This is a genomic window from Micromonospora sp. NPDC005087 (assembly GCF_042872965.1).
Lineage (GTDB): Bacteria > Actinomycetota > Actinomycetes > Mycobacteriales > Micromonosporaceae > Micromonospora.
The window spans coordinates 57,034-259,098 of sequence record NZ_JBIALB010000011.1 but is presented as its reverse complement, the minus strand read 5'-3'; the positions used below and the strand labels follow the sequence as shown (position 1 = coordinate 259,098).

At 71.8% G+C, this 202,065-nt stretch carries 175 protein-coding genes, 7 pseudogenes and 2 riboswitches (1 of these 184 only partly in view); of the genes and pseudogenes, 86 read left to right on the top strand and 96 right to left on the bottom strand.

The features are described from left to right. Positions 1-122 precede the first annotated feature (122 nt). On the bottom strand, positions 123-1,346 hold the full coding sequence (locus ACFYPS_RS24900; RefSeq protein WP_387327223.1) for a hypothetical protein: 1,224 nt from the start codon (positions 1,344-1,346) through the stop codon (positions 123-125). A 28-nt stretch (positions 1,347-1,374) separates the two neighbouring features. Then, on the bottom strand, positions 1,375-2,511 hold the full coding sequence (locus ACFYPS_RS24895; protein ID WP_354965920.1) for a glycosyltransferase: 1,137 nt from the start codon (positions 2,509-2,511) through the stop codon (positions 1,375-1,377). A gap of 1,055 nt (positions 2,512-3,566) precedes the next feature. Between ACFYPS_RS24895 and ACFYPS_RS24890 the strand changes: the two genes are divergently transcribed. After that, a complete protein-coding gene (locus ACFYPS_RS24890; protein ID WP_354965921.1) occupies positions 3,567-4,913 on the top strand; it encodes a UDP-glucose/GDP-mannose dehydrogenase family protein in 1,347 nt (448 codons plus the stop codon). 353 nt (positions 4,914-5,266) lie between these two features. Next, positions 5,267-7,165, top strand: coding sequence for a nucleoside-diphosphate sugar epimerase/dehydratase (locus ACFYPS_RS24885; RefSeq protein WP_354965922.1), 1,899 nt, complete (start codon positions 5,267-5,269; stop codon positions 7,163-7,165). A gap of 31 nt (positions 7,166-7,196) precedes the next feature. On the opposite strand, the gene ACFYPS_RS24880 is transcribed toward ACFYPS_RS24885, so the two are convergent. Further along, entirely contained in the window at positions 7,197-7,574 is a 378-nt protein-coding gene (locus ACFYPS_RS24880) for a glycerophosphodiester phosphodiesterase family protein (protein ID WP_354965923.1), read from the bottom strand. 9 nt (positions 7,575-7,583) lie between these two features. Here ACFYPS_RS24880 and ACFYPS_RS24875 point away from each other — a divergent pair. Further along, a pseudogene (locus ACFYPS_RS24875) lies at positions 7,584-7,772 on the top strand (NAD(+) kinase); the annotation flags it as partial. Between the two features lie 23 nt (positions 7,773-7,795). Here ACFYPS_RS24875 and ACFYPS_RS24870 read toward each other — a convergent pair. Next, positions 7,796-7,942: pseudogene (locus tag ACFYPS_RS24870) on the bottom strand (hypothetical protein); the annotation flags it as partial. A gap of 220 nt (positions 7,943-8,162) precedes the next feature. On the opposite strand from ACFYPS_RS24870, the pseudogene ACFYPS_RS24865 reads away from it, so the two are divergent. Further along, a pseudogene (locus ACFYPS_RS24865) lies at positions 8,163-11,265 on the top strand (M14 family zinc carboxypeptidase). A gap of 91 nt (positions 11,266-11,356) precedes the next feature. After that, positions 11,357-12,274, top strand: a complete 918-nt coding sequence (locus ACFYPS_RS24860; protein WP_354965924.1) for an NAD(+)/NADH kinase — start codon at positions 11,357-11,359, stop codon at positions 12,272-12,274. Between the two features lie 111 nt (positions 12,275-12,385). Here ACFYPS_RS24860 and pgm read toward each other — a convergent pair whose 3' ends face one another. Beyond that, positions 12,386-14,029: a phosphoglucomutase (alpha-D-glucose-1,6-bisphosphate-dependent) gene (gene pgm / locus ACFYPS_RS24855; RefSeq protein WP_354965925.1), complete on the bottom strand. Its 1,644-nt coding sequence runs from the start codon at positions 14,027-14,029 to the stop codon at positions 12,386-12,388. Positions 14,030-14,076: 47 nt separating this feature from the next. Next, a complete protein-coding gene (glgC, locus tag ACFYPS_RS24850; protein WP_354965926.1) occupies positions 14,077-15,309 on the bottom strand; it encodes a glucose-1-phosphate adenylyltransferase in 1,233 nt (410 codons plus the stop codon). A gap of 70 nt (positions 15,310-15,379) precedes the next feature. Here glgC and glgA point away from each other — a divergent pair, with 70 nt between their 5' ends. Continuing rightward, positions 15,380-16,591 (top strand): glycogen synthase, encoded by a 1,212-nt coding sequence (glgA, locus tag ACFYPS_RS24845; protein ID WP_387327217.1) that lies wholly within the window; start codon positions 15,380-15,382, stop codon positions 16,589-16,591. A gap of 62 nt (positions 16,592-16,653) precedes the next feature. Here glgA and ACFYPS_RS24840 read toward each other — a convergent pair whose 3' ends face one another. Beyond that, positions 16,654-17,109: a type II toxin-antitoxin system VapC family toxin gene (locus ACFYPS_RS24840; protein WP_354965928.1), complete on the bottom strand. Its 456-nt coding sequence runs from the start codon at positions 17,107-17,109 to the stop codon at positions 16,654-16,656. Next, positions 17,099-17,338: an AbrB/MazE/SpoVT family DNA-binding domain-containing protein gene (locus ACFYPS_RS24835; protein ID WP_328425678.1), complete on the bottom strand. Its 240-nt coding sequence runs from the start codon at positions 17,336-17,338 to the stop codon at positions 17,099-17,101. Before ACFYPS_RS24835 ends, ACFYPS_RS24840 begins: the two co-directional genes overlap by 11 nt. A 145-nt stretch (positions 17,339-17,483) precedes the next feature. Between ACFYPS_RS24835 and ACFYPS_RS24830 the strand changes: the two genes are divergently transcribed. Continuing rightward, on the top strand, positions 17,484-19,559 hold the full coding sequence (locus tag ACFYPS_RS24830; RefSeq protein ID WP_354965929.1) for a maltotransferase domain-containing protein: 2,076 nt from the start codon (positions 17,484-17,486) through the stop codon (positions 19,557-19,559). Then, positions 19,547-21,649 (top strand): 1,4-alpha-glucan branching protein GlgB, encoded by a 2,103-nt coding sequence (glgB, locus tag ACFYPS_RS24825; RefSeq protein ID WP_387327213.1) that lies wholly within the window; start codon positions 19,547-19,549, stop codon positions 21,647-21,649. Before ACFYPS_RS24830 ends, glgB begins: the two co-directional genes overlap by 13 nt. Positions 21,650-21,651: 2 nt before the next feature. Here glgB and ACFYPS_RS24820 read toward each other — a convergent pair whose 3' ends face one another. Further along, on the bottom strand, positions 21,652-22,692 hold the full coding sequence (locus ACFYPS_RS24820) for an App1 family protein (RefSeq protein ID WP_387327210.1): 1,041 nt from the start codon (positions 22,690-22,692) through the stop codon (positions 21,652-21,654). A gap of 117 nt (positions 22,693-22,809) precedes the next feature. Between ACFYPS_RS24820 and ACFYPS_RS24815 the strand changes: the two genes are divergently transcribed. From ACFYPS_RS24815 to ACFYPS_RS24790, 6 genes are all read left to right on the top strand, one after another. Beyond that, positions 22,810-24,435: an ArnT family glycosyltransferase gene (locus ACFYPS_RS24815; RefSeq protein ID WP_387327229.1), complete on the top strand. Its 1,626-nt coding sequence runs from the start codon at positions 22,810-22,812 to the stop codon at positions 24,433-24,435. Between the two features lie 112 nt (positions 24,436-24,547). After that, positions 24,548-25,162, top strand: coding sequence for an IS607 family transposase (locus tag ACFYPS_RS24810; protein WP_354965933.1), 615 nt, complete (start codon positions 24,548-24,550; stop codon positions 25,160-25,162). Next, on the top strand, positions 25,159-26,565 hold the full coding sequence (locus ACFYPS_RS24805; RefSeq protein WP_387327207.1) for an RNA-guided endonuclease TnpB family protein: 1,407 nt from the start codon (positions 25,159-25,161) through the stop codon (positions 26,563-26,565). Before ACFYPS_RS24810 ends, ACFYPS_RS24805 begins: the two co-directional genes overlap by 4 nt. A gap of 16 nt (positions 26,566-26,581) precedes the next feature. After that, positions 26,582-27,379, top strand: a complete 798-nt coding sequence (yaaA, locus tag ACFYPS_RS24800) for a peroxide stress protein YaaA (protein ID WP_354966125.1) — start codon at positions 26,582-26,584, stop codon at positions 27,377-27,379. 105 nt (positions 27,380-27,484) lie between these two features. After that, positions 27,485-28,201 (top strand): hypothetical protein, encoded by a 717-nt coding sequence (locus ACFYPS_RS24795; RefSeq protein WP_354965935.1) that lies wholly within the window; start codon positions 27,485-27,487, stop codon positions 28,199-28,201. A 74-nt stretch (positions 28,202-28,275) separates the two neighbouring features. Continuing rightward, a complete protein-coding gene (locus ACFYPS_RS24790) occupies positions 28,276-29,238 on the top strand; it encodes a TAXI family TRAP transporter solute-binding subunit (protein WP_354965936.1) in 963 nt (320 codons plus the stop codon). An 11-nt stretch (positions 29,239-29,249) separates the two neighbouring features. On the opposite strand, the gene ACFYPS_RS24785 is transcribed toward ACFYPS_RS24790, so the two are convergent. From ACFYPS_RS24785 to ACFYPS_RS24775, 3 genes are all read right to left on the bottom strand, one after another. Next, entirely contained in the window at positions 29,250-30,686 is a 1,437-nt protein-coding gene (locus ACFYPS_RS24785; protein ID WP_354965937.1) for a HAMP domain-containing sensor histidine kinase, read from the bottom strand. Positions 30,687-30,695: 9 nt separating this feature from the next. Then, entirely contained in the window at positions 30,696-31,352 is a 657-nt protein-coding gene (locus ACFYPS_RS24780) for a response regulator transcription factor (protein ID WP_354965938.1), read from the bottom strand. A gap of 87 nt (positions 31,353-31,439) precedes the next feature. Continuing rightward, the gene (locus tag ACFYPS_RS24775; protein ID WP_354965939.1) at positions 31,440-31,751 is read right to left on the bottom strand and encodes a hypothetical protein; all 312 of its coding nucleotides are present in this window, start codon (positions 31,749-31,751) and stop codon (positions 31,440-31,442) included. A 101-nt stretch (positions 31,752-31,852) separates the two neighbouring features. Here ACFYPS_RS24775 and ACFYPS_RS24770 point away from each other — a divergent pair, with 101 nt between their 5' ends. Together ACFYPS_RS24770 and ACFYPS_RS24765 are read left to right on the top strand one after the other, a co-directional pair. Continuing rightward, positions 31,853-32,191 (top strand): DUF952 domain-containing protein, encoded by a 339-nt coding sequence (locus tag ACFYPS_RS24770; protein ID WP_354965940.1) that lies wholly within the window; start codon positions 31,853-31,855, stop codon positions 32,189-32,191. Between the two features lie 162 nt (positions 32,192-32,353). Beyond that, on the top strand, positions 32,354-32,899 hold the full coding sequence (locus ACFYPS_RS24765) for an acyltransferase (protein ID WP_387327202.1): 546 nt from the start codon (positions 32,354-32,356) through the stop codon (positions 32,897-32,899). 64 nt (positions 32,900-32,963) lie between these two features. Here ACFYPS_RS24765 and ACFYPS_RS24760 read toward each other — a convergent pair whose 3' ends face one another. Next, entirely contained in the window at positions 32,964-34,721 is a 1,758-nt protein-coding gene (locus tag ACFYPS_RS24760; protein ID WP_387327200.1) for a CDP-glycerol glycerophosphotransferase family protein, read from the bottom strand. Between the two features lie 53 nt (positions 34,722-34,774). On the opposite strand from ACFYPS_RS24760, the gene ACFYPS_RS24755 reads away from it, so the two are divergent. Together ACFYPS_RS24755 and ACFYPS_RS24750 are read left to right on the top strand one after the other, a co-directional pair. Next, positions 34,775-34,897 carry a hypothetical protein gene (locus ACFYPS_RS24755; RefSeq protein WP_354965943.1) on the top strand — a complete coding sequence of 41 codons (123 nt, stop codon included), beginning with the start codon at positions 34,775-34,777 and terminating at the stop codon, positions 34,895-34,897. Between the two features lie 332 nt (positions 34,898-35,229). Further along, positions 35,230-37,269: a DUF6541 family protein gene (locus ACFYPS_RS24750; protein ID WP_354965944.1), complete on the top strand. Its 2,040-nt coding sequence runs from the start codon at positions 35,230-35,232 to the stop codon at positions 37,267-37,269. A 135-nt stretch (positions 37,270-37,404) separates the two neighbouring features. Here ACFYPS_RS24750 and ACFYPS_RS24745 read toward each other — a convergent pair whose 3' ends face one another. After that, positions 37,405-38,370, bottom strand: coding sequence for a Gfo/Idh/MocA family oxidoreductase (locus ACFYPS_RS24745; protein WP_354965945.1), 966 nt, complete (start codon positions 38,368-38,370; stop codon positions 37,405-37,407). Further along, positions 38,367-39,467 carry a DegT/DnrJ/EryC1/StrS family aminotransferase gene (locus ACFYPS_RS24740; protein WP_354965946.1) on the bottom strand — a complete coding sequence of 367 codons (1,101 nt, stop codon included), beginning with the start codon at positions 39,465-39,467 and terminating at the stop codon, positions 38,367-38,369. Before ACFYPS_RS24740 ends, ACFYPS_RS24745 begins: the two co-directional genes overlap by 4 nt. Before the next feature lie 214 nt (positions 39,468-39,681). On the opposite strand from ACFYPS_RS24740, the gene ACFYPS_RS24735 reads away from it, so the two are divergent. Then, entirely contained in the window at positions 39,682-40,809 is a 1,128-nt protein-coding gene (locus ACFYPS_RS24735; RefSeq protein WP_354965947.1) for a lysylphosphatidylglycerol synthase domain-containing protein, read from the top strand. 101 nt (positions 40,810-40,910) lie between these two features. Here ACFYPS_RS24735 and ACFYPS_RS24730 read toward each other — a convergent pair whose 3' ends face one another. The 4 genes from ACFYPS_RS24730 to ACFYPS_RS24715 form a co-directional block, all read right to left on the bottom strand. Continuing rightward, positions 40,911-42,098: a glycosyltransferase family 4 protein gene (locus tag ACFYPS_RS24730; RefSeq protein ID WP_354965948.1), complete on the bottom strand. Its 1,188-nt coding sequence runs from the start codon at positions 42,096-42,098 to the stop codon at positions 40,911-40,913. A gap of 13 nt (positions 42,099-42,111) precedes the next feature. Then, on the bottom strand, positions 42,112-42,504 hold the full coding sequence (locus ACFYPS_RS24725; RefSeq protein ID WP_354965949.1) for an acyltransferase: 393 nt from the start codon (positions 42,502-42,504) through the stop codon (positions 42,112-42,114). A gap of 71 nt (positions 42,505-42,575) precedes the next feature. After that, positions 42,576-43,508, bottom strand: a complete 933-nt coding sequence (locus tag ACFYPS_RS24720; protein ID WP_089016815.1) for an NAD-dependent epimerase/dehydratase family protein — start codon at positions 43,506-43,508, stop codon at positions 42,576-42,578. A gap of 26 nt (positions 43,509-43,534) precedes the next feature. Next, positions 43,535-44,674: a DegT/DnrJ/EryC1/StrS family aminotransferase gene (locus ACFYPS_RS24715; RefSeq protein ID WP_354965950.1), complete on the bottom strand. Its 1,140-nt coding sequence runs from the start codon at positions 44,672-44,674 to the stop codon at positions 43,535-43,537. A 119-nt stretch (positions 44,675-44,793) separates the two neighbouring features. Here ACFYPS_RS24715 and lhgO point away from each other — a divergent pair, with 119 nt between their 5' ends. After that, complete coding sequence (gene lhgO / locus ACFYPS_RS24710; protein WP_354965951.1) at positions 44,794-45,990, top strand: L-2-hydroxyglutarate oxidase; 1,197 nt, start codon at positions 44,794-44,796, stop codon at positions 45,988-45,990. Between the two features lie 28 nt (positions 45,991-46,018). Here lhgO and ACFYPS_RS24705 read toward each other — a convergent pair whose 3' ends face one another. After that, entirely contained in the window at positions 46,019-46,627 is a 609-nt protein-coding gene (locus ACFYPS_RS24705; RefSeq protein ID WP_354966126.1) for a TetR/AcrR family transcriptional regulator, read from the bottom strand. Between the two features lie 218 nt (positions 46,628-46,845). Here ACFYPS_RS24705 and ACFYPS_RS24700 point away from each other — a divergent pair, with 218 nt between their 5' ends. The 4 genes from ACFYPS_RS24700 (at position 46,846) to ACFYPS_RS24685 (ending at position 51,929) form a co-directional block, all read left to right on the top strand. Beyond that, positions 46,846-47,739 (top strand): ABC transporter permease, encoded by an 894-nt coding sequence (locus ACFYPS_RS24700; protein ID WP_354965952.1) that lies wholly within the window; start codon positions 46,846-46,848, stop codon positions 47,737-47,739. 4 nt (positions 47,740-47,743) lie between these two features. Continuing rightward, entirely contained in the window at positions 47,744-48,553 is an 810-nt protein-coding gene (locus tag ACFYPS_RS24695; RefSeq protein WP_354966127.1) for an ABC transporter ATP-binding protein, read from the top strand. Positions 48,554-48,700: 147 nt separating this feature from the next. Beyond that, positions 48,701-50,218, top strand: coding sequence for a bifunctional cytidylyltransferase/SDR family oxidoreductase (locus tag ACFYPS_RS24690; RefSeq protein WP_354965953.1), 1,518 nt, complete (start codon positions 48,701-48,703; stop codon positions 50,216-50,218). Positions 50,219-50,258: 40 nt separating this feature from the next. Further along, on the top strand, positions 50,259-51,929 hold the full coding sequence (locus ACFYPS_RS24685) for a CDP-glycerol glycerophosphotransferase family protein (protein ID WP_354965954.1): 1,671 nt from the start codon (positions 50,259-50,261) through the stop codon (positions 51,927-51,929). A 17-nt stretch (positions 51,930-51,946) separates the two neighbouring features. Here the strand turns inward: ACFYPS_RS24685 and ACFYPS_RS24680 are convergent, their stop codons facing one another. The 4 genes from ACFYPS_RS24680 to ACFYPS_RS24665 form a co-directional block, all read right to left on the bottom strand. Further along, a complete protein-coding gene (locus tag ACFYPS_RS24680) occupies positions 51,947-52,693 on the bottom strand; it encodes an alpha/beta hydrolase (protein ID WP_354965955.1) in 747 nt (248 codons plus the stop codon). 165 nt (positions 52,694-52,858) lie between these two features. Next, entirely contained in the window at positions 52,859-53,704 is an 846-nt protein-coding gene (locus ACFYPS_RS24675) for a C39 family peptidase (RefSeq protein WP_354965956.1), read from the bottom strand. A 226-nt stretch (positions 53,705-53,930) separates the two neighbouring features. Further along, positions 53,931-54,072: riboswitch (cyclic di-AMP (ydaO/yuaA leader) on the bottom strand. A gap of 293 nt (positions 54,073-54,365) precedes the next feature. Beyond that, entirely contained in the window at positions 54,366-55,130 is a 765-nt protein-coding gene (locus tag ACFYPS_RS24670; RefSeq protein WP_354965957.1) for a hypothetical protein, read from the bottom strand. A 150-nt stretch (positions 55,131-55,280) separates the two neighbouring features. Continuing rightward, positions 55,281-55,685 carry a hypothetical protein gene (locus ACFYPS_RS24665; protein ID WP_354965958.1) on the bottom strand — a complete coding sequence of 135 codons (405 nt, stop codon included), beginning with the start codon at positions 55,683-55,685 and terminating at the stop codon, positions 55,281-55,283. A gap of 396 nt (positions 55,686-56,081) precedes the next feature. Between ACFYPS_RS24665 and ACFYPS_RS24660 the strand changes: the two genes are divergently transcribed. From ACFYPS_RS24660 to pseI, 4 genes are all read left to right on the top strand, one after another. Then, positions 56,082-57,407 carry a polysaccharide pyruvyl transferase family protein gene (locus ACFYPS_RS24660; RefSeq protein WP_354965959.1) on the top strand — a complete coding sequence of 442 codons (1,326 nt, stop codon included), beginning with the start codon at positions 56,082-56,084 and terminating at the stop codon, positions 57,405-57,407. Positions 57,408-57,496: 89 nt separating this feature from the next. Beyond that, positions 57,497-58,621 carry a glycosyltransferase gene (locus tag ACFYPS_RS24655; protein ID WP_354965960.1) on the top strand — a complete coding sequence of 375 codons (1,125 nt, stop codon included), beginning with the start codon at positions 57,497-57,499 and terminating at the stop codon, positions 58,619-58,621. After that, positions 58,618-59,121 carry a GNAT family N-acetyltransferase gene (locus tag ACFYPS_RS24650; RefSeq protein WP_354965961.1) on the top strand — a complete coding sequence of 168 codons (504 nt, stop codon included), beginning with the start codon at positions 58,618-58,620 and terminating at the stop codon, positions 59,119-59,121. Before ACFYPS_RS24655 ends, ACFYPS_RS24650 begins: the two co-directional genes overlap by 4 nt. Then, positions 59,118-60,164, top strand: a complete 1,047-nt coding sequence (gene pseI, locus ACFYPS_RS24645; RefSeq protein ID WP_354965962.1) for a pseudaminic acid synthase — start codon at positions 59,118-59,120, stop codon at positions 60,162-60,164. Before ACFYPS_RS24650 ends, pseI begins: the two co-directional genes overlap by 4 nt. Positions 60,165-60,227: 63 nt before the next feature. On the opposite strand, the gene ACFYPS_RS24640 is transcribed toward pseI, so the two are convergent. From ACFYPS_RS24640 to ACFYPS_RS24620, 5 genes are read right to left on the bottom strand one after another with little or no spacing between them, the layout of a single operon-like run. Further along, positions 60,228-61,451, bottom strand: coding sequence for an acyl-CoA reductase (locus ACFYPS_RS24640; protein WP_354965963.1), 1,224 nt, complete (start codon positions 61,449-61,451; stop codon positions 60,228-60,230). Then, positions 61,448-62,497 (bottom strand): acyl-protein synthetase, encoded by a 1,050-nt coding sequence (locus tag ACFYPS_RS24635; protein ID WP_354965964.1) that lies wholly within the window; start codon positions 62,495-62,497, stop codon positions 61,448-61,450. The genes ACFYPS_RS24640 and ACFYPS_RS24635 overlap by 4 nt, the downstream gene beginning before the upstream one ends. Beyond that, positions 62,491-63,885 (bottom strand): AMP-binding protein, encoded by a 1,395-nt coding sequence (locus ACFYPS_RS24630; protein ID WP_354965965.1) that lies wholly within the window; start codon positions 63,883-63,885, stop codon positions 62,491-62,493. The genes ACFYPS_RS24635 and ACFYPS_RS24630 overlap by 7 nt, the downstream gene beginning before the upstream one ends. Next, complete coding sequence (locus ACFYPS_RS24625; protein WP_354965966.1) at positions 63,882-64,631, bottom strand: SDR family NAD(P)-dependent oxidoreductase; 750 nt, start codon at positions 64,629-64,631, stop codon at positions 63,882-63,884. The genes ACFYPS_RS24630 and ACFYPS_RS24625 overlap by 4 nt, the downstream gene beginning before the upstream one ends. Next, complete coding sequence (locus tag ACFYPS_RS24620; protein WP_354965967.1) at positions 64,612-64,854, bottom strand: acyl carrier protein; 243 nt, start codon at positions 64,852-64,854, stop codon at positions 64,612-64,614. The genes ACFYPS_RS24625 and ACFYPS_RS24620 overlap by 20 nt, the downstream gene beginning before the upstream one ends. Positions 64,855-65,061: 207 nt before the next feature. On the opposite strand from ACFYPS_RS24620, the gene pseB reads away from it, so the two are divergent. From pseB to ACFYPS_RS24590, 6 genes are read left to right on the top strand one after another with little or no spacing between them, the layout of a single operon-like run. Continuing rightward, positions 65,062-66,084 (top strand): UDP-N-acetylglucosamine 4,6-dehydratase (inverting), encoded by a 1,023-nt coding sequence (gene pseB / locus ACFYPS_RS24615; protein ID WP_354965968.1) that lies wholly within the window; start codon positions 65,062-65,064, stop codon positions 66,082-66,084. Continuing rightward, positions 66,081-67,241 (top strand): DegT/DnrJ/EryC1/StrS family aminotransferase, encoded by a 1,161-nt coding sequence (locus ACFYPS_RS24610; RefSeq protein ID WP_387327183.1) that lies wholly within the window; start codon positions 66,081-66,083, stop codon positions 67,239-67,241. Before pseB ends, ACFYPS_RS24610 begins: the two co-directional genes overlap by 4 nt. A gap of 10 nt (positions 67,242-67,251) precedes the next feature. Further along, positions 67,252-68,094 (top strand): hypothetical protein, encoded by an 843-nt coding sequence (locus ACFYPS_RS24605; RefSeq protein ID WP_354965970.1) that lies wholly within the window; start codon positions 67,252-67,254, stop codon positions 68,092-68,094. Next, positions 68,084-69,898, top strand: a complete 1,815-nt coding sequence (locus ACFYPS_RS24600) for a class I SAM-dependent methyltransferase (protein WP_387327179.1) — start codon at positions 68,084-68,086, stop codon at positions 69,896-69,898. The genes ACFYPS_RS24605 and ACFYPS_RS24600 overlap by 11 nt, the downstream gene beginning before the upstream one ends. A gap of 31 nt (positions 69,899-69,929) precedes the next feature. Further along, complete coding sequence (locus ACFYPS_RS24595) at positions 69,930-70,661, top strand: glycosyltransferase family protein (protein ID WP_354965971.1); 732 nt, start codon at positions 69,930-69,932, stop codon at positions 70,659-70,661. Then, positions 70,658-71,710, top strand: a complete 1,053-nt coding sequence (locus ACFYPS_RS24590; RefSeq protein WP_354966129.1) for a spore coat protein — start codon at positions 70,658-70,660, stop codon at positions 71,708-71,710. The genes ACFYPS_RS24595 and ACFYPS_RS24590 overlap by 4 nt, the downstream gene beginning before the upstream one ends. A 57-nt stretch (positions 71,711-71,767) precedes the next feature. Here ACFYPS_RS24590 and ACFYPS_RS24585 read toward each other — a convergent pair whose 3' ends face one another. After that, a complete protein-coding gene (locus ACFYPS_RS24585) occupies positions 71,768-73,741 on the bottom strand; it encodes a hypothetical protein (protein ID WP_354965972.1) in 1,974 nt (657 codons plus the stop codon). Positions 73,742-73,932: 191 nt separating this feature from the next. Between ACFYPS_RS24585 and ACFYPS_RS24580 the strand changes: the two genes are divergently transcribed. After that, positions 73,933-74,541, top strand: coding sequence for an alpha-ketoglutarate-dependent dioxygenase AlkB (locus ACFYPS_RS24580; RefSeq protein WP_354966130.1), 609 nt, complete (start codon positions 73,933-73,935; stop codon positions 74,539-74,541). A 104-nt stretch (positions 74,542-74,645) separates the two neighbouring features. Next, a complete protein-coding gene (locus tag ACFYPS_RS24575; RefSeq protein WP_354965973.1) occupies positions 74,646-74,804 on the top strand; it encodes a hypothetical protein in 159 nt (52 codons plus the stop codon). Between the two features lie 55 nt (positions 74,805-74,859). Here ACFYPS_RS24575 and ACFYPS_RS24570 read toward each other — a convergent pair. The 4 genes and pseudogenes from ACFYPS_RS24570 to ACFYPS_RS24555 form a co-directional block, all read right to left on the bottom strand. Continuing rightward, a pseudogene (locus tag ACFYPS_RS24570) lies at positions 74,860-76,941 on the bottom strand (DNA gyrase subunit A); the annotation flags it as partial. A gap of 393 nt (positions 76,942-77,334) precedes the next feature. Beyond that, a pseudogene (locus ACFYPS_RS24565) lies at positions 77,335-78,225 on the bottom strand (LAGLIDADG family homing endonuclease); the annotation flags it as partial. 3 nt (positions 78,226-78,228) lie between these two features. Further along, positions 78,229-78,630 (bottom strand): annotated as a pseudogene (locus tag ACFYPS_RS24560) (DNA gyrase subunit A); the annotation flags it as partial. A gap of 32 nt (positions 78,631-78,662) precedes the next feature. After that, the gene (locus ACFYPS_RS24555) at positions 78,663-80,720 is read right to left on the bottom strand and encodes a DNA topoisomerase IV subunit B (protein ID WP_354965974.1); all 2,058 of its coding nucleotides are present in this window, start codon (positions 80,718-80,720) and stop codon (positions 78,663-78,665) included. 274 nt (positions 80,721-80,994) lie between these two features. Between ACFYPS_RS24555 and ACFYPS_RS24550 the strand changes: the two genes are divergently transcribed. Beyond that, a complete protein-coding gene (locus tag ACFYPS_RS24550; RefSeq protein WP_387327174.1) occupies positions 80,995-81,588 on the top strand; it encodes a hypothetical protein in 594 nt (197 codons plus the stop codon). Positions 81,589-81,696: 108 nt separating this feature from the next. Here ACFYPS_RS24550 and ACFYPS_RS24545 read toward each other — a convergent pair whose 3' ends face one another. Then, positions 81,697-82,314: a uridine kinase gene (locus ACFYPS_RS24545; protein ID WP_354965976.1), complete on the bottom strand. Its 618-nt coding sequence runs from the start codon at positions 82,312-82,314 to the stop codon at positions 81,697-81,699. A gap of 96 nt (positions 82,315-82,410) precedes the next feature. Here ACFYPS_RS24545 and ACFYPS_RS24540 point away from each other — a divergent pair, with 96 nt between their 5' ends. Both ACFYPS_RS24540 and ACFYPS_RS24535 read left to right on the top strand, forming a co-directional pair. After that, the gene (locus ACFYPS_RS24540; protein WP_387327170.1) at positions 82,411-83,667 is read left to right on the top strand and encodes a hypothetical protein; all 1,257 of its coding nucleotides are present in this window, start codon (positions 82,411-82,413) and stop codon (positions 83,665-83,667) included. Between the two features lie 112 nt (positions 83,668-83,779). Further along, positions 83,780-84,643 (top strand): alpha/beta fold hydrolase, encoded by an 864-nt coding sequence (locus tag ACFYPS_RS24535; protein WP_354965978.1) that lies wholly within the window; start codon positions 83,780-83,782, stop codon positions 84,641-84,643. Positions 84,644-84,682: 39 nt separating this feature from the next. Here ACFYPS_RS24535 and ACFYPS_RS24530 read toward each other — a convergent pair whose 3' ends face one another. Then, a complete protein-coding gene (locus tag ACFYPS_RS24530; protein WP_354965979.1) occupies positions 84,683-84,853 on the bottom strand; it encodes a hypothetical protein in 171 nt (56 codons plus the stop codon). Between the two features lie 196 nt (positions 84,854-85,049). Between ACFYPS_RS24530 and ACFYPS_RS24525 the strand changes: the two genes are divergently transcribed. Together ACFYPS_RS24525 and ACFYPS_RS24520 are read left to right on the top strand one after the other, a co-directional pair. Then, the gene (locus ACFYPS_RS24525; RefSeq protein WP_354965980.1) at positions 85,050-85,679 is read left to right on the top strand and encodes a hypothetical protein; all 630 of its coding nucleotides are present in this window, start codon (positions 85,050-85,052) and stop codon (positions 85,677-85,679) included. Positions 85,680-85,845: 166 nt separating this feature from the next. Further along, positions 85,846-86,217, top strand: a complete 372-nt coding sequence (locus ACFYPS_RS24520; protein WP_354965981.1) for a hypothetical protein — start codon at positions 85,846-85,848, stop codon at positions 86,215-86,217. 54 nt (positions 86,218-86,271) lie between these two features. On the opposite strand, the gene ACFYPS_RS24515 is transcribed toward ACFYPS_RS24520, so the two are convergent. Beyond that, positions 86,272-87,201 (bottom strand): DUF72 domain-containing protein, encoded by a 930-nt coding sequence (locus tag ACFYPS_RS24515; protein ID WP_354965982.1) that lies wholly within the window; start codon positions 87,199-87,201, stop codon positions 86,272-86,274. A gap of 132 nt (positions 87,202-87,333) precedes the next feature. Between ACFYPS_RS24515 and ACFYPS_RS24510 the strand changes: the two genes are divergently transcribed. The 3 genes from ACFYPS_RS24510 (at position 87,334) to ACFYPS_RS24500 (ending at position 89,551) form a co-directional block, all read left to right on the top strand. Further along, on the top strand, positions 87,334-87,837 hold the full coding sequence (locus ACFYPS_RS24510; RefSeq protein WP_354965983.1) for a DinB family protein: 504 nt from the start codon (positions 87,334-87,336) through the stop codon (positions 87,835-87,837). A gap of 123 nt (positions 87,838-87,960) precedes the next feature. Continuing rightward, complete coding sequence (locus tag ACFYPS_RS24505) at positions 87,961-88,767, top strand: hypothetical protein (protein ID WP_354965984.1); 807 nt, start codon at positions 87,961-87,963, stop codon at positions 88,765-88,767. 88 nt (positions 88,768-88,855) lie between these two features. Next, the gene (locus ACFYPS_RS24500; protein WP_354965985.1) at positions 88,856-89,551 is read left to right on the top strand and encodes a Pr6Pr family membrane protein; all 696 of its coding nucleotides are present in this window, start codon (positions 88,856-88,858) and stop codon (positions 89,549-89,551) included. Positions 89,552-89,565: 14 nt separating this feature from the next. Here the strand turns inward: ACFYPS_RS24500 and ACFYPS_RS24495 are convergent, their stop codons facing one another. Together ACFYPS_RS24495 and ACFYPS_RS24490 are read right to left on the bottom strand one after the other, a co-directional pair. Beyond that, complete coding sequence (locus ACFYPS_RS24495; protein WP_354965986.1) at positions 89,566-91,647, bottom strand: glycogen debranching N-terminal domain-containing protein; 2,082 nt, start codon at positions 91,645-91,647, stop codon at positions 89,566-89,568. After that, positions 91,644-92,033 carry an SCP2 sterol-binding domain-containing protein gene (locus tag ACFYPS_RS24490; RefSeq protein ID WP_354965987.1) on the bottom strand — a complete coding sequence of 130 codons (390 nt, stop codon included), beginning with the start codon at positions 92,031-92,033 and terminating at the stop codon, positions 91,644-91,646. The genes ACFYPS_RS24495 and ACFYPS_RS24490 overlap by 4 nt, the downstream gene beginning before the upstream one ends. 67 nt (positions 92,034-92,100) lie before the next feature. Here ACFYPS_RS24490 and ACFYPS_RS24485 point away from each other — a divergent pair, with 67 nt between their 5' ends. Beyond that, positions 92,101-92,268 (top strand): hypothetical protein, encoded by a 168-nt coding sequence (locus tag ACFYPS_RS24485; protein ID WP_354965988.1) that lies wholly within the window; start codon positions 92,101-92,103, stop codon positions 92,266-92,268. Between the two features lie 19 nt (positions 92,269-92,287). Here the strand turns inward: ACFYPS_RS24485 and ACFYPS_RS24480 are convergent, their stop codons facing one another. Then, complete coding sequence (locus ACFYPS_RS24480) at positions 92,288-92,797, bottom strand: DinB family protein (RefSeq protein ID WP_354965989.1); 510 nt, start codon at positions 92,795-92,797, stop codon at positions 92,288-92,290. A gap of 77 nt (positions 92,798-92,874) precedes the next feature. Here ACFYPS_RS24480 and ACFYPS_RS24475 point away from each other — a divergent pair, with 77 nt between their 5' ends. The 4 genes from ACFYPS_RS24475 to ACFYPS_RS24460 all read left to right on the top strand — a co-directional run bounded on the left by ACFYPS_RS24475 (position 92,875) and on the right by ACFYPS_RS24460 (position 96,707). Next, entirely contained in the window at positions 92,875-93,390 is a 516-nt protein-coding gene (locus ACFYPS_RS24475; protein ID WP_354965990.1) for a 2'-5' RNA ligase family protein, read from the top strand. A gap of 183 nt (positions 93,391-93,573) precedes the next feature. Further along, on the top strand, positions 93,574-95,952 hold the full coding sequence (locus tag ACFYPS_RS24470) for a CHAT domain-containing protein (RefSeq protein ID WP_354965991.1): 2,379 nt from the start codon (positions 93,574-93,576) through the stop codon (positions 95,950-95,952). 10 nt (positions 95,953-95,962) lie between these two features. Further along, positions 95,963-96,289, top strand: coding sequence for a hypothetical protein (locus tag ACFYPS_RS24465; RefSeq protein WP_354965992.1), 327 nt, complete (start codon positions 95,963-95,965; stop codon positions 96,287-96,289). 226 nt (positions 96,290-96,515) lie between these two features. Then, positions 96,516-96,707 carry a hypothetical protein gene (locus ACFYPS_RS24460; protein ID WP_354965993.1) on the top strand — a complete coding sequence of 64 codons (192 nt, stop codon included), beginning with the start codon at positions 96,516-96,518 and terminating at the stop codon, positions 96,705-96,707. 15 nt (positions 96,708-96,722) lie between these two features. Here ACFYPS_RS24460 and corA read toward each other — a convergent pair whose 3' ends face one another. Beyond that, positions 96,723-97,853: a magnesium/cobalt transporter CorA gene (gene corA, locus ACFYPS_RS24455; RefSeq protein ID WP_387327160.1), complete on the bottom strand. Its 1,131-nt coding sequence runs from the start codon at positions 97,851-97,853 to the stop codon at positions 96,723-96,725. A gap of 229 nt (positions 97,854-98,082) precedes the next feature. Between corA and ACFYPS_RS24450 the strand changes: the two genes are divergently transcribed. The 4 genes from ACFYPS_RS24450 (at position 98,083) to ACFYPS_RS24435 (ending at position 102,964) form a co-directional block, all read left to right on the top strand. Then, entirely contained in the window at positions 98,083-100,035 is a 1,953-nt protein-coding gene (locus ACFYPS_RS24450) for an amino acid transporter (protein WP_354965995.1), read from the top strand. An 86-nt stretch (positions 100,036-100,121) separates the two neighbouring features. After that, positions 100,122-100,233: riboswitch (SAM riboswitch) on the top strand. A gap of 268 nt (positions 100,234-100,501) precedes the next feature. After that, positions 100,502-101,404: an ABC transporter substrate-binding protein gene (locus ACFYPS_RS24445; protein WP_387327157.1), complete on the top strand. Its 903-nt coding sequence runs from the start codon at positions 100,502-100,504 to the stop codon at positions 101,402-101,404. 43 nt (positions 101,405-101,447) lie between these two features. After that, positions 101,448-102,224 (top strand): amino acid ABC transporter permease, encoded by a 777-nt coding sequence (locus tag ACFYPS_RS24440; protein ID WP_387327155.1) that lies wholly within the window; start codon positions 101,448-101,450, stop codon positions 102,222-102,224. Next, positions 102,221-102,964 (top strand): amino acid ABC transporter ATP-binding protein, encoded by a 744-nt coding sequence (locus tag ACFYPS_RS24435; RefSeq protein ID WP_354965998.1) that lies wholly within the window; start codon positions 102,221-102,223, stop codon positions 102,962-102,964. Before ACFYPS_RS24440 ends, ACFYPS_RS24435 begins: the two co-directional genes overlap by 4 nt. Positions 102,965-103,023: 59 nt before the next feature. Here the strand turns inward: ACFYPS_RS24435 and ACFYPS_RS24430 are convergent, their stop codons facing one another. From ACFYPS_RS24430 to ACFYPS_RS24420, 3 genes are all read right to left on the bottom strand, one after another. Then, positions 103,024-104,097, bottom strand: coding sequence for a hypothetical protein (locus tag ACFYPS_RS24430; RefSeq protein ID WP_387327152.1), 1,074 nt, complete (start codon positions 104,095-104,097; stop codon positions 103,024-103,026). 374 nt (positions 104,098-104,471) lie between these two features. After that, a complete protein-coding gene (locus tag ACFYPS_RS24425) occupies positions 104,472-106,049 on the bottom strand; it encodes a Na+/H+ antiporter (protein ID WP_354966000.1) in 1,578 nt (525 codons plus the stop codon). Positions 106,050-106,174: 125 nt separating this feature from the next. Further along, a complete protein-coding gene (locus tag ACFYPS_RS24420; RefSeq protein WP_387327149.1) occupies positions 106,175-109,501 on the bottom strand; it encodes a BTAD domain-containing putative transcriptional regulator in 3,327 nt (1,108 codons plus the stop codon). A 174-nt stretch (positions 109,502-109,675) separates the two neighbouring features. Here ACFYPS_RS24420 and ACFYPS_RS24415 point away from each other — a divergent pair, with 174 nt between their 5' ends. The 3 genes from ACFYPS_RS24415 to ACFYPS_RS24405 all read left to right on the top strand — a co-directional run bounded on the left by ACFYPS_RS24415 (position 109,676) and on the right by ACFYPS_RS24405 (position 111,760). After that, the gene (locus ACFYPS_RS24415) at positions 109,676-110,554 is read left to right on the top strand and encodes an alpha/beta hydrolase (protein ID WP_354966002.1); all 879 of its coding nucleotides are present in this window, start codon (positions 109,676-109,678) and stop codon (positions 110,552-110,554) included. A gap of 364 nt (positions 110,555-110,918) precedes the next feature. Further along, complete coding sequence (locus tag ACFYPS_RS24410) at positions 110,919-111,368, top strand: hypothetical protein (protein WP_354966003.1); 450 nt, start codon at positions 110,919-110,921, stop codon at positions 111,366-111,368. Continuing rightward, positions 111,365-111,760, top strand: a complete 396-nt coding sequence (locus tag ACFYPS_RS24405) for a hypothetical protein (protein WP_387327145.1) — start codon at positions 111,365-111,367, stop codon at positions 111,758-111,760. The genes ACFYPS_RS24410 and ACFYPS_RS24405 overlap by 4 nt, the downstream gene beginning before the upstream one ends. 38 nt (positions 111,761-111,798) lie before the next feature. Here ACFYPS_RS24405 and ACFYPS_RS24400 read toward each other — a convergent pair whose 3' ends face one another. The 4 genes from ACFYPS_RS24400 to ACFYPS_RS24385 all read right to left on the bottom strand — a co-directional run bounded on the left by ACFYPS_RS24400 (position 111,799) and on the right by ACFYPS_RS24385 (position 117,223). Beyond that, a complete protein-coding gene (locus ACFYPS_RS24400; RefSeq protein WP_354966005.1) occupies positions 111,799-113,955 on the bottom strand; it encodes a hypothetical protein in 2,157 nt (718 codons plus the stop codon). A gap of 118 nt (positions 113,956-114,073) precedes the next feature. After that, positions 114,074-114,838: a TetR/AcrR family transcriptional regulator gene (locus tag ACFYPS_RS24395; protein WP_354966006.1), complete on the bottom strand. Its 765-nt coding sequence runs from the start codon at positions 114,836-114,838 to the stop codon at positions 114,074-114,076. Between the two features lie 61 nt (positions 114,839-114,899). After that, the gene (locus ACFYPS_RS24390; RefSeq protein ID WP_387327141.1) at positions 114,900-116,492 is read right to left on the bottom strand and encodes an MFS transporter; all 1,593 of its coding nucleotides are present in this window, start codon (positions 116,490-116,492) and stop codon (positions 114,900-114,902) included. Positions 116,493-116,527: 35 nt separating this feature from the next. After that, on the bottom strand, positions 116,528-117,223 hold the full coding sequence (locus tag ACFYPS_RS24385) for an SDR family oxidoreductase (protein ID WP_354966008.1): 696 nt from the start codon (positions 117,221-117,223) through the stop codon (positions 116,528-116,530). A gap of 185 nt (positions 117,224-117,408) precedes the next feature. On the opposite strand from ACFYPS_RS24385, the gene ACFYPS_RS24380 reads away from it, so the two are divergent. From ACFYPS_RS24380 to ACFYPS_RS24370, 3 genes are all read left to right on the top strand, one after another. Continuing rightward, on the top strand, positions 117,409-118,701 hold the full coding sequence (locus tag ACFYPS_RS24380; RefSeq protein WP_354966009.1) for a histidine kinase: 1,293 nt from the start codon (positions 117,409-117,411) through the stop codon (positions 118,699-118,701). Further along, a complete protein-coding gene (locus ACFYPS_RS24375; protein ID WP_354966010.1) occupies positions 118,689-119,354 on the top strand; it encodes a response regulator transcription factor in 666 nt (221 codons plus the stop codon). Before ACFYPS_RS24380 ends, ACFYPS_RS24375 begins: the two co-directional genes overlap by 13 nt. Before the next feature lie 98 nt (positions 119,355-119,452). Next, the gene (locus ACFYPS_RS24370; protein ID WP_387327136.1) at positions 119,453-120,523 is read left to right on the top strand and encodes a Gfo/Idh/MocA family oxidoreductase; all 1,071 of its coding nucleotides are present in this window, start codon (positions 119,453-119,455) and stop codon (positions 120,521-120,523) included. Between the two features lie 69 nt (positions 120,524-120,592). Here ACFYPS_RS24370 and ACFYPS_RS24365 read toward each other — a convergent pair whose 3' ends face one another. From ACFYPS_RS24365 to ACFYPS_RS24355, 3 genes are all read right to left on the bottom strand, one after another. Next, positions 120,593-120,751: a hypothetical protein gene (locus tag ACFYPS_RS24365; RefSeq protein ID WP_354966012.1), complete on the bottom strand. Its 159-nt coding sequence runs from the start codon at positions 120,749-120,751 to the stop codon at positions 120,593-120,595. A gap of 150 nt (positions 120,752-120,901) precedes the next feature. Next, positions 120,902-121,156: a hypothetical protein gene (locus ACFYPS_RS24360; RefSeq protein ID WP_354966013.1), complete on the bottom strand. Its 255-nt coding sequence runs from the start codon at positions 121,154-121,156 to the stop codon at positions 120,902-120,904. Next, a complete protein-coding gene (locus ACFYPS_RS24355; protein WP_354966014.1) occupies positions 121,153-121,329 on the bottom strand; it encodes a hypothetical protein in 177 nt (58 codons plus the stop codon). The genes ACFYPS_RS24360 and ACFYPS_RS24355 overlap by 4 nt, the downstream gene beginning before the upstream one ends. Positions 121,330-121,541: 212 nt before the next feature. Here ACFYPS_RS24355 and ACFYPS_RS24350 point away from each other — a divergent pair, with 212 nt between their 5' ends. Together ACFYPS_RS24350 and ACFYPS_RS24345 are read left to right on the top strand one after the other, a co-directional pair. Further along, positions 121,542-122,408, top strand: coding sequence for a helix-turn-helix domain-containing protein (locus tag ACFYPS_RS24350; RefSeq protein WP_387327132.1), 867 nt, complete (start codon positions 121,542-121,544; stop codon positions 122,406-122,408). Then, on the top strand, positions 122,401-122,598 hold the full coding sequence (locus ACFYPS_RS24345) for a DUF397 domain-containing protein (RefSeq protein WP_354966016.1): 198 nt from the start codon (positions 122,401-122,403) through the stop codon (positions 122,596-122,598). The genes ACFYPS_RS24350 and ACFYPS_RS24345 overlap by 8 nt, the downstream gene beginning before the upstream one ends. Positions 122,599-122,698: 100 nt before the next feature. On the opposite strand, the gene ACFYPS_RS24340 is transcribed toward ACFYPS_RS24345, so the two are convergent. Both ACFYPS_RS24340 and ACFYPS_RS24335 read right to left on the bottom strand, forming a co-directional pair. Then, positions 122,699-122,917 carry a hypothetical protein gene (locus ACFYPS_RS24340; protein WP_074318338.1) on the bottom strand — a complete coding sequence of 73 codons (219 nt, stop codon included), beginning with the start codon at positions 122,915-122,917 and terminating at the stop codon, positions 122,699-122,701. 198 nt (positions 122,918-123,115) lie between these two features. Then, on the bottom strand, positions 123,116-124,207 hold the full coding sequence (locus ACFYPS_RS24335) for a PIN domain-containing protein (protein ID WP_354966017.1): 1,092 nt from the start codon (positions 124,205-124,207) through the stop codon (positions 123,116-123,118). 205 nt (positions 124,208-124,412) lie between these two features. On the opposite strand from ACFYPS_RS24335, the gene ACFYPS_RS24330 reads away from it, so the two are divergent. Then, positions 124,413-126,443, top strand: coding sequence for a glycosyl hydrolase family 28-related protein (locus ACFYPS_RS24330; RefSeq protein WP_387327128.1), 2,031 nt, complete (start codon positions 124,413-124,415; stop codon positions 126,441-126,443). 51 nt (positions 126,444-126,494) lie between these two features. Here ACFYPS_RS24330 and ACFYPS_RS24325 read toward each other — a convergent pair whose 3' ends face one another. The 5 genes from ACFYPS_RS24325 to ACFYPS_RS24305 all read right to left on the bottom strand — a co-directional run bounded on the left by ACFYPS_RS24325 (position 126,495) and on the right by ACFYPS_RS24305 (position 130,952). Beyond that, complete coding sequence (locus ACFYPS_RS24325; RefSeq protein ID WP_089016864.1) at positions 126,495-126,836, bottom strand: MmcQ/YjbR family DNA-binding protein; 342 nt, start codon at positions 126,834-126,836, stop codon at positions 126,495-126,497. A gap of 36 nt (positions 126,837-126,872) precedes the next feature. After that, the gene (locus ACFYPS_RS24320) at positions 126,873-127,499 is read right to left on the bottom strand and encodes a hypothetical protein (protein WP_354966019.1); all 627 of its coding nucleotides are present in this window, start codon (positions 127,497-127,499) and stop codon (positions 126,873-126,875) included. Positions 127,500-127,627: 128 nt separating this feature from the next. Further along, entirely contained in the window at positions 127,628-128,722 is a 1,095-nt protein-coding gene (locus ACFYPS_RS24315) for an SRPBCC domain-containing protein (protein WP_387327123.1), read from the bottom strand. A gap of 54 nt (positions 128,723-128,776) precedes the next feature. Then, positions 128,777-129,826 carry an NAD(P)H-dependent flavin oxidoreductase gene (locus ACFYPS_RS24310; RefSeq protein WP_387327120.1) on the bottom strand — a complete coding sequence of 350 codons (1,050 nt, stop codon included), beginning with the start codon at positions 129,824-129,826 and terminating at the stop codon, positions 128,777-128,779. 4 nt (positions 129,827-129,830) lie between these two features. Next, the gene (locus tag ACFYPS_RS24305) at positions 129,831-130,952 is read right to left on the bottom strand and encodes a hypothetical protein (RefSeq protein WP_354966022.1); all 1,122 of its coding nucleotides are present in this window, start codon (positions 130,950-130,952) and stop codon (positions 129,831-129,833) included. A gap of 224 nt (positions 130,953-131,176) precedes the next feature. Between ACFYPS_RS24305 and ACFYPS_RS24300 the strand changes: the two genes are divergently transcribed. Together ACFYPS_RS24300 and ACFYPS_RS24295 are read left to right on the top strand one after the other, a co-directional pair. After that, the gene (locus tag ACFYPS_RS24300) at positions 131,177-131,602 is read left to right on the top strand and encodes a hypothetical protein (RefSeq protein WP_387327117.1); all 426 of its coding nucleotides are present in this window, start codon (positions 131,177-131,179) and stop codon (positions 131,600-131,602) included. 18 nt (positions 131,603-131,620) lie between these two features. Further along, a complete protein-coding gene (locus tag ACFYPS_RS24295) occupies positions 131,621-132,139 on the top strand; it encodes a hypothetical protein (protein WP_387327115.1) in 519 nt (172 codons plus the stop codon). A 105-nt stretch (positions 132,140-132,244) separates the two neighbouring features. On the opposite strand, the gene ACFYPS_RS24290 is transcribed toward ACFYPS_RS24295, so the two are convergent. Together ACFYPS_RS24290 and ACFYPS_RS24285 are read right to left on the bottom strand one after the other, a co-directional pair. After that, entirely contained in the window at positions 132,245-133,153 is a 909-nt protein-coding gene (locus tag ACFYPS_RS24290) for a hypothetical protein (RefSeq protein ID WP_354966024.1), read from the bottom strand. Further along, entirely contained in the window at positions 133,153-133,674 is a 522-nt protein-coding gene (locus ACFYPS_RS24285) for a SigE family RNA polymerase sigma factor (RefSeq protein ID WP_354966025.1), read from the bottom strand. The genes ACFYPS_RS24290 and ACFYPS_RS24285 overlap by 1 nt, the downstream gene beginning before the upstream one ends. Positions 133,675-133,866: 192 nt before the next feature. Between ACFYPS_RS24285 and ACFYPS_RS24280 the strand changes: the two genes are divergently transcribed. Then, positions 133,867-134,139 (top strand): hypothetical protein, encoded by a 273-nt coding sequence (locus ACFYPS_RS24280; RefSeq protein ID WP_354966026.1) that lies wholly within the window; start codon positions 133,867-133,869, stop codon positions 134,137-134,139. A gap of 41 nt (positions 134,140-134,180) precedes the next feature. On the opposite strand, the gene ACFYPS_RS24275 is transcribed toward ACFYPS_RS24280, so the two are convergent. Next, positions 134,181-134,804 carry a hypothetical protein gene (locus ACFYPS_RS24275; protein WP_354966027.1) on the bottom strand — a complete coding sequence of 208 codons (624 nt, stop codon included), beginning with the start codon at positions 134,802-134,804 and terminating at the stop codon, positions 134,181-134,183. An 82-nt stretch (positions 134,805-134,886) separates the two neighbouring features. Beyond that, positions 134,887-136,155 (bottom strand): Nramp family divalent metal transporter, encoded by a 1,269-nt coding sequence (locus tag ACFYPS_RS24270; RefSeq protein WP_354966028.1) that lies wholly within the window; start codon positions 136,153-136,155, stop codon positions 134,887-134,889. A 220-nt stretch (positions 136,156-136,375) separates the two neighbouring features. Here ACFYPS_RS24270 and ACFYPS_RS24265 point away from each other — a divergent pair, with 220 nt between their 5' ends. From ACFYPS_RS24265 to ACFYPS_RS24255, 3 genes are read left to right on the top strand one after another with little or no spacing between them, the layout of a single operon-like run. Further along, positions 136,376-136,783, top strand: coding sequence for a GntR family transcriptional regulator (locus ACFYPS_RS24265; protein ID WP_354966029.1), 408 nt, complete (start codon positions 136,376-136,378; stop codon positions 136,781-136,783). A gap of 20 nt (positions 136,784-136,803) precedes the next feature. Then, positions 136,804-137,694: an ABC transporter ATP-binding protein gene (locus tag ACFYPS_RS24260; protein ID WP_354966030.1), complete on the top strand. Its 891-nt coding sequence runs from the start codon at positions 136,804-136,806 to the stop codon at positions 137,692-137,694. Continuing rightward, complete coding sequence (locus tag ACFYPS_RS24255; RefSeq protein ID WP_354966031.1) at positions 137,691-138,680, top strand: transporter; 990 nt, start codon at positions 137,691-137,693, stop codon at positions 138,678-138,680. Before ACFYPS_RS24260 ends, ACFYPS_RS24255 begins: the two co-directional genes overlap by 4 nt. 44 nt (positions 138,681-138,724) lie before the next feature. Here ACFYPS_RS24255 and ACFYPS_RS24250 read toward each other — a convergent pair whose 3' ends face one another. Continuing rightward, positions 138,725-139,813 carry a DNA glycosylase AlkZ-like family protein gene (locus ACFYPS_RS24250; RefSeq protein WP_354966032.1) on the bottom strand — a complete coding sequence of 363 codons (1,089 nt, stop codon included), beginning with the start codon at positions 139,811-139,813 and terminating at the stop codon, positions 138,725-138,727. 146 nt (positions 139,814-139,959) lie between these two features. Here ACFYPS_RS24250 and ACFYPS_RS24245 point away from each other — a divergent pair, with 146 nt between their 5' ends. Beyond that, positions 139,960-141,570, top strand: coding sequence for a hypothetical protein (locus tag ACFYPS_RS24245; protein WP_387327107.1), 1,611 nt, complete (start codon positions 139,960-139,962; stop codon positions 141,568-141,570). Positions 141,571-141,636: 66 nt separating this feature from the next. Here ACFYPS_RS24245 and ACFYPS_RS24240 read toward each other — a convergent pair whose 3' ends face one another. From ACFYPS_RS24240 to mmsA (ACFYPS_RS24215), 6 genes are all read right to left on the bottom strand, one after another. Next, positions 141,637-142,932, bottom strand: coding sequence for an SWIM zinc finger family protein (locus ACFYPS_RS24240; protein ID WP_387327104.1), 1,296 nt, complete (start codon positions 142,930-142,932; stop codon positions 141,637-141,639). Positions 142,933-142,943: 11 nt separating this feature from the next. Beyond that, a complete protein-coding gene (locus tag ACFYPS_RS24235) occupies positions 142,944-145,724 on the bottom strand; it encodes an SNF2-related protein (protein WP_387327101.1) in 2,781 nt (926 codons plus the stop codon). Between the two features lie 113 nt (positions 145,725-145,837). Continuing rightward, positions 145,838-147,100 (bottom strand): ROK family protein, encoded by a 1,263-nt coding sequence (locus ACFYPS_RS24230; protein WP_387327098.1) that lies wholly within the window; start codon positions 147,098-147,100, stop codon positions 145,838-145,840. Positions 147,101-147,212: 112 nt separating this feature from the next. Further along, positions 147,213-148,316, bottom strand: coding sequence for a sugar-binding protein (locus ACFYPS_RS24225; protein WP_354966036.1), 1,104 nt, complete (start codon positions 148,314-148,316; stop codon positions 147,213-147,215). Between the two features lie 51 nt (positions 148,317-148,367). After that, positions 148,368-149,666: a multiple monosaccharide ABC transporter permease gene (gene mmsB / locus ACFYPS_RS24220; RefSeq protein WP_354966037.1), complete on the bottom strand. Its 1,299-nt coding sequence runs from the start codon at positions 149,664-149,666 to the stop codon at positions 148,368-148,370. Beyond that, positions 149,663-151,210 (bottom strand): multiple monosaccharide ABC transporter ATP-binding protein, encoded by a 1,548-nt coding sequence (gene mmsA / locus ACFYPS_RS24215; RefSeq protein ID WP_354966038.1) that lies wholly within the window; start codon positions 151,208-151,210, stop codon positions 149,663-149,665. Before mmsA (ACFYPS_RS24215) ends, mmsB (ACFYPS_RS24220) begins: the two co-directional genes overlap by 4 nt. 505 nt (positions 151,211-151,715) lie before the next feature. Between mmsA (ACFYPS_RS24215) and ACFYPS_RS24210 the strand changes: the two genes are divergently transcribed. Next, on the top strand, positions 151,716-152,138 hold the full coding sequence (locus tag ACFYPS_RS24210; RefSeq protein ID WP_354966039.1) for an acyl-CoA thioesterase: 423 nt from the start codon (positions 151,716-151,718) through the stop codon (positions 152,136-152,138). A gap of 21 nt (positions 152,139-152,159) precedes the next feature. Here ACFYPS_RS24210 and ACFYPS_RS24205 read toward each other — a convergent pair whose 3' ends face one another. The 3 genes from ACFYPS_RS24205 to ACFYPS_RS24195 form a co-directional block, all read right to left on the bottom strand. Then, positions 152,160-153,335: a glutathione-independent formaldehyde dehydrogenase gene (locus ACFYPS_RS24205; protein WP_387327094.1), complete on the bottom strand. Its 1,176-nt coding sequence runs from the start codon at positions 153,333-153,335 to the stop codon at positions 152,160-152,162. Between the two features lie 145 nt (positions 153,336-153,480). Continuing rightward, positions 153,481-153,720 carry a 4-oxalocrotonate tautomerase family protein gene (locus ACFYPS_RS24200; RefSeq protein ID WP_074318313.1) on the bottom strand — a complete coding sequence of 80 codons (240 nt, stop codon included), beginning with the start codon at positions 153,718-153,720 and terminating at the stop codon, positions 153,481-153,483. Between the two features lie 33 nt (positions 153,721-153,753). Continuing rightward, entirely contained in the window at positions 153,754-154,470 is a 717-nt protein-coding gene (locus ACFYPS_RS24195; protein WP_354966041.1) for an SDR family oxidoreductase, read from the bottom strand. 113 nt (positions 154,471-154,583) lie between these two features. Between ACFYPS_RS24195 and ACFYPS_RS24190 the strand changes: the two genes are divergently transcribed. From ACFYPS_RS24190 to ACFYPS_RS24180, 3 genes are all read left to right on the top strand, one after another. Beyond that, a complete protein-coding gene (locus tag ACFYPS_RS24190; RefSeq protein ID WP_354966042.1) occupies positions 154,584-155,204 on the top strand; it encodes a TetR family transcriptional regulator C-terminal domain-containing protein in 621 nt (206 codons plus the stop codon). 93 nt (positions 155,205-155,297) lie between these two features. After that, entirely contained in the window at positions 155,298-156,974 is a 1,677-nt protein-coding gene (locus ACFYPS_RS24185; protein ID WP_354966043.1) for an ATP-binding cassette domain-containing protein, read from the top strand. After that, complete coding sequence (locus ACFYPS_RS24180) at positions 156,964-158,442, top strand: aminotransferase class V-fold PLP-dependent enzyme (protein ID WP_387327089.1); 1,479 nt, start codon at positions 156,964-156,966, stop codon at positions 158,440-158,442. Before ACFYPS_RS24185 ends, ACFYPS_RS24180 begins: the two co-directional genes overlap by 11 nt. Before the next feature lie 35 nt (positions 158,443-158,477). Here ACFYPS_RS24180 and ACFYPS_RS24175 read toward each other — a convergent pair whose 3' ends face one another. Then, entirely contained in the window at positions 158,478-158,876 is a 399-nt protein-coding gene (locus ACFYPS_RS24175; RefSeq protein ID WP_387327086.1) for a hypothetical protein, read from the bottom strand. 763 nt (positions 158,877-159,639) lie between these two features. Here ACFYPS_RS24175 and ACFYPS_RS24170 point away from each other — a divergent pair. Then, entirely contained in the window at positions 159,640-160,902 is a 1,263-nt protein-coding gene (locus ACFYPS_RS24170) for a family 16 glycosylhydrolase (protein ID WP_354966046.1), read from the top strand. Between the two features lie 129 nt (positions 160,903-161,031). Here the strand turns inward: ACFYPS_RS24170 and ACFYPS_RS24165 are convergent, their stop codons facing one another. Beyond that, a complete protein-coding gene (locus ACFYPS_RS24165) occupies positions 161,032-162,330 on the bottom strand; it encodes a DUF1479 domain-containing protein (protein ID WP_387327083.1) in 1,299 nt (432 codons plus the stop codon). Between the two features lie 90 nt (positions 162,331-162,420). Here ACFYPS_RS24165 and ACFYPS_RS24160 point away from each other — a divergent pair, with 90 nt between their 5' ends. Continuing rightward, positions 162,421-163,566: an ROK family transcriptional regulator gene (locus ACFYPS_RS24160; protein WP_387327080.1), complete on the top strand. Its 1,146-nt coding sequence runs from the start codon at positions 162,421-162,423 to the stop codon at positions 163,564-163,566. A 112-nt stretch (positions 163,567-163,678) separates the two neighbouring features. After that, positions 163,679-164,701, top strand: a complete 1,023-nt coding sequence (locus tag ACFYPS_RS24155) for a DUF4331 family protein (protein WP_354966049.1) — start codon at positions 163,679-163,681, stop codon at positions 164,699-164,701. 187 nt (positions 164,702-164,888) lie between these two features. Here ACFYPS_RS24155 and ACFYPS_RS24150 read toward each other — a convergent pair whose 3' ends face one another. Further along, a complete protein-coding gene (locus tag ACFYPS_RS24150) occupies positions 164,889-165,119 on the bottom strand; it encodes a DUF2188 domain-containing protein (protein ID WP_354966050.1) in 231 nt (76 codons plus the stop codon). Positions 165,120-165,222: 103 nt separating this feature from the next. Continuing rightward, positions 165,223-165,882 (bottom strand): M23 family metallopeptidase, encoded by a 660-nt coding sequence (locus ACFYPS_RS24145; RefSeq protein ID WP_387327076.1) that lies wholly within the window; start codon positions 165,880-165,882, stop codon positions 165,223-165,225. Between the two features lie 134 nt (positions 165,883-166,016). Between ACFYPS_RS24145 and ACFYPS_RS24140 the strand changes: the two genes are divergently transcribed. The 8 genes and pseudogenes from ACFYPS_RS24140 (at position 166,017) to ACFYPS_RS24105 (ending at position 174,971) form a co-directional block, all read left to right on the top strand. After that, entirely contained in the window at positions 166,017-168,416 is a 2,400-nt protein-coding gene (locus ACFYPS_RS24140) for a PEP/pyruvate-binding domain-containing protein (protein WP_354966052.1), read from the top strand. A gap of 27 nt (positions 168,417-168,443) precedes the next feature. Further along, a complete protein-coding gene (locus ACFYPS_RS24135; protein WP_354966053.1) occupies positions 168,444-169,109 on the top strand; it encodes a hypothetical protein in 666 nt (221 codons plus the stop codon). 53 nt (positions 169,110-169,162) lie between these two features. After that, entirely contained in the window at positions 169,163-169,744 is a 582-nt protein-coding gene (locus tag ACFYPS_RS24130; RefSeq protein ID WP_354966054.1) for a TetR family transcriptional regulator C-terminal domain-containing protein, read from the top strand. A gap of 126 nt (positions 169,745-169,870) precedes the next feature. After that, positions 169,871-169,924, top strand: a pseudogene (locus ACFYPS_RS24125) (hypothetical protein); the annotation flags it as partial. A gap of 76 nt (positions 169,925-170,000) precedes the next feature. Then, complete coding sequence (locus tag ACFYPS_RS24120) at positions 170,001-170,216, top strand: hypothetical protein (RefSeq protein ID WP_387327072.1); 216 nt, start codon at positions 170,001-170,003, stop codon at positions 170,214-170,216. A 111-nt stretch (positions 170,217-170,327) separates the two neighbouring features. Then, positions 170,328-170,957 carry an ATP-binding cassette domain-containing protein gene (locus tag ACFYPS_RS24115; RefSeq protein WP_387327069.1) on the top strand — a complete coding sequence of 210 codons (630 nt, stop codon included), beginning with the start codon at positions 170,328-170,330 and terminating at the stop codon, positions 170,955-170,957. 85 nt (positions 170,958-171,042) lie between these two features. Beyond that, positions 171,043-174,069, top strand: a complete 3,027-nt coding sequence (locus ACFYPS_RS24110; protein ID WP_354966056.1) for an FtsX-like permease family protein — start codon at positions 171,043-171,045, stop codon at positions 174,067-174,069. Then, a complete protein-coding gene (locus tag ACFYPS_RS24105) occupies positions 174,066-174,971 on the top strand; it encodes an ATP-binding cassette domain-containing protein (RefSeq protein ID WP_354966057.1) in 906 nt (301 codons plus the stop codon). Before ACFYPS_RS24110 ends, ACFYPS_RS24105 begins: the two co-directional genes overlap by 4 nt. Positions 174,972-174,981: 10 nt before the next feature. Here ACFYPS_RS24105 and ACFYPS_RS24100 read toward each other — a convergent pair whose 3' ends face one another. The 3 genes from ACFYPS_RS24100 to ACFYPS_RS24090 form a co-directional block, all read right to left on the bottom strand. Beyond that, positions 174,982-175,623: a GNAT family N-acetyltransferase gene (locus ACFYPS_RS24100; protein WP_354966058.1), complete on the bottom strand. Its 642-nt coding sequence runs from the start codon at positions 175,621-175,623 to the stop codon at positions 174,982-174,984. 73 nt (positions 175,624-175,696) lie between these two features. Further along, a complete protein-coding gene (locus ACFYPS_RS24095) occupies positions 175,697-176,680 on the bottom strand; it encodes a hypothetical protein (RefSeq protein ID WP_354966059.1) in 984 nt (327 codons plus the stop codon). Beyond that, positions 176,677-177,972, bottom strand: coding sequence for an MFS transporter (locus ACFYPS_RS24090; RefSeq protein ID WP_354966060.1), 1,296 nt, complete (start codon positions 177,970-177,972; stop codon positions 176,677-176,679). Before ACFYPS_RS24090 ends, ACFYPS_RS24095 begins: the two co-directional genes overlap by 4 nt. Before the next feature lie 222 nt (positions 177,973-178,194). Here ACFYPS_RS24090 and ACFYPS_RS24085 point away from each other — a divergent pair, with 222 nt between their 5' ends. Further along, a complete protein-coding gene (locus ACFYPS_RS24085; RefSeq protein ID WP_354966061.1) occupies positions 178,195-179,571 on the top strand; it encodes a DNRLRE domain-containing protein in 1,377 nt (458 codons plus the stop codon). 78 nt (positions 179,572-179,649) lie between these two features. Here the strand turns inward: ACFYPS_RS24085 and mmsB (ACFYPS_RS24080) are convergent, their stop codons facing one another. The 16 genes from mmsB (ACFYPS_RS24080) to ACFYPS_RS24005 form a co-directional block, all read right to left on the bottom strand. Next, complete coding sequence (gene mmsB, locus ACFYPS_RS24080; RefSeq protein ID WP_354966062.1) at positions 179,650-180,900, bottom strand: multiple monosaccharide ABC transporter permease; 1,251 nt, start codon at positions 180,898-180,900, stop codon at positions 179,650-179,652. Continuing rightward, positions 180,897-182,435: a multiple monosaccharide ABC transporter ATP-binding protein gene (gene mmsA, locus ACFYPS_RS24075; protein WP_354966063.1), complete on the bottom strand. Its 1,539-nt coding sequence runs from the start codon at positions 182,433-182,435 to the stop codon at positions 180,897-180,899. Before mmsA (ACFYPS_RS24075) ends, mmsB (ACFYPS_RS24080) begins: the two co-directional genes overlap by 4 nt. Before the next feature lie 80 nt (positions 182,436-182,515). Then, on the bottom strand, positions 182,516-183,658 hold the full coding sequence (chvE, locus tag ACFYPS_RS24070; RefSeq protein WP_354966064.1) for a multiple monosaccharide ABC transporter substrate-binding protein: 1,143 nt from the start codon (positions 183,656-183,658) through the stop codon (positions 182,516-182,518). Between the two features lie 753 nt (positions 183,659-184,411). Beyond that, positions 184,412-185,401 carry a LacI family DNA-binding transcriptional regulator gene (locus ACFYPS_RS24065; RefSeq protein ID WP_354966065.1) on the bottom strand — a complete coding sequence of 330 codons (990 nt, stop codon included), beginning with the start codon at positions 185,399-185,401 and terminating at the stop codon, positions 184,412-184,414. Positions 185,402-185,684: 283 nt separating this feature from the next. Beyond that, on the bottom strand, positions 185,685-187,187 hold the full coding sequence (araA, locus tag ACFYPS_RS24060; RefSeq protein ID WP_354966066.1) for an L-arabinose isomerase: 1,503 nt from the start codon (positions 187,185-187,187) through the stop codon (positions 185,685-185,687). A gap of 25 nt (positions 187,188-187,212) precedes the next feature. Next, positions 187,213-188,202 carry a galactofuranose ABC transporter, permease protein YjfF gene (gene yjfF, locus ACFYPS_RS24055; RefSeq protein ID WP_354966067.1) on the bottom strand — a complete coding sequence of 330 codons (990 nt, stop codon included), beginning with the start codon at positions 188,200-188,202 and terminating at the stop codon, positions 187,213-187,215. Beyond that, entirely contained in the window at positions 188,199-189,269 is a 1,071-nt protein-coding gene (locus ACFYPS_RS24050; protein ID WP_387327063.1) for an ABC transporter permease, read from the bottom strand. Before ACFYPS_RS24050 ends, yjfF begins: the two co-directional genes overlap by 4 nt. Continuing rightward, complete coding sequence (locus ACFYPS_RS24045) at positions 189,266-190,807, bottom strand: sugar ABC transporter ATP-binding protein (RefSeq protein ID WP_354966069.1); 1,542 nt, start codon at positions 190,805-190,807, stop codon at positions 189,266-189,268. The genes ACFYPS_RS24050 and ACFYPS_RS24045 overlap by 4 nt, the downstream gene beginning before the upstream one ends. A gap of 69 nt (positions 190,808-190,876) precedes the next feature. Further along, positions 190,877-191,878 carry an ABC transporter substrate-binding protein gene (locus ACFYPS_RS24040; RefSeq protein ID WP_354966070.1) on the bottom strand — a complete coding sequence of 334 codons (1,002 nt, stop codon included), beginning with the start codon at positions 191,876-191,878 and terminating at the stop codon, positions 190,877-190,879. Positions 191,879-192,005: 127 nt separating this feature from the next. Beyond that, positions 192,006-192,698 (bottom strand): L-ribulose-5-phosphate 4-epimerase, encoded by a 693-nt coding sequence (locus tag ACFYPS_RS24035; RefSeq protein WP_354966071.1) that lies wholly within the window; start codon positions 192,696-192,698, stop codon positions 192,006-192,008. Next, positions 192,695-194,377 (bottom strand): ribulokinase, encoded by a 1,683-nt coding sequence (araB, locus tag ACFYPS_RS24030; RefSeq protein WP_354966072.1) that lies wholly within the window; start codon positions 194,375-194,377, stop codon positions 192,695-192,697. Before araB ends, ACFYPS_RS24035 begins: the two co-directional genes overlap by 4 nt. Before the next feature lie 183 nt (positions 194,378-194,560). Next, positions 194,561-195,349, bottom strand: a complete 789-nt coding sequence (locus tag ACFYPS_RS24025; protein ID WP_354966073.1) for an ABC transporter permease — start codon at positions 195,347-195,349, stop codon at positions 194,561-194,563. Next, a complete protein-coding gene (locus ACFYPS_RS24020) occupies positions 195,346-196,302 on the bottom strand; it encodes an ATP-binding cassette domain-containing protein (RefSeq protein ID WP_354966074.1) in 957 nt (318 codons plus the stop codon). The genes ACFYPS_RS24025 and ACFYPS_RS24020 overlap by 4 nt, the downstream gene beginning before the upstream one ends. A 41-nt stretch (positions 196,303-196,343) precedes the next feature. Next, complete coding sequence (locus tag ACFYPS_RS24015; RefSeq protein ID WP_354966075.1) at positions 196,344-197,186, bottom strand: DUF4097 family beta strand repeat-containing protein; 843 nt, start codon at positions 197,184-197,186, stop codon at positions 196,344-196,346. A 72-nt stretch (positions 197,187-197,258) separates the two neighbouring features. Then, on the bottom strand, positions 197,259-197,780 hold the full coding sequence (locus tag ACFYPS_RS24010) for a hypothetical protein (RefSeq protein ID WP_354966076.1): 522 nt from the start codon (positions 197,778-197,780) through the stop codon (positions 197,259-197,261). A gap of 101 nt (positions 197,781-197,881) precedes the next feature. After that, positions 197,882-199,093 carry an FUSC family protein gene (locus tag ACFYPS_RS24005; RefSeq protein ID WP_354966077.1) on the bottom strand — a complete coding sequence of 404 codons (1,212 nt, stop codon included), beginning with the start codon at positions 199,091-199,093 and terminating at the stop codon, positions 197,882-197,884. Between the two features lie 222 nt (positions 199,094-199,315). On the opposite strand from ACFYPS_RS24005, the gene ACFYPS_RS24000 reads away from it, so the two are divergent. Then, on the top strand, positions 199,316-201,571 hold the full coding sequence (locus ACFYPS_RS24000; protein WP_354966078.1) for a hypothetical protein: 2,256 nt from the start codon (positions 199,316-199,318) through the stop codon (positions 201,569-201,571). An 8-nt stretch (positions 201,572-201,579) separates the two neighbouring features. Here the strand turns inward: ACFYPS_RS24000 and ACFYPS_RS23995 are convergent, their stop codons facing one another. Beyond that, positions 201,580-202,065, bottom strand: partial view of an SDR family oxidoreductase gene (locus ACFYPS_RS23995; RefSeq protein ID WP_354966079.1) — the 3' portion only. It continues 261 nt past the right edge of the window; the window shows 486 of its 747 coding nt (coding positions 262-747); its start codon lies off the right edge, out of view — the gene reads right to left on this strand; the stop codon is at positions 201,580-201,582.

The following is a 202,065-nucleotide window of genomic DNA, read 5'->3' as shown; positions in this document are numbered from 1 at the left end:
CAGCCCACGGCAGGTCGGCGACATCGTCCGCGCCGCTCTCCACCTCACCCATTTCGAATACCGATACCTACCGGATTCTTGTTGAGATCACGTCACTGGCATCTCGGATCCGGTCGGCGATGTCAGACGCGAAGTGCCAGGTGCGGATCGAGTGCGGGTGCTGGATGCCGCCCTGTGTTCTTCTCGCGTTTGGACAGCATGATCGCCAAGAACACGGGGGATGCCGATACGGTGTGCTGGAGCAGCCCGATCACCGTGTCGGGGTAGGTACTTACCCAGACCAGGGGACCGGCGATGACCAGGCATAATAGACAGAGCCGGACGGGTCCCGGTCCTCGTCCCACCGAAAGCAGGCTGGCGACCACAAGTGCCCACAACCCATAGTAAATGACGACCCCGACCGGTCCGTCGAGGAAATACACGGTCCCCAGCGTGAGGAAGTTGAATGAGGACGTGGCGCTGCCACCGAGATGTTGATTGATCTTCGCTCCGGTGGAGATGAGTGGCCGCTCCCGGTCCACGATCCTCGGCACGAGGCCGTACCGGGGAAAGTTTGCAATTCGTGGCTGACCGACGTCAACGGGAACCTCAAAGCCGCTGGCCCGGGTGAGCTGGGTATCGAACCGCAGCCGGTCGATGGCGGAGTTGTCGGAGACAGCGATGCCGTTCGCGACCCGGATCTCGTTCCGAGCGTTGAAGATCGTCGGCCAAACGAGGAAGAGCACCGCCACGGCCACGACGACGTAGCGAAACCTGATGGCACCAAGTATCAACCCCGCGGCAAAGACGAACGTCAGGTAGCCGATGAGCGGCGCTGATATCGCGGTGAGGAACACCAGGCAGACCTGCACTCCGATGAGCGCCAGCGTCCAGCGGTAGAAGGCTCCGCGACGGGCGCGTCCGGTCAGGAAACTGGATAGGAGCAGCGCGAACGCGACGTACTTCCAGCCCGCCACGAGCGCGCTGGCGCTGGCCACGGGGGACGCCGCGACCGTGCCGGACACCTGAGTGAAGATGGTGCCCCGCCCAGCCATCGTCCCGGCGACATCGGCGATCATGCTGCCGATCGCGACCAGCCGGGCGATCAGAAAGATTTTCGGATGGTCCGTCCGGGTGGAGATTGTTTCCTGACGCCAGGTCTTCCGGCGCCAGATCAGCAGCGCCGCGGTCTCCACCAGTGTCGCACCCGCCATCGCCAGCGCCAGCAGCCCCAGGATGAACCCGGTCCCGGGGTTGTGGTTGATCACTGCCATCGGAACGATCAGAACGGCATAGGGCGCCAGGAGCAGCGTGGTGACTGGATAGCACTGCAGAAGCGCGAGCGGCAGTGACTGGGACTTGGTCACCGTGGCCGTCGTGGCCGGTTCCGTCATCTCAGTCCTGCCGTCCGTGCCCGGCCGGAAGCGGCGTGGTTGACGACGGCCCGAGCAGCCCGTCGTAGACGGCGATGAACCGATCGATGGCGGCCCGGGAGGAGAACTGCGCCACGCACCGGCTCCGGCCGTTGATGCCCAACTCCCGCCCCTGCCCGGCCAGCACGGCCAGGACCCGCTCAGCGAACAGATCCGGCACGTCGTCGAGCTTGGCCAGCGGCACGAGCCAGCCGGTGACCCCGTCGACGATCGTCTCCCGGGCACCGTGGGTGTCGGTCGATACCACCGGGAGGCCGCACGCCATCGCCTCCAACACCGATATGCCCAGGCCCTCCTCATGGGACGTCTGGAGAAAGACCGAGGCGGTCCGGTACAACTCGACCAGTTCGGTGAGGGCGACGTCGGAACGGACGGTGACCCGGGACTCCAGCCCGAGTTGCCGCACCAGGGCGTGGATGATCGGCGCCGGAGTGCCCCGGCCGGCGAGCACCAGGGGTGGGACAGCGGCGTCCGCCGCCACCATGCGCGCGTAGGCGCGGATCATCAGGTCGAGGCCCTTGCGTGGCTCGCCCAACCGGCACACAGACAGCAGGTGGCCGTCGCCACGCCAGCCGGACGGCGCCGGCGAGAACCTGTCGGTGTCCACCCCCGGCGGTGCCTTGACCACGTGCCGCTGCCCAAGTGACATCACGTAATCCAGCATCGCGGCGTTCTCGACGAGCACGGCGTCGGCAGCACGCAACGCCACTCGCTCGATCCGGGTGGTGACGCTGGTCATGAGCTGACGCCAGCGGCGCACCGGCATGGGCCAGGCGGCCAGGCGGGATGCGCGCTCCCAAACGACTGGACTCGCCACTTGCATCGCGACCGGAACTCCGGCGGGCAACGCGGCGGCCGCCAAGGCCGGTGAGCCGGAGACCACCTGGACCAGGTCGTAGCCGCGCAGCGCGGAGGTCAGCTCACGTCGGGGCCGGTAGCGCATGGCCTCCACCTCGACGGCGTTCGCGCCCCAGTGGCGCACCGCGGGGTCCTCGACGTCCAGCCTCAACAGGCTCGACCGCGTCCAGGACGTCGGGGCCAGCAGGCGGCGACTCGACGGATCACGGCTGGAGGTCGCCAGGTCGTGGATGTCGACCACGTACGCAGCGGTCGCCGCGAGGTTGGCGGCTAGCCACCGGGCGACGGCGGGTACCCCGCCCCCAGTACGGAAACCAGATGTGACGAGGGCCACACGTCGCCGCTGCGGCGCCGTCCCCCGTCCCTGCGACGCCCCCAGTGTGCTGTCCAGAATCACGTAACTACCACTCTCTCGACAGACGCCCCATCGCGGTGGCGACGGGGCGAAGTTCGGCCGCCAGCGACATCGGCGGCCGGGAGTCGCGCAGGACCCGCGGCGTCTACGGACGTGAAGGCAGCCGGGCCGGGCTCCCCCCCACGGCTGCACCTCGGTCAACGACCGAATCAGCACTGGGACACGCGGCCGCCCTGCCCGTAGGAAATTTGAAATCGGCGCGCAAGAGCCGCAACGCATCGGAGTCCGGGGTCCCACGCGATGCCGCGGCGAAGACGTGCAGCCGATTGCGTTCCGGCGGCCGGCGGGTCCGCTCGCACCGCGGGAGCCACCGTCACGGCCGGTCTCCATGGTGGACTTTCAACCGAAAAACGTGAAACAAGCGTCTCATCCTGATCGCGGTGGCTAAGTATGTATTGCCCACGTTCGGCCAGGCCCCCGCGGTTCGGAAGACCCAACGTGGCGCACCGCCGGGTGAACGTAGCCACGAGAGAGCTCACAGGGAGCGCAGATGCAGCTGACCGACTTCCAGTTCCGCCGCCTCGAACGGGTGCTGCTCGATGCGGTTGACGGCGACCGGCGACCGGCGCGCAGAGCGGTGCGGAACAGGATCGCGGCCCGCTGAGCGTCGTAGCCGACAGCGGCCGACTCATCGAAGGCCCTGCGCTAGGACCTCTGCCCAGGACGGACATGCAGCGCTGTCGCTACCGGATCAGCCGAAGCGCACCTCATTGGAGCCTCAGATATCACCCACCACAGCCGTACGCCCCAGCACATCACTGGGGCGCGGACCCAACAACGCCTGCCACGGAGGCCTGACCGTGACCAACCAGCGCCCCACGCCGCTGGCCGACCCCGATAGGGCGGCAGTCACCCCGCCGTCGGGTGCCCCGCGTCCCCGGTTGGCCTTCCTCGGCACCGGATACCTCGGCACGACGTACGCGATCTGCTTCGCTGAGATGGGCTACGAGGTGCTCGGCTTTGACGTCGACATCGACAAGATCGCCAGACTGACCGATGGCGAGGTGCCGTTCCATGAGCCCGGCCTGGACGAACTACTCAAACGCAACCTTGCCGCCGGGCGGCTAAGGTTCTGCACCAACCTGGCACAGACCGCCGAGTTCGGCGACGTGCACTTCATCTGCGTGGGCACCCCACAACGCGTTGACGGCGTGGGCGCCGACCTGTCCTATATCGAAGCCGTGGTCAGCGGCCTGGCACGGCACCTGACCCGCAAGGCGCTCATCGTCGGAAAATCCACCGTGCCGGTCGGCACCGCCGAATGGGTCGAACAACTCGTCGGGAAACACGCCCCCGCCGAACTGGGCGTCGAGGTGGCCTGGAGCCCTGAGTTCCTCCAGGAAGGCTGCGCCGTCGAAGACGTCCTGCGACCCAATCGCATAGTCGCCGGCGTCAACAGCGAGTGGGCCAGCAGCATGCTCTACGCCGCCCACAAGGGCGTGCTCGACCTGGCCGCCACCGAAGACCGCGAACTCCCCGTCGTGGTCACCGACTTCGCCACCGCAGAGCTGGTCAAAGTCGCCGCCAACGCCTTCCTCGCCACCAAAGTCTCGTTCATCAACGCCATGGCCGAGGTCTGCGAAGTCGCCGGCGGCGACGTCACCCAACTCGCCCGCGCCATCGGCTACGACCCCCGCATCGGCAACCGTTTCCTGCAAGCTGGCGTCGGCTTCGGCGGAGGCTGCCTCCCCAAGGACATCCGTGCCTTCCAAGCCCGCGCCCAGGAACTCGGCGCTGGCGAAGCCCTCCGCTTCCTCCACGAAGTCGACCTGATCAACCAACGCCGACGCACCCGCGTCCTGCAACTCGCCGCCGACCTGCTCGCCTGCCGCTGCGGCCCCGCTGGCCCCGATCTGTCCGGTACCCGCATCGCCGTACTCGGCGCCACATTCAAACCCAACTCCGACGACGTGCGCGACGCCCCCTCCCTGGCCGTCGCCGCCCTGCTGGCCAAAGCCGGCGCATACGTGCACGTCTACGACCCCCAAGGCATGCACAACGCCCGCCGCGCACAACCCGACCTCACCTACGCACCCACCATGACCGACGCCGTCCGCGACGCCGACCTCGTCTGCGTCCTAACCGAATGGGCCGACTTCCGCAACGCCGACCCCCACGCCCTCGGCACACTCGTCACCAACCGCCGCATCATCGACGGCCGCAACTGCCTCGACCCGGCACTATGGATCGAGGCCGGCTGGGAGTACCGCGGCATGGGCCGACCCTGACCCCCCGGACCGGGGCCGGTTGGGTGATCTCGTAATGAGCAGCATCCGGCTCGGGCTGATGTTCCGCGCCAGCCGGGAGTCGCCGAGGTGGTCCGAACCATCCTCGACCGGGCCATGCCTCGCGGCGCGGAACTCTACGCCGCGCACGCGACCGGGAGTTGGGCGCTGACCGGGTACCGCATCCCCGTGCCCCGGGCTACGGCCTCTGCGCGGCATGCGGCGTAAAACGGATCTAAAGAGCTAACGACTGCGAATACATCACAACTAGCCCTGAAAGCGGGCTAAATAGTTCTTACCTGACGAAGAGGCCTAGTACCCGCCAGGTGTAGCAAACCAGCACCAGGGAGCCATCGATGCAGCCCAGCGCAGCCGCGCCGACCCACACCCACGCAACCGACCGGCGGAAGGAGGTCCAGCGCCGCACCGCGGCACTGCTCGCCAGCGATACCGCGGCCTGGATCGGCGGATTCACCGTAGCAGCCTGGACCAGATACGAATTCGACCTCACCACCGGCCAGATCACCCGGACCCTCGGCGCCGGGCTGATCGCCGCCGCGCTGCATTCCACCATGGCCTTGCTCCGGCGCCGGTACTGGGGGCGACACCCGATCGGCAGCCTGCACGAGGTCCGAGCGTTGGCCGGCACGGCCGCCTGCACTGCGGCGATCATGCTGCTGGCCGCCGTTCTCTCCGTGACGGAGCGGCCGGTACCTGCCAGCACCCCGCCGATGGGCGCCGCGGTGGCCCTGCTCATCATGCTGTCCATCCGGACGGCGTACCGTCGTCGCCGCGACCGCGCCCTGCGGCCGAGTAGCCGTTCCGCGACTCCGGTAGTGCTCTTCGGGTTGGGCTCGGCCGGGCAAGCCCTGCTGCGCGCGATGGTGAGCGACCCCCGCGGCCGGTACCTGCCGGTCGGGTTGCTGGACGACGACCCGGAGAAGCAACAGATGCGCATCGACGGCGTACCGATGCTCGGCGGGCGCCGGGACATCGCCACCGCGGTCGCCCGGACCGGGGCGGCCACCCTCATCTTCTCGGTGGCCAACGCCGACGCCGGACTGATCTGCGAGGTCCGTACCGCCACCCTGGCGGCCGGGGCCGCCTTCAAGGTTCTTCCCCCCGTACGCGAACTGGTCGATCACCGGATCAGCGTGGCCGACGTACGCGACGTGGACATCAACGACCTGCTCGGCCGCCGGCACGTCGTTGCAGACATCAAGTGCGCCGACACGGGACTCGCCGGCCGCCGGATCCTGGTGACCGGCGCCGGCGGCTCGATCGGATCGGAGCTCTGCCGGCAGATCGCCCGCGCAAACCCCAGCGAGCTGTTGATGCTCGACCGCGACGAGTCCGCACTGCACAGCCTGCAACTGTCGCTGTCCGGCCGGGCGCTCCTGGATACGTCCGAGCTGATCCTCGCCGACGTGCGTGACGCCGAAAGGCTCGCTCGCATCATGACGGAACGCCGCCCGGACATCGTCTTCCACACCGCCGCGCTCAAGCATCTGCCTCTGCTGCAACAACACCCCGGTGAGGCCGTGCAGACCAACGTGTGGGGCACCCTCGCGGTCCTCGAGGCGTGTCGTGGGGTGGCGAAGTTCGTCAACATCTCCACCGACAAGGCGGCGAACCCGATCAGCGTGCTCGGGCACTCAAAGCGGATCACGGAACGGCTCACCGCGTACGCAGCGGCCAACTTCCCCGGGACCTTCCTCAGCGTCCGCTTCGGCAACGTGCTGGGCAGCCGCGGGTCCGTGGTCACCGCGTTCCGGGCGCAGATCGAGGCCGGGCTGCCGATCACGGTCACCCACCCCGAGGTGACCCGCTACTTGATGACGATCCAGGAGGCGGTGCACCTGGTGCTCCAGGCCGCCGCGATCGGCCGGGACGGCGAGGCGCTCGTACTCGACATGGGCAAGCCCGTTCGCATCGACGATGTCGCCCGGCAACTCGCGGCCCAGGCCCCCGGCCCCTCCAAGATCGTCTACACCGGGCTGCGGCCCGGGGAGAAACTCCACGAGGAGCTCTTCGGCGCCGGCGAGGCCGACGTCCGGCCGCTGCATCCACTGATCTCGCACGTCACCGTGCCCGCGCTCGACCCCATCGAAGTCAATTCCCTCGACCCCGCCGAAGAACCGGAGAAGCTGATCACACGGTTCGCCGCGCTCTGTGACCAGCCGGGCCAGCTACTTTCGGCCCCGCTGGTGCCCAAGAGCCGGTCGGCCGACACCCCCGCCCCGCCGCCGCCGTGAGCGGCGGCGCCGCGGCCGGGTGGGATTGCCGTCAACGCAGACCGTTGCGGATCACGACGCTGACCAGCAGATCCGGGTTGTCGGTGCTGATCCCGTCGGCGCCGAGGTCGACCACCCGCTGCATGATCGCCGGGTCGTCCACCGTGTACGGCACGACCTTGAGCCGGTCCCGCCGCTGCGGCACAGACACGTCCGGCCCGTGGTAGTAGGCGGGACTCTCCTCTTCCCGCTGCTCGTCGCGGAGATCTGCCTCGCCCCGTACTGAGTGGCCGCCCGGGCGCTGCTCGGCGGCGGATGGAGCCGGACCGCCGCGATCATCGGCGCAGCCAGCGCCGTAGGCGCCGCGGAACTCTACGGATTCGCCATTCCCGATCTGGGGGATGACGGGCGCCGCGCTGGCGTCCCTCACCCTGTACGCGCGGTGCAGGTGCGCTACCGCCGGGACGCCGGCCTGGTGGTCCGCCTGGACCCGCGCCGCTACCAGGAGCGCAACCAGCTCAAGCTGAGCCTGCTGGATCTCCCGCTGCTCCCCGAACAACTGCGCGAGATGCTTCCCGAGAACCTGCTCCGGCAGCTCAACCGCCGGGAACTCCCCCCGCCGCGCTGACCGGGCCGCCGGACGGCGGCGGCTCAGGCCTGCTTGAGCACCTCGGAGACGAGGTCCTTCGCCTCCTGCTGGATCCGGGCCAGGCGCTCCGGGCCCTGGAACGACTCGGCGTAGATCTTGTAGACGTCCTCGGTGCCCGACGGTCGGGCGGCGAACCAGCCGGACTCCGTCTTTTGTCCGAATATGCCGGTCCGACCGTAGCCGCTTCCGACACAGGGGCTCGCCCGATCGCCGAACATCCTCCGATCGGAGTACGCCGAACCGTCCACCCGGCCATCACCGGGGCAGCCGGATCGGCACGGTAAGCCGCCTCGCCCCGATCGACCTATTGACATCGATCACGCCGGCTCGAAGGCTCGCGCCTACAGGTCCTTCACCCAAGGAGGCGCGATGAGACCGAGACGACTGGCGTTCGCCAGCGTGGTCACCCTGCTCGGCGCACTGGCACTGACCCCACCGGCCAGCGCGGCCGCCGTCCGATCCGGGCGCCCGCGACGGCCTGGAGGTGTACGTCGGCACGGTCGACGCGAAACAGCGGGATCAACTGCGCGCGGCGGGGGTCGACCTCGGCCACGACGCGAAGACGGACTCGACCGGCCGCACGACGGTCGAGACGGTGCTCAGCCGTCGGCAGGCGAAGCGACTGGCCGGCCAGGGCGTCCCCCTTTCGATCAAGAAGGTGCGCGGCAAGGACGCCTCCCAGGCGCTGCGGGAGCAGGCGGCGGCCGGCTGGTCAGCGTTCCGCTCCTACAGCGAGCCCGGCGGCCTCCGCGACGAGATCATCGCCACCGCCGCGCGCCACCCGGGGCTGGCCAAGGTCGAGACGATCGGCCGGACCCAACAGGGTAAGCCGATCCTCGCGGTCAAGGTCACCAAGAACGCCCGGACGGTGCCGGACGGCCGCCGTCCGGCGGTGCTCTACGGCAGCGCCCAGCACGCCCGGGAGTGGATCACGCCGGAGATGACCCGCCGGCTGATGCACCACGTGCTGGACAACTACGGCAGCGATCCGGCGATCACCCGGCTGCTGGACCGGACCGAGCTGTGGTTCCTGCCGGTGGCCAACCCGGACGGCTACGACTACACCTTCACCCCCGGCAACCGGCTGTGGCGCAAGAACCTGCGCGACAACGACCGGGACGGGCAGATCACCACCGCCGACGGGGTCGACCTCAACCGCAACTTCAGCTACAAGTGGGGGTACGACAACGAGGGCTCGTCACCCGAGCCGAACAGCGACACCTACCGTGGCCCGGCGCCCAACTCGGAGCCGGAGACCAAGGCACTGGACCGGCTCTTCCAGCGGGTCGGCTTCGAGTTCTTCGTCAACTACCACTCCGCGGCCCAACTGCTGCTCTACGGCGTGGGCTGGCAGGTAAGCACCCCCACGCCGGACGACGTGATCTACCAGGCGATGGCCGGTGACGACGCCCACCCGGCGGTGCCCGGCTACGACCCGGACATCTCCGCCGAGCTGTACACCACCAACGGCGACACCGACAGCCACGCCTCGGTGCGCTACGGGACGCTGGGCTTCACGCCGGAGATGTCGACCTGTGAGTCCGCCTCGGCGGTCGACCCGGACGACGAGTGGCGCCCGGAGGACTGCGTCAGCGACTTCATCTTCCCGGACGACGAGGGCCTGATCGCCGGTGAGGTGGCCAAGAACCTGCCGTTCGCGCTGGCAGTGGCGAGCTCGGCGGGCAACCCGGACGACCCGGTGTCGGTGGTCGGCCGCAGCACACCGGACTTCGTGGTGGACACCTTCGACACGTCGTACGGGCGCAGCCAGCAGGTCGCCTCGATCACGCGGCGAGCGCTGAAGGACGTCCGGATGCACTACGTGGTCAACGGGGGCCGGCCGAAGACCAGCAAGGTTCGTGAGTGGCGCGGCGGCGAGCGGTACGGCGACGTCGGCGACGACTACTACGCCGAGCTGCGCGGCACGGTCACCGGCACAAAGCCGGGTGACCGGGTTGAGGTGTGGTTCACCGGGGTGAAGCCCCGCGGAGGCCCGGTGGCCAGTGAACGCTTCACCTACCGGGTGCACGGCGACATCGGCGGCGACGTGCTGGTCCTCGCGGTGGAGGACGTGACCGGGCTCAGCCCGGCGCAGACCGGCGGCACTGCGAAGTACGCCGACGAGATCGCCGCGTCGCTGACCCGGGCCGGCCACAGCAGCGATGTCTACGACTTCGACGCGATGGGGCGCAAGGCGCCGCACCCGCTGGGCGTGCTGTCGCACTACCGGACGGTCGTGTGGGAGACCGGGGACGACGTGATCCTGCGCTCCCCCGGCCAGGTCGCCGGCACCACGGCCCGGGCCGCACTGGACACCGAGCTGGCCGTCCGGGACTACCTCAACGAGGGCGGGAAGTTGCTGGTCAGCGGCAAGTACGCACTGTTCGCGCAGGGCGCCAACGGCTCGTACGTGTACCACCCGGACGCGCCGGCGGAGTGCACCGACGCCGAGGACGCCACCTGCCTGCCGCTGCTGAACGACTTCCAGCAGTACTGGCTGGGCGCCTTCACCTACGTGAGCGACGGCGGCACCTCGCCGGAGGGCGAGCCGTACCCGGTCGCCGGTGACGGCCCCGGGTTCACCGGGTTCAGCGGGCAGCTCAACGCCCCCGGGTCGGCGGGGAACCAGGACCACACCGCGTCGTTCCTGACCACCTCGACGTTCCTGCCGCCGGATCAGTTCCCCCAGTTCGCCAGCTCCGCGCCGGTGGGCTGGACCCGCCCGGGCAGCGCACCGTTCGACCCGCGCACCGGGGAGTGGTACTTGTACAGCGGCCAGGCGGACGAGTCGTACAAGCGGCTCACCCGCACCGTGGACCTGACCGGGGCGAGCAGCGGCGAGCTGCGCTTCTTCACCTCGTACGACCTGGAGGAGAACTGGGACTTCCTCTTCGTCGAGGCGCACGAGGTGGGCACCGACACCTGGACCACCCTGCCGGACGCCAACGGCAAGACGGGCACGGTCACCGGGGACAGCTGCGCCAGCGGCTGGGACGAGCTGCACCCGTTCATCACGCACTACCAGGGGGCGGATTGCTCGCCGACCGGGAGCACCGGCAGCTGGAACGCGGCGACCGGTGCCTCGGGCGGCTGGAAGGAGTTCGTGGTCGACCTGTCCGGCTACGCCGGCAAACAGGTCGAGCTGTCGATCTCGTACGCCTCGGACTGGGGCACCCAGGGTCTCGGAGTCTTCCTGGACGACGCCCCAGTTCTGGTCGACGGGTCCGCCGTGGCGGAGACCTCGTTCGAGTCGGCCGACCTGGGCGACTGGACGGTGGCCGGCCCACCGGCCGGCTCCGGTGGTAACGCCAACGACTGGTCGCGCAGCCAGCAGGCGTTCGAGGAGGGCTCGGCGGTGGTCACCGCGGACACCGTGTACCTGGGCTTCGGGCTGGAGGGCCTGGCGCCGGCAGCCCGCGACGACCTGGTCGCCCGCTCGCTGACCCACCTGACCGGCCGGCCCCGCCGCTGACGGCGGCGAGGTGCGCCGGCGGTCCCCGGACCGCCGGCGCACCTTCGGGGTACGCCGGGCGTATCCGACGCCGATGTGATGAGCTGTACGGATGTCGGGGCTGGGTCTGGTGCTGCACCCCACCCGGGATGTCTCCGAGGTGGTCGAGATCATCGAACGGTGGGCGTCGCGCCACCACAAGTCGCTGATGGTGCGCGAGGAAGACCAGCACCGTGTGCCGGCCAGCGTCGAGCCGGTGCCGGCGGACGCGGTGGCCGTCCGCGCCGACGCGTTGATCAGCATCGGTGGTGACGGCACCATGCTGGGAGCGCTGCGTTCCGCCATCCTCGACCCGAAACCGGTGCTCGGCGTGCACCTGGGCAAGCTCGGCTTTCTGGTCGAGGTCGAACCGCCGGAGCTGCCCGAGGCGTTGAGCCGGTTGCTGTCGAAGGACTTCACCGTCGAGTCGCACGCCTGCCTGGCCTGCGACGTGTGCGGCGACGACGTCGTGGCGTTCAACGACATCGCCCTGGTCCGTCAGCCCGGCTCCGGCTTCATCACCGCCACCCTCGGGATCGACGGCCAGCAGTACGGCTACTACCGCTGCGACGCCGTGGTGGTCAGCACGCCGATCGGCTCCACGGCATACAGCTACGCCGCCGGCGGACCGCTGATCTCCCCGGCGGCGGACGTGGTGGTGGTGACGCCGTCGGCGCCGATGGCCGGCATCTCCCGATCGGTGGTGCTCTCTCCAGGGGAGAAGATCCGACTGGAGCTGGAACCCAACTCGGCGGCGGTCGCCGTGGAGATGGACGGGTTGGTGTTCCGGGACGCGGCGACCGAGGGGACCATCGACATCAGTTACCGCCGCAACGCCGGCCTGGTGGTCCGCCTCGACCCGCTGCGCTACCAGGAACGCAACCAGTTGAAGATGAGCCTGCTCGACCTGCCGTTCCTGCCCGAGCAGCTCCGCGAGCTGCTGCCCGAGGAGCTCCAGCATCACCAGCAGGATCGCCCCCCACCCTGCTGACCGACCCCGCCCACCCAGTTGACCATGAAGTTATTGCCGCCCGGCACGGCGTGTCGCGGCGATAACTTCATGATCAACGCGGAGGGGGTGGGGGGGTGGGCCTGGGTGGGGTCAGGACTGGTTGAGCACCCCGTCTACCAGGTTTTTGGCCTCCTGCTGAATGCGCGCCAGGTGCTCCGGCCCCTGGAACGACTCGGCGTAGATCTTGTAGACGTCCTCGGTGCCGGACGGCCGGGCGGCGAACCAGCCGGACTGCGTGCTGACCTTGAGCCCGCCGATCGGCGCACCGTTGCCGGGCGCGCTGGTCAGCGTCGCGGTGATCGGCTCGCCGGCCAGTTCGGTGGCGGTTACCTGCTCCGGGGAGAGCTTGCCCAGCACGGCCTTCTGCTCCCGGGTGGCCGGGGCGTCGATCCGGGCGTACGAGGGCGCGCCGAACCGCTCGGCCAGCTCCGCCCAGTGCTCGCTCGGGCTGCGCCCGGTGCTGCCCAGGATCTCGGCGGCGAGCAGGCAGAGCAGGATGCCGTCCTTGTCGGTGGTCCAGGTGGAGCCGTCGCGGCGCAGGAACGACGCGCCCGCGCTCTCCTCCCCGCCGAAGCCGACCGCACCGTCCAGCAGCCCGGGCACGAACCACTTGAAGCCGACCGGCACCTCCAACAGCGGCCGACCGAGGTCGGCGGCGACCCGGTCGATCATCGACGAGGAGACCAGGGTCTTGCCCACCGCGGCGGCCGGACCCCAGTCGGGTCGGGTGCGGAACAGGTGGTTGATCGCCACCGCCAGGTAGTGGTTGGGGTTCATCAGGCCGGCGTCCGGGGTGACGATGCCGTGCCGGTCGGCGTCAGCGTCGTTGCCGGTGGAGATCTGGTAGTTGGCGCGGGCGGCGATCAGCGACGCCATGGCGTTCGGCGAGGAGCAGTCCATTCGGATCTTGCCGTCTCCGTCCAGGGTCATGAACCGCCAGGTCGGGTCGACCGTCGGGTTGATCACGGTCAGGTCCAGCCGGTGCCGCTCGGCGATCTCACCCCAGTACGCCACGCTCGCCCCGCCCAGCGGATCCGCGCCGATCCGCACCCCGGCGTCGCGGATGGCGTCGACGTCGATCGCCGTCGGCAGGTCGTCGACGTAGCTGGCGAGGAAGTCGTACTCCCCGGTGGTGTCAGCGGCCCGGGCCCGGGCGTAGGTGATCCGGCGGACCTCCTTGAGCCCGGCGGCCAGGATCGCGTTGGCCCGGTCCTGGATCCACCGGGTGACGTCGGTGTCGGCCGGCCCGCCGTTGGTGGGGTTGTACTTGAAGCCGCCGTCGTCGGGCGGGTTGTGCGACGGGGTGATGACGATGCCGTCGGCGAGCCCGCTGGTGCGCCCCCGGTTGTGGGTGAGGATCGCGTGCGACAGCGCCGGGGTGGGGGTGTAGCCATCGCGGCTGTCCACCAGCACGGTGACCCCGTTGGCGGCGAGCACCTCCAGGGCGTCCACCGCGGCCGGCGCGGAGAGCGCGTGCGTGTCCCGGGCGAGGAAGAGCGGGCCGTCCGGGCCGTGCTCCCGTCGGTAGTCGCAGAGCGCCTGGGTGACCGCCAGGATGTGGTCGGAGTTGAACGCGTTGCGCAGGCTGGAACCCCGGTGGCCGGAGGTGCCGAAGGAGACCTGCTGCGCCGGGTCCGCCGGGTCCGGGTGCTCGGCGTAGTAGGCGGTCACCAGGCGCGGCACGTCGACCAGGTCGGCGGCCTCGGCGGGCTGGCCGGCACGGGGATGGGGCACGGGGGTCTACCTCCTCGGTACTGCGACGGACGACGGGCCGGCAGGGATCACAGCTCGACCTTCTGGCCCTTGCCGATCACCACGATGCCGTTGTCGGAGACGGTGTAGCGCTGCCGGTCCTTCTCCAGGTCGACGCCGATCTCGGCGCCCTCCGGGACGAACACGTTCTTGTCCAGGATGGCTCGTCGGATCACCGCGTGCCGGCCGATCTCGACACCCTCCATCAGCACCGAGCCCTCGACGTGCGTCCAGGAGTGCACCCGCACCTTCGGCGAGACGATCGAGTTTTCCACCAGCGAGCCGGAGATCACCACGCCCGGGGAGACCATCGAGCCGACCGCGCGGCCGACCCGCTCGCCCCACTGGTGCACGAACTTCGCCGGCGGCCACGGCGGCTGCTCCGTGTAGATCGGCCAGTCGAAGTTGTACATGTTGAACACCGGGTGCACGTTGATCAGATCCATGTGCGCGTCGTAGAACGAGTCGAGCGTCCCGACGTCCCGCCAGTAACCGCGGTCCCGGTCGGTGGTGCCCGGCACCTCGTTGTCCCGGAAGTCGTAGACGTTGGCCTCGCCCCGCTCGACGAGCATCGGGATGATGCTGCCGCCCATGTCGTGCTTGCTGGTCTTGTCCTCCGCGTCGCGCTCGACCGCCTCACAGAGCGCCCGGGTGGTGAAGACGTAGTTGCCCATCGACGCGTAGATCTCGTCCGGTGCGTCCGCCAGGCCGACCGCGTCGGTGGGCTTCTCGCGGAACGCCCGGATGCGCCGACCGTCCTCGCCGACCTCGATGACGCCGAACTGGTCGGCCATCGACAGCGGCTGGCGGATGCCGGCGACGGTCACCGCGGCGCCGGAGGCGATGTGGTCCTCCACCATCTGCCGCGGGTCCATCCGGTAGATGTGGTCGGCGCCGAAGACGATCACGTAGTCAGGCTGCTCGTCGTTGATCAGGTTGAAGCTCTGGTAGATGGCGTCGGCGGAGCCGGCGAACCACCAGGGGCCGCGACGCTGCTGCGCGGGTACCGGGGTGACGTAGTTGCCGAGCAGCGTGGACATCCGCCAGGTCTTGGTGATGTGCCGGTCGAGGGAGTGAGACTTGTACTGGGTCAGCACGACGATCTTGAGATAGCCGGCGTTGGCCAGGTTGGAGAGGACGAAGTCGACCATGCGGTACATCCCGCCGAACGGGACGGCCGGCTTGGCCCGGTCCGTGGTGAGCGGCATCAGGCGCTTGCCCTCCCCACCCGCCAGGACGATCGCGAGCACCTTGGCAGCCATGCCCCGACGCTATCCACCCGCGTCGCACTTCACCACTCGTACGGGGAGTCTTCTGCACTAGGGTGCGCACATGACCGACTCCTCCCCGGCCACCGGCTCCCTGCGCGTCGATCTACTGACCCGTGAGTACCCGCCGGAGGTCTACGGCGGCGCCGGCGTGCACGTCGAGTACCTGGCCCGGGAGTTGCGCCGCCTCGCCGACGTGCGGGTGCACTGCTTCGGTCTGCAGCGCACCGAGCCGGCGGTCACCGCGTACGCCGAACCGCCCGGCCTCACCGGCGCGAACGCCGCGCTGCGCACCATGGGCGTGGACCTGGAGATGGCCGCCGGCGCGGCCGGCACCGACGTGGTGCACAGCCACACCTGGTACGCCAACCTGGCCGGACACACCGCGAAGCTGCTGCACGGGGTGCCGCACGTGATGACCGCGCACAGCCTGGAGCCGCTGCGGCCGTGGAAGGCCGAGCAGCTCGGCGGCGGCTACGCGCTCTCCTCCTGGTGCGAGCGCACGGCGGTGGAGGCCGCCGACGCGGTGATCGCGGTCAGCGGTGGGATGCGCCGCGACGTGCTGGCCGCCTACCCGCAGGTCGACCCGGACCGGGTCCGGGTGGTCTACAACGGCATTGACACCATCCAGTACGCCCCGGACCGGGGCACCGACGTGCTGGAGCGGCTCGGCATCGACCCGGCCCGACCCAGCGTGGTGTACGTCGGAAGGATCACCCGCCAGAAGGGGCTGCCCTACCTGCTGCGGGCCGCCCGGGAGCTGCCGGCGGACACCCAGCTCGTGCTGCTCGCCGGCGCTCCGGACACTGCGGAGATCGCCGCCGAGGTGGAGGAGCTGGCCGCCGAGCTGCGGGCCAACCGCTCCGGGGTGGTCTGGGTGGCCGAGATGCTGCCCAAGCCCGAGGTGATCCAGGTGCTCACCCACGCCACCGTCTTCGTCTGCCCGTCGGTGTACGAGCCGATGGGCATCGTCAACCTGGAGGCGATGGCCTGCGAGACTGCGGTGGTGGCGACCGCCACCGGTGGCATCCCCGAGGTGGTGGCTGACGGTGAGACGGGCCTGCTGGTGCCGATCGAGCAGGCCGCCGACGGGTCCGGCCGGCCGCTGGCCCCGGAGAAGTTCGTCGCCGACCTGGCGGCGGCGGTCAACACGCTGCTGGCCGACCCGGCCCGCACCGCGCGATTCGGCAAGGCCGGCCGGCAGCGCGCAGTGAAGCACTTCTCCTGGGACGCCGTCGCCCGGCAGACGCTCGACGTGTACCGCTCGGTGAGGTAAGCAGTTTCCTCGAAAGTGCGCGGATCTTGACAGCGGGCGGCTGGACGACGACTGAGCAGCAGTCAGTCGGTCGGCGTGATCAGCGTCAGGGTCGGGAAGTACGTGCGGTATCGCGCCCCATCACGGGTCAGGAGGTTGTACCGGCACACCGCCGCATGCGCACCGATGTAGAAGTCGGCGACAGGCGATCGCTTCATGCCGCCTAACTTGCGGTACCGCGCGTAGGCCTTACCGGCAAGGAAGCCCGCCGGGTACGGAAGCTCCTCGCGAAGGAAGTCCCCCGCGGGCAACGCCTCGTCCAGCTCTTCGATACCGGCGAAACGGACTGACACCTCGGCGTACACGATCGGATTGATCACCAGGTTGCCGGCGTCACGAGCCTCGGCGAGGGCAACTCCCGACCACTCCGCCCACTTCGGGTCATCGGTCAGGATGTCCAGCAGCACATTGGTGTCGACCAGGGTCGTCGCCGCATCCGGCGAACGCGACGGCAGGGCGCGGAGCCGGTCACTCGCCACGCAGCAACTCCATCAACTCCTCGGTGGACATGTGCTCGGTCTCCTTGGCGCTACCCCGGCCTCGCATGTGGCGCACGAGGCGCTGCCCCCGGGTGTCGGCGCCGTGGACCCGCACGATGCGGAGAGCGCCGCCCTCCTCAACCACATCCACCTCATCGCCCTCGTGCAGGTTGTACTGGGCCCGCAAGGCCGCCGGGATGGTGACCTGGCCCTTGCTATTCAACCTCATACCCGACCTCCTGTCACGTGTCACATATGATACGCGATACTTGCAGTCGGGCATCACCCATGACGCCTGCCCCTCGGTCACGCATAGCTCGCCAACGTCAGTTGCTTGCCGCGCGCGAGAGGATCTCGCACAGTAGGTTGGCGGGGTGACTGGACGGTTCCCGATCGAAGACGTCTCCCCCGCCGTCGCCTGCGGTCGCTACCCGGCCAAGGCAGTGGTCGACGAACCGATCCCGGTGTCGGCCCGCGCCTACCGGGAGGGCCACGACGCCCTCGGCTGCAACGTGGTATGGCTCGGCCCGGACGGTGCGGCGCGGCCGTTCACCCGGATGCGCCCCGGCGAGCCGGGTCAGGACCGCTGGCACGCCACCATCCGCCCGGACACGGTCGGCGCCTGGGTCTTCACCGTCGAGGCGTTCCAGGATCCGTACCTGACCTGGCAGAACGCGGTGACCAAGAAGATGGCCGCCGGGCAGGGGCCGGCCGAGCTGGCCAACGACCTGGCCGAGGGCGCCCGGGTGCTCACCGCCGCCCGCGAGCTGGTGCCGGCCGCCGAGCGGGCCCGGGTCGCCACGGCTCTCACGGCGCTGGTCGACACCGACCTGCCGCTGCCGCAGCGGGTCGACCCTGCGCTGGCCCTGGCCGACCTGCTCTGGGAGCATCCGGTACGGGAGCTGGTCACCGAGGGTGACACGTACTCCCTCTGGGTGGACCGGCAGCGTGCGCTCTTCTCCGCCTGGTACGAGTTCTTCCCGCGCTCGGAGGGAGCGGTGGGGGCGCGCTCTGGCACCTTCGCCACCGCCACGGAGCGGCTGCCGGGCGTCGCGGCGATGGGCTTCGACGTGCTCTACCTGCCGCCGATCCACCCGAACGGCCGGGTCAACCGCAAGGGCCCCAACAACGCGCTCACCGCCGGGCCGGACGACGTGGGCTCGCCGTGGGCGATCGGCGCCGCCGAGGGCGGCCACGACGCCATCCACCCCGACCTGGGTACGCCGGCAGACTTCCGGGCCTTCATCGAGGCCGCGGCGGCCCAGGGCCTGGAGGTGGCGATGGACCTGGCGTTGCAGTGCGCGCCGGACCACCCGTGGGTCAGCGAGCACCCGGAGTGGTTCACCACCCGGGCCGACGGCAGCATCGCGTACGCGGAGAACCCGCCGAAGAAGTACCAGGACATCTACCCGGTGAACTTCGACAACGATCCGGAGGGCATCCGGGCCGAGGTGCTGCGGGTGGTGCTGCACTGGGTCGGCGAGGGTGTCCGGATCTTCCGGGTGGACAACCCGCACACCAAGCCCTTCGACTTCTGGCACTGGCTCATTGCCGAGGTGAAGAAGGTCGACCCGGACGTGCTGTTCCTGGCCGAGGCGTTCACCCGGCCGGCCATCATGCACGGCCTCGGCAAGATCGGCTTCACCCAGTCGTACACCTACTTCACCTGGCGCACGACGGCGGCGGAGATGCGGGAGTACTGCGAGGAACTGCTCGCGGCGGCCGACTACATGCGACCCAACTTCTGGCCCAACACCCCGGACATCCTGCACGAGTCGTTGCAGCACGGCGGCCCGCCGATGTTCAAGATCCGGGCGGTGCTGGCCGCGCTGCTCTCCCCCTCCTGGGGCATGTACGCCGGCTTCGAGCTGTTCGAGCACGTGGCCCGCCGCGGCGCCGAGGAATACCTGGACAACGAGAAGTACGAGCTGCGCCCCCGGGACTGGGCCGGCGCCGAGGCGCAGGGCCGCTCGCTGGCCCCGTTCATCGCCACCCTCAACCGGGTACGCCGGGACAACCGGGCCCTGCACCAGCTGCGCAACCTGCGCTTCCACGAGATCGACAACCCGGCGCTGCTCTGCTGGTCCAAACACGAACCGGAGACCGGCGACACTGTCATCGTGATCTGCTCGTTCGACCCGCGTGCCGTGCAGTGGGGCAACACCACGCTGGACATGCCGTCGCTCGGGTTCGACTGGCACGAGCGGTTCACCGTGCACGACGAGCTCACCGGCACCAGCTACGACTGGGGTCAGCGCAACGCGGTGCGGCTCGACCCGTACCTGCAACCGGCACACGTGCTGACCGTGCGCCGCCCCACCCCGCCCGGCGCACCGGCGCCCGTCGCCACGGTCCCGGCCACGCTCACGGTCGCGGACGTCCCCGCCGACCTCTCCAGCGGCACCGCGCCGACCGCTCCCGCCTCGAAGGACGCCCGATGGACCAGCTGATCACCGGCGTGACGCACGACCCGCACGCGCTGCTCGGCGCGCACCCCGCCGACGGGCGGACCACCATCCGCACGCTGCGCCGGGGCGCGGGCGACGCCGCCGTCCTGGTCGGCGGTGACCGGCACCCGATGAAGCGGGTGCACGACGCGGGCGTGTTCGAGGCGGTGCTGCCCGGCGAGGTCCTCGACTACCGGGTGGAGGTCGACGGGGCGACCCACGACGATCCGTACCGATACCGGCCGACTCTCGGCGAGCTGGACCTGCACCTGATCGGTGAGGGCCGGCACGAGCGGCTGTGGGAGGCGCTCGGCGCCCGGGTCTTCGACGAGGGGGTGGCGTTCACCGTCTGGGCGCCCAACGCCCACGGCGTGCGGGTGGTCGGCGACTTCACCGGCTGGTCGCCGGACGACGGCTGGCCGATGCGCTCGCTCGGCTCCAGCGGGGTGTGGGAGCTGTTCGTCCCCAACGCCCGGGTCGGGGCCCGCTACAAGTACCGGGTCCTCGGCGCCGACGGGCAGTGGCGGGACAAGGCCGACCCCCTCGCGGCGTACGCCGAGGTGCCGCCCGCCACCGCCTCGGTGGTGCACCACTCGACGTACCGGTGGTCCGACGCCGACTGGCTGGCCCGGCGGGCCGAGCGGCAGCCGCACCAGGAGCCGATGAGCGTCTACGAGGTGCACCTCGGCTCGTGGCGGCCCGGGCTGGGCTACCGCGAGCTGGCCGAGCAGCTCACCGCGTACGTCACCGAGCTGGGCTTCACCCACGTGGAGTTCCTGCCGGTGATGGAGCACCCGTTCGGCGGTTCCTGGGGCTACCAGGTGACCGGTTACTACGCACCGACCTCCCGGTTCGGCGACCCGGACGAGTTCCGGCACCTCGTCGACCAGTTGCACGCCGCCGGCGTCGGCGTGATCCTGGACTGGGTGCCCGCGCACTTCCCCAAGGACGAGTGGGCCCTCGCGCGTTTCGACGGCACCCCGCTCTACGAGCACCCCGACCCGCGGCGCGGCGAGCACCCCGACTGGGGCACGTACGTCTTCGACTTCGGCCGCCGCGAGGTCCGCAACTTCCTGGTCGCCAACGCGCTCTACTGGTGCGACCAGTTCCATGTCGACGGGCTCCGGGTGGACGCCGTCGCCTCGATGCTCTACCTGGACTACTCCCGCAAGGACGGCGAGTGGGCCCCCAACCAGTACGGCGGCCGGGAGAACCTGGAGGCCATCGCGTTCATGCAGGAGGTGAACGCGACCGTCTACAAGCACCACGCCGGGGTGGTGCTGATCGCCGAGGAGTCCACCGCCTGGCCGGGCGTCACCCGCGCCACCGCCGAGGGCGGGCTGGGTTTCGGGTTCAAGTGGAACATGGGCTGGATGCACGACACCCTGCTCTACACCTCGAAGGACCCGATCTACCGCCAGCACCACCACCACCAGCTCACCTTCTCCCTGGCGTACGCCTGGAGCGAGAACTACGTCCTGCCGATCAGCCACGACGAGGTGGTGCACGGCAAGGGCTCACTCGCCGGCAAGATGCCCGGCGACACCTGGCAACGGCTGGCCAACGTCCGGGCGCTGCTGGCGTACATGTGGGCGCACCCGGGCAAGCAGCTGCTCTTCATGGGCTCGGAACTGGCCGACGACCGGGAGTGGAGCGAGGAGCGCGGCCTCGACTGGTACCTGCTGCACGACCCGGCCCGGGCCGGCGTGCAGCGCCTGGTCGGCGACCTCAACCGGATCTACCGGGACACCCCGGCGCTCTGGGCGCAGGACACCGAGCCGGCCGGCTTCCGTTGGATCGCCGGCGACGACGTCGCCAACAACACCGTGTCGTTCATCCGGATCGCCCCGGACGGCTCGACGCTGGTCTGCGTGGCGAACTTCTCCGCCCAGCCACTGCACGACTACCGGATCGGCCTGCCGGCCGGCGGCGCCTGGGCCGAGGTGCTCAACACCGACGCGCAGCACTACGGCGGCTCCGGGGTGGGCAACCTGGGCGAGGTGCACGCCGAGGACGTGCCCTGGCACGGCATGGTGGCCTCCGCCGCCCTCCAGATCCCCCCGCTCGGCGTCGTCTGGCTCCGCCAGGGCTAGCGTCAGACCAGGCCGGCGTCGCGTAGCAGCGACCACAGGCCGGCGCCGTCCGGTGCGGAGAGCCACTTCTGCCCCACCGGCCCCGAGGACGGGCGACCCGCCGGCGCCGGCAGGCTACCGGCCAGCACCGACTGGGTCGGGGAGAGCCGGCGGATCGCCACCCCGGCGACGTTCTCCGGGTGGGCGGCGGCGAACTCCCGGTAGATCTCCTGGTCGTGCTGGCCGTCGTCGCCGACCAGCAGCCAGCGCACCTCGGGGAACTCCCGCGCCAGCCGGGCCAGGGTGACCCGCTTGTGCTCCCGGCCACTGCGGAACCAGCGGTCCGCGGTCGGACCCCAGTCGGTGAGCAGCAGCGGCCCGGCCGGGTAGAGGTGCCGGGACAGGAACCGGGTCAGCGTCGGCGCGACGTTCCACGCGCCGGTTGAGAGGTAGAAGACCGGCGCGCCCGGGTGCGCGGTGACCAGCCGCTCGTAGAGCACCGCCATGCCGGGCACGGCGGCCCGGGCGTGCTCGTCGAGCACGAAGGTGTTCCACGCGGCCAGCAGCGGCCGGGGCAACGCGGTCACCATCACCGTGTCGTCGATGTCGGAGAGGATGCCGAACCGGACCTCCGGGTCGAGGATGCGCACCGGCGCGTCGACCGGCTCCGCGTCCGGCACGCTGAGCCGGACCGTGCCCCACCCGGGCGGCAGATCGGCCTCGACGAGCGTGTCGACGAAGCCGCTGCGGTCGGCCCGCGCCTCGCAGCACACCCCACCAGCTTCGATCGTCACCGTGACGTGCTTGGCGGGCAAGGTGGTGAAGCTGCGCCACCCGCGGACCGTGTCCAGCCGGCCCCGCTGGCGGGTGTCGGGACGACCCAGCAGCACCCGGCACATGACCCGCACCCAGCCCGGTGAGCCGTAGCCGGTGTACGCGATGATGTTGACCCGCCAGCCGGTGCGCCGCAGCCGACGCTCCACGAGCTGGTGCACGGCGTCCTCGATCCGCGCGGCCCGGTGCAGGTTCGGAACGGCCAGCTGGCCGGCGGGAGTGGGTGGCACCCGCCAACCCTGCCACACGTGGACGGCCACGGCCATGCGAGCCGACGCCGCGTCCTGCGAACCACAGCGGCCGGCCCGCCGTCCGTGAAACACTCCGGTCGGGACGACGACGGGGGCGTGGTCGTGTCGAATCCAGAGCAGCACCGCGGGCGATGGCGCCCGCGACTCGACCGGCCGGCGCTCGTCGCGCTGCTGTTCGGGCTGGCCGGCGTCGGGTATCGGCTGGTCCTGACGCTCTACACCGTGCCGGTGTCCAACAGCGACGAGGCCACGTTCGGTCTCGCCGCCCTGCACATCGGGCAGGGCAGCGAACGACCGGTCTTCCTCTACGGCCAGCACTACATGGGAATGCTGGAGTCGTACCTCGCCGCTCCCCTGGTCGCGCTGACCGGGCCGAGCTGGCCGGTGCTGCGGCTGCCGATGCTCGCGTTGTACGCCGTCTTCCTCTACCTGATCCACCGGCTGACCCGTCGGCTCTGCGCGCCGTGGTTCGCCGCCTTCGTCGTCGGCCTGCTGGCCCTCGGACCGGAGCGGGTGGTGCGTGACCAGCTCACCGTCGTCGGCGGACGGCCCGAGGTGAAGCCCGCGGTGCTGCTGATGCTGCTGATCACGGTGGGGCTGGCGGCCGGCACGGTTCACCGCCGACGGCTCGCCGTCGCCCTGTTCGGCCTGCTCGTCGGGCTGGCCGCCTGGTCGGACTGGCTGATCCTGCCGTACCTGGCGGTGGCCGGCCTGGCCCTGGTGTGGGCGGTACGGCGGGAGCTTCTCGGCTGGTCCGGCCTGCTGCTGGTGGCGGGCTTCGTGGTCGGGGTGGCGCCGATGATCTACGACAACCTACGAGCGCCCCCGGGTGCGGACTCGCTGTCGGTGTTCCGGGAGGTCAGCACCAAGGCGGGTCCGTTGCCGCCGTGGTCCGAGCGGATCCGGGGCGGCCTGCTGGAGGGGGTGCCGCTGGCGCACGGGCTCTGCCCGGTGGACGGCTGCGGTCGCTGGCAGCAGTGGTTCGGGCTGCTCTATCCGGTGCTGCTGGTGGTCGCCGGGGTGCTCGCGGTGCTCGCGTACCGCCAGGCCGCCCGGGGGTCCCGCGGGGAGCGGGCCCGGCCGGTGGTGCTGCTCGCGCTGGTCGTCGGCGCCGCGTTGACCCTGCTGTCGTACGTGCGCACCCCGCTCGCCGCGACCAGCCCGCTGGACAACGCCCGCTACCTGTCGGTGCTGCAACTGTCCCTGCCGGCGGTGCTCTGGCCGCTCTGGGTGGCCGCCGTCGCCTGCTGGCGGGGCACGGTCGGCGCGCTCGGCCGGCTCACCGGCGCGCTGGCGACCGCCGTGCTGGCCGCGCTGACCGCGACCACGCTGGTGATCACCGTGCTCTTCGTGACCACCGGCGTCGGAGCGTCGCGGACCGAGGAGCGCCATGCCCGGGAGCTGGCCGGCGCGCTGCGTGCCGACGGCCCCCACGAGGTGTACGGGGACTACTGGACCTGCAACCGGCTGATCTTCAACACCGACGAGACGGTGGTCTGCGCTGTGCTCGACGGCGACCTGTCCCCCGGGCAGAACCGCTACCTGCCGTACTGGCGACAGGTCGGCCGGGCCGAACGACCGGGCTATGTGGTGGAGGCCGACTCGCCGATGGACCGGAGGCTGCGCCGGCTGCTCGCCGACCGCCCCGACGCCGCACCGGTCCACGAGGTCGGCGGCTATCGCGTGTACCACCCCGACACCCCGGTCCGGCCCTGGCGGTAGCCGCGGGTCGTACGCTGGCCGGGCCGCCGCGCTGGGCGCCGCCGTACCGCCCGTCGAGAAGCGGTGACTCTAGGCTTGCTCCCTTGGGCAAAGCTGCCTAAAGTTTCTCGTCGTGAGTAGCGTTTACCGGATTGGCGACTTCGCCAAGCGCGTCGGGCGGTCACCGTCGACCGTCCGGCGCTGGGAGGCGGAAGGCAAGATCACTGTCCGCCGCTCCCCGTCTGGTCAGCGCTACTTCGACGAATCCGACGTGGCCGCCGTCCTTGCCCCCGGTTTCGCCCGTGACGACCGCAAGATCGTCGTCTACTGCCGCGTTTCCTCCGCCGGGCAGCGCGCCGACCTCGCCTGCCAGGTCGAAGCCATGGAGGCGTTCTGCCTCGCTCGCGGTTTGGCAGTGGATGAGTGGGTGCGGGAAGTCGGCGGCGGAATGAACCTGACTCGCCCGAAGATGCTCGCCGTCATGGCCGACGTCAAAGCCGGGCGAGTGGCAACTTTGGTCATCGCGCACAAGGACCGGCTTGCCCGGTTCGGCTATGACTACCTTGCTCACGAGGCCGAGACCGCAGGCTGCGAAATCCTCGTCGCCAACCAGGAGTCGCTGTCGCCGCGAGAGGAGATGGTGCAGGACCTGCTGGCTATCGTGCGTACCTTCTCCTGCCGCCTGTATGGCCTGCGGCGCTACGAGAAGCAGCTCAAGGCAGCGGACTTGACCGAGGCGTCGTCGTGAAGACGACCCGAATCGCCTACTCACACCGCCTCAACGCGGGAAAATACCGCGCGCTGGCCGAGCAGGCGCGGCGGCTGGGTCGGGTCCGCGGCGAGGTGTGGCAGCGGTACGGGTCGGCGGGCGGGGCTAGGTTGAAGGACCGGCAGGTTCGCGACCGATGGTTGTCCGAGGGCATCCACCACCGGTTCGGGGTGTTGGCCAACGCGTGGAAGGAAACCGTCCGCGACGCGATGGCCGACATCGCCGCGACCCGCGAATCGGCCAAGGTGCAGGTGCGCCGAGCCATCCGCCACCACACCGGCGACCGGGCAGAGCAGAAACGGCTGTTCAGCCTGCTCAAGGCTGACCGGTGGGCCGACGACCCGTACCTGTCCCGGCAGATGCGCTCACACTGGCGGCGCGGGCACAACCGCACCCACAACCAGATAGTGGTGCGCGCGGACCAGCACCACACCCGGGCTGACAAGGGCGGGCGATTGTGGCTGGCCGTACCCGGTCTCGTTCGGCGCCAGATGGTCCGCATCCCGCTGAACACCACCGTCGTCCCGACGGGCACGCTGCGGCTGATCCTGCGTGATGGCCGGGTGGAGATCCACTACCAGATCGATGCCGCAGGAATGAAGACCTCCCAGCGTCCATCCGGCACGGCGACGCTGGGTGTGGACAAGGGTTACACCGAGGTGCTGACCGATTCCGATGGCAACCACCACGGTGACGGTCTCGGTCATCTGCTGAGCGCCGAATCCGATCGGATCAAGGAACGCAACCGCCGCCGGGCGAAACTGCGCTCGGTCGCCAATACAGCCGCCCGGCGCGGCGACCAGGCGAAGGCTGACCGGATCGCGGCCAACAACCTCGGCACGATTAAGCGTGATCGGCAGGCCGCCCGCCACCAGGCGCGGGTGCGCACGGAGATCTTCACCGCCGTGCACCGGGTAGTGGACAAGGCCGCCGTCGTGGTGGCCGAGGAGCTGACCAAGACGTTCGCCGGGCGCACGCCGCTGGGCAAGAACACCAACCGGCGTCTCGCTGCGTGGACCAAGGGGGTCACCGCGCAGGCGCTGAAGAATGTGTCGGAGCGCAGAGGTTCTGCGCTCGTGCACGTCAACGCCGCCTACACCTCACAAGTCTGTCACCGCTGCGGCTGCTTCGGCCGCCGCGCCGGGGACCGGCTTCACTGCACGTCGTGCGGGGTGGTGTGGCAGGCCGACGTGAACGCCGCGGTCAACGTCCTGCGACGACATGGTGATCCCGACATCACCCTGCACACCCCGCATCGCGCGGTGAGGCAGATCGTGCAGGCACGGGCCGATTGCCACCGGAGCAGACTGCCGCTCCCGGACTCCAGCCCGGCACGCCGGGCGGAGAGCGAATCATCCGACGTGCTCAGCAATGAGCATTGACAAGGAAGCGGACCCGATGTTCATTCTGCTGCCGCCCTCGGAGGGGAAGGCCGACGCCGGCACCGGTCGACGATGGTCCCCGGACCGGCTCGCGCTGCCCGAGCTGAACCCGGCCCGGGAGCGGGTGCTCGACGCGCTCGTGGCGTTGAGCGCCGGGCCGGACGAGGCGGCGGCGCTGGCCGCGCTCGGGCTCACCGAGGGCCAGCGCGGCGAACTGCGCCGCAACGCACGGCTGCGGGTGGCGGCCACCGCGCCGGCCGCGCAGGTCTACACCGGGGTGCTCTACGAGGCGCTGGACCTGGCCTCGTTGCCGGCGGCGGCGCTGCGGACGGCCCGCCGGACGATCCTGATCAGCTCCGGTCTGTGGGGCGCGGTGCGGCTCGCCGACCGGATCCCGCCGTACCGCTGCCCGATCGGCGCCCGCCTGCCCGGTGTGGGGGCGCTGTCGGCGTACTGGCGGCCGGTGCTGGCGCCGGTGCTGTCGGCCGCGGCGGGCTCCGGGCCGGTGCTCGACCTGCGCTCCGGCGCGTACGCGACCACCTGGACGCCGCGCGGGGAGCTTGCCGAGCGGACGGTGACCCTGCGGGTGCTGCACGAGCGGGAGGTCGACGGGGTGCCGGTCCGTTCGGTGGTGAGCCATTTCAACAAGGCGACCAAGGGGCGGTTGGTCCGTGACCTGCTGGTCGCCGGGGCGCGGCCGCGTACCGCCGCGGAGCTGATCGGCACGCTGCGCGACCTGAAGCACACTGTCGTGGAGCAGGCGGCCGCCCCCGGTCGGGCTCGGCAGGTGGATCTGGTGGTCACCGACCTCTAGGCGGGCACCCGCAAGATTTCCTCAAGGCTGGGCGGGACCGGTTCCACAACGGCGGGTCAGGGGCCACGGTAGGGGAACCAAGACTCCGACAAGGGAGCTCCTCCGTTGGCCCGCGAACCCGCCCTGCTCGATCGGCCCCGCTCCCCGGCGACGCCACCCCCGCTGGACTGGCTGACCCTGGGCGACGCGTTCGAGGCCGCCTGCCTGCTGCGCTGCACGCCACGGCCGACCGTCAGGCGGCTGTCGGCGGCGCTCCCGCCGCCCGCGCCGGGAGTGGAGTTCAACCGGGAGGACGCCGCCCAGCGGATGCGGCAGTTGCTCGGCCGACTGGACATCCCGGTGACCCACGAGGTGGCCGTCGGCGGCCTGCGCCGCCGCTACGAGCTGCACCGGCTCTGGGTGCCCCGGGAACACCGTGGGAGGTACGCCCGGGTGCTCGACGCCGGTTGGTGGCAGGGTCGTCGGGAGCTGCTCGGCGGACCGCTGCCCGGTGCCTCGCCGGCACGCCGGCGATGGGTGTCCCGGCTCGCCGCGGCGGCCTGGCGTTCGGCGCTGCTGGCCGGCGGGCGGCATGTCCGCCGGCACATCCTCGGCGTGCGGCTCACCGACCGGGAGCTGGCGGCGGTGCTGATCCGTGGCGCGGCCGTGCTCGACGTGCCGGCCCTGCTCCGTCCCGGCACCGGCTGTTTCCTGGTCAGCGTCGCCGACGGGCCGGACCGGGCACGGATCCTGCGCAGCGCGGCCATGGAACCGGCCCGCACCGCAGCTATGGAGCCGGCCGGCACCGCGGCACCGCAGCCGGAGAGCCGCCCCGCCTGCTGACCCGGGCGCGGCCGGCATCGGCGGCCGGTCGAACGGGCTTGCGCGCACCGGCCCGACGGCGCACAGTGCACCGCGTGAGTCGTACCTCGCCCAGCTGGCCCGGTCGCCGCCGTCCGGGGACGGCGGCGCTGCTGACGCTGCTGCTGGCCGCGACGCTGACCGGGGCGGCCAGCTGCCGGGACGGCCTGGCCGAGCCGCTGCGGATCCGCATCGCCACGGGCAGCCCCACCGCCGTCTACTACGCCTTCGGGCAGTCCCTGGCAGCCATCCTCAACCGGGAGCTGCCCGGCGTGCAGGCCAGCGTCATCGTCACCGCCGCCTCGGCGGAGAACGTCCGGCTGGTCGGCTCCGGCGAGGCCGAGCTGGGCTTCACCCAGGCCGACGTGCTGCCCACCACCACGACGGACAGTCCGACGGTCGACGCGGTCGCCCGGGTCTACGACGACCAACTGCACCTGGTGACCACCGGCGGCGGGCCGGTCCGCACGGTCGCCGACCTGCGCGGGCGGCGGGTCTCCGTCGGCGCGCCCGGATCCGGCACCGAGATCACCGCGACCCGGCTGCTGGAGGTGGCCCAGCTCGCTGACGAGGTACGCCAGGAGCGGCTCGGGCTGGACGACTCGGTGATCGCGCTGCGGGCCGGGCGGATCGACGCCTTCTTCTTCTCCGGCGGGCTGCCGGTGCGGGGCATCAAGGAGCTGGCCGGGCGCAGCGCCACCCGGATCGTGGACCTCGGCGAGTGGACGGAGCCGCTGCGCGCCCGCTACAGCGAGGTCTACGTCTCCCGGGACATTCCCCGCTCGGTGTACGGCGTGGACCCGGTGACCACGGTGGCCAACCCGAACTACCTGATAGTCCAGGCCGCCCTCCCGGAGCGGTTGGTCCGGGAGGTGACCCGGCTGCTGATGGAGCGCCGGGCCGAGCTGGGCGCCGCGCATCCGGCGGCGGGGCGGATGAGCCCCCGCTCGGCGATCGCCACGCCGCCGCTGCCGCTGCACCCCGGGGCCGCCGCCTGGTACCGGGCGGCCAAGCCCTGACACCCGGCCCGCTAACGGGCCAGGGTGGAGCGTAGGTCGACAGCCGGTTCCTCGTCCGGCGACTCCGCCACGGGGACCGGCTGAGGCGTCGGGAACCACAGGCCGGCGACCAGCCCACGCGGCTCCCCCCGGCGCATGGTGAGCCGACCGTCGGAGGCGTCCACCAGCACCGCGGCGATGGTCAGGCCGAGCCCGGCGCCGTCCACGTTCTGCGCGTCCGGTGCCCGCCAGAACCGTTCGGTGGCCTGGCCGAGCTGGCTCTCGGTCATACCCGGACCGGTGTCGCGCACCTCCAGGTTCACCCCGTGGTCGCGGCTGGCCACGGTCACCGTCACCGCCCCACCGGCGCCACTGAACTTCACCGCGTTGTCGATCAACGCGTCCAGTGCCTGGTCGACGGCGGTCGGCACGGTCTGGACGTACGCCGGGGCGTCGGTCGTGACGAGCCGCAGCGCGACCGACCGGTGCCGGGCGAGCGGCGCCCAGAAGGCCACCCGGGACGCGGCCACCGCGGCGGCGTCCACGGTGACCCGCTCGTTCTCCTCACGTTCGGCACGGGCCAGGGTGAGCAGCGCGTCCAGCACCAGGGCCAGCCGGTCGGTCTCCTCCAGGGCCAGCCGGTGCTCGGAGCGCCCGTCCGGGTCGGTCAGGCTGGGGCCGAGCTCCTCCACCCGCAGCCGCAGCGCGGTGAGCGGGTTGCGCAGCTGGTGGCTGGCGTGCGCGACGAACGCCCGCTGCCGGTCCATCACGTCGGACACCACGTCGGCCATGTGATTGAAGCTCGCTGCGAGCCGGCGTAGCTCCGGCGGGCCGAGCCGGTGCAGCACGCGCGCCTTCCGGTCGCCCTCGGCGATCTCGTGGGTGACCGCGTCCAGCTCGGTGACCGGGCGCAGCACCCAGCCGGCCAGGCCGAACGCGGTGAGCACGCAGGCCAGCACCGCGAGCAGGCCGGCCAGGGCGAGCAGCAGCCACCAGGCGGTGACGGTCCGGCGGATCGGGTCGGCCGGGGTCACGATCACCACCGCACCGAGGACCTCGCCGCCGTCGTTGATCGGCACCGCCACCACCACCGCGCCGGCCGTCCACGGCAGGACCGACTCGGGGGCGCTGGTCTGCTGCCCGGACAGCGCGATGTCCAGCGCCGTTCTGGTCCCCGTGGCCGGACGCCAACTCGTCGAGGCGACCACGGTGCCCCGCTCCCGGTCGACGACCGCCGCGCCGATCGCGTACAGCTCGTCGTAGCTGCGCAGCTCCGCCTCGATCGGGCCCGGCCCGCCGCCGCGCAGCACCGGTCCGGCCAGCGAGGCGAACCGGGTGGCGTCGGCGAGCCGGTCGGCGCGTACCCGTTCGGTCTCGCGGCTGGCCAGAGTGGCGGCCAGCGGGGTCTCCAACGCGATGAGGACGAGCACCATCAGCAGCAGATAGCTGATCACCAGTCGACGGCGCACGGCGGCCCCTCACGCATCGCGCAGCCGGTAGCCGACCCCGCGTACGGTCTCGACCAGGCGGGCGTCGCCCAGCTTGCCGCGCAACGACCCGACGTGCACCTCGACGGTGTGCCGGTCGGTCCAGGTGGTGCCCCAGGCGTCGAGCAGGATGCGGTCGCGTGGCACCGCCACCCCGGGCTGACGGGCCAGCGAGAGCAGCACGTCGAACTCCTTGCGGGTCAGCGTGACCTCCCGGCCGTCCACCGTCAACGTCCGGGCGGCGACGTCGATGCGCACCGCGCCGGCCTCGATCAGGTGCCGTTCCGGAGCGGCGTTCGCGGCCCGGCGCAGCACCGCCTCGATGCGGGCCTGCAACTCCACCATCGAGAACGGCTTGACGACGTAGTCGTCAGCGCCGAGGCGAAGGCCGAGCACCCGGTCGCGTTCCTCGCCCCGGGCGGTCACCGCGATGATGCCGAGCTGGCTGCTGCGCCGGCGCAGCTCCCGGCAGAGGTCGGTGCCGTCCCCGTCGGGCAGGGTCAGGTCGAGCAGCACCAGGTCGCACGGGGCGGCGGCGAGCCCGGCGGCGACGGTGGCGGCGTGCTCGACCTCGTACCCGCGGCGGGTGAGGGCGGAGGAGAGCGCGGCGGCAACCCGGCGGTCGTCCTCCACCAGCAGGATCCGCACCCGTGCCCCCGTCCATCGCAGTGTCGTCCTGCGAATGGTGGCAGAAGGTTGCCGCGAGCGGGAGGGCCGCCTCCCCGGGCTACTCGGCTACAAGCCGAAGACGTCGTCGGCGACGGCGTCCCGAACGCCATCCACGAAGCCCCGGAAACCCGGGTCGTCGTGGCGGGCCGGCACGCTGGTGACGTTGACCCCGCTGGCCTGGGTGACCGCGTCGACCAGGGGTGCGTAGTCGATCTCGGCGTCGGTGAAGGCGTCGTCGTCCGCCTCGGCCAGGTTGATCACGTGCTGTACGTCATCGGACGGGGTGTCCGGGTCCTCGGCCCACTCGCCGCCAGCCCGGTAGCACTCGTCGTACAGCGCGCGCTGGGTATCGGTCCAGTCCTCGTCGTAGCTCTCCATCGTCACCCTCCCGCCGCCTGCTCCACCTGAGCATGCCGGGCCGCGACCGGCGTCGGCGGCGGTACGGCCGAAACGCCTGCCGGCCCACGTAGGCTGCCACGGTGATCTACAAGTTGCTGCCGACGGTGGAGTGGGACGACGCCCGGGCGGTCGGCCACCTGGTCGGCTCGGCGGTGGACCGGCAGGATGGCTTCATCCACCTATCCGCCGCCGACCAGGTGGTGGAGACGGCCCGACGACACTTCACCGGCGCCACCGGGCTCACCCTGCTGACCGTGGACCCGGAACGGCTGGGCGACGCGCTGCGCTGGGAGCCCTCGCGGGGCGGCCAGCTCTTTCCCCACCTGTACGGCCCGCTGCCGGTGACCGCGGTGGTGTCGACGCAGACGCTTCCGGCTGATCAGCCGGCCGCCGACGCGGTGGCGGCGCTGCTGGCCTGAGCGGTCGCTATGCTACGCCGAGTCCCGTGCGCCCCGGCCCCACGCTCCGTGCCTGGGCGGGCGTGGCAGCCCCGATCCGCGCGGCCGATGGCCGTCCCGGCGCACGCCGACGCGGGTCACCGACGGCGCCCCGGCGCGCCCTGCGACCATGCGAGTTGAAGGATGACTGAAAGCACTTCCCCGTCCCCCTCGGTCTTCGTCCACCCCACCGCCGACGTGGAGGAGGGTGCCCGGATCGGCGACGGCACGAAGGTCTGGCATCTGGCCCACATCCGGTCGTCGGCGGAGGTGGGCGCCGGCTGCGTCATCGGCCGCAACGTGTACGTCGACGCTGGCGTCACGGTCGGCGACCTGGTCAAGATTCAGAACAACGTCTCCGTCTACCAGGGGGTGACCCTGGAGGACGAGGTCTTCGTCGGCCCGTGCGTCGTCTTCACCAACGACTTCCGGCCCCGCGCGCAGAATCCGGACTGGAAGATCACCCCGACCATGGTGCGCCGGGGCGCCTCGATCGGCGCGAACGCGACCCTGGTCTGCGGAATCGAGGTCGGCGAGTACGCGATGATCGCGGCCGGCTCGGTGGTGACCAAGGACGTCGCGCCGTACCAGCTCGTCGCTGGCAACCCGGCCCGTCCCAAGGGCTGGGTCGACGACCGCGGCGAGGTCATCTCCCGGGACGTGGACAACCCGCCGCAGCGGCAGGGCTGAGCCGACGACGAGCGGCGGTGGACGGAACGCATCCGTCCACCGCCGCTCGTGTCGGTCGGGCCGTTCAGCGGCAGAGCCGGGCGATCTCCTCCTGGAACCGGTCCATCGGGTTCTCCTCGGCCGGACCGAGCAGGTAGGTCTTCAGCTCACGCCGGGCCTCGACCATCGGGTCGTCGTCGGCCCGGGTCACGGCGACGATCTTCTCCAGCTCGCCGCAGTCCCGGCAGAGCAGGTACGCCGCCCGGGCGGTCGGGTACTCCCGCCGGAACTCGTCCTCCGGCATGCCGCTCGGGTTGGCCACCACGTACGGCCGTTCGCTCTGCACGAAGTCCGAGACCACACTGGAGACGTCGCTGATCAGCAGGTCAGTCTGGTTGAAACAATCGAACAGCGCCGGCGTCCGGCCGGTGACCACGAGGTGCCGGGTACCGTCCAGCGAGGTCGCGTCGGCGTCACCGCCGGCGCCCCGGATGAGTTCCACCAGCCGCTCGTGCACCGCCTTGGCGTCCTTGGAGCGGGAACCGGTCAGCGGGTGCGGCTTGTAGATGACGCGCACCTCGGGCCTCGTCGCCAGCAGACCCTGGATGATCCGCTCCCCCATCAGCACGAGCGAGGTGTGGTACGGGTCGTCGTCCAGCCACCCCTCCCACGTCGGGGCGTAGAGCACGGTGAAGGGCCGATCGACCGACTCCGCGCCGAAGGTGTGCACGCCGGCGAGCTGCGGGCGCCCGATCTCCACGATGTCGGTGTCGAGCACGCCCACGCCCGCCCGGGCGTACCGCTCGCGACCGGCGAGACCGGCGACCCAGACCTCGTCGTACACCTTGCTGTAGGGGTTGGCGCTGGCCGCCTTGTCGCTGTCGCCGTGCCCGACGAAGACGTGCTTCATGCCCGGCTCGCGGAGCATGTGGATGTTCGCGCCGACGTTCGCCGCGTAGAGCGCCGTGCGTACGCTGCCCAGTTCGAGGTTCATGAAGTCCACCCCGGCCGGCACACAGATCACCGGCAGTCGGGTGTCGGCGAGCTCGGTGAACGCCTCCCGGCTACGCATCAGCACCACCGCGCGCTGCTCCAGCGCCTCGGTCGGAGCGAGCCACATGTTCGCCTGGTAGACGTCCTTGGCCGGACCGGCGAAGTAGAGCGCCACCTCGGGCCGGTGGGTGTCGAGCCAGCGCTGGACGGCGGGCAGCAGCGGGCTCTGCCCGGAGCCCCGGCCGCGCAGCCAGGTCAGCGCGACGATCCCACCGACGACGGCGGCGGCGAGCACCGCCCCCGCTCCCGCGCCCAGCACCGGCGCGACGGTGTCGAGGGCGGCCGCGACCACGGCGGCCGGCGCCAGCACCACGTTGACCAGGGCCAGTCGGTCACCGGCCAGCCAGGCCGCCCACCCCGGCGGACGAGGCGCGGAGCGCATCGGCCCGAGGTCGATGTTGCGGACCAGCGCCGAGACCGGGTTGCGCCGGTCGATCATGGTGGCGAGGGCGCCGGCGAAGACCGAGATCAACCAGACCGCGGCCGGCAGCAGCAGGATCAGGCTGAGCTCCCCCACGCTGGGGCGCACCGTGGCCACCACCAGCAGGACGATCGCGAGGTCCCTGGTGAGCTGGCGGTAGTCCCCGCGCAGGCCGACCTTTTCCAGCAGGGTGTGCGTGGCTGGCGACCAGCGGGCGAGCGCGTACTCGCCGCCGAGGGCGGCCAGCCCGGCTACCGTGAAAACGACGGCCCAGCCGAGCGCACCGGCGACGAGCATCACGACGTAGGCCAGCAGCAGCAGCGCGCCGCGGGCCGCGACTCCCGCCGGTCCCATCAACTTACCGAACAAGGACTAGCTCCCTAAGAGATCGACGACTGACTCCACGGGCCACCACTGGCGCCGTGACGGCCTGGATCCCCCGCTTTGCTGCGATCGTGGGCGTGCCGGGCGTCGCCGGTGAGCCCCTCGCCGAGCCACCATCGGAGGACCGGTCGGCCGAGGCGGCCCACCTGCCCACCCGCTGAACCTGACCCGCGACGACAACCGGCGCTCACGCGGCCCCCCGCTACCGCGCTGGTGTGACCTTAACGCGAAGGAACGCGCCGGTATTGATCGGGTGCCGCAGTGTCAGGCGAAAAGTCCCCCGGGGTCCGGATCGCCGCCCCTCCGGGTCGGCGCGAATCGGCTCCACCTGAGAACGTCGTGAGGGCCGCGGACGGTGTCCGGTCTCGATAGAACCTCGCCGGTCGCCGGTTCCTATACTGGGCCGGCCGCCTGGCCCGAGTGACGGCCGCCCACGGGGTAATCGATCACGGCGGTGTCCGCGGAGAGTTACCGTCCCCAAGGAAGGATCTGCGTGTTCACAACCCTGATCGCCCTCGTCGTGGCCCTTGTGCCCGGGGCGGTGCTCGGCTTCGCCCTGCCCCCGGGGCGCTACCGGTGGGCCGTGTGGGCCGCCGCCCCGGCGACCACCCTCGGTCTGGTCACGGTCGGAATGGCGTGGTTGCCGACGCTGGGCCTGCCCCGGAGCGCCCTGGCGGTGCTCGTCGCGGAGCTGGTGCTGGCCGGTGCCGCGGTCGTCGCGTCCCGCCTGTTCTGGCGAGGGTTGAGCAACGCGGACGAGGAGGGCGGACGGCCGAGTCTCGGCGCACGCTTCCGCCCGCTCCCCTCGGTCCGTCCCCGCTGGGTCGACATGGCCGGTGTCGCCGTCCCGTCGGCGATCACCATCGCCTTCGGCTGGCTGATGCTCGGCCGGCTCGTCGCCCCACCCGGCTGGGACGCCATGAACCACGGCTTCCTGACCCGCCGCATTCTGGACACCGGCAGCGTCATGGTCACGTCGGCGTGCACATCCGGCGTCAACGAGGTGGCGGTCTCCTGCAAGTTCTACCCGTTGGCCGCCGACATCTCCTGGGCCCAGGCTGTCCAGATCACGGGCGGCCACATCAGCACCGCCATGGCGGCCTGGTCCATCATCCTCGGCCCGCTCGCCCTGGTGGCCAGTGTCTACGGCGCCGCTCGCGCGCTCGGCGCCCGGCCGGTCGTCGCCGCCTGCGCCGCGACCGCGCCCGCCTTCATCGGCCCGATGTGGGTTTCCGTGGTCAACGGGCGGATCAACGAGCAGACCGCCCCGGCCATGGCGGGTGCCATCGCCCTGTTGGTCGCACTCGCGCTGCGTGGCCCGCACCCGGTACGGCTGGGGCTGCTGGCCGGGCTCGCCGGTGCCGGCCTGGTCATGACGCACACCTACGACGTCCTGTTCATCGGGGTGCTCACGATCGGCGTGGTGCTGGCGCTCCGCGCGCCGTTCAAGCTGCGTCACGGCGCCACCGCCCTCGGCACCATGGTCGTCGCCGCGCTGCTGCCGCTGCTGCCGCTGCTGGGTGCCCTGCTCGGTGCGAACGGCGAACGAACCTCCAACGAGCCCGCCCTGCCGAACATGTGGGACAAGTCGATCGAGTACTGGGTGACCCACCCCCAGCGCTACGCGCTCTTCGGCTATCCGCTGGTGCCGAGCAAGGACTTCGTCTTCACGATGTCACCGATCAGCGTCGCCGTGGTCATCACAATGGCCTGCCTGCTGGTCTCGCCGTTCTGCCTGCTCATCCCGCGGCTGCGCTGGGCCCGGCCGTGGTTCGTGGCCGGGGCCGTCTTCACCGTCATCGGCATCTGGACCACCAGTTCCGAATCGACCGCCGCGGCCACGCTGGCGGGTCTCTGGTACGGCGTCCGCGAGCGGGTCCGTTCGATGATCTTCCCGGTCTACGGCGTCCTGACGGTGGTCGGTGCGGTCGTCATCGGGATCGCGATCCAGTGGCTCGTGTCGCGGCTGGTGGCCAAGGCCCGTGGCCTGCGCGACTCGGCCGTGCCGGCCGCGGTGGCCGCGACGGTCCTGGTGCTCGCGCTCATCGGGTTGGGCGCCGTGCCGTCGAGCTGGAAGCCACTGCGGACGGCCATGATCAACAGGGCTCCGCTCGGCAATTCCTACGTCCAGACCTACGAATGGCTCAGCGAGAACACCCCACCCGGCAGGACGGTGGCCTACGACCGGCACCGCGAGTTCATGTCCTGGGCGTACGCCGACTACAAAAACCCGCTGCTGTTCGGCATTCCGCCGCTGCCCGGCCTCACCGAAGCGGGCGACGACTACGAGCGCCGCTGGGCCGCCTTCAACTGGCTCGTGGGCAGCGAAGGTGCGGTGCCCGCCGGTTGCGAGGTACGCCGGTTCGGCGTCGAGTACGTCGTCGTCGGCAAGCGCGGCATTCCCGCCGCGACGAAGAACTACAAGCAGGCGTTGCTGGACGCCAGCGACAAGGTCACGCTGGTGCAGAAATTCGGCCGGATCAAGATCTACCAGGTCACCGACGCGGGGCGGGCCTGCGCGTCCGACGGCTGACCGACCGCCCGCGAGCCTGACCCGGCTCGGCGGGCGGTAGTCGAGGGGGAGCGTCCGCCCGCCCGCCGCGCGACGCTCCCCACCGGATACACGAAAGGGCGGGGCGACCGTGGTCGCCCCGCCCTTTACCGTCCGTCAGCGGCCGTTGTCGGCGAAGAGCCGACCCACCACCCGGTGCGCCGGCAGGATCCGCTGCCGCTCGACGTCGGCGTCGGCGGTGCCAGCGACGATGTCCAGGAAGTGGTCCAGCTGGGCGGCGAGCGGCTCGCGGTTCGTGATCAGCTCCGGCACCTCGATGATGCTCTGCTGCCGGTAGCCACGGCCGTCCGGAGTGGCGGCGTCCAGTGAGACGTGCCGGTAGATGGTCACGTCCTTGCGGATCAGGTCGGCCTCAATCAGCCGGTCGACCTCGCTGATCACCAGGGTCCGCACCTTGCGCTGCCCGATCCGGCTCGCCGACACGTTGGCCAGGGCGCCGGTGCCGAACGACAGCACGGTCTCCGCCACGTCCTCCGCCTCGGTGAGCGAGTCGGGGTGGAAGTGGCCGAAGGTCCCGCGTACCGTCGCCGGCTCCTCTCCGCCGAAGGCCTGGATCGCCAGGTCGACGTCGTGGATGAGCAGGTCCCAGGCGACCCCGGTGCGGATCCGCGGCGCGTACGGCGAGTGCCGGGTGGCGGTCAGGTGCAGCGGGCGGTGGACCAGGGCAAGTGCCGTCAGCACCGCAGGGTTGAACCGCTCCAGCAGCCCGCACAGCAGCGGCACCCCGCGCTTCTCGGCGGTCGCCACGATCTCCTCGGTCTCCGCGAGGCTGCCGCAGACCGGCTTTTCGATCAGCAGCGGCTTGTCGGCGGCCAGGACCTGGTCGGCGAGGCCGCGGTGGAACTCGGTGGGAGCGGCGATCACCACCGCGTCGACGTCGGAGAGGTCGTCGGCGTCCGGGGACCAGTCGGCCCCGTACCGCTCGGCGGCCTGCTGGCCGACCGAGCGTCGAGGCTCGATGACCCGGGCCAGCTCGGCCCGGTCGGACTGGGCGACCACCCGGGCGTGCAGCGAACCCATGACCCCGGTGCCGACCAGGGCGAAACGCAGCTTGGCGGTCACGCGCCGACCGCCTTCCGGACGGCCTCGACGACCTGGTCGAGGTCGCTGTCGGTGAGGTGGTGGTGCACCGGCAGGGAGACGCACTGGCGGACCACCCGGTCGGTCACCGGCGCCGGGTCCGCGATCACCCGAGGGTGGTCGCGGTAGCAGTCGTAGTCGTAGACCGTCTTCGGGTAGTAGATGCCGCAGCCCACGCCGCTCTCGGTCAGGCGGGCGATCACCTCGTCGCGGCTCACCGGAGCCTCGTCGGTGACCAGCACCGTGTACTGGTGCCAGACGTGCGACCGGCCGGGCAGCTCGGTCGGCAGGCGCAGCCCGGGGACGTCGGCCAGACCGGCGGAGAGTCGGCCGGCGTTGTCCTTGCGGCGCTTGACGTTCCCGCCGTACGCGGCGATCTGCGGGATGCCCAGCGCGGCCTGCAGGTCGGTGAGGCGGTAGTTGTGCCCGGCCACCTCGTACTGGTAGCGCTGCCGCATGCCCTGGTTGCGCAGCACGCGCAACCGGTCGGCGAGCACCGCGTCGTTGGTGGTGATCATGCCGCCCTCACCGGTGGTGAGGTTCTTGGTGGCGTACAGCGAGAAGGTGCCGAGACCGAAGCTGCCGGCGCCGCGGCCGGAGATGGACGCGCCCAGGGACTGCGCGGTGTCCTCGACCAGGCCCAGGCCGTGCTTCTGGGCCAGCGGGGCGATGGTGTCCATGTCGGCGGGCTGGCCGTACAGGTGCACCGGCATCAGCACCCGGGTGCGCGGGCCGATGGCGTCGGCGAGCGCCGCCGGGTCGACGCAGAAGTCATCCTCGCGAATGTCGGCGAACCGGGCGGTGGCGCCCGCCTCGAGGATGGCGTTGAGGGTCGCGACGAAGGTGAAGGGGCTGGTGACCACCTCGTCGCCGGGCTGCAGGTCGAGCACCTGAAGCGCGGCCACGAGGGCAGTGGTGCCGTTGTTGACGGCGACCGCGTGCTCGACGCCGACCAGCTCGGCGAACTCGCGCTCCAGGCGGGCCACCATGGGCCCCTGCGCGATGACACCCGAGCGGATCACCTCGACCGCCAACCGTTCGGCTTCCTCGTCCAGCTTGACGACGGAAATCGGGATCACAACAGCTCTCCTTGAGGTATGGGGCAGCGTGCAGACCGTAGCAGCGCGGGAGATGCCCGGCACACCTGGACCACCGCGACGCGAATCCCCCCAGCGCCGGACCGGTCCCGACTCGCGGTCAACCTCGGTTCGTGGTACGCGGCACACTGCGCTAGTCTCGGCGAATTGTGCAGGCGACCCGGATGGGTCGGGACAACCAAAGGACAGGACGGCCGTGGCAGAAACCGCGACGCAGGTCGAAACGGTACCCACCCCGGCCACCGGGGCCGCCGCGGCGAAGTCCCGATGGCTCTCACTGGCCGTCCGGGTGGTGGTCATCGTGACGATCGCGGCTGGCATGACCTGGAGCGTCATCAGCCAGTGGCCGCAGGTGCGGCAGACCTGGGTCGACCTCGCGTGGCCCTCGGTGGTGCTCGCCGTGCTGGCGGTGCTGGCCGGCATGTTCGCCAACTCGATGGCCTGGCGGGCCGCCGCGGCGGACCTGGAGCACCGGGTGTCCGTGTCGGCGGCTCTGCGGATCTGCATGGTCGGCCAGCTCGGCAAGTACATCCCGGGCAGCGTCTGGGCCTACGTCCTGCAGATGGAGCTGGGCCGGCGTGCCGGCCTGCCACGAGCTCGGGCCTTCCTGGCCACCCTGATGGCGCTGGGTCTCGGCGTCGTCGCCGCGCTCGGCGTTGGTCTGCTCAGTCTGCCTTCGCTGCTCGACGCGACCGCCGACTCCGGCGCGGAGTACGCCGAGCCGGTCCGGGTCGCGCTCTACATCGTCGCCGTCCTCTTCCCGATCGCGCTGCTCTGCGCCGTTCCGGCCGTGTTGACCCGGCTCATTCAGCTCGTCCTGAAGGTGCTGCGTCGACCGCCGCTGCAGCACCGGCTCACCCTGCCCGGCGTGCTCCGGGTGGTCGGGTGGAGCGCCCTGGGCTACACCCTCTTCGGCGTGCACCTGTGGCTGCTGGCCAACGCGCAGGCCGCCCCGGGCGTTGGTGGCCTGCTGCGCAGCATCGGGTCGTTCGCCATCGCGATGACCGTCGGGATGTTCGCCTTCCTCTCCCCCTCCGGGCTGGGCGTCCGGGAGGCCGTGCTGGTCGCCACCATGGCGCCCTTCCTCGCTGGCGCCGGCGGCATCGGCGCGGCGACCGGGATCGCGCTCGCCTCCCGCCTGATCTTCACCGTGGCCGACCTGCTCGCCGCCGGCATCGCCGCCCTCTCCGGGATGCGGCAGCTGCAGAAGGTGACCGGGGAGAGCACTGCCGACCCGGCGCTCGACGGGGCCGCTGCGGCGGTTCGGGCCGAGCAGGTGCCAGCGCCCCGCTCGGGTGCGGACGCATCGGTCACCACCGGCTGACGTTCCCGCCCGGCCGTAAGACAACCCCTGGACACGTACGTTGAACCGCCGGTGCCCCCGACCTTTCGGTCGGGGGCACCGGCGGTTCGACGTACGTCAGGTCAGCGGCCCTGGGACGCGGCCATCTCGGTCAGTACCTCCAGGTGCCGGTGCAGCACCCGGTCCAGGCTGAACCGATCGCGGATCAAAGCCTGACCGTTGACCCCGATCTGCTTGGCCAGGCCCTGGTCGGTCAGCGCGGCGGTCAGCCGCTGCGCCAGGCCCTGGACGTCACCCGGCTGGCAGAGCAGGACGTTGTCGCCGTCGCGGAGGGCGATGCCGGGGAAGTTGTCGGCCCGCGCCGGCGCCACCACCGGGACCCCGGCGGCCATCGCCTCCAGCGTCGCGGTGCCGAGACCCAGCCCCTGCTCGTGCGACTCCACCGTGGCGGCGGCGAGGTAGTCCGGGATCTCACTCTTGGGCACCTTGCCCGCGGCGATGACGGCGTGCTCGACGCCGAGCGCACGGGCCCGCTCGGCGAAGTGTTGGTAGTAGACCTGCCCGCAGATGAGCAGCTTCGCGTCCGGCACCGCGGCCAGCACCTCGGGCAGCGCCTCGACGAGCGCGACGCGGTCCCGCAGCGGGATGACGTGGCCCACCGAGAGGATCACCGGCGCGTTGCCCAGTTCGTGACGGTCGCGGACCCGCTGACCGTTGCCGCCGACCACCCAGTCCGGATCCACCCCGACCGGGATCGGCACCAGGCCGGAGTGCGCGCCGCGGTAGCGCGACTCGATGTACTCCTGCATGAGCACGTCCATCACCACGAGCCGGGGCTTGGCGCGCCGCATGAACGGCTTGACCATGGCCGCGTCCAGACCGCGGAACACCTTCGCGTACCGGGCCTGCGGGTTCTCCAGCCGGGTGTGGATGGAGAGCAGCGCCGGCACCCGGCGCTTACGCGCGTAGAGCGCGGTCGCCCAGGTCAGGTCGAAGAACTGGCCGTGCTGGTGGATGACGTCCGGCCGGAAGTCGTCGAGCAGTGTGCGGACCCGCCGCAGCACACTCGGCCGGCTGGCGAAGGAGATGTCGAAGCTGACGGCCAGCCGGGTCTCCGGCAGCATGAACGCCGGCAGCCGGACGATCCGCAGCCCGTCGCGCTCCTCCACCGCAGGAGCGTCCTGGTAGGCGGCGGTGAGCACCAGCACCTCATGCCCGGCGGCGGCGTAGCCACGGGCGAGCGACTCGGACAGATGGGAGCTTCCGCCGGCGCGCGGCGGAAAGAAGTTGTTGACGACTGCGATACGCACGGGAGGGGGACTCCTAGCTTTCCGCTACGGGGACGAACCGGACATCGCCGCCGTCCAACTCGACTGTGGAGACCACCCGAGCCGGGACCCCCGTCACGACCGCCCCCGGTGGCACATCTCTGCTGACCACGGCGCCCGCGCCGACGACCGCACCGTCACCGATGGTGACGCCCATCATCACGGTCGCGTTCGCCCCGATGAAGACGCGGTCGCCGATCATCACCGGCGCACGGTCCACCGAAGCATAGGCACGACCCGATACGCAACGTCGGGCGGTGGAGTGGGTGTAGATCTGCGCGCCGCTGCTGATGTCGCACCCGGCGCCGATCGTCAGCCCGCCGGAACCGTCGATGACCGTGAAGGCACCGATCCAGGTCCCGGCGCCGATCACCGGCTCGCCGATCACCCAGGCGTGCGGGTTATACGGGTTCGCCGGGAGCCCGTGCGATGACGGACTCCCGGCGGACGACGACTGGGTCACGCCACCTCGGTCTTGATCAGGTCGGTCATCCCGTCCTCGACGGCGATGGTCGGCTCCCAACCGAGCACCTCGCGGGCCCGGGTGATGTCCGCGGCCCGGCGGCTGACCAGCACCTCACGCGGGCTGAACTGCGGCTCGACGTCGACACCGACCGCCTTGATCAGGATCTCGGCGAGGGTGGCCACCGAGGTGTCGATGCCGGTGCCGATGTTGACCGCCACGTTGCCCTGCTCGGCCTCCAGCGCGGCGACCACCGAGCGGGCGATGTCGTGGACGTGGATGAAGTCCATCGACTGCTCGCCCTTGCCGTCGATGACCGGCGGCTGACCGGTCTTCAACCGCTTCACGAAGTGGTTGATCACCGAGGTGTAGTACGCGGTCGGCTTCTGGCCCGGGCCGTAGACGTTGAAGAACCGCAGGGCGACCCAGTTCAGGCCCTTGCTGCGCTGGTAGAAGCCGAGCAGGTCCTCACCGGCACGCTTCGAGATGCAGTACGGGGTGAGCGGGTCGAGCCGGTCGTCCTCGTGCATCGGCAGCTTCTTCGGGTCACCGTAGACCGAGGCCGACGACGCGAAGACCAGCCGCTTGACGCCGTGGTCGGCGGCGGCGGCGAAAACGTTGTGGTTGCCGACCATGTTGATGTCGATCGACTCGTGCGGGTCGGCCTGGCTCTTGTTGATCGAGACCGCGGCGAGGTGGATCGCGTAGTCGCAGCCCTTCATGGCCGCGTGCACGGCACCGCCGTAGCGGACGTCCTGCTCGATCAGCTCGACGTCGCCGGTCGCCACCAGCTCCGCGATACGGTCCCGGTCGCCGCGGGTCATGTTGTCGAAGATGCGGACCCGGTAGCCCTTCTCCAACAGCATCGGTACCACGTGCAGGCCGATGAAACCAGCGCCTCCGGTGATGAAGACGGTCTGCTTCGACATGGCGGAGCGTGTCCTTCCTGGGGGGATCAGCGGCTGGTGGCCGCGGAGTTGACGACGTCGATGAGGGTGGCCGCGACGGTCTCGACCTGGTCGTCGGTGAGGTTGGCGTGCATCGGGATGGCCAGGTGCCGGACGAACAGGTCGGCCGAGACCGGGCAGGGCGTGGTCTGGCCGTAGAGCGGCTGGGCGTGCGAGGCGTACGTGCCGAAGGTGCACTGCACTCCGCGCTGACGCAGTGCCAGCGCGACCGCGCCCCGGTCGACCGAGGGAGCCAGGGTGACCACGTACGACTGCCAGGGGTGCTCGCGGTCCGGCGCCTCGTAGGGCGTCGTGATCAGCTCGTGGTCCTTGAGCAGCTCACCGTAGCGGGCGGCGGTGCGACGCTTGGCGGCCAGCAGGTCCGGCAGCCGGTCGAGCTGGGCGAGCATGATCGCCGCGGAGATGTCGGAGAGCCGGTAGTTGTAGCCCAGCTCGGTGAAGGTCGGGATCGGCAGGTGCGACAGCTCGGCGCGGGTGAGCGCCCCCTCCACGCCGTACGTGTGCAGCTTGCGGGCGTGCGCCGCGAGGTCCTCGCGGTCGGTGACGTACGCCCCGCCCTCGCCGGCGGTGATGCCCTTGCGGCCGTGGAAGCTGAAGGTGGCGATGTCGGCGAGGCTGCCGGCCGGGCGGCCCTTGTAGGTGGCGCCCGCCGAGCAGGCGGCGTCCTCGACCAGGAACAGCCCGTGCTTGTCGGCGATGGCGCGCAGCTCGTCGTAGTCCGCCGGCTGCCCGAACGCGTCGACGGCGATGATGCCGACGGTGCGTGGCGTGATCGCGGCCTCGACGGCGGCCGGGTCGACCGTCCAGGTGTCCGGCCGCACGTCGGCGAAGACCGGCGTGGCGCCGGTCCACATCACGGAGTGGCCGGTGGCCGGGAAGGTGTAGTCGCCGACGATCACCTCGTCGCCGGGCTTGACCCCGAGGGTGAGCAGCGCGAGATGCAGGGCGGAACCGCAGTTGCTGGTGGCGAGGGCGTGCCGGGTGCCGGCGACGACGGCGAAGCGCTCCTCGAAACGACGGCAGGTGGGCCCGGAACCAGCGAGCCAGCCGGAGGCGAAGACCTCGGCGATGGCGGCGAGTTCGGCTTCGCCGACCGTGGGTTGACCGAGCGCGATGACCTCAGACATGTGACTCCCAGAGAGGATGGACCCGGAGCAGTCTAGGCCAAGCCCATGGGGGGTGGGCCAGTCGGGCGCGCGGGTGGGCTTGGTTACCATCGGTCCCGGCGTCGGGCGGGAGAGATGACATGACCAGGTTCGTGGTGGTGGGTGGCGGCATCGTCGGGCTGGCGGTGGCACACCGGCTGATGATCGACCGGCCCGGCGACTCGGTCACCGTGCTGGAGAAGGAGGCCGGCTGGGCGGCTCACCAGACCGGTCACAACTCGGGCGTCATCCATGCCGGCGTCTACTACAAGCCCGGCAGCCTGAAGGCGACCCTCTGCAAGGCCGGCAGCGCCTCGATGGTCGAGTTCTGCCGCGAGCACGGGCTGGCGCACGACATCTGCGGCAAGCTGATCGTCGCCACCGACGCCGCGGAGCTGCCCCGGTTGCACGACCTGCACCAGCGCGCCCTGGCCAACGGCCTGCCGGCGCGGGTGATCGATGGTGCGGAGGCGGCCGAGTACGAGCCGCACGTGGCGGCCGTCGGTGCCCTGCACGTCGCCTCGACCGGCATCGTCGACTTCGGCGCGGTCTGCCGCAAGCTGGCCGAGCTGCTCGCCGCGGGCGGGGCGGACCTGCGCACCGGCACCGAGGTCACCGGGGCGGCCACCCGTCCGGAGGGCGTGGTCGTCACCACCAGCCGCGGTGAGGTGACCGCGGACGTCCTGATCAACTGCGCCGGCTTGCACGCCGACCGGATCTCCCGGCTGGCGGGCGTGCCGACGCCGGTGCGGATCGTGCCGTTCCGCGGCGAGTACTACGAGCTGGTCCCGCAGCGGCAGGGGTTGGTGCGGGGATTGATCTACCCGGTGCCGGACCCGCAGTTCCCCTTCCTCGGGGTGCACCTGACCAAGATGATCGACGGCAGCGTGCACGCCGGCCCGAACGCGGTGCTGGCCACCGCCCGCGAGGGTTACTCCTGGGGCCGGATCAACCCTCGTGACATCTGGGACGAGCTCTCCTACCGCGGTCTCTGGGCGCTGGGTCGGCGGCACTACCGCTACGGCCTGACCGAGGTGACCCGGTCACTGTCGAAGAAGCGCTTTGCGGACAGCCTGGCCCGGCTGGTGCCGGAGCTGACCCCGGCTGACATCGTCCGGGCCGGCGCCGGCGTGCGGGCGCAGGCGATCCTCCCCGACGGCGGCCTGGTGGACGACTTCCTGATCGTCGAGGCCGACCGGCAGGTGCACGTGCTCAACGCACCCTCCCCGGCCGCGACCAGCTCGCTGGAGATCGCCCGGCACATCGTCTCCCGACTTCCGGTCGACGCGCCGCGCTGAGAGCGCCGGGTCGCGGACGGCAGAGCGGTCAGGCGCCCGTCGACGGAGCCACAATGCCCCGCTGCCGGGGTACGGCAGGTTCGGCGCCGAGCCCGGTGGCCACCGACTCGACCAGGGTGTCGAGGTAGGTGTCGGTGACCGGACCGCGGGCGATGGCGAGCCGCCAGTAGAGCGGGCCGATGATGAGGTCGACGGCGGCGTCCGGGTCGGTGTCGGCAGGCAGCTCGCCGCGCTGCACGGCGCGGGCGACCAGACGGCCGCCGATTTCCTGCTGGCGGGCGTGCAGCACCTGACGCAGGGTCTGGTCGATGGTCGGGTTGCGGGCGGCCTCAGCGAGCAGATCGGGAATGATCTGTGAGGCCAGCGGATGCCGCAGCGCGTGCGCCACCGCCTGGAAGAGCAACGCGAGGTCGCCGCGCAGGGTGCCGGTGTCCAACACAGGCAGCTTGCCGTGCGCGGCCGCGGCCACGATGTCCAGCACCAGGTCGAGCTTGGAGCTCCACCGCCGGTAGATCGCCGTCTTGCTGACGCCGGCCCGTCGGGCCACCGCCTCGATGGAGAGCCGGCCGTAGCCGACCGCGGCGAGCTCCTGCATCAGCGCGCGCCGGATGGCCGTGGTGATCTCACCACGAAGCACCGCCGCACCGGCCGGGGCCCGCCTCTTCTCGGTCGTCACCAGGGACTCTTCTCGCAGCTCACGACGACCAGAGTAGCGCAACGACGGTACGGTTGCGTCCCGACGTGTTTCGGACTACTGTCCACGCAGCGACGAGGCGGCGCTCCGCGCACCAGCTCCCACTAGGATTCCATCGTCGCGAGCAACCCGTCGGCACGAAAGATCGGAGTGCCCCTTTCATGGCCACCACCGCGCTGGTCGACCCTGACACGGGCCTGACCCAGGCGCAGCTGGCCGCTCGGCACGGGCTCCGGGTCGCTGGTGAGCGACCCACCCTCGTCGAGTACAGCCGCCGACTGTGGGCCTACCGGCACTTCATCGCCGCGTACGCCAACGCCAAGCTGGTCGCCTCGTACAGCAACGCCAGGCTGGGCCAGCTCTGGCAGGTGCTCACCCCGCTGACCAACGCCGCGGTCTACTACCTGATCTTCGGGGTGGTGCTGGAGCAGGACAAGATCCCGAACTTCATCGGCTACCTGACCACCGGCCTGTTCATCTTCAACTTCACCCAGAGCGCGGTGCTGGCCGGCACCCAGTCGATCAGCGGCAACCTGGGGCTGATCCGGGCCCTACACTTCCCCCGGGCCAGCCTGCCGCTGTCCACCACGGTGACCCAGTTCCAGCAACTGCTCGCCTCGATGCTGGTCCTGATCGGCATCGTGCTGGTCACCGGCGAGCCGCTCACCCTGAAGTGGCTGATGCTGGTGCCGGCCCTGCTGCTGCAGGCGGTGTTCAACGCCGGCGTGGTGCTGTTCGTGGCCCGGATGGGCGCCAAGGCGAGCGACCTGAAGCAGGTCATGCCGTTCATCATGCGCACCTGGATGTACGGCTCCGGCGTCCTCTACAGCGTCAGCCTCTTCGAGCGGCTGCCCGGCTGGGCGACCACGCTGGTCCAGTACAACCCGCTGCTGGTCTACATCGAGCTGGCCCGCTACGCGCTGCTCGATCAGCCGCCACTGCTCAACGAGTCGCTGACCCAGCTCTGGCTGGTCGCGGCGGGTTGGGCGCTGGTGGGCGGGATCGGCGGCTACATCTACTTCTGGCGCGGCGAACAGGAGTACGGCCGTGGTTGATCAAATGCACGCCACCGACGAGGCGACCGTCTCCCTGCCCGTTCTGGCGCAGGAACGGATCCCCACCGTGGTGGTCGACGACGCGCACATCATCTACCGGGTGCACAAGGGTGCCGCCGGCGGCACCACGCCGGTGGCCGCGCTGCGCCGGCTGGTCAAGCGCACGTCCGCGCCGAACGTGCGGGAGGTGCACGCGGTGAAAGGGGTCTCGTTCACCGCGTACCGGGGCGAGGCGATCGGGCTGATCGGCAGCAACGGCTCCGGCAAGTCCACCCTGCTGCGGGCCATCGCCGGCCTGCTGCCGGTCAACCGGGGCGCGATCCACACCCAGGGGCAGCCCTCGCTGCTGGGCGTGAACGCGGCCCTGCTCAACGACCTTTCGGGTGAGCGCAACGTCACCCTCGGTTGCCTGGCGATGGGGATGCACCCCGACGAGGTGGCCCAGCAGGCCGAAGGGATCATCGACTTCTCCGGGATCAACGAGCGGGGCGACTTCGCCAGCCTGCCGATGCGCACGTACTCGTCCGGCATGGCGGCCCGGCTGCGGTTCTCCATCGCCGCCGCCAAGAAGCACGACGTGCTGCTCATCGACGAGGCGCTCGCCACCGGCGACAAAGGCTTCCGCAAGCGCAGCGAGCAGCGGGTGCGGGAGCTGCGCGAGGGTGCCGGAACGGTGTTCCTGGTCAGCCACCAGCTCTCCTCGGTACGGGACACCTGCGAACGGACCATCTGGCTGGAATCCGGCGTCCTGCGGATGGACGGGCCCACCAACGAGGTGATCCGGGCATACGAGGCGTACGCCAACAGCAAGTAGAGTGCCGGCGAACCTCCGGCATCGACATGGCGCCATGTACCCGCGTCGCCCGCGTTGGGGCGACGCGGTTCGCGCGTTAAGGTTCATTCCGTCGCCGCCCGGGCGGAACCTTCCGTTAAACGCATCCCTGAAAGTGAGGATCCGGCAATGACGCAGGACCAGACCACTGGCCCGGACGCCACACCGGAGAGCCCGGCACCCTGGCGGCCCTCGCGGACGGTGGCCGTGGTGCTGGCCGGCGGCACCGGAACCCGACTGGGCCTCGGCATCCCGAAGCAGCTCCTGAAGATCGCCGGTAAGCCGATCATCGAGCACACCCTGGCGGTCTTCGAGGCCGCGCCGGAGATCGACGAGATCATCGTGCTGATGGCCACCGGGCACGTCGAGGACGCTCGGCAGATCGTCGAGAAGGCCGGCCTGCGCAAGGTCACCAAGGTGATCGAGGGCGGCGAGACCCGTAACGCGACCACCCGGATCGCGCTGGACGCGGTCGGCCCGGCGGACTGCAACATCCTCTTCCACGACGCGGTGCGCCCGCTGCTCAGCGGCCGGATCGTGCGCGAGTGCGTCAACGCGCTCTGGACCTACGACGCCGTGGACGTGGCCATCCCGTCCGCCGACACGATCATCCAGGTGGACGAGAACGACTGCATCACCGACATCCCGGTGCGCTCCCGGCTGCGCCGCGGGCAGACCCCGCAGGCGTTCCGCTCCCCCACCATCCGCGAGGCGTACCGGATCGCCGAGGATGATCCGGACTTCGCCGCCACCGACGACTGCGGCGTGGTGCTGCGTTACCTGCCGGGCACCCCGATCAAGGTGATCGACGGCTCGGACGAGAACATCAAGGTCACCCACCCGGTCGACGTGCACCTGGCGGACAAGCTCTTCCAGCTCGCCGCCGCGCAGGCGCCCCGGCTGACCGACCACCGCAGCTACACCGAGGAGCTGACCGGCCGCACCATCGTCGTGTTCGGCGGCAGCTACGGCATCGGCCACGAGCTGACCGAGCTGGCCCGGCGCCTCGGCGCCCAGGTCTTCCCGTTCAGCCGCTCCACCACCGGCACGCACGTAGAGCGGGCCGAGGACGTCGAGGCCGCGCTGAAGACCGCGTTCGAGGCCACCGGCCGGATCGACCACGTGGTGGTCACCGCCGGGATCCTGGAGAAGGGCGCCCTCGCCGAGATGGACGAGGAGACGATGGACCGGCTGCTCCAGGTCAACTTCGTCGGCCCGGTGACCATCGCCCGGCAGTCCCTGCCGTACCTCCAGCAGACCAAGGGCCAGCTGCTGCTCTACACCTCCAGCTCGTACACCCGGGGGCGGGCCCGCTACGCGCTCTACTCCGCCACCAAGGCCGCCCTGGTCAACCTCACCCAGGCACTGGCCGACGAGTGGGCCGACGTCGGCGTACGGGTCAACTGCATCAACCCCGAGCGGACCGCCACCCCGATGCGGACGCGGGCCTTCGGCGAGGAGCCGGAGCACACCCTGCTCGCCGCGGAGGCCGTCGCCCAGTCCTCGCTCGACGTGCTGATCTCCGACCTGACCGGCCAGGTGATCGACGTACGCCGGGCGCCCGGCGACGGTCCCTCCCCGACCGTGCCGGCCCAGTCCGGGTCGGGTCGGGTCGGTTCGCCGGCCGGTGCGGCCTCCGTGAGCTGACTGACGGCGACGGACCCGGGACGGCAGCGAACGGAGCGACATGCGTGGTGATCTGGTCCGAAAGCTGGCCGCCCGGTGCCTGAGCACCGGCCTGGCCGTGCTGGCCTTCGTCGCGGTGGCGCTGACCGGCGCCACCGGATGGGGGTTGGCGCTGGCCGTCGCCGCACTGGTCGCGGCGGCCGCCGAGCAGCGGATCCGACCCGGCGCTGACCTCGTCGCCGAGACGGCGCTGATCGGCGCCGCCGTCCTGGTCGGATACTCCCGGCGGCTGGACGACGGGCTCGACCCGGCGCTCGTCGCCACCGCGCTGGTCCTGCTGGGGCTGGTGCTGCTGGTGGGGCCGCTGCGGACCGCCGGCAACCTGGAGATCCGGGTGGCCAACCTGCCCGTGCGGGCCTGGACGCCGCTGATCGCCGACCAGCTCGGCACCGCCCTGCTCGGGCTGCTCGGCGCGGTGACTCTCGCCGCCGCGGTGGCACTGCCCGCCGCCGTGGCGCTGGTCGCCAGCCTGCTGGTGGGCGCCTGCGCCGGAGCGGTCGCACTGGACCTGGCCCGGCGTCGCTTCCGGCCAGCCGCCGGCGGTGGGGCGGTGGCCCGCGCGCTGCGCCGGCACCAGCCGGAGTTCCTGCTCTACTTCTCCGCACCGCCCGGCTCGGAGTACCAGGTCACCATGTGGCTGCCGTACCTGGAGCGGATCGGCCGGCCGTTCATGGTCGTGGTGCGCGAGCCCGATTTCCTGGGGCCGATCTCCGCCGCCACCAGCGCACCGGTGGTCTACTGCCCCACCCTCCGGGCGATGGACGAGGCGCTGGTTCCGAGCCTGCGAGCGGCGTTCTACGTCAACCACGGGGCGAAGAACAGCCACTGCATCCGGTTCACCCAACTCACCCACGTGCAGCTGCACCACGGCGACAGCGACAAGGCGCCGAGCGCCAACCCGGTGTCGGGGATCTTCGACCGGATCTTCGTGGCCGGCCCGGCGGCGATCGACCGGTACGCCCGCGCCGGGGTGCAGATCCCGGCGGAGAAGTTCGTGGTGGTGGGCCGCCCGCAGGTCGAGGCGATCGAGGTACGCCCGGAGCCGGTGCGCGGCCTGGCCCACCCGATCGTGCTCTACACCCCGACCTGGACGGGGCACCACGCCGACGCCGACTACTGTTCGCTGCCGGTCGCCGAGGAACTGCTGCGCCGGCTGCTCGAGCGCGGCGCGACGGTGATCCTGCGGGCTCACCCGTACACCGCGCAGAACCCGGCCTCGGCCCGGCAGCTCGGCCGGTTGACCGAGCTGCTGCTCGCCGACCGGGCCCGCACCGGGCGGCAGCACGTGGTCGGCGCGGCGGCCCGGGAGCTGAGCCTGACCGAATGCGTCAACCGGTCCGACGCGCTGGTCTCCGACGTGTCCGGGGTGATCTCGGACTACCTCTACTCCGGCAAGCCGTACGCCGTCACCGACATGGGCGACGAGCGCGAGCGGTTCGTGGAGAACTTCCCGCTGTCCGGGGCGGGCTACGTGCTGCGCCGGGACATGTCGAATGTGGACGAGGTGCTGACCGCTCTGCTGGACACCGATCCGGCGGCCGAGAAGCGCTGGGTCACCCGCCGTCGCTACCTGGGTGACTTCCCCGTCGAGTCGTACGCCGAGGCGTTCCTGACCGCCGCCCGCCGGGAGTTGGCGCCGGCGAAGACCCTCGCCGCCTCCGCACCGGTCTAGGGCCGCCGCCGGACGGCTCAGCGGTACGCGTCCAGCAGCGCCAGCACCGCCCCCGGGTTCTCCACGTGCGCGTTGTGCCCGAGCCCGGGCAGGGTGACGACCGGTACGCCGAACTCCTTGAGCTGCGCGTCGGTGACCATCGGGTCCTGCTCGCCGCGGGCCAGCACCACCGGCACGTCGGTCGCCGCCACCAGCGCGGCGAGGTCGGGATCGCCGACGTCGAACGCGGCCGGATCCATCGCGAGCCGCCACCGGCCGTCGACCTGGCGCAGCCCGGCGTCCACCACCGGGTGGTCCGGCGGGAGCAGACCGGCGAGCCCGGAGACGCGCAGGTAGCGACGGGCCGCCTCGCTGCGGCTGGCGAACCAGCTGATCGGGCGGGTCGCGAGTTCGGCGGCGCGGGTCAGCTCGTCGGGTGACCAGACGGCCTTGATGCCCAGCCCGACCACCGCGTCCACCGGCGATCCGGCGGCGCGGGCGGCCAGCGCCAGGCCGACCACCCCGCCCAGCGAGTGCCCGAGCACGACGATCCGGTCGTCGGGGGCGAGGCCGTGGGCGATCCGCTCGGCGAACCCGGCGAAGGAGTACGACGGCAGCGGCGCCGACCAGCCGTGACCGGCGAGGTCCGGTGCCAGCCACCGCCCCGGCCAGTGCTGCTCAAGCAGCGGCGCCCAGGGCAGCCAGACGTCGCCGGTCGCCCCCATCCCGTGCAGCAGCAGCAGGACCGGCCCGCGGCTGGTGTGACCACGCGATTCATCCACCACGGCCGCAGTCTCCCACGGTTCGCCGACGGGTACGAGAGTCCTCGTCGGCGGCACGACGGCGAACCACCTCGCGCGGTACGGCTTCACCGGCTGTCGACCACATGAAAAGACGCCGCGGGCGCCGGCCCCTTGTGGGGGACGGCGCCCGCGGCGGCTGCGCCCGGGTCAGGCGGAGTAACCCCGAGTGGCGATCCAGTTCGCCAGGTCGATCGTTGTGATCCAGTACGACGGATCGGCGGCGTTCGCCGAGTCGGCGATCCGCACGGTCCGGCCGTTGTCCTTGTAGCCCACCACGGCGATGTAGTGCCCGCCGCCGTAGGAGTGCCAGCCACCATCGGTGTCGGTGGCGTCGCCGGCGATGTTGGCCACCACGCCCCGGCCGGCGGTGATCGCCGCGACCACGTCGGCCTGGAGTCGGTCCATCTGGGCCGGGCTGGGCGCGCCGGCGAACATCCGGGTCCGGTACGGGGAGCCCTTCACCTCGGCGTTGAGCACCCGGGTGGTGTCCAGGGCCGAGTTGGTGCCCATCTCGGTGGTGCCCAGCTCGACGCCGAGCTTGTCCTGGGTGCGGTCGATCCCGGTGGCGCTGAGCGCGTTGCGGGTGGCCGCCGGGCCACAGTTGTAGTACGTGTTCTGCGCCTGGTAGTCGTAGTCGAGCACCTTGGTCGCGGGCGGCTTCGGCGCCGGCTTACGGGTCAGGTCCGGGTTGCCGGTGGCCTTGGCGGCGGGCGACGCGGCGCTGGCCGTCGGGGTGGCGGTGCTCGGCGAGGTGCTGGCCGAGGGGGCCGCTACGCGAGCCTCGCCGCGGGAGGCGACGGTGTCGCTGCGCATCTCGGCGACCGTGGTCGCGGTGTGCTGGCTGGCCGGGGCGTCGTCGGTGCCGGCGATCAGGGCGCCGGTGGTGGTCGCGAGCGCCAGGGCCGCGGCGGAGGCGGCGACGATCTGGTAGGGGCGCTCGGTGGCGAGACGACGGAGCTGACGCTTCAGGGTGTGCTTCACGGGGTCCTCCACGGATCGGGGGGAGAGCGGCACACCGGGCCGGACCGATATCCGGGCAGGCGCCAGCGCGCGGACCGTGGTCCGCGGGTGGTGAACCGCTCAGGGTTGTGCCCGGCGTGGCCGGGCGGGAGAGGCGGTGACCCGGAGGGTCAGCTCACCGGACGGATGAGCGGGGGCACCGCGGCGCCGTGGAGGCGGAGGAACAACCGAGGGGTGGAGAGGTGCTGCACGAGGATGGAACTCCTTCCGACACCGCCTACCGGGTTAGCTGACGGATTCGGGCGGGAAGATCGCCCTACCGCGGGCCGTGGCTCGCAGATTCACCCCGGACTAACTGATGGGTCCCCGGTTCGTTGATCACGATTGAGCGGGTCGGCGCGGCGTCGCCTCTTGCGATCGGTTACCGCACCGGACGGGACGACACTACTGGCCGGCTCAAGCCCTGCCAAGCCAGGTTCACCTGCGTAAACCTGAAATCGAGCGCCAATTTCTGCGCGTATTGCCACTGACGTGACTCGATGGGACAACCGGTTGCGGCGGCGCCTCCGGTCGACAACCGGACAGGCCGTCGACAATGCCGCCGCATTTGCGCGAACATTGCGCCCGACCGTTCCAGCTGCCCGATCCGGCGTCGGTGTGACCGGGCTCACGCTTCCGGTCGGGACATTTCCGGTCAGCCCACCCGCGCCGGGCGCCAGCGCGCCGCGGTCGCCGCACGGGCCGCCGCGGTCGGCGCCGGTCGGACCGGCATCCGGACCGGCCGCAACCGGGCCGCCGCTGCCCACGCCTCCTCGGCGAGCGTGCGGGCCGCCTCGGCGGCCAGTTCGGCATCGCGCCACGTGGATCGTTCGCGCTCGGCGGCGGCCCGGTGCTCGACCCACCTGCCGTCCCGGACAGCGCGGCTCAGCAGCACCTCCTGCTCGACCGGGTGTCGCCGGGGATCCCAGCCGTTGCGGTGTGCGAAAACGTCGGTGAGCTGACGCATCGACAGGTCGCCGCGCCAGTGCGCCGCCATCGCCGCGCGGTGCAGGTAGCGCTCCCGGGCGGCGTACTCCGTCGGGGAGCGCGGCGTGCGGGGGGTGGGCAGCGAACCGGCGCCGGCGAAGCGGCGCGCGGCGCGGTCCGCCTCCTCGTACCCGGCCCAGGCCCGCTCGGCCGCCTCCTGCGCGGCCAGCCAGTCGGCGCGACGTCGGCGGGCGGTCTGCGCCGCGCCGGCGGCGGCGACGGCCACCTCCTCGGCGTACCGGCGCAGGTCCGCCGCCTCGACGGCGGCCAGTTCCCGGGCCGTGGGCGCCGGGGACTCCTCGTCGGTCGGCCGGTCCCGCTCGGGGCGGGCGATCAGCACGGTGAGCACGGTCAGGGCCAACAGGAGCAGTGCCGACCAGATGGCGGCGGCCTGCGGAACCTCGGTCAGGAACCGGTAGAGGACGGTCTCCATGAACGGCACCTCGGGGGGAAGATCGCTGCGGTGGGGAGCCGCACGGCCGACCCGGGCCGGGATTCACCGTGGCGGGCCACGGGCCGACGGGCGGGGTGTGCGGAGGTACGTGATTCGACAGGCGCGGTGGCGGGACGTCGTCCCGGTGGCTCAGAGCCTCGGCGGGGCCCGGGACGCCCGGGTGGCCGGATCGGCGGTGCGCGGCGATCGCTGCGGACCGGTCCCGATCGCGGAGGCGCCGGCCTCCGCCGGCACGGCGGCCTCGACGGCGGGTGCCGCGGCGGGCGCGTCCGGCGAGATCGGCGGGGCGGTGTGGTCGACGGCGACCGGAGCCGCGAGGTCGGCGGCGCCCGTGGGGGCGACCCATCCGGACGACGGAGAGCCCGAGGACACCACCGAGGTGGGCAGCGGGACGGCCGAGGCGGGCGGGGCGGCCGACGCGGGTGACGCGCCCGAGCCGAGGGCCAGGGCGGCGACCACGGCGAGGCTGGTCAGCATCCGCGTCGCCCAGCGCGCCACCCACCACAGCGGACAGGTGAGCGCGACGGGAGGCACGCCCCCACGCTACCGCCGGTGCCGTCCGGGCGCATCGACGCCGGGCGTGTCGGATACCGCCGCGCCGCCGGATCTGACCAGCGCGGACGCTCGTCGTGGACGTCGAGCGGCGGGCCGCTCAGCGGTCGGCGCACGCCGATCGGCGCTCGGTGTCGGCTGTCCCGCTCCGCTGGCGCGGCAGGACGGGAGCCGACCCGGCGCCGGCGGTCCCGGTGCCGCCCGACCGGGCACCGTACCGGCGGCGGTCGGCACCCGTCACCTCGCCGATGGTGACGCCTGCGTATGTTCCGGCTGACGCGTGTCCTAATATTCCGGGACCGGAGGTGACGGCTCGCCCGCCTGTCCAGGCCTGGGCGGTGCTGTGCCCGGGCGCCAGCAGACGAGAGGTGGAGCCCCATGCACCAGCGGATTCTGATGCGGGCGAAGAAGGGCCCCTTCGACGTCTACTCCCCGGAGGAGACGTTTCAGGGCAACTGGATCGGCGAGAACAGCGGCAACCTGGTCTTCAGCCACGCCGCGCACAAGATCCTGCGTACCAGCACCGCCGAGATCACCTCGACCGGCTTCAAGGTCGACCTACGCGACGTCGACCGCATCAACGAGCAGTACGACGTCTACGTCATCCCGCTGGCCAACGCGTTCCGCCGCAGTTACGCGCACCGCATCGAGGCGATGACCAAGCTGGTCGAGCGGTTGAAGATCCCGGTGGTGGTGCTGGGGGTGGGCGTACAGACGAATGTCGCGGGCGACCGGGAGTACCTGCGCCCGATCGACGGTGTGGTCAGCCGGTTCGTCCGCGCGGTGCTCGACCGCTCGCACAGCATCGGCGTACGCGGCGAGATCACCGAGGGCTACCTGCGCACGTTGGGCTTCTCGGCGGTCGACGTGATCGGCTGCCCGTCGATGTTCCTGCACGGCGACACCCTCGGGGTGGAGAAGGGCAAGGCGGCGCTGGAGCCGCACGACAAGGTCGCCCTGACCGTCTCGCCGTACGTGAAGTCCATGGGGAAGATCATCGCTTCGCACCAGCAGCGCTACCCCAACCTGCGCTACCTCCCGCAGGACCTGAAGACCCTGGGCACCCTGCTCTACGGCGACGCCCCGGAGGACCGGGGGAAGACCAGCACCATCCCGATCCACAGCTCGCACCCGCTGTTCACCGAGGACAAGGTGCGGATGTTCCTCGACCCGTGGACCTGGATGGACTACCTCGCCGGCTTCGACTTCGCCTTCGGCACCCGCATCCACGGCACCATCACCGCGCTGGTCGCCGGCACGCCCGGGTACCTGTTCGCGCACGACTCGCGCACCCTGGAACTGGCCCGCTACTTCGACATCCCGCACCGGGTGATGAAGGACGTGCCCGCCGACGTCGACGCCGCCGACCTCTACGAGGAGGCCGACTACACGGCGTTGAACAACGGTCACAAGGCCCGGTACGCCACCATGCTCTCGTTCCTGGCGAAACACGATCTGGGCAACTCGTTCGCCGACGGCGACAGCGCCAGTCGCTTCGACGCGCAGGTCCGGGCCACCACCTTCCCGCCCGCCGTACGCCCGGCCGCCGCCACGGCGACGGAGGAGCTGCTGGCCCGGGTGCAGTGGCTGCACGACCAGAACGGTGAGCTGCGGCGCGAGATCGCGACGTTGGGGGAGAAGCGGCTGCGGGCCCGGGTCGGGCGGGCCCTGCCCGGGCCGGTGCGCCGGATCCTCAACCGTTAACCCCGTGCTGGACCGCTGTTCAGGCGGCCCACGCTCGGGCGCCACGTGAGGTTCCGAGGCCGTCCATCCGCGTCGTCAATGGTGACGAGGTGGTCTTCGAGCCGACGCACGCCCCGCTGCTGACTATCGTCGTGCCGGTCTACGGCGTCGAGGCGTACCTGTACCAGTGCCTGGAGTCGATCCGGGCCGACATCCCGGCGGGTGAGGCGGGGGCGGTCGAGCTGATCGCCGTCGACGACGCCTCCCCCGACGGCTGCCCCGCGATGCTGCGCGCGTACGCCGCGGGTCGCGCCGGCGTACGCATCGTGCACCTGACCGACAACGTGGGCCTGGGGCTGGCCCGCAACGCCGGTCTCGACGTGGCCACCGGGCGGTACGTCTGGTTCGTCGACAGCGACGACTGGCTGCCGCCCGGGACGATTTCCGCGGTGCTCGACCGGCTGCGCCAGCACGAGCCCGACGTGCTGATGCTCGACCACCTCCGGGTGCACGAGGACGGCCGGCGCGAGGTCGACGCCAGCAGCCATCTGATGCGCGGCGTGACCGGCGCGGTCCGCCTCGCCGAGCAGCCGCAGCTGCTGCGGGTGCAGCACACCGCGTGGAACAAGGTCGTCCGTCGCGCCTTCCTCGACGAGCTGGAGCTGCGCTTTCACCCCGGCTGGTACGAGGACATCCCGTTCAGCCACCCGCTGCTGATCGGCGCCGAGCGGATCTCGGTGCTGGACCGGGTCTGCTACCTGTACCGCCGAGGCCGGCTCGGCGCCATCACCTCCACCCGCAGCGGCCGGCACTTCGACGCCTTCGACCAGTACGAGCGACTGATGGAGTGGGTAGGGCGCCGCCACCCCGACGAGCGGCTCCGGGCCGAGCTGTTCCAGCTGATGGTGAACCACTACCTGGTGGTGGCCGGCAACGACGACCGGCTGCATCCGCACCTGCGGCGCGCCTTCTTCCGCCGGGTCGCCCAGCACTACCGCCGCTACCTGCCGGCCGGCGGCTACCCCATGCCGGACGGGGTGGCCGGCCTCAAGCACCGCCTGGTCGGACGGAACGACTACCTCGCGTACGCGGCGCTGCGCCAGGCCCACCGGGTGGCCGGCCGGGTGCGGGGCGCCCGGGTCGGAACGTCGTCCGACGCGCCCGCCGAGGGCGCGCCGGCGGGCGATCCGGTGGCGGCGCCGAAGCGGCCGCGTGCGCTGGCGGGACGCGGATGATGGCACTGCTGCGCTCGGCCGACGACGGCGACCTGCACCTGATGCTGCGCTGGCGCAACCACCCGCAGGTGCGCGCGGTGAGCCTCACCCGGCACGAGATCAGCCTGGCGGAGCACACCGCCTGGTGGGCGCGGGTGCGCGCGGACCCCGACCGACGGGTGCTGGTACACCTGCACGAGGGTGTCCCGTCCGGGGTGGTCACCTTCTCCGGCGTCGCCTCGCCCGAGCGGGCCCTCACCTGGGGTTTCTACCTGGACATCGCCGGGCTGGACGCGCGGGACGGGCTGTTGCCGGCGTGGCTGTCGTTGGAGCGGGCCGGGATCGCGTACGCCTTCGACGTCCTCGGGGCACGGACGCTCGGCGGCGAGACGCTGACCACCAACCGGCCGGTGCTGGCCCTGCACCGGCGCTTCGGATTTCGCGTCGTCCGGCAGTACGAGCAGGACGTCGACGGCAGACCGCACCAGGTGGTGTGGACGGAAATGAGCAGAGGAACATGACAATCAAGATCGGACCGCACGTGGTCGGCGTCGGGGAGCGGCCGCTCGTGGTCGCGGAGATGTCCGGCAACCACAACGGCAGCCTGGACCGGGCGCTGGCCATCGTGGACGCGGTGGCCGCGAGCGGTGCGCACGCGTTGAAACTCCAGACGTACCGGCCGGACACCATCACCATCGACGTCGACGCGCCGGCGTTCCGGATCTCCGACGGGCACGACCTGTGGGGCGGTGAGCGCCTCTGGCAGCTCTTCGAGCGGGCCCACACGCCGTACGAGTGGCACGCGCCGATCTTCGAGCGGGCCCGCCAGCACGGCCTGACCGTCTTCTCCTCCCCCTTCGACCACACCGCCGTGGAGCTGCTGGAGGAGCTGGGCGCGCCGGCGTACAAGATCGCCTCTTCGGAGCTGGTGGACCTGCCGCTGATCCGGCTCGTGGCCAGCACCGGCAAGCCGATGGTCATCTCGACCGGCATGGCCACCGTGGGTGAGATCGACGCCGCCGTGCGAGCGGCCCGAGAGGGTGGCGCCGGCGGCATCGTGCTGCTGGCCTGCACCGCGTCCTACCCGGCGCCGCCGCAGGACAGCAACCTGCGCCGGCTGCCCGTGCTGGCCGATGCCTTCGGTCTTCCGGTGGGGCTCTCCGACCACACTCCGGGCATCGGCGTGCCGGTCGCCTCGGTGGCGCTCGGCGCCTGCCTGATCGAGAAGCACGTGACGCTGCGCCGGGCCGATGGCGGCGTCGACTCCGACTTCTCGCTGGAGCCGGACGAGCTGGCCGCGCTCACCGTCGAGTCGGAGCGGGCCTTCGCGGCGCTGGGCGGCACGACGATCGGGCCGACCCCGACCGAGCGGGAGGGGCTGCGGTTCCGCCGGTCCCTGTTCGTGGTCGCCGACGTGCGCGCCGGCGACACGGTCACCGCCGCCAACGTCCGCTCCATCCGGCCGGCGGGCGGGCTCCCCCCGGCCGACCTCGACCGGGTTCTCGGTCGCACCTTCAGCAGTGACGTGCCGCGCGGTACGCCGCTGGCCTGGGATCTGATCTGAGCCCTGATCCGCGACGGCGGGCCCGGTCCTGAGGGACCGGGCCCGTTGTGTCGTGGCGAACGCTCAGCCGTCGACGCTGACCAGCCGGACGAACTCGCGCAGCAGGTCGTAGCCGTCCCAGACCGGGGCGAAATTGAGCGCCGCGCCGAACGGCACGATCCGGTCGATGCCCCGGCCCCCCAGCTCCCGGGCGAATCCGACCAGCTCGGTCGGGTCGAACCCGAAGTGGGTCAGCGTCTGGTCCCGCCGGCGCAGGAACGGCACCAGCTCGGCCAGCTCCGCGATCGTGACGAAGCCGAACGTGCCGGTGCCGAGCCACTCCCGAGGCGCCGCGGCCGGCGTGTCCAGTTCCAGCGTCGCCACCAGGTTGTCGGGGAAGGCCATGCGGGACACTCCCCCGTCGGCGGCCAGGCCGTACGACCCGACCCGCTTCTCGACCGCCATCGCCGCGTCCACGTCCGAGCCCCGATCCCGGGCCGCGACGCTGAGCAGCGCGACGAACTCGGCCCGGACGGCGTCCGCGCGCGCGGCGTCGCCGACCAGGAACACCGCCCGGGGCGACGAGCACGCCGCCTGGTCGAACCAGTAGGCGTCGTTGGCGAACTTCGCGACGGCGTCCCGCCGGGCGGCGACCGGGGCGGCCTCCCAGCCGGCCACCGCCAGCACCGCGAAGGACGACCGGTCCGGGAAGGTGAGGTCGCGGGCCGCCGGAGCCAACGGGTGCCGCCGGACGGCCGTCACCGCCCGGTCGCCGCCCCAGATGACCCGGACGTCGCAGTCGGCGCTGAGCCGGGCGGTCACCGCGTCGTCGTGGCCGTAGGTGACCATGCGCTGGGTCCGGGCGACGACCGGGTCCGCCTCGGCGAGGCTGTCGTTCAACACCTCGAGTATCGCGTCGGCGGCCGCCGCCGACCGGGGCGACACCCGGACGACGTTGATGTTGCCGGCCAGCGCGGCCAGCGCCCAGGAGTAGACGAAGATGGTGTCCACGTTGGCCGGTGGGACGTGGAACACCACGCCCCGGGGAAAGGCCAGCACCCGCTCGTCGAGGCCGGCGCGCAGCCGCTCCACCCCGCGCAGCAGCTCCCGACGGCGCAGGAAGAAGCCGAGCGAGCCGAGCTCCGGGTGCCGCCGAGCCAGGGCCGGGGTCAGCAGGCGGCGCGACACGGCGGTCAGGAAGTCCATGATCCGCTCGTCACCGACCGTCAGCGGCGTCTCCGGGGGCGGCGGCACCAACTCGTCCACCGACAGCTCCGGCCCCGCCGGGAAGCGCATCCGTACGGTCATGACCGTCCTCCGACGTAGGTGTCGCTGCAACCGCGGGCCTCGGCGCGGGGCAGCCGGCCCAGGACGCTGAACCGCTTGCCCGGCCAGTGGCCGTCGTCGACGCCGTGCACCACCCCGAGGTCCTCGGTGAGCAGCACGTTGCCCGGGTACGAGGTGGGCAGGGTGCTCAGCACCTCGATCACGCCCGGTGTGCCGATCGGCGCCTCCCGCCAGGTCACCGGGTCGCGGACGATGACGTCGGCGAAGTCCGGGCAGTAGAGCGAGCCGCCCTCCGGCCCCTCCAGGAAGACGGTGCCGATCTGCTCGACCATCCCGTAGAAGTTGTGGATCCGGGTCAGGCCGGTGTCCGCACCGAGGCGGCGCCGGAACTCCGCGTTGTCCACGGCCTGGTCGGCGAGCTTCTTCCAGCCGCCGGAGTGCACCAGGATCCCCTGGGACAGGTCGAGGCCATGGTCGCGGGCCACCTCGTAGAGGTATCGCCAGACCATGAACGTGAAGCCGAAGACGAGGAACGGCGAATCCCCGTGCCGGCCGAGGAACTCCTTGAGGGCGGCCACGTCCGGCCGGTCGTCGGCGTCGAGCAGCCAGAGGTGGTCACGGCCGAAGTTCACCATGCCGAGCGCCCCCGCGCCGCGGGCGGAGTAGGAGCGCCGGTCGCCGACCACCCCGGAGCGGTCCACCACGACCATCGGCAGCCGTCGCGGTCCGAGCACCGTGCCGAGCGTGCGGGCCAGCATCCGGGACTGGGTGGCCGCGGCCGCCCGGTCCAGGTGGATCCGGCTGACCTCGCCGGTGGTGCCACTGGAGGTGAGCACCCGGATCACCTCGTCGTCGGGCACGCTGGACAGCTTGCGGGTCTTGAACAACCGCACCGGCAGCCAGGGCAGGTCGGCCAGCGTCGCCGGCTCACCGTCCTGGTCGAGGGCGTCCAGGATCCGGGCGTACGGCGGGCAGTGGCGCCGGTGGTGTCCGAGCAGCTCGACCAGCTCGCCGCGTAGCCGTTCCTCCTTTTCCGGCTGGGTGAGGGTGAACACGTCGGTCAGCACTGTGCCTCCAGCGCGCGGTAGTCGGGCTTGCCGGCGGGCGTCAGCGGCAGCGCGTCGACGCTGCGCACCTGGACGCCGGACGAGTGGGTGCCCAGCGCCGCCGCGACCTCGGTGCGGATCCGGGCGAGCTGGTCGGCGTCGGCCCCCTCGGCCACCACCACCAGCCGGTCCGCCCCGGCGATCGCGGCGAGCGGACCGTGGTGGCCGAGCGACCGTTCCACGTCGTCGAGGTTGACCCGGACGCCGAACACCTTGGCGATCCGCTTGATCCGGCCGGTGACGAACAGGAAGCCCTCCGGGTCCAGCCGCCCCAGGTCGCCGGTGGCCAGCGTGCCGCCCAGCTCGTCGGGGCGGGCCAGGTCGGCGGCGCTCTCGGCGTAGCCCATCATCACGTTCGGCCCGCGGTAGACGATCTCGCCCACCCGGGCCGCCTCGGTGGTCTCCACGCCCTCGTCGGTACGGATCGACACTGTGCCCCCGGGCACCGCCAGGCCGACCGACCCGAGCTTCGCCGGCAGCCGGTCGGACGGCAGGACGGTCATCCGGGCGGTCGCCTCGGTCTGCCCGTACATCACGAAGAACCGGCCCTCGACCTCGGTCATCCGGCCGTGGAAGTCGGTCACCAGGTCGGGGTGCAGCCGGCCGCCGGCCTGGGTGAGCGTCCGCAGCCGCTCGTACCGGCCGGGCGCGAAGCGCAGCCGGCGCAGCATCTCGTACTGGTAGGGCACGGCGGCGAGCGAGGTGACCCGGTGCCGGTCGACCGCGGACCAGAAGTCGCGGGAGGTGAGGCCGGAGCGTTCCAGCAGCACGGTGGCGCCGGCGTGCAGGTGGCTGGTGAGCACCGAGAGCCCGTAGGTGTAGTGCAGCGGCAGCGTGGTGGGCGCCACCTCGTCGCCGTCGAGGTCCAGCGCGGCGGCGATCGCCGCCGCGTTGGCCCGCACGGCCGAGCGGGACAGCCGGACCAGCTTGGGGTTGCCGGTCGAGCCCGACGTGGTGAGCAGCAGCGCCAGGTCGGGGTGCGGGGTGGGACCGGAGGGCCCGGTGCGCCGCCAGGCCGGGCCCGGCCCGACCTCTGCCGCCCGGTAGCCGTCCGGCGATGTCGGGTGCGTCAGCAGCAGGGCCGGGCGGAACCGGTCGACCAGGTCCCGCAGCGTGGCCGCGGGGATCTGTGGATCGAGCAGCGCCACCGGGCGGCCCGCCTGCCAGGCGGCGAGGACGCGCACCACGGCGTCGATGTCGGCGGGCACGGTGGCGAAGACCACGCCCGGAGGTTCCCGGTCGAGCGACGTCGCGAGGTCGGCGACCCGGGCGGCGAGGTCCGGGCCACCCAGTTGCCGTCCGGTGCCCGCGTCCACCAGCCGGGCGTCGGCGTGCAGCAGGTCGCTCACAGCGTCAACCCGCCGTCCACCCCGACCACCTGGCCGGTGACGAAGGCCGCGGCCGGCGAGAGCAGGAACGCGACCACCTCGGCCACCTCGGCCGGCTCGCCGAGCCGGCGCAGTGGGGTGGCGGCGGCGCGGGCCTGTCGGCCGGCGTCGTCCAGGTCGGCGAGCAGATCGGTGCGGATGAAGCCGGGCGCGACCGCGTTGACCCGGATGCCGGCGGGACCGAGTTCCTTCGCGGCGGCCCGGGTCAGCCCCTCGATCGCGGCCTTGCTGGCCGCGTAGACCGTCTGGCCGGCGGCCCCGGCCGAGCCGACCAGGGAGGCGGTGAGCACCACCGCGGGGCGCTCGCCCCGGCGCAGCAGGCGGACTCCCTGCTGCAGGGTGTGCGCCGCACCGGCGGCGTTCACCGCGAAGAGCCTGGTCACGGTCTCGTCCGACACCCCGCCCAGCAGCCCCGCCGCGTGCACGCCGGCGTTGACGACCAGGGCGTCCAGGCCGCGCCACCGCTCGAACAGGACGCGGGTCAGGGCGCGGATCTGGTCGGGGTCGGCCACGTCGCCGTGCACCGCCAGGTGCGGCCCACCGGGCAGGACGGCGACCGCCTCGGCGGCGGAGCCGGGCGACCGGCCGTGCACGGCGACCACGCAGCCCTGCTCGGCGAGCCGCCGGGCGACGGCCAGACCGATGCCCCGGGTGGATCCGGTGACCAGCACCCGGCGGGCCGGCGGATCAGTCGGTGAAGACGACACCGTGCTTCTCCAGGATCTGGCGAGCGCGGTCGAAGGAACTGAGATCAATGACCTCGTCGGTGTCCAACATGACACCGAACTCGTCCTCGATCGCGGCCACCAGGGACATGTGCGCGAGTGAGTCCCACTTCTCGATCCCGCGATATTCGAGACTGTCCACCGCGGCGTTGTCGGGCAGTTCCAACGCCGTGCGGAAGACGACTCTCAGTCGCTGCAGTTCCACTGGTCTTTCCTCCGTAACTGGTATGCACGACCGGCGTGCCGGCCGAGTGTAGCCGAGGTTCTGAACTGCTCAGCCAGGCCCCGAACGAGCGAAAAGTGTTTGCCTGCAAGGCATTCCGCATTCACTTCCCACGCGGCATCAGTTCACCAGGGTGCGTCGGGTTGTTAACCCGCCGGGTCTAGCGTCTCGATCCGGTTGGCCAGCCGAATGCCACCGCGGAAACAACCACGACCATGGGAGCACCAATTGAGCGAGCTGAATGGGTCCTCCATTCTTGTCACCGGGGGAACGGGTTCCTTCGGCAGGACCTTCCTCCGGCACGTCCTCGCCGAGGCCGACCCGGCGAGGGTCGTGGTGTTCTCCCGCGACGAGCTCAAGCAGTACGAGCTACGCCAGCAGCTCGGTGACGACCCCCGGCTGCGCTGGTTCATCGGCGACATCCGGGACCGGCACCGGCTGACCCGGGCGATGCACGGGGTGGACCACGTCGTGCACGCCGCGGCTCTCAAGCAGGTGGACACCGCCGAGTACAACCCCTCGGAGTACATCGCCACCAACATCACCGGCTCCCAGCACGTCGTCGACGCGGCGATCGAGGCTGGCGTCAAGAAGGTCATCGCGCTCTCGACCGACAAGGCGTCCAGCCCGATCAACCTGTACGGCGCGACGAAGCTGGTCGGCGACAAGCTCTTCGTCTCGGCCAACCACTACGCCGCCCATCACCCGACCCGGTTCGCCGTGGTGCGCTACGGCAACGTCGTGGGCAGCCGCGGCTCGGTGGTCCCGCTGTTCCGCCGGCTGGCCGCCGAGGGCAAGAGCCTGCCGGTCACCGACAAGCGGATGACCCGCTTCTGGATCACCCTGGACCAGGCCGTCCAGTTCGTCATGGACTCGTTCGACCAGATGCAGGGCGGCGAGCTGTACGTGCCCCGGATCCCCAGCATGCGGATCCTCGACCTGGTCGAGGCGGTCGCCCCGGACGCCACCACGCACGAGATCGGCATCCGCCCCGGCGAGAAGCTGCACGAGGAGATGATCGCGCCGGACGACAGCCGCCGGACGGTGCGCGCCGCGGACCGGTACATCGTCCAGCCGACCATCGCCGGCTGGGGCTACCAGCCGCCGGTCGACTGCGAGCCGGTGCCGGACGGCTTCGCCTACCAGTCGGACACCAACGACGAGTGGCTCAGCGTCGAGCGGTTGCGCGACATGCTCGGCCTCACCGCGTGATGGCGATGCTCCCCTACGGCCGGCACTCGGTCAGCGAGGACGACGTCGCGGCCGTCGCCGACGTGCTGCGCGGCGACTGGCTCACCACCGGCCCCCAGGTCGACGGGTTCGAGGCGGACCTGGCCAAGGTGACCGGTGGAGCCGGCTGCGCGGCGGTCTCCAACGGCACCGCCGCGCTGCACGTGGCGTACGCGGCGGCCGGTGTCGGCCCTGGCGACGAGGTGGTCGTCCCGCCGATGACCTTCGTGGCCACCGCGAGCAGCGCCGCGCTGCTCGGCGCGAAGATCGTCTTCGCGGACGTCGAGGAGGAGACCTTCACCCTCGACCCGGCCGCGGCGGCCGCCGCGACGACGTCGCGCACCAGGATCGTCTCGGCCGTGGACTACGCCGGCCACCCGGCCGACTACGACGCGCTGCGAACCGCTCTGAGCGGCTCGGACGCGCTGCTGCTGGCCGACGCCGCGCACTCCATCGGCGCCACCTACCAGGGCCGGCCGGTCGGCTCGCTCGCCGACCTGACCACCTTCTCGTTCTTCCCGACGAAGCACCTCACCACCGGAGAGGGTGGCGCGGTCGCCAGCACCGACGCCGAGCTGCTCAAGCGGGCCCGCCGGTTCCGCAACATCGGGCTGGTCCGCGAGCGCGACGAGCAGCGCTGGCCGGACGAGGGCGGCTGGCACCAGGAGGTGCACGAGTTCGGGCTGAACTACCGGCTGCCGGACGTGCTCTGCGCCCTGGGCCGCAGCCAGCTGCGCCAGCTCGACGCCTTCCTCGCCCGGCGGGCCGAGCTGGTCGCCCGCTACAACGAGGCGCTGGCCGATCTGGACGGGGTGCGGCTACCGGTCCAGAAGTCGTGGGCCGAACCGGCCTGGCACCTCTACCCGATCCGGGTGCTCGACGGCCGCCGCCGCGAGGTGTACGACGCGATGCGCGCCGCCGGCGTCGGCGTGCAGGTCAACTACATCCCCGTGCACTGGCACCCGGTCTTCGCCGACCTGGGCTACCGGCGCGGATCCTGCCCGGTCGCCGAGTCGTTCTACCGTCAGCAACTCTCGCTGCCGCTCTACCCGACGTTGAGCGACGCCGACCAGGACCGCGTCATCGACGCGCTCGGTGCGGCGCTGCGGGGCCGCCCGGCGCGGCCCGTCGCCGCCTGATGGGACGCTGATGCACCACGCCAACCACTTCTACGGCCACGCCCACGTGCTGGCCCGCTACGCCGGGCTGGGCGACGACCACCCGCCGCGGATCAACGGGTACGTCCAGCACGGCTGGAACATCGGCGACGGGCTCGCCCCCGGCCACCCGTACGCCGAGGGCACGCCGAGCCTGCTCTGGTCGGAGCAGACCCGGCGGCGGGCCTGGTCGGTCGGGCGGCGCAACGTCGTCGTCATCGGCGCGCCCTTCGAGTACCTGCTGGCCCTGCGGCCCGAGGACCCGCCGGAGTCGCAGCGGCAGGGCACCATCTGGTATCCGTTCCACGGCTGGGAGGGTCAGCACGTCCGCGGCGACCACAGGGAGCTCATCGCCCGGATCCGCGACACCGAGCCGGGCCCGGTGACCGTCTGCCTCTACTGGCACGAGTACGGCATGCGGCGGGTCCGCCGGCTCTACGAGAACGCCGGCTTCCGTGTGATCTGCCACGGCTACCGCGGGCACTGGTGGAAGGACACCGACCCGCTCTTTCTCGACAAGCAGCTCACCGAGCTGCGTCGGCACCGCCGGGTGGCGTCGAACCGGCTGACCAGCGCGATCTTCTACGGCATCGCCGCCGGCTGCGAACCGGCGGTGTACGGCGACCCGATGGTGCTCGCCGACGAGGACCCGACCTTCGGCGGGACCGCCCGGATCCGCCGCCAGTGGCCGGAGCTGCACGGCGAGTCGGTGGACCTGCCGACCGCCGTCGCGATCGCGCGCGCCGAGCTGGGCACCGACCACCGCTGCACGCCGGCCGAGCTGCGCGAGCTGCTCGGGTGGGCGAACCTCCAGGAGGAACCAGTTGACCATTGAGACGGCACCCGTCGACCGGATCGCGCTGCCGGGCGGGGAGATGCTGGCCTGGTCCGACCTGCCGGAGCAGCGCCCCGCCGACGGTGGAGCCCTGGCCGCGCTGGCGGCGCGGATCGTGCCGCCCGGCGCCCGGGTGCTGCTGGCCGGCCCGCACGATCCGGGGATGCTCGACCGGCTCGCGCACGCCGAGGTCACCTGCCTGCTGCGCAGCTACCCGGACGCGGTGGCGATGGCCGCGCGTACCGCCCGGGTAGTGGTGGGCGGGCCGGCCGGCCTGCCGCAGGACGAGCGGTTCGACGTGGTCATCGCCGGCGCGGGCCTGGATCCGGTGGAGTCGGTGGAGGGCGCCCGGCAAGGCTGGGATGGCGTGCTGGGCCGACTGGCCGACGCGCTGTCCCCCGGCGGCACTCTGCTGCTGCGGGTGGACAACCCGCTCGGGCTGCACCGGCTGGTCGACACCGCCCCCTGGTACGCCCGACGCGACGACGCCGCCTGGACCATCGGCGGCGTCCTCGACACCGACCGTCCCGCGAACCGGGAGCAGGTGCGCGCCCGCCTGACCGACGTCGGGCTGCGCCCGGGCGCCTGCTTCGCCGCCTACCCGACCGCGCTGCTCGACGCCGACCAACTCGACCGGCGTACCACCTCCGGGTTCTTCGACGCGGTCCTGCACCACGCCTGCACGGGAGGCTTCACCGCCGCGACGGTGCTCCAGGACCCCGCCCGGCTGGCCGTGGACGCGCTGCACGCCGGGCACGGCGCCGCGCTGGCCCCGGGCTGGCTGGTGCTGGCCCGCAAGGCCCCGGCATCCGACGCCGCCCCGGCCCTCGGGTCGCCGGGCGACCTTCCGGTGGCGCTGCTGCAGACCGGCCCGCCCGGCTCCGACGTGGTGGAGGTGGTCGACGGGCCGGACGGCTGGCGGTGGCAGGCCACCGCCGGCGCCGACCGCACCGGCACGGCCGCCGCGCCGTTCGCCAGCCGCAAGGCGGCGTATCGGGACCCGTCCGCGCTCATCGGGCAACCGGTGCCCGACGGGCGGCTGCTGCGCACCCTGCTGCTCGACGCCGCCCTGCGGCGGGACCTGGAAACGCTGCGGGCGCTGCTGCACGGGTACGCGGACTGGCTCGCCGGGCAGGCCGGTGACGACGGCCGGATCGCCGGCGCCGCCGCGCTGGCCGGCACCGACAACGTGGTGGTCTCCGCCGGCCGGTACGCCGTGCTCGACCTCAGCTGGCGGGCCACCGAGGCGCTCCCCCGCGACGTGGTGCTCGCCCGGGGTCTGTGGCGGTTCGCCGTCGCGCTGCTCACCGGCGGGTACGCCCATCCCTGGGCGTCCACGCTGGACGTCGCGGGACTGACCGTGGTGCTGGGCGGCCTCGCCGGCCACGACCTCGACCGGGCGACGGTGTCGGCCGCGGTGGAGGCGGAGGCGGCGGTCACCGCCGCGCTCCGGGGGCTGGACGCCGACGGGCGGGTCACCCTCGTCGCCGAGCTGCGGTCGGTCGAGCCGACCGACCCGCCGGCCGGGCCGGGCGGCTACCAGCAACTGCACGAGGCGTGGCTGCGCCAGCGCGACGAGCTGACCCGGATGTCCGCGTCGCTGAGGTGGACCGAGGACCTGCTCACCTCGCGGGAGCGGGCGCTACGCCGGGCCGACGCGACCATCAACCTGCTCAGCGGATCGCTGAGCTACCGGGTCGGACGGCTGGCTCTCACCCCGGCGCGGCTGGCCCGGCGCGGGGCCCGCGTGGCCAAGCGGCGGGCCCGCCAGGCGCTGGCGCCGAAGCGGCAGGAGCAGCAGTGAGCGGCCGTGGCGGCACCGGACGGGGGTGCCGGTGATGCGGATCGTTGGGATCGTGCAGGCCCGGATGGGCTCGTCCCGGTTGCCGGGCAAGGTGCTGCGACCGCTCGCCGGCCGCAGCGTGCTGGGCCGGGTGGTCCGGGCCGCCCGGGACAGCGGGGTGCTCGCCGACCTGGTGGTGGCGACCAGCACGGACACGGTCGACGACGCGGTGGCCGCCGAGTGCGACCGGCTCGGCGTGCCGTGCCACCGCGGCCCGGTCGACGACGTGCTGAGCCGGTTCATCGGCGCGCTGGACGCGCACCCCGGGGACGCGGTCATGCGGTTCACCGCCGACTGCCCGCTGCTCGACCCGGAGATCATCACGCTGGTGGCCTCGGTCTACCGGGCGGTACCCGGGCTGGACTACGCGAGCACGTCGATCGCGCGCACACTGCCACGCGGACTGGACGTCGAGATCATCCGCGCCGACGCGCTGCGGACGCTGGACCGGCTCGCCACCGAGCACCACCGGGTGCACGTCACCTCGTACGCGTACACCCACCCGGAGCTGTTCCGGGTGCTCGGGGTGACGCTCACACCGGACCGGTCCGGACTCCGGCTCACCCTCGACACCGAGCAGGACTGGACGCTGGTGCGCGCGGTGACCGACCATTTCGGCGACGTCAGCGTGCCGCTGGCCAAGCTCGCCGACTGGCTCGACGAGCAGCCGGCGCTGCGCGCGCTCAACGCGGGCGTACGACAGAAGCGACTGGAGGAGTCCTGAGCACGTTACGCGTCGGGTTGCGCTGCGACGCCGGGCCGCGGCGCGGCGTCGGCCACCTGGTCCGCTCGCTGGCGTTGGGCGAGGAGTTCCTGGCCCGCGGCAGCCGCGTCGACATGTTCGGCGCCGTCGAGGGGGTCGGCTGGGCCGCCGCACAGCTCGCGGCGCGGGGCATCCCACTGCACCCGGGTCCGCGGACTGTCGCCGACCTGGTCGAGACGGCCCGCCGGCACCAGCTCGACGTCATGGTCGTCGACTCTTACGACCTCGAACCAACCGCGGCGGGCGCGCTGCGCGCGGCGGGTGTCCTGACCCTCGCCGTGGTCGACGGCGACACCCGGGGTCAGGACGCCGACCTGTACCTCGACCAGAACTTCGGCACGGACATCGCCGTGCCTCCGCGGCGGCTGCTCGCCGGCGCCCGGTACACGCTGCTGCGGGACTCGGTGGTGGCGGCCCGGCCGCCGGCGCCACCGCCCGCGGCATCGGTGAGCCGTCCCCGGGTGCTGGCCTTCTTCGGCGGCACCGACGCGGTCGGCGCCGCACCCGTGCTCGCCAGGGTGCTGCTGTCCACCGGACACCCGATGGACCTGACCGTCGTGGTGGGTCGGCCCGAGGTGGAGGCCGAGCTGGCGACCGTGACGACGGGCCGGGGGCAGTCGCTGCGCCCGGTGCCGCCCACCGACGAGCTGCCGGCCCTGATCGGCGCGGCGGACCTGGTGGTCAGCGCCGCCGGCACCTCCACCTGGGAGCTGTGCTGCCTCGGTGCGGCCGCCGCGCTGGTCTGCGTGGTGGACAACCAGCGCGAGTCGTACCGCCGGGTGGTGGAGCACGGCCTGGTCGCCGGCCTCGGTGAGCTGCCGGAACTGGCCGCCGGCGGGATGGCCGGGCGGGCGGCGCGGACGGCCGCCGCGCGGACCCTGACCGCGCTGCTCACCTCCCCGGCCCGCCGTGCGACCCTCTCCGCCCGGGCCTGGTCCACGGTGGATGGGCTGGGCCGACGCCGGGTGGCCGACGCCGTGCTGCAGGCCCGCGCCGCCACACCGGCCTGACCGGCACCGCGCGACCTCGCCGGGTCGCCGTACCTGCTCTCGTTGCGGCGACCCGGGTCAGCGCAGCGGTTCGAGTGTCACCCGGGAACGCAGCTCCGGACGTTCGGCGAGCAGCCGCTCGACCACCGCCGCGGCCTCCGGCCCGGTGGTCAGGAAGCGGATCGGCCGCCGCTCCCGATCGACCACCGCCGCGGCGCGGGCCGGTTCAGCGAGCGGCAGGTTGTAGAACGCCGGCGCGGACGCGCCGTGGGTGCCCTGCAGGGTGGCGAGGAAGAGTGTCTCCAGGTAGCCCTCCCGCCGGTGGTCGCTGACCACCACGGTCACCTCGCCGTCACGTACCGGCGCCTGGGCCAGCGCGCGGGCCGTCACGTCGGCCTGCCGGGGCCGCGCCAGCAGCCCCGACCACCAGGCGGCCGACCAGGTGGTGCTGCGGTTGCCGAACGGCTGGGCGAAGATCCCGCCGCCGCGCGCCAGACCGGCGATCCCCGCCGTCCCGACCACCAGCGAGAGCGCGACGAGCACCCGGGCGAGGACCACCGGGAGGGCGCCGGGGCGGCGGGCCGCCGCGACGCGCGCCGGCGGTGGCCGCAGCAGCAGCCCCGCCCCCGCGCCGATGAGCAGGACGACCAGCAACAGGTGCAGGGTCTTGCCGTAGTAGTAGCGCGGATCGGTGCCGAGCGCCCGGAAGTAGACGAGGAAACCGACGGCGAAGGCCAGCGCCGCGGCCAACGCACCCGCGTACCGGCGCCACACCGGCAACCGCAGGCCGCCGGCGAACAACCCGGCGCCGATCACCGCGGTCAGCGCCAGGTAGGCGTCGTAGCGCGGAAACACCCCGCCACCGGTGGCGACGTTGTCGACCTGGTCGGTGAAGAGGAGGCCGGCCACACTGGGCAGCGGGGTGAGCACGGCGGTCACCACCGCGACCGTGACGAGCAGCCACGGTCGCCGGCGCACCGCCCGCCGGTGCCGGACCAGCCAGGCCAGCACCAGCACGCCGACCACCGGCAGGAACATCAGGTACGCGAAGCCCACGCCGACGCAGAGCGCCCCGAGCAGGCAGAGCTGGGTGCCGGTCCGGGCCACCGGCCGGCAGACCAGCGCGATGAGGATCGCGGTGAGCGCCAGGCCGAGGCTCTCGCCCGGGTAGCCGTAGACCACGAACCGGGTGAGCTCGGAGCCGAGTGCGAGCGCGGTGACCGCGCCGGCCAGGCCGAACGCGCGGACCGGGTTCAGCAGCCGGCCGGCGATCCGGCCGGCGGCCCAGACCACGGCCAGCACCAGCAGCGCGTACGCGGAGATCGCCCAACCCAGGTAGTGGTCGAGGGTGCTCGCCGGTCCCCCGGCGGCGGTCGACGAGCGCAGGAAGGTGTCCAGCAACGCGGCCGTGACGTGGAAGCCCTGCGGGTAGTAGACCATCGCCTCCGGTGCGATCCGGGCCGCGGCGTCGGGGTCGGCGAAGAGGTAGCCGCCCACCGCCCGGATTCCCTCGACGGCCGCCAGGTGCCGGCTGTTGTCCTCGCCGACCATGGCGTACGCCAGCCGGCCGGCCAGACCGTCGGCGCGCAGATAGGGCCACGCCAGCGCCAGGCCGGACAGCACCGCGGCGGCCACCGGCGCCAGGTCGGCCGGGACCGGCCGGGGAAGGCGCGGCCGGCGGCCGGTGAGCAGGCCGAGCCCGAGCAGCGCGGTCAGGGCCGTGCCGGCGACGGGCACCGGGTGCAGACCCCACGGCCAGAACGAGAAGAGCAGCGCCGCGGCGCAGACCGCGCCGACCAGCAGCGCCACGGCCAGCACCAGCCGGTCGAGCAGGGTGCGCCCGACGCGCAGCAACCCGGCCGTCAGCAGCAGCACGAGCGGCGGCAGCAGCCCGGCGAGCCCGAGGGCGTACGCCAGCACCGGGACGACCCAGGCGGCGGCGAGCCCCGCCGCGATCAGGAGCGCCCGCCGGCGGGCCGGGACCGGTGGCGGCTCCACCGGCGAAGCCGTCGATCGGTCCGCCACCGACAGGCTGGTGGAACTGCTCTGCACTGGTCGTCTCCTCGCGACACCGCCCGCCCGGACCGGACGGAGCCGCCTCACGCTAGGGCCGCTCCGACGATGTCCGACGACACCGACATGTGCGCGAGGTGACCAGCGGGCGAAAAGACTCCCCGGTCGTACACCTGTACCAACACGGCGGGTAGGGTGAGCGTGTGTCCGGGCCCGCCTACCAGCCGTCGATGCTGGATCTCGCCGCCGCGGAGCCGTCGCTCGGCCCGCTGGCCGGGCAACTGCGTCGGCGACAGCTCTCCCGGGGCGCCTGGGTGGACCACCTGCCCGGCTGGGTCTCCGGCTCGGACGCCATCTTCGACACCCTGCTGCGGGACGTGCCCTGGCGGGGCGAACGACGGACGATGTACGACACCGAGGTGGCGGTGCCCCGCCTGCTCTCCTGGTACGGGCCGGACCGGCCGCTGCCGCACCCGCTGCTGACCGAGGCGCGCACCGCGCTCACCCGCCACTACGCCCCCGAGTTGGGCGAGCCGTTCGTCACCGCCGGCATGTGCCTCTACCGCTCGGGTCGGGACAGCGTCGCCTGGCACGGCGACACCCATGGCCGCTCCGCGCACACCGACACGATGGTCGCCATCGTCTCCTTCGGCGCGCCGCGGCCGCTGCTGCTGCGCCCGCGCGGCGGGGGCGCGAGCCTACGGTTCCCGCTCGGGCACGGCGACCTGGTGGTGATGGGCGGCTCCTGCCAGCGCACCTGGGAACATGCGATCCCCAAGACCGCCCGGCCCGTCGGCCCCCGGGTCAGCGTCCAGTTCCGGCCCGTCGGCGTCGCCTGAGACGCGCAGCGGCGGCGCGCGAGAGGCAGGCCGAGCGGATCGACGAGATCGTCCGCTCGGCCGCCCGGCCCAGCCGTTCGGCCCGGGGTCCCCAGGGGCGGGTGGTGCTCCCGTCGGCCACCGCGATCGCGCTCGGCGTGGTGGTGCTCTTCTCCGGGCTGGTCGGCAGTCTCCTCACGCTCCGCCCGGCCTACCCTGCGCCGACAATCGTCCGGCAGCCCGGGGCTGAGCGGGAGCGGGAGCGAGTCCCCAGCGGCACCTGATCCACCCCCGCCCCGACCCCCCTCGGGTGGGGGGTCGGGTCAGGCAGGAGGCGGGTCAGTCGCGTTCGACCAGGTGGCCGACCACCGTCGGGCCGAGCATCACGGCGAAGCCGGAGCCGTCGCGGCGCGGGTCGGCGGCGGGCAGCTCGACCGGTTCACCGGTGCCGGTCGCGCCCACCGGACGCGGCCCCACCCAGGCGACGACCACGTCCGTCTCGTCCTTGAGGAAACGGTGCGCGCGCACGCCGCCGGTCGCCCGACCCTTCGCCGGGTACGCCTTGAACGGCGTCACCTTGACCGTCGCCCCGGTGGAGGTGACCACCATCGGCTCACCGTGCCCCGGGTCGTCGGTGCGCACCGCGCTGAAGAAGACCACCCGGGCTCCGGCGGGCAGGTTGATGCCGGCCATGCCGCCACCCTTGAGGCCCTGCGGGCGGACCAGCCCGACGGCGAAACGCAGCAGCGACGCCTCCGAGGTGACGAAGGTCAGCGTCTCGGCGCCGTCGGTCAGCCAGGTCGCCCCGACCACCTCGTCGCCGTCCCGCAGGCCGATCACCTCGAACTCGTCGGAGCGCACCGGCCACTCCGGCGCACAGATCTTCACCACGCCCTGCCGGGTGCCGAGCGCCAACCCCGGCGAACCGTCCGCCGGCCCGCCGAGCGGGGCCAGGCCGACCACCGTCTCCCCCGCCTCCAGCGGCACCAGCTCGGCGGCGGACATCCCACCCCGCAGCGACACCGTGCCCGCCTGCTCGGGCAGCACCGGCAACGGCAGTACGTCGATCTTGAACGCCCGGCCGGCGCTGGTCACCAGCAACACCCGACCACGGGCGGTGGAGTGCACGATCGCGCGGACCGTGTCGTGCTTGACCCGGCCGTTGCGGCGACGCCGCTCGGCGCTCTCCTCCGACTCGGCCGCGGTGCGGGCGACCAGCCCGGTCGCGGAGAGGATCACCTGACACGGGTCGTCGGCGACCTCCAGCGGCCCGGCCGGCGCGGACGCGGCCAGCACCTCCTTGAGGTCGCCGTCGACCAGCGTGGTCCGCCGCTCGGTGCTGAACTGCTTGACCACGGCCGCCAGCTCGTCAGAGACCAGCTTCTTGAGCACCCTGTCGTCGTCGAGGATCGTGGACAGCTCGGCGATCTCCGTACGCAGCCGCTCCTGCTCGGTCTCCAGCTCGATCCGGTCGAACTTGGTCAGGCGGCGCAGCGGAGTGTCCAGGATGTAGGTGGCCTGGATATCGGAGAGGCCGAACTGGCTCATCAGACCGTCCTTGGCGGCCTGCGCGTCGTCACTGCCCCGGATCAGCCGGACCACCCGGTCGATGTCCAGCAGTGCGATCAGCAGGCCGTCGACCAGGTGCAGCCGCTCCTGACGCTTGCGGCGGCGGTACGAGCTGCGCCGGGTGACCACCTCGTACCGGTGGGCCAGGAACACCTCCAGCAGCGCCTTCAACCCGAGGGTGCGGGGCTGCCCGTCCACCAGCACCAGGTTGTTGACGCCGAACGACTGCTCCAGCGGGGTGAGTCGGTACAGGTCGGCGAGCAGGGCCTGCGGGTTGACCCCCACCTTGCACTCGACGACGAGCCGGGTGCCGCTCTCCCGGTCGGTGAGGTCCTTGACGTCGGCGATGCCGGTCAGCCGCTTGGTCTTGGTGACCTCGTTGGTGATCGCCGCGATGACCTTCTCCGCGCCGACGCCGTACGGCAGCTCGACCACGGTGATCGCCTGGCGCCCCCGGCTGCCCTCGAGGGGGCCGATCTCCACCTTGCCGCGCATCCGCACCACACCGCGCCCGGTCTCGTACGCCCGGCGCACCTCGTCCAGGCCGAGCAGCACGCCGCCGGTGGGCAGGTCGGGGCCGGGAACGAACTCCATGAGCTTGTCCAGAGTGGCGTCCGGGTGGTTGATCAGCCAGCGGGCGGCGGTGACCACCTCGGCCAGGTTGTGCGGGATCATGTTGGTGGCCATCCCGACCGCGATCCCGGACGCGCCGTTGACCAGCAGGTTGGGGAAGGCGGCCGGCAGCACGGTCGGCTGGGTCAGCGAGCCGTCGTAGTTGGGCTCGACGTCGACGGTGTCCTCGCCCAGCTCACCGACGAGCAGCATCGCCTCGCGCGACATCCGCGCTTCCGTGTTGTGGTTTACGAAACCGCCGGCGATGAAGGAATGGTCCTCGGAATTGACACGCACCGAGTAGACCTCGGCCGGCTCGCTAGGCGTCACCTCGGTGACGCGCTCGAACCGGTACCCAGAGTCCATGATCGGAAGGATGGTCGCCAGGAGCTCTGGATTCTTGATGCGATCGATGATGCGGAGGCGCTCGGTCTCCCATCGCTCGACGCGATCGAAGTTGTGGGTCGTAAGCCACTTGCGTCCGCTACCGCGGCGGTCGAAGTCCAAGGTGTCTCGCACGTACGTGGCAACGAACGGAACGTGGTCTTTGCTGAGCCGATGCGGACGCAGCGGTGCGTGTCGCAGAACCTTGTCCAGCTTTGCCTGCTTAGTGCGGAGGAATCCCACGCGGTTGGCGAATGCTTTGATGTTTCGCAGACCGGAAATCACCAAACGGTGCTCGACCGAGCCGCTGGGACGTGTGTAGCGGCGCCAGCAGGCAACGACACCGAATTCCGCGAGCAGCTCTTGGGCCTCCCTGGTGAGTCGCTCACTGTAGCTGGTGTACTGGACGGTGAAGCTGTCCTTGGCGACGCGCACCCCGCCGTCCCCCTCGAAGAGGGCCATGAGGAAGGCACGCTTGACGCCCCAGCCACCGTTCCAGACGAACTGCGGGACGAACTTGTCCCGGGCCTGATGCCCGATGAACTCGGCCAACGGACTTGCGCGGAACGCGTCCATACCGCCGGCATAAAGCTGAACATCAATTTCCTGAATGCGCTTTCGGTCGCGACGGGTCTCTCTCTCGCTGACGTAACGCCGCCCACCAACCACTTGGTCGTACGCGTGCAGGACCTCACCGAAGAAGTGCTCGTCGGTGTTGTTGAATCCGGCTCTGGACTCATTCGCGAAGCCCTCGGACGCCCACGCCCCGCCGAGAACGCCCAGCGAATACTCACGAGCTGTGGGAATGACCTGGGACCAGGCATTTCGTGCCACACAGACGATCGAGTCAACTGCGAGTTCGTCGAGCCGTCGCCACTGGAAGAGGGGAACACCCATGGGTGACTCAAGACAGAGCACCAGGTGATTCTCGCTGCCTCGGAGCGAGAATCCGGCTTCCGTGGCGATCCGGATCGTCGGATGGACGCCCGAGTTGAACACCTTGTCAACATGGACGGCTTTACCGTCCTTGTCGAGCACCTCGAAGTCGGCTTCGGCTTCGCTGTCTGACGGGAGGTTCACCAGGTCAGCGATCCGAGGGCTGGTGCCGTCCGCAAGTCGGATGCGGGTGTCTCCGGTAATGCAGTATCTCGAGGCGGCCGGGCCATCGTCTGGAGATCCAAAATTTCCATGCCCGTCGATGAGCGGCACGTTGAGCGAGAAGTCCTGCGCGAGACGCACCATGGCGTCGTAAATCGCCGTGTCGCCGTGTGGATGGTACTTGCCCATCGCATCACCGACAATTCGGGCAGACTTCACATGCGCGCGGTCGGGGCGGTAGCCCTGCTCGTACATCGACCAGAGAATGCGCCGGTGCACCGGCTTGAGGCCGTCGCGGGCGTCGGGCAGGGCACGGGAGTGGATGACCGAGAACGCGTACTCCAGGTAGGAGTCCGAGACCTCGGTGACCAGCGGATTGTCGAAGACCCGCGCGCCGGCCTGGTCGAACGAGGAGAGATCGACCTTGTTTTCCTTGCGGCGTGCCATGACTCAGCTTTCCCCTCGGACGGTACGCGTGCTCATGCGTCGATCGCCTCACGGTCGACCCGGTCGGCGGAGTCGATCAGCCAGTTGCGGCGCGGCTCGACCTTCTCCCCCATCAGCAGTTCGAGGATCCGCTCGGCGGCGTCCACGTCGTCGAGGGTGATCCGGCGGACGGCGCGGGTGGCCGGGTTCATCGTGGTGTCCCACAGTTCGTCGGCGTCCATCTCACCGAGGCCCTTGAACCGCGGGATCGGGGTGACGATCTGCTTGCCGGACTTCTCCAGCTTGCGGACCGTCGCCTCCATCTCGGCCTGGGTGTAGGTGTAGGTGGTCTGCGGGTTGCGCCCCTTGGTGGTGATCTTGTGCAGGGGTGGCATCGCGGCGTAGAGCCGACCGGCCTCGATCAACGGCCGCATGTACCGGGCGAAGAGGGTGATCAGGAGCGTACGGATGTGCGCGCCGTCCACGTCCGCGTCGGCCATGATCAGCACCCGGCCGTAGCGCAGTGCGGACAGGTCGAAGGTGCGCCCCGAACCGGCGCCGAGCACCTGGACGATCGCCGCGCACTCGGCATTGTCCAACACCTGCTGGAGGTTGGCCTTCTGTACGTTGAGGATCTTGCCCCGGATCGGCAGCAGCGCCTGGTATTCCGAGGAGCGGGCCATCCGGCTCGTCCCGAGGGCGCTGTCGCCCTCGACGATGAAGAGCTCGCTTCGGTCGATGCCGATGGCCCGGCAGTCGACCAGCTTCGGCGGCATCGACGCGCCCTCCAGGGCGGTCTTGCGCCGCGCGGCGTCCTTCTGCTGCTTCTGGGTGAGCCGCACCCGCGCCGCGTCCACGATCTTCTGCAGCACGGTGCGCGCCTCGGCCTTGGTGCGCTTGTCTTCCAGCCACGCCTTGATGTGTGCGTCGACCAGGGTCTGGATCACCTTGGTGATGCCGGTGGTGGACAGCTCGTCCTTGGTCTGCGAGGTGAACTGCGGCTCGGGGAGCCGCACGTGCACCACCGCCGTCATCCCCTCCAGGACGTCGTCCAGGGTGGGCGGCTCCTCCTTGGCCTTGAGCAGCCCGCGGGTGTTGCGGACGGCGTCGGCGAGGGTGCGCGCCAGGGCCCGCTCGAAGCCCTTGCGGTGCGTGCCGCCGTGTGCGTTGCGGATGGTGTTGGTGAAGCACTCGACGGTGCGCTCGTAGCCGGTGCCCCAACGGAACGCCACCTCGACCTCGGCGCGGCGCTGCACGTTGGACTGCATGACGCCGTTGGCGTCGGCGGCGTTCTCCCGGTACGTCCCCTCGCCGGTGACCAGCAGGGTGCCGGAGACCGGGCGGTCGCCGGCCGGGGCGAGGAATTCCACCATGTCGCTGAGCCCGTTGGGGTAGTGGAACGTCTCCTCGGCGGGCGCCTCGCCGGTGAGGTCGCGCAGCAGGTATCGCACGCCGGGGACCAGGAAGGCGGTGTTGCGCAGCTTCATCCGGACCGCGTCGACGTCGAGTGCCGCGCCGGTCTCGAAGTAGCGGGTGTCGTGCCACCAGCGGATCGAGGTGCCGGTGGACTGCCTGCGCTTCATGGCGCCGACCACCTGGAGCCCAGGGCCGGCGGTGAACGGCGCGTCCGGCCCGTCGCCGTCGAAGATCCCCGGCACGCCGTGCCGGAAGGACATCGAGTGGATCTTGCCGGCGCGGCGGACGGTCACGTCGAACCGGCGGGACAGCGCGTTGACCGCGGACGCGCCGACGCCGTGCAGGCCGCCGGAGGTCTTGTAGCCGGAGCCGCCGAACTTGCCCCCGGCATGCAGCCGGGTGAGCACCAGCTCGACGCCGGAGATGCCGGACTTGGCGTGCACGTCGGTGGGGATGCCCCGGCCGTCGTCGTCGACCTGCACCGAGCCGTCGGCGTGCAGCGTCACCTCGACGTTGGTGGCGTGACCGGCCACACCCTCGTCGGTGGAGTTGTCGAGGATCTCGTTGACGAGGTGACCCACGCCACGGCTGTCGGTGGAACCGATGTACATGCCGGGCCGCTTGCGGACGGCGTCCAGCCCCTCAAGGTGGGTGAGGTCATCGGCCCCGTACAGGGTGTCAGGCTCTGCGGTCAACTGGTCGTACTCCCCGGTCTCGGCGGTGTGCTGCCGGTCACCGGCGACATCAGCCGGCGTGGCGCGCCGCAGCGAGCCTAGCCCGAGGCTAGGACAACTCCCGGAGGACCTACGCGACCCGCCGTGCCTCGGGCCGCGGACGTGAGCCAACGAACAGCCCGCAGTGGTCCCGACCGGTCGGCCGGCGGCGGTCGCGGGGCCACGGAGGGGCCGTTCGGTCGGTACGCTGACCGGCGATCGCGCCCGGCACGCGCCGGCGCGGGGCGGGAGCCGCATGGACGAGGACAAGACGACTCGCGACACTTCCCGGCGCGCCATCGGCACGCGGGCCCGACGGTGGCTGCTCGCGGGCACCCTGCTGGCGGGGCTGCTCGCCGCCGTGGCCGTGACCCCCGCGATGGACCCCGCCGACCGCACGTTCGCCGGTCTCTCGGACACGGTCCAGAGCCTGATGTCGGTCATGACGCCGCTCTTCGGCATCCTCCTGGTGCGCGACCTGCGACGGGCGCCCGACGCCGTCCGGGTCATCCCCACGGTGCTCGCGGTGGGGCTGCCGGCCGTCGTCATCGGCGTCGTCGGGGTGCTGATCTGCGCGGCGACGCTCGCTCTCACCCCGGCCGACGTGGCCGACGACCCGTGGCGGCACGTCGGAACGATCGCGGTGGGCAGCGTGCTGGTACAGGTCGTCGCCGGGCTGGTGGGCACCGGGCTGGGCCTGCTGCTGCGGTCGACGGTGGTCGCGTTCCTCGCCACGATCGTCCTGCCGTTGGGTCTGTTCGGGCTGCTGGGCGCGGTGGACGCTCTCCGTCCGGCGCAGGTGTGGCTCACCCCGTTCGGCAGCGTGCGCAACCTGCTCTCGGGGAGATGAGCGTGCTGCGGTGGGCGCAGTGGTTCTGCGTACTGCTGGTGTGGGGTGTCGGTCTGAACGCCGTCGGTGCGGTGGCGCTGAGGCGTCGCGAGCAGCCCGACCGTGCGCTCAGTGCGGCAGCAGACGGGGACGGGTGAGGTTGGTGTTGTCCACGATCGCGTCGACCTGTGAGAGCGGGTCGGCTTCGGCGAGGTAGACGCTTGCGGCGGCAAGGTAGCGGAGGTCGTCCAGCTCGGGGCGGAACGCGAACACACCGTCCACGATGAGCACGGCGTCGGGGGGCGCCTCGGTGACGACGTCGGTGTGCGTGCGCTGCGTGAGTGGGTCGCGCAGGCAGAGCACGCAGGCTCCGGATCCGGCCGGCCCGGCGGGTTCCAGCAGCAGGGCCCGGATCGCCGGCAGGTCGAACGCGTTGCGGTGGTAGCCGGGCCCGGAGGTCCGGTCGTACCGGTGCCGGTCCGACCAGGGGCGTTTGAAGTCGTCCAGGCTGGCGCGCAGCACCTGTCGACCAGTGGCGGCGACGCGCTGGGCCAGCTCGTGTCCGAGGCTGGTCTTGCCGGCGGCGGTCAGGCCGTCGACGCCGACCCGGAGGCGACCGGGTCCGATGGCGAGGATCCGGTCGGTCAGCTCGTCGACCAGCGCGGTCCGGGTGGCCAACGCGGGCGCCGGTAGGGGTTGCTGCCAGGTGGAGACCGAACGGTGCACCGGGGCGGGCGTGTCTTTCATCGAGCGATTTCGCTACGAGCCATTGACGCCCATCGCACGGGGGTGATCTGATCGCGCTCTCAGAGAATCTTTCATCTTTCGATGGAAGGGAGCCCCATGGCCAGGTTCCGGCGTACCGCGCTCGCCGCGGCACTCACGATTGTCACGGCGGCGCTGTCGACCGCCGTCGCGCTGCCCGCCCCCGCGTCCGCCGCGCTCCCCACCGCCGCCGTGGCGCTCGGTGACAGCTTCATCAGCGGCGAGGGCGCCGGGGCGTACACCCCGGTCGTCGACGTCAACGGTGTCGCCCAGGGCTTCCCCGGCTGGACGGCGCCGAACAACAACGCGTTCTTCTGCCACCGTTCGGCGAACGCCTCGTTGAACCAGGCCAACCTGCCGGGCATCCAGAACCGGTTCAACCTGGCCTGCTCCGGCGGGCAGCCACACGACATCGCCAACGCCTCCCAGGCACGGGCCAGCGGCCGTACCGTGGCCTCGCAGCTCAACCAGCTCCGTGCCGTCGCGCAGACCCAGGACATCGACCTGGTGCTGATCGGCCTGGGTTCCAACAACAGCTCGTTCACGTTCGGCAGCGTGGCGGAGAAGTGCGCCAACCGCTTCATCGCCGACGCCTGGACGGGCTGGTGGGAGTTCTGGGCGTACCTGGGCGGCCCGGCGGAGCAGAAGCCGTGCACCGACGCCGACCTGGCCACCGCCGCGCAGCTCAGCGCCGCGACCGCGGAGACCACCGCCGCGGTACGACAGCTGCTGACCACCCTCGACCAGGTGGACGCGGACGGGCAGCACCGGATCGTGTTCCAGGACTACACCAACCCGCTGCCGATGGACCTGAACCCGACGTTCCACACCGAGGACGGCCGGGACGACACCCGGGAGAAGTTCCGTGACCTGGGAGCCGAGCGGTACGCGGCCGGTTGCCCGATCCACCGGGCCAGCCTGATGCCCGGACACCGCTTCTCGCAGGGCCTCGGCACCCTGGTGAAGTCCACCCGGGACACCCTGGCCGCCGAGTTCCCCGCCGCCGACCTGGTCTACCTCAACGTGCAGCGGGCCTTCGACGGCGCGCGGCTCTGTGAGTCGTCGACCAGCCCGACCGGCGCGCTGGCCACCCCGATCCGGCTCCAGGACAGCCCGAACGGCACCTTCGTCACCAGCCTCTCCGGCAAGGACAAGATCGCGATCCAGCGAATCGCCAACACCTGCGTCAGCTACTTCCAGACCTGCCAGGAGTCGTGGCACCCGAACGCCACCGGGCACCAGGTGCTCGGCCAGTGCCTCAGCGGCGCCGCCACCACCAGCGCCCGGGCGGTGGCCTGCGTGCGGGCGAGCAACGGGACGATCTCGGTGTCCTGACCGGAATCGTCCCCGGAGGCCCCGCCATCCGGCGGGGCCTCCGTCGCGTCGGACGAACGGGAGCCGGCAGCGGCGGCTACCCGCCGGTAATGTCGGCCCGTAAGCTGGGCCCGTGAACGGGGACACGGAGTACGCGCAGGAATTCGTCGACGTCGACGGCGGTCGCCTCGGCGTGCAGGTGTATCCGGAGCCGGCCGGTCCGGCGGGTGCGCCGGTGGTGGTGATCTGGCCGGCGATGGGGGTCCGGGCCCGCTACTACCGGCCGTTCGCGGCCGCGCTGCGCGCCGCCGGGCTGGCGGTGGTCGTCGTCGACCTTCGCGGCACCGGGACGAGCACCCCCGCGCCGAGCCGCGCCGACCGGCACGGCTACAGCGAGCTGGCCAGCGACGTCGGCACCGTACTGGCCGCGCTCAAGCCGCGGCTGGACGGGCGTACCCGACTGCTGCTGGGGCACTCGCTCGGCGGGCAGGCCGCACTGCTGCACCTCGCCCTGCACGGTGGTGACTCGGTGGACGGGCTGGCGCTGGTCGCGGTCGGCGTCCCCTACTGGCGAAGCTATCCGGGCCGGCGCGGCCTCGGCGTGCTGCCGTACACCCAGGGGATCGCCGCGACCGCGGCGCTGCTCGGGGTCTGGCCGGGCTGGGGTTTCGGCGGCCGGCAGGCCCGCGGCGTGATCAGAGACTGGGCGTACACCGCGCGGACCGGCCGGTTCCCCCAACTGGACGGCACGGACACCGAGACGGCGGTGCGCGCGGTACGAACACCGGTGCTGGCGGTCAGCGTGGACGACGACCAGTACACACCGCACGAGTCCATGGACCACCTCTGCGCGAAGCTCACCGCGGCGCCGCTGACCCGCGAGCGGTACACAGTGGCCCAGGCCGGCGCGGCGCTGGACCACTTCACCTGGGTCCGCGCGGGCAACCCGCTGGCACAGCGGGTTGCCCGCTTCGCCGGCGAACTGCCGCGCCGCTGAGAGGTGCCGGCCGGCCGTCATGCGGCCCGGCCGGCCCGCTCACTCCTCCTGATCCAGCGGCACCAGGTCGCCGTCGCGCTCCACCCGGACCTCACCGTGGTCCTTGCGCGGCGGCACCTCCGCGGTGCTCTTGTGCGGATCGTTGTCGGGGTGCATGAGCACCGCGTCGGTACTGGCGGTCTTCTCCCGGCTCTCCTCCGGCTGCGACATCCCGTTCCCCTCTCCTCAGCGTCGGTCGAGATCTACCCACCACGGACCGAACGACTCCTGCCGGCGACGAGGCGGCAACCCAGGGCCCGGACGTCCTTGGAGTACCGGATTCGGCGCGGACCGGCCGGCCAGGGACGGGGTTAGCCGCCCGGGCGGCGGGTAAGCCGCAGCGCCCGACACGGCGGAAGGGGATCAGATGTCCGAACGGCATACCGCACTGCGCTCGATGCACGATCTGGGTCTCGCGGCCTGGTTCGGCGGCTCCCTCATGGGAGCGCTCGGCGTTAACGGCGCGGCGGCGAAGATCAGTGACTCCACACAGCGGCTCCCGGTCGCCTCGGCCGGATGGTCCAAATGGACCCCGGTCAACGCGGCCGCCATCGGCGCCCACCTGGCCGGAGCGGTCGGCGAACTGGTGACGGAGAGTCCACGGGTGGCCGGTCAGTCCGGTGTCGCCCGCGCCAGCACCATCAAGACCGCGCTGACGATCGGCGCGCTCGCGGTGACCGGCTACAGCCGGTTGATCGGCATGCGGTTGGAAAAGGCGGGCGCCCCACCGGTGAACGGCGCCACCGAGCCGAACCACCAGACACCGGCCAGAGTTGCCGCCTCGCAGCGGCAGATGAGGCTGCTCCAGTGGGCCATCCCGGCGCTGACCGGGACCCTGGTGGTGGTCACCTCGTACATGGGTGAGCAGCAGAAACCCGGCCAGGTGTTCCGGGGGATGCTCGGCCGGGCCGGCATGCTGATGAGCGCCCCGAAGGGGATGGCGAAGATGGCGGGCATGAACGCCGGCAAGCGGCAGATGGCGATGGCCGGGCGCTGAGCGCCGGGCTGGCCGGCGTCCCGCCGGCACCTCGACGGCGGGGCGCCGGCCGGCTCGGCGCCGCCGTTACGACCGGGCACGGCGGGCGGCCGCGACCGGGCGAGCCGGACGGTCCGGGGAGGGCAATCGTCCGCCGGTAGCGGCGGACCCGACGAGCGGGGTGGCCATGACGGCGCACGAGGGACCCAGTGGCAGCGGCGACCGGTTGGAGCCGGAGGCGGTCGAGCCGTGGAAGGCCGAGGACGGCTTCGACGCCGAGCCGCCCTGGGGCGTGGATGAGCACTCGCCGATGGACGAGGGCAGCGAGGAGACGGCGGTGCCCGAGGGGCAGCGGGGTGATCGCCGCGCCGGCGCCCCGGCGGGTCGGTCCGGCCCGGCCGGCCGGCACGGCTTCGGCTCGGTGGAACCGACCCGTACCACCGAGGCCGGACCCGGCGCGCCCCCGGACCCGGCACCCAGCCGCCGCTCCTTCCCGGACGATGCGGACATCGACGAGCGGGCCCAGGACGCGCTGCGGACCCGAGGCCGGCGCTCCTGACGGCACCACCTGACGTCGCCCGGACCGGGACCCCCGGGCGCCGGCGCCCGACCCTCAGCCGGTCGACGTGGCGCGGGCCGGGACGGTCTGGCGTTCCGGCCCGGCTCCGAGAATGTTCTCGGCGAGCAGTTGCGCCAGCCGGGTGGCGTCGCGCTGTGCCTGACCCGCGCAGCAGTTGTTGAACAGCACGTGCAGCTCGTCGGCCGGGCCGGCCAGCTCGGCCAGCAGCCCGGCCCAGTGCCGCAGCTCCTGCTCGGCGTACGCGTAGCGGAACTTGTCCTGCTTGTCGCCGTCGCGCCAGGCATCGCTGTGGCCGTGGAACCGGACGATCGCCGGCTCCGCCGTGGTGGTCAGGATCGGCGGCACCGATGACGGGTGGCCCTGCGGCATGTCGACGCAGACCAGCGAGAGGTCGCGCGCGCGCAGCAGATCCATCGTGGCCGGTGCCGCCGCTTCGTCGAACCAGGACCCGTGCCGCAGCTCCACGGCGACCCGCCACGGCCGGCATCGCCGCACCAGCTCGGCGATGCGGCGTTCGGCGGCAGCGCCGCGTACCAGCCACGGCGGGAACTGCAGCAGCACGACACCCAGCTTGCCGGCCGCCGCGATCGGATCCAGCGCCGCCCGGAACCGGGACCACAACTCGTCGTACGCCCGCTCCGGCAGGTCGCGGCGACGGATCCGGCTCGGGCCGGCGGCCGGGCGCAGGTCGCGAGGCAGCGCGGTGACCGGCGTCGGGTGACCGGTGAAGAGGCTGAACGCCTTGACGTCGAAGGTGAACTCGGCCGGTGTGGCGTCGACCCAGCCCTGCGTGACCTCCGGGGCGGGGATCGCGTAGTAGGAGGTGTCCACCTCGACCAGTGGGAACCGGCCGGCGTAGTAGGCGAGTCGGCCGGCGGGGGTGTTGGCCGAGCGCGGGTACCACCCGGAGCGCAGCAGCGACTGATCGGCCCAGGACGACGTGCCCACCTTAATCACACCCATGTCATTCAGTGGACCGCTCCGCGCCGGGATCGGCAACCGCTGGCGGCCCGCGCCGCCGTCGTTTCGGATCCGGGATTGTCGGTGCCGACTCCTACGCTGGCGCCGAGCGGACATCGACGGAGAGGTGGCACCATGACCAGCACCGAGCAGCTGACCGGGGAGCGGGCCGACCTGCTGCAGACACTGCGCCGACACCGGGGTTTCCTCCTGCACACCGTCGACGGGCTGACCGACGAACAGGCGTCCACCTGCAGCACGGTCAGCGAGCTCTGCCTCGGCGGCCTCATCAAGCACGTGGCCGGCACCGAGCAACGGTGGATGCTCTTCGCCGTCGGCGGCGCGGAGGCGATGCAACGCGAGGAGATCGACTGGGCGGGCCAGTTCCGGACGACGCAGGGCGAGACCCTTGCCGGGCTCGTCGAGCGGTTCCGGCAGGTTGCCGACCAGACCGACGAGCTGATCGCCACCCTCGACCTGGACGCGGCGCACCCGCTGCCGCAGGCACCCTGGTTCGAGCCGGGGGCGAGCTGGACGGTCCGTCGGGTGCTGCTGCACCTGATCGCCGAGACGTCTCAGCACGCCGGGCACGCCGACATCCTGCGCGAGGCGATCGACGGCACCAAGACCATGGGCTGAGCGGGCCGACCGGCCACCGGCGTTCGCCAGCGGTCCCCGTCGTCCACCTCGCGTGTCACCCCGGTTCCGCCCCGCGCGGGCGGATGTGACACCGCGCAGGTGGGCGGCGCTGAGGGACACGAGATGAACGCAGACCGGATGAACCAGGAGACCGCCGAGCGGCTGCTCGGCGGGTCCGTCGAGCCATCGGCCGGGCCACGACCGGTCGTGCTGCTGCTGACCGCGGCACGCGCCGCGCCGCGCCCCGCGGAGCTGGCCGGTGAGGACGTCGCCGTGCTGGCCTTCCGTCGGGAGCGCCACGGCCGCCTCCGTGGCGAGTCCGCCCAGCAGGCCGGAGAGGGCGTCGCACCGGCCGGTTCCCGACCGACCGCCGGCCGTTCACGCCGCCTCGCCCTGTTCGGCGGCAGGGCCGCCGTGGCGGCCCTCGCCCTGGCCGTTGGCGGCGGGGTGGCGTTGGCGGCCACCAACGGCGCTGCGCCCCGTCCACCGCGCCCGCCCATGGTCACCGTGCCGGCGCTCACCGGTCCACCCGCCGTGCCCGCCCCCGCCACGGGTGGTGGGCAGCTCATATCGGGCGCACCGGACACGAGCGGGCCGGTGCCGCCCACCTCGGTCGCCGCTGAGGTGGCGGGCCTGTGCCGGGCGTACCAGGCGGGCGCCGGGGACGACCACGGCCGGGCCCTCGACAACCCGGCCTTCTCCGGCCTGATCGCCGCCGCCGGTGACCGGCAGCGGGTGGCCGACTACTGCGTGCGGGTCCTGGCCGCCGAGCCGGCGCCGGGCCGGGCGACCGACAAGCGACCAGGGACCACGCCGAGTCGGCGCCCACAGCCGCCCGGCCCCCGGGACAACCGACCCACCGCTGCCGGACCGGACCGCACCCCACCGGGCAACGGCCGGCACTCCCCGCCGGGCGGCCCACCGACCTGACCGGCCGGGACGCCCGCTGGCGACTCCCCCGCCTCGTACGGCTCGTCCAGCTGAGCACGGGTCGCCCGTGGACTGATAACTTGCCCCGATGAGTCTGCGGCGGCGACGCGCGGCGGCGGTCCTGCGCCTGGTGGTGGTGCTCAGCGTGCTGGCCGGGATCGCACTCACCGCGCTCGGCCCGGCCACCCTCACCGGGCTCCTGCCGTACTTCACCATCCAGAGCAACGTCGCGATCGGCGCTCTCGCGGCGTACGCAGGCCTCAGCGCATGGCGGGACCGACCCGATCCACCGTCGGCGCTACGCGGCGCGGTCACGCTCTACATCACCATCACCGGCGTGGTCTACCACCTGGTGCTTGCCAACCCGGCCAGCCCGTTCGCGATGGCCCAGCCGGACCGGGCCGCCGGCGAGGCACTCGGCAACCAGTTGCTGCACACGGTGGTGCCGCTGCTGGCGGTCGCCGACTGGGTGCTCTTCGACCAGCGCGGCCGGCTGCGCCTGCGGTACGCGGCCTGGTGGCTGGCGTTTCCACTGGGCTACCTCGGTTTCGCCCTCCTGCGGGGGCTGGTCGTGCACGGCTACCCGTACCCGTTCCTGGACGCGGGCGAGCTGGGCTACGCCGGGGTGGCGATCAGCGCGCTCTCCTTCGCCGTCGCGTTCTGGCTGCTCGGCCTGCTCTTCGTCGGCATCGACCGCACATTCGCTCGGCGCACCGCCACCCGACCCACACCGACCGTGCACGGTACGCAGGAAGTAGGCGTCACCGCCGACGGCGTGCCCTGATGCACCTTCCGCGATCACCGAAGTCGGCGATGGGCGATGGTCATGGGGGAACGGTCTCCGGCGTACGCGTCGGTGAGACCCCAACGGCCCGGGATGTCCAGCAGCTCGACCCTGCCGAAGCCCGCTGGCAGGGCCGGATTGACCAGAAGGTTGTCGCCGGTGGGCCGCAGCCCCAGCAGGGTGCCCAGCAGCATCAGCAGCGCACCCGAGGACCACGACTGCGGACGACCGGCCGCCGGCAGCTGGACGGGGTACTTCGTGGTGCTGCGCTCGTAGCCGGCGATCAGCTCCGGCACCGCCCCGCCGAGCGTCTGCGCCATGTCGAAGATGCCGGCCGCGATCCGGCCCGCGTGCGTGTCGAAGCGGTAATGCCGCAACCCCGCCGCGATCAGGGCGTTGTCCGACGGCCACACCGCCCCCAGGTGTGAGCCCACCGGGTTGTACGGCTGCTGCCCGGTGGCGAAGGTGCGCACCCCCCAGCCGCTGAACAGTCGCGGGCCGAGCAGGTGCTCGGCGACCGCCTCGGCGCGGTCGTCCGCGACGATCCCGCTCCACAGCAGGTGCCCGATGTTGGATGACAGCGCGTCGGTCGGCTCGCCGTACGGGTCCAGCGCCAACGCGTAGTACTCCCGTTCCGGCAACCAGAAGTCCCGGTTGAACCGGTCCTTCAGCTCGGCCGCCTCCCGCTCCAGCCGGTCGGCGTACCCGGGGTCACCCCAGAATTCCCGGGCCAGCCGCGCGCCGCGCCGTTTCGCGTCGTAGGCGTAGCCCTGCAACTCGCAGGTGGCCCGGGGAAGCGCCGGTTGCCGGCCACAGGCGTCGGTGATCGCGTCCGGGGAGTTCTTCCAACACTGGTTGATCAGGCCGTGCCGCTCGTTGCGGCGCTGGTAGCGCATGTACCCGTCGCCGGTCAGGTCGCCGTACTCGTCGATCCAGTCCAGGGCCATCCGGGTCGGGTGGCGCAGCTCGCGGACCAGGTCCACGTCGCCGGACCAGCGCTCGTACTCGTCGAGCAGGACGACGAACAGCGGAGTGGTGTCCGCCGCGCCGTAGTACAGCGCGTCCGGCCGGTCGGCGAACGCGGCCGACTCGCCGTAGCGGAGCTGGGCGACAATCTTGCCCGGCTCCTCCTCGTGCTCGTCGTCGAGCTGGCCGCCCTGCAACAGCGCCAGCAACCGCAGCGTCGCGGGGGTCAGCTCGGGGGTGAACGCCATGGTCTGCAGGCAGGTGAAGATGCTGTCCCGCCCGCAGAGCCCCATCGCCCAGGGCAGGCCGCCGACCGGCACCCGGGTGTCGTGCGCCAGCGGCAGGTAGCGCAGCGCCGCCAGGTCGGCCAGGCTGCCCCGGTAGGTCTTCTCCAAGCCGTCCCGTTCGGCCACCAACTGTGGGGCACGGTCCATCCAGGCCGCCAGCTCCTCACGCATCCCTCCGTGTACGTGCTCCCGGTGTGACTCCAGGTCCTTGCGCAGGTCCCGGCCGCCCTCGCCCTGGATGTTCATGGTGACGTGCAGGTCGGTCTCCCACTTCCCCTCGGGCTCGATCCGGATCCGGAACGTCATTCCCCGCTCGTCGACGTCGGCGGGAGCCGTGCTGCTGATGGTGGTTGCGCGGACGAACCGCTCCCGCTCGTACCGCAGCACGAGCTGCCCGCGCGCGGAGTCGGCGGCGACGCCGACGTCCCGTCGCCGCAGCTCCAGGCCCTGAGCGACGTCGGCCAGGTCGGCCAGGTCGGCGAAGTCGTTGCCCATGTCCATCCGCACGGTGAACTCGGCCGGCTCCGCCGAGTGGTTCAGCAACGTGATGCGCTCGTTGAAGCTGTCGTTGATCGAGCGGTGCCGGATGACCGACACGTCGGCGTCGACGTAGTGACTCGCCGCGCCCGGGACCAGGAAGAACCGGGTCTCGAAGTACGTCATGTCGTCGCGGGAGAGCACGTTCAGCTCTTCCCCGCCGACCTTGAGCACCCAGCGCGACAGGAAGCGGGTGTCGAACGAGAAGAGCCCGACCGGACTTCCCGGGTCCTCCGCCACGTCGCCCTGCCCGTCGCTGATCGCGAAGGCGTTGCCCGCGATCACGTGCACCCGTTCGCGGCTCACTGTCGCCCCTTCCGCCCGGCCATCGCGGCCCGACCCAGCTCGCGCGGATGGCGGGCACCGGCCGGCCCGGGGAAGATGCGCCGCAGCAGCAGCAGCAGCTGCAGGTTTCCCTGCACGGTCAGCTCGTTGCGCAGCAGCGCCGTCGCCACGTGGGTCTCCCCGCTCGCCAACCGGTCGAAGACCGCCGGGTCGGCGCGGATGACCAGGTCCGCGTCGTCGCTCGACTGGGTCACCCGCACGTGCTGGTCGGCGACGGTCAGGTACCAGTGCTCGGTGCGGCCGTCCTCGCGCGCGTCCAGCCGGAGTGTCCCGGAGGTCGTCTCCGGCAGGTCGGTACGCCGGCCGGAGTCCAGCTGTCGCAGGTATTCCGCCACCGTCACACCCATCACGTCCCCTCCTTCGCTTCCCCGCAGGATCCCCCGCAACGGGGTGAGGCCGGCTCACCCGGACCGGGTGACGACCACACCGGCGCGACTCCGGGCAGCGGCCGCACGGCACATCGTGCCGCTGCCGGCCGGGATGGATCCGGTGGACGCCGCGCCACTGACCGACGCCGGGCTCACCCCGTACCGGCAGATGCGCGATGGCACGCTGGACGGCCGGGCCGTGATCGTGCCCTGAGCCCGGCGGTCGCCGCCGGTCAGTCGGCTCCGATCAGGCCGCGGACATAGCTGGCCTGGCCGACGTGTTGCAGGTCGTCGTGGGCGACGCTGACCAGCCGGACGCCGAGGGTGACCGGTGGATCCCACGCCTCGTCGACCACGCGGTCCAGGTCCGCCGGGCGCAGACCGGCCAGGAACGGGCGGGTCCGCCCCGAGACCGCCTCGTAGTAGTCGATCAGCGCCTGCGCGCTCTCCGGCCGCACCGCGGCGACCTGCGCGGGCGAGTGGCCGTAGCCGGTGTCGTCCGGGTCGGCGGTGAGCCCGAACCGGCCCGCCCAGTCGCCACTGACCCAGATCTGGTCGGTGTCGAGCAGGTCGGCGACGTGATCGTCCTGGATGCGGGTCAGGTGCCAGACCAGCCAGCCGATCGTGTTGGCGCCGAGACCGGGCGCCCGATGCAGCTGCTCGGGGGTGAGGCCGTCGACCGCCGCGCGGACGAGGTCGGGCAGGCGGTCGTACGCCTCGGTCAGCAGATCACTCACGTCCACGGGTCACGCCTCCTGGTCTGTTTCCGATCAGGTACCGCCTGAGTCGTCGGGCAAACCTCTGCCGTTACGGTGATCAGGTGGTCGCCGCGTTGGAGCTGTATCTGGATCCGGACGCCACCCGGCGGATCCGGGTGCTCTGGGACGCGCTGGAGGCCGAGGGCGTGCAGAGCATGCGTTCGCTGTTGGAGCAGCGCCACCGCCCGCACGTCTCGCTCGCGGTGGCGCCCCGCTTCGACCCCGAGCAGGTCGCCGCGGCGCTGCGCGGCACGGTCGTGGCCGCACCGCTGCGGCTCGACTTCCAGCACGCCGGCCAGTTCGTCGGCCGGGTGCTGTGGCTCGGCCCGACGGTCACCCCGGAGCTGCTGGCGCACCACCGGCTGGTGCACGACCGGCTGGCCGCTGCCGGCATCACCCTGGTCGAGCACTACCAGCCGGGACGCTGGGTTCCGCACTGCACGCTCTCCATGCGCGTACCGAACGTGCTGATGGCCGCCGCGGTGCGCCGCTGCCTGGAGGTGCTGCCGGTTGCCGCGACCGTGGTCGGCGCGGCGCTCACCGACCACGCCCGCGGCATCGCCCACCCGCTGCCCTGACCCCGCTGCCACAAGCCACCGGCGCACCGGCGTTGGAGACACGAGCCCTCTGCAATCCGTCGGGGCCCAACTGACCGAAGCCGGACAGTCTGGCATCGCTGTTTCCCATGGGTGGCAACATCGGGCTTCCTGTACGCCCACATTCCTCAATATCCCGCGCGGACAACGCAGCCCGGAGGGCAGATGTCCTGGGTCCCGACCGCACTCGCCCGCACCGTCAGGCGCGCGGAACGTATTGCCTGTGTCGCTGTGCCCGAAATCGGCTCATCGTCCAACGAGGCCAGCCGCGCGGTCGCCGAGAAGCTGGACGCTCACCTCAACGACAAAGACGGAAATGCGCGAGTCGACAACGCCCCCGCGTTCCAACTTCTGAGCTATCTCGAGGCGCTCACCGCTCTGGACCGCGGGGACCACCACAAGGCCGTGTTGGGGTTGTTTCCCACTGCGGCGGCGCGATACGTGGAGCGCGGTTTCGGCAGTGGCAACGGGCGGCCGGATCCGTTGCTCGCCAACGCGCTCTTCCTATTCGGGCGCGAATACCTTCGTTACGCCCAGTGGTCGCTCTCAGGGGAGTTCTTCTACCACGCGACCACCGCGACCAACAAACCCGAGCTCGCGAGCCGCAATGCGACATTGGCGTTGATCTGCCTCTACAATTCCGACGATCCGGGGACCTACCGAGAGCTGCGATCTCAGATGGACGAGGCGGCGGAAATCAACGAGGCCCTGCGCCGCGTCATCGCCGCCATGGACATCATTCAGATGGGCGATCAACTGCCGAGCGACCTTGACTGGTTCATGCCGTTGTGGAACTTTGGCAGGCTGGCCGGGTCGCTGATCACCGAACGGGCCATCATGGCTCTCAACGACGCGGGCCGCCATGAAGAGGCGCTGGTCCACTGCGACATCACCCAGGAAATCCTGGCGGACACTCCCTCCGAGCAGTGGATACACGCAGCGATTCGGCAGCAGCGCGCGCGGGCGCTCTACGGGACAGGTACTGTTGAGGAGTCGCTGAGCGAGGCCCTGGCAGCGTGGGACCTTTCGGAGGACCTCCGTTATGGAGCCTGTGATCATCCTCTGCGCGAGTCGATGTGGATGCGCTACCTGCCGGCCCGCCAGATCGCGCTGGGCTGCGCGGTGCGGAAAGGCAAGCCGGAATTGGTCGCCGCGTTCATCGAAAAGGACCGTCTCCGCGCCTCGCTCGCCGCGACACTTGAGACGGTCAGCTCGCCCGGTCCGGTGACCGAGGTCAAGGCGACGAGCCCGGCAGGGTCGGGTGAGGCGTCCGCCGCCGGTCCATCGGAGAGCACGGCACCGGCTGCGTTCTTCTCGGCGCTCGAGGACGCCATGAACGCCACGACGCTGGTCCCGCCAGCCGCCGCAGGCGGACATCACTTCCAGGACAGCGTGCCGTGGTGGTTCGGCATCTCCCGATACGGATCATCCGTCTACTGGTCCGTACTGCAGCACGGCGTTCCCCTCGAATGTGGCGTGATCGACCTGACCAGCGACCACAGTCTCAACGATGTGCTCCTCGGCATCGACGCAGATGTGGGAGGGTTCGCCTTCGGCGTCACGTCGGACGGTGCTCCACCAACCTTCGACCCGATACACCACCTCTCCGAATGGGGGACCGCCGACGAACGGATCGCGTCGTTGTCGCTCGGCCGCCTGCTGCCACCGTCCCTCGTCACGGCAATGACGGCGGCGTCCGTCGAGCAACCCGTTGAGCTCGTCATCGCGGCCGGGTCGGGGCTGAGCGGCGTCCCGTGGCCGATCGCGCAGGTCGGCGGAACGGATCGCGACGGGTTCCGGCTCGTGGAACGGGCACGCATCCGACACTCGATCTCGCAGCAGGTCGACGAGCGACGCGCGACCCAATCGCCGAGCGCGCCACTCGACCTCCTCGTGGCTGTCGATGACCCGCAGGGCGATCTCAGCGGATCAAGCGCTTTCCTCGCCTCCAACGCACGCCAATACTTCGGAGCCACGTCCGTCCCTCGCAGCGACGCCAAGGCGGCGCTGCGGGAAGCACTACATGAGGAGTGCGCCGGGCATCCGCCTGGAATTTTCTACTACCGTGGGCACGCCCACTCCTGGAGCGACCCCGCGCGCGCATGCCTCGACCTACCAAAATCGCTCGAACCAGGGGAAGACTCTCTCGCGATCTACGCCGGCGAGTTCTTCGGCCGCTTCGAGGATGGCAGCGCGTACCTGCCTCTGCCATCCCGTGTCGTGCTGTCCTGCTGTTCGAGCGCAGGGCGGTCACTGTTCGGCGGCGAAGCGGTGGGCCTGGCCGCGGCCTGCATTCTCGGAGGCGGGGCACGCGAGGTCGTCGCGACCGGATACGACATTCCGGACAGCTCCTTCGCGACAGCCTTTGACGACCTTCTCGCGGAGGCGATGACCTGTCCGCTCCCCCATGACCTTGCGCTGCGACGACTTCAGCTGCGGATGTACGACGAGTGGCGGATCTTCTCCGTCCGTGGCGGTGTCACCTCGGACGAGGACATCACTCATCCACACCCCATGGTCTGGGCGATGTATCAGGCGATCTAGGGAGCGAAACATGATCTACCTTTGCGTGCCGTCGGAGTTGGCGAGCGAGCTGGTCACGTCCGGGGCTGCCCGCCAGAGGCCCAAGCCGAGGGGCAGCATCGTCGAACTCATCGTGACGGGCGCCACCGGCGCGGCGACATTCGTCTCGCTCCTGCAGGGACCAGAAACTGTGCTGCGGATCGCCCGCGCGTTCCGCGCTGTCGCGCTGAAGCGGCCGGACAAGCGGATCGAAGTTCACATCAAGGGGCCGAAGGGCGAAGTGCATCTTTTTGACTGCGACCGCGACACCCCACTCGAGGAACTGGCCGCACTCGTCAAGAGGGATCTCCTGGGCTGACCGTGGTTCTGCCGGGCCTCGGGGCGGGCGCAGCCGCACCACTGGTGAGCCTCCCCCCGGGGCGGCGAGAGTCGGGAAATTGAAAACCAGGGGTACGGACGAGCCCGGGCGTGGGATGGTGCGAGATGGCTGCTGTACCGGTGGAGATCTGCCCGCACGCGGGCGGCCCGGCCGGAGGCGCGGGCGCACGTCGCGCCGCCCGGGGCGGCTTCGACGAGGAGAGGCAGTGCCCATGCAGGCTCAGCGCAGGCCACCGCGTACGGAGCGGAACCAGACCCGGGACGACCAGACCGGCGGCGGCATGACCGGAGCGGCCACGCCCCTGACCATCTGGGCCGCCGCCGTGCTGCTCGGCCGGATCAGTGCCGGCGACGACGACAGCGAGGACGAACGGCACATCCTGCGCGGCATCGAGTGACCCTCGCCGGTCCGGTCACAGCCAGCCGCGCCGCTTGAAGATCAGGTAGAGGCTGCCGCAGACCAGGGCCATCAGCAGGAGCGCGAACAGGTAGCCGTAGCGCCAGTTCAGCTCCGGCATGTGCGCGAAGTTCATCCCGTACACCGTGCCGATGAGCGTGGGGGCGAACAGGATCGCCGCCCACGAGGAGACCTTCTTCAGCTCCTCGTTCTGCGCGTAGCTGGCCGCGGTGAGACTGCGCATCTCCTCGTTCTGCTGCTGCGAGACGAGGGTGGCGTTGACGGTGAGGATGTTCTGCAGCAGATGCCGGAAGCCGTCCACCCGCTCCACCACCTGGGTGAGGTGGTCCGTCACGTCCCGCAGGTAGCGGCGCAGTTCCTCGTCGGTGCCGTAACTGCCGGCGCCGGCCGCCAGCGCGTCGAGCACGGCGAGCAGCGGACGGGCGGCCCGCTGGAACTGGATGACCTCGCGGCTGAGCCCGTAGATGCGCCGGCTGGCGTTCGGGTCGCCGCCGAAGACCTCGGTCTCGATCTCGTCGATGTCGTTCTCCAACCCGGCCACCACCGGTGCGTACCCGTCGACCACCTGGTCGAGGATCGCGTACAGGATCACCTCCGGGCCCTGGGCGAGCATCTGCGCGTCCGCCTCCAGCCGCCGCCGCACCGCGGCCAGGTCCGGTGCCTCACCGTGCCGGACGGTGACCACGAACCCGGGCCCGATGAACAGGTGCAGCTCGGAGAACTCGACCTCTTCCCGCAGGTCGTCGTAACGGGCGGCGCGCAGCACCACGAAGAGCGTGTGCCCGTACCGTTCCAGCTTGGGCCGTTGGTGGGCGTTGATCGCGTCCTCCACCGCCAGGTCGTGCAGCCGGAACTCCCGGGCCAGCGAGGTGATCTGGTCGATGTCGGGCCGGTACAACCCGATCCAGGCCATCGCGTCGCTCTGCTCCTGCAGGCAGCGGTACGTCTCGGCGAGGCCGCCCGGCGACGCGAACCGGTGCCCGCGGATGTAGACGGCACTGTCCACCAGGCCGCCGGTGGGCGGCGTGGGCGGCTCTACCCGCGGCGGCTGGCCGACGCGGACCTCGTGCTCGTCGAGCCGGCGGCCGAAGCCACCGCCCGGGCGGAACCGACGGCCGCCGACCATGACCCGCTCCCTCCCCGGACGCACCAACCGGCGACTGCCCGAACCGCCCGGGGCATGTTCGGGGCGGGACGCCGGGAGGCGCTGCTTCCCCCGTGACCACGACCCGAAACCCCGCGACGCGCCGTCCGCCCGGGTGCCCGGGCGGGCGAGTTCCCCGCACTGGCGGACTGGCCCGGGTCCGCTGGCGGATACTCGCGGTGACCGTGGGCGGACGACGGGGGAAGCGCCGATGGAGGTCGACAGGCGCGCCGGCCGCCGGGCCGGTCGACTGCGGGCCTGGCTGATCGACGGCGGTTCGGAGCAGGCGGCGCAGCGGCACGGCCCGCACGGGCGCCCGCCGGAACATCGCCACCACTCGTGGTGGAAGGTGATGTGCCTGACCGGCGTCGACTACTTCTCGACGCTCGGCTACCAACCGGGCATCGCCGCGCTGGCCGCCGGCGCGCTCTCCCCGGTGGCGACCCTGGTGCTGGTGCTGGTGACCCTGCTGGGTGCGCTGCCGGTCTACCGGCGGGTGGCGGTGGAGAGCCCGCACGGCGAGGGCTCCATCGCGATGCTGGTACGCCTGCTGAGCTACTGGCCGGGCAAGCTGTTCGTGCTGGTGCTGCTCGGTTTCGCGGCCACCGACTTCATCATCACCATCACCCTCTCGGCGGCCGACGCGACCGCGCACATCGACGAGAACCCGTTCTGGCCCAGCGCGCTCAGGGGACACGAGGTCCTGGTCACGCTGCTGCTGGTGGCGCTGCTCGGCGCGGTGTTCCTCAAGGGGTTCGGTGAGGCCATCGGGATCGCCGTCGTCCTGGTCGCGGTCTACCTGGCACTGAACGCGGTGGTGATCGCCGACGGTCTGTGGCGGGTGGTGACGCACCCGAGCGCGGTCGCGGACTGGACCAGCGCGCTGACCACCAGCCACGGGGATCCCCTGCTGGTGATCGGGTTCTCGCTGCTGGTGTTCCCGAAGTTGGCGCTGGGCCTGTCCGGCTTCGAGACCGGGGTGGCGGTCATGCCGCACATCCGCGGGGACCGGCGGGACTCGGAGGACCGCCCGCTGGGCCGCATCCGCGGCGCCCGCCGGCTGCTCACCACCGCGGCCGCGATCATGAGTGTCTTCCTGATCACCAGCAGCGTGACCACCGCCGTCCTGATCCCGCCCGAGGCGTTCCAGCCGGGCGGGCCGGCGAACGGCCGGGCGCTGTCCTACCTGGCGCACGAGAACCTCGGTGAGGTGTTCGGCACGGTCTACGACCTGTCCACCATCGGCATCCTCTGGTTCGCGGGGGCCTCGGCGATGGCCGGGCTGCTCAACCTCGTACCCCGCTACCTGCCCCGCTACGGCATGGCGCCGACCTGGGCCCGGGCCGTACGGCCACTGGTGCTGGTCTTCACCGGGGTGGCGTTTCTGATCACGGTCGCCTTCGGGGCGAGCGTGGACGCGCAGGGCGGCGCGTACGCCACCGGGGTCCTGGTGTTGATCACCTCGGCGGCGACGGCGGTGACCCTCGCGGCGCGGCGGCGGCGCCAGCGTGGCCGGACGGTCGCGTTCGGGATCATCGCGATCGCCTTCGTCTACACCACCGCGGCGAACGTGGTGGAACGTCCCGACGGCGTGAAGATCGCGGCCTGCTTCATCGGCGGGATGATCGTGGTGTCGCTGCTGTCCCGGTTGTTCCGCGCCTTCGAGTTGCGGGTCGACCGGGTGGAGCTGGACGCCGAGGCCACCCGGTTGATCGACGAGTGCAGCGGGCGCCGCGTCCGCCTCATCGCGCACGAGCCGGCCACCCGGGACCGTGCGGAGTACCGCGACAAGCTCGCCCAGACCGTGGCGGACAACGACTTCCCGGCCGACAGCGCGGTGATCTTCGTCGAGGTGACGGTGACCGACCCGTCGGACTTCGAGACCGAGCTGCTGATCCGTGGCAGCGTGGAGCACGACCGGTACCCGGTGCTGAGCCTCGCCAGTTCCGCGGTGCCCAGCGCGGTGGCCGCCCTGCTGCTGGATATCCGCGACCGGGCGGGGCGGTGCCCGCACATCTACTTCGAGTGGACCGAGGGCAACCCGGGCGGCAACTTGCTGCGCTACCTGGCGTTCGGCCACGGCGAGATCGCCCCGGTCACCCGGGAGATCCTGCGCCGCCAGGAACCCGACCCGCGCCGCCGTCCGCACGTGCACGCCAGCTGACCTGCCGACCGGACGCCAGTCGCGGACGGTGAGCGTGGTCATAACGACTGGACGATCCGCCTCCCCGGGCTGCTAGCCTCGGCGCAGGTCATGAGCGCCAGCGCGAAGCCCCGGCTCGCTGGCCGGCAACCCTCCTCCGCGGTGGGGTGCCCCGGGTGAAGACCAGGCACCGGCACGACGTCGGTGCAAGCGTGGCCTGGCACCCAGGTCAGCACAGACCCGGGAGAGCCATGCGCATCCTCAGCACCACACCATCAGCCGACGCCGCGGATTCCCGCACCGGCTGGCCGACACCGGCACTGACCCGCAGGCGGCACGTGGACCTGATGCGGGTGTGCAGCGCCGCCTGTCGCGGCCGCGCGTACTAGCGCACCCCTTCCCGAACCCATCCCAGCGGTACGCCCACCGGGCGCACCGTCGGCGGCGCACATCTGCGTCCGCCGCTGCGCAAACTTCGGAGACACCTGTGCGATTCCTTCCTGCCCTGACCCGCGCCGCGGCCCTCGGCGCGTCCACGATCCTGGCCGCCACCGCGCTCACCGCGTGCGGCGACGACACCTCGTCCGACGCCGCCGCCAACCCGTACGGTCTGGCGCAGCCGGGCGTGCTGCGCGCCGGCACGCTGACCGACGCGCCACCGAACGTGTACCTCAAGGACGGCAAGTTCACCGGCTTCGACAACGACCTGCTGACCGCAGTGGCCAGCAAGCTCGGCCTGAAGGTGGAGTTCGTCGGCACCGACTTCTCCGCGCTGCTCTCCCAGGTCAACAACCACAAGTTCGACGTCGGCAGCTCCTCGATCACCATCACCGAGGCGCGCAAGAAGACGGTCGACTTCGGCAACGGCTACGACTTCGGCTACTTCGGCCTGGACGTGCCGGCCGGCTCGCCGATCACCGGCTTCGACCAGCTCGCCGGCAAGCGGGTCGTGGTGGTGCAGGGCACCGTCCAGGACGACTACGCCACCGGCGAGCAGCTCAACCCGGTCCGGGTGCCGGACTACAACGGCGCGATCAACCAGCTCAAGGCGGGCACCGCCGACGCGTGGATCGCCCCGGCCGAGATCGGCGAGACGTCGGCGGCCGACAGCAACGGCAAGATCACTGTGGCGGCCAAGCAGCTCAGCCCGGCACCGACCGCGTACGCCGTCGCCAAGGGCGGCGACAAACTGCGGGAGGCGCTGAACAAGGGCCTCGACGAGGTGATCGCGGACGGCACCTGGAGCCGGTTGCAGGCGCAGTACTACCCGGGTCGGCCCGTACCGGCGGACTTCCGCCCGGGCAGCGGCACGGTGACCGTGCCGGCCGCACCGTCGGCGTCGGCGTCGGCGTCGGCGTCGGCGTCGGCGTCGGCGTCGGCCGCGTCCTGAGACACCCGGTGACGAGCGAGCGGGGCGGTAGGAGAGGCGACCAATGGATCCGTTGAGCACCCTGTGGGAGACCTTCTTCGACTGGGACGCGATGCGCGAGGCGCTGCCCGAGATGCTGACCGTCGGGTTGCCCAACACGCTGATCCTGGCGGTCTCCGCCGCCCTGCTCGGCTCGGTGCTGGGCCTGCTGCTGGCCGTCGCCGGCATCTCCCGCAGCCGGTGGCTGCGCTGGCCGGCGCGGGTCTACACCGACGTGTTCCGGGGGCTGCCGGCCGCGGCGACGATCCTGCTGATCGGCGTCGGGCTCGCGCCGCTGGGCATGCAGGTCTGGGGACCTGACCCCTACCCGCTGGGCATTCTGGCGCTGTCGCTGATCGCGGCGGCGTACATCGGGGAGATCTTCCGCTCCGGCATCCAGTCGGTGGAGGCCGCACAGTTGGAGGGAGCCCGGGCGCTCGGTTTCTCCTGGGGCGAGGCGATGCGGATGGTGATCATTCCGCAGGGCATCCGGCGGGTGCTCCCGGCCTGGGTGAACCAGCTCATCGCGCTGATCAAGGACTCCAGCCTCGTCTACTTCCTCGGCCTGGTGGCCAGCCAGCGGGAGCTGTTCCGGATCGGGCAGGACTACGCGGCCACCACCGGCAACGAGTCCGCGCTGCTGCTGGCCGGGCTCTGCTACCTGGCGCTGACCGTTCCGCTGACGCACGCGGTCAACTGGATCGACCGGCGGCTGCGCCACGGCCGGCCGGCCACCGCGCCGGCCGACGAGGACGACATCGAGTCGGCGCTGACCGGCGCGACGGAAGGGGACCGGCGATGACCGCCAGCACGACCACCTCGGTCAGCCTCGACGTACGCGACGTGCACCTCGCGTTCGGACCGAACCGGGTGCTGCGCGGCGTCGACCTGGCCGTGCCACGGGGCGCGACGGCCTGCGTGATCGGGCCGTCCGGGTCGGGCAAGTCCACTCTGCTGCGCACCATCAACCGGCTGATCGAGCCGGACCGCGGCGACGTGCTGCTGGACGGGCGCAGCGTGCTACGCGACGACCCGGACGCGCTGCGGCAGCGGGTGGGCATGGTCTTCCAGCAGTTCAACCTCTTCCCGCACATGAGCGTGGTGCGCAACGTCACCCTGGCGTTGCGCCGGCTGCGCAAGCTCGGGGAGGACGAGGCGGAGGCCGTCGCGCGGGCCCAGCTGGAGCTGGTGGGGCTGGCCGGCAAGGCCGACGCCCGGCCGGCGCAACTCTCCGGCGGCCAGCAGCAGCGGGTGGCGATCGCCCGGGCGCTGGCCCTGCGGCCGGAGGTGATGCTCTTCGACGAGGCCACCTCGGCGCTCGACCCGGAGCTGGTCAAGGGGGTGCTCGGGGTGATGGCCGACCTGTCCGCCGGGGGCATGACCATGGTGGTGGTCACCCACGAAATGGGCTTCGCCCGGCAGGTCGCCGACACCGTGGCCTTCATGGACCGGGGCGTGGTGCTGGAGTCGGGGCCGCCGGAGGCGATCTTCGAGCGGGCCGAGCATCCCCGGCTGCGCCGGTTCCTCGCCCAGGTGCTCTGAACCGTTAGGAAGGGGCCCTTCCTATACACGAGGCGTTAACAAGGTGCCCTTCCTTCGCGTCAGGCGGCCTGGCGGCGCAGGTGTGCGGCGAACGCCTTCAGGTCGCCGAGCAGCACCAGGATGGCGTTGCGGTAGGCGACCGACGCCCACAGGTGCAGCTCCTCGTCGTCCAGCCCGCCGAAAGCCAGCGACAACGCCTTGCGGTGACGCCGGTCGAGCACCTTGTGCGGGCGGGCGAGCAGGTCACCCTCCCGGCGCAGGACCTGCAGGTAGGCGGCCACCGCCTCCTGGTAGTGCCGGCCGGCCACCCGCTTTAACAGGGTGAACTCGAAGACGTTCAACGCCGCCTCGGATTCCCAGTAGGCGTCGTCCCGCTCCGGCGCGCTGGCGACGTGCCGGCCCATCGCGTGCCGGGCCTCGTAGAGCAGCAGCACGCCCCGGCCGGTGGTGCTCAGCGGCCGGCGTGGCGCCGGCAGCCGCAGCGTGCGCACCGGCGCCGCACCGGTCAGGTCCAGCGCGCCGGAGTACGACGGCATCCGCTGCGCCCCCGGTGCCGGCTCCGGCACCAGGCAGGCCCGCTCCTGATACGCCACCCGTCCGCCGGTTGGCAGCGCGCGTACCGCCGCGGCGTGCAGCTCGGCCAGCGGTCGGTCGTCCGGGGTCCGGCCCGGCGGGAGGGTGAGGACGAGACCCTTGGCACCGGGCACCGGCACGCCCAGGACGCAGGAGTTGCGCAGGAACGCCCAGGTCGCCGCCGCCGCACGGACCCCGCTCGCGACGGCCTGCGCGTCGGCCCGCCAGTCCTGGGCGATCCGCAGCCGCTGCTGGAGGTCCGCCGTCGCGGCGGCGTCGTGCGGGTACAGCTGCCGGATCGACCGGGGCAGCGACTCGAGGCGCAGATCCAGCGGGTCGCCGCTCGGTGCGGGCACGGCGTGCCGCGAGCAGTCGGCGTCGGTGTGCGGGTCGCCGGTGACCGCGTGGCAGTCGGCGAGCCAGCTCCCCCCGGGCTGGCCAACCGGCCGGGCGAACGCCAGGTGGGGCAGCCGGCCGGTGCGTAGCACCGTCTCGTAGTGCGGTCGGGTGCGGGCGGTCCGCATCAGGTCCAGTGGCAGCACGGGCGACAGCGCCAGCACCGCTTCGAAGATGGCAGTGCGGGCAGGCCGGGCCGCCGGGGTCGCGCACCCGGTAGCGGCGCAGATGGTCGACGCCGGGCTGCTCCCACTGCACCCCGATGACGCCGTCACCCTGCGCCATCAGGTAGAGGAATTCTGTGCCGCCGCGCTCCCGGGTGACCGAGGTCAGCTCGTCGAGGAACTCCCGTTCGGTGACCACCCGCAGGTCGGCCTCCGTCCCCCCGCTGGTCATGAGCACCCCCTCGCGGGCCGAACGCATCGACGAACGCCGAATCGGTTCCACCGTACCCGGCGGCGGGGTGGCCACCCGCCCCGTGCGCGGCCCGGGAAGTGTCGCCAATCCGTCGCTCCGCCGCCCATCGCGGCGGCCGCGATCATTCTGTGGACTCGCGGCCCAGCAGCCGGATCTCTTCGTTGTCCAGCGCGGCCTGAAGGTCGAGCAGCACAAGGTCGTCGATCTCCCGACGGTCGCGCAACCGGGTGATCTCCCGCCGTTTGTGGTCGAGGACGGCGAGGCGCAGTTGGCGTTCCAGACGGAGTTCCTCCGCGGTACGCCCAGAGCCCTCGTTGGCGTCCTCCAGGTGCCGCTGGTACTCGTCCTGTAGCCGGCGGACCGCCTCCTCGTCGGCGCCGACCTCGGCGGCGGCCTGGGGCAGCGCGGCCAGGCCCACCTCGGTGGCCCGCACGCGTGCCTGCCGCAACTCGTCGGCCCGCTCGGGATCGCCGGCGAGCCCCGCCCAGCGCACCACCACCGGCAGGGTGGTGCCCTGAACGAGCATGATCAGCACGATCACCAGCGAGGTGACGAAGATGATCAGGTCGCGTTCGGCCACCGGTTGACCGGAGACCGTCGTCGCCGGGACCGCCAGGGCGGCGGCGAGCGAGACGGCACCCCGGAAACCCGACCAGCCGGCGACGGTGCCGACCCGCCAGCCGCCCCGACCCTGGCTCACGTTCATCACCACTCGCCGGTTTACGAGCTTCACCGATTCCGCCGTCAGGTAGACGAAGAGCAGCCGGGTGACGAGGACGACCACGGTGACCAGCAGCACGATCGTCAACGCGCGCTGCGGCGAGGCGCTGGTGATGCTCCTCACCGCCCGGGGGATCTGGGTGCCGAGCAGGACGAACAGCCCACCGTTGATCAGGAACGTGGACAGGTCCCAGAACGCGTACGCCAGCACCCGCGACCGGGCGCGGATCACCCGGGGGCCGGCGTAGGCCAGCATCAGGCCGGCGACCACGACCGCCAGCACCCCGCTGGCGTGCACCGCGTCGGCGAGCAGGAACGCGGCGAACGGCGTCAGCACGCTGAGCGCGCCCTCGCGCAGGGGATCGTCGAGCCGTTTGCGGATCAGCACCACGGCGGCGCCGACCAGCAGGCCGGCGATCACTCCCCCGGCGCTGGCCCCGACGAACTCCTCGCCGATCCCGAGCGCGCCGGGTTCCGCTTCCTTGGTGAGCAGGCCCACGGTCACCGCGAAGAGCACCAGCGCGGTGCCGTCGTTGATCAGGCTCTCCGCGTGCAGCGTGGTCAGGAGCTTCCGGGGCAGCCGCTTGGCCAGCCCGGTGACCGCGGCGGCGTCGGTCGGCGCGAGGACCGCCCCGAGCACCCAGGCGGCGGCGGGGTTCACGCCGAACGCCTGCGCGGTCAGCGACACCGTGACCATGGTGAGCACCACCAGCACCACGGCGAGCAGCCCGATCACCGGGAAGTTGGCCCGGATCTCGCGCAGGCTGATGGTGAGACTCTCCCGGTAGAGGATCGCCGGCAGGAAGATCAGCAGTACCAGGTCCGGCTCCAGGGTCAGCTCGGACAGCGGCGGCGCCAGCCCGAGCAGCACCCCGAACGCGATGAGCAGGACCGGTGGCGCGACCCTGTACCGGCCGCCGAGCGTGGTGCCGACCAGGACGGTGACGCCCAGCACCACGATCAGGACGAGCACCTCCACGCGTACCCCCTTGATCCACGGCGGACGGCGGCGGCGCCGCTGGTTTCCATCTGACCGCACCCTGCCGGTCGGTTCCCGGGGAACCGCCAAGTCGCCCCGGCCGGCGGTGACTCCGCCGCCCGTGGTCAGGCCGGGGAGGTGGCGGCGCGGGCCCGGGCGGTGACCGCGCGGGCGGTACGGCGGTGCCCGGCCGCCTCGTCGTCGCGGCCCAACGCGGCGGCCAGGTCGGCGAGGTACCCGGCCACCGGGCCGACGGTGAGCACCCCGCTGCCGGCGGCCAGTTCCTCGGCGGCCGGCCGGAGTTCGGCGGCGACGCGCTCCATCGTGGCCCGGTCGCCCAGGGCGAGCGCCGCGCGGGCGGTGACGCAGAGCCGTGCCTCCCGCAGCAGGTCGTGCGGTCCGTCCGGGAGGGCCCGCAGGGCCGCTCCGGCGGCGTCCCGGTCACCGGCGGCGACGAGCAGCAGCGGTCGGACCCACGGCTCGTGGGGGCCCCAGTCCAGGCCCGCCCAGTCCTCGCCCTGGAGCCCGGGGACGGGCCGGTCGACGACGCCGTCCGGCCCGGCTGCTGACCGCTCGGCGTCGACGGCGGCGGTGAGGCGCAGCCCGAGCAGGGCGAGCGGGAGCAGCCCCCGGGTCAGGCCCGGCATCGCGTCGGTGGGCAGCCGGTCGACCGCCGCCCGGTACGCGTCCGCCGCCTCGGCATACTCGCCGGCCAGCGCCAACCGCAGCGCGGCGTACCACCGGGTGAAGACACCGACCAGCGGTAGCTCGTACCGCTCCGCGAGGCGGTCGGCGGCGCGGGCGTGCGCGTCGGCGCCGGCGCGGTCGGCCAGCGCGCAGCGGGCCTGCACGAGGACGAGGTGGCCCAGCACCTCGAAGGTCACCAGCTGGTGCCGCGCGGCCAGGTCGACCAGCTCGGCGCCGATCCGGGCCCGCTCACCGGCCAGGCCGGCGCGGTGGAAGGCGTGCATGAAGCGGGCATTGAGCGCGAAGGCCAACAGCCCCGGGTCCGCGGCGGCCCGGGCGATCCCCTCGGCCTCCTGGGCTGCCCGGCGGCCACGGTCGGTGGTGGTGCCGCGCAGCTCCAGCGCGAGGGTGCTGAGCAGCCGGCTACGCTGCGTCGAGCCGGTCGGGCCGAGGGCGGTCAGGGCGTGCTCGGCGGCCTGGACGATCCGCCCGGAGAGCCGGTCGTCGTCGTTGCGGGTCCAGATGGCGGGCACGTCGAAGCCGGCCAGCACCTCCGCGACCAGGCGAGGGTCGCCGACCGACTCGGCGTCGGCGATCGCCTCGGCCCGGCGCCGTCGCGCCTCGGCCAGCCGGCCCGTCACGGCCAGCGCGCGACCCAGGCCGAGCACGGCGCCCAGCCGCTCGCGTCGCTTGCTCCCGCCGGCGCGGTCGTACGCGTCGACCACCTGCGTCCACAGCCGGACCGCCTCGTGCGGGTTGCCGGCCCGCTCGGCGTGTTCCGCGGCGGTACGGGCGTAGCCGGCGGCCCGCCGGGCGGCTGCCGGTCCACCGGCGTGCAGCAGGTGGTGCGCCAGCGCGGCGGGATCAGTGGGTTGGCGCGTTCGCAGCGCCTCCGCCACGGCCGCGTGCAGGGCTGCGCGGCGCGGCGCGGACAGGTCGGCGTAGAGCGTGTCGCGGACGAGAATGTGGGTGAACCGCAGCCGCCCGTCGGGGTCCTGTTCGCTGAGGAAGCCGGCCTGCAACGCACGGTCCACGGCGTCCAGCAGGGTCGCGGGGTCGCCGGCCAGCGCGCCGAGCACCTCCGGGTCGAGGTCCCGGCCGAGCACCGCCGCCTGCCGCAGCACCGTGCGGGTCGGCGCGGGTAGCTGCGCCAGCCGATGCCGGATGACGTCGCGCACCCCGGGCGGCACCGCAGCGAGGGCTCCGCCGCCCTCGGCCGCGTACAGCTGGGCCAGCTCCCGCACGAAGAAGGGGTTGCCGCCGCTGCGGTGGTGGATCAACCGCACGGTGGGCGGGTCCAGCTCGGTCCCGGCGACGACGCGGGCCAGTTCACCGGTCGCCGACGTGGACAGGCCGGCGAGGTATTCCCGTACCGGCTCCAGCCGGGCCGCCCGGGCCAGTGCGGCGGTCAGCTCCGGGCTGATCTCGGTGGCCCGGTAGGTGCCGAGGATCAGCACCGGTCCGGTGGCCGGTTGCGGGCCGGTGAGCAGCGCGGTCAGCAGGTCCAGGGTGTCCCCGTCCGCGCGGTGCAGGTCGTCGAGGACCAGCAGCACCGGCCGCCGGTCGGCGACCGCCGAGACCAGCGACGCCACCGCGCGGTGCCGGCGGAACCGGGCGACGGCGGGATCGCTCGCCGCCCCGGTGCCATCGACCGCGCCGCCGGAGCCAGCGCCCCCGCTGGGGTCGGTCGGTCCGGCGAGCGCATCCGTGATCTGGGTCCACGGCCAGGCTGCCGGGGCGCCCTCGTACTCCGGGCTGCGGCCCCACGCCGTCGCCCAACCCTCGGCGGCGAGCCGTCGGGTCAGCGTCTCGGCCAGTGCCGTCTTGCCGGCGCCCGGGTCCCCGCTGAGCAGGACGAGGGTCGGCTGGCCGCGCAGGGCGGCGGTCTCAGCGGCCCGGCGCAGCCGGTCCAGCTCGGTGTCGCGGCCGACGAACGGACGCTCCCACACCGGTCCCGGGCCGCCGGGTCGAACGGGGACGGCCACCTCCAGGTTGGGCGGGGTGAGGTGCGGCGCCTGGGCCAGGATGTCGGCCTCAAGCCGCCGCAGCTCGGGCCCGGGGTCCACGCCCAGTTCGGTCACCAGGACGTCCCGGGCCTGGCGCAGCGCGGCCAGCGCGTCGCCCTGTCGACCGGAGCGGTACCGGGCCACCGCGAGCAGCCGCCAGGCGTCCTCGCGCAGCGGATGGCTGGCGAGGTGGGCCGGCAGTTCGGCGGCGGCTTCGTCCGGCCGACCGAGCGCCAACAGCGCCTCCGCCCGCCGCTCGACGGCGAGCATCCGCAGCTCCTCCAGCCGGTTGATCTCCGCGACCGCCCAGACCTCACCCGCGCAGTCGGCGTACGCGGGCCCCCGCCAGAGCCCGAGCGCCGCGTCCAGCGCGGTCAGAGCCGGTGCGGGCAGTCCCGCCGCCAGCAGCTGGCCCGCCTCGCTGACCGCCGCCTCGAACCGTCCGGCGTCCACCGCGTCCGGGGCGGCTCGCAGCACGTACCCCGGTGGTTCGGTGACCAGGAGCCGGGGCGGTTGCCGGGGCGGCCGGTCGGGCTCCAGTGCCCGGCGCAGGTCGGCGACGAAGGTCCGGATCGCGCCGACCGCGCCCTCCGGGGGTACCTCCCACAGGTCGTCGACGAGCCGGTCCACCGGCACGACCCGGCCCCGGGCGATCAGCAGCCGGCCCAGCACCGTGCGCTGGCGGGGCCCCTTGAGCGGGACCGGGCCACTCTCGGTCGCGGCGGTCACCGGCCCGAGGACGCCGAAGGTCACCGCCACGGGTGCCGCCGCCTGGTCATGGCACCAATCTAGGTGGGTCGACCCGGCCGGCCCCGGCCTGTCGGCACTGATTCGCCGCTGACCGCCTGCTGATCACCCGGGGGCAGGCTCGACCAGGTACGACGGCGTCGGGCCACCGCCCCCGCCGGCCCCTGCTCACCAGAGAGGTTCACCGTGGACCTGAGGATCAACGGATTCGACTACCGGCGGGTCAACGTCGCCGAGGGCGTCACGCTCAACGTCGCCGTGGGCGGCTCCGGGCCCGCGATCGTGCTGCTGCACGGTTTCCCGCAGACCCACCTGATGTGGCGGCACGTCGCGGCCGACCTGGCCGCCGACCACACGGTCATCTGCCCGGACCTGCGCGGCTACGGCGACAGCGACAAACCCGTCGACGTCGACGGCAGCGGGTACGCCAAACGCACCATGGCCGCCGACATCGTGGCGCTGGCCCGGGCGCTCGGCCACGAGCGTTTCGCGCTGGCCGGGCACGACCGGGGCGCCCTGGTCGCGTTCCGCGCCGGTCTCGACCATCCGGACGCGGTCAGCCAGCTGGCCCTGCTCGACGTGCTGCCCACCCTGGACATGTGGGACGTGCTGCACGGCGCCACCGCCGCCGTCGCCTTCCACCTGTATCTGATGGCGCAGCCGCCCGGCCTGCCGGAGGAGCTGATCGGCGGCAGCCCGGACGCCTTCTTCGGCCACTTCCTGGACGCCTGGACCCGCGATCCCGGGGCCCTGCCGGCGGACGTGCGGGCCGCGTACCTGGGCGCGTCCCGGGCCGCGGTCACCTCGATCGTCGCCGACTACCGGGCGTCCGCCGGGATCGACGTCGCCCACGACACCGCCGACCGGGCGGCCGGCAACCGGCTGCGGATGCCGGTGACGGTGCTGCAGCAGGACTGGGGCGCGGCGCTCGGCTACGACGCGGCCGGCTTGTGGCGGGCCTGGGCGCCGAACCTGTCACACCAGACCGTCACCTGCGGGCACTTCATGGCCGAGGAGGCGCCCGCGGAGGTGGTCCGGGCGCTACGCGCGCTGCTCGCACGGTAGCGACGGGTCGACCGCAGCCATGTGACGGAACGTAAGATATTCGACACTTATCGTCACTCGTCGACATGGCCCGGTCGACCGGGGGCCCGCACCGCGCCACCCGGGCCGACAGCCACCGAAATGGGCTCTGACCTGCGGATATATGACGTTACACAAAGTGGACGCCAGCGGTTCATCGGTGCTACACAGGCAGATATCGGCCAGCCAACGACGGCGAGTCGCTCACCTCCTCGACCATCGACCGTCCACACGCACCCTCACCACCGTCGGGCTTCGCCGCACGGACCGCAGCGCGGTCACCATCGATCCACCGGCACCCAACGGCCGCTGGTGGTTGACGACGGTTATCGACCAAGGAGTCGCCGTGGGGTACCTGCGTATCCGGCCCCGGCACCAACCCTTCGAGGTGGCCGCCCTGGCCATGGCTCCCGTCTGCGGTGTTCTGCTGCTCCTGCTCGGGGGCCGGCCGACCTCGGTCCGGATGGCCATGCCGGTCCCGATCCAGATCGGTTGGGAGCTCGGTCTGGTCCTGGTCGGCGTCGGAGGCCTGCTGGGCATCCTGTGGCCCGGCCGGCTCGCCACCGGGCTCGGCATCGAGCTCGCGTCGGTCGTGGTGTTCGGCACCATCAGCGGCATGTACACGATGGCGCTGCTGGTCGTGTCGGGCCGGCAGGCCATCGCCGCGGCGTCGTTCATCACCGCGCTCGCCGTCGGGTCGCTGTGGCGGGCCGCTCAGATCGCCATCGACCTGCGCCGGCTGGCCCAGGCCAGCCAGTGCGTCGCTGTCGAACCGGCAGAAGGCGGTGTCACGTGATCTCCACACCGGCGCCCGACGCACCCCCGTGGCTGCAGGTGGCGCTCAGCGTGTTCGGCATCCTCGGCGGAAGCACCGGCCTGGTCGCCATCGCCACCGTCGTGGTGCAGCGGGGCAAGTTCAAGGCCGACGCCGCCGACACCCTCACCGAGGCCGCCCTCACCCTGGTACAGCCACTACAGACCCGGATCACCGAGCTGGAGGAGGAGGCGCTGAGCGCCCGGTCGGAGCTGGGGGTGCTGCGCGAGCAGGTCAACCAGTTGCAGTTCGTGGTCCGGGTGCTCACCCGGACGCTGGACCGGTGGCGTGCCGCGATCCGCTCCCCCGACGCCACCCTGCGCAAGGTCCGTGCCGTGGTCGCGGAGTCCGAACGGCTGCCGGAGGACCGGTGAGGGCCGACCCCGAACGGCCCGGATCCATCGGCGACCGCTCAGTCACCGTCCTGGTCGCGTAGTCGACCGGCGAGTTCGCGCACCGCTGCCCGGAACTCGGGGTCGGACTCGCCCGGGTGGTGCCCCCGCAGCGGCGGCGCCCGGCGCTCCCCTGGCCGCGCCGGCAGGTCCCGAGGATCCCGCAGCCGCCGATCGACCCGCGTGGCGGGGTTGGTCACGTCGAGCGGCGGATCGCCGGGCCGGTGCGCGGCGAAGATCCAGCCACCGATCGGGTCGGTGTCCCGCCACAGGTTCAACCACCGCCACCCGACCCGCTCCCCCACCTGGCGCAGCACCTCCTCGCTCAGGTACGCCGGGAACAGCCGGGCGTACAGGCGGTCCAGCGGGGACCCGTAGGTGAGCAGCGCGACCCGCTGACGCACGCCCGGCGGGAGCCGCAGCACCGCGAGGGCCAGCAGCGCGGAGCCGTGGCTGTGCCCGCAGAGCACCACCCCGGCGTGCCGCTGCGTGAGCTGGGTGATCCGGTCGACCAGCTCGGGCACCGCGCGGTCGGCGTAGCTCGCGGGCGCGAACGGGTGGGCGGCCCGGGGCCAGAACGTGCCCAGGTCCCACAGCACCCCGACGTACCGGCGGAACCACGCCGTCCGGTACGCGAACAGCCCGCCCAAAAGCAGGGCGAGCAGCAGGGCGGCGACGAAGTAGCTGCCCACGGCGAGGCCGACGCCGACGGACCCGGCTGGCAGCCCGAGGAGCTCCCGCCCCAGCTGGTCCGGTTCGAGCCGGAACTGTCCCAGCAGGCTGGTGGTCAGACCGATGACCGCCAGCGCCGCATAGGTCGCGGCGAGCAGCCCCAGCCACTCGGTGAAGCGGGCCCGGGCAATCATCTTCGTCACCCTGTGTAGATAATCGGCTGCTCCCGGCGGTGCCGTCGGGAAGTCCCGGGCGGTGATCGTCGCCGCGGCACGCCACCGGCGGCCACGCGAGAGCAGCGTCATCGCACCACACAGCACCACCGCCGCGACGACGTGCAGGAAGAAGGCCAGGATGGTCCAGTTGTACGCCAGCGGCTGACCGGCGATGCCGCCAAGCAAGTTCCCGGCCCAGTAGACCAGGGCTGCGGAGAACGCTCCGGCCAGGCCGACCGCGATGGCCGCGATGACCGCCGCGCCCAGCCCGTGCCGCGGTGCGCCGCGAGGGACCCCTCGACCGTGGTCCCACAGCACCAGCCCGCCCAGCGCCACGAGCAGCGACATCTGGACGAGCGACACCGAGCCGAGGATCCGCCCGTACCCCGGCAGCCCGGTCGACGACGGCCAGCCCCGCGAATCCAGGGCCACGATGGCGAGGGTGGCCACGCTCAGGCCGTACGCCACCAGGCGCAGCGCGCCGGCGACCCGGCCGGCGGGCAGGGCGGTCGCCGAGCCGTCCACCAGCCCCGGCACGCCGAGCAGAACGACGGAGGCGAGCAGCACCGCCCCGGTGAGCGCGAGCAGCACGGTCGTCGCGGTCGTCCGGCCGCCGGCCGACCGGGCGACGAGCAGCACCAGGTCGACCACGGCGAGCGCGGCGGCGACGTGGGTCGCCCGCAGCCGTCCGACGAGTGGCTCGACGGCCCACAGCGAGTTGTCGACGGGACGGCGCCGACGGGCGCCGAGCAGCCGGAGAAGTCCGACGGCGGCAATCGGCAGCAGAGCCAGCACCGCCAGTCGCTGCCCGATCGACCAGTCGTCGAGCCCGGCGAGCCCTCCACGCCCCGCCGGGCAGCGGGCCATGCCGAGACAGCGCCAAGCGAGCAGGTCGAGCGCGACACCGGCCGTCGACAGCACGTAGAGCACCGTGAGGTCGAGCGCGACGAGCCGGCACAGGACGGTGACGCCGGGGCCGCTCCACCGACCCGTCGGCCTCATCCAGACCGCCAGGTTGCTGAGCATGAACGGCAGCAGGAAGACCAGGGAGAGCGTCCGGGCCACGGTGCCCGAGGGCAGATCGCCCCACCGGTACGCCTCCAGCGTGACCCCGTCCGGGTCGGTGTCGTCGGCCTGGGGGGCCCGACGGTGGAACCCGCCACTGCGGTCACCGGCGACCTGCCGCACGTGTGCCTGGTCGAGCACCCGCTCCGGTCCCGCCCCGGAGACGCCATGCACCCGCAACTCCACGACGTCGTCGTGCCGCCGCCCCGGAAGCCCGTTCGCCATCGCCATCCTTCCAGGCCCCCGGTGTCGCCGCCTCCAGTCGTACCACCCGCAGGGCCGGAGCCGGGTCGGTTTCCCGGGCCCGCCAGTCCGTCTGTCGCGGCGGGTCGGGCTGCCTGGGTCAGCCGGCCGCCCGCTCGCCGACCACCACCGAGATGCCGTCCAGGACCCTTTGCAGGCCGAACTCGAAGGCGTACTCCGGCCCGTACGCGGCGCCGTGCTGCTGGCCCGCCGCGGTGCCGACCCGGGCGGCGGTCGGGTAGCTGCCGGCCGTCATGACCCTCTCCAGGAAGGGCGCGTGCGACTGCCACCACTGGCCGTCGGTCATGCCGGTCTCCCGCTCCAGGTCGACCACCTCGGACGCGGCGCGCGCGGCACTCTTCACGTGCCCGAGGACGAGGGTGAGCACCGCGTCCATCTCCACGTCGGTCAGCCCGATGTCGGCGACGGCGCTAAGCTCGTGGTCGTACTTGCCCACCAGGTGGGGGCCGAGCACGGGTCGGGTCGTCTCGGCCCGCAGCATCCAGAGGTGTCGCCGGTAGAGGGCGAGATTGTCCCGGGCGATCCGCTCCAGCCGGGCCCGCCAGTCGCCGGCGACGGCGGCGCGGGGCATCTCGCCGTACACGGTGTCGATCATGACGTCGACGAGTTCGGCCTTGCCCGGCACGTAGGTGTAGACGGACATCGTGCCGACGCCCAGCGCCTCGGCGACCCGGCGCATGGTCAGCGCGTCGAGGCCCTCGGCGTCCGCGATGGCGACGGCGGCCCGGACGATCCGGTCGACACTGAGCCCCGGCCCCGCGCTGCGGCTGGTCGGCTCGCCGGTGCGCCACAGGATGGCCAGGCTGCGGGCCGGATCCGCGGTCGCCTTGCGCTCACTCGCCATGGTGCGGCCATCCTAGCAACGCGGCCGTACGTCGTACGCCACCTGCCGACCGCTGCCAACGTCAGAGCGCCTGCCGGTCGTCGGTCAGCGTCGGGCCGGCTGCGGCCGGCACCAGGTGACGCACCTCCGGTTCGCCGTCGGTCAGCTCCCGGGCCCGCTCCTCGGCCTCGCGGTCCTCGCTCGTCAACCGGCCGCCGTGCTGACGCAGGTGCTCGCCCCAGGACGGCACCATGTACACCTCGACGAACCGGTCCGTGGTCTCGGCCGGCCGGAACAGCCCCCAACGCATCGCGCCGGTCCGCTGGCGGGCGCCGCGCACCAGATCCATCGCCGCCAGGAACGGCTGTGTCCGCTCCGGCCGGACGGTGTACTCCACGATCACCAGCACCGGCCCGACCCGGGGGTCCGGGTCGTGCGCCAGGTGCAGCTGGGGCCAGTAGCTGGCCGGATCCCGGTTCACCGTCGGCAGGTCCGGCAGCGGCCAGACCCGACTGGTCACGGTGCCGACCAGCATGAACACCGCCGCGGCGACGAAGGCCGCCACCAGCCCGGCCAGGTCGGCCACCAGACCCCAGACGAACGCGCCCACCGCCTGCCCGCCGGCGAAGAAGATCTGGTAGACGGCCAACCCTCGGGCTCGCACCCAGCTCGGCAGGAAGACCTGCATCTCGGCGTTGACGTTGGCCAGCACCGTCACCCAGGCCAACCCGGCGGGCAGCAGGGCGATGAGCACCAGCGGCACCACCCGCACCGTGCCGACCACCGTCAGCGCGGCGGTGAACAGCACCCCGGCGATGAACAGCAACTGGTTGGCCGACAGCCGGGTCCGGATCACAGCCAGCAGCACGCCACCCGCGATGGCTCCCACCCCGAGGGCTGCCAGCAGCAGACCGTACCCACCGGAACCCAGCCCGAGTCGGCGGTTGGCCACCAGCGGAAGCAGCGCCCACAGTGCGCTGGCCGGGATCACGAAGACCAGCGCGCGGCGCAGCAACCGGCGGACAGTCGGCGAGTGCCGTACGTAGCGGCTGCCGGCACGCAGCGCCGCGGTGAACCGCTCGGGCACCTCGACCGCGCGGGCGTTGCCCGGTTTCCAGCGCGCCAACGCGTACGTGAAGATCAGAAACGCGATGGCGTTGAGCGCGAAGACCGGGGCGACGCCGGTCTGGGCGATCAACACGCCGGCCACCGCCGGCCCGACCGCCCGCGCCATGTTCACGCTGATCGAACCGAGCGCGGAGGCCGCCCGGAGCTGGTCCTGCGGCACCAGCTCCGGGATCACCGCCGCCCAGGCCGGCAGGGTGAGCGCCTGCCCGACCCCGAACGCGAACGTGAGGGTGAGCAGCAGCGCGGGCGGCATCCGGTCGGTGACGGTGAGCAGGGTCAACGCCACCGCCACCACCACCAGGAACAGCTGTACGGCGATCAGCAGGTGCCGGCGGTCGAAGTTGTCGGCCAGCACGCCGGCGGGCAGTGCCAGCAGCAGCACCGGCAGCAGGCTCGCGGTCTGGACCAGGGCGACCAGGGTGGAGGCGTTGGAGTGGTGGATCAGCAGCCACTGCGCGCCGACCGTCTGCATCCAGGTGCCGATGTTGGCGGCGAGCAGAGCCAGCCACAGGTTGCGGTAGACGGCGGTCCGCAGGGGCGCCCACACCGAGGTCGGACGGTCGGCGGGTCCGGCCGCCGCCGTCACCACCGCCCGTCCGCGCGCAGCACGCGCTCTCCCGAGACGTAGAGATCGCCGGGTTCGAGCAGCAGCAGCCGGACGACTTCGGTGGCGACCTGATCGGGACGGGCGTACACCTCGTCCAGGAACTCGGCGCCGACCCGTTCCTGCAGCCGGGTCGGCATCGGCCCGGGATGCAGCTGCATCACCTTGATCTGGTTGCTGTGCTGGGCCTCGGCCAGCGACTCGACCAGGCTGCTGCCGTAGCTCTTGGTCGCCCGGTAGACCGGGATGCCGGGCCGGGGGGACGTCACCGCCATCGCGCCGATGTACACGATGTTCCCGTGGCCCTGCCGGTGCAGGTGCTGCAACGCCTCCCGGAGTACGTACGTGACGCCCAGAACGTTGATCTCCACGGCCCGCCGGATGTGCTCCACGGAGAGGTCCGCCAGGTCGCCACCCGCCCACATCGACGCACAGGCCGCCACCCCGTCGATCGTGCCGTAACGCTCGACAACCTCGGCGAACGTGTCGCGAACCTGCTCGTGGGAGGAGACGTCACACACCGCCCCGGCGCAGCCCAGCTCGTCGGTCACCGTGGCGATCTCGGCCGCGACGTCACCGAGCACCACCACCCGGTGCTCGTCGACCAGCAGCCGGGCCACCGCGAGGCCGAGCCCGCTGGTAGCGCCGACCACCACGAAGGTTCTGGCACCCATGTCTCTCCAGCCACCGCCAGCACACGTCACGCGGATCGCGCGACGGCGCGTTCTTCCCGTTTCCGGCCACACCACACCCCGTCGCAGCCCGCCTCGGTCCGGGCGGCGACGGTAGGGCTGGGCATACCCCAGGAGTGGATCTGGACGGCTGGGTCGACCCGGGCGCGGCGATTAGCGTCTGCGTCATGACCCCGGAACACCCCTGCCACCTGGCCGAGGCGCTGCGCCGCCGCGGCTGGCTGGTCTCCGCCTGGCCCTGGCGCGCGCTGGTCTACCTGGTCAGCACCGTGCCGGTCGCCGGTGTGCTCGCCGTCGGGCTGCTCGTCGTCGTCGCGCCCCTGCTGGCAGCCGTCAACGGCGTACGACTGCAGGGCCGGCCGCCGGAGGTCCCGCTCCTGCTGTTCCTGACGGTCGGCAGCCTCGTCCTGCTGACGCTGGCGCCGCTTGTGAGCTTCCCGGTGGCCGCCGTCGAGCGATGGCGGCTCGGCCTCGTGGACGGCCGCCCGCTGCCCGCGTCGCCGTGGCCGGGCCTGGCCGCCCGCTACCGCACCGCCGCCGGGTGGCGGGAGGTGGCGTACCTGTTCTGGCTGGGCGGGTTCGTGCCGATCGCGTACTGGGTGCTGCTGCTGGTGGTGCTGCTCGACCTCGGGATGGTCACCAGCCCCTGGCTGGCCGGTGACGCCAACCAGCCCGTCGTCATCTGGCGCACGGTGGACAGCCCCGGCGAGGCGGTCCCGTACGCGATCGTGGGTGTGCTCCTCATCCCGGTGCTCTGGTACGCGGCCGGGCTGCTCGCCGCCGCCCAGGCCGCCGTGACCCGATGGGCGCTGGCTTGGCCGGTCGACGCGGCGGCGCTTCGCGAGGTCGCCCGGTCCCGGACCCGGCTGGTCGGCGCGTACGAGGCCGAACGGCGGCGGATCGAGCGCGACCTGCACGACGGCGCCCAACCCCGGTTGACCAGCCTCACCCTCCAGCTGGGCCTGGCCCGGCTGGACGTGCCCGAGGACTCCCCCGCGGCCCGGCCCCTGGCCGTCGCGCACGACCAGGCCCGGGGCCTGATGGTGATGCTCCGGCAGTTGGTGCACGGCATCCGGCCGCAGAGCCTCACCGACCTCGGTCTCGCCGGTGCGGCACGCGAGCTGGCCGACGCGACCACCGTCGCGGTCACCGTACGGGCCGATCTCGACGGCGAGCTACCGGAGATCGTCGAGACCACCGCCTACTTCGTGGTGTCGGAGGCGCTGGGCAACGTGGCGCGGCACGCCCGGGCGACCCGCGCCGAGGTACGCCTCGCCCGGACCGGCGGAGACCTCGTCGTCGAGGTGTCCGACGACGGCCGCGGCGGCGCCGACCCCACCCGGGGCACCGGCCTGACCGGCCTCGCCGACCGGGTCGCCGCCGCCGACGGCCGGCTGCTGCTCTCCAGCCCACCCGGCGGGCCTACCCTGGTCCGGGTGGAGCTGCCATGTCGTCCTTGACCCGGGTGGTGCTCGCCGAGGACGAGGTGCTGCTGCGCGAGGGGCTGGTCGGGCTGCTCACCCGATTCGACTTCACGGTGTGTGCCGCCGTCGGCTCGGCTCCGGAGCTGCTGGACGCGGCCCGCACGCACCGGCCGGACCTGGTGCTGACCGACATCCGGATGCCGCCCGGCCGGCGAGACGACGGGTTGCGGGCCGCCGTGGCGTTGCGCGCCGAGCGACCCCAGCTCCCGGTCGTGGTCCTGAGCCAGTACGTGCAGACCGGGTACGCCGCGGCGCTGCTGGACAGCGGCGACGGCCAGCGGGTGGGTTACCTGCTCAAGGACCGGGTGGCCGAGGTCGCCGAGTTCGTCGACACGCTGCACCGGGTCACGGCCGGCGGCACCGCCATCGACCCGGACGTCGTCCGGCAGCTGCTGCACCGCCCGCGTGACCCGCTCGCCGCGCTCTCCGCCCGGGAACGTGAGGTGCTGGCGCTGCTGGCCGAGGGCCGGTCCAACGCGTCGATCGCCGCCCGGCTGCACGTCACGGAGGCGGCGGTCGGCAAGCACGTCGGCAACATCCTGCTGAAGCTCGACCTGCCGCCCAGCGACGACACCAACCGCCGGGTGCTCGCGGTGCTCACCTACCTGCGCGCCGACCCGGCCAGCTGAGCAGCGCCGGGCGCGGGCCGGACCGGGCCGACCGGGGCGTAGATTCGATCACCGGGACCGCCGCCACCAGGGCGCGGACCGGGAGACGGGAGCACGGCATGGCGGAGGCGCTGCGGGTCGGTCTGCTGGGGTACGGGCTGGCGGGCCGGGTGTTCCACGCACCGCTGATCGCCGCGACGCCCGGGCTGCGGCTGGACGCCATCATGACCCGCGATCCGCAGAAGCGTGAGCAGGCCCGGCAGCACCACCCGGACGCCCGCCTGGTCGACGACGCCGACGAGTTGTGGCGTACGCCCGACGCGCTGGACCTGGTCGTGGTGGCGACGCCGAACCGGCTGCACGTGCCGATGGCCCGGGCGGCGGTGGCGGCCGGCCTGCCGGTCGTCGTCGACAAGCCGCTGGCACCCACCGCCGCCGACAGTCGGGCGCTGGTCGAGGACGCCGACCGCCGGGGAGTGCCGCTGACGGTGTTCCAGAACCGCCGGTGGGACGGCGACTTCCTGACCGCACGCCGCCTCGTGGAGCAGGGCGAGTTGGGGCGGGTGCTCCGCTTCGAGTCCCGGTTCGAGCGGTTCCGCCCGACCATCAAGCCGGGCTGGCGGGAGCTTGCCGGCCCCGAGGAGGCCGGAGGCGCCCTCTTCGACCTCGGCGCCCACCTCATCGACCAGGCCTTACAGCTCTTCGGTGCCGTCGACCGCGTCTACGCCGAGGTCGACCGCCGCCGCGAGGGCGCCGCGGTCGACGACGACGCGTTCGTGGCGTTGACCCACGCCAACGGGGTGCACTCGCACCTCTGGATGGGCGCGATCACCGCTCAGCTCGGGCCCCGGCTGCGGGTGCTCGGTGACCGGGCCGGCTACACGACGTACGGGCTGGACGTGCAGGAAGCGGCGCTGCACGACGGTGGCCGGCCGGACCAGCCGGGCTGGGGCGAGGTTCCGCCGGAGCGGTACGGCCTGCTCGGCGTCGACGGTGACCTGCGGCCGGTGCCCACCGAGCCCGGCTCGTACCAGAGCTTCTACCAGCAGGTGGCCGCGGCGCTGCGGGACGGCACCCCGATGCCGGTGGATCCGCGGGACTCGGTCGCCACCGTCGAGTTGATCGAGCTGGCGCACCGGTCGGCTGCCGAGGGCGTGGTGCTCCCGGTCCCGAAGGACCAGGCCGCCTGACCCCTGCCGTCGAGAGGGGCCGGCCCGGCTCGGGCCGGCTTCTCTGCCGGCGTTCTGCTCGGGCCGGCCCTAGCCGGCGTCCTGCTCGGTGCGGGCGTTATCCGACACCCGGGCCTCCTCGTCGGTCAGCGCGTCCTCGGACCGGTCGCCGAGCGCGGCCAGCCGGTGCTCGGCCTCCCGCGCCTCCTCCTCGATCCTCAGGTTCTCCTCGTCGGGACCCTGCGACATGGGCGACCTCCATCACGCGCGAACCGGCCGCCCCGGTGTACCCCGCCTGACGCGGGGGACACGGAATCGCACGGAACCGCTTGATCAGGTGAGTAGTCGCATCGACCCGTCGACGACTACACAGCATCAGGCGATCGAGAGGATCTGGGCTCAGCCGCCGATCAGGGACGAACGGCCGACCGCGGCCGGGTCCGTGAGCTTGCGGAGATTCTCCGGCTGCACGTAGATCTCCCGACGGGCGAACGCCTGGCCGGTCCGGTTCACCTGGTACCCGTCGAGCCACGCCCAGCCGTCGTAGGTGGTGGTGCGGTCCAGGACCCGGATCAGCCGGAATCTGATGGGCACCACGAACTGCGGGCTCGCGGACCGGTCAACCAGCACGAGGTCGGCCGCATGGAGCCTCATCTGATCGTCCGTTGCCGCCAGGCTGTCAGGCGTTCGGCGGCCTCGGCGAGCTTCGGGCACGTCCCGTCAGGCCGGCACAGGCGGCAGACGTTGCGGTGATGGAGGTCGATCACGTAACCGGCCATGATCACGAGGAACGGCGGCTCGGGCCGGTACTGCTCAATCATCGTCATCCCCTCCTGGTCGTCCGGCTGAGAGGGCTCGATCGGCCAGTAGAGGCCCGTCCACCAGCCCTGATACCTGTCACGATCCCGGGCCGGTGAATCCTCCTGCAACACTCGCCGTGAGATGTTCACTACGCACGGCACGTTTCGGGTGATGATGCGTGTGGCGTCCCAATCGACGCCGGATGACGTGTCAAGACGAGACGGAGAGGACGGCGCGAATGACCGAGGCTGGTTCGACGGTGCCGCGGCGGCAGCTCGGCCGGCTGCTGCGCCAGACCAGAGAGCAGGCAGGCATCGGGCTGGAGGCGGCTGCGTCCGACCTTGAGTGGTCCCGCGCCAAGATGTACCGCATCGAGTCCGGGCAGACCCCCGTGCGGGCGCTGGACGTCGACCAGATGTGCCGCCTCTACGGCGCCGCCGCGGACATGACCGAAGTCCTCGTGAGCCTGGCCAGCGAGTCCAAAAGCAAGGGCTGGTATCACGCCTACGGCGAGATCATCCCGAGGTGGTTCGAGCTGTACGTGGGGCTGGAGTCAGCGGCCAGCCGGATACGAACCTATGAACATGCCCTGGTACCCGGCCTGTTGCAGACGCCGGAGTACGCGGCTGAGGTAGGACGGACTCGACCAGAAACCTCGGACGACGAGGTGGCCAAGCTGGTGGAACTGCGGACCGAGCGTCAGCGAATCCTGGTCAGGAAGCGCCCGGCCGCGCCCACGTTGGACGTCATTCTTGAGGAGGCACTACTACACCGCGCCGTTCCCGGCATGGCTGGGCAGCTAGATCGGCTCATCGAGGCCGGCAACGCGTCCAACGTGTCCATCAGGCTTCTGCCGCTCGGCAGCAGGCTGAGTCAGGTGGCGGTGGCAGGGAATTTCGTCATCCTGGACTTCCCCACCACCGGTGCCAGGTCCGCAGAGCCCACGACGGTCTACAGCGAGGGACTGTCGGGAGCTCTGTACCTCGACCGGATCGAAGAGGTCCGCGCGTACGCCGAGGTCTGGAAGACGCTCACGTCAGAGGCGCTGAGCGTGCAGGAATCCCGCAAGCTCGTGCAGGACATCAAGGAGAGACACGATGGTTGATCTGACCGGCGCCGCTTGGCGCAAGAGCATCCGGAGCAGCGCTCAAGGCAACTGTGTCGAGGTGGCGGACAACCTGCCCGATGTCATCGGCGTTCGGGACAGCAAGGACGCGACCGGCCCCGCACTGCGGTTCCGCCCCGAGCAGTGGCGCACCTTCGTCGAAGCGACGCGCAGTGACCGGCTGACGTGACCCCGTCTCCGGCCGCCGCCGGGTGAGCCGTGCGCCGGGCCGGCCGGTGACCGCGCCGGGCTGGAGCCCTGGAGCGTTGCCGGCCCGGCCCGGTGCCGGATCAGCGCGTCAGTTCGCGCCAGGAAGGGTGGGTGCCGCGCCAGGCGTCGGCGAGGATGGCCGCCGAGGCCCGGCTGGGGCACTGCTGCACCCGCTCACGACCCGACGCCCCACCGATCTGGGCGCGGACCTCCCAACCCTGCCCGTCAGTACGGATGTACACGTCCCGGCGCCCGCGCGGGGTCGTGTCACCGTTCCACCAGTGTTCCTCCACCATCATTCGCCGACCGTATAGCAATTCCCCGGCAAGGGGTACGGCGCAGGTGGGCTCAGAGCGTGACAAGAGCCGCGATTCGGGCGCAGTTCGGGTCAACTCGAGACATGGAGGAGCCGCCGCGGCACTTCTCCCGTCCTGAGCAGCGGATCAGAACCGGGACGAGGCGCCTTCGGGCATGCCGGCCAGGGAGCCGGCTGGCACTCACCCCTGCGCGGTGAGCAGGTAGTCGTCCGCTTCGGGACTCCAGCGCAGGTCGACCACACCGCCGGTGGCGGCGGCCTTGCAGAACTGGAGGAAGCTGCGGTAGCCGAGCTTCTTCTCGCTGAAGTCGGGCCGGGCCCGGCGCAGCTGGTTCTTCAGCCCGGACAGGGCGACCGGGTTGCCCGCGCTGCCCAGGTCCGCCACAACGCCACGGAGCAGACCGAAGGCCACCTCACGATCGCCATGCTCCGGCAACGAGACCTCCGGGTCGCCCTTCGCGGGGCCCTCGGCCAGCTCGATCACGCTCTGCGCGGCGAGGTGACGCAGCAACTCGCCGAAGGTGCGGAACCCGTAGTCGGACTCGCTGAACGTCGGGTCCTTGCGCAGCAGGGTGCGCTTGAGCCGGGAGGCGGTCACCTCGCCGCTGGCGCTGCCCTGGAGCCCGGCCACCGTCTGGGCCACCAGCACGGCGAGGGCGTCCACGTCCCGGCCGGGCTCCTCCCCCGTCGGCTGCCGCTCCTCCTCCGGCTCCTGCTCCCGCTCCGGCTCGGGTGCACGCAGCTCCGGGCCCGGCTGCCGCACCGGACGGCCACGCCGGCCGTGGGTCGGCGGGATGTCCACACCCTCCAGCCGGTCGTAGTAGAGGAACTCGTCGCACGCCGGCGGGAGCAGCGCTGACGTGGACCCCTCGACGCCGACGCCGATGACCCGCTTGTTCAGCTCGCGGAGCTTGTGCACCAGCGGGGTGAAGTCGCTGTCGCCGCTACAGATCACGAAGGTGGAGATGTAGTCGCGTTCGAAGGCCAGCTCGATGGCATCCACGGCCATCTTGATGTCGGCCGCGTTCTTGCGGGAGGCGCCCATCCGCTGCGGGATCTCGATCAGCTCGACATGGGACCGGGTGAGCATCCGGCGGTCCTCGTCGAAGTAGGACCAGTCGGCGTACGCCCGGCGCACCACCACGCGCCCCCGCTCGGCCAGGGCGTCGGCGATGGGCCGGAAGTCGAAGGCCATGCCGCCGCGGTTGTCGCGAGCCCCCAGCGCGAGGTTCTCGTAGTCGAGGAACAGGGCGATCCGGTCTTCTTGATCCACGCGGTTCAGCCTACGCCCGTCGGGAGCCGCTCCGGTGGAGCTGGCCGACGGCGCGCATTGAAGCGTGTTGTCGGTTTCTTTCTGCTTCTCGGTCGTCACTTTTCATGTTTTCATCTTCCTCTTGCAACGTTACGCACGCCACTGGCATCATGGCGGTCGATGCTGAGCGCCGGTGAGAGCGCCCGCGGACCACAGAGGAGAGTCCATGTCCCGGAGCACGATCCCGGCGCGGCGACGCCCCCACCGGCCACTGACCGCGGGCGCGGTCGTGGCCGTGACCGCCCTCGCACTGCTGGGCGGTGGGCCCGCCGCAGCCGCCACCCGAGCATCCGGCGTGCAGCCGGTGGTCACCCGGGCCGCCCTCGACCCGGCGCTGGTCGCCGGGCGCGGCGCGAACGTCGGCTTTCTCGAGCAGGAGGCGGAGAACGCCCACACCAACGGCGAGATCATCGGCCCCGACCGGTCCGCCTACACGCTGCCCGCGGAGGCCTCCGGCCGCCGGGCGGTGCGGCTCACCCCCGGGGAGTACGTCGAGTTCGCCCTGCCCAGCGCGGCCAACGCGATCACCGTGCGGTACAGCATCCCGGACGCGCCGCGCGGCGGCGGGATCACCGCCCCGCTGGGCGTCGCGGTCAACGGCAAGCACGTCCGCAGCATGACGCTGACCTCGCAGTACTCATGGCTCTACAACCAGTACCCGTTCTCCAACGACCCCCAGGCCGGGCTGCTGAACCCGGACTGGTGGATCACCGAGTGCTCGTGCGTGCCGTCGGCCACCACGCCGTACCCGACCATCAGCACGCCGTTCCGGCCCACCCACTTCTACGACGAGCAGCGGCTCCTGCTCGGGCGCACCTACCGGGCCGGCGACCGGGTCCGGCTCACCGCGCCACCCGGCAGCGCGGCCGCCTGGACCGTCATCGACCTGCTCGACTCCGAACTGGTCGCGCCGCCGCACGTCCGGCTTCTCGCCGCGAACGTGCTGGCCTTCGGCGCCGACCCCACCGGCCGGCGGGACTCCGCCGCCGCCCTGGACCGGGCCATCGCCTTCGCCCGGCGGGCCCACCTGAAGGTGTACATCCCGCCGGGCACCTACCAGGTCAACCGGCACATCACCGTCGACGACGTGACCATCGAGGGCGCCGGCAGCTGGTACACCATCATCAAGGGCCGCGAGGTCGCCCTGCCGACGCCGGCCCCGGACGGCTCGGTGCACACCGGCGTCGGCTTCTACGGCCGCGACGCCGCTGACGGCGGCAGCCGCAACGTCCACCTCTCCGGCTTCGCCATCGAGGGGGACGTGCGGGAACGCATCGACACCGACCAGGTCAACGCGATCGGTGGGGCGATGAGTGACTCGACCATCGACGGGCTCTACCTGCACCACACCAAGGTGGGCCTGTGGTTCGACGGGCCGATGACGAACGTCCGCGTCACCAACAACATCATCGTCGACCAGATCGCGGACGCGCTCAACTTCCACACCGGCGTCACGAACTCGCTCGTCGCCCACAACTTCGTCCGCAACACCGGCGACGACGGCCTGGCGATGTGGTCGGAGACGACGGCCAACGCGCGGAACACGTTCGACCACAACACCGTGCAGTCGCCGACGTTGGCCAACGGCATCGCCATCTACGGCGGCAGGGACAACACCGTCTCGCACAACCTCATCGCCGATCCGGTGCGCGAGGGCAGCGGCATCCACGCCGGTTCGCGCTTCGGCGCGGAGCCGTTCACCGGTCACCTGCGGATCACCAACAACACCACCGCCCGCGCCGGCACGTACGAGCTGAACTGGAACATCGGGTTGGGCGCGATCTGGATCTTCGCCCTGGACCGGAGCATCGACGCGGCCATCGAGGTGGTCGGCGACGCATACCTCGACAACACCTACAACGCGATCATGGTGGTCAGCGACTGGCCGGTGAAGGACCTCTACTCGATCACCAACGTGCACTTCCGGAACGTCCGGGTCGACGGCACCGGCACCTCCGTGGTCAGCGCCCGCTCTTCCGGCTCGGCCTCGTTCGCCAACGTGGACGCCCGCAACGTGGGTGCGGTCGGCGTCAACAACTGCGGGTCGTTCCACTTCACCCCGGCCGGCTCGGAGTTCGCGCTGACCGACCTCGGCGGCAACGACGGCGGCTGGTTGGCCCCGTGGCTGTTGCCGAACACCATCACCTGCGACGACCGACCGCCCGTATCGCCGCCACCCCCACCGACTCGGTGGTGAAACGCGACGGGGGCCCGCTACCAGGCCCCCGTCGTCGTAGTTCGCCGCCTGTCAGCCGCCCAGCCGCTGCCGGGCCAGGAACTTCGGCACCACCATCCGCCACGCCTCGGTGACCAGCTCGGTCATGTACCCGTGCTCCAGCCGGGCGGTGTGGCAGCACACCCAGTGAAAGCGCAGGTCCGACTCGCCGGGCAGGAAGAACAGATCCGGCTCGGCGGCGACCAGCCCGGCCCGCTCCTGCTTGGGGAACCCGAAGCCCATCGTCGCCTCGTCACGGGAGAACGCGACGTACACGATGGACCCGACCCGGAACTTCACCCGATCCCGGATCAGATGCTCGCTGCTGCGGGGCAGCGTCCGGGCGAGGGCCCGCACGTCGGCGACGGTAATCACACCACGACCGTAACGCCCTGCCGGCCCGCCGTGGCGTCAGCGCGCTCGGGCGTACGCCAGCGGCACGGTCGTCGGCTGGCCGTTCCAGCTGCCACTGAGGACCGCCACGGCGGCATCGACCGCGCCGGCGCCGGGCCGACGTACGACGACCAACTCGACGGAATCGGTGACGATCAGCGAGGCGTCCTCATCGACCACCGGTACCGCGGCGTCGACCGGAAGCGGCGCGGCACCACTGCCGAGGATCGTCATGTTCGGCTCACGCAGCTCGCGTCGGCCGTCGACCTCGAAGTACTGCTCCGCCTGACCGGTGCCGGCGAGGATCGCGTCGGCCAGCGCCGTCGCGTACACCGGGTCCGCGCAGCCGTCGTACACCCAGCGCGGGCCGAGCACCGAGTGCTCGGTGGTGCCGACGAGCCAGTCGTCGGCGCCGTCGAGCGGCGCGGCGCGGTAGGTGAGCGGGACCTGGTGGACCGGCCCGTCGCCGGCGCCGACCAGGATCGTCTCGATGCCGACCGCGCCAGCGGGGTCGTCGAAGCGGTAGGCGCCCAGGGTCACCACGTCGGCGCCGGCCGGCCCCCGGTACCACGGTCGAGCGGGCAGCCAGGTCGCCAGCAGGTCGAGCTTCGAGGGGCGCAGGGTCGCCCGGTGCAGCAGTGCCATGCCGCCAGCCTAGGGACGACCGCCCGCCCGCATGCTCCCGGGTCGGGCCGTTGCCGGACGACCGCGAGAACCGGTGGACGCGGCACGATGGCCCTCCCCGCGCTCGGGCCGCCCGTCGCGGCCCGCGTTCACGTGCCCGCGCACCGATTGCCGTCCACCGTGCAGCCCTCCGGCTCCCTGGCCTTCGGCCGACTGTCGCGGACGTCGAACTGGAACGTCTTCGACCCGCCGGCCGGCACGGCCGGCCCGCTGAAGGTGAGCGTCCGCCCGTCCCGCTTCACGTCGGCGCCGTCGACGTCGTCGAAGGTGCTGCTCTCGGCGAGGGTCACCACCACGACCCAGTCCGCCACCGGTGCACCGCCCGGGTTCTCGACCACCACCTCGCCCGTGTAGCCGAACAGCCGGCTGGAGTCGGTGCGGTAGCTGGCGGTCAGCGGCGGTGATGCCGGGACCGAGGCGAGGGTGGGCGACGGCTTGACCGTCGGGGTGCGGCTCGGGCGGGCGGTCGCCGACGCGGCGGTCCGCGAGGGGCGCGCCGAGGGCGTCGCCCTCGGTGAGCCGGTGGGCACGACGGCCGCCTCGGACGCCGACGCCTGCGTCGGTGACGGTGTCGCCGGGGGTGGGGCGGCAGCGGTGTCCGGCTCGCCCGGCAACGCGACCCACGCCGCCAGCCCCGCGACCAGTACGGCGCCGGTCAGCACCGCGACCACCGTGCGGCGACGGCGGCGGGCCCGGGCGGGGCCCTCCCGGAGCGCGCCGATCGTCGGGAGTTCGGCCGTCATCCCGGCCTCACCGCGCCGCAGGTCGACCTGTTGGAAAGCGAGCCAGTCGAGAATGGCCGGCAGGCGCACGGTCAGCGCCTGCCGGAGCTGCTGCTCGCGTGGGTCGTGCTGCTCGGCGGACCAGGTGCCGTGCGTCGTCACCTCGCGGACCGCCAGCCGGCAGCCCTGCTTCGTGGCGGTGACGGCACAGGTCACCTCGGTGAGCCGGCCCGCCTCGTCGCAGCGCATCGTGAGCAGCTCGGGCACACGCCGTTCGATCACCTCGACCTCGACGTTGGCGTCGAAGCCGGGCAACCCGGCCGTGTGCAGCACCAGCCGGTCCGGGACTTCCGCCACGTCGGCCTCGGCGAACCACCGGCCGAGCAGCTCCCGGTCCGTCAATGCGAGCCACACCCGGTCCGGCGGGTGGGACAGGTCGACCTGCGCGCCGATCTCGATCACGGCGAGACTCTACGGCTTCCGCCGCCATCCCGTCCGGGCCGGCCGGCGATCCGGTCAACCCCAGCGGGTCGCCCGCTCCGCCGCCGCCGCCAACGCGGTCCGGGCCCCGGCGCTGACCTCGCCAACCAGCTCGGCGGCCGGCAGGTCCCGGGCCAGGGGATGAGCCTGCCCAGCCCACAGGTTCGGCACCGACGCGTCCCCCTCGCGCCGGGCGGCTGACAGCAACGGACGGGTCAGGTGCAGCACCTGCGGGTAGCCGGCGGGCGCCGCGGCATCGTGGCGGCGCAGGAAGTCGTTGACCACGCCGCGAGCCCGCTTGCCGGTGTACGCCCGGGTCAGAGCGGTCGGCGCGGAGCTGGCCACCGCCGACCGGTGCATCGGCGAACTCCCCGCCTCCGGGCAGCGCAGGAACGCCGTGCCGAGCTGCGCGGCGGCGGCGCCGGCGGCCAGCACCGCGGCCACCCCGGGGCCGTCGACGACGCCTCCGGCGGCCACCAGCGGGCGGTCACCACCGGCGGCGACCAGCCGGAGCAGCGGCAGCAGCGCGTAGTCGTCGTCGTCCGGCAGGCCACCGCGATGTCCACCAGCCTCGGTGCCCTGCACCACCACGGCGTCCACGCCGATCTCGGCGGCAGCCGTGGCGGCGTCCGGCCGGGTGATCGTGGCCCACACCTCGGTGCCCCGCTCCCGCAGGGCGGCCACCGCGGCCCGGTCGGGCAACCCGAAGGCGAAGGACACCACCGGGACCGGGTCGGCGAGCAGCATGGCCAGCTTGTCCGGGTATCCGTCGTCGCCGCCCACCGGCTCGCCCAGGGCCACCCCGCGCTGGCCGGCGTGCGGGGCGAGCCGGTCGGCGTACGCCCGGATGGCGGCCTCGTCGACGGTGCCGGAGCCGGGCAGGAAGACGTTGACACCGAACGGCCGGTCGGTGTGGGCACGGACCTCCGCGATGTCGGCGGCCAGCCGGCCGGTGTCGATCATCCCAGCGGCCAGGAAGCCCAATCCGCCGGCGGAGGAGACGGCCGACACGAGCGCCGGCGTGGACGGGCCGCCGGCCATCGGGGCGGCGACGATCGGGTGGCGCAACGCGGACAGCACGGACATCCCGTCACCGCCGGGCCGTGTGTCGCCGCCACAGCACACCGGCAAGCCCGACCAGCGCCAGCAGCGTCCCGGCGACGGCCACCAGCGGCCAGGTCCGATCGCCCGCGCCGCCCACGTCCGCCGCCGCCGGGCGGACCGCGCTGGGCGCCAGCGGGCCGGCGGTGGTGGACTCCATCGGGCTTGGGGTGGCGGCCGTCCCCGTCGTGGCGGGATACCGCAGGATCGCCGGGTAGGTGCCCTGCGGCTGGCCGGCGGACTCGGAGACGGTGAGCAACGACCGGCCGTCCCGGCTGTAGGTGATCGACTCGCCCTGGGGCTCGTCCGGCAGCGGGGTGACCCGCGGGACGCCCTTGGTCAGCGCGGCGACCAGGTCGCCGTCGGGCACGTCGTACTCGAAGGCGTCGGCGTAGCTGCGCAGCACCACCCGACGCCCGTCCGGCGCGCTCGCCGCGCCGGTGACCACACCCCGGCCGAGAAAGGAGAACGGGTTGCTGGTCGTGGAGGCCGGCAGGGCCACCTGACCGACCGAGGCCAGCGGCGTCGTCGCCGCGGGACGCAGCGCGGTGGTCGGCGCGTACAGGAAGACCGTGCCGCTGCCCCCCTTGGTCACGATCAGCGGCCGGCCATCCGCGTCGAGCAGCAACGCCTCCGCGTCGTGCGGGCGGTCCGGGTACGTCATCCGGTGCAGCACCGGCTGGTCCGCGTCCGGCGCGAGCCGCCACAGCGCGATCGTCTCCCGCGTGCGGTCGTTGTCGCCGATGTCGGCGACCCAGATGGTGCCATCCGGGCCGACGGCCAGGTCCTCCGTGTCGCGTGGTTGGGACGGGTAGGCGACCGTCCGCACCACCGCGCAACGGCGGTCGAGAAAGAAGATCCGGCGGCGGGCCTCGTCGTCGGCGCCGTCGTTGACCACCACGTACCCGTCGTCCGTGGCGACCATCCCGGACATCTCCCGGAGCCGATCGTCGCGCACCTGGCAGACCGCCGTTCCGGCGCCCGGCGCGCCGGCCAGCGCCGCGCCCGGCGCGAGCACCAGTGCCAGCGGCACCGCCCAGACGAGCAGGGTGGCCAGCGCTGTTCCCGCCCGGGCGTGCCGCCCCCGGGTCACCCGCGCCCGCACCCGCATCGCCCGCCCTCCTCGCCACGGCCGTGGCCGGCCGCCTCGCCCATCCTGGCCGATCCCGGCCACCGGTGGTGGCTATCGCGGGGATGACACCCACATCCTTGCCCATCCATAAACGATCTATCTATAGTGCCGGCACCGGCTGCGCCGGCTCACCACCGCCGCCGAGGCGCGACTGCGGCACCTACGCCTCCCGCCCCGCCTGACGCCGGACCCGAAGGATGGCCATGCCGACGACCGACCTGTTGGCCCGCCGGTACTGGCGGCTGCTGCGCCGCCGGCTCGGCCGCCCCGCCAGTTACAGCGTCGTCGCCTGGGCCACGCTGGCCGCGCTCATCTGCGGCCTCTTCGCCGGCGCGCTGGCCAGCCGGGTCGCCTGGGAGACTTCCCGACCGCAGCCCGACCGCGCCGAGGCCGGCGCCATCCTGACCGAGGTCTTTCCCGGACATGACCTGGGCGAGATCGACACCCCACCCGCGCTCTTCGTCGTGTACGGGCACCCCCTGCGGCTGAGCAACCTCAAAACCGTGCTGCTCGGCGACGGCGGCGAGTACCAGGAGAGCGCCACCGGCGTCACCTCCGTCGGCGCACCATCGGTGCCGGCCGAGCAGATCGTCACGGTGGCCCGGCAGCGCCTGCGCGAAACCGGCTGACGGCTGTACGACCCCGTGGTGGTCGAGGACACGATCTGCTCGGACAAGCTGTGCGCTACCCCGATGGTGAGCACCACGACCACCATGCTGGCTCGGCGCGGCGACACCATCCTGAACGCCTCCATCCCCTCACAGACCACCGGTGACGGCACGTACCTGTCGGTCGAACTGCACCGCGCGCCGCCGCCGGCGGTGGTCCCCGCCGGGGTGATCGGCGCGCTGCTGGGCGCGCTGGCCGGGTGGCTGGTCTTCGGTTGGGCCAGCCGACGCACCGAGGAACGCCTGGGCGGCGGCACGGCGAAATTCCTGTTCGGCGTCACCATGGTGCTGTGGTGGCTGCCGGTGCTCCTCGCCGCGCCCCAACTGCTCAAGCACCACCTCGACGAGCCGCACCCGGCGTGGCACCCGCTGTGGGAGTGGCTGGGCCAACTGGCGGCCTCGCTGCTCTTCCTGGTCGGCGCGGTGTGCGCGCTGCTGGCGCTGGGGCTGGCCGCCGCATCCCGCCGCGACCGGTCCCCGGTGACGCTCACCGACTGATCCGCCGCGACATCCACTGAGGACCCGACCGGCCAATGCCGGCTGACGCACTGCCCGCCGCGCGGTGCGGCGGGCAGTGCGGGGCCGTGACCTAAGGCCTTTCGGTCAGCGGGCGACGATCACGTTCGTCGGCTTCTGCACCCGCACCGGGACGCCGTAGTCGGACAGCTCCAGGGTCAGCCGCTGATGCGATTCCATGGTGAGCCCACTCTTGGGGCTCTTCACCCCAGCCTTGATCCGGGCCTTGTTCGACGACAGGTAGGTCACCGTCGCGACGCGGCCGTCCGCGCCGACGGTCACGTCCCCGACCAGCGTTCGGGTGCCGGCGCTGTGCTCGTCGTCGTAGGAGCGGGTGCTCTCGAAGTGGTACCGGCCGTCGCCGGTTCGGGTGATCTTGGCGTGCGCCTCCCGTAGCGCCGCGAACAACTCCTTCGGATCGGCCGACGCGCCGGCCGCGCCACCGAGGACGTCGCCGTACTCCAGATAGCCGTTGTTCGGCTCCTGCTTCCAGGTCGCCGAGCCACTCGATCCGACATAGAACGTCCCGTTGATCATCCGCTGGTAGTAGGCCCCTCCACCGGGTATGGAGGAGGTCAGCCAGCCGGTGGAACGGTCCGGGTCCCAGGCTGCCTCCGCGGTCCCCCCGGCGTCCGGGTCCTCCCTGCTGCCGACGGTGATCTTCAGGCGGTAGCTGACGGCCTCGCTGGCGGTGATCGCCGAGGCCAGCTGGAGCTGTGGCGAGTCGGCGCTGGCCACCGGCGGCGGGTTGCCACCCGGCGCCGAGGCACCCGGGGCGTTGCCTCCCGGCGCCGAGGCGCCGGGCCCACCGATCGCCACCACCGCGGCGAGCGCCCCGGCCAGGCCCATCACGCCAGCGGCGTACGAGGCTCGCCGCACGGTGACCCGTCGCCCGTGCCGCCGGGTCGCCGCGCCCAGCACGTCCGTGTCGAGCGCGAGGCCCGCCACCTCCTGGCGCATTCCGATGGTCAACTGCTCTTCGATGTCGCTGGTCATCATTTCGCTCCGTTCGAGGCCGGGACGTCGTCGACCGTCCAGGCGGCGGTCACCTCGCGGAGGCGGGACAACCCCCGGGAGGCGGTGGACTTGACGGTGCCGATCGAGCAACCGAGGATCTCGGCGGCCTCCGCCTCGCTGCACTGCTCCCAGTACCGCAGCACCAGCACCGCCCGCTGCCGGGGCGGCAGCGTGGCCAGCGCCTGCATCAGCGCCTGGCGCAGGTGCAGCGCCTCGGTGCCGTCCGGCTCGCCGGGCGGCTCCACCTGGGCCAGCACCTCCGGGCGGCGTCGGCGGCTGCGCCACTGGTCCACCGCGAGGTGGTACAGCGTCCGGCGCAGGTAGCCCTCCTTGTCACCGTGCACCCGGCTCCAGTGCCGCATCAGCCGTTCCAGCGCCGCCTGCACCAGGTCCTCGCCGGCGGCTCGGTTGCCGGTCAGCAGTACCGCCGTCGCGAGCAGGGCACTGCCGCGATCGGCGACGAGCGTGTCCAACCCCTCGAAGCGTTTCTTCCACCGCACGGGCTCTCCTTCCGTCGCAGCCAAGGACGACGGCTCCGGGGCACAGGTTGACTGCCGTCCGCAACTTTCCGCACGCCGGGTGTCGGCCCACGCCGGGTGTCGGCCACCGCGCAGCGATGTGGCGTGAATCGGACGGTGACGGGTAGGCAGCGGCCCGGCGGCATGTCGACACCCGCCGGGTAGGAGACCGCGATGAGCACGTACCGGGACGAGCAGAGTGATCCAATTCCCCCGCCCGAGGCGGACGCCCTCGAGCAACGGCAGGACGCGATCGACACGGGGCCACCGGACCGCATGTCGGGTGATGTGGACCCGGAGGCGTCCGAGGCCGACCTGGCCGAGCAGGGCGCGCTACCGGCGGGCACGCTCGACGAGGCGACGTCGCTTCCGGCCGATGCCAACGCGGCGGACGCCCTCGAACAGCGTCAGGCGATCCCCACCCGCGACGAGGGTCGGCGGACGTGACCGGGCCGGCCGTGGCCGGTTGAGCCCCGCCCGGTCGCGGCTCAGCCGAGTGCCCGCAGCCTGCGGTTCCACCAGCCCGGCCGCTGGCCGGCGATCGCACGCAGCCGCCAGTGCTCGGCGTGCTGCGTGACGATGAGCAGCGGCACCAGGCCGAGCGCCAGCAGCGGCAGGTAGCGCGGGGCCGAACGGTTCTCCCGCAGCAGCGCGCCCAGGGCGGCCGCGCCCGACACGTACAGGATCGGGTTGTAGTACCGCATCAGCTCCGGCCCCATCCCCTCGCACTCGCGCAGCCAGGGCACGCCGAGGCGGGTCCGCCGGCCGGGCCAGCCGCGCAGGTGGGCGATCACCGCGGCCAGCCCGACGCCGTTGCCGACGGCGAAGATCCGGTCGCTGGACGCCGGGCGGGTACCGGCCGCCCGCCACAGCGTCCCGGCGCCAAGGGTCCACAGCCCGGCGGCGGGCACCGGGCCCAGGACGGAGGCCGCCGGCATGCCGACACCGGAGCCCAACTCGAAGAAGACGTGCGCCGCCAGCCCCGCCGTGGCGAGCCTGGTCAGCGGCCGCCGGGCCGCCCGATCCGGTCGTACCCGGCCTCCGCCCGTCCACCCGATCCGGTACGACCCCACGGCAGGACCCTTCCCCAGTACGGCGGCTCGGCTCGTCACCGGTCACTCCCCCGGACCAGCCCGATCGCGGTACCCGCTCCGACCCGGCCTACACGCCACGGTCGGCACCCGCCCGACCGGCTCAGCCGGTGACGACCTGCCAGAGCAGGAAGGCGTTGAGTGCGACGACCAGGGCGGCCACCAGGGACGCGGCGGCGGTGGTGAGCGGATGGTTGACCAGGTTGCCCATCAGGTCCCGGCGGCGGGTGAAGGCGACCACCGGGATCAGCGCGAACGGGATGCCGAAGCTGAGGATGACCTGGGACAGCACCAGGGCCTGGGTCGGGTCGAGGCCGATGGCGAGCACGGCCAGCGCGGGCAGCAGGGTGACCAGCCGGCGCAGCAGCAGCGGGATCCGGCGGCGCAGGAAGCCCTGCATGATCACCTCACCCGCGTAGGTGCCGACACTGGTGGACGCGAGCCCGGAGACCAGCAGGGCGATGGCGAAGCCGAACGCCGCGGCGGTGCCGATGGTCTGGCCGAGGCCGGCGTGCACGCCCTCCAGGCTGTCGGCGCCGACCGGGCCGCCGCCGCGGAAGCTGGCCGCGGCGATCAGCAGCATGGCGAGGTTGACCGCGCCGGCGGCGGTCAGCGCGAGCAGCACGTCGGCGCGTTGACCGCGGAAGAGCGTACGACGCTCGGTGTCGTCGGTGGCCGGGATGCGGTCACGGGTGAGCGCGGAGTGCACGTAGATGACGTGCGGCATGACGGTGGCGCCGAGGATGCCGGCGGCCAGCAGCACGCTGTCGGTGCCCTGGAGCCGGGGCACCAGGCCGGCCACGGCGGAGCCCGGGTCGGAGCCGGCGGCGAGCAGGTTCGCCGCGAAGGCCAGGACGATGACGCCGAGCCCCACGGCGATGGCGATCTCGAAGGCGCGGAATCCACGCGAGCGCAGGGCGAGCACGGCGAACGCGGCGGTGCCGATGATGATCCCACCGGGCAGCAGGGGGATGCCGAAGAGCAGGTACAGGGCGACGGCGCCGCCGATCACCTCGGCCAGGTCGGTGGCCATGGCAACCAGCTCGGCCTGCACCCACATGACCCGGTTCACCGGCTTCGGCAGGCGTTCCCGGCACAGCTCGGGCAGGCTGCGCCCGGTGGCCAGGCCGAGCTTGGCGGTGAGCGTCTGCACGAGCATCGCCATGAGGTTGGCCACCACCACGACCCAGACCAGCAGGTAGCCGTAGCGGGCGCCGGCGGCCGAGTTGGTGGCGAAGTTGCCGGGGTCGACGTAGGCGACGGCGGCGACGAAGGCCGGGCCGAGCAGGATGAGCCGTCCGCGTAGCCGGCCCCGAGCGCGGGCTACCTGGAGCGGCGTCGGTCTCGACGTCGTCAGTTCGCTGGTGACCATCGAACACCTCCTCATCCAGACGGATCACGTGCCCGTTCCCTTCCCGGCCGGTTGACCCGTCGGTGCCACCTGCTGGCCTTCCGGTGCCAACACCCCCCGACCAGCCCGGCGACCCACGCGTTCGGGGCAACTCCGCGGGCCTCTCTTGACAGCGGTCCGGCTCCCGGTGAAGCTGTCTATTAGTCCTACTGTCGTAGGACAACAGGGAGGATCGTCTCGAGTGATCGAGTTTGTGCTGGACAGCCGGTCGAAGGTGAACACCTACATGCAGCTCGTGCAGCAGGTGAAACAGGCGCTGCGGGTCGGCCTGCTGGTGCCGGGCGACCAGTTGCCAAAGGTCAGGGACGTCGCGCAGTCGCTGGCGATCAACCCGAACACGGTGCTGAAGGCGTACCGGGAGTTGGAGATCGAAGGTCTGGTCGGCGGCCGACCCGGGGTGGGCACGTTCGTCCAGCGCACCCTGGCCGGCGCGTCCCTGCCCAACCAGGCCGAGCTGCGCGAAGACCTCGTCGCGTGGCTGCACCGGGCGCAGTCGGCCGGCCTCACGGCCGAGGACGTCGTCGCCCTGGTGGAGACCACGCTGCGAGCCACCCTCGCCGACGACGCCCCTCAGAAGGAGCCCGCGTGAGAGGAACGAGAGGACAGAGGATGGACATGGTCTTGGAGGCCGACCGGCTGGGCAAGCGGTACGGCAGCACCTGGGCGCTGCGGGACTGCTCGCTGCACCTGCCGGCCGGCCGCATCGCCGCACTGGTCGGGCCGAACGGGGCGGGCAAGAGCACGCTGCTGCACCTGGCCGTCGGGCTGCTCAAGCCCGACGCGGGCACGGTACGGGTGTTCGGCAGATCGCCGTACGGAGACACGGAGGGCCTGGCGGACATCGGGTTCGTCGCTCAGGACACCCCGCTGTACCGGGACTTCACCGCCGCCGAACTGGTCACCGCCGGCGGCAAGCTGAACCGCCGGTGGGACGCGCCGCTGGCCCGTACCCGGCTGGCGCAACTCGGCATACCGCCGGACCGGCCGGTCGGGAAACTCTCCGGCGGGCAACGCGCCCAGGTGGCGCTCGCCCTGGCGCTGGCCAAACAGCCCCGGCTGCTGCTGCTCGACGAGCCGGTCGCCAGCCTCGACCCCCTCGCCCGACGGGAGTTCCTCCAGTCACTGATGGGCAGCGTCGCGGACTCCGGCACCACCGTCCTGCTCTCCTCACACCTGCTGGCCGACCTGGAACGCGTCTGCGACTACCTGATCGTGCTCAACGCCGCCGAGGTGCAGCTCGCCGACACGGTCGACGATCTGGTGGCCGGCCACCGGCAGCTGATCGGACCCCGGCACGAGGGCGGCCCGATCGGGGGCGTCGCCGCCGTCGTCCGGGCCAGCCACACCGACCGGCAGTCCACGCTGCTCGTGCGCACCGACGGCCCGGTCACCGATCCGGCCTGGACGGTCCGCGAGGTCGGCCTGGAGGACGTCGTCCTGGCCTACCTGGCCGACGGCAACACGCAGACCAGTCACAGCGAGTGGGGGGTGCCGGCATGATCTGGCTGACCTGGCGGCAACACCGCAAGCAGGCGTTCTTCACCCTGCTGGGCTTCGCGGCGCTCGCCGCCCTGATGGTGCCCATCGGCCTGTCGATGCGGCACACATACGCCGACCTCGGCTTGGCCGACTGCGCGCGCCAGCTGGCTGACCCGAACGTGGCCGCGGCCACCCGGGACGGCTGCGACGCGGGCTTCCACCGCTTCAGCAACCGCTACGGCAGCCTGAACCTGGTGGCCGTGCTGCTGCTCACCCTGCCGGTGCTGGTCGGCCTGTTCTGGGGCGCCCCGCTGGTCGCACGCGAGGTGGAACACGGCACCCACCGCTTCGTCTGGACCCAGGGCGTCGGCCGGATCCGCTGGGCGCTGGTGAAGTTCGGGCTGGTCGGCGGGGCGACGTTGCTCGCGGCGGTCTGCTACGGCCTGGGCATGTCGTGGTGGGTCGACCCGCTGACCCAGACCGCCCACGAGGGTCGGCTGGGCGTGATCGTCTTCGACCTGCAGGGCGTCGCCCCGATCGGGTACACCCTCTTCGCCGTGGCGCTCGGCATTTTCGCGGGCACGGTGTGGAAGCGGATGCTGCCCGCCATGGGCATCACCCTGGCCGGGTTCATTGGCGTACGGGCAGCCGTGGCGGTCCTGGCACGACCGCACTACCAACCCGCCAAGACCCTCACCTTCCCGATCGAAGGGGTCACCGAGCCGCAGACCGAGCGCGGCGGTTGGATCCTCGCCCAGGGCGTCCGCAACGCCGACGGGACGATGGTGGCACCGGACACCCGGATCCAGTGCCCGCCGGGTGGCAAGGGACCGGACGGGCGGGCCTGCGGCTCCGAGCTGGGCATCGAGCCGGGCGCGTACAACTGGCAGCTCTACCAGCCGGCGGACCGGTTCTGGCTGTTCCAGGGCATCGAGACCGGCATCTTCGTGGCGCTGGCCCTGCTCCTGCTCTACCTCGCCGTCCGCCGGGTGCGCCGCATCGCGTAGCTCGGGTCGGGTGGTCGCCGGGCCACGGGGCCGGCGACCACCCGTCAGCGCAGGCCCTCGGCGGTCAGCTCGAGCCAGCCCGCGAGGTCGTGCAGCTCGTCGTGCACGGCCCGGGTCACGTCCCGGCTGAACGGCAGGTCCTCGTGGATGGCGTGCACCGTGAGGGCGCCGCGCCGGCGGTCCGCCGTGGCGTCGACCTTTCCGACCAGCCGGTCGCCGTGCAGGATCGGCAACGCGAAGTAGCCCCACCGTCGGCTGGCCTTCGGCTTGTACATCTCCAGCACGTACTCGTACTCGAACAGCTCCGCGAGGCGGACCCGGTCGTGCACCAGCCGGTCGAAGGGCGACAGCACCGCGGTACGCCCGGTGAAGGGCTGCCCGAGCGCGGCCGGGTCCACCCGCCAGACCCCCGGAACACCCTCGACAACCGCCTGTTCACCGGCCGCGCCGACATCCGCCGGCTCGCCGGGGACGACCACCGCCCGCCCCCGGGCGATGCCCAACGCCCGCAGCCGCCGCTCGTTGCGGAGCCGCAGCGCCTGTTCCAGCGGGACGACGGGGGTGTCGGGCGGGTAGACCCGCTCCGCCACGTCCCAGAGTCGCTGCCGACCCTGACGGCCGGCGATCGCGACCTCCCCGCGCAGGACCAGGAACTCCAGCATCTGGGTGACGTTGCGGTTGTTGGTCCACCCCGACGACGGCCACGGCGCCACGCACGTGTCCGGGATGTCACGGGAGAGCAGCGGCCCGGACCGGCCGAGCAGATCGAGCACGTCGCGGCGGAACGAGTCGTTGGCGCGCAGCCACTCACGCTGCCGCTCGTGACTCGGCGAAGCCGCCATGGCGGCGAGGTAGAGCCCCAGATCGTCCATCGGCCGCACCATCGCGTGATGCTCGAAGAGCGACCGGTCCCGCTCCAGCGCCCGCGGCAACTCGGCCGGCTGGTAGGACGAGCCGAGCCGGCTCCAGGCGACCAGGTCCGCGTTCGGCGCCACGGCAGCCGTCGGGTCGATCTGCAACAGCGTCAGCTGACGCACCACGGCCAGCAGGTCGGTCGGCCGCGGCGCGGCGAGCAGCTGGGCCCGGACGGCGATCCGTCGCGCCTGCGCCCGGTCGAGTTGGTGTACCACCACGCCGCCGAGCCTAGCGGCGCCCTCCGACGAAGTCGGATTCCGGCCCGTCGCCAACGCGACTGAACGTGCCGGTCCGATCACGATCAGTGCTCCGATGTGGACCGCAGGGCCCGCGTCCCGCGGGCCGCAGGGATGGGAGCGTACGCGTGAAGTCCAGAATCCTCCGTCGGGTCGCCGCGTCGGCCGTGGCGCTCGCCTGCGCCGCGCTGGGCGCGGTGGCACTGCCGGCCGCCCCGGCGGCCGCCAGCCCGATCCGCAACGCGACCGCCTGGTCGGTGCTGCTGTGCAAGTTCAGCGACAAGCCGGCCGAGCCGAAGACGCCGGCGCACTTCGCCAACTTCCTCACCGCCGCCGGGATTGGCACCGGCGGGGTGGCGGACTACCTGGCCGACCAGTCCGGTGGGCGCGTCTCGCTGGTCGGCTCAGTGGTCCGGGGCTGGTACACGATGCCGTACACCCTCGCGCAGTTCCAGTCGATCGACCGGTGGACCCGGATCCAACGCTGCGTGGACACCGCCGCGGCCGCCGGCTACGGGGTGCCCGCCGGCAACCGGATCGCGGTCATGCTCAACGATTGGGTGGACTCCGGGGCGGCCGGCGGCCGGGTGCTGCTCGACCCGGGCGCCTGGAACGTCGGCTTCGCCGCGCACGAGATGCTGCACGGCTACAACCTGGGCCACTCGTTCTCCAACGACACCACGTACCAGAACGCGCCGTGGTCCCAGCCCGGCGAGTACGACGACCCGTGGGACGAGATGAGCGCGATGCACATCTACGCCTTCGGCACCGCGAACTACGGCACCAGCGCGGTCGGGCTCAACGGGCCGCACCGTGACGAGCTGGGCTGGCTGCCGAAGAACCGGGTGTTCACCATGGCCGCCGACGGGGTGGGCTCGCGCACCCTCACCCTGGCGCCGCTGGAGGTGCCCGCGGCGAGCGGCCCGCAGCTGGTCCGGATCCCGTTCGACCCGGCCGATGCGTTCCACTACTACACCGTCGAGTTCCGCCGGAAGACCGGCTGGAGCGCCGGCATCCCGGGGGACACGGTGCTGCTGCACGAGGTCCGCAACGGCACCCCCACCCTGCTGCGCACCGGGCCCGGCGGCGGACCGGCCCAGTCGCTCAACGCCAACGGCGTGCAGATCGGCGTGAACTGGGTGTCCGGCAACAACGCGTCGGTGACGGTGACCACCGACGTGGTCAACCGCTGCCTGCAGGGGTACGTCTGGCGGGAGGCCCGCCCCGGTGACCTGGTCTGCGTCACCGGCGCAACCCGCAGCCAGGTGTGGGCGGACAACGCCGCCGCGCCGAGCCGCTGGGTGAACGGCCCGTACGGTCCGCACACCTGCGTCGCCGGCTACGTGTGGCGCGAGGCGTACGCCGGGGACGACGTCTGCGTCACCGGCACCCAGCGCAGCCAGGCCGCCGCGGACAACGCCGCCGCCGCGTCCCGGCGCAACCCCGCCCGGTTGGTGTCCGGCCCGAACACCTGCGTCAGCGGGTACGTCTGGCGCGACGCCGACCAGTCGGACTACGTCTGCGTGACCGGCACGACCCGTTCCCAGGTGCTCGCGGACAACGCGGTCGCCGCGAGCCGCTGGGTCAGCGGCCCGTACGGTCCGCACACCTGCGTCGCCGGCTACGTGTGGCGCGAGGCGTTCCTCGGCGACGACATCTGCGTCACCGGCACCCAGCGCAGCCAGGCCGCGGCCGACAACGCCGCCGGGCCCGGCCGGGTGCTGCGCCCCGCGGGCTGACCGCTGGCGTCCCGATCGGGCGGGCATCCCCCGCCCGATCGGGTGCCGGCACGAACACTGAGCCGGTCACCGGAGGCCGCTGGGCCGGTCCGGTGGCAGGTCGAGCAGGGCGTCAGCCGGGTCGGTGCGGGGCGGACCCGCCGGCCACCAGGCACCGCCGTGGCGCCGGAACGGATACCAGTGCCCGTCCCGGCCGTAGCGCACCTGGACGTCCCGGCCGACGGTCCACCGGTTGCGCCAGGTCTTCACCTCGTCGTTGCCCGTCGCACGCAGCGTCTCGGTGACCCGGGCGGTGACCTCGGGTGGCGGGGTGAACACCGCGTCCAGGACGTTGACGCCGGCCGTGCCGCCGTACTCCCAGGCTCGAATGGCCCGGGGCAGGTCGGCCGCCCGGCCGGTGGCCTCGGCCAGGCGTTCGACCGCCGGCGAACGCGGCGCGCGGGCCGCCAACCGGGCGGCGTCCGGCCAGGCGTCGGGCGTCGGCGCGAGCAGCTCGTCGCGGGTGGCGGCGAGCAGGTGCCGCGCCCGGGACGCGGCGTCGGCGGCGAGCAGCCCGAGCGCCTCGGCGTCGACGCCGGGAGCGGAGTGCCCGGCCAGGAGTGGGGTGAGCGCCAGCGGTTCGCCCGAGACCGGCACCGGTGGGCCGGGCAGCGGCGCCGGGGTGGCGGCGTACGCCTCGTCCGCTCCGGTGCCGGCCGGGGCGGCGTCGTCCGCCACCGCGAAGCGCCGCCGGGCGTTGCGCCGGCGCAGCTCCTCCACCAGTTCGGCCTCGGCCCGCCCGCGCATCAACAGCAGCACGAACGGGTCGCGGTCGAGCAGCCAGGACGTCTGGTAGGCCAGCGCGGCGGCGTGCCGGCAGGGCTGATCCCAGGAGGGGCACTCGCACTCCGGTTCCAGGTCACCGTAGCCGGGTAGCAGGCGTACCCCGGCGTCCTCGGCGGTGTCGACCAGCTCGGGTGGCATCTCCCGGTCGAGCAGCGCGGCGATGTGCCCGGCCTTCGCGGCGAGCGCGTCGAGCAGCCGGTCCCACTGGCGGTCGGCGAGCGGGGCCACGCGTATCACCGTGTCGTGCGGAGTCTCCGGGTCGCCGTCGTGCACCGGTGCGGAGATCCGGCCCGGGCTCACGGTGATCGGGCCGACCTGGCCGGCGGACGCGTACCGACGGCCCCGGCTCAGCTGCCCACGGTCGAGCGCGGCCCGCTCCATCGCGTCGATCCAGGCACTGCCCCACCAGGTGGCGGCGAACGTCCGGCCGATCCGCCGGTCAGGCCCGAAGGCCGGGAAGCTGCGGGCCCGACCGTCGTCGCGGACCGGCTCGGCGTCGTCGTCCCACGGGTCGTCGAAGTCGGGGTCGCCAGTCACGTCCGGGCTCCTCATTCCTCGCCGCCAAGCCGGACGAGACGGAGCAGCTCGGCGTCGGACAGCTCGGTCAGGGCGGTCTCGCCGCCGGTGAGCACGGCGTCGGCGAGCGCCCTCTTGGACTCCAGCAGGGCGGCGATGCGCTCCTCCAGCGTGCCCTGGGCGATCAGCCGGTGCACCTGCACCGCCCTGGTCTGCCCGATCCGGTGGGCCCGGTCGGTGGCCTGCTCCTCCACCGCGGGGTTCCACCAGCGGTCGTAGTGGATGACGTGGTCGGCCCGGGTGAGGGTCAGGCCGACCCCGGCCGCCTTGAGTGACAGCAGGAAGACCGGCACCGCACCGGCCTGGAACCGGCGGACCATCTCCTCGCGCTGCGGCACGGGCGTGCCGCCGTGCAGCAACTGCGCCGGTACGCCCCGCTCGGCCAGGTGTCGGGCCAGCAGCCGCGCCATCCGCACGTACTGGGTGAACACCAGCGCGCCGCCGCCCTCGGCGAGGATGGTATCCAGCAGGTCGTCGAGGAGGTCCAGCTTCTCCGACCGGCCGCGCAGCGGGCCGCGCGGCTCCTTCAGATAGTGGGCCGGGTGGTTGCAGACCTGCTTCAGCTCGACCAGCAGCTTGAGCACCAGGCCACGGCGGGCGATGCCGCCACCGCTGGCCCGGATCTCGGCCAGCACCGCACCGACCACCTTCTCGTAGAGGGCGGTCTGTTCGGCGGTCAGCGGGACCAGGTGATCGGTGACCGTCTTCGGGGGCAGCTCGGGGGCGATGCCCGGGTCCGACTTGCGGCGGCGTAGCAGGAACGGGCGGACCAGCCGGGACAGCCGCGCGACGCTCGCGGAGTCCCGGTCCACCTCGATCGGTCGGGCCCAGGTCGCACGGAACTGCCCCACCGCGCCCAGCAGGCCGGGAGTGGTCCAGTCCAGGATCGCCCACAGATCGGTGAGGTCGTTCTCCACCGGAGTGCCGGTGAGCGCGATCCGGGCACGCGCCGGAATCGTCCGCAGCGCCTTCGCGGTGCCGCTGAGCCGATTCTTGACGTACTGGGCCTCGTCGGCGACCACCAGCCCCCAACGCTGGCCGGCCAGGGCGTCGGCGTCGAGTCGCATGGTGCCGTAGCTGGTCAGCACGATCCCGTCGGTCAGCTCGGCCAGCGACCGTGCGGTGCCGTGGAAGCGGCGCACGGACGTGCCGGGGGCGAACCTGCGGATCTCCCGTTCCCAGGTGCCGAGCACCGAGGCGGGGCAGACCACCAGGGTCGCGCCGGCGGTCGCCCGGTCGAGCTGCCGGCGCAGGTGCAGCGCGACGACAGTGACCGTCTTGCCGAGGCCCATGTCGTCGGCGAGGCAGCCACCGAACCCGAGCGAGGCCATCCGCTCCAGCCAGCGCAGCCCGCGCAGCTGGTACTCGCGCAGGCGGCCGGCCAGCCCTGCCGGCGGTGTCAGCGGCTCCGGCCCGCCATCCGGGTCGCCGAGCAGTTCGCACAGCGCGCCCAGCCAGCCGTCGGCCACCACGTCGACCCGCTCGCCGGCCACCTCGGTGCTGGCGGCCAGGGTCGCGGCCAGCGCGTCGTACGCCGGGCGCGGGGGAAGCCGCCGCTCGGCGGCCTTGCGGGCCACTGCCGGCGGGACCAGGACCCACCCGTCGCGCAGGCGGACGATCGGCTGGGCAAGGGCGACCCGGTCCGTCTGCTCGTCGGTCAGCGGGACCCCGGCGAGGGTCAGCTGCCAGCTCAACGGCACCGGCGCGGCGGAGCGGAAGAACGCCGCCGGGTCGGCGGGCTGCTCCGGTGGTGAGCTGACCAGCACCCGGGCGGCGAGCGCACGCGAGAGCCGCGGCGGCCACTCGATGTCGATGCCGGCGGCGGCGAGCCGGGCCTCGGCGCCGCCGAGCAGGTCGACCAGGTCCTCGTCGAGCAGCTCCAGCTCGACCGGCGCGGCCTCGTCGAGGAGTCGCTCCAGCGGCTGCCACAGTGCGGCCGCGCGCCGCACGGCGAGCATCGCCTCCACGGTGGCCCGGTCGCCGAGGCCGTGCTCGTCGCCCGCCCAGAGGGAGGCGGCGTCGCTGACCAGGGTGGGGTCGGCGAGGCTGCGCAGCCGGACGACGGCCGTGGGCACGGTGGCGTCGAGATCCCCCCGGATCTCCACCCGCAGGGCCATCCGCAGGCCGGTGTCCACCCCCACGGAGACCTGCCCGGCCCAGCCGCGCAACTCCTCGGCCCGCTGGGGTTCCGCGACGGTGAACCGGGGGTCGCCGGCGAGCCACGGCGCGGCCGGGGTGCGCGGCAACGTGTCGGCCACCGCGTCCAGGAACGCGCGGACCAACTGCTCCGGGTCGGGGAGGACCAGCCGACGCGCGGTGGGGTCCAGCGGCACCGCACGCGCCTCCGCTGGCATGGCGGCGGCCAGCGCTCGGATCCTTTGCACGTCGGCGGCGTCGAACGGGCCAGCCCGCCAGGCGTCGTACCCCTGCGGGGACACTCCGGGCAGGATCCGCCCCCGGGCGGTGAGGTGCAGCGCGGTGACCGCGACCGCCGACCAGAACGCGGCGGCCGGGTCGAGCACGTCGGTGTCCCGCAGCGCGGCGAGGCCGCGCACGGCGTCGCCCACTCCGATGGTGCGGACCGGCACGGTCTCGAGGACCATCCGGCCGTCACGCGGCAGGGCCAGCCGCAGTTCGCCGCGCTGCCCGAGGCCGGTGAACCGCTCGGTCAGTGCCTCGCCGGCCGGGTGGTGGACGTGAACCGCGCCGGTCCGGGGTGGGTCGCCCGGCGTGAAGACGACCGTGAACCGCAACTGTGCCTCCCGACCGGTCGGGGCGGTGCTGCCCCGACATCTCTAGCGTACAACGTACGACAGGCATATGCGGGGCGTCGCGGGTGGATCGGCACGGAGACCGTGTTCGCGTACTAGGCCTGATCGTCGGCGCTCAACTGACCCGCGACGCCGACGTTCAGCGGGTCGGCCAGCAACTTGTCGAAGGCGAGTTCGGCGGCACCGATCAGGACGGCGTCCCGGCCGAGCGCCGCCGCCTCCAGCCGCAGGTGCTCGCGGGAACCCGGCAGCGGCATGGCACCCAACCGGCTGCGGACCGTGTCCGCCCCGGCGATGAAGATGTCGCGCAGCGAGCCGCCGAACACCACAGCGTCCGGGTTGACCACGTTGACCAGGTTGGCCACGCCGAAGCCGAGCCAGTCGGCGACCTGCTCGACCGCCTCCCGGGCGGTCCGGTCGCCGTCCGCCGCCGCGCGCAGCACCTCGGCCACTGCCGCGCGGTCGCCCGGGTCCCGACCGGCGTGCCGCAGCAGCGCGGCCTCGCCGATCTCGGTCTCCCAGCAGCCGCGGGAGCCGCAGCCGCAGGGCAGCCCGTTCGGGTTGACCACCATGTGACCGACCTTGCCGCTGTGGCCCCGGTGCCCGATCACCAGCCGGCCGTCGACGATGATGCCGGCGCTGATGCCGAGGTCACCGTGCAGGTAGATGAGGTCGTCGATGCCGGCCGCCACGCCGCGGACGTGCTCGGCCAGGCCGGCGATGTCGGCCAGGTCGCCGGCCACGAAGCCCGGGCCGACGGCGAACTCGGCCTCGAGCGCGACGCCCAGAGTCTCGTCGACGCCGGCGATCCGGATGCGACCGTCCGCCTCGCAGGTGGTGTCGGTGACCGCGACCGCGCCGCCGACCAGCAGCGCGTCGGCGGCCACGGAGCGTTCCATGTCGCGGACCAGGTCGGCCAGCGGCCCGACCGCGTCGACCGCCGTCATGCCACCGGGTCGGGCGACCTCGCGCAGGTCCAGGATGCGACCACCCAGGCCGACCCGGGCGGCGCGCAGTCGGTCCGCGTCGATGCTCAGCGCGTGGGCGTAGACCCGGTCGGAGCGCGGGCTCACCACCAGCGAGGGCCGGCCTGCCCGACGGGCGGTGGTCGGCGCCTCCTCGGTGACCAGGCCACTCGCGACCAGGTCGGCCGCGAGAGCGCCGATGGTGCTGCGGTTGAGGCCGAGTCGGCTGGTCAGCTCGGCCCGGGACGTCGGCCCGTGCAGGTGGACGTAGCGCAGGACGGCGCCGAGGTTCTGCCGCCGGATCTCCTCCTGGCTGGCGCCGGGGACCGCGGGCAGCGGGGATTCGGAGTTGCGGCCGACGCCGGCTGGCCTGGCCCGGACTGGTGATGCCACGGTCAGACCTCCTTCCGGATCGGTACCGGCTGGTGCGGGGGTGTCAGGACGACGATGGGTCCCGGAACAGGAGATCCGGGACCCATCGGTGTCACTGCCTACCGTGTGGTGCTTACTTGGTGAGCGGCGCGAGCTTCGGGTCGTTGGCGTACGCCTCAGCCGCGTTCGCCTTGGTGACGGCGACCGGCGGGAGCAGGTACGTGTCGACGACCTTGCTGCCGTTGTTGTAGGACTTGGTGTCGTTCACCTGCGGGGTGTTACCGGCCTGGAGAGCCTTGACCATGTTGATGGTCTCCTTCACCAGGTTGCGGGTGTCCTTGTTGATCGTCATGTACTGCTCGCCAGCGACGATCGACTTGACCGACTCGACCTCGGAGTCCTGGCCGGTGACGACCGGGGTCGGCTTGCCAGCGCCCTTGACCGAGGTCAGGATCGCGCGGGCCAGCGTGTCGTTCGGGGAGAGGACGCCGTCCAGCTCCTTGTTGCCGTAGGTCGAGGTCAGCAGCTGGTCCATGCGGGCCTGCGCACCCTCGGCCTTCCAGCCCTGGATGGCGGTCTGCTTGACGTCGGTCTGCTTCGAGGCGACGACCACGGTGCCCTTGTCGATCTCCGGCTTGAGCACGCTCATCGCGCCGTTGAAGAAGACACCGGCGTTGTTGTCGTCCGGCGAGCCGGAGAACAGCTCGATGTTGTACGGGCCGTTCGGCTTCTTGGCCTTCATGCCGTCCAGCAGGGCCTGGCCCTGGAGCTGGCCGACCTTGAAGTTGTCGAACGCGACGTAGTAGTCGAGGTCCGGCGTGTTGGTGATGAGCCGGTCGTACGCGATGACCTTCGCGCCGGCCGCGTGGGCCGCCGCGACCTGGGTCGACAGCTGCGCGGCGTCGGTCGCGCCGATGACGATGACCTTGGCACCCTTGGTGGTCATGGCCGTGATCTGGGCCTGCTGGTCGGCCACCGTGGTCGACGCGCCGGCGTACTGCACGTCAGCCTGGAAACCGGCCTCCTTGAGACCGTTGCTGAAGAGGTCACCGGCGAGGACCCAGTTCTCCGAGGTCTTGGCCGGGAGGGCCACGCCGATCAGCGAGTTCGCCGCGAAGCCCTTGGCGGCCTCGCCGCTGGAGTCGCCGTCGCCGTCACGGCCGGAGCCGCAGCCGGCGAGAGCCAGCATGGCGGCGGCGCTGATGGCAACCACCGACGTGCCGAAGAATTTACGCATGGGAGGACTTGCCTTTCTGATAATTGAGACGGGTGGAGAGGTCGGTGGCCGTCAGCCGGACACCGCTGCCTTGGCGGGCTCGCGCTCCGCGTCCGGCGGTGAGGCGGGTGGGGCGGAGTCTTCGCGACGGAACGGTCGCATCAGACTTCCGATGATGGAGAACCGCCCCTGGCTCTTGTTGTAGACGTCGATCGCGACGGCCAGCAGCAGGACCAGGCCCTTGATGATCTGGACGCGGTCGGTGCCGACGCCCATCAGTTGCAGGCCGTTGTTGAGCACGGCCATGACGAGACCACCAACGATCGAGCCGCTGATGGTGCCGATACCGCCGGAGACCGCCGCGCCACCGATGAAGACCGCGGCGATCGCGTCCAGTTCCCAGCCGTTACCGTCCTGCGGTCCGGAGGCCGCCGAGCGGGCCACGAAGATCATGCCGGCCAGGGCAGCCAGGACGGACATGTTCATCATGACGAAGAAGTTGACCCGCTTGAGCTTCACACCGGACAGCTCGGCCGCCCGGGAGTTGCCGCCCACCGCGTAGATGTGCCGGCCACCGGCCGTGTTGCGGGTGTAGAAGGAGTACGCGATCACCAGGACCAGCAGGATGATGCCGGAGATCGGGAAGCTGGTGCCGACGCGACCGCTGGCGAAGCGCAGCGATGCGAAGGCGATCACCCCGACCATGACGGCCATCCGCAGGATCGAGATCCACATCGGTGCGGGGTCAGCGTCCATGGCCCTGCGGGTCTTACGGGCCTGGATCTCGCGCCACACCACGGCCACCGCCGCGGCCAGGCCGAGCAGCAGCGTGGCGTTGTTGTAGCCGGTGTTCGGACCGAACTCGGGCAGGAAGCCGGAGCCGATCTCCCGGAAGCCCTCCGGCACCGGGATCGTGTTGGCGTTACCGATGTACTGGTTGCCACCGCGGAACAGCAGCATGCCGGCCAGGGTGACGATGAACGCCGGGACCCCGATGTATGCCACCCAGAAGCCCTGCCAGGCGCCGATGATCGCGCCGATCGCGAGGCCGAACAGGATGGCTACGGGCCAGGGCAGCGACCAGTCGGCCATCGACTTGGCCACCAGGATGCCCGCGAAGGCGGCGATGGAGCCGACCGAGAGGTCGATGTGCCCGGCGACGATCACCATGAGCATGCCGATGGCCAGAATCAGAATGTACGAGTTCTGCTGGAACAGCGCGATCAGGTTGTCCGACCGCAGGGTGAGGCCATCGGTCAGGATCTGGAACAGGACGACGATCGCCACCAGGGTGAAGATCATCCCGAACTGGCGAGCGTTGGAGGTGGTGCCTCCGAACAGGTTCTTCTGAAGGTCCTTCAAACGGCTCATCGTGTCAGCATCTTCTTCGTCGAGGTCATCTGCTTCATGAGGTTTTCCGGGTTGGCATCTTCCCGGGCGATCTCGCCCGTGATGGAGCCTTCGAACACGGTGTAGATGCGGTCGCAGAGCCCGATCAGCTCAGGCAGCTCCGAGGAGATGACGACGACGCCCTTCCCCTGGTCGGCGAGCCGCTGGATGATGCCGTAGATCTCGTACTTGGCACCCACGTCGATGCCGCGCGTCGGCTCGTCGAGGATCAGCAGGTCCGGGTCGGTGAACATCCACTTCGCCAGGACGACCTTCTGCTGGTTACCGCCGGAGAGCTTCGAGACGCTCTCGTCGACCGTCGGGGCCTTGGTCCGCAACTCCTTGCGGTACGCCTCAGCCGCCTGGTACTCCTCGACCTCGCTCAGGACGCCGTGGTGCGAGATCTTGGACAGCTTGGCGGCGACCGTCGACGACTTGATGTCGTCGAGCAGGTTGAGGCCGATCGCCTTGCGGTCCTCGCTGACGTACGCGAGCCCGTTGTCGATCGCGTCCGCGACCGACTTCAGGACGATCTCCTTGCCGTCCTTGATGATCGTGCCCGACTCGTACACCCCGTAGGAGCGGCCGAAGACACTCATCGCCAGCTCCGTGCGGCCGGCGCCCATCAGGCCGGCGAAGCCGACGATCTCGCCGCGACGCACCACGAAGCTCTCGTTCTTGCAGACCTGCCGCTCGGCGGAGATCGGGTGCCGGACGTTCCAGTTCCGGACCTCGAAGAAGACCTCACCGATCTTCGGCGTGTGTTCCGGGAACCGGCTGCTCAGCTCGCGGCCGACCATGCCCCGCACGATCCGGTCCTCGTCGACCCCGTCCGCCTTGACGTCCAGGGTCTCCACGGTCCGGCCGTCGCGCAGGATCGTGATCTGGTCGGCGATCGCCTCGATCTCGTTCAGCTTGTGCGAGATCATGATCGAGGTGATGCCGCGGGAGCGGAAACCACGCAGCAGGTCCAGCAGGTGCCGGGAGTCGGCCTCGTTCAGAGCCGCGGTCGGCTCGTCCAGGATGAGCAGCTTCACGTCCTTGGCGAACGCCTTGGCGATCTCCACGAGCTGCTGCTTGCCGACCCCGATGTCCTTGATCAGGGTGTCCGGGTCCTCCTCGAGACCGACCCGGGCCATCAGGTCCAGCGCCATCCGGTTCGCGGCCTTCCAGTCGATCGCGCCCCGCTTGCGCGGTTCGTTGCCGAGGAAGATGTTCTCCGCGATCGACATGCCCGGAATGAGCGCGAGCTCCTGGTGGATGATCACGATTCCGGCGTTCTCGCTGGCGCGGATGTCGGAGAACCGGGTCTCCGCGCCCTGGTAGACGATCTTGCCCTCGTAGGTGCCGTGTGGGTAGACCCCGCTGAGGACCTTCATCAGCGTGGACTTGCCCGCGCCGTTCTCGCCGCAGATGGCATGGATCTCGCCGGCGCGAACCACCAGGTTGACGTCGGAGAGGGCCTTGACTCCGGGAAACTCCTTGGTGATGGAGCGCATCTCAAGGAGGATGGGCACGTCGCTCATCGCTCGTACCACCTCGCCAACGTCATCGGTTGCCTCCGGAAGGTTTGACCTTCACTCGGTTTTGTTGTTGACGGCAACGTATTGCGGTGGAAGGGTCATCCGCAAGGCGAGGGCCTGTTGAAAATGTAACAATCCGGCAATATCGACGTCGCGCAGTGTTCACACGTCCCAACAGCCGCCGTAGCCCCACCGGCGCCCCGACCGCCGCTCGTCACACCCCATCGACTTGGCGTGACGGGCCGATCGACCTCGGCCAGCATCCCCGGGGCCGCCAGCAGGCACAACGCGCTCCGGGCGGCTCGCGAGGCACCGCGAGCGGACGCCGCCGCCATCGAGCGATCTTGATCGGCAGCTCTCCGACGACCTTGACCAGCGGCGATGCGACCCACCCCGGACAGCGATGTGATCAACGCCTCGGGCGGACGACCACTGACGGATGACCCCCGGCGAAGACCAGGATCACCACGTACGTCGGCCGCCCGGGTGCCCAACTACCCTCGAGCCCATGGGAGATCCGTTCCGGGTACGCATCACCGTTCGTGGCTACGAGCTGGACACCCAGGGCCACCTGAACCAGGCCGTCTACCTCCAGTACGGCGAGCACGCCCGGTGGGAATGCCTGCGCGCGGCCGGCATCGCGCAGGACCGGCTTCTCGCCGCCGGAGTGGGACCGGTCGCCATGGAGGTGACCGTGAAGTACCTGCGCGAGCTGCGCGGCGGGGACGAGGTGGACGTCTCCTGCCAGTTCCGCTGGGGCGAGGGCCGGGCCTTCCACATCGACCAGGACTACACCCTCCCGGACGGGACCCCGGTGGCGCGGCTGACCGGGGTGGGCGGGCTGCTGGATCTGTCGACCCGGCGGCTGGTGCCCGACCCGCGTGGGCGGTTCCGGGAGTTGGCCGCCGACCCGGCGCCACTCAACCTCTGACGCCGGCCGGAGCGCCGGCGCTCACGGGCGCAGGACCGCCTTGATCACCCCGTTCTCCCGGCGGTCGAAACTGCGGTACAGCTCGGGCGCGTCGGCGAGGGTGCCGTGGTGGGTGACGATCACGCTGGGCCGGGCCCGGCCGGAGACGACCAGGTCACGAAGCAGCACGGTGTAGCGGCGGTCGTGGGTACGGCCGAACCGGACCGAGACGCCCTTGTTGAACAGCGTCCCCCACGGTGCCACCAACTCCTCGCTGGCGCTCGCGCCGGGGCGCGGTCGCAGGTCCTTCTCCGGGTACACGCCGGCGACCGCGATCGCTCCGGCGGGGTTGACCAGCCGGGCCGCGTCCGCGATGACCTGGTCGGGGCGCTCCTGATCGGGGCGCTCGCGGTCGCGGGCCTGGAACCCGACGGCGTCGACGACCTTGTCGATCCCGCCCAGCTTCTCCTCGCCCAGCGGCAGTCCCGCCCGGGCCCGCTCCGCGCGGATCTGCTCCACGGGGTCGCCCCGGCGGAAGTCGACCGGCACCGCGCCGATCTCACCGGCCTTGTCCAGCCGGGCGTCCACACCATCCACGCAGTACACCACCCTGGCACCGCGGATCAGCGCCGAGTAGGCGCTGAGCAGGCCGATGGTGCCGGCACCGAACACGGCCACCGTGTCGCCGGCCTCGACCCCGGCGAGGGTCGCGGTGGCGTGCCACCCGGTGACGAACGCGTCGGCGAGCAGCACGAAGTCGTCCTCGTACCCGTCACCCGGCTCCCCGGGGACGGGTACGCAGTTCGCGTCCGCCCACGGCACGCGCAGCAGGTCGGCCTGGGCACCCCGGTACGGGCCCATCCCGGCGTAGCCGTACGCGGCGCCCGGCCCCTCGGCGCGGACGCGCAGGCAGGCCGCCGAGAGCCCCCGGGCGCACATCACGCACGTTCCGCAGAACAGGTGCGTGGGGATCACCACGCGGGTGCCCGGACGGACCGTCTGGACGGCGCTGCCCACCTGCTCGACCACGCCCAGCGGTTCGTGGCCGAAGACCAGGCCGGGTTCGGCTCCGGTCCGCCCGTCGTACATGTGCAGGTCGGTGCCGCACAGGGCGGTGGAGGTGATCCGCACTAGCGCGTCGGTCTCCGTCTCCAGCGTCGCGTCCGGCACCTCCCGCACCTCGACGGTCCGGACGTCCGCGTAGACGACGGCTCTCATCCCGACTCCCCACTCCGGCGGCGGACGACGTTCTTCCCGCGACCGGGGTGTTCATGCCACTGGGCACCCGGCTAGACCGCGCCGGGGGCGTCGGCGTTCCGACGTCCCCGGCGCCGCGGTTCGAGAGCCGGTGGCGGTGGGGCCGCTACTCGGGTACGGCCCCGCTCTGCTGCTGTCGGAACTGGTCGACCGGGAGGCCGCCGCGACCCCAGTTCTCCGTCTCGACCTCGTCGATCACCACGAAGGTCGACGTCAACGGCTTGTTCAGGACGTCGCGCAGCAGTTCGCTCACGCCCTTGATGAGGGCGGCCTTCTCCTCGGCGGTCGCCGCGGACGTGCCCGGCGTGTTGCCCTCGCGAGTGATCTGGATGGTGACGATCGGCATTCTCTGCTCCTCTTCCGGGGTGGGGTTGGGCGTTCAGTGACCGGCGTTCTGGCCGCCGTCGACGTGCAGGATCTCGCCAGTGACGAAGGGCGCGGACTCGAGGTAGACGACGGCGTCGACGACGTCGCTGGTCTCCCCCATCCGGCCGACCGGGTGCAGGCCGGCGAGCGTCTGGTGCGTCTCGACCGGGTGCATCGGGGTCTTGATGATGCCGGGTGCGACGGCGTTGACCCGGACTCCGCGAGCCGCGTACTCGATGGCCAGGGACTTGGTGGCGGAGCTGAGGCCACCCTTGGTCAACGAGGCGAGCACGGACGGGACGTGCGAGCTGGGCTGGTCGACGAAACTGGTCGTGATGGTGACGATGTGCCCGGCGCCGGTGGTCAGCAGGTGCGGCAGGACGCGCCGGGTGAGGTGGAAGAACCCCGCGAGGTTGACCCCGGTGACAAGGTCGAACTCCTCGTCGGTGTAGTCGGTGAACGGCTTGGCGACGAAGACGCCGGCGTTGTTCACCAGGGTGTCGATACGCCCGAAACGGTCCAGGGCGGCACGGACCACCCGCTCTGCCGTGTCCGGGTCGGCGATGTCGCCGCGGACGGTGACGACCTCCGGGTCGTCCGCGGGGCCGATCGAGCGCGAGGTCGCCACGACGCCGTACCCGAGTTTGCGGTAGGCGTCCACGAGGTCGGCGCCGATGCCCTGTGACGCACCGGTGATCACGACGACCTTCTGCCCCTGACTGGTGTTCATGAGAACCACTTCCTGACTGGCCGGAGGGGGCCGGGACCGTTTGGTCCGGCCGAGATGATCACTAGACGACTGGTCGACTAAAAGCTAGCCGACCGGTCGGGTATCGTCAAAGCATGGGACGGACCAGTGACGCGCGAAACAAGATTCTCGACGCGGCCGCGGTGCTGATCGAGCAGCGCGGCTACTCTGCCCTGGGCGTGGCGGAGATCTGCGCGACGGCGGGTGTGCCGAAGGGCAGCTTCTACTACTTCTTCGAGTCCAAGCAGGCGCTCGCCCGCACCGTGATCGACGAGCACTGGGCGAACCAGCGCCGCCAGTGGGAGCAGCTGCTCGGCAGCGGGCGCGACCCGCTGCGGCGGCTGAGGGACCTGTTCGAGGCCACCGAGGCGGTCCAGCGCACCGGCCAGCAGAAGGCCGGCGTGGTCGCCGGCTGCCTGTTCGGCAACCTCGCCCTCGAACTCAGCAACCAGGCCGAGGAGATCCGCCGCCGGCTCCAGGAGATCTTCGAGGCCCAGATCGACCTCATCGAGCAGGTGGTCGTCGAGGCGAAGGCGAACGGACTCGCCGGCCCGGCGGTCGACACCCGGGAAGCCGCCCGGTCCATTGTGGCCCAGATCGAGGGGCGGGTGCTGCTCGCGAAGCTGCTCAACGATCCGGCCCAGCTGGAGACGCTGTGGCGCAACTGCCTCGACCTCCTCCAGGTGCCGGCGGAGGCGCGGACCACGACCGACTGAGTGGCCGGGACGGTGGAGTGGGCACCCGGACGTAGCATCGGCGAGGCACGATATTCAGGCGGCCCACTCCCGACCGGATCGAGCACACCCCACATGACGACCGAGCAGACGACGTCCTCCCCGCGCACCGGCGTCGGCATCATCGCCAGGGGCCTGGGCCAGAGCGTCCGGGACGGGCGCCGGATCCTCGACGACATCTCGTTGACCATCCAACCGGGTGAGGTCGTCGCCATCATCGGCGCCAGCGGCGCCGGCAAGACCACCCTGCTGGAGACGCTCGCCGGGATACGGCGACCGGCGGCCGGCACCGTGTCGTACGACGGCCCCACCGGAGAAGGTGCGGTCGGCTACGTTCCGCAGGACGACATCATCCACCGCGAGCTGCCCCTGGAACGCACACTGCGGTACGCGGCCCGACTGCGCCTGCCACCGGAGACCGGCCCGGTCGAGGTGACCGAACGGGTCGCCGAGGTGCTCGCCGGGTTGCGGCTGACCGATAGGGGTTCCGTCCCGGTGGGCCGGCTCAGCGGCGGCGAGCGCAAACGCGCCAGCATCGCCGTCGAGCTGCTCACCCGGCCAGGCGTGTTCTTCCTGGACGAGCCCACCTCCGGGCTGGACCCGGCGATCGCCGTGGACCTGCTCCGGGTGCTGCGCACGCTCGCCGACGCGGGGACCACCGTGGTGCTCACCACCCACCAGATCACCGACGTGGACCGGTGCGACCGGGTCGTGGTGCTGACCCGCCAGGGCCGGTTGGCGTTCGCCGGCACCCCGGCTGACGCCCAGGAGTTCTTCGGCCTACGGTCCCTCGCCGAGGTGCACCTGCGGCTCGACGAGGAGACCGACCCGGCCGCGTTGCCCGACCGCTTCGCCGCGCACCGCGACGTCGACCCACCCGCCCGTCCGGTCGACCCGGGCGCCGCGGGGCACCGGCAGGTCGGCCGGCTGCGCCAGTTCGGCGTCCTCACCGCGCGCAACACCGAGATCGTCGCCCGAAACCGGCTCACCCTGGCGATCCTGCTCGGCTCGCCACTGATGGTGCTCGGTATGTTCGCGCTGCTGTTCCGCCCCGGGGCGTTCGACCCGGCGCACCCCAGCCCGACCGTGACCGTGATGATCCTGTTCTGGATCGCGTTCGGCGGCTTCTTCTTCGGTCTGACCTATGGCCTGCTCCAGATCTGCACCGAGCTGCCGATCCTGCGCCGGGAGCGGCTGGCCGGTGTCCGGCTGCTGCCGTACCTGGTGGCGAAGGTGGCGGTGCTGCTGCCCCTGCTGGCCCTGGTGGACCTCGCCCTGCTCGGTGTGCTGCGCGGCACCGATCGACTGCCGCCGGTCGACGGCGCCGGCTTCACCGCCCTGTACACGACGCTGCTGCTCTCCTCGGCGGCCGCGCTCACCCTCGGCCTGCTCTGCTCCGCGGCCGTCTCCGACGCCGCCCAGGCCACGCTCATGCTGCCAATGCTCTGCTTCCCGCAGGTGCTGTTCGTCGGCGCGATCCTGCCGGTGCCGGCCATGGCGGCCGGCGGCCAGTGGCTCAGCTACGCGATGTCGAACCGGTGGGCGTTCGAGGGCTTGGGCCACACAGCCGGGGTGGAGCGGCTCTGGCGGGAGGGCGCCTCCCCGCTCGGTCCGCCCCTGCTGGCCACCTACGGCGACAGCTTCTCCCGCCCGGTGTGGGTGAACTGGCTGGTGCTCGGCGGTTTCGTGCTGCTCTTCCTCGCCGCGACCTGGGTGGTGCTGGTCCGCAGGGAGCGTCACCGTGCCTCCTGAACCCGCGTCCCGCACCGCCGCCGGCACATCGCCGGCGAAGCTGCCGGGGTACGCCGGCACCGCCCGGATCGACGAACTGCGCGCCACCGAATACCGGCACCTCGACCGGCACGGCCACGTCTACCTGGACTACGCCGGGTCCGGGGTGGCCGCACAGGCACAGGTGAGAGCCCACCACGACCGGTTGCTGGCGGGCCTGTACAGCAATCCGCACTCGGAGAACCCGACCTCGGAGGCGGCCGGCTCCCTGGTGGAGTCGGCCCGGCACGCGGTGCTCGACTTCTTCCGGGCGGACCCGGCGGAGTACGCGGTCGTCTTCACCCCGAACGCCAGCGGCGCCTGCCGGCTGGTCGGCGAGGCGTACGACTTCAGCCGGACCGCACCGTTCGTGCTGACCTGGGACAACCACAACTCGGTCAACGGCATCCGCGAGTACGCCCGGGCAGCCGGCGCGCGGGCGCGCTACGTACCGCTGGCCGGTCCGGAGCTGCGGGTCGCCGAGGCGGACCTGGTCGACGTGCTGGACGCCAACCGCGGCGGGCTGGGCGGGCGGCGGGGTCGGCCCGGCGGTCGGGGCCTGTTCGCGTACCCGGCGCAGAGCAACTTCTCCGGCGTGCAGCACCCGCTGAGCTGGGTGGAGCTGGCCCACCGGCACGGGTACGACGTGCTGCTCGACGCCGCCGCGTACGCCCCGACGAACCGGTTGGATCTCCGCGCCGTCCAACCCGAGTTCGTCTGCCTGAGCTGGTACAAGCTCTTCGGCTACCCCACCGGCGTCGGCGCGCTGCTGGCCCGCCGCGACGCGCTGGCCCGGCTGCGCCGGCCGTGGTTCGCCGGCGGCACGATCCGGGCGGTCAGCGTTCAGGGCGACTGGCACCGGTCGATGGACGACGAGTCGGCGTTCGAGGACGGCACGCTCAACTTCCTGAGCATCCCGGACGTGGAGTTCGGGTTGCGCTGGCTCGACGCGATCGGCGTGGACCTCGTGCACACCCGGGTCGGCCTGCTCACCGGGTGGCTGCTGGCCCGGCTGACCACGCTGCGGCACCGCACCGGCCGGCCACTGGTCCAGGTGTACGGGCCGGCGACGGGTGCGGACCGGGGCGGCACGGTGACGTTCAACCTCCGCCACCCGGACGGTTCCCTGGTCGACGAGCGGCTCGTGGCGCGGGAGGCCGCGGCGGCGGGCTTCTCCCTGCGTACCGGCTGTTTCTGCAACCCGGGTGCGGGAGAGGGTGCGTTCGGCATCAGCCGCGGCTCGCTGCGCCGGCGGCTGCTCGCGCGGATCGACACGATCGATGAGTATCTCGGGGCGCTGCGGCTGCCGACCGGTGGCGCGGTCCGCGTCTCGTTCGGTCTGGCCTCCAACGCGGCCGACGCGGAACGCTTCCTCGCGTTCGTCGAGGCCACCTATCTGGACCGCGAGGCCACCGCCGACGCACCGTTGCCACCCCGGCTGCGCTGCTGACCCGCCTTTGGCCCGACCGCGCTGCGGCAGGCTCGCTAGCGTGCCTGAGCCACCGACGTCGGGCGGCTCTTCATCTCCTCCATGAAGGGGAACCGGACGGTGAGCTCGGTGAGCGTCAGCCCGGCCCGCCAGGCCGCGGCCAGCTGGGCCACCTGCACGAGGTCCATGGCGTCGCCCCGTGCTTGAACCTCGCCGGCAACCCGAAGGTCCACCATGAAGTACCGGGCCTGAGAACCCAGCCCGACGCAGACCACGCCCTGGTCGGAGTGCAGCTCGGCGCAGGTGAACCGGGCACGCCCCTGCTCGGGAGCGGTTATCCGGCCGAGGTCGAGCTCGTGCCGGGCGGCGATCTCGATGAGCGCGGGGGCCAGACCACCCCGCTCGACCAGGTCCGGGTAGAGGCGCACACCCAGCGCCGTCGACACGTCGCTCATGACTGACTCCCACTTCCTCGTGACAGAGACCAGCAGCACGCAGGTTACGGGGATGTTTCCGGCGAGCCTCGTCATCCTGTCCCCCGTGGACGCCTCACGGCAATAGGAAGGATCGATTAGACCCCTATCGGAGGAATGTGCTCCGGAGCCGCAGCGGATGGCGGTGCACAGGTTCACCGGCGAACCGTGACCCTCGGAGACGTCGGTTCGCCAGCGACGTCGGTTCGCCAGCGACGTCGGCTCGCCAGCGACGTCGGCTCGCCAGCGACGTCGGCTCGCCAGCGACGTCGGTTCGCCAGCGGACGCGCCAGTGGTCAGCTCGCACCCTTTGCTCTGCTTCAACCCACGCAACACTCGCGGCCCGAAACCGTTGCGCGGGTTGAAGCAGAGCAAAGGCGGCAAAGAAGGTGCCCTCAGCCCGGTGCGGCCGCAGACCCGCAGGTCCTGCCCCCGCTCCCGAACCGGTCCTGCCACCCGCTCCCGAACCAGATCCAGCCCCCGCTCCCGAACCGGGTCCTGCCGCCGCTGTCGAAGGCAGGCGAGAGTCGGCCCGGCGGTCGGCCGCCGGGTGGGAGCGGCGCCCGGATGGGCGGACGGTGGACCAGCCCGACCCGGGCGACTGCGACGCTCCGGTAGTGGACTGTCGTCGCATTGGAAACACTCTTGACAAAAAGACCGTCATATCGACATGCTTCGCTATAGAGAGCGCTCTCAGGCCCTCCGGTGCACAGCCTCCGCCACCCCACTCGCTGAGGAGCCCCCCGTGTTCAACGCCCGTCCCGCCCCCCGTTTCCGACCCCTCGTCCTCGCCGCGGTCGCTCTCCTCGCCACCACCTCGGCTCTCGTCCTCCCGGCGCACCCGGACCGGGCCGAGGCCGCCATCGGCCCGATCACCTGGCAGGACGAGTTCAACGCTCCGGCCGGCGCAGCCGTCGACCAGGGCAAATGGCGCTTCGACATCGGCGGTGGCGGCTGGGGCAACAACGAGCGGCAGTACTACACCAACAGCACCAGCAACGCCGTCCACGACGGCCAGGGCAATCTGGTCATCACCGCCCGCCGGGACAACCCCGCCAACTATCAGTGCCACTACGGGCGCTGCGAGTACACCTCGGCGCGGCTGCTGACCGCGGCCACCTTCACCCAGACGTACGGCCGGTTCGAGGCCCGCATCAAGATCCCGCGCGGTCAGGGCATCTGGCCGGCGTTCTGGATGCTCGGCACCGGCAGCGGAGGATGGCCCAACGTCGGCGAGATCGACGTCATGGAGAACATCGGCAGGGAACCCAACACCGTCTACGGCACCGTGCACGGGCCTGGCTACTCCGGCGGCGGTGGCATCACCGGCAGCCGCACCCTCGGCGGGCCACTCGCCGACGGCTTTCACACCTACCGGGTGGACTGGGAGCCGAACGTGATCACCTGGTATCTGGACGGGGTGCAGTACCACCGGGTCGACCCCGCCCGGCTGGGCGGCAACCGGTGGGTCTTCGACCACCCCTTCTTCATGATCCTCAACGTGGCGGTCGGCGGTAACTGGCCCGGTTACCCGGACGGCTCCACGCAGTTCCCGCAGCAGATGCTCGTCGACTACGTCCGGGTGTCCGGCTACACCTCCGGCGGTGGCGGCGACCCGGCCCCCGGCACCAGCCGGATCCGAGGCGCGCAGAGCGGACGCTGCATCGACATCCCCAGCGCCAACCCGGTCGAGGGCGCCAAGCTGCAGATCTGGGACTGCAACACCACCGCCGCGCAGGCCTGGACCTTCGCCTCCGATGGGACCGTCCGCGCGATGGGCAAGTGCATGGACCCCGCCTGGGCGGGCACCGCCAACGGCACCGAGGTCAACCTGGTCTCCTGCAACGGCAATCCCGCCCAACGCTTCACCCTCAACGCCGCCGGCGACCTGATCAACGTCAGCGCCAACCGGTGCGTGGACGTTCGGGACGCCAACCCCGCCAACGGCGGCAAACTGCACCTGTGGGACTGCATCGGCGCCGCCAACCAGAAGTGGTCCCGCATCTGAGGACGCCGACAGCTCGTACCACCCGCGATTGGGCCGCCCGAGAGCATCTTCGGGCGGCCCACCGCCATGCGCTGTTGCGCTCCGTCCGACGGAGGCCCGCACCGTCGGCCCGCTGTCCGGTGCGGGCGATCAGTCCAGGCCCAGGCCGCGCCGTCCGGTGGGGTTGAGGCTGTCGGGCTGGAAGCGGTTGGGCCAACCGCGCTCGTAGTGCTCGGCCGGGAAGTCGGTCGGGCTGGACCCGGTCTGGAACGCCTCCCGGACGGCCGCCGAGTACCGCTCGTTGCGGGGGCACCACGGGGCCGCGGGAATGTACATGACATTGCCCCACCCCTGTTGCCCCTGAACGGGCGCCACGCTGTGGATCATGTCGCAGTGCCACCAGACGGAGTCGCCCGCCCTGACGTCGGGGATGCCGGTGAGGGCCCGCATGAGCAGCGGGTGCCACCTGTCGTTGGCGGGAAAGACCTGGTTGACCGTGACGCCGCACATGTCGTCGGCGGGCACGTCGGCCAGCAGCGGCCGGAGCATCAGGTAGCCCATCGCCTCGGGGATCGGGACCGTGTGCAGCACTCCCTGGTCATGGTCCATGTCCGAGAGCGCGGTCCAGCCCTGGAAGGTGCGGAAGGCCGAGCACATGGTGGTGCCGGGATACTGCGGTCCGGCGGTGCGGTGGGCGGCGTCCCAGGGGTCGTACTGCTCGACCGTGCCGCTGAAGAGGTGCCGGAAGGTCCTTTGGTAGGCCTCGGTCATCCACAGGTCGAGGGTGCCGGGGTCGAGGTGGGTGCCCAGACCGCCCGAGTCGGCGCCCGGCGGCCGGCGGCGGATCCGGTCCGGGTAGAGCGAGTCGCGGTTCGGGTCGAACCACCGCACACCCTCGGACTCCTGCTTCCACTGGCTGTTGAGGAACGCCTGCACCCGGGCCATCCGGTCGCTCTGGCGGGCCTGCATCTGGGCCGGCGACCAGTAGACCGGGTAGATCTCAGGCTTGGACCCCACGCTGCCGAAGAAGTCGTCGCCGGGCCCTAGGTACGCCTCGAAGAAGCCGTTGCCGTCCACGTAGTCGACGATGTCGCGGTCCCAGTCGAGGGCCTGCTGGCGGTCGAAGTGCCCGCGTACGACGAGGCAGCCCCGCTCGCGCAGCTTCTCCACCGCTTCGGCTGACACCGTGCCGGCCTCGATGTCCGCGTACTCGATGACCGGCCAGATCGTCTCGCCGCGCTCCCTGGCGGCGGTGATGTCGTCGACCTTCGCCTGGACCCGCTGTTCGACGACCGCGAACACCTCCTCGACGGTGCGGCCGGAGGCCTCGATTCGGGCCCGCAGCGCGGCCTTGATCTCGCTGATCGCGGCGGAAAGGTCGTCCGGCGGCGACTCCCAGTGCGGCAGGGGCGGGAGCGGTGCGGCGGCCAGAGCGGGCTGGGCGTTCACGGCGCGACTCCTTCTAGTTAGGGCTCCTTCTTGGAAAGACTGTAGGAGGCGGGCACCCTTCTAGGCAAGGCTCCTGCCTAGAATCGATGGGTGACCACCGTCAAGCCCTCGCTGGAGCTACTCCGCTCGTTGACCGACGAGCACGTGCTACGGGAGCTGATGCAGGCACGGCGGCTGACCCGGGCCGACCTGGCGACCCGCAGCGGCCTGTCCAAGCCCACCGTTGGCGAGAGCGTGCGCCGACTGGCCGAAGCCGGCCTGGTCGTGGACACCGGGGAACGGACGCCCGGCGGGCGCGGCCGGGGCCGCGTCGGCTCGTACTACGCCCTCGCCGACACGGCCGGCACCGCCCTGGCCATCAGCATCGCGCCCGACGGAGTGGTCGTCGAGCGGGTCGACGCCCACGGCGACATCCTCGGGCGGACCCGCCACGACATCAGCCGGCCGGCACGGGCCGAGCAGGTCGCGGCGGCCCTGGGCACCGCCGCCGCACAGGCACGGGAGAGCGCCGGAGGAGCGATCCGACTGGCGGTCGTCAGCGCCGCCGACCCGGTGGAACGCGCCAGCGGTCGACTGGTCCGACTGCCCGACGCACCGTTCCTGCTCGGCGACCTCGACCCGGTCGATGTGCTGGCGTCACAGGTCGGCGGCCCGGTCATCGTCGACAACGACGTCAACTGGGCGGCACAGGCCGAACGAGACAACGATCCGACCCGCTTGAGCGACTTCGCCTACGTCTTCCTCGGCGAGGGGCTGGGCTGCGCGGTCGTCAGTGACGGCGAGGTACGCCGAGGCCACACCGGGCTGGCCGGCGAGATCGCCCACCTGCTGACCATCGGCCCACACGGCCAGGCAACCCGGTTCATCGACGTGTTCGCCGACCTCGATCTGCGCCGCGCCGGCACGACGGCCATCGACGCGGATCGCGTCCGTCAGACCGACATGGCCACGCGTGAAGCGCTGGGGCGCGCCGTCAGCGGCGTTCTCGCCGCCATCGTCGCGCTCACCGACCCGCGACTGGTTATCCTCGGCGGGCCCTGGGGCAGCCATCCGGCGGTCCTCGATGCCATCACCACGGCGTTCACCCAGATGCCCCGCCATGTCGAGGTCCGTCGGGCACTGCTGACGGAGGAACCGTCGCTGACCGGCGCTCGTGCGGAAGCCCTCAACCGCCTCCGCTCCACCATCGTCGCCCTCCCCCAGCGGGCGGCACCCCCGGTGACCCGCAGCTCCTGATCAGCCGAGCGGAAGGCCGGGGCGCGGATTCGGCCGATGACCCGAGACGAACAAACGATGCCCGCTATGTTCGGATTCGCCCAGTAATTCCGGCATCACCGGGAGTGAACCTATGTCGCACCACCTCGACACCCCCCTCGCCGCCCAGAACGGCCAGCTCTACATCAACGACCTGTACGTCTTCAACGGAGAGCGCGCCACCGTGTTCGTCATGGACGTCAACAGCTCGGTGACGAAGGCCGACATCCAGCGCGGCTTCCATGCCGAGGCGCGCTACGAAATCAAAATTCACGTCGATGGCGGCGAGTTCGAGGAGTTGACCTACCGGGTGGCCTTCGGCGAACCGGACGGCGCCGGGAAGCAGACGCTGATGGTGTACGAGCTCACCGGAGCGGATGCCCGTGACGACGCCGCGATGGGTACTCCCGTCGTCGAGGGCCGGACCGGCGAGGTGTCGAGCGGCGGAAACGTCCGGATCTGGGCCGGGCGGATCACCGACCCGTTCTACATCGACCTCGGCCAGCTCGCGACCGTCAACGCCGCGTTCAAGAACGGCGCGAAGCTGGACCGCGCGGCGTGGAAGGCCGACCAGGCCACAAACAGCTTCGCCGGCACCACCGTCGAGTCGATCGTCCTCGAGGTCTCCCAGGACGAGCCGCTGCTGCGCGACGGCACGCAGATCGGCGTCTGGTGCACCACCAAGCTGGCGACCGACGCCGGGGGGTGGCGGCCGATCAACCGTGGCGGCCACCCGATGATGTGGCCGACCTTCTGGCCGACCGACACCGACTTCTCCAACCCGGCCAACGCGCGACACCCCAGCAAGGACCTCACCGAGGACGGCGAGGAGATCGCGTCAGCGGTCGCGCGGGTGGTCGCCGCGAACGGGACCGCGCCGGATCCCCAGGCGTACGGCTGGAGCGTGGTCCGGCAGGTGTATCCCGATGTGCTGCCGTACCAGGTCGGGACGGCGGCCAACTACGGCTTCGCGGTCCGCAACGGTCGCACCATGGCCGACAACGCGCCCGAGGTGATGTTCTCCCTGGTGCTGAACACCGGGATGACGTCCGGCCTCACCCCGGACGTGACCAAGGCCGCCCGCGCCGACGCCTTCCCGTACGTGGTGCCGGCCTGACCCGGGCCGCCTCGGCCCCTGTCCGACGGGGCGGGTCAGGCCCCAGTAGCCCACGCTCGGCCGTATGACGCACGCACAGTTCGCGGACGAAGATGAAGCACAGTGCTGACGGGTCACGCAGTCGCTGAACGCGGACTGACCTCCTCGGCCGCGCCGAAGAGGTCAGTCCGCAGGAGGCTGGAGGCGGTCAGCCCTCAATGTCTCGCGGGTCGCGGCTGCGTGGGTAGGTGTTTTTCTCCCCGATCGTGCCGTCCTGCTTCTTAATCACGTGCTCGACGCCACGGTCGGCAGCCATCTCGCGACCCTGGGCCTGCGCGTCGGCCTTGGAGTCATGCGTACTGCTGGCCCGCTCATTGCCCTCGGGCCGGTTCTTCCACTGCCCGTCCTCGTGGTACGTGTCGACGTCACCCTTGGTCATCGTCGGCTCCTCCCTGCGGCTGAACTGTCACCTCATCAGTTGCCCGGAGCCGTTCTGGGCAAACGTGGGTCGCGCGGTCCTCAGCGGACGGTGGCGCCGACCGTCACTCCGGGCGGCAGTTGTTGCTCGTCCGCTTGACGATGTGTTCGCGCTCGTCGGTGGTGATACCCGACGGCTCCCCGTCGAAGTGCGTCTCGACCTTGTCCCAGCCGCGGCGCTGCTCGTAGTGCAGGTGCGGGGCCCCGGAGTTGCCGGTGCTGCCGAGGCGGCCGATCTGGTCGCCCTGGGCGACCCGCTGCCCCTCCCGGACCAGCGGCGGTTCGAGCAGGTGAAGGTACTGGGTCTCCCACTTGCCGCCGTGGTCGATCTTCACCCAGTAACCGCCACCGCGACCGCGCGGGCCCTCCGGATTCTCCGGGTTACGCCCGCCCAGCGATCCGTTGACGCCCGCCACAGTGACCGTGCCGGCGTAGGACGCGAGCACCGGCCGTCCCCACGCCTCACCCTCGGTCGGAAACAGGTCGACGTCGTAGTCGTCGTGGCCGGGATAGGTGCTGAGCTGCCACGTCTCGCCGCAGGAGACGGGAAGTTGGAAGAGCGGACGCGGGCCCGGCGGTCGCAGCATCGGCACGACGACCACGGCTACGCCAATGAGGGCTCCGAGCGCGACGAGCGCGACGAGAACCCGGACGGTGGTGCGGCTGCGGACGCGGCGGTGGGTGCGGACTCTGGTGGGGTGGCCGGTCGTCACCGCACCGAGCATGGCAGATCCCGGCAACGCCTCAGCTCCGGGTCACGGCTGCCGTCCGGCCGCCGCCCGACGTGACATTGCAGTCGTATCGCGAACCGGGTACGGTGGGATGCAATGCAGTTGCATTGCATCGAAAAGGGGCCCAGATGCACGTGATCGCGCTGTCCGAGGCAACCGCCGACATGGTCGACCTGGTGGGTGGCAAGGCGGCCGGGCTGGGCGAGCTGATCCGGCTGGGCGAACGGGTCCCCGAGGGGTTCTGCGTCACCGCCGAGTCTCACCGGCTCGGTGTCATCCCGCAGGCCGAGATCCTCGCCGCGTACCAGCGACTCGGCGCGGGCCCCGTGGCGGTGCGCTCCAGCGCCACGGCGGAGGACCTGCCCGACGCGAGTTTCGCCGGGCAGCAGGACACGGTCCTGAACGTCACGGGCGCCACCGAGCTGATCGCCGCGATCAGGAAGTGCTGGGATTCGCTGCACACCGCCCGCGCGACGGCCTACCGCGACGCCCGTGCCATCGATCATCAGGCGGTGCGGATGGCCGTCGTCGTGCAACACATGATCACCCCTGTGGTGGCGGGAGTGCTGTTCACCGCGAACCCACTGACCGGCCGCCGCGACGAGATGGCGGTCGACGCGGCGCCGGGGCTCGGCACCACCGTGGTGGAAGGTGCGACGACCGTGGACCACTACGTCCTCGACGGCGTCACCCGGGACGACACGGGATGCCTGACATCGGCGCACCTGGCGGAGCTGCGGACCACGGGTGCGCGGCTGCAGGGTCACTTCGGCTCCCCGCAGGACGTGGAATGGGCCATCGACGGGGACGGCCTGCTGTGGTTGCTACAGTCCCGGCCGATCACCAGCTTGTTTCTCCTCCCTCCGGAGACCGGCAAGCCCCTCCCCCGGGTCTATCTGGAGTTCGGTCACGTTCAGGGCATGCTGCAACCGGTCACACCGATGGGCATGTCCACGCTGCGGTCACAGATCGCGGCGATGCTCGCCGCGCTCGGCGTCCGGGTCGAGATCGTCGACATCGGCGGTCGCCTCTACGGTGACCTGACCGAGCTGGCCCGGAGCAGGTCGTCCCGCAAGCGGCTGGTCAAGCTCATGGCGGTCGACTTCGGCCCGCGGGCACAGGCGGTGATGGAGCACGTCCTGGCGGATCCGCGGTTCGCGCCGACCACGGGCAGCACCGAGCGCGGCGCGGCGGCCGGGGCGTCCCTGCGCACGGCCGGCCGTGCGGTGGTGGGAATCCTGCGCGCGCTGGCCCGTCCCGACGCGGCGCGGATCCGGATGTTCCAGGCGGTCGAGCGGATGGAAGTGCGGTCGGCGGCGCCCGACGACCTGCGGACCTCCACCGACCGGCTGCGCTTCCTTCGCGCGCAGGACGGCGAGAACAGTGCGGACGACATCATGTGGCCCATCGTGACGGGCATGCTCGCCGCCGCGTTGCCGGCCTCGTTGCTCAAGGGCGTCGCCCGCCCGGACGAGATCCACACCGTGCTGGGCGGGATGCCGCACAACGTCACCATCGAGATGGACCTGGCGCTCTGGCGACTCGCCCGGGACGCGGACGAGCACCGCCAACTCCTGCTCGACACCCCGCCGGACGAGTTGGCCGCGCGTTATCTGCGCGGCACGCTGCCCGACATCGGAATGGCCGCGTTCCTGGACGCCTACGGTCATCGCGGCGTCGCTGAGGTCGACCTCGGCGTGCCGCGCTGGGCGGAGGATCCGGCACCGGTCTTCGCGGCGATCGCCAACTACCTGCGGGTCACCGACCCGCAGCAGGGGCCCGATCAACGCTTCCAACGGGCCGCCGCGGCAGCCGAGACCGCGCTGGACGAACTGGCCGCGCGGGCCCGCCGTCGCCGGCCGGTACGCGGCACCATCGCCGGGTTCCTGCTACGCCGGGCCCGGTCGTTGGCCGGCCTGCGGGAGGCCGGCAAGTTCGCCGGGCTGTACCCGTTGCGGGAGAACCGCCGGCAACTGCTGCTCATCGGCGCCGACCTCACCGCCGCCGGTCTGCTGGAGCAGCCCGACGACATCATGTTCCTGACCCTGGACGAGGCGGAGGCTGCGGTCCACCGCAGCACCGATCACCGGGCCACGGTCACCTCCCGCCGGGCGGTGCACCACCGGGAGTTGCGCCGCAGGTCGGTACCGGTGGCCCTGCTGTCCGACGGCACCGACGTCGAGACCATCCTGCCCTCGGAACCCGCCCGCGACGGCACCCTCACCGGTGTGGGGGCGTCGGCGGGCCGGGTGACCGGCTCCGCCCGGGTCGTCCACGACCCGGCAACCGCCCACATCGAGCCCGGCGAGGTCCTGGTCGCCGCGACCACCGACCCCGGCTGGACGCCGTTGTTCCTCACCGCCTCGGCGCTGGTCACCGAGACCGGCGCGATCATGGCGCACGGCCCCACCGTGGCCCGGGAGTACGGCATCCCCGCCGTCATCTGCGTGTCTGACGCCACCCGGACCATCTCCACCGGCCAACTCGTCACCGTCGACGGCGGCGCCGGAACCGTCACCGTCCACTGACCGCCAGCCCACGAGCGAGGACGAGGAATGACCGACATGAAGGCCCCGACCAGGGCGAGGGTGGCTCCACTGCTCCGCCGGGCCGCAGCGACGGAGGGCGCCATGTGGCGCAGCCTCTACGTGTGGGCACGGCGTAAGCCGCTGCCGCTGGCCCAGGGCGACGATCCGTTCGGCTACCTCGGCGTGGTCAAGCCGATCCTCGGCATCTTCATCGCCCTGTCGATCGTCGAGATTCCGGTCTTCGACCTCATCGTCACCCACGTGGTGCCGTGGCGGCCGGCCCGCTGGATCGTGCTCGGCCTCGGCATCTGGGGTCTGCTCTGGATGGCCGGTCTCTACGCGAGCATGCGGATCCACCCACACCTCGTCGGTGACCGGGGCCTGCGGGTGCGGCTGAGTTCGGGAATCGACATCTGGATCCCGTGGACGGACATCGAGGCCCTGCGCAAGCGTCACCGCTCGCTGCCCTCCAGCAGGTCGGTGCAGGTCGAGCAGGAGGGCGAACGACGGGTCCTGAACATCTCGGTCGGCGCTCAGACCAGCATCGACGTTCTGCTGCGCCGACCGACGACCTTCGACCTGCCCAAGGGTCGGACCGAGCCGATGGACGAGCTGCGGCTGTACGCCGACGATCCGGACGGCCTCCTGCGCAGCGCTCGCGGCACCCCCGCGACCGGCGCCGTCAGCCGGTAGCCGCCGCCCGTCGGCGGCGTGTCCGCGCCATCCACTCTGAGATGATCGAGGTCATGCCCAAGAAGGTCGATCACCAGGAGCGACGCACCCTCATCGCTGACGCGCTGATGCGGGTCGCCGCGGATCAGGGCCTGGAGGCCGTCAGCCTCCGTCACGTGGCTGCCGAGGCCGGCGTGTCCGCCGGCATGGTTCAGCACTACTTCCGCACCAAGGACGAGATGATGGCGTTCGCGCTGGCCGTGGTCCGCGAGCGCAGCCAGATCCGGGTCACCGAGGCGATGGACCGGCTGGGCCCGGACCCAGCCCCTCGGCTGCTGCTCCGCACGATGATCGCCGCCCTGCTGCCACTCGACGAGCGGACCCGCGACGACGGCCGGGTGGCGCTGGCGTTCCTCGCCTACACCGCGGTGCGGCCGGCAGCCGCGTCCAGCCTGCGCGAGGACACCGGGCAGCTGACCGGGTTCATCGCCGGCCTGCTGCCCCTTCGGAACGCCGACGCCGCCGCGGCCGGCCTGCTGGCGCTGATGGAAGGGCTGGGCATCTATCTGCTGGGCGGGCAGTACACCGCCGAGCAGGCCTTGGTGGCGCTGGATGCCCACCTCGACCTGATCTTCGGCTCGACGACGGGTGCCTGAGCGAGGATGAGCTGATGAGCCGCGTCCTTCGGACCCGACCGGTGCTCCTGGAGGAGTCACACCGGGCGACCACCTTCGAGATCTTCTTCGACCTGGTTCTGGTACGCCTGGAGCTGCTACACCTGGCTGAGCAACCAGGTCCGCGCCGACGTCGGCCTGGTGCGGGCCGGGATGATCGTGGCGATGGCCGCCATCTTCGTGGCCACACTGGTGATCCCCGACGCGTGGCAGCACGAGGACGGGGCGGTGAGCCATCGTGTTGTACGGCGGCGCCGCGGTCTACCTGATCGGCCGGTTCCTGTTCCTCCGGCTGACCGTCCGCACCTCGCCGAGCCAGTTCGTCGCCATCGGCGTGACACTGCTGCTGGTGCCGGTCGCCGGGGTCCTGCCCGCACTGGCCGCCCTCGGGCTGCTCACCGTCTTCCTCACCATCCTCGTCCTGTACGAGAGGTTCACCGCGCCGGTTCAGTGACGACGTTCTCGACGGCGGCGCGACGAATCGACGGATTGTGCCGCCCCCGCTCGCCATGGCACTGTGCGAATCCTCGGGGAGGGGCGGTTGCAGATGTTGACCATCCAAAGGATGACGCTCGGGTACGGCGACGCGCCACCCGTCCTCACGGACGTCTCGGTGACGGTCCGGCCGGGTCGGGTGCTGGCGTTGACCGGCTCGTCGGGCGCGGGCAAGACCACCCTGCTCAACGCCATGGCGGGGCTGCTGCGGCCGCGCGACGGGGCGGTGACCGTTGACGGGCAGCCGCTCCGCGACCGTGATCACGCGGTGGACCACCGGATCGTCCTCATCCCCCAGGACAACGGGCTGGCCCCGATCCTGACCGCCGCGGAGAACGTGCAGGTGACTCTCGTCGCCGGCGGCGTGGCACCGCCCGAGGCGCGCCGGCAGACCGCCACGGCGCTGGCTCAGCTGGGCCTCGCCGGGCAGGCCGACCAGCTGGTCGAGGAGCTGTCGGGCGGCCAGCAGCAGCGTACGGCCATCGCCCGCGGCCTGGCCCTGGGCGGCGGTGTGCTGCTGGCCGACGAGGTGACCAGTGAGCTGGACGCGGGCAACCGGCAACGGGTGCTGGATCTGTTGCACGACGAGGCCCGGCGGGGCGCGGCCGTCGTGTTCGCCACCCACGACGCGGAGGTCGCCGCCGCCTGCGCGGCGGAGCTGCACCTCGTCGACGGGCGAGCGGAGATCGTGCGCGATTGAGGTAGCTTGCGGTAGGTAACCGGTCCGTATCGATCCGCGTACGCGGGGCGGTGCGCGGGCCGGCTCGTCGGTAGCGTCACCGTCCATGTTGGCCGTCATCGGGGGCGCGCTCGCGGCCCGCCGGGCGCAAGCCCTGGCGGTGCTCCTGCTCGCGGTGCTCGCCAGTGCCGCCGCCGCGGCCGCACCCGGCTACGTGGCCGCCGCCGGGCGGGCCCTCGCCAGCAACGAGTTCTCCACCGCCGACCCGAACGAACTGCGGCTGCGGCTCACCGACCCCACGGAGTACCCGGGGATGCCGGGCGACCCGACCGGGAGTGTGTTCGCCGCCAAGGTCGAGCGACTCGCGCCGGCCGGGTTCGTGGTCGTCCTCGGCGCGCAGAGCGGCGGCGTCGCCGCCGGCCCAGCCGGGCGCGTGACCTCGAACCTGATCTACCGAGCGGGGGTGTGCGAACGGGTCGTGATTGTCGGCGCCTGCCCCCGGTCCACCTCCAAGGGGCAGCTGCCCGAGGTGCTGGTCAGCACGAATACCGCAGCGCATCTGGGTGTCGCCACCGGCGGCCAGTTCACGTTCGGCGCGGTGCCGGTGCGGGTGGCCGGCGTCTACCGGCCGCTGGACGCGACCGACCCGTTCTGGCTCGGCGGCGAATATCTCCGGCCACCCGCACCGGGTTCGGCGCCCCCGTCGGCCGTGGGCAGCGCACCTGACGCCATCTTCACCTCCGAGTCCTCGCCCTTGGCCGACGACGACGCCATCCTGTACCGATCGATTGCTGACCTGTACGTGACCGAGCAGGCGGTGTCGACCCGGTCGGGGCAGGACCTGCGGGACACCGCCGCGGCGGTGACGCGCGACGGAAGCCGCGAGGGTTTCGGTGCCGGCACCTCGCTGCCGAGCCTGCTCGATCGCGTCACCCTCCAACGTGGGCAGCTGGCCGCGGGCGTGACACTGGGTGCCGGCCTGCTCGTCCTGCTCTGCTGGCTGGTGCTCTTCGTGGCGGTCAGCTCGGCGGCCGACGAGCGCCGACCGGAACAGGGCCTGCTCCTGCTCCGCGGGGTGCAGCGCCGACGGCTGTGGGCACTGGCGATCGGCGAGCACGCCGTACCCGTGCTGGTCGCGATCCCCCTGGGCTGCCTGGGTGGCCTCGCCGCCGCCAGACTGCTCGCCGCGCACACCCTGCCCGCCCGTGCCGACGTCATGGTGGACACGACCGTGATCGGCTACGCCGCCGTCGGCGCCGCCGGGGCGCTCACCGCGGTGCTGCTGGCCCAGGCGCGGACCCTGTCCGCACCGGTCGTCGACCTGCTGCGCCGGGTGCCAGCGCGGATGCGGGGGTGGCGGGCGACCGTCGGCGACATCGTGGCGGTGTCCATCGCGGTGGCCGCCCTGGTGCAGTTGCGCTCCGGCGGGTCGCCCTCGGGGTTGGCCCTGTTGGCTCCGGTGGCCGGCGCGCTCGCCGCGGGCCTCCTGCTGGCGCGGGTCGCCATGATCGCCGGGGCGGCGGTGGGGGCGGCGCTGCTGGCACGGGGCCGGACAACCGCTGGCCTCGCTCTCGTTCAGGTGACCCGCCAACCACGATTCCGACCACTGATCGCGCTGCTCACCGTGGTCGTCGCGATGCTCGCCTTCACCGCCGCGACGAGCGAGGTCGCGTCGGCCGCCTACACGGATCGGGCGACCGTCGAGGTCGGGGCACCCCGCGTGGTCGGCGTCGACGCGCTGTCGCACCGGCACCTGCTGGAGTCCGTCCGAGCCGTCGACCCCGAGGGTCGCTTCGCGATGGCCGCGGTGGTGAAGGAGGCAGCCACCGGGGTCGGCACGCCGGTGCTCGCCGTGGACTCGGACCGGCTGGCGACGGTGGCCGCGCCGCACTCGTCGTACGGCGTGGCCCTGGCGGACGTCGCACGAAAGATCCGCCCCGAGGCGCCGGGAGCACCGTTCCTGCTGCGGGGGCGTGAACTCACCGTGGTCCTCTCCGCCAGCTACGACGAGGACGCCTTCGGCGGGAACCGTGTCCGCCTCTTCGTCTCGGTCGCCAGCAGGACCGGCACCCGCCGGATCACCGCCCACAAGGACATCAGTCCCGACCTTCGCGAATACCGCGTGCAGGTGCCCGAGTGCGCGCAGGAATGCCGGTTGGTCAACATGGAGATCGTCGCCCCGGTCGTCTCCCGGCCGCTGAAGATCCGCTTCGAGGAGTTGCGCACCGGCGACAGCGACGCGGAGCGGCTGACCGGAGCGGAGTTGGCCGACCTGCGACGGTGGCGGCAATCCGACCCGACGGACACCTTCCTGACCGCCACGAGTGGCCGGGATGCCGCTCTGGTCTTCGATGTGGCCGAGAACCGTCGGTCCACGCCGGCCGGCATCGCCGTCATCGATTCGCCGTTCCCGTTACCCGGTTGGTTGACCCGGTCCAAGGCGGCATCCCTGCAACGGGGATACCCGTACGAGGGGATCGACGGGTCGCCGACGCAGGCGACGGTTGAGGGCCTGGCGGACCGACTGCCCCGACTCGGGGGATCCGGCATGATCGTCGACCTGGAGTACGCCGACCGGCTCTCCGTCGCCGGCCAGACCGGTGTCAAGGAGGTCTGGTTGGCGCCGACCGCGCCCGCCGACATCGTCGACCGGCTGCGGGCACAGGGTCTGGTCATCCAATACGACCGGACGACCGCCAGTATGCGGCAGGGCTTCGACCGGCAGGGGCCGGCGTTGGCGTTGCGCTTCAACCTGTTCGCCGCGTTGGCCGGGGTCCTGATCGGGGCGGCCGGTCTCATCGCGGCGGCAGCCGCCGAACAGCGCAACCGGGTCGCCATGCTGGTGGCGCTCCGGCGGCAGGGGCTGCCCCCACGCGCCGTCCGCGGCGGCTACGGATGGCCGGTCGCGGTCGCCACCGTGGCGGGCGGCCTCGCCACCCTCGTGATCTGGATCCTCATGCGGAGTGGGCAGCGCCTGTTCGGTGACGGCCGGTCGCCGGTCCCGTTGCCCGACTGGCCGGACGTTGGCCGACTGCTGTTGTTCGTGGTGCCCACGGTCGTTCTCTTCGCCCTCACCGCGGCGGTGCTCGGCCGGTTCGTCGCCGCCTCGGTCCGCCGCCGGACCGGCCGATGACCGCCGCACCGCCCTCCGAGGGCGTCCCCGTCACCTGCCACCGGCTGATCCACATCTACTCCACCGGGACCGGCGACGTGGTCGCGCTCTCCGGCGTGGACCTGTCCATCTCCGCCGGCGAGATGCTGGCGCTGGTCGGGCCGTCCGGCTCGGGCAAGTCCACCCTGGTCTCCATTCTCGGCGGGCTCATGCGGCCCAGCGCCGGCCGGGCGTACGTGGGCGAGCACGACCTGTCCCGGCTGTCCCCGACCGGTCTGGCCGCCCTCCGCGGGCCCACGGTCGGGACGGTGTTGCAGGGCGCCGAACGCAACCTGCTGCCGTACGTGTCGCTGTCGCGCAACATCTGGTTGGCCCAGCGGCCGGCGGCGCGGCTCGCCGGGCGCCGGCTGGATCCGCCGGAGGCGATCCTGGAGCTCGTCGGTCTCGCCGGCGCCGGCGCGCGCCGCTTGAGGGACCTGACCCCGGGGCAGCGTCAGCGGGCCGCACTGGCACAGGGGCTCGCCGCCGGGCCCGGCCTGCTCCTGGTCGACGAGCCGACCAGTCAGCTCGACGGGGCCGGTCGCGACGAGGTGCTCGCCGCGCTGGCCACCATCAACTCCGAGCGGGGGACGACGGTGGTCGTGGTGACCCACGACGGTGACGTCGGTGCCCAGCTGGGTCGAGCCGTCACCATCCGCGACGGCCGGGTGGGCGCGGAGGGACGGGACGGTCGGGACTTCGCCGTGGTGGCCGGGGACGGCACTATCCAGCTTCCGCCGGAGACGTTGGCGACCTTCCCGGCCGGGACGCTCTTCGAGGTCGACCACACCGGCGAGTCGATCACCCTGCGCGCCACCGTGAACCCGTCGACCTCCCGCAACGGCGAGGTGACGAGCGGCGAGCGCGGCCCCGCCGCCGGTTGACGAGCCGGCGTTAGAGGCCGAACATCGGCCGGCAGGCCGCCACCCCGTCGACGCGCACCGCGGGCCGCTGCTGCCGCGTCCACGTCTGCCTGGTGAGCCTCAGCCGGTCAGAGACCAGGGCCTCGTCGCCACGAGCGTCGACGGAGATGCCGTCGTGCTCGTAGCCGAGCTTGCGGGACACGCCCTGGGAGGCGTGGTTGTCCTGGAACACTTCGGTGCGGGCGGCCCGCGCGCCCAGGTGGTCGAAGGCCAGCGTGAGCAGACCCACGCGGGCCTCGGTCCCGTAGCCCCTGCCCTGGTGGTCGAGTCCCAGCCAGGCCGATGTCGTGACCTCCCGGACGACCGCGAAGTCGTTCGCTCGCAGGGTGACCACGCCGAGCGGGCGCCCGTGGTGGAACACTCCGAGCCCGAGCCGCCACCGTGCCGCGCTCCACCCCGCGAGCTGGTCCCAGTGTCCCTGCAACACGGACCGCGCCCGATCCTCCGGGCTGCCGTCGGTCCACGGGGTCAGGAACGGACGCTCATCCGCTCGGTGCACGCCGTCGCCGGCAAGCTGGGCCAACGCCGCCAACTCCTCGTCCCGGGGCAGGCGCAGTTCGAGTCGTGACGTCGAGATGATCAGGCCGTACTGGGGCCACAGGTCGGCGAGCATACGCTGATCATGATGCCGGCCGTTCGGCTCCGCCACCGGTTTGTGGAGCCAGCTCCGCCGGCCGCGCTCGCCATCAGGTGACCGGGGACGGGGACTCGGCGCCGGGCAGCATCAGTGTCGGCGCACCGGACCCGTCGGCCGGGACGGTCCAGACGTCGGGACGGCCGTCGCTCTGGCGCAGCGTGTAGGCCAGCGTGACGCCGTCCAGCCAGGCCGCTTGGTCGTCGACGCTGGCCGTCTCCGCCGTCGCGGTCACCCGCATGGTCGACAGGTCGAGGACCGACAGCCGCCAGCCCTTCGCCGGGTCGGCGTCGACGGCCTCCTTGAAGGCGATCCGCGTGCCGTCTTGCGACAGCGACGGGCACTCGACGTTCTCCTTCATCGTCTCGAGGGTGCGGGCGGCGACGTCGCCTCGGACCAGGTACCGCTTTCCGTCGGTGGACATGGTCGCGTAGAAGCGGTTGTCGTCGGCGGTGAAGGTGACGCCCCAGAAGTTGACGTCGGGATTGCGGTAATCGCGGCCGTCCCGGGTGACCGCGAACTCCTCCAGTGACATCACCGTGGCGCCGGTGGTGGTGTCGAGGATGCCCGTGCGCGTGTAGAACCCGCTGCTGGTGTAGGAGTCACCGCCGACGAATGTCGTCCAGGAGACCATCCGGCCGGAGGACGAGACCCGGGCCCGGTTCGGCAGGCCGGGCACGGGAACGGACCGCGTCGGTCGCAGCGCGGCGTCGAGCACGACGACCTGGTACGTCCACGGCGTCTCCGGCTTCAGGCAGACGCCGGTGCCGGCCGCCGCGTACACCCGAAGGCACTCCAGGTTGGTCACGGTGCGCGGCCCGGCGGGGTCGGCCACGGCGACCGACGAGACGTGCCGGTCGGTGATCGCGAGCAGGCGCGGCCCGGGCGTCAGGGTGACCGCCTGATCCGCGCCGGCGGCGGGTGGTGGGGTCCGGTCCCGTCGCGCGGCCGTGGCGGTGTATCCGACCGCCACGGTGCCCAGCAACACCGTCGAGACGGCCACCACACCGAGTTTCGTTCGGGTCGACAACGTCATCGGGGCACCTTCCGGGTGAGCAGGCGGGACGGGGTGGCCAGCAGGAGCACCTTGACGACGAGGACACCGCCGACGGCCAGGGCCGCGAGCCGGATCGCGGTCTCCGGTCCCCACGCATGCCAGGTGAGACCGAACAGGACCGAGGAGACGAGGTACGCCAACGCCTGCCCGGTCTGCACGAGCGCGATGCCGGTGGTCCGCAGCCGTGGTGGCAGCACCGGGCCGGCGAGCGCGATGAGCACGCCGTCAGTGGCCGCGTAGAACGTGCCGTACAGCGCCAGGGTCAGCACGAGCACCGGCCAGCCGTGGACCGGGCCGGCCAGCAGCAGGTACGTCACGCCGAGGGTCGCGTAGCCGCCCACCACCACCGGCAGCCGGCCGATCCGGTCGGCGAGCACACCGAGTGGGGCGGCGAGAACCAGGTACGCCAGGCTGGTCCCCACCGCGAGCAGCGGAAACCACCGCAGGCCGAGGTCCTCGCGGCGCTGGAGCAGCAGATAGACGAAGCCGTCGCCGATCGTGGCCAGCCCGAGCAGTGCCGCCGCCAGCAGCAGGCGGCGGGCGGGGCGGCTGCGCAGCAGACCGAGCGCCTCGCGTACGGAGACCTTTGGGTCGTCCGGGCCGTCCGTCGGCTCGCCGTGCGGACGCTCCCGGACGAAGAGCACGAGCACGACGACGGCCAGCACGGCGACGCAGAAGCTGGTGACGAAGACCGCGTCGTACGACTGCCCGACGGCCAGCAGCACCGCGAACGCGGCCAGCGGCCTGAGGAACGCGCCGACACTGTCCATCGCCCGGTGCACACCGAACGCCCGGCCCAGCGCCTCGGGTGGTGTGGAGAGCGTGATGAGCGCGTCGCGCGGTGCGCTGCGGATGCCCTTGCCGAGCCGGTCGACGGCGATGACGGCGCCGATGGCCGGCACGGACCGGCCGGCGAACAGCAGGCCGAGCTTGGCGGCCGCCGAGAGCGCGTAGCCGACGCCGGCCACCAGCTTGTGCCGACGGAAACGATCGGCGGCGAAGCCACCGACGACTCGCAGCAGCGCGCTCGCTCCGGTGTGGACGCCGTCGAGCACGCCGAAGGCCAGTGGGCTGAGTTGCAGACCCAGCACCAGGTAGAGCGGCAGGACGGCGGTCACCATCTCGGCGGAGACGTCGGTGATCAGGCTGACCGTGCCCAGGGCCACGACGTTGCCGCCGACCAGGGCCAGCCGGCGGCGGGGCCGTCCGGAGGCGGGCGGGTCGGAGGGGGGCGGGTCGGCGCCCGGTCGGGAGACGGTCGACAGGTACACGAGCATCTCCTCGAATCGGCGGCCTGACGGTCAGCCATCCTGCGAACTAATCGGAGGGGTTACAAGGAGCCGTCGGGAGCGAGCAGACGAGCGTCGGGTGAACACGTCACCAACATCGAAATGTTTCGCTGTTTGAGCGTACTGTTCATCTGGCCGTAGTCCGCCGGTCCGGCGACCTTCCTACGTTCCTTGCGCTCGACACACGCAGAGAAGGGGTCCTGGATGGACATTCGATTTCCCCGCCCACCGGTGGCGCTGGGGGCGATCGCGGTGCTGGTCGCCGCCACCGCCGCGGTCGTCGTGACCGGCGCAGGTGCGGCGTCGGCGGCGACCGTGACGTACGCGCCGGTCGCCGACACCTACGTCCAGAGCGACACGGCGTCCACCAACTACGGCACGTCCACGCAGATCGTGGCCGACAACTCCCCCGTCCGACGGTCGTTCCTGCGCTTCACCGTGAGCGGCGTCAGCGGCACGGTGACCACCGCGAAGCTGCGGCTGCGCACGATCAGCGGCAACAGCGGCAGCGACGCCGGTGGCACGTTCCGGAGGATGTCCAACACGAGCTGGTCGGAGACCGGCACCACCTGGAACAACCAGCCGGCCATCGACGGGGCCACGCTCGGCTCGATCGGGGCGGTCAGCGGCGACACCTGGTACGAGCTGGACGTCCGGGCGGCGGTCACCGGCAACGGCACGTACAGCTTCGGGGTGACCTCCGCCAGCGGTGACGGCGTCTACTACGACTCGCGGGAGAGCGGAGCCGACGCACCGCAGTTGGTGGTCACGACCGGGACCACGCCGCCACCCTCCGGCGACCCGGTCCTGGTCGGCGCCGGTGACATCGCCAACTCCGGCTCGGGCGACACCGCCACCGCTGCCCTGCTCGACAACATTCCCGGAACGGTCTTCACCACCGGCGACAACGTCTACAGCAACGGCACCGCCGCCGAGTTCAACAGCTACTACGCCCCCACCTGGGGCCGGCACAAGGCGCGCACCCGCCCGGCGCCGGGCAACCACGACTACAACACCTCGGGAGCCACCCCCTACTACAACTACTTCGGTACGCAGGCCGGCCCCAGCGGGCGCGGCTACTACTCCTACGACCTCGGCAACTGGCACGTCGTGTCGCTGAACTCGAACATCAGCATGTCGGCGGGCTCCACCCAGGAGCAGTGGCTACGGGCCGACCTCGCGGCCAGCAGCAAGCCGTGCACGCTGGCCTACTGGCACCACCCGCTGTTCACGTCGAGCTCGAACCACGCGCCGTCGACGTCGACGCGGCCGCTGTACCAGGCGCTCTACGACTACAACGCCGACGTGGTCGTCTGGGGGCACAACCACGTGTACGAACGGTTCGGCCCGATGAACCCGGCCGGTGGCTACGACGCCAGCCGGGGCATGCGCAGCTTCGTCGCCGGGATGGGCGGTGCGGACCACTACAGCTTCGGCACCATCCAGCCCAACAGCGAGGCCCGCAACAGCTCGGCGTTCGGGGTACTGAAGTTCACCCTGCACGCCGGCAGCTACGACTGGCAGTTCGTGCCGGTCGCCGGGCAGACCTACAACGACAGCGGCACCGGCAACTGCCACTGATCCGTCGACCCCGCTGCGCTGCTCGCGGCGCAGCGGGATCGCCGGCGGTGGTCAGGGGCCAGGCCGGGCGACGCGGCGTCAGCGGGTTCCGGCGGCGCGTCGCTTGTTATAGACGTCGAAGGCCACGGCCACCAGCAGAACGAGCCCCTTCACCACCGACTGTGTCGACTGGTCGACGCCCATCAGCTGCATGCCGTTGCTCATCACCGCCATGATCAGACCACCGACCATCGCGCCCACCACGGTGCCCACGCCGCCGGTGACCGCCGCGCCACCGATGAACGCCGCAGCGATCGCGTCCAGCTCGAACATGTTGCCGGCGGCGGGCTGGGCGCCGTTGGACCGCGAGGAGTAGATGACGCCGGCCACCGCCGCCAGGAAGCCCATGTTGACGAACATCCAGAAGTTGACGGTGCGGACCTTCACCCCGGACAGCGCCGCGGCCGAGAGGTTGCCGCCGATCGCGTAGACCTGACGACCGAACACGGTACGCCGGGTCAGCAGGCCGTAGACCAGGACGAGGACCGCCAGCACGATCAGCACGATCGGGAGGCCGCGGGCGTGCGCCAACTGCCAGGCGAAGTACATGATGACCGCGCCGACCGCGGCGACCCGGGCGACGAACAGCGGGAACGACTCGACGGGCTGCTGGTAGCGGATGCGCGCGACGCGGGTGCGGAAACCGCTCACCGCGTACCCGGCCACGGCGACGGCTCCGATCAGCAGCGTGAAGGCGTCGAAGCCCTGCCCGCCGAACAGTCCGTTGAGGAATCCCGCCGCGACGCGCTGGTACTCGGCCGGGAACGGCGACAGCGAGATGTTGTCGAGCACCCGCAGGGTGAGACCCCGGAACAGCAGCATCCCGGCCAGGGTCACGATGAACGCCGGGATCCCGGCGTACGCCACCCAGAAGCCGTGCCAGGCGCCCACCGCGACGCCGACGACGAGCGCGGCCAGGATGCCGACCCACCACGGGTAGCCCTGCTGGATCACCAGGACCGCGGAGACCGCTCCGGTCAGCGCGACCACCGAACCCACCGACAGGTCGATGTGCCCACCGATGATCAGGATGACCATCCCGATCGCGAGCACCAGGATGTACGAGTACTGCAGGACGATGTTGGTGATGTTGCCGGGGCTCAGCGACACCCCGTCGGTCAGGATCGCGAAGAGCGCGACGATGACGACCAGGGCGACGTAGATCCCGCTCTGCCGCAGGTTGTTCAGCACCAGGGCCCGAAGGTCGCTCGTCCCGGTGTGCAGGGCGGCGGCCGGCGCGCTGTCCGGGGGCGTCGGGCGCTCCGTCGAGGGGGTCTTGATGCTGGTCATCCGACGAGCTCCTTGTCCTTGGTCATCAGCTCCATGAGGCTCTCCTGGGTCGCCTCGCCGACCGGCTTCTCACCGGTGATCCGGCCGGCGGCGAGGGTGTAGATGCGGTCACACATCCCGAGCAGCTCCGGCAGCTCGGAGGAGATGATGATCACCGCCTTGCCCTCGCCCACGAGCCGGTTGATGATCGTGTAGATCTCGTACTTGGCCCCGACGTCGATCCCGCGGGTGGGCTCGTCCAGGATCAGCACGTCGGGGTCGGTGAAAAGCCACTTCGACAGGACGACCTTCTGCTGGTTGCCGCCGGAGAGCTTGCCGACCACCGCCATGACGCTGGGCGCCTTGATGTTCATCTCCCGCCGGCTCGCCTCGGCGACCTTGATCTCCTCGTTGCCGTTCACCCAGCCCAGCCGGGCCAGCCTGGCCAACGCGGCGGCGGAGACGTTGCGGCGGACGTCGTCGATGAGGTTCAGGCCGAACCGCTTGCGGTCCTCCGTGACGTAGGCGATGCCGTTGTCGATCGCCTCCGCGACCGTACGGGCCTTCGCCTCCCGCCCGTGCACGAACAGCCGACCACTGATGTCGCGGCCGTAGGACCGGCCGAACACGCTCATCGCCAGCTCGGTGCGCCCGGCCCCCATCAGCCCCGCGATACCGACGACCTCACCGGCCCGCACGGACAGGCCGACGCCCTCGACGACCAGCCGGTCCTGGGTCGGGTGCCGTACCGTCCAGTCCTCGATCCGGAGCACCTCCTCGCCGGGGGACGACACCCGGTCCGGATAGAAGCTGTCCAGGTCGCGCCCGACCATGCCCCGGATGATCCGCTGCTGGGTCACGTCGTCGGCCCTCATGTCGAGGGTCTCCACCGCGCGCCCGTCCCGGATGACCGTGGTGGAGTCGGCGATCGCGGTGATCTCGTTGAGCTTGTGCGAGATCATGATGCAGGTGATTCCCTGCTCCTTGAGCTGCCGCAACAGGTCGAGCAGGTGAGCCGAGTCGACGTCGTTGAGGGCGGCGGTCGGCTCGTCCAGGATGAGCAGGCGCACCTTTTTCGACAGCGCCTTGGCGATCTCCACCAGCTGCTGCTTGCCCACCCCGAGCTGGATGACGGGAGTGACCGGATTCTCGTGCAACCCGACGGACGCCAGCAGCTCCGCCGCGTCGGCGTTGGCCCGGTTCCAGTCGATGAGCCCACTGCGGCCGCGGCGCTCGTTGCCGAGGAAGAGGTTCTCGGCGATCGACAGGTACGGCACCAGGGCGAGTTCCTGATGGATGATGACGATGCCGTTGGCCTCGCTGTCCCGGATACCGCGAAACTGCATCGGTTTGCCGTCGAACAGGATCTCGCCGTCGTACGAGCCGGACGGGTGCACCCCGGAGAGCACCTTCATCAGCGTGGACTTGCCGGCGCCGTTCTCGCCGCAGATGGCGTGGATCTCGCCCCGGCGCACCGCGAGGGTGACGTCCTCCAGCGCGGTCACCCCGGGGAAGGTCTTCGTGATGCGACGCATCTCGAGGATGGTGTCGTCCATGGTCACTGTCCTCAGTCGGATCGGGACGCGGTACGCCATGATGCCGGGCCCGGCGGTGAACGCCGAGCCCGGCAGGCAGATTACTTCTTGGCCTGACCGGCGGCGACCTCTTCCGCCGTCCAGTAGCCCGAGTCGATCAGCGCCGTCTTGATGTCGTCCTTGTAGACGGTCACGATCGGCAGCAGGTACGACGGCACGACCTTCACGCCGTTGTTGTACGTCTGCGTGTCGTTGGCCTGCGGCTGCTTGTCCTGCAGGAACGCCTCGGCGGCGTTCACGGCCTGCTCGGCCAGCAGCCGGGTGTCCTTGAAGACCGTGCAGGTCTGCACGCCGTCGTTGATCAGCTTGATCGAGGCGATCTCGGCGTCCTGACCCGTCACCGCCGGGAGCTTCTTACCCGCCTTGCCGTAGCCGGCGTTCTGCAGGGCGGTGATGATGCCCCGGGAGATGCCGTCGTACGGCGACAGGACCCCGTCGACCCGCGCGCCGTCGTTGTAGCTGGAGGTGAGCAGGTCCTCCATCCGCTTCTGCGCGGTCTCCTGCTGCCACCGCAGGATGGCCACCTGCTCGATGGTGGTCTGTCGCGACTTCACCTTCAGCGTGCCGGCGTCGATGAACGGCTTCAGCGTGTCCATCGCGCCGCCGAAGAAGTACTGGGTGTTGTTGTCGTCCAACGACCCGGCGAACAGCTCGACGTTGAACGGACCCTTCGCCGTACCCTTCGAGCCGTCCTTGTTCTGCAGGCCGAGGCCGACCAGCAGCCCGGTGGCCTGGGCGACGCCCACCTTGTAGTTGTCGAAGCTGACGTAGAAGTCGACGTTCTTGCTGCCGCGGATCAGCCGGTCGTACGCGATCACCGGGATCTTCGCGTCGGCGGCGGCCTGCAACTGGCCGCTGAGCGCCGTGCCGTCGATCGCCGCGATGACCAGAACGTCCGCACCCTGGGTGATCATCTGGTCGACCTGCTGCGACTGGGTGGGGATGTCGTCGCCCGCGTACTGGAGGTCGACCTTGTAGCCCTTGGCCTCCAGCTTCTGCTTCACCGCGTTGCCGTCGGCGATCCACCGCTCGGAGGTCTGCGTCGGCATCGAGACGCCGATGGTCAGGTCGCCGGGTTTCTTCGCGCTGGTGTCACCGCCGCTGCCAGCACCCTCGCCACTGCACGCCGCCAGGCTCAGCGCCAGCACCGCGCCGCCGAGAGCAACCAGGAACTTCCTGCCCACGGGCCTCTCCTCTCTGGACTCCCCAGCCGACCGCCGGGGCCACCTGTCATCTTCCCGGGTAGTGTTAGCGCTCACATAGACCACGTCAACACTTAATCCGAAATGCCGGCGTCACGGTCTCGTAACGGCGGCCACCCGGCAAGCCGGCCTGCGCGGCTTCGGCCTCGCCGACGCGGCCCGCGACTGGCCGACGCGGCCCGCGACTGGCCGGCGCGACCTCAGCTGGCCAGCGCGGCCTCAGCTGGCCGGCGCGGCCTCAGCTGGCCGGCGCGGACTTGCCGACCGCCCTGACAGCGACCCTGCGAATCTGCGCCCGAGAGCGGCCGGTGATCGACTCGTCTTCGTTGATGTCGGGGCCTCCCCGACGCCCGGACGCCCCGACATCAACGAAACCGAGTCGATCAAGCGGCATGGAGCCGCTGCGGCGGACCGACGGCGGACCGATCCGACCGCGGCCCGGTCCAGGCACCTCCCTGCCCCACATCTGGAGCAGGTCGACAGGAAGCAGGTGTGAGGTCGGCCGGCCAGCGACCAGACAGCGACCGGCCAGACAGCCGCCCCTGAGGACCTCCGCCTGAGGTTCCGCCGGTGATCGACTCGTCATCACTGATACCGGGGCATCCCCGATGCCTGGACACCCCGACATCAAGGAAAACGAGACGATCAAGCGGCAACAAGCCGCGCTCGGCCGGTCTGAATCGGAGGTGGCATGGGCCTGGGCGCTGCCAGCCGGCCGCCAGCGACCAGACAGTGTCAGCGGGCCGGGGGTGGGGCGACGCTGTCGCGGGCGACCAGGGTCGGTGCGATGGTCTGCCGCAGCGCCCCTCCGGTGCCCGATTCGATCTGGGCCAGCAACAGCTGGATGCTCGCCCGCGCAACGGCGCCGAAGTCCGGCCGGACGGTGGTCAGCGGCGGAATGAAGTACGCCGCCTCCGGCACGTCGTCGAAGCCGACCACGCTGATCTCGTCCGGCACCCGTCGACCGAACTCGTGCAACGCCCGCAGCACGCCGAGCGCGAGATGATCGTTGGCGGTGAAGATCGCGGTGACCTCCGGCATCCGCGCCAGCAGCTGCCCGGACCGGTAACCCGAGGCCGCGGACCAGTCCCCCTGCATCAACGGTGGCGGGTCGACCCCCGCGGCCAGCAGCGCCTCCCGCCAGCCTTCGATACGCCCAACGCTGTCGAACCAGTCGGACGGCCCCGACACGTGCCAGACCGTGCGGTGCCCGGCGTCGAGCAGATGCTGGGTCGCCGCCCGGGCACCCGCCACCTGGTCGACCGTCACCAACGGCACCGGACGGCGGGGGTCACCGTCGACGGTCACCAGCGGGACGTCCTTGGGCAGGCGTTCCAGCGCCTCACCGGCCGACTCCACCGGCGCGATGACGACGATGCCGGCTACCCGGTGCGACAGGTGCCGCTCGACCGCGTCCGAGATGGAACGGTGGTCCAGGTCCCGCACGCTGCCCACACTCACCGCGAAACCCTCCTCCGCGGCGGTCTGCTCCAGCGCGGCCAGCAACGACGCCGGCCCGTACAACGTCGTGTTCTGCGCGACCACGCCGATCACCTGCGATCGGCCGGTCACCAATGCACGCGCAGCACCGTTGGGTCGATAGCCCAGTTCCTCGATCGCCGCCCGCACCCGCAGCCGGGTCTGCTCACGGACGTTGGGGTGCCCGTTCAGCACCCGCGACACCGTCTGGTGGGAGACACCGGCCAGACGGGCGACGTCCGTCATCGCCGGACCATGCACGGCCATGTCACTTCCCCCGTCTGCGTACCCGAAGTCGCGGCCCGCCGACGTCGACTGGAGCGGTCGGCCGATCCCGGCGCTCAGCCACCACGCCGATGCCAAACCCCCGCTGACCAGCGCTGGATAGCCGCCAGTCTACGCCAGCCACAGCCCTGACCAGGCGTGCGGCTGGCCAGGGGTGACGTCCCGGGCGGCGTGGGCGTCTCCTGCCGGGGCAGGGCATCCTGCCGCCCACGCCGCCTGTCACGGTCACTGCCTCGTGATCATGTTAGAAACCGCGGGCCAGCCGGTAGTAGGCCTGGTTCCAGCGGATCTCGTCGGCGAAGCGGCGGGGCTCGGTGTCGGCGTCGATGACGACCAGTTCGGTTCGGCTCATCTCCGCCAGGTCGTGCAACTCCTCCACGCCCACCGCCTGCGACAGCACGGTGTGGTGCGGGGCGCCGGCGGTGATCCACGCCTCGGCCGAACCGGGCAGGTGCGGTCGCGGACGCCAGACCGCCCGGGCCACCGGCAGTCGCCGCAGCGGCTGCGGCGGAGACACCACGTCGATCTCGTTGGCCACGAGCCGGAAGCGCTCACCCATGTCGGCCAGCCCCAGCACCACCGCCGGTCCGGGTGCGGCGTCGAACACGAGCCGGACCGGATCCTCGCGGCCGCCGATGCTCAGCGGATGGACCTCCACGTTCGGGACGCCGCCCGCGATGGTCGGGCAGACCTCCAGCATGTGCGCGCCGAGCACCAGTTCCTCGCCCGGGGTGAGGTCGTAGGTGTAGTCCTCCATGAACGATGTGCCGCCGTCCACGCCCACCGACATCGCCTTGAGGGTGTGGACCAGCACGGAGGTCTTCCAGTCGCCCTCGCCACCGAACCCGTAGCCGTCCGCCATCAACCGCTGCACGGCGATGCCGGGCAGCTGACGCAGCCCACCGAGGTCCTCGAAGTTCGTGGTGAACGCCCGGAACCCGCCCGAGTCCAGGAAGGCGCGCATGCCGAGCTCCAGGCGGGCGGCGTAGCGCAACGAGTCGTGCCGCTCTCCCCCGGAACGCAGCGCCGGGACGATCCGGTAGCTGTCGTCGTACTCCTTGACCAGATCGTCCACCTGCGCGTCGGCGACCTCGTCGACCACCTGGACAAGGTCGTTGACGCCGTAGGTGTTGACCGACACCCCGAAGCGCAGCTCCGCCTCGACCTTGTCGCCCTCGGTCACGGCGACATCGCGCATGTTGTCGCCGAAGCGGGCCAGCCGCAGCGACCGCATCGCCGACCAGCCGAGCGCCGCGCGGGCCCACGCCCCGACACGGGCGGTCACCCGCGGATCGCTGACGTGCCCGGCCACGGTCTTGCGGGCCACACCGAGCCGGGTCTGGATGTACCCGAACTCACGGTCGCCGTGGGCGGCCTGGTTCAGGTTCATGAAGTCCATGTCGATGTCGTCCCACGGCAGCAGGACGTTGGCCTGGGTGTGCAGGTGCAGCAGCGGCGTCTGCAGGGCGTCCAGCCCGGCGATCCACATCTTCGCCGGAGAGAAGGTGTGCATCCACGCGACGACCCCGATCGCCCCCTGGGCGGCAGCCTCGCGGCAGACCCGCAGGATCTCACCGCTGTTGGTCAGGACCGGCTTCCAGACCACCCGGGCCGGAATCTGCGGCGAGCCGTCGAGCGCGGCCGCGATCAGGCGGGACTGCTCGGCCACCTGCCGGAGAGTCTCCTCGCCGTACATTCCCTGGCTGCCGGTGAGGAACCAGATCTCGGGTGCGGTGTGTGGTGCCATGGGGTTGCCTTCCGCGAGAGGGGCGTCACTTGTAACGGATTCCGATGAGGCGCTGGAGGAGGATGAACGCGAAGAGCAGGCCGCCGATCACGATCTTGGTCCACCAGGAGTTGAGGCTTCCGTCGAAGGTGATGAGGGTCTGGATCACGCCCAGGACCAGGACGCCGAGCACCGTGCCGAAGACGTATCCCGAGCCACCGGTGAGCACGGTGCCGCCGATGACGACCGCCGCGATGACATCCAACTCCATGCCGACGGCGATCAATGGCGCGCCGGAGAGGGTGTAGAAGGACAACAGGATCCCGCCGATCGCGGAGCACAGGCCGCTGATCGTGTAGACGGCGATCCGGGTACGCCCCACCGGCAGGCCCATCAGCAGCGCCGACTGCGGGTTACCGCCGACGGCGTGCACGTTGCGGCCGAGACGGGTGTAGGCCAGCGTGTACGCGGCGACGACGACCACGGCGAACGCGATGAGCACGCTGATCGAGACGAAGTTGCCCCGGGGATCTCCGATCCGCTCCTGGGACATCCTGGTCCAGAACCCGTCGGTGATCGGGATGGACGAGCCGGAGATGAACGTGCACATCCCCCGGGCGAAGAACATCCCGGCGAGCGTGACGATGAACGGCTGGATGTCGAAGAAGTGGATGGCGCAGCCCATCAGCAGGCCGAGCGTCGGGCCGATGAGCAGGGCGATGACGAGCACGAGCGCCGCCGGCAGGCCCTGCTGGAGCAGCGAGGCCGACACCATCGCCGTCATGGCGACGACGGAGCCGACGGACAGATCGATGCCGCCGGTGAGGATCACGAAGGTCATCCCCACCGCGACGACGAGCAGGAAGCCGTTGTCGATGAAGACGTTGAAGATGACCTGCACGTTGGAGAACGCCTGGTACTGGGACACGCCGATGCCGTACATGACCAGGAGCAGGACGAGCGTGGCCAGGACCGGTATCTGCCGCCTCGGCAGCCGGAACCGGGTACGGCCAGCGGTGAGCGATCCAGTGGTCATGCCGGCACCTGCTCCTTCGGCGAGTCGGTGACGGTGCTGGGCGGCGTGGCACTGCTCCTGCGACGGGTGAACCGCGCCCGGAACGCCGGCGCCTGGATGAGGCAGACGGTGATGACGACGACCGCTTTGAACAGCAGCGACGTCTGCGGTGAGATGTTCATGGCGTACACCGTGGTGGTCAGGGTCTGGATGATCAGCGCGCCGAGGATGGTGCCGCTGAGGAAGAACCGCCCGCCCGCGAGGGACGTGCCGCCGATGACGACCGCGAGGATGGCGTCGAGTTCCACCCAGAGGCCCGCGGCGTTGCCGTCGGCGCTGGAGACGTTGGCGGTCATCATGAACCCGGCGACCGCGGCGCAGACGGCGCTGAGGACGTACGCGAGGAAGATGACCCGGCCGGAGCGGATGCCGGCCAGTCGGCTCGCCTCGGCGTTGCCACCCACCGACTCGATGATCATGCCGAGCGCGGTACGGCGGGTGAACGCGGCGACGAGCAGCGCCGCGGCGAGCGCGATGAGGATGGCCAGTGGCAGCGTCAGCACGTGGCCCAGCCCGATCGCCCGGTACGGGCCGGAGTTGATCGTGATGATCTGGCCCTCGGTGATCAGCTGCGCCAGGCCTCGGCCGGCCACCATCAGGATCAGGGTGGCGATGATCGGCTGGATGCCGATCACGGCGACCAGCACCCCGTTCCAGGCGCCGAGCACGAGCGCGACCCCGAGCGCCATCGCGAGGGCGGTCAGCACCACGGGAAGGCTGTTCTGGTCGGGCTGCTGGCTGATGTACAGGCAGGCGGTCGCGCCACTGATCGCGCACATCGACCCGACCGACAGGTCGATTCCGCCGGTCGAGATGACCACGGTCATGCCCAGCGCGACGAGGATCAGCGGCGCGCTCAGCCGCAGGATGTCGATCGGCGTGCCGTACAGGTGCCCGTCCTTGAGCTCGACGGACAGGAACCCGGGCCGGTAGACCGTGTTCGCGGCGAGCATGACGACGAGCACGGCGGCGGGCCAGAACAGCCGGTGACCGGTGATCGCCCGGTAGCGGCCCACGGTGTCGTTCATCGGTCTGCCTCCTCCCGGTGGGTTCCACTGGCGATGGTCTGCATGACGCGGTCGGCGTCGAGGCTCTCGTCGTTGGCGAGCTGCGCGACCATCTGCCGGTCCCGCATCACGGCGACCTTGTGACTGAGGCGCAGCACCTCCTCCAGTTCGGCGGAGATGAACAGCACGGCCATGCCGCCGTCGGACAGCTGCGTCACGAGTTTCTGGATCTCGGTCTTCGCGCCGATGTCGATGCCCCGGGTGGGTTCGTCGAGGATCAGCAGCCGCGGCTCGGTGATCAGCCACCGGGCCAGGAGCACCTTCTGCTGGTTGCCGCCGGAGAGATTGCGGACCGGCACCTCCGGGTCGGCGGGCCGGATGCTGAGGGCCTTGATGTACCTCTCGACCAGCTCGTCCTGGCGTCGACGTGGGATGGGCCGAAGCCAGCCCCGGGCGGCCTGCATGGCGAGGAGCAGGTTCTCGCGGACCGACAGGTCGGCGACGATGCCCTCCGCGCGACGGTTCTCCGAGCAGAAGCCGATGCCCCGGTCGATGGCCTGCGCCGGGGTGCGTAGGCCGCTCGGCTCGCCGTCGACCGCGACCTGACCGCCGTCCGCCCGGTCGGCACCGAACAGCAACCTCGCCACCTCGGTACGCCCGGAACCCAGCAGACCGGCCAGGCCCACCACCTCGCCGGCGTGGATGGTCAGGCTGAACGGCTCGACCGCGCCTGCCCGCCCGAGGTTCGACACCGCCACCAGCGGGCGGCCCTCCTCCACGGCGGCCAGGTCCCGTCGCGAGTGCTCCTCGATGCCCTCGAGGACATCGAGTTCCTTGCCGATCATCTTCTCGACGAGGCTGAGCTGGGGCAGCTCGGCGGTCGGGTACTCGCCGACGAGCCCGCCGTTGCGCAGCACGGTGATCCGGTCGGCGATCTCGTAGACCTGGTCGAGGAAGTGGGTCACGAACAGGATCGCGATGCCCTCGTCGCGCAGTTGCCGCATGATGCGGAACAGCTGCGCGACCTCGCCCGCGTCGAGACTGGACGTCGGTTCGTCGAGGATCAGCACCCGGGCCTGGATGTCGATGGCGCGCGCGATGGCGACCATCTGCTGGATGGCCAGGGAGTACGAGCCGAGCGGCGCGCTGACGTCGAGGTCGAGGTCGAGGCGGGCCAGGAGCGTACGGGCACGACGGCGGACCTCGCCCCAGCGGACGGCGCCGAGCAGCCGGGGCTCGCGTCCGATGAAGAAGTTCTCCGCCACCGAGAGGTTGGTGCAGAGGTTGACCTCCTGGTAGACGGTGCTCACCCCGGCGGCCGTGGCCTGCATCGGCCCGCTGAAGGACACCGGCGCACCGTCGAGGGTGATCGCACCCTCATCGGTGTCGTAGACGCCGGTCAGCACCTTGATCAGGGTCGACTTGCCGGCCCCGTTCTCGCCCATCAGGGCGTGCACCTCGCCGGGGAGGAGCCGGAAGTTGACATCGTGGAGTGCGCGCACCCCGGGGAAGGTCTTGCTGATCCCGGTCATCGTCACGACCGGACGGTTATCCGTCATCCGATCAAGCCTCATCTGGAGGTTGGACACGGGGGCCGCCGCGCGAGCGCGGCGACCCCCCGGCGTCGGTCAGTACTTGCGGTTGGGCAGGGCCTCCTTGGCCTGCTCCTGCGTGAAGGTGGTCTCCTCGGTCTCGATCCGAGCAGGCACCTCCTCCCCGGCGGTGACCTTCTTGGCCAGGTCCATCAGCTGCGGGCCGAGCAGCGGGCTGCACTCGGCGATGAAGTTGAACTTGCCGTCGGCGAGGGCCTGCATGCCGTCCTTGACGGCGTCGACCGTGATGATGGTGATGTCCTTGCCGGGCACCTTGCCGGCCGCGGTGATCGCCTCGAGCGCGCCCAGGCCCATGTCGTCGTTGTGCGCGAACAGCACGTCGATCTTCGGGTTGGCCTTGAGGAACTGCTCCATGACCTGCTTGCCGCCGGCCCGGGTGAAGTCACCGGTCTGCGAAGCGATGATCTTCAGGTTCGGGTTGGCGGCGATCGCCTCGGCGAAGCCCTTCTTGCGGTCGTTGGCCGGGGCGGCGCCCGCGCTGCCCTGCAACTCGACGATGTTCACCGGCCCTGACGCGGTCTTCTTCTGCTCGACCAGCCACTCGCCGGCGAGCCGGCCTTCCTTGATGAAGTCCGAGCCGAGGAAGGTCTTGTAGAGGCTCTTGTCGGCCGAGTCGACCGAGCGGTCGGTCAGGATGACCGGGATGCCGGCATCCTTCGCCTCCTTGAGCACGGTGTCCCAACCGGACTCCACCACCGGCGAGAAGGCGATCACGTCGACCTTCTGCTGGATGTAGTTGCGGATCGCCTTGATCTGGTTTTCCTGCTTCTGCTGCGCGTCGTCGAACTTCAGCTCGACGCCCGCGGCGGCGGCCGAATCCTTGATCGAGGTGGTGTTCGCGGTACGCCAGCCGCTCTCCGCGCCGACCTGGGAGAAGCCCAGCGTGATCTTGCCGTCGTCGGCGGCGCCACCGCCGGTGTCGCTGTTGCCGCAGGCCGCCACGCTGCCGACGAGCAGCACGGTGGCGAGGACCGCGGCGGCGCGCCACGGAGCGGAGTGCGTTCGCATCTTTCTCATCGGATCTCCTTGGCTCGGGGGTTCTGGGCGCCCGCGTGACCGCCGACGTGGGGGCGGGCGGCGTACGCGGGTGGTGCAGGCTGTGCCGTCGGTGGTGCAGCCCGGCGGGCTGTGCCGGGGTCGCCGGTCAGGAACTCGCCGGTGCGGTCGGTTGCTGGCCGTAGACGTTCTGGTAGCGGTGGTAGAGCGCGTCGATGTCCGCCTGCGCGATCGGCAACGGCTGCCCGAGTGCGCGGGTGAGGTGCGCGGTGCGGGCCACGTCCTCGCACATGACCGCCGCCTTGACCGCCGCGCGGGCGTCACGGCCGATGGTGAAGACGCCGTGGTTACGCATGAGCACCGCGGGTGAGCGGTGCCCGGCAAGCGTGGTGACGATGCCCTTGCCGATGTCGTCCCCGCCGATCAGCGCGAACGGGCCCACCGGGATCTCCCCGCCGAACTCGTCGGCCTGCGCCGTGAGGTGGCAGGGAATCGCCTCCCCGCGAGCCGCCCAGGAGGTGGCGTACGAGCTGTGCGTGTGCACCACCCCGCCGACCTCCGGCATGGCGCGGTAGACGTAGGCGTGGGCGGCGGTGTCGCTGGACGGGGCGAAGTCTCCCTCGACGAGGACGCCGTCGAGGTCGCAGACCACCATGGTGTCCGCCGAGAGGTCGTCGTAGCCGATGCCACTCGGCTTGATGACCATGAGGTCCCGGCCGGGAACCCGCGCGGAGATGTTGCCGGACGTCCAGGCCACCAGGCGGTACCGGGTCAGTTCGCCGTGCAGGCGGGCCACCGTCTCGCGCAGCTCGCCAATCTGTCGCTTCACCTCGGCGTTCATGCGACCACCTCCAGCGCGGTCTCTTGCGTGGCTGCGCCGGCCTCGACCGCCGCGTTGCGGATCGCGCGCAGACGGAGCATCACGTCGTTGCCTCCACGACCGAAGTGGTCGTGCAGTGTCCGGTACTCGGCGTAGAGGGCGTCGTACGCGCGGGCCCGGTCCGGATCCGGTCGGTAGACCGCCTCGTGCACCCGACCCATCGCCTGCGACGCCTCGTGGATCGACGGGTACTCGCCGGCGGCGACGGCGGCATGGATCGCCGATCCGAGCGCCGGCCCCTGCGCGGAGCCGATGATGTTCAGCGGCCGGTTGGTCACGTCGGCGTAGATCTGCATCAGCAGCTCGTTGGAGGTGAGACCACCGGCGATCACCAGGTCGTTCACCGCCACCCCGGCCTCGACGAACGCGTCAATGATCATTCGCGTGCCGTACGCCGTGGACTCCAGCAGCGCCCGGTAGACGTCCTGCGGCCGGGTGGCCAGGGTCATCCCGACGATCATCCCGCTGAGGTCGTGGTTGACCAGCGGTGACCGGTTGCCGTTCCACCAGTCCAGCGCGACGAGGCCGTGCGCGCCGACCGGCTGGCTGGCGGCCAGCTCGGTGAGGCGTTCGTGCGAGGCGACCCCGGCCGGGGCGGCGTGCTCGACGAACCAGCCGAAGATGTCGCCGACTCCGCTCTGCCCGGCCTCGTAGCCCCACGCGCCGGCGCTGATGCCGCCGTCGACGACGCCGCACATCCCGGCCACCTCGGCGAGGTGCGAACTGTTGACCACGTGACAGGTGGAGGTGCCCATGATCGCCACGAGTCGACCTGGCTCCACGGCCTGCGCGGACGCCGCGGTGACGTGCGCGTCGACGTTGCCGGCGGCAACCGCGATCCCCTCCGGCAGGCCGGTCCATGCGGCGGCACGGGCGGTGAGCGTGCCGGCCCGGGCGCCCAGCGGCAGCAGCGGACCGTCCAGTTTGGCGATGAAGTCACCGAAGGCCGGGTTGAGCGCGGTCAGGAAGCTCTGCGACGGGTGCCGGCCATCCTGCAGGATGCCCTTGTAACCGGCCGTGCAGACGTTGCGGGTCTCGGCGCCGCTCAGCTGCCAGACGATCCAGTCCGCGGCTTCGATGAAGCGCTCGGCGCGGTGGTAGACCTCGGGGTCCTCCTCGAGGATCTGGAGGCCCTTGGCGAACTGCCACTCGGCGGAGATCTTTCCGCCGTACCGGCCGATCCACGGCTCCGCCCGCTCGTGGGCGAGGGCGTTGATCCGGTCGGCGTGCGGCTGGGCCGCGTGGTGCTTCCACAGCTTGACCCAGGAGTGCGGGCGGTCGCGCAGCTCCGGCGCCTCGCAGAGGGGCGTGCCGTCGGCGAGCGTCGGCAGCACCGTGCAGGCGGTGAAGTCGATGCCGATGCCGACGATCGCGGCGGGGTCCACCCCCGCGGCGGACACGGCGGCCGGGACGGCGTACCGCAGGACGTCGCGGTAGTCGTCCGGATTCTGCAGAGCCCAGTCCGGCGGCAGCGGCCGACCTGAAGGGAGGGCCGCGCTGATGACTCCGTCGCCGTACTCGTGCACCGCGGTCCCCAGCTCGGCGCCGTCGCCGACCCGGACCACCAGGGCTCGCCCGGACAGGGTGCCGAAGTCGACACCGACGACGTAGCGTTCGCCAGCTCCGTCCACAGGATTCATGTCCACCTCCACCGTCAACGCGCCCAGTGTTAACGCTCACATCTATCCTCGTCAAGACACCCGCCGGCAACAGCTCCGTAACGTCAGCCGGGAGCCCGACAGCGGGACGGCACGCCGATGGCCCGGCCTGTCGGCCGGGCCATCGGGATCTCGCGGCTGTTGAACCGCGAGCGGGCGCTGCGCTCAGCGGGCGGGGTTGCGGTTGTACAACGCCCTGGCCCAGAAGAAGCAGAGCACGGTGATGACGGCACACCAGGCGACCGCGAGGATCCCGTTGGCGCCGATCCCGGTGCCGAGCAGCAGGCCACGGAGGGTCTCCATCACCGGGGTGAAGGGCTGGTAGTCGGCGAACAGGCGCACCGCCGTCGGCATCGAGTCGGTGGGGACGAACCCGCTGCCGAGGAACGGCAGCAGCACCAGCGGCATCGGCAGGTTGCTGGCCGTCTCGACACTCTCGCTGACCAGCCCGAGGGCCACCGACAGCCAGGTGAGCGCGAGAGTAATCATCGCGAGGACGCCGATCACGGCGAGCCACTCGACCGGGTTGGCGTTCGGCCGGAAGCCGACGAGCAGTGCCACGCCGGTCACGACCGCGAGACTGAGCAGCGTCTGGATCAGGCTGCCCAGCACGTGGCCGGTGAGGACCGACGGTCGGAAGATCGCCATGGTGCGGAACCGGGCGATGATGCCCTCGGTCATGTCCATGGCAACCGAGATGGCGGTGCCCTGCGCCGCGCTGACAACCGTGATGAGCAGGATGCCGGGGGTGACGTAGTTGGCGTACTGGGCCCGGTCGCCGGAGGGCCCGAGGCCGGCGCCGAGCGTGCCGCCGAACACGTAGACGAAGAGCAGCAGGATGATGACCGGGATGCCGATGAGCAGGAGCGTCATCGACGGATAGCGCCGCATGTGCAGGAGGTTGCGCCGCAGCATCGTGCTCGAGTCGCGGGCAGCGAGGGTGAGGGTGCTCATCGCGCCATGGCCCTTTCGTTGTCGGGTCGGCCGGTCAGGGTGAGGAAGACGTCGTCCAGGTCGGGGCCGTGCACGGTGAGACCGGCCACGCCCACCGAGGCGCGGTCGAGCTGGTCGAGCAGGGCTCGGAGCGACCCGACCCCACCGTCGCTCGGGACCTGCAGGGTCAGTGCCGCGTCGTCCCGGGTGCCCGACGCCAGCAGGCCAGTGGCCGCGTCGAGCCCCGCCTGGTCGGCGAACTGCAACACGACGTGACCGCCGGGGATGAGCCGTTTCAGCTCGTGCGGGCTGCCCTCGGCGATCAGGCGGCCGTGGTCGAGGAAGGCGATCCGGCTGGCGAGTTGATCGGCCTCCTCCAGGTACTGGGTGGTCAGGAGGATGGTGACGCCGTCGGCGACGAGATCACGGATGATCTGCCACATCGCGCGGCGGCTGCGCGGGTCCAGGCCGGTCGTCGGCTCGTCGAGGAAGATGACGCGCGGATCGCCGACCAGGGTCATCGCGAGGTCGAGCCGACGGCGCATCCCGCCGGAGTACGTCGCCACCGGCTTGTCCGCCGCCTCCGTCAGGTCGAACTGCGCCAGCAGCTCGACGACGCGTCGTCGGCCGGACGCCCTGCCGAGGTGGCGCAGGTCGGCCATCAGGCTCAGGTTCTCCCGACCGGTGAGCAGGTTGTCGACGGCGGAGAACTGGCCGGTGACGCCGATCAGTGCGCGTACCGCGTCGGGCTCCCGGGTCAGGTCGTGGCCGCCGACGCGGGCGTCGCCGTCGTCGGCATCGATCAGGGTGGACAGGATCTGCACGGTGGTGGTCTTGCCGGCGCCGTTGGGGCCGAGTAGCGCGAAGATCGTTCCTTCGGCGATCTCCAGATCGACGCCGTCGAGCACGACCTTGTCGCCGTAGGACTTGCGCAGGCCGGTCGCGACTATCGCGGGTCGGGAAGGGCTGGCCATGGTCTCCTCGATTCGTGTACGGGGTGTCGTCGTGCGATCCATCAGGCGCGCCGGATCGTGATGTCGCCGTAGGAGGTGTTCGCCCGGACCTCGACCGTGTCGTCGGTCTGCGCCGGGCTGTCGGTCGTTTCGAGCGCGTTGTGCACCCGGCCGTGCCTGGAGCTGACGTCGAGCCAGGCGGCGGTCCCGCGGCGGACGCCAACCTCGATGGCCCCGTAGGAGGTCTGCAACTCGATCGACCCCCGCACGACCTCGCCGAGCCGAACGTTGCCGTAGGCGGTGCGTGCCGTCACTGAGGCCATCGGCCCGTCGAGGGTGATGTCGCCGTAGGCGGTGTTGACCCGGACGTCGCCGTCGCTCCGGCCGATCCAGCAGTCCCCGGACGAGTTCTTGATCTCGGCGGCACCGTCGACCGCACCGATGCGCACCTTGCCGGAGGACGCCTTCACCCGGGCTGATCCGGCGACGTGCTCCACGGCCACCTCGCCGTGACTGGTGTCGATCTCCAGCGGCCCGGTCCGGTCGAGTCGGATCGCGCCGCCGGTCTTGACGTAACACTCGCCGAGCCGCCCCTCGCAGCGGAACGCCGCCCAGGATGCCGTGGCGTGCATCCGTGACCCGCTCGGCACCTCGATCAGGAGGTCGACCGAGGGTCCAGCGCCGGGGCCGAAGCGACGCCAACTCTTCGGCGCTCTGATCATCAGTTGGCCGGCGGCGTACTCGACGGTGGTCTGCTCGGCGGCGCTCACGTCGGCCTTGCTCGACGGGTCACGGGGCCGCACCTGCACGACCGTGTCGGTGCGGTCGGTCGCGGCGATCCACGCGTCCCCGACGGGCAGCTCGATCTGGACGGAGATGGGCTCTGGCGTATCGAAAACAGGCATGGTGGTCTCCCGGAATGTGGGCAGCGGGCATCGCCGCAGGTGAGTGGGGGGAAAGAAAGAAGGGGTACGCGGTCAGCGCGCCCAGCCGGTGAAGTGCTGGCCGGACCGCGGCTCCACCCGGCGCGGCGGGCGGCGGTCCGGCTCGCCAGCCCCGACGGCGCCGGCGACGGCTCGCACCAGCCAGGCGTTGACCGACAGTCCGGCCCGGCCGGCGGCCTCCTCGACGCTGGTCTTCAGGTGGTCCGGGAGGCGGAGATTGATCCGCGACGTGCCGCCGTCGTCACCGTCCGGCGCGGGCACCGGCGTCGGCAGCACCGGCGGGCCGGCTTCCTCGACCGGCTCGGCCGGGGTGCTGGCCGGCGTCACCACGAAGTCGGGCTCGCGACCGCGCAGCCGGACGTGCACCGAGCCCGGCGCGAGCTCGCGGGTGATCTCGTCGGCCGCGTCGGACAGCGCGTCGAGCAGCATGAGACGGGTCGCCGCCTCCAGTTGGGTGAAGAGCCGCTCGGCCAGGGCCCGGCCGTCCGGGTCGACCCCCTCCGCGGCCACGGCGTACTCGTTACGCAGGTTCTCGACGTACGGCCTCAATTCCATGGCACCATCATGGCACCACTTTGGCTCATCACGCAACACCTTTGGCTCACAGTGATGCCATCGCCCTGGGGTGGGTGTCATTCCGCTCGGAAATGCGCTGCTCACCCACGGACCCGGGTGGACGTCCTCAGCTCACCGAAGGCGCGTCGGACCATGCGGTTCGCGGCCTCCTGGGCGACCCCGGTGGCCACCAGCAGATCACTGACGGTCGTACGGACCTGGGCGACCACGACCGCACCGGAGAAGCCGACCCCCTCCCGGTAGGCGTCGCCGGCCGCGCAGACCGCCCGCAGCGCCTGCTCCCGCGCCCGCTTGGGTTCGTCGCCGGCGGCGAACTGCCGCTTCATCAGCCGGACCGCCTCGGCCAGGTCGGTGACCGCCCTCGGCATCGGCTCCGGTATCGGCTCGCCGTCCTCGATCAGGCTCACCGACCGGCGGATCAACGTCCCGCTGTTGCGCATCGCCCGGTCGATCGGCTCCGCCGCCTGCGCGTACCGGCCCACCGGTCCGTGCCGTTCGTGCCAGTGCACCGGCGACAGGGTGCTGGCCTCCCGTGCGCCCTGGGTCGCCTCGACGAGTGCGCTCAGCTCGTCCTTGTTCTGCCGCAGCTTGACCATGGCGGCACGTGCCGGGGCGGCATCGTGCCGGGCCAACGCGCCGGCCGTGGCGTCGAGCTGTGTGCTCAGGAGGTCCAGAGCCGGCCGTGCGGCCCGGTTGAGCACCCGCAGCGGGTTCAGCGGCAGCAGTACGGCGGTGACCACCAACGCCACCGCTCCACCGACGAGGGCGTCCACGAACCGGGGGATCTCCAGGTCCCGCACGGACGGACTGAGCGTGGCGATGAGCACCGCTGTCGCCCCGGCCTGGATCACCACCGCCGCACTGCCAACGAGAAACAACGCGACGACGATCGCCAGCACGACGATCAGGGCGAGTTGCCACCAGCCGGTACCGGTCACCGCGAGCAGCAGGTCACCGATCAGCACCCCGACCGTGACGCCCAGGACCAGGTCGATCGTGCGGCGCAGCCGTTGGCCGACCGACGCGGCGAGGGTCGACACCGCGGAGATCGGCGCGAACACCGGCTGCGAGATGTGCAGCACCTCGTGCACCACCAGCCAGGACAGCGACGCGGCCAGGCCCGCCTGCACGGCGAGCCCGCTGATGGCGCGTGCCCGAAGCAGGCGGTCCCGCAGAGTGGCCACCGTACGGCCGCGAAGCCGGGCGGCGATCGCCGCCAGACCGGCATGGTCGGTGCCGTCGGCGCGGGTCGGCGCACTCCCGTCATCTCCGTGCCGATTGGCGTCGACCATGGCGGCACCTACCCCACCAAGACCGGATCAATCCTGACCGCCGGCGCCGCGGGACCGGCGCACCCGGCGGTCCGCCGCGCGGGTGACCGGCGTCAGGTGAGCGGCAGCGCGTCCGCTGTTGCCACGGTTGGGTCGGTGTGGGTGGGGTAGACGCCGGTCTGTCACCGCGATGGCCGTCCTGCCGAATCGCGTGGCCAGGGCTGCCGGGCGCATCGGGGGGCGATGTCGGATGGATCAGCGGGGTTGAGCCGGCCGGAGATACCCGACGGCGGCATCGTGGAGCTGCGGGTGCACGGGGTGTCCGGCGCGAGTGCCGCCGACGTGTTGGACCTGCGGCAGGTGGCGCAGGTGGCGGGGGACCGCAACGGGGGCTTCTACCGGCCCCGCCCGCGCTGCTCGGAGACCGACGGCGTGCGAGGGATCACGCTGGAGGCGTACCGCTGGGGTGACCTGCCCTCCGGGACCGTGGCCCGCACGATGGCGCTGGTGTTCCTGGCGCCGTTCATGCTGGCCAACGTGGCCATCTGGATGCGCCCGGCCAACCCTGGATCCGCGGCGTTGGTCAAATCCCTGTGCCGGGTGCTGGCGCTCACGCTCACCGCGTTCTACGTGCTCGCCATTGCCGGCGTCGCCCTGGACCTGATCGCCTGGAGGTGTATGGCCTCGCCCCGCTGCCTGGCCGGACGTAGCTGGTTGTCCTGGCTGGGAGGGCACCCGACCGGACTGCGGCTGGCGGTGCTCGCGCTGGTCCCGGCCGCTGCCATCGGCGTGATCTGGCGCGTCAGCAACCGCCCGGGGAGGACCTTCGACGCGTTTCACGCACCCGAGAAGGCGGTCTCCGACCATCCGCTCGGCGCGGTCGGTCAGTGGGACGCCGAGCCGCTGGTGGGTCGGCTGCGTTCCATCCACGTGGCGGCGGCGTTCGCGACACTCGACCTCACTCTGCTCGCCGCCCGAGCCGCGACCGGCGCCTCGGGCGTCACGGTCGCGCTGGCCATGGTCACCGGGGCGGTCCTGGTCGCCTGCGTGGCGCTGCTCTGCACGCCCCCGCTCATCGACCGTGGCACCGCCGACCGGCGGCTCGACGGGGTCACCCGCACGCTGCGGACGACCGCCATCATCCTGACCGTCGTCGTCGTGACCCACGTGCTGGCCAGCCGTGCGTCGTGGCGTGCGGGGGGCGGCCTGCCCGGCTACGACGCGACCCTGGCCTGGCTGTTCGTCACCCAGACGACGCTGCTGGCCGCGCTGGGCGTGGTGCTGCTCTGGCGCCGGGACCGGCGACGGGACGTCACCCCGCTGTTCGGGCTGGGAGCGCTGGTGATCGCGGCCACCGCGGTCAGCCTCGCGGTGGCGTACTCCGCCGAGCTGGTCTACCGGGTGTCGGACTTCCTGGACCGCGATCTGTCGACCGGCCTGGGCATCGCCACCGGCGCGCCCCGGGCGTACACCTGGGCGATCTACGGCTTCTTCCGCGCGGTGCTGATCACGCTGATCGTCGCGGGCCTGATGATCCTGATCTCCCGCCGCGGCCGGTACCGTGCCGCGTCGGCGATCGTCGCGGGCGACTACCCCGACGCGCCCCCGCAGACCGAACCCCGGCTGCGGCAGGTGCGGCAGGCGATAGCCCGGGCCCGGTTCACCGAGGACCTGGTGCCGTTGGCCGTGGTCTACGGCTGCCTCGCCGGACTCGGCACGGCCACCACCTCCATCGGCCTGCTGGAGCTGTTCCCGAGCGACGTCATCGAGCGGCACGTGGGGGTGCCCGCCGGCGTGGTCACCTTCGGCATCGCGTTCGGCAGCTGGCTGATCGCGGCGATCATCGTCAGTCTGATCATCGCCGGGGTCTTCGCCTACCGGACCGTCCCGTTCCGGCGCCACGTCGGCGTCCTCTGGGACCTCGGAACCTTCTGGCCCCGCGCCGCCCACCCGTTCGCGCCACCCTGCTACTCCGAACGGGCCGTGCCGGAGTTGGCCCGCCGGATCACGTACCTGGTCTCCCAGGGCAACGCGGTGCTGCTCACCGGGCACAGCCACGGCTCGGTCCTGCTCGCCGCCACGGTGCTCCAGCTGCCACCGCAGGTCGGCAACCGGGTCGCGCTGCTCACCCACGGGTCGCCGCTGCGCCGGCTCTACGGTCGGCTCTTCCCCGCCTACATCGACGACGCGGTACTGCGCGAGATCGGGGACCGGGTCGGCTGGCGGTGGGTGAACCTGTGGCGCGACACCGACCCCATCGGCGGCTGGCTCTTCTCCGCCCACCGGCCGGGTGCGCCGGCCACCGTGGAAGGCCCGCCGGCCGCGGTGGACCGTCGACTGCGAGATCCCAGCGATGTGGTGACGCCACCCAGCGACAGTGTCCCCCCACCGATCGAGGGGCACTGCCCGGAGGAATCGAGCGAGTCGCTGACCGCCGCGGTGGGTGAGCTGGTGCGGCGCCTCGGAGGGCCGGCGGACCCGCCCGCCACGGCGACGTAGTGCCGACGCTAGGCCGCCTGCGTGCGCCAGTCGTCGAGGCGCGTGCCGGCGAGGCGGGCGCCATCGGCGGGGACGAGGGAGCGTTCGCCCAGCGTGGTTCCGAAGTACTGGGCGGCGGGGTCGGTCACCACCGAGCGGGAGTCGTGACGCGCCGCGAGAGTGGATCGGCCCAGCTCGTCGAGGCGGAACTGCTCCGGCCCGGCGATCTCGACCACGGCGTTCGTCGGTGCGCCGACCGTGACCTCGGCGACGGCGGTCGCGACGTCGTCAGCCGCCATCGGCTGGATGAGCGCCGGCGCGAGGCGGACGGTGTCGCCGTCCGTGGCGGCGTCGATGATGCCCTGGACGAACTCGAAGAACTGCGTGGCGTGCACCAGCGAGTACGGCAGCCCGGACGCGGCGATGAGCTTCTCCTGGGCGACCTTGGCCCGCATGTACCCGCTGTCCGGAAGCCGGTCCGAGCCCACGATCGAGAGGGCCACGTAGTGCCCCAC

Coding starts and splice junctions, on each gene's coding strand:
- ACFYPS_RS24885 (WP_354965922.1), top strand. CDS start 5,267: ATGCAGCCCAGCGCAGCCGCGCCGACCCACACCCACGCAACCGACCGG.
- ACFYPS_RS24860 (WP_354965924.1), top strand. CDS start 11,357: ATGTCGGGGCTGGGTCTGGTGCTGCACCCCACCCGGGATGTCTCCGAG.
- glgC (WP_354965926.1), bottom strand. CDS start 15,309: ATGGCTGCCAAGGTGCTCGCGATCGTCCTGGCGGGTGGGGAGGGCAAG.
- glgA (WP_387327217.1), top strand. CDS start 15,380: ATGACCGACTCCTCCCCGGCCACCGGCTCCCTGCGCGTCGATCTACTG.
- ACFYPS_RS24835 (WP_328425678.1), bottom strand. CDS start 17,338: ATGAGGTTGAATAGCAAGGGCCAGGTCACCATCCCGGCGGCCTTGCGG.
- glgB (WP_387327213.1), top strand. CDS start 19,547: ATGGACCAGCTGATCACCGGCGTGACGCACGACCCGCACGCGCTGCTC.
- yaaA (WP_354966125.1), top strand. CDS start 26,582: ATGTTCATTCTGCTGCCGCCCTCGGAGGGGAAGGCCGACGCCGGCACC.
- ACFYPS_RS24775 (WP_354965939.1), bottom strand. CDS start 31,751: ATGGAGAGCTACGACGAGGACTGGACCGATACCCAGCGCGCGCTGTAC.
- ACFYPS_RS24765 (WP_387327202.1), top strand. CDS start 32,354: ATGACTGAAAGCACTTCCCCGTCCCCCTCGGTCTTCGTCCACCCCACC.
- ACFYPS_RS24720 (WP_089016815.1), bottom strand. CDS start 43,508: ATGTCGAAGCAGACCGTCTTCATCACCGGAGGCGCTGGTTTCATCGGC.
- ACFYPS_RS24715 (WP_354965950.1), bottom strand. CDS start 44,674: ATGTCTGAGGTCATCGCGCTCGGTCAACCCACGGTCGGCGAAGCCGAA.
- lhgO (WP_354965951.1), top strand. CDS start 44,794: ATGACCAGGTTCGTGGTGGTGGGTGGCGGCATCGTCGGGCTGGCGGTG.
- ACFYPS_RS24700 (WP_354965952.1), top strand. CDS start 46,846: ATGGCCACCACCGCGCTGGTCGACCCTGACACGGGCCTGACCCAGGCG.
- ACFYPS_RS24695 (WP_354966127.1), top strand. CDS start 47,744: ATGCACGCCACCGACGAGGCGACCGTCTCCCTGCCCGTTCTGGCGCAG.
- ACFYPS_RS24690 (WP_354965953.1), top strand. CDS start 48,701: ATGACGCAGGACCAGACCACTGGCCCGGACGCCACACCGGAGAGCCCG.
- ACFYPS_RS24685 (WP_354965954.1), top strand. CDS start 50,259: ATGCGTGGTGATCTGGTCCGAAAGCTGGCCGCCCGGTGCCTGAGCACC.
- ACFYPS_RS24670 (WP_354965957.1), bottom strand. CDS start 55,130: ATGGAGACCGTCCTCTACCGGTTCCTGACCGAGGTTCCGCAGGCCGCC.
- ACFYPS_RS24660 (WP_354965959.1), top strand. CDS start 56,082: ATGCACCAGCGGATTCTGATGCGGGCGAAGAAGGGCCCCTTCGACGTC.
- ACFYPS_RS24650 (WP_354965961.1), top strand. CDS start 58,618: ATGATGGCACTGCTGCGCTCGGCCGACGACGGCGACCTGCACCTGATG.
- pseI (WP_354965962.1), top strand. CDS start 59,118: ATGACAATCAAGATCGGACCGCACGTGGTCGGCGTCGGGGAGCGGCCG.
- ACFYPS_RS24640 (WP_354965963.1), bottom strand. CDS start 61,451: ATGACCGTACGGATGCGCTTCCCGGCGGGGCCGGAGCTGTCGGTGGAC.
- pseB (WP_354965968.1), top strand. CDS start 65,062: ATGCCACCGCGGAAACAACCACGACCATGGGAGCACCAATTGAGCGAG.
- ACFYPS_RS24605 (WP_354965970.1), top strand. CDS start 67,252: ATGCACCACGCCAACCACTTCTACGGCCACGCCCACGTGCTGGCCCGC.
- ACFYPS_RS24580 (WP_354966130.1), top strand. CDS start 73,933: ATGCTGGATCTCGCCGCCGCGGAGCCGTCGCTCGGCCCGCTGGCCGGG.
- ACFYPS_RS24550 (WP_387327174.1), top strand. CDS start 80,995: ATGGACGAGGACAAGACGACTCGCGACACTTCCCGGCGCGCCATCGGC.
- ACFYPS_RS24545 (WP_354965976.1), bottom strand. CDS start 82,314: ATGAAAGACACGCCCGCCCCGGTGCACCGTTCGGTCTCCACCTGGCAG.
- ACFYPS_RS24540 (WP_387327170.1), top strand. CDS start 82,411: ATGGCCAGGTTCCGGCGTACCGCGCTCGCCGCGGCACTCACGATTGTC.
- ACFYPS_RS24530 (WP_354965979.1), bottom strand. CDS start 84,853: ATGTCGCAGCCGGAGGAGAGCCGGGAGAAGACCGCCAGTACCGACGCG.
- ACFYPS_RS24525 (WP_354965980.1), top strand. CDS start 85,050: ATGTCCGAACGGCATACCGCACTGCGCTCGATGCACGATCTGGGTCTC.
- ACFYPS_RS24520 (WP_354965981.1), top strand. CDS start 85,846: ATGACGGCGCACGAGGGACCCAGTGGCAGCGGCGACCGGTTGGAGCCG.
- ACFYPS_RS24515 (WP_354965982.1), bottom strand. CDS start 87,201: ATGGGTGTGATTAAGGTGGGCACGTCGTCCTGGGCCGATCAGTCGCTG.
- ACFYPS_RS24510 (WP_354965983.1), top strand. CDS start 87,334: ATGACCAGCACCGAGCAGCTGACCGGGGAGCGGGCCGACCTGCTGCAG.
- ACFYPS_RS24505 (WP_354965984.1), top strand. CDS start 87,961: ATGAACGCAGACCGGATGAACCAGGAGACCGCCGAGCGGCTGCTCGGC.
- ACFYPS_RS24500 (WP_354965985.1), top strand. CDS start 88,856: ATGAGTCTGCGGCGGCGACGCGCGGCGGCGGTCCTGCGCCTGGTGGTG.
- ACFYPS_RS24490 (WP_354965987.1), bottom strand. CDS start 92,033: ATGGGTGTGACGGTGGCGGAATACCTGCGACAGCTGGACTCCGGCCGG.
- ACFYPS_RS24470 (WP_354965991.1), top strand. CDS start 93,574: ATGTCCTGGGTCCCGACCGCACTCGCCCGCACCGTCAGGCGCGCGGAA.
- ACFYPS_RS24465 (WP_354965992.1), top strand. CDS start 95,963: ATGATCTACCTTTGCGTGCCGTCGGAGTTGGCGAGCGAGCTGGTCACG.
- corA (WP_387327160.1), bottom strand. CDS start 97,853: ATGGTCGGCGGCCGTCGGTTCCGCCCGGGCGGTGGCTTCGGCCGCCGG.
- ACFYPS_RS24450 (WP_354965995.1), top strand. CDS start 98,083: ATGGAGGTCGACAGGCGCGCCGGCCGCCGGGCCGGTCGACTGCGGGCC.
- ACFYPS_RS24440 (WP_387327155.1), top strand. CDS start 101,448: ATGGATCCGTTGAGCACCCTGTGGGAGACCTTCTTCGACTGGGACGCG.
- ACFYPS_RS24435 (WP_354965998.1), top strand. CDS start 102,221: ATGACCGCCAGCACGACCACCTCGGTCAGCCTCGACGTACGCGACGTG.
- ACFYPS_RS24400 (WP_354966005.1), bottom strand. CDS start 113,955: ATGGCGAACGGGCTTCCGGGGCGGCGGCACGACGACGTCGTGGAGTTG.
- ACFYPS_RS24395 (WP_354966006.1), bottom strand. CDS start 114,838: ATGGCGAGTGAGCGCAAGGCGACCGCGGATCCGGCCCGCAGCCTGGCC.
- ACFYPS_RS24385 (WP_354966008.1), bottom strand. CDS start 117,223: ATGGGTGCCAGAACCTTCGTGGTGGTCGGCGCTACCAGCGGGCTCGGC.
- ACFYPS_RS24380 (WP_354966009.1), top strand. CDS start 117,409: ATGACCCCGGAACACCCCTGCCACCTGGCCGAGGCGCTGCGCCGCCGC.
- ACFYPS_RS24375 (WP_354966010.1), top strand. CDS start 118,689: ATGTCGTCCTTGACCCGGGTGGTGCTCGCCGAGGACGAGGTGCTGCTG.
- ACFYPS_RS24370 (WP_387327136.1), top strand. CDS start 119,453: ATGGCGGAGGCGCTGCGGGTCGGTCTGCTGGGGTACGGGCTGGCGGGC.
- ACFYPS_RS24365 (WP_354966012.1), bottom strand. CDS start 120,751: ATGTCGCAGGGTCCCGACGAGGAGAACCTGAGGATCGAGGAGGAGGCG.
- ACFYPS_RS24360 (WP_354966013.1), bottom strand. CDS start 121,156: ATGAGGCTCCATGCGGCCGACCTCGTGCTGGTTGACCGGTCCGCGAGC.
- ACFYPS_RS24355 (WP_354966014.1), bottom strand. CDS start 121,329: ATGACGATGATTGAGCAGTACCGGCCCGAGCCGCCGTTCCTCGTGATC.
- ACFYPS_RS24350 (WP_387327132.1), top strand. CDS start 121,542: ATGACCGAGGCTGGTTCGACGGTGCCGCGGCGGCAGCTCGGCCGGCTG.
- ACFYPS_RS24345 (WP_354966016.1), top strand. CDS start 122,401: ATGGTTGATCTGACCGGCGCCGCTTGGCGCAAGAGCATCCGGAGCAGC.
- ACFYPS_RS24340 (WP_074318338.1), bottom strand. CDS start 122,917: ATGATGGTGGAGGAACACTGGTGGAACGGTGACACGACCCCGCGCGGG.
- ACFYPS_RS24330 (WP_387327128.1), top strand. CDS start 124,413: ATGTCCCGGAGCACGATCCCGGCGCGGCGACGCCCCCACCGGCCACTG.
- ACFYPS_RS24320 (WP_354966019.1), bottom strand. CDS start 127,499: ATGGCACTGCTGCACCGGGCGACCCTGCGCCCCTCGAAGCTCGACCTG.
- ACFYPS_RS24310 (WP_387327120.1), bottom strand. CDS start 129,826: ATGTCCGTGCTGTCCGCGTTGCGCCACCCGATCGTCGCCGCCCCGATG.
- ACFYPS_RS24305 (WP_354966022.1), bottom strand. CDS start 130,952: ATGCGGGTGCGGGCGCGGGTGACCCGGGGGCGGCACGCCCGGGCGGGA.
- ACFYPS_RS24300 (WP_387327117.1), top strand. CDS start 131,177: ATGCCGACGACCGACCTGTTGGCCCGCCGGTACTGGCGGCTGCTGCGC.
- ACFYPS_RS24290 (WP_354966024.1), bottom strand. CDS start 133,153: ATGACCAGCGACATCGAAGAGCAGTTGACCATCGGAATGCGCCAGGAG.
- ACFYPS_RS24280 (WP_354966026.1), top strand. CDS start 133,867: ATGAGCACGTACCGGGACGAGCAGAGTGATCCAATTCCCCCGCCCGAG.
- ACFYPS_RS24270 (WP_354966028.1), bottom strand. CDS start 136,155: ATGGTCACCAGCGAACTGACGACGTCGAGACCGACGCCGCTCCAGGTA.
- ACFYPS_RS24260 (WP_354966030.1), top strand. CDS start 136,804: ATGGACATGGTCTTGGAGGCCGACCGGCTGGGCAAGCGGTACGGCAGC.
- ACFYPS_RS24255 (WP_354966031.1), top strand. CDS start 137,691: ATGATCTGGCTGACCTGGCGGCAACACCGCAAGCAGGCGTTCTTCACC.
- ACFYPS_RS24225 (WP_354966036.1), bottom strand. CDS start 148,316: ATGCGTAAATTCTTCGGCACGTCGGTGGTTGCCATCAGCGCCGCCGCC.
- mmsB (WP_354966037.1), bottom strand. CDS start 149,666: ATGAGCCGTTTGAAGGACCTTCAGAAGAACCTGTTCGGAGGCACCACC.
- mmsA (WP_354966038.1), bottom strand. CDS start 151,210: ATGAGCGACGTGCCCATCCTCCTTGAGATGCGCTCCATCACCAAGGAG.
- ACFYPS_RS24210 (WP_354966039.1), top strand. CDS start 151,716: ATGGGAGATCCGTTCCGGGTACGCATCACCGTTCGTGGCTACGAGCTG.
- ACFYPS_RS24205 (WP_387327094.1), bottom strand. CDS start 153,335: ATGAGAGCCGTCGTCTACGCGGACGTCCGGACCGTCGAGGTGCGGGAG.
- ACFYPS_RS24200 (WP_074318313.1), bottom strand. CDS start 153,720: ATGCCGATCGTCACCATCCAGATCACTCGCGAGGGCAACACGCCGGGC.
- ACFYPS_RS24195 (WP_354966041.1), bottom strand. CDS start 154,470: ATGAACACCAGTCAGGGGCAGAAGGTCGTCGTGATCACCGGTGCGTCA.
- ACFYPS_RS24190 (WP_354966042.1), top strand. CDS start 154,584: ATGGGACGGACCAGTGACGCGCGAAACAAGATTCTCGACGCGGCCGCG.
- ACFYPS_RS24185 (WP_354966043.1), top strand. CDS start 155,298: ATGACGACCGAGCAGACGACGTCCTCCCCGCGCACCGGCGTCGGCATC.
- ACFYPS_RS24175 (WP_387327086.1), bottom strand. CDS start 158,876: ATGAGCGACGTGTCGACGGCGCTGGGTGTGCGCCTCTACCCGGACCTG.
- ACFYPS_RS24155 (WP_354966049.1), top strand. CDS start 163,679: ATGTCGCACCACCTCGACACCCCCCTCGCCGCCCAGAACGGCCAGCTC.
- ACFYPS_RS24150 (WP_354966050.1), bottom strand. CDS start 165,119: ATGACCAAGGGTGACGTCGACACGTACCACGAGGACGGGCAGTGGAAG.
- ACFYPS_RS24145 (WP_387327076.1), bottom strand. CDS start 165,882: ATGCTCGGTGCGGTGACGACCGGCCACCCCACCAGAGTCCGCACCCAC.
- ACFYPS_RS24140 (WP_354966052.1), top strand. CDS start 166,017: ATGCACGTGATCGCGCTGTCCGAGGCAACCGCCGACATGGTCGACCTG.
- ACFYPS_RS24135 (WP_354966053.1), top strand. CDS start 168,444: ATGACCGACATGAAGGCCCCGACCAGGGCGAGGGTGGCTCCACTGCTC.
- ACFYPS_RS24130 (WP_354966054.1), top strand. CDS start 169,163: ATGCCCAAGAAGGTCGATCACCAGGAGCGACGCACCCTCATCGCTGAC.
- ACFYPS_RS24115 (WP_387327069.1), top strand. CDS start 170,328: ATGACGCTCGGGTACGGCGACGCGCCACCCGTCCTCACGGACGTCTCG.
- ACFYPS_RS24110 (WP_354966056.1), top strand. CDS start 171,043: ATGTTGGCCGTCATCGGGGGCGCGCTCGCGGCCCGCCGGGCGCAAGCC.
- ACFYPS_RS24105 (WP_354966057.1), top strand. CDS start 174,066: ATGACCGCCGCACCGCCCTCCGAGGGCGTCCCCGTCACCTGCCACCGG.
- ACFYPS_RS24100 (WP_354966058.1), bottom strand. CDS start 175,623: ATGCTCGCCGACCTGTGGCCCCAGTACGGCCTGATCATCTCGACGTCA.
- ACFYPS_RS24095 (WP_354966059.1), bottom strand. CDS start 176,680: ATGACGTTGTCGACCCGAACGAAACTCGGTGTGGTGGCCGTCTCGACG.
- ACFYPS_RS24085 (WP_354966061.1), top strand. CDS start 178,195: ATGGACATTCGATTTCCCCGCCCACCGGTGGCGCTGGGGGCGATCGCG.
- mmsB (WP_354966062.1), bottom strand. CDS start 180,900: ATGACCAGCATCAAGACCCCCTCGACGGAGCGCCCGACGCCCCCGGAC.
- mmsA (WP_354966063.1), bottom strand. CDS start 182,435: ATGGACGACACCATCCTCGAGATGCGTCGCATCACGAAGACCTTCCCC.
- ACFYPS_RS24065 (WP_354966065.1), bottom strand. CDS start 185,401: ATGACGGACGTCGCCCGTCTGGCCGGTGTCTCCCACCAGACGGTGTCG.
- araA (WP_354966066.1), bottom strand. CDS start 187,187: ATGGCACCACACACCGCACCCGAGATCTGGTTCCTCACCGGCAGCCAG.
- yjfF (WP_354966067.1), bottom strand. CDS start 188,202: ATGACCACTGGATCGCTCACCGCTGGCCGTACCCGGTTCCGGCTGCCG.
- ACFYPS_RS24050 (WP_387327063.1), bottom strand. CDS start 189,269: ATGAACGACACCGTGGGCCGCTACCGGGCGATCACCGGTCACCGGCTG.
- ACFYPS_RS24045 (WP_354966069.1), bottom strand. CDS start 190,807: ATGACGGATAACCGTCCGGTCGTGACGATGACCGGGATCAGCAAGACC.
- ACFYPS_RS24040 (WP_354966070.1), bottom strand. CDS start 191,878: ATGAGAAAGATGCGAACGCACTCCGCTCCGTGGCGCGCCGCCGCGGTC.
- ACFYPS_RS24035 (WP_354966071.1), bottom strand. CDS start 192,698: ATGAACGCCGAGGTGAAGCGACAGATTGGCGAGCTGCGCGAGACGGTG.
- araB (WP_354966072.1), bottom strand. CDS start 194,377: ATGAATCCTGTGGACGGAGCTGGCGAACGCTACGTCGTCGGTGTCGAC.
- ACFYPS_RS24025 (WP_354966073.1), bottom strand. CDS start 195,349: ATGAGCACCCTCACCCTCGCTGCCCGCGACTCGAGCACGATGCTGCGG.
- ACFYPS_RS24020 (WP_354966074.1), bottom strand. CDS start 196,302: ATGGCCAGCCCTTCCCGACCCGCGATAGTCGCGACCGGCCTGCGCAAG.
- ACFYPS_RS24015 (WP_354966075.1), bottom strand. CDS start 197,186: ATGCCTGTTTTCGATACGCCAGAGCCCATCTCCGTCCAGATCGAGCTG.
- ACFYPS_RS24010 (WP_354966076.1), bottom strand. CDS start 197,780: ATGGAATTGAGGCCGTACGTCGAGAACCTGCGTAACGAGTACGCCGTG.
- ACFYPS_RS24005 (WP_354966077.1), bottom strand. CDS start 199,093: ATGGTCGACGCCAATCGGCACGGAGATGACGGGAGTGCGCCGACCCGC.
- ACFYPS_RS24000 (WP_354966078.1), top strand. CDS start 199,316: ATGTCGGATGGATCAGCGGGGTTGAGCCGGCCGGAGATACCCGACGGC.